The 230,686-nt window shown below is 70.3% G+C and carries 174 protein-coding genes, 1 other RNA gene and 1 pseudogene (2 of these 176 running past the window's edge); 77 read left to right on the forward strand and 99 right to left on the reverse strand.

The genetic code is table 11. The annotated features are described in order from the left end of the window. From ACX114_RS30845 to ACX114_RS30865, 5 genes are all read right to left on the reverse strand, one after another. Positions 1 to 138, reverse strand: partial view of an ABC transporter ATP-binding protein gene (locus ACX114_RS30845; RefSeq protein ID WP_459290448.1) — the 5' portion only. 567 nt of this gene lie to the left of the window's left edge; only the first 138 of its 705 coding nucleotides appear in the window; it begins with the start codon at positions 136 to 138; its stop codon lies beyond the left edge, outside the window. Beyond that, entirely contained in the window at positions 135 to 1,784 is a 1,650-nt protein-coding gene (locus ACX114_RS30850) for a hypothetical protein (protein ID WP_459290450.1), read from the reverse strand. The genes ACX114_RS30845 and ACX114_RS30850 overlap by 4 nt, the downstream gene beginning before the upstream one ends. Positions 1,785 to 1,902: 118 nt before the next feature. After that, positions 1,903 to 2,709 carry a hypothetical protein gene (locus ACX114_RS30855; protein ID WP_459290452.1) on the reverse strand — a complete coding sequence of 269 codons (807 nt, stop codon included), beginning with the start codon at positions 2,707 to 2,709 and terminating at the stop codon, positions 1,903 to 1,905. Positions 2,710 to 2,740: 31 nt separating this feature from the next. Further along, the gene (locus ACX114_RS30860; RefSeq protein ID WP_206790147.1) at positions 2,741 to 3,928 is read right to left on the reverse strand and encodes an ABC transporter substrate-binding protein; all 1,188 of its coding nucleotides are present in this window, start codon (positions 3,926 to 3,928) and stop codon (positions 2,741 to 2,743) included. A gap of 34 nt (positions 3,929 to 3,962) precedes the next feature. Further along, on the reverse strand, positions 3,963 to 4,700 hold the full coding sequence (locus tag ACX114_RS30865; protein WP_459290454.1) for a PspA/IM30 family protein: 738 nt from the start codon (positions 4,698 to 4,700) through the stop codon (positions 3,963 to 3,965). A gap of 294 nt (positions 4,701 to 4,994) precedes the next feature. On the opposite strand from ACX114_RS30865, the gene ACX114_RS30870 reads away from it, so the two are divergent. Continuing rightward, on the forward strand, positions 4,995 to 6,410 hold the full coding sequence (locus ACX114_RS30870; protein WP_459290456.1) for a sensor histidine kinase: 1,416 nt from the start codon (positions 4,995 to 4,997) through the stop codon (positions 6,408 to 6,410). On the opposite strand, the gene ACX114_RS30875 is transcribed toward ACX114_RS30870, so the two are convergent. The 5 genes from ACX114_RS30875 to ACX114_RS30895 all read right to left on the reverse strand — a co-directional run bounded on the left by ACX114_RS30875 (position 6,407) and on the right by ACX114_RS30895 (position 11,218). Beyond that, positions 6,407 to 7,744, reverse strand: coding sequence for a 5'-deoxyadenosine deaminase (locus ACX114_RS30875; protein WP_206790125.1), 1,338 nt, complete (start codon positions 7,742 to 7,744; stop codon positions 6,407 to 6,409). The two genes, ACX114_RS30870 and ACX114_RS30875, sit on opposite strands and share 4 nt — an antisense overlap. A 12-nt stretch (positions 7,745 to 7,756) precedes the next feature. Then, a complete protein-coding gene (locus ACX114_RS30880) occupies positions 7,757 to 8,161 on the reverse strand; it encodes a cytidine deaminase (protein WP_120528060.1) in 405 nt (134 codons plus the stop codon). A 69-nt stretch (positions 8,162 to 8,230) separates the two neighbouring features. After that, positions 8,231 to 8,590, reverse strand: a complete 360-nt coding sequence (locus ACX114_RS30885; RefSeq protein WP_459290458.1) for a PilZ domain-containing protein — start codon at positions 8,588 to 8,590, stop codon at positions 8,231 to 8,233. Positions 8,591 to 8,738: 148 nt separating this feature from the next. Continuing rightward, positions 8,739 to 9,899, reverse strand: a complete 1,161-nt coding sequence (moeB, locus tag ACX114_RS30890) for a molybdopterin-synthase adenylyltransferase MoeB (protein WP_459290460.1) — start codon at positions 9,897 to 9,899, stop codon at positions 8,739 to 8,741. Positions 9,900 to 9,913: 14 nt separating this feature from the next. Further along, the gene (locus ACX114_RS30895) at positions 9,914 to 11,218 is read right to left on the reverse strand and encodes a thymidine phosphorylase (RefSeq protein WP_459290462.1); all 1,305 of its coding nucleotides are present in this window, start codon (positions 11,216 to 11,218) and stop codon (positions 9,914 to 9,916) included. A gap of 60 nt (positions 11,219 to 11,278) precedes the next feature. Between ACX114_RS30895 and ACX114_RS30900 the strand changes: the two genes are divergently transcribed. The 5 genes from ACX114_RS30900 to ACX114_RS30920 all read left to right on the forward strand — a co-directional run bounded on the left by ACX114_RS30900 (position 11,279) and on the right by ACX114_RS30920 (position 17,656). After that, positions 11,279 to 12,472, forward strand: a complete 1,194-nt coding sequence (locus tag ACX114_RS30900) for a BMP family lipoprotein (protein ID WP_459300328.1) — start codon at positions 11,279 to 11,281, stop codon at positions 12,470 to 12,472. A gap of 38 nt (positions 12,473 to 12,510) precedes the next feature. Continuing rightward, on the forward strand, positions 12,511 to 14,070 hold the full coding sequence (locus ACX114_RS30905) for an ABC transporter ATP-binding protein (protein WP_459290464.1): 1,560 nt from the start codon (positions 12,511 to 12,513) through the stop codon (positions 14,068 to 14,070). Then, positions 14,063 to 15,202, forward strand: coding sequence for an ABC transporter permease (locus ACX114_RS30910; RefSeq protein WP_459290466.1), 1,140 nt, complete (start codon positions 14,063 to 14,065; stop codon positions 15,200 to 15,202). Before ACX114_RS30905 ends, ACX114_RS30910 begins: the two co-directional genes overlap by 8 nt. Further along, positions 15,195 to 16,124, forward strand: coding sequence for an ABC transporter permease (locus ACX114_RS30915; protein ID WP_459290468.1), 930 nt, complete (start codon positions 15,195 to 15,197; stop codon positions 16,122 to 16,124). Before ACX114_RS30910 ends, ACX114_RS30915 begins: the two co-directional genes overlap by 8 nt. Positions 16,125 to 16,477: 353 nt before the next feature. Further along, positions 16,478 to 17,656, forward strand: a complete 1,179-nt coding sequence (locus ACX114_RS30920) for a sensor histidine kinase (RefSeq protein ID WP_459290470.1) — start codon at positions 16,478 to 16,480, stop codon at positions 17,654 to 17,656. A 56-nt stretch (positions 17,657 to 17,712) separates the two neighbouring features. Here ACX114_RS30920 and ACX114_RS30925 read toward each other — a convergent pair whose 3' ends face one another. The 4 genes from ACX114_RS30925 to deoC form a co-directional block, all read right to left on the reverse strand. Continuing rightward, on the reverse strand, positions 17,713 to 18,351 hold the full coding sequence (locus ACX114_RS30925; RefSeq protein WP_459290472.1) for a hypothetical protein: 639 nt from the start codon (positions 18,349 to 18,351) through the stop codon (positions 17,713 to 17,715). Between the two features lie 86 nt (positions 18,352 to 18,437). Beyond that, positions 18,438 to 20,165, reverse strand: a complete 1,728-nt coding sequence (locus ACX114_RS30930) for a phospho-sugar mutase (protein ID WP_459290474.1) — start codon at positions 20,163 to 20,165, stop codon at positions 18,438 to 18,440. 34 nt (positions 20,166 to 20,199) lie between these two features. Next, complete coding sequence (locus ACX114_RS30935; protein WP_459290476.1) at positions 20,200 to 20,595, reverse strand: TraR/DksA family transcriptional regulator; 396 nt, start codon at positions 20,593 to 20,595, stop codon at positions 20,200 to 20,202. Between the two features lie 22 nt (positions 20,596 to 20,617). Next, entirely contained in the window at positions 20,618 to 21,478 is an 861-nt protein-coding gene (gene deoC / locus ACX114_RS30940) for a deoxyribose-phosphate aldolase (RefSeq protein ID WP_459290478.1), read from the reverse strand. Positions 21,479 to 21,591: 113 nt separating this feature from the next. On the opposite strand from deoC, the gene ACX114_RS30945 reads away from it, so the two are divergent. Genes ACX114_RS30945 through ACX114_RS30955 form a run of 3 tightly spaced genes read left to right on the forward strand, consistent with a single transcriptional unit; the run spans position 21,592 to position 24,415 of the window. Further along, a complete protein-coding gene (locus tag ACX114_RS30945) occupies positions 21,592 to 22,800 on the forward strand; it encodes a ComEC/Rec2 family competence protein (protein WP_459290480.1) in 1,209 nt (402 codons plus the stop codon). Continuing rightward, entirely contained in the window at positions 22,797 to 24,155 is a 1,359-nt protein-coding gene (locus ACX114_RS30950; RefSeq protein WP_459290482.1) for a ComEC/Rec2 family competence protein, read from the forward strand. The genes ACX114_RS30945 and ACX114_RS30950 overlap by 4 nt, the downstream gene beginning before the upstream one ends. Next, complete coding sequence (locus tag ACX114_RS30955) at positions 24,152 to 24,415, forward strand: DUF3006 domain-containing protein (RefSeq protein WP_459290484.1); 264 nt, start codon at positions 24,152 to 24,154, stop codon at positions 24,413 to 24,415. The genes ACX114_RS30950 and ACX114_RS30955 overlap by 4 nt, the downstream gene beginning before the upstream one ends. Before the next feature lie 105 nt (positions 24,416 to 24,520). Here ACX114_RS30955 and ACX114_RS30960 read toward each other — a convergent pair whose 3' ends face one another. Beyond that, positions 24,521 to 25,819: a GYF domain-containing protein gene (locus ACX114_RS30960; RefSeq protein WP_459290486.1), complete on the reverse strand. Its 1,299-nt coding sequence runs from the start codon at positions 25,817 to 25,819 to the stop codon at positions 24,521 to 24,523. 140 nt (positions 25,820 to 25,959) lie between these two features. Here ACX114_RS30960 and ACX114_RS30965 point away from each other — a divergent pair, with 140 nt between their 5' ends. Further along, positions 25,960 to 26,253, forward strand: coding sequence for a TIGR02300 family protein (locus ACX114_RS30965; RefSeq protein WP_459290488.1), 294 nt, complete (start codon positions 25,960 to 25,962; stop codon positions 26,251 to 26,253). Positions 26,254 to 26,415: 162 nt separating this feature from the next. Here ACX114_RS30965 and ACX114_RS30970 read toward each other — a convergent pair whose 3' ends face one another. Further along, a complete protein-coding gene (locus tag ACX114_RS30970) occupies positions 26,416 to 26,601 on the reverse strand; it encodes a hypothetical protein (RefSeq protein ID WP_459290490.1) in 186 nt (61 codons plus the stop codon). Positions 26,602 to 26,762: 161 nt separating this feature from the next. Then, a complete protein-coding gene (locus tag ACX114_RS30975) occupies positions 26,763 to 27,566 on the reverse strand; it encodes a carboxypeptidase regulatory-like domain-containing protein (protein WP_459290492.1) in 804 nt (267 codons plus the stop codon). Between the two features lie 159 nt (positions 27,567 to 27,725). On the opposite strand from ACX114_RS30975, the gene ACX114_RS30980 reads away from it, so the two are divergent. Both ACX114_RS30980 and ACX114_RS30985 read left to right on the forward strand, forming a co-directional pair. Further along, positions 27,726 to 28,460: a zinc ribbon domain-containing protein gene (locus ACX114_RS30980; protein WP_459290494.1), complete on the forward strand. Its 735-nt coding sequence runs from the start codon at positions 27,726 to 27,728 to the stop codon at positions 28,458 to 28,460. Positions 28,461 to 28,490: 30 nt separating this feature from the next. Beyond that, positions 28,491 to 29,129 carry a ribonuclease HI family protein gene (locus ACX114_RS30985; protein WP_459290496.1) on the forward strand — a complete coding sequence of 213 codons (639 nt, stop codon included), beginning with the start codon at positions 28,491 to 28,493 and terminating at the stop codon, positions 29,127 to 29,129. A gap of 6 nt (positions 29,130 to 29,135) precedes the next feature. Here the strand turns inward: ACX114_RS30985 and ACX114_RS30990 are convergent, their stop codons facing one another. The 8 genes from ACX114_RS30990 to ACX114_RS31025 all read right to left on the reverse strand — a co-directional run bounded on the left by ACX114_RS30990 (position 29,136) and on the right by ACX114_RS31025 (position 39,482). After that, positions 29,136 to 30,908 (reverse strand): tetratricopeptide repeat protein, encoded by a 1,773-nt coding sequence (locus ACX114_RS30990; RefSeq protein WP_459290498.1) that lies wholly within the window; start codon positions 30,906 to 30,908, stop codon positions 29,136 to 29,138. Then, positions 30,905 to 33,160: a DnaJ domain-containing protein gene (locus ACX114_RS30995; RefSeq protein ID WP_459290500.1), complete on the reverse strand. Its 2,256-nt coding sequence runs from the start codon at positions 33,158 to 33,160 to the stop codon at positions 30,905 to 30,907. Before ACX114_RS30995 ends, ACX114_RS30990 begins: the two co-directional genes overlap by 4 nt. Further along, positions 33,157 to 34,677, reverse strand: a complete 1,521-nt coding sequence (locus tag ACX114_RS31000) for a S16 family serine protease (protein ID WP_459290502.1) — start codon at positions 34,675 to 34,677, stop codon at positions 33,157 to 33,159. Before ACX114_RS31000 ends, ACX114_RS30995 begins: the two co-directional genes overlap by 4 nt. A 251-nt stretch (positions 34,678 to 34,928) precedes the next feature. Next, positions 34,929 to 36,692: an Hsp70 family protein gene (locus tag ACX114_RS31005; protein ID WP_459290503.1), complete on the reverse strand. Its 1,764-nt coding sequence runs from the start codon at positions 36,690 to 36,692 to the stop codon at positions 34,929 to 34,931. A gap of 36 nt (positions 36,693 to 36,728) precedes the next feature. Further along, a complete protein-coding gene (locus ACX114_RS31010; RefSeq protein ID WP_459290505.1) occupies positions 36,729 to 37,226 on the reverse strand; it encodes a hypothetical protein in 498 nt (165 codons plus the stop codon). 196 nt (positions 37,227 to 37,422) lie between these two features. Beyond that, positions 37,423 to 38,271: a formylglycine-generating enzyme family protein gene (locus tag ACX114_RS31015; RefSeq protein WP_459290506.1), complete on the reverse strand. Its 849-nt coding sequence runs from the start codon at positions 38,269 to 38,271 to the stop codon at positions 37,423 to 37,425. A 7-nt stretch (positions 38,272 to 38,278) separates the two neighbouring features. After that, positions 38,279 to 39,046 carry a tRNA(His) guanylyltransferase Thg1 family protein gene (locus ACX114_RS31020; RefSeq protein WP_459290508.1) on the reverse strand — a complete coding sequence of 256 codons (768 nt, stop codon included), beginning with the start codon at positions 39,044 to 39,046 and terminating at the stop codon, positions 38,279 to 38,281. Further along, on the reverse strand, positions 39,033 to 39,482 hold the full coding sequence (locus ACX114_RS31025) for an AAA family ATPase (protein WP_459290510.1): 450 nt from the start codon (positions 39,480 to 39,482) through the stop codon (positions 39,033 to 39,035). Before ACX114_RS31025 ends, ACX114_RS31020 begins: the two co-directional genes overlap by 14 nt. 94 nt (positions 39,483 to 39,576) lie before the next feature. On the opposite strand from ACX114_RS31025, the gene rnpB reads away from it, so the two are divergent. Continuing rightward, positions 39,577 to 39,970: RNase P RNA component class A (rnpB, locus tag ACX114_RS31030), an RNA gene on the forward strand. A 10-nt stretch (positions 39,971 to 39,980) separates the two neighbouring features. On the opposite strand, the gene ACX114_RS31035 is transcribed toward rnpB, so the two are convergent. Beyond that, entirely contained in the window at positions 39,981 to 40,544 is a 564-nt protein-coding gene (locus ACX114_RS31035) for a hypothetical protein (protein WP_459290512.1), read from the reverse strand. 68 nt (positions 40,545 to 40,612) lie between these two features. Between ACX114_RS31035 and ftsY the strand changes: the two genes are divergently transcribed. Beyond that, positions 40,613 to 42,169: a signal recognition particle-docking protein FtsY gene (gene ftsY / locus ACX114_RS31040; RefSeq protein ID WP_459290513.1), complete on the forward strand. Its 1,557-nt coding sequence runs from the start codon at positions 40,613 to 40,615 to the stop codon at positions 42,167 to 42,169. A gap of 7 nt (positions 42,170 to 42,176) precedes the next feature. Here ftsY and ACX114_RS31045 read toward each other — a convergent pair whose 3' ends face one another. Further along, the gene (locus tag ACX114_RS31045; RefSeq protein ID WP_459290515.1) at positions 42,177 to 44,021 is read right to left on the reverse strand and encodes a M1 family aminopeptidase; all 1,845 of its coding nucleotides are present in this window, start codon (positions 44,019 to 44,021) and stop codon (positions 42,177 to 42,179) included. A 51-nt stretch (positions 44,022 to 44,072) separates the two neighbouring features. On the opposite strand from ACX114_RS31045, the gene ACX114_RS31050 reads away from it, so the two are divergent. Next, entirely contained in the window at positions 44,073 to 44,669 is a 597-nt protein-coding gene (locus tag ACX114_RS31050) for a hypothetical protein (protein WP_459290517.1), read from the forward strand. 57 nt (positions 44,670 to 44,726) lie between these two features. Here the strand turns inward: ACX114_RS31050 and ACX114_RS31055 are convergent, their stop codons facing one another. Then, positions 44,727 to 45,743 carry a PEGA domain-containing protein gene (locus ACX114_RS31055; protein ID WP_459290518.1) on the reverse strand — a complete coding sequence of 339 codons (1,017 nt, stop codon included), beginning with the start codon at positions 45,741 to 45,743 and terminating at the stop codon, positions 44,727 to 44,729. 83 nt (positions 45,744 to 45,826) lie between these two features. Here ACX114_RS31055 and ACX114_RS31060 point away from each other — a divergent pair, with 83 nt between their 5' ends. Beyond that, a complete protein-coding gene (locus ACX114_RS31060) occupies positions 45,827 to 46,354 on the forward strand; it encodes a hypothetical protein (RefSeq protein WP_459290520.1) in 528 nt (175 codons plus the stop codon). A gap of 92 nt (positions 46,355 to 46,446) precedes the next feature. Here ACX114_RS31060 and ACX114_RS31065 read toward each other — a convergent pair whose 3' ends face one another. The 10 genes from ACX114_RS31065 to ACX114_RS31110 all read right to left on the reverse strand — a co-directional run bounded on the left by ACX114_RS31065 (position 46,447) and on the right by ACX114_RS31110 (position 57,570). Next, on the reverse strand, positions 46,447 to 47,970 hold the full coding sequence (locus ACX114_RS31065) for a cellulose synthase family protein (RefSeq protein ID WP_459290522.1): 1,524 nt from the start codon (positions 47,968 to 47,970) through the stop codon (positions 46,447 to 46,449). A gap of 317 nt (positions 47,971 to 48,287) precedes the next feature. Beyond that, the gene (locus ACX114_RS31070; protein WP_459290524.1) at positions 48,288 to 49,265 is read right to left on the reverse strand and encodes a D-alanine--D-alanine ligase family protein; all 978 of its coding nucleotides are present in this window, start codon (positions 49,263 to 49,265) and stop codon (positions 48,288 to 48,290) included. A 319-nt stretch (positions 49,266 to 49,584) separates the two neighbouring features. Continuing rightward, the gene (locus ACX114_RS31075) at positions 49,585 to 49,878 is read right to left on the reverse strand and encodes a hypothetical protein (protein ID WP_459290526.1); all 294 of its coding nucleotides are present in this window, start codon (positions 49,876 to 49,878) and stop codon (positions 49,585 to 49,587) included. A 2-nt stretch (positions 49,879 to 49,880) separates the two neighbouring features. Further along, positions 49,881 to 51,755, reverse strand: coding sequence for a PEGA domain-containing protein (locus tag ACX114_RS31080; protein WP_459290528.1), 1,875 nt, complete (start codon positions 51,753 to 51,755; stop codon positions 49,881 to 49,883). 68 nt (positions 51,756 to 51,823) lie between these two features. Next, on the reverse strand, positions 51,824 to 53,170 hold the full coding sequence (locus tag ACX114_RS31085; protein ID WP_459290530.1) for a S41 family peptidase: 1,347 nt from the start codon (positions 53,168 to 53,170) through the stop codon (positions 51,824 to 51,826). Positions 53,171 to 53,254: 84 nt separating this feature from the next. Continuing rightward, positions 53,255 to 54,115 carry an alpha/beta fold hydrolase gene (locus tag ACX114_RS31090; RefSeq protein WP_459290532.1) on the reverse strand — a complete coding sequence of 287 codons (861 nt, stop codon included), beginning with the start codon at positions 54,113 to 54,115 and terminating at the stop codon, positions 53,255 to 53,257. An 82-nt stretch (positions 54,116 to 54,197) separates the two neighbouring features. Continuing rightward, complete coding sequence (locus ACX114_RS31095) at positions 54,198 to 55,334, reverse strand: murein hydrolase activator EnvC family protein (protein WP_459290534.1); 1,137 nt, start codon at positions 55,332 to 55,334, stop codon at positions 54,198 to 54,200. Then, positions 55,331 to 56,233, reverse strand: coding sequence for a cell division protein FtsX (locus ACX114_RS31100; RefSeq protein ID WP_014399028.1), 903 nt, complete (start codon positions 56,231 to 56,233; stop codon positions 55,331 to 55,333). Before ACX114_RS31100 ends, ACX114_RS31095 begins: the two co-directional genes overlap by 4 nt. Continuing rightward, positions 56,230 to 56,922: a cell division ATP-binding protein FtsE gene (ftsE, locus tag ACX114_RS31105; protein WP_459290537.1), complete on the reverse strand. Its 693-nt coding sequence runs from the start codon at positions 56,920 to 56,922 to the stop codon at positions 56,230 to 56,232. Before ftsE ends, ACX114_RS31100 begins: the two co-directional genes overlap by 4 nt. 75 nt (positions 56,923 to 56,997) lie before the next feature. Beyond that, the gene (locus ACX114_RS31110; RefSeq protein WP_459290539.1) at positions 56,998 to 57,570 is read right to left on the reverse strand and encodes a hypothetical protein; all 573 of its coding nucleotides are present in this window, start codon (positions 57,568 to 57,570) and stop codon (positions 56,998 to 57,000) included. A 268-nt stretch (positions 57,571 to 57,838) separates the two neighbouring features. Between ACX114_RS31110 and carF the strand changes: the two genes are divergently transcribed. After that, entirely contained in the window at positions 57,839 to 58,696 is an 858-nt protein-coding gene (gene carF / locus ACX114_RS31115; RefSeq protein WP_459290541.1) for a plasmanylethanolamine desaturase, read from the forward strand. Between the two features lie 27 nt (positions 58,697 to 58,723). Here carF and murI read toward each other — a convergent pair whose 3' ends face one another. Both murI and ACX114_RS31125 read right to left on the reverse strand, forming a co-directional pair. After that, a complete protein-coding gene (murI, locus tag ACX114_RS31120) occupies positions 58,724 to 59,545 on the reverse strand; it encodes a glutamate racemase (RefSeq protein ID WP_459290543.1) in 822 nt (273 codons plus the stop codon). Between the two features lie 133 nt (positions 59,546 to 59,678). Then, the gene (locus ACX114_RS31125; RefSeq protein WP_459290545.1) at positions 59,679 to 60,695 is read right to left on the reverse strand and encodes an Ig-like domain-containing protein; all 1,017 of its coding nucleotides are present in this window, start codon (positions 60,693 to 60,695) and stop codon (positions 59,679 to 59,681) included. A 154-nt stretch (positions 60,696 to 60,849) separates the two neighbouring features. On the opposite strand from ACX114_RS31125, the gene ACX114_RS31130 reads away from it, so the two are divergent. The 8 genes from ACX114_RS31130 to ACX114_RS31165 all read left to right on the forward strand — a co-directional run bounded on the left by ACX114_RS31130 (position 60,850) and on the right by ACX114_RS31165 (position 68,543). After that, the gene (locus ACX114_RS31130; RefSeq protein ID WP_459290547.1) at positions 60,850 to 61,566 is read left to right on the forward strand and encodes a MotA/TolQ/ExbB proton channel family protein; all 717 of its coding nucleotides are present in this window, start codon (positions 60,850 to 60,852) and stop codon (positions 61,564 to 61,566) included. 12 nt (positions 61,567 to 61,578) lie between these two features. After that, a complete protein-coding gene (gene tolR / locus ACX114_RS31135; RefSeq protein ID WP_459290548.1) occupies positions 61,579 to 62,058 on the forward strand; it encodes a protein TolR in 480 nt (159 codons plus the stop codon). Positions 62,059 to 62,061: 3 nt separating this feature from the next. Beyond that, positions 62,062 to 62,832, forward strand: coding sequence for a TonB family protein (locus tag ACX114_RS31140; RefSeq protein ID WP_459290550.1), 771 nt, complete (start codon positions 62,062 to 62,064; stop codon positions 62,830 to 62,832). Further along, positions 62,829 to 64,118 carry an LpqB family beta-propeller domain-containing protein gene (locus ACX114_RS31145; RefSeq protein ID WP_459290552.1) on the forward strand — a complete coding sequence of 430 codons (1,290 nt, stop codon included), beginning with the start codon at positions 62,829 to 62,831 and terminating at the stop codon, positions 64,116 to 64,118. Before ACX114_RS31140 ends, ACX114_RS31145 begins: the two co-directional genes overlap by 4 nt. Before the next feature lie 57 nt (positions 64,119 to 64,175). After that, on the forward strand, positions 64,176 to 65,372 hold the full coding sequence (locus ACX114_RS31150; RefSeq protein WP_459290554.1) for an aminotransferase class V-fold PLP-dependent enzyme: 1,197 nt from the start codon (positions 64,176 to 64,178) through the stop codon (positions 65,370 to 65,372). Positions 65,373 to 65,386: 14 nt separating this feature from the next. Further along, entirely contained in the window at positions 65,387 to 66,322 is a 936-nt protein-coding gene (locus ACX114_RS31155; protein WP_459290556.1) for a Ppx/GppA phosphatase family protein, read from the forward strand. After that, positions 66,319 to 67,599, forward strand: coding sequence for a spinster family MFS transporter (locus tag ACX114_RS31160; protein ID WP_459290557.1), 1,281 nt, complete (start codon positions 66,319 to 66,321; stop codon positions 67,597 to 67,599). Before ACX114_RS31155 ends, ACX114_RS31160 begins: the two co-directional genes overlap by 4 nt. A gap of 86 nt (positions 67,600 to 67,685) precedes the next feature. Continuing rightward, positions 67,686 to 68,543 carry a helix-turn-helix domain-containing protein gene (locus ACX114_RS31165; RefSeq protein ID WP_459290559.1) on the forward strand — a complete coding sequence of 286 codons (858 nt, stop codon included), beginning with the start codon at positions 67,686 to 67,688 and terminating at the stop codon, positions 68,541 to 68,543. A 6-nt stretch (positions 68,544 to 68,549) separates the two neighbouring features. On the opposite strand, the gene ACX114_RS31170 is transcribed toward ACX114_RS31165, so the two are convergent. Both ACX114_RS31170 and ACX114_RS31175 read right to left on the reverse strand, forming a co-directional pair. Next, the gene (locus tag ACX114_RS31170) at positions 68,550 to 69,503 is read right to left on the reverse strand and encodes an NAD(P)/FAD-dependent oxidoreductase (protein WP_459290561.1); all 954 of its coding nucleotides are present in this window, start codon (positions 69,501 to 69,503) and stop codon (positions 68,550 to 68,552) included. Positions 69,504 to 69,612: 109 nt separating this feature from the next. Then, a complete protein-coding gene (locus ACX114_RS31175; protein WP_459290563.1) occupies positions 69,613 to 70,932 on the reverse strand; it encodes a lysophospholipid acyltransferase family protein in 1,320 nt (439 codons plus the stop codon). A 214-nt stretch (positions 70,933 to 71,146) separates the two neighbouring features. On the opposite strand from ACX114_RS31175, the gene ACX114_RS31180 reads away from it, so the two are divergent. Continuing rightward, positions 71,147 to 73,072 (forward strand): S8 family serine peptidase, encoded by a 1,926-nt coding sequence (locus tag ACX114_RS31180; protein WP_459290565.1) that lies wholly within the window; start codon positions 71,147 to 71,149, stop codon positions 73,070 to 73,072. A 98-nt stretch (positions 73,073 to 73,170) separates the two neighbouring features. Here ACX114_RS31180 and ACX114_RS31185 read toward each other — a convergent pair whose 3' ends face one another. Genes ACX114_RS31185 through ACX114_RS31195 form a run of 3 tightly spaced genes read right to left on the reverse strand, consistent with a single transcriptional unit; the run spans position 73,171 to position 74,560 of the window. Then, positions 73,171 to 73,425 carry a hypothetical protein gene (locus ACX114_RS31185; RefSeq protein WP_459290567.1) on the reverse strand — a complete coding sequence of 85 codons (255 nt, stop codon included), beginning with the start codon at positions 73,423 to 73,425 and terminating at the stop codon, positions 73,171 to 73,173. Between the two features lie 20 nt (positions 73,426 to 73,445). Next, positions 73,446 to 73,955, reverse strand: a complete 510-nt coding sequence (locus tag ACX114_RS31190; RefSeq protein ID WP_459290569.1) for an anti-sigma factor — start codon at positions 73,953 to 73,955, stop codon at positions 73,446 to 73,448. Beyond that, entirely contained in the window at positions 73,952 to 74,560 is a 609-nt protein-coding gene (locus ACX114_RS31195) for an RNA polymerase sigma factor (protein ID WP_459290571.1), read from the reverse strand. The genes ACX114_RS31190 and ACX114_RS31195 overlap by 4 nt, the downstream gene beginning before the upstream one ends. 150 nt (positions 74,561 to 74,710) lie before the next feature. Here ACX114_RS31195 and ACX114_RS31200 point away from each other — a divergent pair, with 150 nt between their 5' ends. The 3 genes from ACX114_RS31200 to ACX114_RS31210 are packed head-to-tail and all read left to right on the forward strand — an operon-like array spanning position 74,711 to position 77,827. Beyond that, positions 74,711 to 75,967, forward strand: coding sequence for a hypothetical protein (locus ACX114_RS31200; protein WP_459290573.1), 1,257 nt, complete (start codon positions 74,711 to 74,713; stop codon positions 75,965 to 75,967). A 7-nt stretch (positions 75,968 to 75,974) separates the two neighbouring features. Continuing rightward, positions 75,975 to 76,727, forward strand: a complete 753-nt coding sequence (locus tag ACX114_RS31205; protein WP_459290574.1) for a hypothetical protein — start codon at positions 75,975 to 75,977, stop codon at positions 76,725 to 76,727. After that, entirely contained in the window at positions 76,724 to 77,827 is a 1,104-nt protein-coding gene (locus tag ACX114_RS31210; protein ID WP_459290576.1) for an Ig domain-containing protein, read from the forward strand. Before ACX114_RS31205 ends, ACX114_RS31210 begins: the two co-directional genes overlap by 4 nt. A 10-nt stretch (positions 77,828 to 77,837) precedes the next feature. Here the strand turns inward: ACX114_RS31210 and ACX114_RS31215 are convergent, their stop codons facing one another. The 19 genes from ACX114_RS31215 to ACX114_RS31305 form a co-directional block, all read right to left on the reverse strand. Continuing rightward, positions 77,838 to 78,368 (reverse strand): hypothetical protein, encoded by a 531-nt coding sequence (locus ACX114_RS31215; protein ID WP_206789907.1) that lies wholly within the window; start codon positions 78,366 to 78,368, stop codon positions 77,838 to 77,840. A gap of 16 nt (positions 78,369 to 78,384) precedes the next feature. After that, complete coding sequence (locus ACX114_RS31220; RefSeq protein WP_459290578.1) at positions 78,385 to 81,453, reverse strand: BamA/OMP85 family outer membrane protein; 3,069 nt, start codon at positions 81,451 to 81,453, stop codon at positions 78,385 to 78,387. 14 nt (positions 81,454 to 81,467) lie between these two features. Further along, positions 81,468 to 85,397 carry a translocation/assembly module TamB domain-containing protein gene (locus tag ACX114_RS31225; protein WP_459290580.1) on the reverse strand — a complete coding sequence of 1,310 codons (3,930 nt, stop codon included), beginning with the start codon at positions 85,395 to 85,397 and terminating at the stop codon, positions 81,468 to 81,470. A 4-nt stretch (positions 85,398 to 85,401) separates the two neighbouring features. Further along, on the reverse strand, positions 85,402 to 86,343 hold the full coding sequence (locus ACX114_RS31230; protein WP_014399053.1) for an ExeA family protein: 942 nt from the start codon (positions 86,341 to 86,343) through the stop codon (positions 85,402 to 85,404). Between the two features lie 27 nt (positions 86,344 to 86,370). Continuing rightward, a complete protein-coding gene (locus ACX114_RS31235; RefSeq protein WP_459290583.1) occupies positions 86,371 to 88,503 on the reverse strand; it encodes a tetratricopeptide repeat protein in 2,133 nt (710 codons plus the stop codon). Beyond that, the gene (locus ACX114_RS31240; protein ID WP_459290585.1) at positions 88,500 to 89,546 is read right to left on the reverse strand and encodes a tetratricopeptide repeat protein; all 1,047 of its coding nucleotides are present in this window, start codon (positions 89,544 to 89,546) and stop codon (positions 88,500 to 88,502) included. The genes ACX114_RS31235 and ACX114_RS31240 overlap by 4 nt, the downstream gene beginning before the upstream one ends. 192 nt (positions 89,547 to 89,738) lie before the next feature. Then, positions 89,739 to 91,124: an acetyl-CoA carboxylase biotin carboxylase subunit gene (gene accC / locus ACX114_RS31245; protein ID WP_459290587.1), complete on the reverse strand. Its 1,386-nt coding sequence runs from the start codon at positions 91,122 to 91,124 to the stop codon at positions 89,739 to 89,741. Between the two features lie 75 nt (positions 91,125 to 91,199). Continuing rightward, entirely contained in the window at positions 91,200 to 91,793 is a 594-nt protein-coding gene (gene accB / locus ACX114_RS31250) for an acetyl-CoA carboxylase biotin carboxyl carrier protein (protein ID WP_459290589.1), read from the reverse strand. Between the two features lie 40 nt (positions 91,794 to 91,833). Next, on the reverse strand, positions 91,834 to 92,415 hold the full coding sequence (gene efp / locus ACX114_RS31255; RefSeq protein WP_206789865.1) for an elongation factor P: 582 nt from the start codon (positions 92,413 to 92,415) through the stop codon (positions 91,834 to 91,836). 141 nt (positions 92,416 to 92,556) lie between these two features. After that, on the reverse strand, positions 92,557 to 92,919 hold the full coding sequence (locus ACX114_RS31260; protein WP_459290592.1) for a roadblock/LC7 domain-containing protein: 363 nt from the start codon (positions 92,917 to 92,919) through the stop codon (positions 92,557 to 92,559). Next, on the reverse strand, positions 92,920 to 93,612 hold the full coding sequence (locus ACX114_RS31265) for a hypothetical protein (RefSeq protein WP_459290594.1): 693 nt from the start codon (positions 93,610 to 93,612) through the stop codon (positions 92,920 to 92,922). A gap of 33 nt (positions 93,613 to 93,645) precedes the next feature. Beyond that, positions 93,646 to 96,432 carry a type IV pilus secretin PilQ gene (gene pilQ / locus ACX114_RS31270; RefSeq protein ID WP_459290596.1) on the reverse strand — a complete coding sequence of 929 codons (2,787 nt, stop codon included), beginning with the start codon at positions 96,430 to 96,432 and terminating at the stop codon, positions 93,646 to 93,648. Between the two features lie 58 nt (positions 96,433 to 96,490). Further along, positions 96,491 to 97,051 carry a pilus assembly protein PilP gene (locus tag ACX114_RS31275; protein ID WP_206789857.1) on the reverse strand — a complete coding sequence of 187 codons (561 nt, stop codon included), beginning with the start codon at positions 97,049 to 97,051 and terminating at the stop codon, positions 96,491 to 96,493. Continuing rightward, entirely contained in the window at positions 96,990 to 97,718 is a 729-nt protein-coding gene (locus ACX114_RS31280) for a type IV pilus inner membrane component PilO (RefSeq protein WP_459290598.1), read from the reverse strand. The genes ACX114_RS31275 and ACX114_RS31280 overlap by 62 nt, the downstream gene beginning before the upstream one ends. A gap of 22 nt (positions 97,719 to 97,740) precedes the next feature. Further along, a complete protein-coding gene (locus ACX114_RS31285) occupies positions 97,741 to 98,424 on the reverse strand; it encodes a PilN domain-containing protein (protein ID WP_459290600.1) in 684 nt (227 codons plus the stop codon). 31 nt (positions 98,425 to 98,455) lie between these two features. Continuing rightward, a complete protein-coding gene (gene pilM, locus ACX114_RS31290) occupies positions 98,456 to 99,538 on the reverse strand; it encodes a type IV pilus assembly protein PilM (RefSeq protein WP_459290601.1) in 1,083 nt (360 codons plus the stop codon). Between the two features lie 227 nt (positions 99,539 to 99,765). After that, the gene (locus tag ACX114_RS31295) at positions 99,766 to 101,178 is read right to left on the reverse strand and encodes a sigma-54-dependent transcriptional regulator (RefSeq protein WP_459290603.1); all 1,413 of its coding nucleotides are present in this window, start codon (positions 101,176 to 101,178) and stop codon (positions 99,766 to 99,768) included. A 35-nt stretch (positions 101,179 to 101,213) separates the two neighbouring features. Then, positions 101,214 to 102,332, reverse strand: coding sequence for a sensor histidine kinase (locus ACX114_RS31300; RefSeq protein ID WP_459290605.1), 1,119 nt, complete (start codon positions 102,330 to 102,332; stop codon positions 101,214 to 101,216). A gap of 22 nt (positions 102,333 to 102,354) precedes the next feature. Further along, on the reverse strand, positions 102,355 to 103,437 hold the full coding sequence (locus ACX114_RS31305; RefSeq protein WP_459290607.1) for a prepilin peptidase: 1,083 nt from the start codon (positions 103,435 to 103,437) through the stop codon (positions 102,355 to 102,357). A 229-nt stretch (positions 103,438 to 103,666) separates the two neighbouring features. Between ACX114_RS31305 and ACX114_RS31310 the strand changes: the two genes are divergently transcribed. From ACX114_RS31310 to ACX114_RS31325, 4 genes are all read left to right on the forward strand, one after another. Beyond that, on the forward strand, positions 103,667 to 104,254 hold the full coding sequence (locus tag ACX114_RS31310; RefSeq protein WP_459290609.1) for a type IV pilin protein: 588 nt from the start codon (positions 103,667 to 103,669) through the stop codon (positions 104,252 to 104,254). Positions 104,255 to 104,347: 93 nt separating this feature from the next. Further along, positions 104,348 to 105,274: a pilus assembly protein PilG gene (locus ACX114_RS31315; RefSeq protein ID WP_459290611.1), complete on the forward strand. Its 927-nt coding sequence runs from the start codon at positions 104,348 to 104,350 to the stop codon at positions 105,272 to 105,274. After that, entirely contained in the window at positions 105,255 to 106,235 is a 981-nt protein-coding gene (locus tag ACX114_RS31320; RefSeq protein WP_459290613.1) for an ABC transporter ATP-binding protein, read from the forward strand. Before ACX114_RS31315 ends, ACX114_RS31320 begins: the two co-directional genes overlap by 20 nt. Next, a complete protein-coding gene (locus ACX114_RS31325; protein WP_459290615.1) occupies positions 106,232 to 106,999 on the forward strand; it encodes an ABC transporter permease in 768 nt (255 codons plus the stop codon). Before ACX114_RS31320 ends, ACX114_RS31325 begins: the two co-directional genes overlap by 4 nt. A 4-nt stretch (positions 107,000 to 107,003) precedes the next feature. Here the strand turns inward: ACX114_RS31325 and ACX114_RS31330 are convergent, their stop codons facing one another. Next, on the reverse strand, positions 107,004 to 108,764 hold the full coding sequence (locus ACX114_RS31330; RefSeq protein WP_459290617.1) for a tetratricopeptide repeat protein: 1,761 nt from the start codon (positions 108,762 to 108,764) through the stop codon (positions 107,004 to 107,006). 179 nt (positions 108,765 to 108,943) lie between these two features. Between ACX114_RS31330 and ACX114_RS31335 the strand changes: the two genes are divergently transcribed. Together ACX114_RS31335 and ACX114_RS31340 are read left to right on the forward strand one after the other, a co-directional pair. Then, positions 108,944 to 110,761, forward strand: coding sequence for a tetratricopeptide repeat protein (locus ACX114_RS31335; RefSeq protein ID WP_459290619.1), 1,818 nt, complete (start codon positions 108,944 to 108,946; stop codon positions 110,759 to 110,761). Positions 110,762 to 110,895: 134 nt separating this feature from the next. Next, positions 110,896 to 112,005, forward strand: a complete 1,110-nt coding sequence (locus ACX114_RS31340; RefSeq protein ID WP_459290621.1) for a glycosyltransferase family 4 protein — start codon at positions 110,896 to 110,898, stop codon at positions 112,003 to 112,005. Between the two features lie 10 nt (positions 112,006 to 112,015). On the opposite strand, the gene ACX114_RS31345 is transcribed toward ACX114_RS31340, so the two are convergent. Then, positions 112,016 to 112,675: a methyltransferase domain-containing protein gene (locus ACX114_RS31345; RefSeq protein WP_459290622.1), complete on the reverse strand. Its 660-nt coding sequence runs from the start codon at positions 112,673 to 112,675 to the stop codon at positions 112,016 to 112,018. 20 nt (positions 112,676 to 112,695) lie between these two features. Further along, positions 112,696 to 114,528, reverse strand: coding sequence for an ArnT family glycosyltransferase (locus ACX114_RS31350; RefSeq protein ID WP_459290624.1), 1,833 nt, complete (start codon positions 114,526 to 114,528; stop codon positions 112,696 to 112,698). Positions 114,529 to 114,620: 92 nt separating this feature from the next. Between ACX114_RS31350 and ACX114_RS31355 the strand changes: the two genes are divergently transcribed. Next, positions 114,621 to 115,628, forward strand: coding sequence for a glycosyltransferase (locus ACX114_RS31355; protein WP_459290626.1), 1,008 nt, complete (start codon positions 114,621 to 114,623; stop codon positions 115,626 to 115,628). On the opposite strand, the gene ACX114_RS31360 is transcribed toward ACX114_RS31355, so the two are convergent. The 6 genes from ACX114_RS31360 to ACX114_RS31385 all read right to left on the reverse strand — a co-directional run bounded on the left by ACX114_RS31360 (position 115,591) and on the right by ACX114_RS31385 (position 123,951). Further along, positions 115,591 to 117,027, reverse strand: a complete 1,437-nt coding sequence (locus ACX114_RS31360; RefSeq protein WP_459290628.1) for a sigma-54-dependent transcriptional regulator — start codon at positions 117,025 to 117,027, stop codon at positions 115,591 to 115,593. The two genes, ACX114_RS31355 and ACX114_RS31360, sit on opposite strands and share 38 nt — an antisense overlap. Then, positions 117,024 to 118,604, reverse strand: coding sequence for a two-component system sensor histidine kinase NtrB (locus ACX114_RS31365; RefSeq protein WP_459290630.1), 1,581 nt, complete (start codon positions 118,602 to 118,604; stop codon positions 117,024 to 117,026). The genes ACX114_RS31360 and ACX114_RS31365 overlap by 4 nt, the downstream gene beginning before the upstream one ends. A 16-nt stretch (positions 118,605 to 118,620) precedes the next feature. Further along, positions 118,621 to 119,877 carry a type IV pilus assembly protein PilC gene (gene pilC, locus ACX114_RS31370; RefSeq protein WP_459290632.1) on the reverse strand — a complete coding sequence of 419 codons (1,257 nt, stop codon included), beginning with the start codon at positions 119,875 to 119,877 and terminating at the stop codon, positions 118,621 to 118,623. A gap of 55 nt (positions 119,878 to 119,932) precedes the next feature. Further along, positions 119,933 to 121,045 carry a type IV pilus twitching motility protein PilT gene (locus ACX114_RS31375; RefSeq protein WP_459290634.1) on the reverse strand — a complete coding sequence of 371 codons (1,113 nt, stop codon included), beginning with the start codon at positions 121,043 to 121,045 and terminating at the stop codon, positions 119,933 to 119,935. A gap of 45 nt (positions 121,046 to 121,090) precedes the next feature. Continuing rightward, the gene (gene pilB, locus ACX114_RS31380; RefSeq protein WP_459290635.1) at positions 121,091 to 122,791 is read right to left on the reverse strand and encodes a type IV-A pilus assembly ATPase PilB; all 1,701 of its coding nucleotides are present in this window, start codon (positions 122,789 to 122,791) and stop codon (positions 121,091 to 121,093) included. 233 nt (positions 122,792 to 123,024) lie between these two features. Further along, on the reverse strand, positions 123,025 to 123,951 hold the full coding sequence (locus ACX114_RS31385; protein WP_459290637.1) for a bifunctional riboflavin kinase/FAD synthetase: 927 nt from the start codon (positions 123,949 to 123,951) through the stop codon (positions 123,025 to 123,027). 81 nt (positions 123,952 to 124,032) lie between these two features. On the opposite strand from ACX114_RS31385, the gene trmB reads away from it, so the two are divergent. The 7 genes from trmB (at position 124,033) to ACX114_RS31420 (ending at position 131,640) form a co-directional block, all read left to right on the forward strand. Beyond that, positions 124,033 to 124,653, forward strand: coding sequence for a tRNA (guanine(46)-N(7))-methyltransferase TrmB (gene trmB / locus ACX114_RS31390; RefSeq protein WP_459290639.1), 621 nt, complete (start codon positions 124,033 to 124,035; stop codon positions 124,651 to 124,653). A gap of 174 nt (positions 124,654 to 124,827) precedes the next feature. Next, positions 124,828 to 125,871, forward strand: a complete 1,044-nt coding sequence (locus ACX114_RS31395; protein WP_459290641.1) for a diguanylate cyclase — start codon at positions 124,828 to 124,830, stop codon at positions 125,869 to 125,871. Between the two features lie 50 nt (positions 125,872 to 125,921). Then, complete coding sequence (locus tag ACX114_RS31400; protein WP_459290643.1) at positions 125,922 to 126,335, forward strand: hypothetical protein; 414 nt, start codon at positions 125,922 to 125,924, stop codon at positions 126,333 to 126,335. Between the two features lie 484 nt (positions 126,336 to 126,819). Next, the gene (locus ACX114_RS31405; RefSeq protein WP_459290645.1) at positions 126,820 to 127,686 is read left to right on the forward strand and encodes a hypothetical protein; all 867 of its coding nucleotides are present in this window, start codon (positions 126,820 to 126,822) and stop codon (positions 127,684 to 127,686) included. 87 nt (positions 127,687 to 127,773) lie between these two features. Further along, positions 127,774 to 128,196: a cupredoxin domain-containing protein gene (locus ACX114_RS31410; protein WP_459290647.1), complete on the forward strand. Its 423-nt coding sequence runs from the start codon at positions 127,774 to 127,776 to the stop codon at positions 128,194 to 128,196. A 16-nt stretch (positions 128,197 to 128,212) separates the two neighbouring features. After that, a complete protein-coding gene (locus ACX114_RS31415; protein ID WP_459290649.1) occupies positions 128,213 to 128,653 on the forward strand; it encodes a cupredoxin domain-containing protein in 441 nt (146 codons plus the stop codon). A gap of 56 nt (positions 128,654 to 128,709) precedes the next feature. Beyond that, the gene (locus ACX114_RS31420; protein ID WP_459290651.1) at positions 128,710 to 131,640 is read left to right on the forward strand and encodes a helicase C-terminal domain-containing protein; all 2,931 of its coding nucleotides are present in this window, start codon (positions 128,710 to 128,712) and stop codon (positions 131,638 to 131,640) included. A 17-nt stretch (positions 131,641 to 131,657) separates the two neighbouring features. On the opposite strand, the gene ACX114_RS31425 is transcribed toward ACX114_RS31420, so the two are convergent. Beyond that, positions 131,658 to 132,395 (reverse strand): methyl-accepting chemotaxis protein, encoded by a 738-nt coding sequence (locus ACX114_RS31425; RefSeq protein ID WP_459290653.1) that lies wholly within the window; start codon positions 132,393 to 132,395, stop codon positions 131,658 to 131,660. Continuing rightward, positions 132,392 to 133,141 carry a HEAT repeat domain-containing protein gene (locus ACX114_RS31430; RefSeq protein ID WP_459290655.1) on the reverse strand — a complete coding sequence of 250 codons (750 nt, stop codon included), beginning with the start codon at positions 133,139 to 133,141 and terminating at the stop codon, positions 132,392 to 132,394. Before ACX114_RS31430 ends, ACX114_RS31425 begins: the two co-directional genes overlap by 4 nt. Positions 133,142 to 133,312: 171 nt before the next feature. On the opposite strand from ACX114_RS31430, the gene ACX114_RS31435 reads away from it, so the two are divergent. The 9 genes from ACX114_RS31435 (at position 133,313) to ACX114_RS31475 (ending at position 155,250) form a co-directional block, all read left to right on the forward strand. Then, a complete protein-coding gene (locus ACX114_RS31435; protein ID WP_459290657.1) occupies positions 133,313 to 135,079 on the forward strand; it encodes a S53 family peptidase in 1,767 nt (588 codons plus the stop codon). A gap of 108 nt (positions 135,080 to 135,187) precedes the next feature. Beyond that, positions 135,188 to 136,471, forward strand: a complete 1,284-nt coding sequence (locus ACX114_RS31440; RefSeq protein ID WP_459290659.1) for a hypothetical protein — start codon at positions 135,188 to 135,190, stop codon at positions 136,469 to 136,471. Positions 136,472 to 136,691: 220 nt separating this feature from the next. Continuing rightward, on the forward strand, positions 136,692 to 139,883 hold the full coding sequence (locus ACX114_RS31445; RefSeq protein ID WP_459290661.1) for a poly-gamma-glutamate biosynthesis protein PgsC/CapC: 3,192 nt from the start codon (positions 136,692 to 136,694) through the stop codon (positions 139,881 to 139,883). Further along, positions 139,880 to 142,516, forward strand: a complete 2,637-nt coding sequence (locus ACX114_RS31450) for a hypothetical protein (RefSeq protein WP_459290663.1) — start codon at positions 139,880 to 139,882, stop codon at positions 142,514 to 142,516. Before ACX114_RS31445 ends, ACX114_RS31450 begins: the two co-directional genes overlap by 4 nt. A gap of 35 nt (positions 142,517 to 142,551) precedes the next feature. Then, the gene (locus tag ACX114_RS31455; RefSeq protein WP_459290665.1) at positions 142,552 to 143,829 is read left to right on the forward strand and encodes a hypothetical protein; all 1,278 of its coding nucleotides are present in this window, start codon (positions 142,552 to 142,554) and stop codon (positions 143,827 to 143,829) included. 6 nt (positions 143,830 to 143,835) lie between these two features. Beyond that, on the forward strand, positions 143,836 to 148,932 hold the full coding sequence (locus ACX114_RS31460; protein WP_459290667.1) for a hypothetical protein: 5,097 nt from the start codon (positions 143,836 to 143,838) through the stop codon (positions 148,930 to 148,932). A 62-nt stretch (positions 148,933 to 148,994) separates the two neighbouring features. Further along, positions 148,995 to 153,602, forward strand: a complete 4,608-nt coding sequence (locus ACX114_RS31465; RefSeq protein ID WP_459290668.1) for a hypothetical protein — start codon at positions 148,995 to 148,997, stop codon at positions 153,600 to 153,602. Positions 153,603 to 153,637: 35 nt separating this feature from the next. Continuing rightward, on the forward strand, positions 153,638 to 154,831 hold the full coding sequence (locus ACX114_RS31470; protein ID WP_459290670.1) for a GNAT family N-acetyltransferase: 1,194 nt from the start codon (positions 153,638 to 153,640) through the stop codon (positions 154,829 to 154,831). Further along, on the forward strand, positions 154,813 to 155,250 hold the full coding sequence (locus tag ACX114_RS31475) for a serine O-acetyltransferase (RefSeq protein ID WP_459290672.1): 438 nt from the start codon (positions 154,813 to 154,815) through the stop codon (positions 155,248 to 155,250). The genes ACX114_RS31470 and ACX114_RS31475 overlap by 19 nt, the downstream gene beginning before the upstream one ends. 4 nt (positions 155,251 to 155,254) lie before the next feature. Here the strand turns inward: ACX114_RS31475 and ACX114_RS31480 are convergent, their stop codons facing one another. Then, the gene (locus ACX114_RS31480; RefSeq protein ID WP_459290674.1) at positions 155,255 to 156,313 is read right to left on the reverse strand and encodes an esterase/lipase family protein; all 1,059 of its coding nucleotides are present in this window, start codon (positions 156,311 to 156,313) and stop codon (positions 155,255 to 155,257) included. A gap of 243 nt (positions 156,314 to 156,556) precedes the next feature. On the opposite strand from ACX114_RS31480, the gene ACX114_RS31485 reads away from it, so the two are divergent. The 6 genes and pseudogenes from ACX114_RS31485 to ACX114_RS31510 all read left to right on the forward strand — a co-directional run bounded on the left by ACX114_RS31485 (position 156,557) and on the right by ACX114_RS31510 (position 167,529). Then, positions 156,557 to 157,927, forward strand: coding sequence for an MEDS domain-containing protein (locus ACX114_RS31485; protein WP_459290676.1), 1,371 nt, complete (start codon positions 156,557 to 156,559; stop codon positions 157,925 to 157,927). Positions 157,928 to 158,064: 137 nt separating this feature from the next. After that, the gene (gene alaS / locus ACX114_RS31490) at positions 158,065 to 160,758 is read left to right on the forward strand and encodes an alanine--tRNA ligase (protein ID WP_459290678.1); all 2,694 of its coding nucleotides are present in this window, start codon (positions 158,065 to 158,067) and stop codon (positions 160,756 to 160,758) included. After that, positions 160,755 to 161,420, forward strand: a complete 666-nt coding sequence (locus ACX114_RS31495; protein ID WP_459290680.1) for a hypothetical protein — start codon at positions 160,755 to 160,757, stop codon at positions 161,418 to 161,420. Before alaS ends, ACX114_RS31495 begins: the two co-directional genes overlap by 4 nt. Then, a pseudogene (locus tag ACX114_RS31500) lies at positions 161,417 to 161,656 on the forward strand (PilZ domain-containing protein); the annotation flags it as partial. The gene ACX114_RS31495 and the pseudogene ACX114_RS31500, both read left to right, overlap by 4 nt. 3,543 nt (positions 161,657 to 165,199) lie before the next feature. Next, entirely contained in the window at positions 165,200 to 166,801 is a 1,602-nt protein-coding gene (locus ACX114_RS31505) for an Hsp70 family protein (protein ID WP_459300330.1), read from the forward strand. A 104-nt stretch (positions 166,802 to 166,905) separates the two neighbouring features. Then, positions 166,906 to 167,529, forward strand: a complete 624-nt coding sequence (locus ACX114_RS31510) for an outer membrane protein (RefSeq protein WP_459290682.1) — start codon at positions 166,906 to 166,908, stop codon at positions 167,527 to 167,529. A gap of 49 nt (positions 167,530 to 167,578) precedes the next feature. On the opposite strand, the gene ACX114_RS31515 is transcribed toward ACX114_RS31510, so the two are convergent. Then, entirely contained in the window at positions 167,579 to 168,916 is a 1,338-nt protein-coding gene (locus ACX114_RS31515) for a glutamate--cysteine ligase (protein ID WP_459290683.1), read from the reverse strand. 59 nt (positions 168,917 to 168,975) lie between these two features. Here ACX114_RS31515 and ACX114_RS31520 point away from each other — a divergent pair, with 59 nt between their 5' ends. The 3 genes from ACX114_RS31520 to ACX114_RS31530 all read left to right on the forward strand — a co-directional run bounded on the left by ACX114_RS31520 (position 168,976) and on the right by ACX114_RS31530 (position 174,371). Further along, on the forward strand, positions 168,976 to 169,797 hold the full coding sequence (locus ACX114_RS31520) for an EI24 domain-containing protein (RefSeq protein ID WP_459290685.1): 822 nt from the start codon (positions 168,976 to 168,978) through the stop codon (positions 169,795 to 169,797). Between the two features lie 217 nt (positions 169,798 to 170,014). Then, positions 170,015 to 173,263, forward strand: coding sequence for an MXAN_5808 family serine peptidase (locus ACX114_RS31525; protein WP_459290687.1), 3,249 nt, complete (start codon positions 170,015 to 170,017; stop codon positions 173,261 to 173,263). A gap of 199 nt (positions 173,264 to 173,462) precedes the next feature. Continuing rightward, on the forward strand, positions 173,463 to 174,371 hold the full coding sequence (locus tag ACX114_RS31530) for a hypothetical protein (protein ID WP_459290689.1): 909 nt from the start codon (positions 173,463 to 173,465) through the stop codon (positions 174,369 to 174,371). Here ACX114_RS31530 and ACX114_RS31535 read toward each other — a convergent pair whose 3' ends face one another. Further along, a complete protein-coding gene (locus ACX114_RS31535) occupies positions 174,372 to 175,088 on the reverse strand; it encodes a glycerophosphodiester phosphodiesterase (protein WP_459290691.1) in 717 nt (238 codons plus the stop codon). Positions 175,089 to 175,207: 119 nt separating this feature from the next. On the opposite strand from ACX114_RS31535, the gene ACX114_RS31540 reads away from it, so the two are divergent. Further along, entirely contained in the window at positions 175,208 to 175,432 is a 225-nt protein-coding gene (locus ACX114_RS31540) for a twin-arginine translocase TatA/TatE family subunit (protein ID WP_043322039.1), read from the forward strand. On the opposite strand, the gene ACX114_RS31545 is transcribed toward ACX114_RS31540, so the two are convergent. Then, positions 175,429 to 176,220, reverse strand: coding sequence for a hypothetical protein (locus ACX114_RS31545; protein WP_459290693.1), 792 nt, complete (start codon positions 176,218 to 176,220; stop codon positions 175,429 to 175,431). The two genes, ACX114_RS31540 and ACX114_RS31545, sit on opposite strands and share 4 nt — an antisense overlap. Positions 176,221 to 176,226: 6 nt before the next feature. Beyond that, entirely contained in the window at positions 176,227 to 178,485 is a 2,259-nt protein-coding gene (locus tag ACX114_RS31550) for a zinc-ribbon domain-containing protein (RefSeq protein ID WP_459290695.1), read from the reverse strand. A gap of 168 nt (positions 178,486 to 178,653) precedes the next feature. Here ACX114_RS31550 and ACX114_RS31555 point away from each other — a divergent pair, with 168 nt between their 5' ends. Further along, positions 178,654 to 179,331: a polyhydroxyalkanoate synthesis regulator DNA-binding domain-containing protein gene (locus tag ACX114_RS31555; RefSeq protein ID WP_459290697.1), complete on the forward strand. Its 678-nt coding sequence runs from the start codon at positions 178,654 to 178,656 to the stop codon at positions 179,329 to 179,331. 55 nt (positions 179,332 to 179,386) lie between these two features. On the opposite strand, the gene ACX114_RS31560 is transcribed toward ACX114_RS31555, so the two are convergent. Then, a complete protein-coding gene (locus tag ACX114_RS31560; RefSeq protein ID WP_459290701.1) occupies positions 179,387 to 180,193 on the reverse strand; it encodes a ParA family protein in 807 nt (268 codons plus the stop codon). Positions 180,194 to 180,216: 23 nt separating this feature from the next. Further along, positions 180,217 to 180,528 carry a hypothetical protein gene (locus ACX114_RS31565; protein WP_459290703.1) on the reverse strand — a complete coding sequence of 104 codons (312 nt, stop codon included), beginning with the start codon at positions 180,526 to 180,528 and terminating at the stop codon, positions 180,217 to 180,219. 196 nt (positions 180,529 to 180,724) lie between these two features. Between ACX114_RS31565 and ACX114_RS31570 the strand changes: the two genes are divergently transcribed. The 4 genes from ACX114_RS31570 to ACX114_RS31585 all read left to right on the forward strand — a co-directional run bounded on the left by ACX114_RS31570 (position 180,725) and on the right by ACX114_RS31585 (position 185,362). Next, on the forward strand, positions 180,725 to 181,645 hold the full coding sequence (locus tag ACX114_RS31570) for an ArsA family ATPase (RefSeq protein ID WP_120592027.1): 921 nt from the start codon (positions 180,725 to 180,727) through the stop codon (positions 181,643 to 181,645). Continuing rightward, complete coding sequence (locus tag ACX114_RS31575) at positions 181,642 to 182,754, forward strand: ArsA family ATPase (protein WP_459290706.1); 1,113 nt, start codon at positions 181,642 to 181,644, stop codon at positions 182,752 to 182,754. The genes ACX114_RS31570 and ACX114_RS31575 overlap by 4 nt, the downstream gene beginning before the upstream one ends. A 211-nt stretch (positions 182,755 to 182,965) precedes the next feature. Then, positions 182,966 to 184,150, forward strand: coding sequence for a tetratricopeptide repeat protein (locus tag ACX114_RS31580; protein WP_459290708.1), 1,185 nt, complete (start codon positions 182,966 to 182,968; stop codon positions 184,148 to 184,150). A gap of 15 nt (positions 184,151 to 184,165) precedes the next feature. Next, positions 184,166 to 185,362, forward strand: a complete 1,197-nt coding sequence (locus ACX114_RS31585; protein ID WP_459290710.1) for a M48 family metalloprotease — start codon at positions 184,166 to 184,168, stop codon at positions 185,360 to 185,362. Positions 185,363 to 185,506: 144 nt separating this feature from the next. Here ACX114_RS31585 and ACX114_RS31590 read toward each other — a convergent pair whose 3' ends face one another. Both ACX114_RS31590 and ACX114_RS31595 read right to left on the reverse strand, forming a co-directional pair. Beyond that, positions 185,507 to 186,031, reverse strand: coding sequence for a tetratricopeptide repeat protein (locus ACX114_RS31590; RefSeq protein WP_120592023.1), 525 nt, complete (start codon positions 186,029 to 186,031; stop codon positions 185,507 to 185,509). An 8-nt stretch (positions 186,032 to 186,039) separates the two neighbouring features. Continuing rightward, positions 186,040 to 187,581, reverse strand: coding sequence for a hypothetical protein (locus ACX114_RS31595; RefSeq protein WP_459290713.1), 1,542 nt, complete (start codon positions 187,579 to 187,581; stop codon positions 186,040 to 186,042). Positions 187,582 to 187,792: 211 nt separating this feature from the next. Here ACX114_RS31595 and ruvX point away from each other — a divergent pair, with 211 nt between their 5' ends. Then, positions 187,793 to 188,251: a Holliday junction resolvase RuvX gene (gene ruvX, locus ACX114_RS31600; protein ID WP_459290715.1), complete on the forward strand. Its 459-nt coding sequence runs from the start codon at positions 187,793 to 187,795 to the stop codon at positions 188,249 to 188,251. A gap of 27 nt (positions 188,252 to 188,278) precedes the next feature. Here ruvX and ACX114_RS31605 read toward each other — a convergent pair whose 3' ends face one another. After that, positions 188,279 to 189,868 carry an ArnT family glycosyltransferase gene (locus ACX114_RS31605; RefSeq protein WP_459290717.1) on the reverse strand — a complete coding sequence of 530 codons (1,590 nt, stop codon included), beginning with the start codon at positions 189,866 to 189,868 and terminating at the stop codon, positions 188,279 to 188,281. Positions 189,869 to 190,440: 572 nt separating this feature from the next. On the opposite strand from ACX114_RS31605, the gene ACX114_RS31610 reads away from it, so the two are divergent. The 4 genes from ACX114_RS31610 to ACX114_RS31625 all read left to right on the forward strand — a co-directional run bounded on the left by ACX114_RS31610 (position 190,441) and on the right by ACX114_RS31625 (position 196,461). After that, the gene (locus ACX114_RS31610) at positions 190,441 to 192,504 is read left to right on the forward strand and encodes a PrkA family serine protein kinase (RefSeq protein ID WP_207048052.1); all 2,064 of its coding nucleotides are present in this window, start codon (positions 190,441 to 190,443) and stop codon (positions 192,502 to 192,504) included. A 34-nt stretch (positions 192,505 to 192,538) separates the two neighbouring features. Beyond that, positions 192,539 to 193,648 (forward strand): DUF444 family protein, encoded by a 1,110-nt coding sequence (locus tag ACX114_RS31615; protein ID WP_120549429.1) that lies wholly within the window; start codon positions 192,539 to 192,541, stop codon positions 193,646 to 193,648. Between the two features lie 42 nt (positions 193,649 to 193,690). Next, entirely contained in the window at positions 193,691 to 195,184 is a 1,494-nt protein-coding gene (locus ACX114_RS31620) for a SpoVR family protein (protein ID WP_120549430.1), read from the forward strand. A gap of 86 nt (positions 195,185 to 195,270) precedes the next feature. Beyond that, on the forward strand, positions 195,271 to 196,461 hold the full coding sequence (locus tag ACX114_RS31625) for a peptidoglycan DD-metalloendopeptidase family protein (RefSeq protein WP_459290720.1): 1,191 nt from the start codon (positions 195,271 to 195,273) through the stop codon (positions 196,459 to 196,461). Positions 196,462 to 196,546: 85 nt separating this feature from the next. On the opposite strand, the gene ACX114_RS31630 is transcribed toward ACX114_RS31625, so the two are convergent. Next, a complete protein-coding gene (locus ACX114_RS31630) occupies positions 196,547 to 197,134 on the reverse strand; it encodes a DUF2378 family protein (protein ID WP_459290722.1) in 588 nt (195 codons plus the stop codon). Between the two features lie 277 nt (positions 197,135 to 197,411). Between ACX114_RS31630 and ACX114_RS31635 the strand changes: the two genes are divergently transcribed. Beyond that, positions 197,412 to 199,919: a glycogen/starch/alpha-glucan phosphorylase gene (locus tag ACX114_RS31635; protein WP_459290724.1), complete on the forward strand. Its 2,508-nt coding sequence runs from the start codon at positions 197,412 to 197,414 to the stop codon at positions 199,917 to 199,919. A 52-nt stretch (positions 199,920 to 199,971) separates the two neighbouring features. Here the strand turns inward: ACX114_RS31635 and ACX114_RS31640 are convergent, their stop codons facing one another. The 5 genes from ACX114_RS31640 to dnaE all read right to left on the reverse strand — a co-directional run bounded on the left by ACX114_RS31640 (position 199,972) and on the right by dnaE (position 214,410). Then, a complete protein-coding gene (locus ACX114_RS31640) occupies positions 199,972 to 201,924 on the reverse strand; it encodes a M3 family metallopeptidase (protein ID WP_459290726.1) in 1,953 nt (650 codons plus the stop codon). A 238-nt stretch (positions 201,925 to 202,162) separates the two neighbouring features. Continuing rightward, the gene (locus tag ACX114_RS31645) at positions 202,163 to 207,100 is read right to left on the reverse strand and encodes a lamin tail domain-containing protein (protein ID WP_459290728.1); all 4,938 of its coding nucleotides are present in this window, start codon (positions 207,098 to 207,100) and stop codon (positions 202,163 to 202,165) included. Positions 207,101 to 207,291: 191 nt separating this feature from the next. Then, positions 207,292 to 209,913: an Ig-like domain-containing protein gene (locus ACX114_RS31650; protein WP_459290730.1), complete on the reverse strand. Its 2,622-nt coding sequence runs from the start codon at positions 209,911 to 209,913 to the stop codon at positions 207,292 to 207,294. A gap of 127 nt (positions 209,914 to 210,040) precedes the next feature. Beyond that, complete coding sequence (locus ACX114_RS31655; protein WP_459290732.1) at positions 210,041 to 210,844, reverse strand: SDR family oxidoreductase; 804 nt, start codon at positions 210,842 to 210,844, stop codon at positions 210,041 to 210,043. A 20-nt stretch (positions 210,845 to 210,864) separates the two neighbouring features. After that, positions 210,865 to 214,410, reverse strand: coding sequence for a DNA polymerase III subunit alpha (gene dnaE, locus ACX114_RS31660; RefSeq protein ID WP_459290734.1), 3,546 nt, complete (start codon positions 214,408 to 214,410; stop codon positions 210,865 to 210,867). A gap of 235 nt (positions 214,411 to 214,645) precedes the next feature. On the opposite strand from dnaE, the gene ACX114_RS31665 reads away from it, so the two are divergent. Further along, positions 214,646 to 216,748 carry a sulfatase family protein gene (locus tag ACX114_RS31665; RefSeq protein WP_459290736.1) on the forward strand — a complete coding sequence of 701 codons (2,103 nt, stop codon included), beginning with the start codon at positions 214,646 to 214,648 and terminating at the stop codon, positions 216,746 to 216,748. Positions 216,749 to 216,755: 7 nt separating this feature from the next. Here the strand turns inward: ACX114_RS31665 and ACX114_RS31670 are convergent, their stop codons facing one another. The 4 genes from ACX114_RS31670 to ACX114_RS31685 all read right to left on the reverse strand — a co-directional run bounded on the left by ACX114_RS31670 (position 216,756) and on the right by ACX114_RS31685 (position 220,597). Further along, positions 216,756 to 217,673, reverse strand: a complete 918-nt coding sequence (locus ACX114_RS31670) for a CPBP family intramembrane glutamic endopeptidase (RefSeq protein ID WP_459290738.1) — start codon at positions 217,671 to 217,673, stop codon at positions 216,756 to 216,758. 102 nt (positions 217,674 to 217,775) lie between these two features. Continuing rightward, positions 217,776 to 218,246, reverse strand: a complete 471-nt coding sequence (locus ACX114_RS31675) for an NUDIX hydrolase (RefSeq protein WP_459290740.1) — start codon at positions 218,244 to 218,246, stop codon at positions 217,776 to 217,778. Next, a complete protein-coding gene (locus tag ACX114_RS31680) occupies positions 218,243 to 219,778 on the reverse strand; it encodes a DUF2380 domain-containing protein (RefSeq protein WP_459290742.1) in 1,536 nt (511 codons plus the stop codon). Before ACX114_RS31680 ends, ACX114_RS31675 begins: the two co-directional genes overlap by 4 nt. A gap of 207 nt (positions 219,779 to 219,985) precedes the next feature. Beyond that, positions 219,986 to 220,597, reverse strand: coding sequence for a hypothetical protein (locus tag ACX114_RS31685; protein WP_459290744.1), 612 nt, complete (start codon positions 220,595 to 220,597; stop codon positions 219,986 to 219,988). Between the two features lie 198 nt (positions 220,598 to 220,795). Here ACX114_RS31685 and ACX114_RS31690 point away from each other — a divergent pair, with 198 nt between their 5' ends. From ACX114_RS31690 to ACX114_RS31700, 3 genes are all read left to right on the forward strand, one after another. Continuing rightward, on the forward strand, positions 220,796 to 221,722 hold the full coding sequence (locus tag ACX114_RS31690) for an MBL fold metallo-hydrolase (protein WP_459290746.1): 927 nt from the start codon (positions 220,796 to 220,798) through the stop codon (positions 221,720 to 221,722). A gap of 138 nt (positions 221,723 to 221,860) precedes the next feature. Continuing rightward, positions 221,861 to 223,141: a S8 family peptidase gene (locus ACX114_RS31695; protein WP_459290748.1), complete on the forward strand. Its 1,281-nt coding sequence runs from the start codon at positions 221,861 to 221,863 to the stop codon at positions 223,139 to 223,141. A gap of 133 nt (positions 223,142 to 223,274) precedes the next feature. Then, on the forward strand, positions 223,275 to 225,212 hold the full coding sequence (locus ACX114_RS31700) for a glycoside hydrolase family 15 protein (RefSeq protein WP_459290750.1): 1,938 nt from the start codon (positions 223,275 to 223,277) through the stop codon (positions 225,210 to 225,212). Positions 225,213 to 225,529: 317 nt separating this feature from the next. Here the strand turns inward: ACX114_RS31700 and ACX114_RS31705 are convergent, their stop codons facing one another. The 4 genes from ACX114_RS31705 to ACX114_RS31720 all read right to left on the reverse strand — a co-directional run. Continuing rightward, positions 225,530 to 225,712 (reverse strand): acyl-CoA dehydrogenase family protein, encoded by a 183-nt coding sequence (locus ACX114_RS31705; protein ID WP_459290752.1) that lies wholly within the window; start codon positions 225,710 to 225,712, stop codon positions 225,530 to 225,532. Positions 225,713 to 225,859: 147 nt separating this feature from the next. Beyond that, positions 225,860 to 226,099: a hypothetical protein gene (locus tag ACX114_RS31710; protein WP_459290754.1), complete on the reverse strand. Its 240-nt coding sequence runs from the start codon at positions 226,097 to 226,099 to the stop codon at positions 225,860 to 225,862. A gap of 728 nt (positions 226,100 to 226,827) precedes the next feature. Beyond that, positions 226,828 to 228,588 carry a nuclease-related domain-containing DEAD/DEAH box helicase gene (locus ACX114_RS31715; RefSeq protein ID WP_459290756.1) on the reverse strand — a complete coding sequence of 587 codons (1,761 nt, stop codon included), beginning with the start codon at positions 228,586 to 228,588 and terminating at the stop codon, positions 226,828 to 226,830. Then, positions 228,589 to 230,686 carry the 3' portion of a sacsin N-terminal ATP-binding-like domain-containing protein gene (locus tag ACX114_RS31720; protein WP_459290758.1) on the reverse strand. The gene runs 3,335 nt beyond the window's last position, so the window shows 2,098 of its 5,433 coding nt (coding positions 3,336-5,433); its start codon lies off the right edge, out of view; it ends in the stop codon at positions 228,589 to 228,591. It lies immediately after the preceding gene.

The raw sequence follows: 230,686 nt of genomic DNA on the forward strand, positions 1-230,686 counted from the left end.
GGACTTGCCGCTGCCGGACGCGCCCACCACCGCGACGAAGTCCCCGGCCTCCACGTCCAGCGACACGCCGTCGAGGACGCGCACGCGCGAGCCCTCGCCGTCCTCGTACTCCTTCACGACATCGCGCGCGTGGATCAAGGCGTGGCCGGGGTGGTCGTGGTGGTGGCGGGCGCGGGCGTCAGCCGAAGGGAGATTTCGGCCTGGAGCGCCTTGTCCTTGCGCGACAGGGCCATCGTCACCGCGCGCAGGTCGTCCGTGGCGTCCAGCCAGCGCACCGTGGTGGCCTTGATGGCGAAGCCGCCAATGCCCCACGCGGCGGACGGCAGCGCCTTCACCGCGTCCGCCAGCCGGCGCAGGTCCAGGAGCACCACCAGCGCGGCGTCTTTGCCCACGGACTTCAGGTCCTCGGACACGGGGCCCGTGCCGGCCGGCTGCGCGAGCGAGGCCAGGGTGGACTCCAGGCGCGCCCTGGGCGCCGCGAGCAACAGCTTGCCGTCCTTGGACAGCGCGAAGTGCGCGCCTTCACCCGCGCGGTACGACGTGAGGTACGCCTTCTGGCCGTTCACGTCCGTGGGCTCCACCTTGGCGCCGAAGCCGCCCGCGAAGCCGGGCACCTTGTCCAGCGTGGCCTGCCCCTTGGCCACGTCCTTCACCTCCGCGAGCGCCACCAGGTTGACGAAGCGGAAGGGGTTGGTGCGCCGCAGGTCCAGGTCCGGCATGCCCGAGGACAGGTTGACGTTGGGCGCCAGCGACAGCGCGAGCACCATGCCCGGCTTGAGGTTGTCCAGCACCTCCGTCTTCACGTTGAAGCCCGCGTTCTGCACCGCGCGCGTCACCTGCGCGCCGGCCAGGTACGGCCACACGCCGTCCAACTGCGCCGGGTCGCCGCGGAAGCGCGCCACGAAGAAGCTGTCCTGCGGCAGCCAGCCCGCGAGCGACTCACCGCCCTTGGGCTCCAGCGCCGCGAGCGACGCCTGCGTGTCCGGCCACGGTGCGTCCGCGCGCAGCGTCACCGCGCGGTCCTCGATGTGGCCCGTAAAGGTGATGCCCTGCACGCTGCCCGCGGGCAGAAGGCCCATGCCGCCCGGCAGCCACACGTGGAAGTCGCGGTCGCCGGAGAGCCGCTTGAGGGACGCCTCCAGCACCGGCTCCTTCGAAAGCGACTGCTCCTCCGGCAGCGCCGCCAGCTCCGACAGCCGCGACACGGCGGCGCCCGCGGACAGGAGCACCAGGTCGTGCTTGAGGAAGAGCATGCCCAGCATGGGCGTGGTGGAGCCCGGGCGGTTGAACGTGACGAGCCGTCCGGCGTCCACCTTCTCGTCCTTCTCCTCCGTCGCGCCCAGGCGCGTGCGGGCGAAGGTGGCGAAGGTCGTCTTCAGCTTGTCCGCGTCCTTCACGCCCAGGACGGACACCGCCTGCGTGCCGCCGAGGAACGCCGCGCCCGCGCCGCGCTTCGGGTCGATGCCCGCGTCCTCCAGCGCCTTCCTGCTGCGCAGGTCCACGCCCACCTGCCGCATCACCGCGGACACGTAGCGCTCCGCGGAGGGGAAGTTCTGCAGCTGCGCGACGAACGAGGCCACCTTGAGGTTCTGGAAGCGCGCGAGCTTCTCGCCCAGCGTGCCCAGGTCGTCGATGACGACGGCCGCCTGCGCGGTGCGCGGCAGGTAGCGCGACACGCCCCGGGGCGAATCCGCGGGCCCGGCCGCCTCCTTCCCGCAGCGCGAGCAGCCGGCGAACACGACCAACAGCAGGAGCAACGGAAGGAATCCAACGCGGCGGAGCATGGGCGTCAGGACAGGATGCCTGCGGCGGAGAGTCAATCTATTCGTGCGCCGTCACAGGCCCCCGCCGGTGCCGCAAGGTGCCACGGTGAACAGGTGCCCGTCCGGGCCCGTGCCTGGACTACCGCACTCGGGTGCCGCCATGCGGCAGGGGCGCGGAGGTCTCCTCGGTGAAGTCGAGGAAGCGCTCCATCTGGCGCACCGTCTCGTCCGTGGCCTCCGTCTCCGCGGAGAGCACGTCCAGCTGCCGGTTGACGCTCTCCGGGTCGCGGATGGCGATGGACTGCTCGTGCGTCAGGCGCATCAAGTCCTCGATGCCGGCCAGCTGGTGGCTCACCACCTCGCGGCTCTCGCCCGCCTGCTCGAAGCGCATCAGGCGCTTGCGCAAAATCTCCACGCGCTTGCCCTTCACGTCCTTGAGGCGCGGGTTGGCTTCGCCCGCGACCTCCGCCTCCAGCGCCGCCACCTCGGAGGTGAGGTGCTCCCGGTCGGACCCGTTGAGATAGGTGCGGTACTGGTTGAGCGCGGAGATGAGCCGCAGGAAGGACGTGAGCAGCGCGTCCAGCTTGGGCTCGCTGTCCGCCACCAGCACGCGCCCGCCGGGCAGCTTGCGGTAGTTGGCCAGGATCTTCTCCTTCAGCCCCACCAGCTGCTGGTAGTGGTCGCGCTGCGACGGGGCCAGGTCCGCGAGCAGCGCGTCCACCGCCGCGCGCGCGGCCTCCGGGTTGTCCGGCTGCTGGGCCCGCACGGCGCGCTGGAAGCGCTTCATGGACGACAGGACGGCCAGGTAGACGCCCTCCACGCCCAGCGCCACCATCATGGGCAGCGGCTCCTGCGTCACGGCGCTGGACATGGCCGCCGTCGTCAGGCCCACCAGGTTGGCCGGCAGGAGGAACGCGGCCTTGATGTAGTTCGGTGTCTTCGCCACGTCCGACTCCCCTTCCCTCTTCCGGCCCGCTTCAGGGCCCCCGCGCCTCGGAGACGTACTTCAGCGCGCCCAAATCCCGCGTGTCCTCCGCCGGTGGGGGCGCATTCCCGCGCTTGAGCTTCTGGAAGAGCGCCGCGGCGCTCTGGAAGAGCTCGTCATAGGTAACCGGCGCCTCGCCGGAAAGTCCGAAGAAGGCCCGATTGTCCGCCAGTGTCGCGGGCGGAGCGCTGCGGATGGCCTCCGTGGGGTCGCCCAGGTAGGGCGCCACCTCGCCCAGCAGCCGCGCCCCGGCGGCAGGGTCCTTGAGCACGCCCTGCCCCGCGTCCAACAGCCCCCGCAGCACCCGCCGCACCGCGTCCGGGTAGCGCGCCGCGAAGTCGCCCCGGGCCACCAGTACCGTGGCCAGCAGGTGCGGGGCGTCCGCCGTGGTGGCCAGCACCTTGCCGCCCCGGTCCCGCGCCGCCAGCTCCACGTCGCCCCAGAGCCCCACCACCACGTCCGCCCGCCCCTCCCGGAGCGCCCGGCCGGCATCCAGCGTGGAGGGCAGGTCCACCCAGCGAACGTCGGAAGTGCGAAGCCCCGCCCGCGCCAGCACCCACAGGGCGAAGTAGTGCGACGAGCCGCCCGGATACACGCCCACCCGCTTGCCGCGCAGGCTGGCCAGGTCCGGCACGCCCACCGCCGCCATGGCCTCCTGGCCCCGGCTGCGCCCCACGAGCAGCACCGTGCGAGGCGCCGCGTCCCTCAGGGTCGGCGCCCACGACGCGAGCCGGTCCACCGACAGGGCCGCCATGTCCACGCCGCCGTTCTCCGCGCCCACGGACAGGGCCTGCTTCAGCTCCTCCTCGCGGGCGAAGAGCACCGCGCGGGCGTCCAGGGCGTAGGCCGTCTTGAGCAGCCCCTGCGCGGCGCCCGGGGGCGTGGCGGGGTTGTCCAGGGTGGTGGCGCCACCGGTGGCCACGAGCAGCGCGGAGGCGGAGCCACGCGGGGTGAAGCCGATGAGCACGGGCCGGAGCGGCACCGACGCCACGTCCGCCACCGGAGCCGCGACGCCCGCCGGGAAGTCGCCCGGGGACAGCCGCACCGCTTCACGGGTGGAGGGGAAGAAGCGCGCCTGCAGGCGGTCGAGATAACCCGCCCGCGAGGCGAACACGTACCCCGCGCCCAGGACACAGAGCGCGAGGAAGAGAAAGAGGCCGGGTCCGCGGTGAAGCTTCATCCGTGTGCGCCGGCCCCTTTCATGGGGAGGAGACCTACTTGATCTCCACCTTCTTGCCGATGGTCTTTTCCGGACCCGCGCCCACGTCCGACACCGGCGCGGGGCTGTCCAGCAGGCCCATCTCCATCTTCATCTGCTTCACGAGCTCGTTGGCCTGGAGCTTCTCGGCCTCTTCCTCGATGAGCGCGCCCTGGTGGTCCACCGTGTCGAGCGCCATCTGCATGCGCGCCTCGTTGATGGCCGTCTTCTCCTGCACCTTGCGCAGCATCTCGTCGTGCGTGGAGTCCACGCCCGCGACGGTGAAGGACTCCATCGTGTCCGCGACCTTCGCCTGCCACTTGGCGCGGCGCGCGTCCCGGATGGCGTTCATCGCCTCGTGGGTCTTCTTGTCCTTCTCACGCATGAACGCCTTCTTGACGTTCAGCGCCTTCTCGTAGGCCTGCTTGGCGATCTCCAGCTGCTGCTCGTTGCGGCCGAGCGCCTCCCGCTCCGCCTGCAGCTTGGTCGCGTAGGTGCCGGCCAGGTCGTCACGGCCCGCCTGGATGGCGGCCTTCACCTTGGCGGTCAGCTCCCGCACGTCCTGCTGGTACTTCTGGTTCTCCTTCTCCAGCAGGGTCACATTCGCCCGGACCATGGCGATGGACTCATTCATCTTGGGGACCTGATCATTCAGGTCACGGATGTTCTGCTCGAGAATCAGCTCCGGATCCTCAATGGAGGAGACGAAGAAGCCCGCGAAGCTCCGCATCGCTCTTTTGAATCGCTGCCACATGTCGGCTCTCACCTCCGCCTGTGCGTAATCCCAGTCACCTTACACGAACTCCGCCGCCCACAAGCATCCAGCCGCAAGGCGCGTGTCACCGTGACTACGCCCGCCCGGAGCGGATGATTGCCCCCAGGACAGCCGCCGCCCGGCCACCGCCCGCCAGCCCGGCCGGGTCCAGGGCCACCGGCCGGCCACCGCCAGCCACTCCCTGTCCCTTAAAGGGCCTACCCGGGGTCGCGAAAGACGCCGCGGCCATGAACTTGCCGGGTGGGGAGGAAGCGGGGAAAACAAGTGTGTCGCATGGACCCAACCCCTCCCGTTGCCTTTGAAGACGAGCTCGCGCGGGTGGTGGCCGCCCAGCGCCGGCGCGTCCTCGGCGCGGGTGCGGCGGTCCGGCTGGTGGGCACGGTGGTGTTCTTCGCCGTCAGCCTGGGGCTGTGGCTGACGGGCGCCCGGGACTGGGCCCACTACCCGCCCCTGCTGCTCTGCTACGGCGGCGTGGTGGCGCTGCTGTTCGCGCTGCGCTCCAGGCCCCTGACGAAGCAGTTGGGTGTCGTGCAGTCGCTGGTGGACGTGGGGCTGGTGTTCGGCCTCCAGCAGTTGGCCCTGCCGGTGTCGCCCTTCCCCGCGGGCGTGGCGGGCTTCAGCCTGGGGCTGTTCGCGCTGGTGGTGGCGCTGTCCGGCCTGGAGCTGATGCCCTGGCTCGTCTACGGCACGGCGGGCCTGGCGTCGCTGTCCCAGGCCGTCCTCATGCACCAGGCGGGCGTGGGCCCGGGCGCCATGGCCGTGGCGGCGGTGACGCTGGTGCTGGTGGCGGCGGTGAGCCACTACGGCACCGGGCGGCTGCGGCACCTGGCCATGGACCTGTCGCACGCGGAGGTGTCCCGGCAGTTGGAGGCCCGCCGCACCCACGACGTGGAGGACGCCCACCGCACCATCGAGCGGATGCTGGCGGAGGCCCACGCGCGCAACGCCCAGCTGGAGGCGCTCCAGGCCCACCAGGAGCAGCTGATGCAGTTCCTGGTGCACGACCTGCGCTCGCCCTTGTCCGCCGTGACGCTGTCGCTGTCGTGGATGGAGCAGGAGCTGCCCATCGGCACGCCGATGGTGGAGTCCGTGCGCACGGGCCTGGCCGTCACCGCGCGCCTGGACCGGATGATCTCCGACCTGCTGGACGTGCCCCGGCTGGAGCAGGGCCGGCTGTCCCCGCGCAAGCAGCCCTTCCCGGTGGCGCCCCTCTTCGACGAGGTGCGCCGCTCGCTGGATGGCGCGGCCCGGCTGCGGAAGATCAAGCTGGAGCTGTCGTGTCCGCCGGGCTTCCAGTTGGTGGGCGACGCGGGCCTGCTCATCCGCGTGGTGGAGAACCTGGCCACCAACGCGCTCCGCTACGCCCCGTCCGGCGGGCGCGTGCGCCTGGAGGCGGGTGAGGCGGAGGGCTTCCAGTGGCTGGCGGTGCGCAACGACGGCATCGCCATTCCGCCGGAGGCGCGCGAGTCCCTCTTCGACAAGTACATGCAGGGCCACCGCGAGAAGGAGGGCCGCCGGGGCTACGGCCTGGGGCTGTACTTCTCCCGGCTGGCGGCGGAGGCCCACGGCGGGCGGCTGGCGGTGGAGGACGCGGAGGGCTGGGCCACGTCCTTCGTGCTGCGCCTGCCCCGCGTGAAGCCGGCCTCGCAGCCGTCCGTGGACCCGTCGGCCGCCCAGCAGCGCCGCTAGGACGCCTTCAGCTTCGCGCGGGCGAAGAGCTTCGTCGCCTGCGTGCGGGCGTTGGCCAGCACCGCGTTCGCGTCCAGCGTGGTCAGCTCGCCCTCGCGCAGCACCAGCTTGCCGTCGATGAGCACGTGCGACACGTCCGTGGAGCGCGCCGAGTACACCAGCGGCCCGGTGACGTCATCCGGCAGCGGGCAGAAGTGGAAGCCGCGCGTGTCCACCACGGTGAGGTCCGCGCGCTTGCCGGCCTCCACGGAGCCCACCTCGTCCTCCAGGCCCAGGGCGCGCGCGCCGTGCAGCGTGGCCATCTCCAGGACGTGCATGGGCGTCATCGCCACCGGGCCCACGCGCGGGTTGTGCAGCACGGACGCGAGCCGCATCTCGTGGAACAAATCCAACGTGTTGTTGCACGGGGCGCCGTCCGCCCCCAGCGACACCGGGATGCCGTCCTTCAAGAGCTCCGGGATGCGCGCGTAGCCCGACGCGAGCTTCAGGTTGGAGCCCGGGCAGTGGCACACCACCGTGCCGGACTCACGCAAGAGGCGCTGCTCCTCGCCCTCCACCCACACGCAGTGGGCCAGCGTGACCTGGGGGCCCGTGAGCCCCAGCCCGTGGAAGAAGGCGATGTTGTCCTGGCCCGTCACCTGGCGGACCACGTCCGTCTCCGTGCGGTTCTCGCTGGCGTGCGAGTGGATGCGCACGCCCTTCTCCCGCGACAGCCGGCCCACCTCGCGCAAGAGCTCCGGCGAGCAGGACAGGGCGAAGCGCGGCGCGAACGCGTAGCGCAGGCGGTTGTCGTGCGTGCCGTGCCAGCGCTCCATCAGCGCCAGGCTCTCCGACAGGGAGTCCGCCGTCGTCTCACGCAGGCCGGCGGGCACCTCCGCGCCGGAGTCCATCATCGCCTTGCCGCCGACGAGCCGGAAGCCGCTGTCGCGCGCGGACTCGAAGACAGAGTCGTAGTGGTGCACGGTGCCCATGTCGAGCGCCGCCGTGGAGCCGGAGCGGATGAGCTCCGCGAAGGTGAGGTCCGCGCTGGCGCGCAGGGACGCCGCGTCGTGCGCCGCCTCCATGGGCCAGATGCGCTCCTTCAGCCAGTCCAGCAGCTCACGCTTGTCCGCGTGGCCGCGGAACAGCGTCTGGCAGGCGTGCAGGTGGCCGTGGATGAGGCCGGGCATCACCACCTGCCCGGTGAGGTCCAGGACGCGGCGGGCGCCCTTCACCTTCAGGCCCCGGCCCACCTTGGCGATGCGCCCGTCCTGCACGAGCACGTCCGCGCGAGGCAGCACCTCGCGGTCGCGGTTCATGGTGACGACGGTGGCGCCAGTGAGAAGCAAGTCCACGTGAGGGGAGTCCTAGAGGAAGGAACGGGTGAAGGCGTGCGGAAGCAGCTCGCTGAGCGGGTAGCGCGCCTCCTGCCCGTTGAGGGTGCGGCTTCGCACCGGAAGGTCAGGCCCGGCGAACTCCGCCATCACCTGGCGGCACATGCCGCACGGGGGACAGGGCTCCGGGGTGTCCACGACGACGGCCACGGCCACCGGCTTCTCGCGGCCCTGCGCCACGCCCGCGACGAACGCGTTGCGCTCCGCGCAGACGGTGAGGCCATAGGTGGCGTTCTCTACGTTGCAGCCGGCCACGATGGAGCCGTCCGCGTACAGCACGGCGGCCCCCACGGGGAACTTCGAGTACGGCACGTGCGCGCGCTGGCGCACCCGAAGGGCCTCCTCGAACAGCCGCTCCCAGGGAATCTCCTCCGCCATGCCGCCCTCCTTCGCGGGACGAAGGGCCCTGGATGGGCCACCGTCCCGCCTGAAACCCGGAGCCTGCCTTCAGGCCCCGCCCTTGAGCTGGTCGTCCAGGTGCCGGGCGATGGCCAGCTCCAGCTCCACCGGCAGGTCCACGAACTTCACCCGCACCACCAGGCCCGCCGCGCCAGGCTTGGGGGCCAGCACCTTGCCCCTCACCACGGCCTCTTCGGGGGCCGAGGGCAGCGTGAAGCGCACCATCACGTCCTTGCCCTCTTCCAGGGCCTCGCCCACCCAGCCCACGCCGCCCAGGGACAGGTCCCCCGCGCGCTCCAGGAAGCCATCCGCCCCATCCCAGCCGACCTTCAGGCGCATGGGGACACGCGGCGAGTCACGCCGGTCCTCTCCCGTCCTGGAGTCCTGGTTCTCGTTCTGCTCGGACATCGCCGTCGTCTCCCTGCCGCTGCTGCTCTCGTATCCGACCCGGGTCGCGTTCCACCACCGCCCCGGGTCCAGGTCGGCGCATCATACGCGGGCCCGTCCGCTCCGTTGCTCCTGAAAATGCATCCCCTCGGGACGATCAGGCTCCCACTCAAGCTCCGGCGGCGCAGAACTGCTCGTAATCGATGAGCTCCACCTTCGCTCCCGGCGCGCACACCGGGCACTCCGGGTCCCGGCGCAGCTTGAGCTCCTGGAAGCGCGTGCCCAGCGCGTCGAAGGTGACGAGCCGCCCCACCAGGGACTCCCCCACCCCGAGCAGCAGCTTCAGGGCCTCCGTGGCCTGGAGCATCCCGATGAGCCCGGGCAGCACGCCCAGCACTCCGGCTTCCGCGCACGAAGGCGCCAGCTCCGGCGGGGGCGGCGAGGGGTACAGGCAGCGGTAGCAGGGCCCCTGGCCGGGCAGGAAGGTCGTCACCTGCCCCTCGAAGCGGAACACGGAGCCGTGGATGTTGGGCTTGCCCATCAGCACGCACGCGTCGTTGAGCAGGTAGCGCGTGGGGAAGTTGTCCCCGCCGTCCAGCACCAGGTCGAAGTCCGCGAGGATGCGCTCCACGTTGGCGGTGGTGAGCCGCTCCTGGAACGGCACCACCTTCACGTCCGGGTTGAGGGCCTCCAGGGCGGCCTTCGCGCTCTGGACCTTGGGCTGCCCCCGGCGCTCCAGGGTGTGCAGCACCTGGCGCTGGAGGTTGCTCAGGTCCACCACGTCCGCGTCCACCACGCCCAGCGTGCCCACGCCCGCCGCCGCCAGGTACAGCGCCGCCGGTGAGCCCAGCCCGCCCGCGCCCAGCAGCAGCACCTTGGACTTGAGCAGCTTCGCCTGCCCCTCCTCCCCCACCTCCGGGAGGATGAGGTGGCGGCGGTAGCGCTCCTTCTGCTCGGCGGAGAGGACGACGGGCTTCTCCACCGGAAGGGCCGCGTCGCTCCAGCGGTTGTAGCCGCCCGCGAGCGAGGACACGCGCGTGTAGCCCATCTCCCGCAGCGTGCGGGCCGCGAGCGCGCTCCGGGTGCCGCCCGCGCAGTAGAGGACCAGCTCCTCGTCGCGGTCCGCCTTCTCCTCGATGCGCAGCTCCAGGTACCCGCGCGGGATGTGCACCGCGCCGGGGAGCCGCCCGCCGGCGTATTCGTCGGCCTCGCGCACGTCCACGAGCTTCACCTTCGAGCCCGAGCCCAGCAGCGCGTGGACGTGCTCGTGGGAGACCTCGCGGATCTCCTTCTTCACTTCCGACAGCAGGTCGCGGAACGTGGGGGCCATGGGGCTTTGGGTAACTACTCCAGCCGCTCCAGCACCAGCGGGCGGGCCGCGGGCGCCCGGTCGCCGAACCGGTAGGCCGCGAGCAGGCGCGCCTTCACGTCCTCCACGGGGCCAGCGTCGTTGTAGTGCACCTGCACCAGGGGCTCGCCCTGCTTCACCGCGTCGCCCACCTTCTTGAGCAGCGTGAAGCCCACGGCCGGGTCGATGCGGCTGTCCACCCGCTGCCGGCCCGCGCCCAGCGCCACCGCCGCCAGCCCCACGCCCTCCGTGTGGATGCCGGTGACGAAGCCGTCCTTCGGCGCCACCACGTCCGTCGTGGCCTTCGCCGTGGGCAGCAGCGAGTAGTCGTCGATGGAGCGCGGGTCGCCGCCCTGCGACTGGACGATCTCCTTGAGCTTCTTGATGGCGCTGCCGTCCTCCACGGAGCGGCGCAGCATCCCGCGCGCCTCCTCCACGGTGGCGGCCTTCTTGCCCAGCACCAGCATCTCCGCCGTCAGGGCGTAGGTGATCTCGGTGTAGTCGTCGGGCGCTTCACCGCGGAGCATGTCCACGGCCTCGCGGACCTCCAGGGCGTTGCCTACCTGGCGGCCCAGGGGCTGATCCATGTCCGTGAGCAGGGCCACGACCTTGCGGTTCATCTCCGCGCCCAGGCCAATCATGGTGCGGGCCAGCACGCGCGCGTCGTCCGCCGTCTTCATGAAGGCGCCGCTGCCCACCTTCACGTCGAGCACCAGCGCGTCGATGCCCTCCGCCAGCTTCTTGCTCATGATGGACGACGCGATGAGCGGGATGCAGTCCACCGTCGCCGTCACGTCGCGCAGCGCGTAGAGCTTCTTGTCGGCCGGGGCCACCTGGGCCGTCTGGCCGATGAGGCAGCACCCCACCTCGCGCACCAGCCGGCGGTAGTCCGCGGTGGACAGGTTCACGTTGAAGCCGGGGATGGACTCCAGCTTGTCCAGGGTGCCGCCGGTGTGGCCCAGGCCCCGGCCCGAAATCATGGGCACGGGCACGCCGCAGGCCGCCGCCAGGGGGGCGAGGCTCAGGGACACCTTGTCGCCCACGCCGCCGGTGGAGTGCTTGTCCACCTTGATGGCCGGCGTGTCGGAGAGGTCCAGGACCTCACCGGAGTGGAGCATGGCGCGGGCCCACGCCCCCAGCTCCTGGGAGTCCAGCCCCTTGAAGAAGATGGCCATGCACATGGCGGCCATCTGGTAGTCGGCCACGGTGCCGGCGGTGTACGCCTGGATGAACGCCTGGATGTCGGACGGGTCCAGCTTGCCGCCATCGCGCTTGGCCTTGATGAGCTCGTAGGGTTGCACGGGGCAAGGCCATAGCAGAAGGAAAGCCCTGGCCGCATCTGGTAGATAGCCAGCCCCATGATGCTCCGTCGACTCCACGTGCTCGCCCTGGCCGCGCTCCTGTGCGCCTGTTCCAAGAAGTCCGAGGACGCCCCCAAGGCCCCCTCCCAGACTTCCACCGCCACGAAGCCCTCCGAGGGAAAACCCGTGGTCGTGGGGCTTGTCATCGACGTGGGCGGCCGGGGTGACCACTCGTTCAACGACGCGTCCCTGCGCGGCCTGGAGCTGTGGGCCGCCGGCAAGAAGTACGAGGGCGGCAAGTACGTGGACGCCCCCGCTGGCGAAGTGCGTCAGTCCATCTCCTCCGACCTCGCGGCGCTCGCACCGGAAGTGAAGCCCCTGCCGATCCAGCCGCTGGTGCTCCAGAGCAAGGCGCAGGAGGACTACGCCCCCAACCTCCAGCTGCTCGTGGAACAGGGCGCGAAGCTGACCATCGGCAACGGGTACCTGCTGGCCAACGCGGTGCGCGACGTGGCGACCGAAAACCCGGAGGCCAGGTTCCTGCTCATCGACAGCCAGCTCCTGGACGCGCAGGGCAAGCCCAAGTCGCTGCCCAACGTGCGCACGGTGCTCTTCAAGGAGCAGGAGGGCAGCTTCCTGGTGGGCGCGCTGGCGGGGCTCGTCACGAAGACGAACAAGGTGGGCTTCGTGGGCGGCATTGAAGTGCCCCTCATCAAGCGCTTCGACGTGGGCTACCGCGCGGGCGTGCGCACCACGAACGCGAAGGCGGCGGACGCGCTGATGGCCGTGTACACGGGCAGCTTCAACAGCGTGTCCGCGGGCAAGGAAGTGGCGCAGGACCTCATCGCCAAGGGCGCGGACGTCATCTTCCACGCGGCGGGCACGGACGGCCTGGGCGTCATCCAGGCGGTGAAGGAGGCGCGCGCGGCGGGCAAGACGGTGTTCGCCATCGGCGTGGATTCGGATCAGTCGCACCTGGCGCCGGACGCCATCCTCACGTCCATGGTGAAGCACAGCGACCTGGCCGTGTATCAGGCGGCGAAGGACCTGGTGGACGGCAAGCTCACGGCGGGTGAGCAGGTGCTGGGCCTCAAGGAGAACGGCGTGGGCATGGCGGACGTGCGCGTGGAGTTCCCGGGCAAGGCGGAGGCGCTCCAGAAGGTGGAGACGCTGCGGCAGCAGGTGCTGGCCGGGAAGATTGTCGTTCCGGGCACGCCGGCGGAGCTGTCCTCCTTCCAGGTCGCGCAGCCCTGATCTCCCTCCAGCACATCGCGAAGCGCTTCGGGTCGTGCGTGTCCCTGGAGGACGCGTCGCTGGACATCGTCCCGGGGGAACTGCTCGCCGTGGTGGGCGAGAACGGCGCGGGCAAGTCCAGCCTGATGAACGTGCTCTACGGGCTCTACCACCCGGACGCGGGCACGTTCCTGATGGACGGCAAGCCGGTGCGGTTCAAGAGCCCGCGCGACGCCATCGCGAAGGGCATCGGCATGGTGCACCAGCACTTCATGTTGGTGCCCACGCTGACGGTGGCAGAGAACGTGGTGCTGGGCCGCGAGCCCACGAAGCGCGGCCTGCTGGACCTGGACCGCGCCTGTGAAGAGGTGGCGGCCACGGCGAAGCGCTTCGGCTTCCAGTTGGACCCACGGGCCCGCGTGGACACGCTCACGGTGGGCTCGCAGCAGAAGGTCGAGATCGTCAAGGCGCTACACCGGGGCGCGCAGGTGCTCATCCTGGACGAGCCCACCGCCGTGCTCACGCCGCAGGAATCCGACGAGCTGTCGCAGGTGATGCGCGGGCTGGTGGCGCAGGGCCGCACGGTGGTGCTGATCAGCCACAAGCTGAAGGAGGTGCTGGGCGTCGCGGACCGCGTGGCGGTGATGCGCCGGGGCCGCACCGTGGCGGAGGTGCGCGCCAGCGAGACCACCGTCTCCGCGCTGGCCGCGCTGATGGTGGGTGAAGGTTCGAAGGGCGCCGCGATGACCGGCGTGCCCGCGACGGCCGTCGCGACCACCGCCCTGTCGGGCACCGGCACCACTGGAGCGACGGAGACGCGGCCTGTCGCGCCCGTTGAAGCGGACACGACTTCGACGGGCCCGGTCGTGCTCGAAGCGAAGGACCTGCGGGCCACGGGCGACAATGGCCGTCCGGCGCTCCAGGGCGTGAGCCTCACCGTGCGCGCGGGCGAAATCGTCGGCATCGCGGGTGTCGACGGCAACGGACAGCGCGAGCTGGCCGAAGTGCTCACCGGCCTGCGCAAGCTGGATGGCGGCGAGGGCACGCTGCTCGGCGGTCCGCTCGCGGGGCTGAGCCCGGCGCTGGCGAAGGCGCGCGGCGTGGGCCACGTCCCCGAGGACCGCCTGGCTCGCGCGGTGGTGAAGGCGATGACGGTGGAGGAGAACGTGGCCCTGGGCCGGCACCGTCAGCCGCCATTCGCTCGCGGGCCGTGGGTGGACTTCAAGGGCCGCCGCGAGCGCACGAACCAGCTGCTGACCGGCTACGACGTGCGCCCGAACGACCCGGTGGTGGCGCTCCAGGCGCTGTCCGGCGGCAACCAGCAGAAGGTCGTGGTGGCGCGCGAGCTGGACGCGGATCCGAAGCTGCTCGTCGTCGTGCAGCCCACGCGCGGGCTGGACATCGGCGCGGTGGCGCAGGTGCATGAACGCCTTCGCGACGCGAAGGCGCGGGGTGCGGGAGTGGTGATGGTGTCGCTGGACCTGGAAGAGGTACTGGCCCTGTCCGACCGCGTCTACGTCCTCTACGAGGGCCGCGTGACGGGGCACTTCCCGCGCAAGGACCTGGACGAGCGCGAGCTGGGCCGCCGCATGCTGGGCGCGGAGGCAAGCCATGGGTGAGCGGACGCGGCAGGTGCTGCCGTCGGTGCTCTCCGTGCTGCTGGCGCTCACGGTGTGCTGGCTGCTCATCGCCATCACGCGCGACGCGGACACCGCCACGCGCGCCTATCTCCAGATGCTCTGGGGCGGCGTGGGCAACTGGCCCGCGTTCCTGGACGGCGGCAGCACCACGGCCGTGGTGCGCCCGCTGGGCGAGGCCGCGATGAAGGCCGCGCTGCTCACCCTCACCGGCCTGTCCGTGGCGGTGGCCTTCAAGGTGGGCCTGTTCAACATCGGCGCGCAGGGACAGATGATCTGGGGCGCGCTGGCCGCGGCGCTCGTGGGCGCGCACGTGTCGCTGCCCGGACTGCTCCACGTCCCGCTGGCCCTCCTCGCCGCGGCGGTGGCGGGCGCGGCGTGGGCGAGCATCGCGGGCGTGCTGAAGCTCAAGCGCGGCGTGCACGAAGTGATTTCCACCATCATGCTCAACTGGGTGGCGGTGAGCCTGGTGGACAACTGGCTCGTCATCGGCCCGCTGCGCGCCGTGGCGGAGGGCGCGTCGTCCATCACCGGCACCGCCGAGATCCTCCCCTCCGCGCAGCTGCCCCGGCTGTTGGGTGACACCTCGCGCCTCAACCTGGGCTTTCCGCTGGCGATCGCCGCGGCGCTGGGCGTCTGGATGTGGCTGACCCGCACGCGCTCCGGCTACGAGACGCGCGCGGTGGGCCTCACCCCGGAAGCGGCCCGGGCGGCGGGCATCCCCACCCTATGGCGCGCGGGCGGGGCCATGGCGCTCGCGGGCGCGATGGCGGGCCTGGCGGGCGCGGTGCTGGTGCTGGGCACGGAGGGCCGCTATCCGGGCTCGCTGGGCGCCCCATACGGCTTCGACGGCATCGCCATCGCGCTCATCGGCAACAACCACCCGCTGGGCGCGGCGCTGGCGGCGGCCGTCTTCGGCGTGCTGCGCGCGGGCGGCACGCGCATGCAGTTGCTCGGCGTGCACAAGAGCTTCCCGGAGCTCATCCAGGGCTTCGCGCTGCTCTTCGTCGCGGGCCGCATGGTGTGGCTCGCCGTGCTGGCGCGGCGACAGAAGCGAGTGCAGGCCCAGCCCCAGGGGCCGGCCCAGGCCGGAGTGGAGGTGCCCCGTGTTTGAGGTGCTCCACTCGCTCCTCTTCTCCACCCTGGACGCGGCCCCCGCCCTGGTGTTCGCCGCGCTGGGCGCCATGCTCTCCGAGCGCGCCGGCGTGGTGAGCGTGGGCGTGGAAGGCATGATGCGCACCGGCGCCTTCTGCGCGGCCGTGGCGGCGCTCGTGATGCCCACGCCGCTCGCGGTGGGGGTGGGCATGGCCGCGGGCGCGGGCATCGCCGCGGTGCATGGCTTCCTCAGCATCCGCTGGCGGTCGGATCAGGTCGTCTCCGGCATGGCCCTCAACCTGGTGGCCATGGCTGGCGGCACCTACCTGCTGGAGTCATTCTTCGGCCCCAACGGCACGCCCTCCATCACCCAGTTGTCGCGCTGGAACATCCCGGGCCTGTCCCAGGTCCCGCTGCTGGGCGCGCTGTCCGGCCACGCGGCGCCCACGTACCTGGCGCTCACCCTGCCCTTCCTCTTCCACCTGCTGCTGTCGCGCACGCCGCTGGGCCTGCGCCTGCGCGCCGTGGGTGACAAGCCGCACGCGGTGGCCACGCTGGGCCTGTCCGTGCCCGCCCTGCGCTGGGGCGCGGTGCTGGGCGGCGGGATGATGGCGGGCCTGGGCGGCGCGGTGCTGTCCACCACCGTCCTGGACCGCTTCGAACAGCACACGCCCTCCGGCCTGGGCTTCATGGCCCTGGCCGCCATGGTCTTCGGCCGGTGGACGCCGCTGGGTGCCTTCGCCGCGGCGCTCTTCTTCGCCGCCGGCAACGCGCTGCGGATCGGCCTCGCCTCCAGCGCTCCCTGGCTCCTCGACCTGGTTCCCCAGGGCTTCCTGCTCGCCCTGCCCTACCTGTTGACCCTCCTCGTCCTCGCCCTCCAGGGCCAGCGGGGCCACGCCCCCGGCGCGCTGGGGATTCCGTTCGAGCAGGAATCCCGCTGACCATTTTGAGAGGGAACGGGTAATTCAGGACCCGGGTCGGAAGTCACTTTTGGTCAGGTTCGACCTGCCAAATCTGAAGCGGCCACCTGTCCTGATGCGTCTGGTCATTCTCCGGCGATCCGCCAACCCCCTGACCTTATTGGATCACGCTTTTCGGTCTTTCCAGTGTGGGCTGATCTGCCGTTGGGTGGACGTCCGGCATGCCGCTGGCATGGGAGTGCGACCATGTCGGATTGCGGAACGGACACCGAGCAGGCGCAGCATGTAGGCCTGAGCGATTCCGGGACGCGGTCCCCCGGCTTCGGGACAGCGCCCTCGGGCGTTGGCCGATCCGGTTTCCAGGGTGGGGTGGCATGAACATGCAGACGACGGCAACAGGCTCGACGTCACCCCAGCGCCCGCGGGTCATCGCGGTCGACGTGGAATCCGGCGGCGTGGAGCGGGTGCGCTCCATCCTGACGCCCGCGGGCTACGACGTGCTGCCCGCGAGCGGGACGACCGCGGCGCTGGAGGCGGTGTCGCGCCACTCCGCGGACCTGGTGCTGCTGGACGTGGAGCGGACCCGCACGGTGGGCCTGGCCGCGTACCGGCGCCTTCGCGAGGAGCTCTCCCCGCCGCAGTTCCCCATCCTCATGCTCACGCCTTCCGCGGACCGCCAGACGCGCCGCGAGGTGCTGGAGGCAGGTGTGGACGACTTGCTGACGACTGAACCGCTGGACCCGCTGGAGCTGAAGGTGCGCGTCCACACCCTGCTGGAGCTCAAGGCGCACCGCGAGCATGGCGGCGTCCAGGAAGTGCTCCAGGACCCGCGCACGCGCTGGGTGCGCATGGAGCGCCTGGCGCGCGTGGGCACGCTGGCCGCGGACCTGGCCACGCAGATGGACCAGTTGGGCGTAGGCCTGCAGCGGGCGCTGGAGCACGTTCGCGCCCGCGCCGCCCAGGGGCTGCCGCCGGACACGGAGGAGCTGCTCAAGCTGGGCGTGGCGGGCGAGCAGATGCGCCTGCACGGCCAGCACCTGCTTTCCCTGGGCCCCTCCGGCCCCAAGGACATCCAGCGCTTCGACCTGCGGGAGGTGGTGCCGGAGGTGGTGTCCCGCCTGCGTGCCTCCGGGCGCCTGGGCCGCGCGGACGTGCGCGCGGTGCTGCCGGAGGACCCCATCGCCGTCGTGTTCAACCGCCGTCAGGTGGAGCAGGTGGTGGCGGAGCTGGTCTGCAACGCGGTGGACGCCGTGGAGGACGTGCAGGACCGGCCGCGCGTGGTGCAGGTGGGCGTGGAGCTGCCGGACATGTTCGGGGAGTTCGGTCCGCAGATCTTCGTGAAGGACACCGGCATCGGCATCTTCGAGGACGAGCTGCAGGCCATCTTCTCGCCGTACTACACGACCAAGGCCCCGGAGAAGAGCGTGGGCCTGGGCCTCACGGTGGCGCGCACCCTGGTGGAGAGCATGGGCGGCAAGCTCACCGTGAAGAGCCGCGTCAACCTGGGCAGCACCTTCACGGTGGAGCTGCCCGAGCAGACGTCGTCCTGGTAGCCGCCTGAAGGCCACCACACGGGCGGGGAATCACGTCCCCGCCCGCGTGACGCCGGCTAGAAGCGGTAGGCCACGCCCGCCAGCGCTTCCATCGTGAAGTAGCTGTCGTCGAAGCGCGGGACGATGGAGGGCCCCAGCCGCAGGTTGAAGTTCACGTTGAGGTTGTTGTTCACGAAGTACTCCAGGCCGCCTCCGAAGAGGATGGGGATGACCGGCCCGATGCCCTCGCCGATGTAGACGTTGAACGGCACGTCGATGCCGGCGTTGATCATCAGCGCGCTACCCACGGGGATGCCCACCACGAACGCCACCGGCAGCGACATGCCGAAGAGCGTGTTCCCCCGGGGGAAGTAGATGAACGGACCCGGCTGGAACGTGATGGCGAAGGCCACCTTGTCCGTCTTGGCGATCATCACGCGCAGCCAGCCCTGGAGCTTGAGGCCCGCGTCGGACGCGTCCACCAGGCCCTCGCGGCCCCAGTTGAAGCTGAACTTGCCGCCGATATCCACGTTGTCCGAGCCACCGTGGAGCAGGCCCAGCGACAGGCCCGGGAAGCCGATCTGCGCGCTGAACATGTTGCGGCCCGAGCCGACGGTGTCCGCCGCCAGCAGGGACCAGCCCTGACCGCGAGCCATCGCGGTGCCGGGGACGGCCAGGAGCACGGCCAGGAGGAAACCAGGAATAAGGCGCTTCACGAGGTTCCTTTCAGCGAAGGGCCGCGGCACGGGAGCCACGACCCGGTGGGTAGTTGAAGGGTGATTCAGGACTCAGGACTGAGGACTCAGGCCGGCTGGCCTCGATCACGGGCCAGCGCCAGGAAGGTGTCGATGAGGGCGGCCAGCTTCGCTTCGGCGCGCTGGCGGGCCTGGGGGAGCGGCTCGCCGGGGGCGGGCGTCTCCTTGTGCTCGAAGTAGTATTTGATCTTCGGCTCGGTGCCGGAGGGGCGCAGGGTGACACGGCCGCCGCCCTCCAGCGCGAAGGCGACGACGTTGGACGGAGGCAGGCCGCCCTCGCCCTTCTGGTAGTCGCGCACGGCCGTCACTGGAAACCCGCCGATGTTCGCGGGCGGCGACGCGCGGAAGGCCTGCATGATGGCGCGGATGGTCTGCGCGCCGGCCGCGCCCGGGAGCGTCACGTTGCGCTGGGCGCCCACGTGCAGGCCGAAGCGGCGCTGAATCTCTTCCAGATAGCCCAGCACCGTCACGCCGCGCGCCTCGCACCACGCGGCCATGTCCGCGACCACCAGCGCCGCGCCCACGCCGTCCTTGTCGCGCGTGGCGGTGCCCACGGTGTAGCCGAGCGCCTCCTCGTAGCCGAAGACGAACTGGGTGCCTTCCTTCGCCGTGCGCTCCAGCGCGCGGTTGGCGATCCACTTGAAGCCGGTGAGGACCTCGTCGTACGCGGCGTCCAGCCCGCGCGCGATTTCGCCCAGCTGCGTGGAGGACACGATGGTGGTGACGACGTGCGGGCGCGCGCGCTTCGTCCCCTGCGTGAGGACGTAGTGGCCCAGGAGCACGCCGACTTCATTGCCGGTGAGCAGGCGCAGCTTCCCGGAGGCATCCCGCGCCATCACCGCCAGCCGGTCCGCGTCCGGGTCGTTGGCGAGCACCAGGTCCGCCTTCACGCGCTCCGCCGTGGCGAGCGACAGGTCCATGGCGCCCGGCTCTTCGGGATTGGGGAAGCGCACGGTGGGGAAGCGTCCGTCGGGCTGCTGCTGCTCGGCCACCGGCGTCACGCGCGGGAAGCCCGCCTCCTTGAGCGCGAGCGCCGCCCACGCGCCACCCACGCCGTGCATGGCGGTGTAGACGATGGACAGCGTGTCGCTGCCCTTGCGGTACAGGCGCAGGTCCAGGATGGCGCGCAGGTACGCGGTGCCCACGTCCTCCGGCAGGTCGCGCCACAGCCCCTTCGCGCGGCCTTGCGCGGGCGTGAGCAGGGGCACCTCGTTGGCGGGCTCCACCTTCGCGATAGCGTCCGCGATGCCCACGTCCTGCGGCGGGACGATTTGCGCGCCGTTGCCCCAGTAGACCTTGTAGCCGTTGTACTCGGGCGGGTTGTGGCTGGCGGTCACCATCACCGCGGCGGCGGCGTTGAGGTGCAGCACGGCGAACGCGGTGACGGGCGTGGGCACCGGCTCCGGGAAGACGTGCGCGGGGATGCCCTCCGCGACGAACACGGCGGCGGTGTCCTCCGCCAGCTCCTTGCTCAAGCGGCGCGCGTCACGGCCCACCACCACGCCGCGCGTGGTGACGTCCGGCACCGTGGCCTTGAGGTAGCGCGCCAGGCCCGCGGTGGTGCGGCGCACGACGGCGCGGTTCATGCGGTTGGGGCCGGCGCCCAGCACGCCGCGCAGGCCGGCGGTGCCGAACTCCAGGTCCTGCGCGAAGCGGTCCGCCAGGTCCGCCCAGTCCTGCTTCGCGAGCACATTGGCCAGCTCCGCCTGGGTCTCCGGATCCGGATCCGCCTTGCGCCAGGCCTCCGCCCGCTCCCTGAGTCCGGTCGTGTCCATCGCGCGTTGCCTCGTGGTTGAAGAAGGGGCTTCTCTAGCCCTTGTAGTCGGTGAGGTGCTTGCGGCGCACCGGCCCCTTGGGGCCGTCCTTGTTGTTCTGGCACGCGACGCAGAACTCCGCGTAGGGCATCGCCTTCAAGCGCCCCAGGGGAATCTCGTCGCCGCACTCCTCGCACTCGCCGAAGGAGTCCGGGTCCTCGCGCAGCTTGCCCAGGGCCTTCACCACGCGCGCCAGCGTGCCGTCGGTGTTGCGGTTCCGGCTGGAGGCGATGGTCTGCATCATCTCGTTGAGGGGCTGCTCGTCCTCGTCGCCGCCCACGCGCGCCTCGTCGGTGCGGTTGGGCTCGATGCGCAGGGGGGCCTTGCCGGTCAGCTCCGCGTGGAGCGCGAGCAACTGCTGGAGGAAGTCCTCTCGCTGCTTCGGGGTCACGGTGCGCGGCTCCGGAGAAGGTTCAGTACTGCGTGGTGGAGATCTGCCCGGTGACGATGGCCACGGACGCGGAGGCGCCCAGGCGGTTGGCGCCCGCGCGGAGGAGCTTCACGGCGTCCTCGGCGGACCTCACGCCGCCGGAGGCCTTCACGCCCACGTCGTCGCCCACCACCGCGCGCATCAGCTCGATGTCCTTCACCGTGGCGCCGCCGGGCCCGAAGCCGGTGGACGTCTTCACGAACGCGGCGCCCGCGGCCTTGGACAGCGCGCACGCGACGACCTTCTCCTCGTCCGTGAGGTGGCCCGTCTCCAGGATGACCTTCACGGGGATGGGGTGGCTGGCCTGCACCACCTCGGCGATGTCCTGGTGCACGCGCTGGTAGTCGTGCGCCTTGAGCGCGCCCAGGTTGAGCACCATGTCGATTTCCCGCGCGCCCGCGCGGATGGCCTCGCGCGCCTCGAAGGCCTTCGCGGACGACAGCGCGGCGCCCAGCGGGAAGCCCACCACGGCGATGGGCACGGAGTTCGAACCGGCCAGCACGCGCGCGGCGGTGGCCACGTGGCAGCTGTTCACGCACACGGTGGCGAAGCCGTACTGACGGGCCTCCTCGGCCACGCGCACGATGTCCTCCGTGCGCGCCTCCGGCTTGAGCAGCGTGTGGTCGATGTACGGGGCCAGGTCCGAGGCCTTCACCAGGGTGGCCGGGTCCACACGCGCGGTGGCCGTCTTGGCGCTGGGCGGGCGCGGGAGCTCCGGGTTCAGGACGGCGGCGGGCGCGGGCGGCACCGCCTCCTGCTGGGCCTTCCAGGCGTGCAGACGATGACGGGCCTGGTCGACCAGCTCTTCCAGGACGGTGAAGAACGCTTCGGCGTCGGACGGCATGCCGCGCCCCTTAGCCCACTAAAGGCCCTCGGGGAAGCGCTCGCGGGGGGAGGCGGCGCCCGGTCAACGCACGGGGTGCCGCGAATGGGAGCGGGGCTGTAGAGTTCCAACCCGTGAAGGTCTTCGCGCGGCTGCTCGCACTCCTTGTCCTCCTCCTCGCGGCGGTGCCGGGTCATGCCGCGGCCCCCGCTCCCACGGCCCTCCCCTCCCCCGCCCCGGGCCGGCTCTCGGTCTACTTCCTGGACGTGGGCCAGGGGGACGCGGCGCTCATCGTTTCGCCCACGGGCAAGACGGTGCTCATCGACGGAGGGCCTCCGGAGGCCGGAAACCGGCTGGCGGCGCGGCTGCGCGAGCTGGTGAAGGGGCCGCTGGACCTGGTCATCCTCACCCACCCGCACCTGGACCACCTGGGCGGGCTGCGCGCGGCGCTGAAGGCGGTGGGCGCCCGGCGCTTCATGGACCCTGGCTTCGACCACCCGAGCGAGGCGTACCGCGACCTCTTGGACTTCGTGGGCCGCGAGGTGGGCCAGGTGATGAGCCCGGAGCCCAACCCCAACGCGCCCCAGACGCTGCTCACGGTGGGCCTGGGTGAAGGCGTGGCGCTCACCGTGCTCTGGCCGCGCGTGCCCCAGGAGTCGTTCCTCGCGAACACGCGCTCGGACGCGAACGCGAACTCCATCGTCACCAAGCTCACCTACGGGAAGACATCGTTCCTCTTCACGGGGGACTCGGAGCCGCCCACGGAGGAGGTGCTGCTGCAGAAGCCCGTGGACCTCACCGCCACGGTGCTGAAGGTGGCGCACCACGGCGGCAAGCACTCCTCCACCGCGGCCTTCCTGGAGCGCGTGAAGCCGCAGGCGGCGGTCATCTCCTGCGGCGCGGGCAATGACTACGGCCACCCGAGCCCGGAGGTCCTGGGCCGCCTGGGTGACGTGCGCGCCCGCACCTTCCGCACCGACCAGGACGGCGAGGTGCTGGCGGTGAGCGACGGCACGACCGTGACGCTGCGCTCGACGAAGGGCGGCGCCAGCGCCACCAGCCTGTCCGGCACGCAGCAGGCAGGAGGCCCGGTGGCGCTCGGCCCCATCGAACCCACGCCGCACGGACGCGCGGGCCGCGCCACGGGGAAGGAACCAGAGCCCACGGCGCCCACGGGCACGTCCGAAGCCACGGGCGAGCGCTACGTGTCGCTCAAGGGTAGCAAGGTGTTCCACCGCGAGAGCTGCAAGACCCTGAAGCGTTCAAAGAATGAGCGCACCGTCTACTCAAGCCGCGCCGACGCCCTGCGTGAGCGCCGCCCCGCCGAGGATTGTCATCCATGAAGGCCCGCATCGCGCTGGGGGTGGGGCTGCTGCTCGCCTCCCTGGCCTGTCAGCAGCAGCCGTCCGCGCCGCCCGCGCAGAAGCCCCCGGAGAAGTCGCGCTACTTCGGCGGCGCGCCGGACGGGAAGCTCCACGTGTACTTCTTCGACGTGGGCGCGGGGGATGCCGCGCTCATCGTCACGCCGAAGGGCAACACGGTGCTGGTGGACTCCGGGCCCGCGTCCGCCGAGTCGCACCTGGTGAACCGCCTGCCGGAGCTGCTGCGCCGCGAGCTGGACTTGGTGGTCCTCACCCAGCCGGATCCGAAGCACCACGGCGCGCTGGAAGCGGTGCTCAAGCGCGTGGGCGCGCGGCGGTTGATGGAGCCGCAGCTGCCGGACACGTCCAAGACCTACGACGCGCTGCTCACGGCGGTGGGCTCGCGCGGGGTGGGGATCTTCTCGCCCGCGCCGCCGTCGTCCGCGCCCAAGGAGCTGGTCCGGCTGACGCTGGAGGACGGAGTGAACCTCACGGTGCTCTGGCCCCGGGCGCCCGCGGAGCCGCTCCTGAACGGGGCTCCGGACGCGGAGGGGCGCAACGCGGCGAACTCCATCGTGCTGCGCCTGACGTACGCCGACACGTCGGTCGTCTTCGCGGGCGGCGCGCGCGCGGAGACGGAGGCGCGGCTGCTGGAGCGCGGGCTCCTGTCCTCCGCCACGCTGCTGAAGGTCGCCTCGCCCGGCGTGGAGGGGGCGAACTCGCAGGCGTACCTGGAGGAGGTGCGGCCCCAGGCGGCGGTGATCAGCGGGGATGACAGCCTGGGCAAGAGCCCGAAGGTGAAGGAGCTCCTCACGCGGCTGCGTGGCGTGGACGCCCGGGCCTTCCGCACGGACGTGAACGGCGAGGTGCACGCGGTGAGCGACGGCAAGCAGTTCGAGCTGTCGCTCCAGCGTCCGACCCCGGGCGAGCCCGGCGGCACGCGGCGCGTCTTCCCGGGGGTGGATCCGCGCCCGGCGCTGGTGCGGACGGCGAAGCCCGCGCCCGTGGTGAAGCCGGCCGTCACCGAGCCGCCGCCCGCGCGCGTCGTCGAGGCACCGCGAGACAGCAAGGCTCGCGTCAACAACGTGACGGACGTGGATGACCTGCCCGTCGCGCGCAAGGGCACACGGATGGAGGAGGCGCCACCGAAGGCGGTGCGCTCATCCTCCAGCGCGTCCATGACGGGCGGCTACATGGCGAGCAAGAACAAGCGCATCTTCCACAAGTCCACCTGCCGGAGCGTGAGGCTCATCAAGGACGAGAACCTGCTCACGTGGAGCACGCGTGACGCAGCGCTGAAGTCGGGCCGCGAGCCCGCGGGAGACTGTCACCCGTGACGAAGAAGAAGGCGAAGCCCCGGTCCAGGGCCACGGTGGACCGCATCGAGGACGACGTCGCAGTGCTGGTGGTGGACGGCCAGCAGGTGACCCGCGCGCTGGACACCCTGCCCGCTGGCGTGCGCGAAGGCGACGTCGTGGACCTGGAGACAGGGACGGTGGACGCCGAAGCCACCGAGTCCCTCCGCGCCGAAGTCCGCGCCGCGAGGGAACAGGCGATGCGAGGCAAGAAGCCGCCCGCGGGCGACTTCGACCTCTGACCCCAAGCATCCTGCTCGACGTGCCGGGTCCCCGGCCGGAGCAGGACGTGGCGGGAGGGCCTGCCCACCGCGTCGCGCGGAAAGCAGGCCCACCTCACACGGGGACTACGGCGTGGTGCCTTCCGCCGGAGCCGTGGCCTCACCATTCGCGGCGCCCTGCGGAGGCGTCGTGGGTTCGGCGGCGGCAGGAGGAGGCGCCACGGGTGCAACGGCGCCCGGGGCGGGAGTGGCCTGACGCGGAGCCGGCGCGGGCGGAGGCGCCTTGCCGGTCACCTTGTTGACCATGTCCGCGAGCGCGGGAGGCAGCATGCCCGCCGCGGACAGGCCGAACAGCGCCACCGCCGGCAGGACGATGAGCAGCAGCAGCACCAGCGCCACCACCTTCAGCGGGCTGCCACGGCGGGCCGGCACCACCGGACGCTTGCGCGCGGCCTTCGAGTCCTGCGCCTGGCGCGCGTCCTCTTCCTCCTCCTCGTCGTTGCGAGGATCCTCGCGCGTCTCGTCCTGGCCAGGGTCCTCCTCGTCCGAGCCGTCGCCCCGGTTGCCGGGCAGGTCCAGGTCGGAGAACAGCTCGTTGAGGGGCGCGCCGCTCGCGGCAGGGGCCTCCTCCACGGGCGGGGCCGCCGCGCGGCGCGGGGCGGGCGTGGGCACCGGGGCGGGAGCCGCGCGTTTGTCGCCGTAGAGCGTGCCCTCGTCCTCGTCGCCGTCGCGATCGAAGTCGCCGTTGTTGTCGTCCTCGGACGGGACGGGCTCGTTCTCCGCGTAGAAGGGCTGCTGGGGCTCCGGCTCGCGGCGGGCGGGGGCGGCGCGCGCGGGCGGCGGCGCGGCGACCGCGGGCGGCGGCTCCGGGGGCGGCGGCGGCGGCTCCGGCGCCGCGGCGGGCGCGAGCAGCGCGGCCAGCTCCGGGATGTCCGAACCGCGCTTCCAGTCCGGCATGCCCTGGCGCCAGAAGAAGCTGCGCGCGCTGATGGTGCCCGCGGCCATCCACTCGGCCACGGCGGGCTCGTCCAGTGGACCCTCCTGCTTGTTGCGCACCATCACGAACCACGGAGCCCCGGCCGTCTGGCGGGGAGGCGCGGTGCGGGTAGGCTCATCGTCCCAAGGGGTCTGGGGGGCCGACGCAGGAGGTTTGGCCAGGGGCGCAGGGGCTGCCGCGGCGGCCACCGGTGCGGGAGCGGGCGCAGGCGCGGGCGCGGCGGCGCCACCTCCCGCCAGCGAACGCTCCTGGGCCCGGATGCGCTCCACGTCGGCGAGCGACACCACGCGGGTGCTCTCCTCCTCGGCGGGCCCTTCCACGGTGATGACGTTCTGGCAGTTCTTGCAACGGACCTTGACCGTCTTGCCGCGGACCTTCTCGTCCGCAATGGAGTACCGCTTCTGGCAATTGTCGCAGGTGAAGTTCAAAGGGGGCGTCCGGCTCTCGGGGGAAACCGGCGGGGATGCTACCGCCAGAAATCTCCCGCGCAAACACACGGTTGACTCTGTTCTTCGGCCCAACTATTCAGCCGCCCTCTGTTTCACTCCAGGCTCTACGAGGGTGGCGCATGCCGGCGAAGGATCTCGGGACCAAGCACACGTGCTTCAAGTGCGGGACGAAGTTCTACGACATGAAGAAGCCGGACCCCATCTGCCCCAAGTGCGGGGCGGATCAGCGGGAGAACGTGGTCGCCAAGCCCGCCGAGGGCCGGCGTGGCCGCCTGGCCGCCGCTCCGAAGGTCATCGAGCCCGAGCCCGAGGAGACGCCCGCGTCCGAGGAGGACGAGGAGAACCTCGACTCCTTCGGCGATGACGAGGACGCCGAGGCCGGCGCCGAGCCCGCCGACGACGACGACATCTAGGGTCGCCCTGTCGGTCGCATCATCCGGGGTCCCCCGAGCTGCTCGGGCGGGCCCCGTTGCCGTTTGCGTGCCCCGAGGCCTTCACAGGACCTCAAATCAAACGGCGCACCCGGAGCCGGGGCCCCTTCCCCAAGGGGCCCACGCTGCTCCGGGCGTCACGGCTCAGGTGCCGCTCAGGCGTTCGTGCGAGGACACCAGCGACAGCTCGGTGAGCGCGCTCTGGATCTTCTCGTAGAGGTTGGGCCCCATCTCCTGCATGCCCGCCGGCCGGGTGCCCTTGCGGCGCGCCCCCATGGGCAGGCGCTCTGCCTCCACGGAAACCGTGGGTTGCTTCCTGGTCTGATGCATCGCGACTCCCCCTCAGGCGGAAGTGTTGGCTTCCGAGAAAGCAATTTTGCCACCAAGACAGAAGTCTGAACAAGGGGCGTGCTTCTCGGCACTTATACGGAACCCCCGGCCCGCGATTTCGTTGCACCGCGGCCGGACGCGACAACCGTGTCAGGGGCGCCCTATTTCCCCGAGCCAGCCTGACGCAGTGCTTCCACACCCCAGGTCTGATCGATCTGGACGGTCTCCCCCGCGCGGACGGTGACGGTCCGGGACGCTTCGGGCAGCCGGTCGTGCCAGAAGACAACCGTGTGGGTCCCTTCCGGGACGCGCATCCGGAAGCGGCCGTCCGGGGCGGTGGTGGTGAAGTACGGGTGGTCGAAGGTGCGGACCACCGCGCGCATCCAGGGGTGCACGTCGCAGCGGACCTGGACGGTGCCCGGTTCGGCGGGCAGGGGGCGGCGCAGGGTCATGCCCTCCAGGGGCATGGCGACGTTGAAGACGGAACGGTTCGTCCCGGACTGGGCGCGCACGTTGTGCACCAGCGGGTCGGAGTTGCGCAGCAGCAGCTCGCCGCCGGCCTTCGCCGCGAGCGCGGGCGGTTCGTAGTGGCACTGCTTCTGGTCCAGCACGGGCTGCGGCGCGGGCGTCTCCGGCTCGACGAGCTTCGCGCCCTCCTGGAGCGAGACGACGGCGTGGGCCAGGGCGCCCTCCCCGCCCACCACCAGCGAGCGATCCTCCGCCTGGTCGCCGCACACGCTGGCGACGGTGGCGGTGGTCGGCGCGCTGGGGGCCTGGGGAGGCGTCCCGGTGAGCACCACCCGCCCCTCGATTTCGCCCCACTTCACGGGCCCTGTGGGGCGCGGCGCGGCGGCGGCGGGAGGGGGCGTGGCCGAGGGAGCCGGCGGGGGCGGGGATTCGCGGCAGGCCGCGGCGGCGAGGAGGAGCGCGGGGGCCAGGAGGGGGCGGAGGCGGAGGCTGGACACGTGCCCGGTCTAACGGGTGCGTGAAGCGGATTCAAACGCTCAAGGGGCAGGCGGAGAACACGGGATGGAGGCCTCCCCAATTACGCGTTGGAACCCCAGCACCCTTGTTGGTACAAGAGCCGAGCCGCGCGTCGGTGCGGCCGTGTGGGAGGCAGCAACTTGCGGGAGAAACTGAAGGCCTTGGCGGAGCTGCAGAAGGTGGACCTCGAGGTCGCCTCGCTCCGGAAGGCGGCGGACGTGCACCCCCGTCAGATTTCCGAGCTGGAGCGGGAGCTGGGGGTCGCGCGCAATGGCATCGAGGCCGAGCGGACACGCGTCGCCGACCTCGAGAAGCAGAAGGCCCTGCTCGAGCAGAACATCACGGACGAGAAGGACAAGGTGAAGAAGTGGGAAGCGCGCCTGTCCGACCAGCGCTCCACCCGTGAGTACTCGGCGCTCGCTCGCGAAATCGACATCGCGAAGAAGGGCATCCTCACCCAGTCCGAGGCGCTCACGGAGAAGGTGAAGGAGCTGGGCCAGGCTCGCGAGGCCATCAAGGGCAAGGAGGCGGACTACGCCACCAAGCAGCAGGGCCTGTCGGGCCGGATGACGGAGCTTCGCGGGAAGCTGGGCGAGTCCGAGTCCCAGGTGAAGGCACTGGAGGGGCGCCGCGCGGAAGTCGCCGCGAACGTGGATGCCACCCTGCTCCGCCGCTACGAGGTCATCCGCAAGAAGAAGCTGCCCGCGATGGTGGGCGTGGTGGCCGGCACCTGCCAGGGCTGCAACATGAACCTGCCCCCGCAGATGTACAACATGCTGCGGACCTCGCTGGGCACGGACGTGTGCCCCTCGTGCAACCGCATCATCTTCGCCGTCGAAGCGCTGCAGGAGCCGAAGGAAGCCGCCGAGAAGTAGTGGCGGCGCGTCACCTTCGGTCCCCTCCCCATGCCGACCCCTTCGCTCGTCGACGTCCTCCGTCACATCGCCCGTGAGGAGCCGCTGACGGCGACGGTGCGCGCCTTTCGCGGGCTCACCCGCGAGCACCTGGGCCAACTGCTGGACGAAGCCGCCGAGCAACTGGGCGGCGGTCCGCGCGAGGCCGAGGCTCCCGCTTCAGAGCCCACGTCCGAGTCCACGACGTCCGGCATCGAGGTCGTGACGCCCGCGGCGGGTGGGGCGCTGAACCGCGTGCGCGTCTATTCGGACGGAGCGGCGCGAGGCAACCCGGGCCCCGCCGGCGCGGGAGCGGTGGTGACGAACACCGAGGGCGCGGTGGTGGCGCGCCTGGGCAAGTTCCTGGGGCACCAGACGAACAACTACGCCGAGTACATGGGCCTGCTCATCGGCCTGCAGCACGCGAAGAGCCTGGGCGCCCGCGAGGTGGAGGTCTTCGCGGACAGCGAGCTGCTCATCCGTCAGCTGGGTGGGAAGTACCAGGTGAAGAGCCCCACGCTGAAGCCCCTGTTTCAGGAAGCACAGAAGCTCTTGGCCACCTTCGGCAAGGTGAAGCTCGCCCACGTCCCCCGCGCGCAGAACGCGGAGGCGGACGAGATGAGCAACCGCGCCATCGACGAGCGGATGTAGTTCGCCTCAGGGCACCGAGTCCCCCGCCACCGCTCCGGACGGCTTGGGGCGGGTCCAGCGCTCGAGCGCGGTGGTGACGGGCCCGGGCAGCAGGGCCTCCTTCTTCGCGCGTGCGTAGGCGGCCCGGGAGTCCTGGCCCCGTGCATCCAGCTGGCGCGCGAGGACCAGACGGAGCGCGGCGCGCTCTTCCCAGTCCAGCGTCAGGGATTCCACCGGCAGCTTGCCGCTCAGCACGTCCTGGAGCTCGCCATAGGCCACGTTGGCGCGGCTCGCTTCGAGCACCTTCACCGCGAGCGCTGGGTCCCCCTGTCTTTCGAACTCCGCCGCCAGCAGCAGGCCCGCCTCGACGCCGATGTAGCGGAAGCTCAAGAAGTCGAGTGGGGCCACGGCCCGCGCGGCGAACTCGGGCTCCTCGGCGAGCGCCATCAACACCCGCGTCGCGATGGCGAGCGGATGCTTCTGGGGCGCGGCTTGCAGCTTCGCGGCGTCCACGTGCTGCCCGAGCGAAGCCGCGAGCCACTCGCCCACCAGCCCCTCCGGCTCGTTCTTCTGCGCTGCCTCGACGAGTTGCCGCATCACCGCGTTCGCAGTGCCGTCCTGCGCGGCGTGCCCGAGCAGCTTCGCGTAGACCCGTACATCCGTCAGCTCCAGTGCCTCCTGGTCCGCGTCCTGGACCAGGTGCTCCGACAGCTTGCGCGCCGCCTCCTTGCGGCGTCCCAGTGCCACCAACGTGTCGGCGTGCCCACTCTGGTAGTCCCGGTACTCGGGGTCACCCTGCTCCATTGCCTCTAGCAGCGGCAGCGCCTCCGCCCAGCGCTGCTGACGCTGGTGACGCGTCGCCAGCGTCCGGCGGGGGAGCGGATCCTCGGGATGGTCGCGCACCAGCTTCTCCAGCCGCTCCGTGGCCCCGGGCTCGGGCTCGACGCGAGAGAGGGACACGGCGTTGATCACGGAGCCGGGCTCGCGCTCCAGCGCGGCCTGGTACCAGGCACGGGCCTCATCCTGACGCCCCGCGCGACGCATGTCGTAGATCCACAACCGGTTGGAATCCACGTCGTCAGGATGCGCGTCGCGTTGCGCCCGCGACATGGCGAGCGATGCGAGGAGCCCTTCCTCGCGCGCGAGCATCATCCTCGCGGAGACGGCCGCGTTCTCCGCGTCCGGGGTCTCCGGTAGGGCCTTCCAGAGCCCTTCCGCCAGGCGGGCCGCATCCGCCGTGCGGTGGAGGGCCATCAGCCAGCCGAAGCTCGTCCTCCAGCCGCCTTTCGCCTGCCCTAGATGGCTGCGCGTGGTGGACCTGCCCTCCTCCTTGCGCATCGAGAGCCGCTCGGGCGGTGGGGTGAGCACGTAGTCGATGCGCCCCACGTGCTGGAAGGTGGTGCCCGCCAGGGCCCGGGGTGTCACCTCCTCGGTGTTGGTCTGGTTTCGCGTATAGGTGACAGCCGCCCTGTAGAGCGGCGCGACGCCCAGCACGTTGTAGACGAAGAGGCCGCTCTCGTCGGTCACGAACACCGTCTCGTGCGTCAGCGAGCCCTTCTCGCCCTGGATGTCCACGTCCAGTTCGCCAATGGGCATCCGCCGCTTCGCGTGCGCCTCCGCCGCGAGCGTGAAGCGCTCCTGGCCCGCGATGACGGTGACCGGCGTTTCCAGCGCGTTGACGAAGAGCACCTCCGCATCGGCGTTGAGGGACCGGGTCGCCACCACGATGCCGAGCGCGCAGACACCGATGCCGCCCAGCAACAACCAGCCCCGGCGGGGAGAAGTCGAAGGAGCACTCACGGCCGGGCCTCCTGGACAAGCGATGAAGCAGTCAGCAACAGCGGGCGGCGGTCGCCCGCGCCGGGCAGGTGCCAGCGATCCACCCACCCATGAAAGAGGACCTCGGAGGCGCGCGGATCCGCGGCGTCCGCCACGAGCTCCAACGGCGGCACCGGCACGTCCAGGCCTTCGTGCTTCACCGACCAGACCCGCTGGGACGGCGAGCCCGTCTGGACCGCTTCCTTCACGTGCAGGATGAGCAGAGGCGGGCCATCCACGGGCAGCCCCCGTCCTCCGTCCACCACGAGGACACCCCGCCCCAGCGCTTCATCCACCGTCCGCTGCCAGGCGCCCACGAGCAGATCCGAATGGTCCGAAGTCCCAGCGGTCGCCGCCCACTGCACGGTGACGCGGCGGCTGTGATTGCGCGAGACAGCATCGAGCAGGCTCGTGAAGAACGCGCGGGACGGCGCCGCGGCGCTCCCTGGATCCAACCGCGCCTCCATCCGCGCGCGCGCCTTGTCCAACTCCGCGTCCACCCGGGCCTGGAGTTTCGGGGCGAAGCGGGGGTCGGGTTGCTCGCGGAGGTACTCGAGCATGGAGGCCATGTCTCCCTGGGACGCGACGCGCGTCCAGGCGTGTGCCGCCGCGGTCTGCCGCTGCGGCCACACGGCCCCGGCCACCAGCAGCACGCCCACGCCCGCGGCGGCGAAGACGCCGGGCCAGGGAGAGCGCACGTTCTCCGCTCGCACGTGGCCCTTCTTGTCCGCGCGCGCCAGCAGCGCCGGAGGCAGGTGCTCCACCCCACTCTCCGCGTCCAGCATGCCCCGGCCCAGCAACTCCAATACACGGCGGCGGCGGGCAATCAGCTCCTGCGCCAGCGCCTCCGCCTTCTCCCTGCCGTTCACCGGCAGCGTCATGCGCTTGTCGTTGAAGCGCATCTCGATGGCCGTGAACTGGTAGGCGCCGTTGACGTGGCGGTTCACCAACTGCAGGTCCTGTAGGTGCACGAGCGGCCATACGGTGATGCGGTCGATGGCCACCTGGATGAGGTGCAGGGGGTGGATGGTGTTGAAGCGCCCATAGGGGCTCGCCATCACCCGCAGGAGCCTGCGCGCCAGGGCCCAGGTGGCACTGGAGAAGACGGCCGCGAAGAGCGCGCACCAGACCCAATCCGAGACATCGCGCTCGGAGATGCCGAAGGAGATGAAGGCCAGGAGGAAGGCCGTGGCGGCGGCGGCGGCCAGCGTGAGGATGGCTGGCATCACCCAGGTCATCACGGCGCGCCAGCCATCAGCCCGCTCGGCCTCTTCGTGCAGCCATTCGCGGGTGACGGGCGGCAGCGCGTCCACGTCCAGGACGACGCGCGTCGGATACGCGACCTCGGTGGCGCTCTCCGGGTTGAAGCGGCGGCCGAACGCGAGCAACTGGTTCGCGCCCTTGGACTTCTGCTGGGCGAAGAGATGCGCGGCGGCCGAGGAGAGCTGGCCTCCAGTCCAGCGGCGCAGCTCGGGGTCGGCGTTCTCCGGCAGCTCGGCGTCGAGCCGCTCCAGCTCCTTCTCGGCGTTGGCCTCCTGGCCGAACTCCAGCATCGTCGCGATGCGCCGCACCTTGAGGGCGAGCACGTCCATCCGCGAGATGCCGGGCAGCGACTGCGCCTGCTCGAGCACCTTGAGCGCATCCGCCACCTGCCCCATCGCCTCAAGGCAGTCCGCCAGCGCCACGCGCGGGCTGACTTCCGACGGGCCATGCTTGCCCGCGCGCCAGAAGGCATCCGCGGCTTCCTTCATCTGCTCCAGGCGGAGCAACGCCCAGCCCCGTTGCAGGTGCCCCTGCCAGTGCTCCGGTGCCCGCGCGAGCAGGGCGTCGAACTCCGCCAATGCCTCCTTGGCGTCCCCTTCGTAGAGGAAGTGGCGGCCCAGCAGGATGCGCGCGTCGTGGAAGTCCGGCTGCTCGTTGAGCGCCTCGGTGAGGAGCCTCCGGCCAGCGACCTTGTCACCTGCCTCGAACAGGTTGATGGCCTCCTGGATGGCGGCGTTCTTCGTCGCCTCCGGGCCGTCCGCCTGTTGCGCGGCGCTGGCGTCGAAGGCCTGGCGTGCCTCGGGGTCGGAGAGCAGTTCGTATGCTTCGCGCAGGCGTCGGAACTCCTCCGGATGCGTCTCCGGCGGGTTCTGCCGGACGCGTTCGAAGTACGCCTTCTTGATGGCGCGGGCGTCCGCGTCCTGCGCGACACCCAGCACTTCATAGGGGTTCTGGCGGGGCTCGTTGTTCACCGTCGCTCCAGTCCTGGCGTGTTCACGGCCGCGTTCACGAGCCGCCACGCCTCATCCAAGCTGTCCACCGCGATCAATCGCAGGCGTCCGGAGACTTCCGGCGGCAGCGCCGCCACGTCGTCCAGGTTGCGGCGCGGGTGCAGCACCACGCGCATGCCTTCGAGGTACGCGGCCACCAACTTCTCGTGCACGCCGCCCACGCGCCGCACTTCACCGTTCAGCGTCAGTTCGCCCGTCACCGCCAGCCGCGCGGGCAACAGGCGCTGCGTGTACGCGGAGAGGCCCGCCAGCGCGAGCGCGAGCCCGGACGACAGGCCGTCCTTGCCGACCTCCGTGTCGGTGTAGTGCAGGTGCAGGTCGTAACGGGTCGTGAGCGTCCCCAGGCTCAGCGCGGGAGCACGGGCACGCACCACGCTGAAGGCCACATCTGCGGCCTCCTGGCCTTCGGGCCCCACGTGGCCACTGCACCGCAGCACGCCGCGCCCGGGCACCGCGATCGCCTCCAGCGGCGAGACATGCCCGCCTCCCGGATGCCAACCGAGCACGCCCACGCGTCCAATCAAGGGCACGTCACGCGCGAGCTGACGGCGACGATGGGCGACTTCCGCCTCGCGGCCTATCGCGACCAGGGACTCTCCGTTCGCGGACGCGCGGACATAGAACTCTCGCGCTTCGTCCAGCGCCCCGGCTTCGAGCCGCAGGTCTCCCATTCGCAGCGCCGCGGCGCCAGGTGCCCCCGGCATGTCGACCACGGCGCGACGGGCCTCTTCGACCTGGGCGGCGGGCCGGCCCTCCACCCACAGCAACTCCGCGCGAAGCATGGCCGCGGCGGCGCTGGTCCGGGTCGCCGCGGGTGCGATGACGAGCTGCCGCTTCACCTCCGCGAGCGAGCCCCGGGAGAACGCTTCGACGGCTGCGTCGAGCTTCGCCTCGGAGAGCGCGGCGCGCGCCGTGGGCAGCTTGAGCGCCTGGATGGCTTGCTCCAACGGCGGCGCGTCCAGCATGGCGGCGGACGCCGGAAGCCCGAGCGCCGTGCGAGCCCCGAGCAATGACTCCGCGAGGCGAGGATCCTCCGGTGCGAGGAGACGGGCCCGCCTGAGCGCAGGCATGGCTTCGACAGGCCGGTTCGTGCGCTCGCACAGACGGATGATGGCGCGCCAGGCCTCCAGCTCTCCAGGCGCGGCTTCGGTGGCTTCGAGCGCGTGCACGAGGGCGTCGTCCGGCCGCTCCTCCTCCAGGAATGAGACCAACTCCACGCGCAGGGATGCATCGCGAGGAGCTTCTCGAACGGCCGTCTCCAGCAGTGTCCTCGCCTCCGTCCGCTTGCCGTCGCGCGACAAGGCTCCACACAAGAGACGGCGCGCGGGCCCACCTCCGCCCAGGGCCAATGCCTTGCGTGCATGCTCCGCGGCACCGCGAAAGTCACGCTCCTGGAAGAGCGCTTCGGCCAATGCCAACCGCGCCGAGGGCTCGGCCGGACGCAGCACCACCGCGCGCTTGAGGTCACTCAGGAACATGCGTGCTCCGGCGGATGCATCGGGGTCAGCCCCCGTGGCCTTACCCGGCATCCCCCGTTCAGCCCGATGCGCGCCTGGAACCACATCGTGGGCCTGCTCAGTTCAAGGGACGCATGGAGTCGCTTCGCGTACCGGCATAGGGACCGCGCCAGGTGCTCGTGGAATGGCGGGTGAGCCTTGGCCATGAACTCGCGCGCGCTGTTGGAGCGTCGCACCACCCGGCGCTGGAGTTCGGTCCGCAGCACGCGCTCTCAACCCAGGTCGAACAGCAGGTCGGTCAGCTCGGCGTCCAGACGGGCAGCGGCTCTCCGGTCGCCCTTCGCGCGGGCCTCGCGCAAGGCATTGCACAGCGCTTCCAGCCGGGGACGCACGTTCGCTGGCGCGGTCGCGATCCGTTCGGTCGCCGCGTTCAACAGCGCATCCGCGTCGGCTTCCGATGACGCAGCCGCGGCCACGGGCACGGGCGTCGCCGGCACAGGAGCCGCGCCCCATTCTCTCGCCAGCCGCTCCTTCGCCTCCAGCCGCTGCTCCGGCCCCAGGCGCTGCGAGCGCTTGTCCACCACCAGCGTGGCCTCCTTGCCCGTGGAGACCACCCGCGTCGTCACGTCGAGGATGCCGTTGATGTCGTACGTGAACGTGACCGCGACCTTCTCCGCCCCCGCGCGCCCGGGCGGCACGCCCTCCACCGTGTACGCGTCCAGCAGCAGGTTGTCCTTCACCAGCCGCGCTTCCCCCTGGAACACGCGGATCTCCACCGCGCGCTGCCCGTCCGCCGTCGTCGCGAAGGTCTCCGTGCGCGACACCGGCACCGTCGTGTTGCGCGGGATGAGCGGCGAAAAGACTCCGCCCACCCGTTCGCGCCCCACCGACGCCTGCACCTCCACGCCCAGCGTGAAGGGACACACGTCGGTGATCATGATGCCGTGCGCGGCGCTCACCGCGCCCGTCTTCAGCCCGGCCTGGAGCGCGGCGCCCAATGCCACCGCCTCGTCGGGGTGCACGCCGTCGCGCGGCTCGCGCCCGAAGTATTCGGCGACCAACCGGCGCACCAACGGCACGCGCGAGCTGCCGCCCACCAGCACCACCTCCGCGATGGACTTCTTCGCGAGCTTCGCGTCCTTCAGCGCGCTCTCCATCGGCTCGAGCGTGGAGCGCACCAGGTCAGTGATCAGCGCCTCGAACCTCGCGCGCGTGACCTCCACCTCCAGCGACGCGGGCGTGCCACCCCGGCCCGGCGCGAGGAACGGCACGATGACCGGCGTGGCCTCCACGGACGTGAGCGCGATCTTCGCGGCCTCCGCCGCGGCCTTGAGCCGCACCTGCGCCGCCAGGTTCCCGGCCAGCGACACACCATGGGAGCGCTCGAACTCCGCGCCCAGCCACGCGGCCAGCGCCTGGTCGAAGTCGCTGCCTCCCAGTTGGTTGTTGCCCGCGGAGGCCTTCACGTCCAGCACGCCCTGGAACATCTCCAGCACCGACACGTCGAACGTGCCGCCGCCCAGGTCGTACACCAGCACGTACTGCTCGGCGTCCAGGTGGTTCACGCCGTACGCGAGCGCCGCAGCGGTGGGCTCGTTGAGCAGCCGCTCCACCTTGAGCCCCGCCAGCTCTCCCGCGTCCTTCGTCGCCTGCCGCTGCGCATCGCTGAAGTAGGCGGGCACCGTGACCACGGCCTCCGTCACCGCGCCACCCAGCGCCCGCTCCGCGTCCTCGCGCAGTGCACGCAGGATGAGCGCGGAAATCTCCGTGGGGCTGTAGCGCCGGTCCCCGAGCGTCACCGGCAGGTCGCGGCCCATGCGCCGCTTCACCTCCGCGATGGTGCGCTCCGGATGCACGAGCAACTGCGCTCGCGCGGACTCGCCCACGTGGAGACGGCCCTCCGCGTCCAGTCCCACCACCGACGGCGTGAGGCGCTGCCCCAACCGGTTGGTCAGGAGGTTGGGACGGCCCGCGCTGTCGAGCGCGGCCACCAGGGAGTGCGTGGTGCCTAGATCGATGCCAACGACGTGACTCATGCGAGGTGAACCCAAGGCCTTTCGGCGAACAGCGGACTAGGACTCCGGCGGCGTCCACGGCTGCGCGGGCGCGGCGACGGGGGCGGCCTCCGGAGCGGCGTACAGGTTGCGCAGCTGCGACAGGCCCTCCACGCTGATCCCCGCCTCCTGGGCGATCTCCAGCGCGCGCTCCGGCGACGCGTGGGTCACCCACCGCCACTTGTACGAAGCAATCAGCCCGCCGATGCAGGCCAGGCCCAGTAGGCCCAGCATGATGGCATTCGCCGACTCGAGATTCGTGAAGGCCAGGAAGCCGGTGAACAGTGAAATCCCCCCCGCGATGATGAACAGCAGGCGCGCCCACGCCACGAGCACGGACTTGCCGCTCATGGAGATGGCCGATCCCCGCCAGCCATTGCCCTCCTCGGCGACGACGAGCCAACCCTCCAGCGGGATGAGCGGCACGAAGTTGATGTGGCCGAACTTCGTCGCCACGTAGCCGACGCCCGGAATCTCATCGACCTTGCCGTAGAGCCTCGAACCGAAAATGACCATGTGCGTCCCCCTCGAAACCGTCGCGCGGCGCCGCGAAGGCACCCCTGGCGCGTGAGCGCGAATCCTGCGGCACCCGGGCGAACGCGCGCAATCCCCCGCCCCGGGTAGGACAGCGCCTCACGACCCCGTGGGCCAGCGTCCTCCAGAACATACGGACCCAGAGGGAAGAACTGGCTCCACGACACCCCGAGTGCGCTCAGGGCCGGTGCACGCAGCGGAACCCCACTCCCGTCAGTCCATTCTTTGGATAGGCGAGGCCCCGGTGGGCGGACCGGAACAGGGATGGGATGTGATTGAGCCAGGAGCCTCCCCGATGGACCGGCTTCTCCGGAACGCCGGAGGCTTCGAGAGGCGCGTCCTCGCCCAACCGCTCCTGATAGCCGGTGGCGGTCCACTGCCACACGTTCCCGGTCATGTCGCAGAGCCCCCAGGCATTGCATCGCGGTCCGCCATGCACCACCGGAGCCGTGCCGCCAAGGCAACCCCGCGCCCCGCACGACACCGAGCCGACCACGTGCTCCGCGTCGAACGACTCGCCCCACCAGAAGGTGGAGACCGTCGAGGCACGCACGGCGTATTCCCACTCCGCCTCCGTGGGCAGCGCACCACCCACGAGCTCGCAGTAGGCCCGCGCGGCGCGCCAGTCCACGCAGTTCGCGGGATGATCCGTGCGCTCGGAGTCCAGGTTGCAGCGGCCGAGCCATTCACTCGGGGTCTCCGCATCGGTCCACCAGCGCGCTTGCGGATCCTTCGCGCGCACCTGCTCACGTCGCGCCGCGAAGGCCCGCACCGTCACGGGCGTCACGTCCATCTGGAAGCGCTCGAACGCGACCTCCGTCCGAGGCCCTTCGTCCACGTCCCTCCCCGGCTCTCCCGCCGGTGAGCCCATCTCGAAGCGCCCGGCCGGCAGCCACACCGACGCAGGCGGGGGCACGGGCTCCACGCGGGAGACGCGCGGAGCCGTGCCCTCGTTCGCGGTGCCACAGCCCGCCGTGAACACGAGGAGGGCGAGAACCGAACAGCCCCGGAAGGAAGTCGAAGTCATCCGGGGATTATCGCTCCACGCCCTCCATCAGGGACATGATGAAGGCGCTGTACGCATCCCTCATCGGCAGCTCGTAGTCCACCTTGAGGCGGCGGCGCTCGGCGAGGACCGTCGCCCCCGTCCTCGGGTCGCGGGCCTCCTTCGTGTACGTCTCCCGGTAGAGCCCCGTCCCGCGCTTCTGCCAGCTCGGCACGTCGTTGAAGTTCACGCCCCGCTGGAAGAGCAGCTCGTTCTTCTCCGCCACCGACAGGCGCTTGAGCATGGCCGTGGCCTCCGCCACGTTCTTCCCTTCGCGGCGCAGGCTCCAGTAGCAGTGCGCGTTCAGCGCGTTCCTCACCGCGTCCTCGCTGCGCCAGCGGAAGTAGTCGCGCACGAGCTCCGCGTTCGGCAGCTCGCAGATGCGGCAGTCGAACACGGCCAGGTCCCCCAGGAGTAGCGAGAACTTCGCGCTCGCCTCGCCCGCGAGGAGGGAGTTGAGCTTGCGCGTCTTGCGTCCGAAGGTGTCCTCGTCCGGGTGGAAGAGCAGCGAGATTTCGTCGCTCTGCGTGTAGCCGTAGACGACCCGGAAGCCGCAGTCCACCAGGTGGGCGGTCGTCGCGACCATCAGGTCCCGGAAGCGCACGTCGAAGGGGCTCTCGAAGGCGTGCACCTCCTTCGTGAGCCGCGTGAAGCCGCGCCCGTCGATGCGCGCCACCATGTACACGCCGGGCAGCACGCAGAGGTCGTGCGCGGTCTCGAACACGCGCATCTTCTCGTCCAGCTCATCGAACTTCACGTTGCCACTCCTCCACGGTGAAACCGTCCGGCCCCAGCCGGACGAAGAAAAGCGCGTCGAAGCCCTCCTCGGGGTTGGGGACCTGCAATCGCTTGTAGGTCCCGAGCACGCCCACCAGCGGCACCCGCTGCTCCACCGGGCGCTGATCATTCCGCAGGAGCGCGTCCGCGACCTTCGACTGGAAGTAGAGCCCCACCACGCGGAAGCCGAACTGCTTCGCGGCCGCGATGTAGCGGGAGCGCTCCGCCACCGTGGGGTTGGTGTTGTCCACCACGAAGGGCTGCTTCGCTTCCAGGCACGCGCGAAGCAGCACCTTCTCCCGGTGCCGCGTCTTGAGCATGTCCAGGCTCAGGCGGACGTGCGTGGTGAAGAAGCGCTCCCGGTAGAAGCTGCTCTTCCCTGCCCCCTGGATACCCGTGAAGATGACCGCTTCCATGCCGCCCCACCCCTCTCGCGAAGGCGGACGCACGACACCGCCCCATCCTGAAGGTGGACCCGCCCGGGCTGGCTGTTGTATCCCCCGGAGTGCCGGAGCGGTCCGGGTGAACGCCGGCCATCGCAGGCATGGATGGCGGGAGGAAAGTCCGGGCTCCAGAGGGCAGGGTGCTGGCTAACGGCCAGTCGAGGCGACTCGCAGGACAGTGCCACAGAAAACAGACCGCCCGTTCCCGCGAGGGGGCGGGTAAGGGTGAAACGGTGCGGTAAGAGCGCACCGCGTCCGGGGTGACTCGGACGGCACGGTAAACCCCACCTGGAGCAAGAGCCAATAGGAGCGCGTCCCCGAAAGGGGACAGGGATGGCCCGTCCCATGCGTTCGGGTTGCTCGCTGACGAGGCCCCTGGGCAACCAGGGCCCTAGATGAATGTTCGCCGCCCATCCCGAAAGGGGTGGGGACAGAACCCGGCTTACAGGGCCGCTCCGGTTTTTTTCCCTGTTACTTGCCCACGGGGACCTGCGCCAACAGCAGGCGCCCCCGGCCGTCGTTGCGCACCGCCTCCGGGTTGGTGATGGGCAGACGGCTGTCGTTGCGCGGCTCCCAGAGCCCCATCCACACGTTGATGGCGCGCGGCGACGCGCCCTGCGGCAGGGCGATGACGAACTCGTCCTTCACCGTCTCCCCCACCTTCCACTGCGTCGTGGGGTACAGGCCGCCCGCGGGCTTGTGGTCCACGTTGAGGCGCTCCATGCGCCCGTCCGCGTCCTCCAGGTGCACGAAGACGAGGTAGTCCTCCTCAATCGGCTGGAGCACCTTGAAGAAGACGGTGACGCGAGCCTGGTCCCCCGCGGGGATGCGGCCCGGCTGCACGGACGCGCCCACCACCTCCACCTTGCCGCCCAGGTTGGCGCCGCTGCGGATGGACAGCGGGGGGACCTGGGTGACGGTGGCCGCGCGGCGCTCCTGGTCGCTGGCCCCGCCGGGGGCCTCCACGATGCAGGCGCTGGAAGTCCCCAAGAGGACGGAGGCGGTCAACAGGACGTTCAGGGGCGGAAGGCGCATGACGGAGGGCCGTTCTACCCGGCCACGGGCGCTGCATCCAACTGCGCGTTGGTGTATGCGGAGCGGCGATGAAGACCCTTAGCCCCCTCGACGCACTCCTGGCGCAGGTGCCCCCCGCCCCCTCCCCCGCCCCCACTCCCGGCGGCGGGACGACGCAGCCGGGCACGGGCACCCCGCCGGACACGGGCCTCTCCGGCGGCGAGATTGTCGGCATTGGCGGCGCGGCCGTCTTCGTCGTCCTGGCGCTCGTCGCGGCGCGAAAGCTCTTCGGCAAGAAGCGCGTGCCGGAAGCCCCCGGGAAGCCAGAGGCGGAGGCGCCCCAACTGCCCGCGGAGCGCCCCGAGCTGCGCGTGGAGCTGCCGCCCAACGAGGCGGAGCTCGCCCGGCGCCGCGACCTGGATGACGCCCACGCGCGCATGGATGAGCTGCGCCGTGAGCGCGAGACGGCCTCGTTCGCCGCCCACGCCGCGAAGGACCCGGCGGAGAAGGCCCGGCTGGAGGCCCAGGTCCGCGCCCTCAAGGAGCGCGAGGAGGAGGCCAAGCGCGTCGAGTACCGCGCCAAGAAGGCGCTCGACGACGAGACGCGCGAGCGCCGCAAGCGGGAGCAGGTCGAAGCGGTGCGCCTGCGCGACGAGGCCATCGCCCAGGAGGCGGCCCGGGCGGAGGCCGCCCGTCAGGCCGAAGAGGCCGCCGCGCGCGCCAAGGTGGAGGCGGAGGGCGGCCGCACGCTGGCGCAGGGGCTGGACCGCACGAAGAACCAGGGCTTCATGGCGCGCCTCAACGGCCTGTTCGGCGGCCAGCGCACCATGGACGACTCCGTCCTGTCGGAGCTGGAGGAGATTTTGTTCACCGCCGACATCGGCGTGCGCACCGCGGACCACCTGGTGGAGGTCGCGCGCGACAAGCTCAAGCGCGCGGAGCTGAAGGACCCGGAGCGCATCAAGGGCGCCATCCGCGACGAGGTGGCGCGCATGGTGGACCTGCCCGTGCCGCCTTCGCTGACGGGCGGTGGCCCGCCGCACGTGGTGATGGTGGTGGGCGTGAATGGCGCCGGGAAGACGACGACCATCGGCAAGCTGGCCGCGCAGCTCACGGGCCAGGGCAAGAAGGTGGTGCTCGCCGCGGGTGACACCTTCCGCGCCGCCGCCACGGAGCAGTTGGACGTGTGGGCCGAGCGCGCGGGCGCCCAGTTGGTGAAGGGCCCGGAGAACGGCGACCCGAGCGCCGTCATCTTCGAGGCGGTGAAGAAGGCCCAGGCCGAAGGCGCGGACGTCATCATCGCGGACACCGCGGGCCGGCTGCACACCAAGGCCCCGCTCATGGAGGAGCTCAAGAAGGTCAAGCGCGTGATGGACAAGGCGCTGCCCGGCGCGCCCCATGAGGTGCTGCTCGTCCTGGACTCCACCAACGGGCAGAACGCCATCCAGCAGGCCAAGCAGTTCCACGAGGCCGTGGGCGTCAGCGCCATCGCGCTCACCAAGCTGGACGGCACCGCCAAGGGCGGCGTCATCATCGGCATCTGCGACGAATTGAAGCTGCCCGTGGTCTGGGTGGGCGTGGGCGAGAAGATCGCCGACCTGCGCCGCTTCGAGCCGCGCGAGTTCGTGCAAGCGCTGTTCGACTGAAAGGGCCCTACTGCCCCATCAACTGGGGCAGCAGCTGCTCCAGCAGCTCCTGCGTCTGGGCGTCCAGCTTCACGCCGCCCATGCCCATGTCGCCGCCCATGGCCTCCATCAGCCCCTGGAGGTCCGCCGCGCCCAGGTCCTCGTCGCCGTGGGCCTCCTCCCACCAGCGCGTGCGCAGCTGCGTCAGCGCCTTCGCGTTCGCGGGGCTCGCCTTCGCCAGCTCCTGGGTGAAGCACGCCTTGCACGCCCACTTGAAGCGGTACGTGTCCACGTAGGCGCGCAGGGCCTTGAGGAAGGCGCTGTCCCCCACCAGCTTGCGCGACGCGTGGTGGAGCAGCGGCGCCTTGCCGTACACGAGCGCGCCGTACTCCAGCTCGCCGCCGTCGAAGTCGCCCGTGGGCCGGTCCGCGCGGCCGTCGCTGCCGCCCGTCAGCCGGAAGAACTGGTAGGGCATCACCAGGGCCTCGTTGCGCAGGGACTCGGCGGCCTCCGGGCCGTGGGCCCATTCCATGTAGAGGAGCGCCGCGTACTGGGCCAGGGACTCGTCCACCACCGGGTCGTGGATGGGGTCCGAGCCCACGAGCCCCGCGAAGTACTGGTGCGCCACCTCGTGCGCCACGGTGAACTCCAGCGTGCGCTCCAGGGACGCCCCCACCTGAGAGCTCACCTGCGCCAGCATCCCCGCGCCGCCCTGCGCGTCCAGCAGCTCCTGGAAGGCCTCCATGCCGGGCATGCCCACCAGCATGGACAAGGGGTCCTGCTTCGCGCGGTAGAGCGACGTGCCCACCGTCACCAGCCCCGGGAACTCCATGCCGCCCGCGCCGCCGCTCAAGGGCGCCTGCACCACGCGGAAGTGGGTGTAGGGCAGCGGGCCCAGCCGCTTCTCGAACTCCGTCAGGGCCTGTGACGCGTACTTGAGCACGCGCTTGCCCACCGCCGCGTCCCGCGCCGCGAAGTGGCTCTCCACCGTGACGCCGTTCACCGTGGCGGTGGCGGACTGGTAGCCGCGCGTCACCAGCACCGGGAAGTCGCGCACCGCCGCCGCCGCGAAGCTGTAGCGCACGCGGCCGTCGCGCTCGGGCACCGCGCCCATGGGCGTCCCGGTGGAGTGCGCCGCCCAGCCCGACGGCACCGTGAGCGTGGCCAGCACGTGCGCGGGCTCGTACAGCGCCAGGTCTCCCGTGCCCTGCGGACCGGCCCACGGCTGGCCCCGGTCATCCACCGGCGGCACCTGCGGCACCACGCCCACCAGACTCACCACGTCCGCCGTGGCGGAGAAGGCCCCGTGGTCATCCGGGCCGCCCTTCGCACCGCCGCCCAGGAGCCCGCCCGCGCCCATCAGCGACTCCGCGCCCGGCGCGGCTTTCGGCACCGTGCCCTTGAGCGCGACCTCCAGCGACACCGTGCCGCCCGGAGGCACCGGCGGCTCCACCGTGATGCGCTGCAACGTGGGCTCCGGCCCCAGCTCCAGCGCCACGGCCTTCCCGTTGAGCTTCGCGCCGGAGAGCGTCACCTGGCGGGAGCGGGTGTTGGGCGTCAGCCGCAGGTACAGCTCCGTCACCGGCTTGGGGCCCCTGGCCACCAGCTCCACCTGCACCTTGCCCCAGACGCGCCGCTCCTTCGGCTCCACCTCCAGTTGCACGCGGTAGAGCGGCACGGACTCCAGCGGCCCCAGCGCCCGCGCGGCCCGGTCCCGCTCCTCCGGCTTCAGATGCTGGAGGCACAGCTGCACCTCTGGCGCCACGCTGCCCGCGCCCGGAATGGCGGGAGCTGCGGGGGCGGGAGGTGTCGCGGCGGCCACGGGGCCCGCGACCAACGCACACAGCAGCCGCCATCCAGGGAGGGTCCGCATGGGGGGCATGCTAATTGACCCCGTCCAGGGCCGCTCGCTACAAGCCTCCGGGTGCGCCACTCGCGAACGTTGACCCTCTCCGCCGCCGCGCTGAGCCTCCTGGCCTGCGCGAAGCAGGTTCCCCCGTCCACCGCCGCCGCGCCGCCCGAAGCGCGCTCGGTCCAGTTGCTGAGCGCCACGCCGGAGCGTGAGACGGCGAGCCTGGAGCAGCGGCGCGAGGACGTGGAGGTGGACACCCGCGAGGGCGAGCGCACGCCGCGCGTCGTCGCCACCGGCGAGACGCCGCAGCTGCTGCTGGACGGCGCCAAGGCCCGCCTCTGCGGGGACGCGGCCTGCACGCAGGGCTTCGCCGTGGACAACTTCCTCCTGCTGGAGGTGCTGGACACGAAGGGGAAGGTGTCGCGCCGCGCCGCCGTGGGCTTCACGGACAGCGTCTTCGTCGGCAACGAGCAGGTGGACAACGTGGGCCGGCGCGCCTTCAGCTTCGAGCCCAACGAGGTGGACCTCAGCGCCCTGCTGCCGGAGTCCGAGCCCTTCCGCCTCCGCGTCACCGCGCTGGACTACTGGGGCGTGGGCCGCGTGACGAACGTCTTCCTGCGGCTGGAGCCCGGCGCGGGCCGCGCCGAGGACGACCTGCGGGGCCACTGAAGCGGCCCCAGTGCCATCGCCACCGGGGCGGACGCGGACGTCCGCCCCGCGCGTCGTTCAGAAGCGCACGCCGTTCGCGGGCATCGCCGGGCGCAGGCCCGAGAACCCGATTTCGCCGTCACACACTCCCTGGCACACGTCGTTCGGGGTGAGCTCCGCGGGGCCACGGGTCATCGCGTAGGCACCGGCGCCCGCCGCGGCGGCCACCACGCCCACGCCCACCCAGACGTACCACTTCTGGTACCAGGACTTGCTGGTGCTCTCCTTCACCTCCGGCGGCTGCTCGGCGCCCAGCGCCAGGCCCGGCTGGTCCACCGGCGACTCCGCGGGCTTCGACGGCTGCAGCGTCGTCGAGCGCGGCACATCCTCCGCCTGCGCCACCGCCGTCGGCGTGTCAGACGAGGGACGCAGCCGCCCCTCCACGACGTAGAGCTGGCCGGCGCGCACGGTGATGTTCTTCACGTCCTTGAGCCCCGGCGCGCGGAACTCGATTTCGTGCGGCCCCTGCGCCAGGGGGTGGTTGTCGACGGGGGTGGGGCCCACGCGGTTGCCGTCCACGAACACCACCGTGCGGGGCGCGTCCGCGCGCAGGGTGGCGAAGCCCGTGGCGGCCTCCAGCGAGATGATCAGCTCCGTCGTCAGGCCCGGCGCCAGCGTCACCTGCTGGTTGAAGTCCGAATAGTTCTGACGGCGGGCGGCGACGGTGTGCTCACCCGGCGTCAGCTCCAGCGGCGTCTGCGGGTTCACCTCCTGGCCGTCCACCGTCACCTTCGCGCCGCGCGCGTTGCTGCCCAGCTTGAGCGCGAGCGTGGCCTTCGCGGGGGCCGCGTCCTCGACGGTGGCCGTGGCGGCGTTCTTGCCCGCCTTGCCCTTGCGCTTCGCCGTCGGCTTCGGCGGCGTCTTGCGCTTGGCCGTCGGCTTCGGCGGCTTCGCGGTCTTGGGCTTGGTGCCCTTGGGCTTCGTGGGCTTCGACTCCGAAGGGCCCAGGAGATCATCGATGTCCTGGGCGAATGCCGCGGACGGCAGCGCCAGGGTGGCGACAAGCGACAGGATGGCGAAGCGGCGAAGACTCATCTTGGACCGAAGGTTAGAGAGTCATCCCAGGGGAAGCAAACACCGTCCCACCCGGCCGTCCGTTGGGAGAATATCCGCGCCCCATGCACCGCGCCCTCGTCACCCTCCCCCTTGGCCTCTGTGTCCTCTCGCTCGCGGCCTGTCCGGGCAAGGCCCCACCCCGGGTGGAGACCGCCACGGCCTCCGTGCCGCCTCCCATCCACGTGCCGCCCGGCTGCGAGAAGGACCTGTCTGGCGACTACCACCACGCGCAAAACCCGGCCTTCCGCTACCTGGGTCAGGACGACGGCCGCACCCTCTCACTCGCGGTGGTGCGAGCGTGGGCGGACGGCGGCATGGAGTCCCCGGACGCGGGCTCCGTGGGCATCGTCCTCCACCGCACGCCGGAGGGCTTCGTGGGCGAGACGCGCGCCACCGGCTTCAGCGCCTCCGGGACGCCCTGCCCCGTCGCCTTCCCCACGGAGGCCGTGGCCTGCACCGACGCCGGCCTCACGCTGAGGGCCGCGTCCAGCACCGCCATTGACGAAGGCTGCCGTCCCGCCACCTCCGGCCCCGCCCCGGTGCGCCAGGAGCAGGTGCTGCTGCGCGGCGTGCCCGACGCGGGCATGTAGGACCCGGAGAAAAGCACCGCGCCGCCCTCCCCCGCCTGGGGACCCAGGAGGGAAGCGGCGGCGCGAGGTGGACCGCGAAGCTTGCGAAAGGCTCAGGCCGCCTGGCGTGGCTGCTCCTCGGAGGACGCCACGGCGGGGGTGGCGTCCGGCGCCTTCGCCCGGCCCGCCAGGCCCTGCAGCAGGCTGGACACGCCCACGTAGAGGAAGCCCGCCAGGAACAGGATGATGAAGGGCACCGACGTGTAGATGCGCGAGTCGATGGCGAACCACAGCGCGCCGGTGAAGTACGCGGCGAAGAGCAGCTCCACCACCGGCATCAGCGTCTTGCTGCCCCGGTAGCTCTTCTTCACGGCCTTGACGCTCTTGCCCTCGGCGCCCGTCTTCGGCGTGCGCGCGAAGCCCGACTGCTGGTTGAGCAGCGCCTCGCCCACGGCCTTCGCGTTGTTGATGGCCAGGCCGATGCCCAGGCTCATCAGGAAGGGCAGGTACTTGAAGCGCTCCCAGCCCTTCACGCCGCGCTCACGCTGGGCGGCCACGTAGAAGACGCAGACGCTGGCCGTCGCGGTGATGAAGAACGGCAGGTCCAGGAACAGCGTGCCGTACAGGCCGTGCTGGAAGCGCACCACCATGCTGATGGGCATCAGCACGGACAGCAGCACCATCAGCAGGTAGGCCATGTTGTTGGTGAGGTGGAAGAAGGCCTCGCGCTTCACCAGCAGCGGCAGGTCGCTCTTGAGGATGGTGGGCAAGAGCTTCTTCGCCGTCTGGATGGAGCCCTTGGCCCAGCGGTGCTGCTGGCTCTTGAAGGCGTTCATGTCCACCGGCACCTCCGCGGGGGAGATGACCTCCGGGAGGAAGATGAACTGCCAGCCCTTGAGCTGCGCGCGGTAGGACAGGTCCAGGTCCTCCGTGAGCGTGTCGTGCTGCCAGCCGCCCGCGTCGCCAATGGTCGTGCGGCGCCAGATGCCCGCGGTGCCGTTGAAGTTGAAGAAGCAGCCGGCGCGGTTGCGCGCGGTGTGCTCGATGATGAAGTGCCCGTCCAGGAAGATGCTCTGCGCCTGCGTGAGGATGCTGAACTCACGGTTCAGGTGGCCCCAGCGCACCTGCACCATGCCCACCTTCGCGTCCGCGAAGAAGGGCACCGTGCGCATCAGGAAGTCGGGGCTGGGGACGAAGTCCGCGTCGAACACCGCCACGTACTCGCCCGAGGCCAGCTTGAGGCCGTTCTCCAGCGCGCCCGCCTTGAAGCCCTGGCGGTTGACGCGGTGGATGTAGACGATGTCGTGGCCCTTCTGCCGGTGGCGCTCCACGCACGCGCGCGCGATGGCGCACGTCTCGTCCGTGGAGTCGTCCAGCACTTGAATCTCCAGCAGCTCGCGCGGGTAGTCGATGCGGCACACCGACTCCACCAGGCGCTCCACCACGTACATCTCGTTGAAGATGGGCAGCTGGATGGTTACACGAGGCAGCGCCTTCAGCGTGCCGTTGGGCGTCGGCAGCTTGAACTTGTGGCGGTAATACAAAAACGCCATGCGGTAGCGGTGGGAGCCGTAGACTCCCAGCACGCTCAGCAAGCTGAAGTAGACTGCCAGGAAGATGATCTCGACGGTGGTCATCGGTGACGCTCAGCCCCTCCCGCTGGCACTGGCGCCAGCGGTCCTACCAGACGTGGCGGCATGCCGACCGACCGCTCACGCTGACCGCCGCCTGTGGGTCTGCTGAGCCCCGCCCCGTATGTGCCCGAAAAGACAGGGCTTTGACCTTCCGGCTACTGATCGCCGGCGGACAATAGGGAGCCACCCGGGTCGTGTCAAACTATTCCCCGGATTCGAGAGGCTTTGAACGGCGGCTTTGACGCAGGTTGTCACCCCCTTCTTCCCTGCGTCGGGGCGATGCCGGGACGACGTCCCAGGTGCTTCGAGCGCCAGAGGACCTAGCGCGCGACGCGCAGGGGCACGGGCGCGGCGGGCGTGAGGCTGGGGCCTTCCGCGACGTGCGACTCGTCGCGGGTGGCGCGGTCCAGCACGCCCTGCACCAGCGCGGGGAAGTCCAGGCCCGCGCGGGCGGCGATCTTCGGCAGGAGGCTGGTGGGGGTGAAGCCCGGCAGCGTGTTCACCTCCAGCACCACGTCGTTCTCCGTGTCGGAGCACATCAGGTCCACGCGGCCGTAGCCCCGGCAGCCCAGGGCCCGGTAGGCGGCCAGCGCGAGCGACTCCACGTTGACGCGGCGGGTGTCGGACAGGCGGGGCGGCAGGAAGTACTGGGCGCCGCCGCCCTTGTACTTGGCCTCGTAGTCGAAGCCCTCGCGCGGGTAGGACACCTCGCAGCTGCCCAGCACGCTGTCGCCGAGGATGCCCACCGTCACCTCCTGGCCCTGGACGAAGCGCTCCACCAGGGCCTCGCCGCCGAAGCGGCACGCCTGGACCACCGCGGGCACCAGCGCCCCGGCGTCGTGCACCACGGACAGGCCCACGGACGAGCCGCCCTTGGCGGGCTTCACCACGCAGGGGAAGCCGCTGTCGCCGTGCAGCTCCAGCGCGCGCTCCGCGTCCTCGCGGGCCACCCGGTAGCCCCGGGGCGAGGCCAGGTTGTGGAGCTGGAAGAGCTTCTTCGCCATGGGCTTGTCCATGGCCAGCGCGGAGGCCAGCACGCCGGAGCCGGTGTACGGAATCTCCAGCAGCTCCAAGAGGCCCTGCACGCGGCCGTCCTCGCCCATGCGGCCGTGCAGCGCGAGGAAGGCCACGTCGATGTCCGCCGCGCGCAGCGCCCGGTCCAGGCCCGGGCCCGCGAAGACGCGGGTGACGGTGTGCCCCAGGGTCTCCAGGGCCGCCACCACGGCCTCCCCCGTCTTGAGCGAAATCTCCCGCTCCTCGCCCCACCCGCCCATCAGCACTCCCACGCGCTTGCCCATGTCGATGATGCCTCCTTGGGCCCGCGTCAGAGCACGGATGATGCCACGCACCGGAAGTGCTCCCTCCGCGCGGACGTCACGTTCAAGTGGCTGGAATGACGGGGGTTTCGCGCTGTCGCCGGGCGGCAGGCAGCCGTGTCCGGGGGGACACGGCGCGGCCCGCTGGCCACGTGCGGGAGTGTTTACAGGGCGCCGCGCCCAGGCTCCGTGCCCCCTGGAGACAGGGACGCACAAGGCGCGGCGGCCAACGGCATCAGGGCCCCGTCACCGGCACCGTGACGGGCGACCGGTGACGTGAGGGCCTTGGCGCGGGGGGACTTCAGCCCCCGTCGCCGACGCCGCCATCCGACAGGAGCCCGCCGTCCGTGAGGCCGGCGTCCGTGTCGCCACCGGCGTCGGTGGTCCCGGCGTCAGTGGTGCCGGCGTCGGACGTGCCGGCGTCGGTGGGGGTGCCGTCCTCGGAGGTGCAGACCTCGTTGCGGCAGACGTAGCCCTCCAGGCACTGGCCGCGGTCGCAGGGCTGCCCTTCAGGGTCGAAGCTGACGAGCAGGCTGCAGGCGGACAGGCCCATGACGAGGGCCGAGGGAACGATGAGCGATGAAAGGCGGCGCATGGCTAGTAGTTCCGGAGATCGTCTTCGTCGAGCTTGGGGCGCTTCTTCTCTTCCTCGCGCTTGCGCCGGGCCTCTTCCTCCGCCTTGCGCTTCGCCTCTTCGTCCGCCTTGCGCTTCGCCTCCTCGTCCCTCTTGCGCTGGGCCTCCTCCTCCTTCTTGCGCTGCTCCTCCTCGCGCTTGAGGCGGGCCTCCTCCTCGCGCTGGCGCCGGGCCTCGGCCTCGCGCTCCTTGCGCGTCATCTTCTTCGCGGGCGGCGCGGGCGGCGGCGTCGGGGGCGGCTCGAAGACAGGGGGCGGGGGCGCCTTCTCCGGCGCCGGCTCGGTGGCGGGCGTGGGCGTGGCGTTCGCCTTGGGGGCCGGCTCCGTCTTGGCGGCGGGCGGAGGCGGCATGGGCAGCGCCTCATCCAGGGGCTTCGACTCACGGGCCGGCGCGGCCTTCTGCGCCGGAGGGCTCGCGGGGGTGCTGGACGACGAGCCCCCACCCTTCTTGTAGAACGCCAGGTAGCTGCCGGCGCCCGCGGAGACGAGGCCCGCCAGCACGCCGATGTCCGCCACCAGCGCGTACGTCTTGCCGGTGCTCTTCAGGTCCTCCGCGCGCGTGCTGCCCTGCGGCGCGGTCTTGAACGCGTCCGCCTTGGAGGAGGACTCCAGGCCGAAGTAGATGCCGCCCGCCAGGAGCGCCACGCCCGTGGCCAGCAGCACGTAGCCCGCGGTCTTGCGGCTCACGCCTCCGCCGCTGGCGAAGTGCTTCACCGGCTTGCCGTCGACGCGCGCCGCGTCCTGGGCGACGAGCCCCGTCAAGAGCGCCTCCGAGCCCGTGGCCATCGCGTCGCCGCGCGGCACCTGGCCCAGCGCGTACGCCACGTTGTGGCCGTCCGCCACGTCCATGCGCAGGCCGGTGACGGTCAGGGGCGCGTTGCCCGGACCGCCGCGCACCAGCAGCGCCAGCACCTGCGGCACGCCCGCGAGCACGCCCAGCTCCTGCAGCGCTTGGTCGCGCTCTTCATCATCGGGGTTCTTCGCGATGCGCTCCACGAGCGCCGCGTAGCGCTGCTGCACGGGCAGCTTCGTGAGCGAGAAGGAGGCCTCGCCCTCGCGAGCGCGCCCCTCCGTCACGGTGTAGCCCGGCGCCAGCAGCGTCACGTAGTGGTCCGCGCGCGTCAGGCCCGTGAGCGCCAGCGGGGACACGCCCCGGTAGGTGCCGTCCACGAACACCTGCGCGGCGGGCTGCGTGGTCACGTGCAGCGTGGCCTGCGCGCCGTCCAGCTGCGCCTTGCGCTCCTTCTCCACGAAGGCGACCTGCTCGGGCGGGAAGAAGTTGGGGTTGAAGGTGGCGCGCGGATCCACCGCGAGCACGCCGCGCATCTCCAGCTCCGCGGCCTTGTTCTCCCCGTTGGCCACCTGCGTCGCGGCCTTCATCACCCGCGCGCGGCTGAGCAGCGGGAACGCGCGCGACAGGTCCGCCTGCTCGTAGGACTTCACCGCTTTGTCGAAGCTCTGGAGCGCCTTCACGGTGTCCAGTTCGTCGTAGGCCTTGGCGCCGTCCTTGAACGCGGCGTTGCCCTCCACCGCCTTCGCCTGGCGCGCGGCCGCGCCCTGGGCGTCCAGCGCGTCCGTCAGCCGCACCAGCTCCAGCCGGCCGGAGCGGGCCACGGCCTGCTCCGCCCAGTGCGTCAGCGCCAGCGCCTCACCCTCCAGCGAGGCATCCACGGGAATGGCCACCACCGCCACGCGGGGGCCCGCCGCCGCCGGCAGCGTTCGCGGCATCAGCCGCAGCGGTACGTGTTGCTGCTGCGCGGCCGCGGGGCCCATGGCCAGCATTCCCACCAGCCAGCCACTGAGCGTCGCGTGCAGCGCGCGATTGAAAGGACGTCGCATCCGGTCTCCCTCGTTGCTGTGCGCATTACACGCACTGCGCGGCGGAACGCCAGCATCGAAAGGGGGTTTCAGCGACCCGCGGTGCTCCCGGAGGCCCGGGACGCGGGCCCTGGCGCCAACCCATGGAGATAGTTGAGCGCAACCTTCAGCTGTGGATCCGCGAGCTTCGCCGTCACCGCCCAATCCTTCAGGTTCGCGGGCAGGGTCCGGGGCTGGGCCGTGACCTCCGACGTCGCCTGGGACGGCTCCGCCTTGAAGTGGCCCCGCAGGTCCTTCTCCCGCGGCGCGTCACCCCCCGCCTTCCCGGAGGTGTCCTCCGGCACCAGGAAGTCCGGGGTGATGCCCTTCTCCTGGATGCTGCGGCCCTTGGGCGTGTAGTAGCGCGCGATGGTGAGCTTCAGGCCGGAGCCGTCCTCCAGCTCGATGATGGTCTGCACGCTGCCCTTGCCGAAGGTCTGCGTGCCCATGATGACCGCGCGGCCGTGGTCCTGGAGCGCGCCCGCGACAATTTCCGAAGCGGAGGCGCTGCCCGCGTTGACCAGCACCACCAGCGGGTAGTCCTTCTCCGTGTCGCGGTCGCGGCTCTTCTCCTCGGAGGCGTTGCGCCCGTCGCGCCCGCGCGTGGACACGATGGGCAGGTTGCCCGGCAGGAAGCGGTCGCTCATGGCCACGGCCTGGTCCAACAGGCCGCCGGGGTTGTTGCGCAGGTCCAGCACCAGGCCGTCCAGCTCCTTGCCGCCGTTGAGCGCGCGCAGCCGGTCCAGCTCCTTCTTCAGCGACAGGTCCGTGCGGTCCTGGAAGTTCTTCACCTTCACGTGACCGATGCCGCCGTAGAGCGCGCTCTCCACGGACACGATGCGGATGTGGTCGCGCAGGATGGCCAGCTCCCGGGGCGCGTTGAAGCCCGCGCGCATGAGCGTGAGCAGCACGCGGCCCCCCGCCGGCCCGCGCATCTTCTGGAGCGCGCGGCCCAGGTCCATGCCCTGGGTGCTCTCCCCGTCGATGGCGAGCAGCTCGTCCCCGGCCTTGATGCCCGCGCGCGCCGCGGGCGTGTCGTCGATGGGCGCCACCACCACCAGCCGGTCGCCCTTGCGCGCGATCTCGATGCCCAGGCCGCCGAACTCACCGGACGTGTCGATCTTCATCTCCCGGAAGACCTCCGGGGGCATGAAGACGGTGTGCGGATCCAGCGTGTCGAGCATCCCCTGGATGGCGCCCTGGATGAGCGTCCTGCGGTCCACGCTCTCCACGTAGTTGTTCTCCACGTAGGAGAGGACGCGCGCGAACAGCTCCAGCTGGCGGTACGCGGATTCCTCCCGGCCGGCCGCGTCCCCTGGCTTCTGCGCGAGCGCGGGAGCGCCCCACAACAGGAGCGCGGCGAGTCCCATGCGCCACGGCTTCGGGAAACGGGTCACGGGAGCGCGTCCTCGGGGGTCGGGTGGAAGGAACCGTCGCAAGGCCCCCGAGTCTACACCCGGCCCGCCGGACGATTCCCGCCCTTAGAGGCGGGCCCGGTCCGCGAAGCCCACCAGGTGGGACACGAACGCGTCCGGCCGCTCCATCTGCGGCACGTGGCCGAAGCCCTCCACCACGTGCACCTCCGCCTGGGCGGGCAGGTGCTGCCGGTACCAGGCGAGGATTTCCGGGGGCAGGAGCCGCTCGCTGCCGCCCCAGAGGAAGAGCACCGGCATCTTCAAGTCCCGCACCGCCTGGGGCGCGATGCTCGCCTGCGTCGCGAGCGCGTCCGCCGCCAGCGCCTGCACCGTGGGCGTCGTGTAGAGCCTGCGCAGCGCCGGCGCGAGCAGCAGCGCGCCCAGGGGCGGCTGATGGAAGAGCTTGCGCGTGAGGGCGCGCACATCCGCGCTCGACTTCACCGCGAAGTGCCCCAGGAGCGCCGCCAGCGCCTGCGGCGTCAGCTCCGCGCCCGCGGGGGCCACCAGCGCCAGCGCCTTCACCCAGGCCGAATGCTCGGAGGCCAGGTTGACGGCCATGGCCCCGCCCAGCGAGTTGCCCACCACGAGGGCGGGCGTCTTCACCACCTCCTCGAAGTAGGCGCGCAGCACGTCGAACTGGCTTTGCACGCAGGTGGGACCGCCGCAGTACTCGCTGGAGAAGCCGTGGCCCGGCAGGTCCGGCGCGAGCACGCGGGAGAAGCGCTTCGCCAGCCCGAAGAACGTGCGGCCGAAGCCGTTGGCGGAGCCGCCCAGCCCGTGCACCAGCACCACCGGAGGCCCCTTGCCCTGCCCCTCCAGCGCGTAGTGGTGCACCGCCTGCCCACCCACGTTCACCGTCTCCGACTCCACACCCCGCGCCACCAGCACGCGGCGCATCGCTTCCTGCATCCCACCCATCAGGTCCATACGAGGGCCTCCTTCGTCCACCGACGACCACCGGGTTCTAACGCCCCTGCATCTTGGACGCAGCGCATCAAAACAGACAGTGTCACGGCGTCCCGGCGGCCGCGGTGGCGGGGGCCAGCCAGGGGGCGGGGTCGACTGCCTGCCCGGCGCGGCGGACCTCGAAGTACAGGTAGGCGCCCTTGAGGGAGCCGGTGTCTCCCACCTCCCCCACCACGTCGCCCGGAGCCACGCGCGTGCCCACGGCGACGGCGATGGTGGAGAGGTGGGCGACCAGGGTGTGGAAGTCGTCGCCGTGGTCGACGATGAGCAGGTTGCCGTAGCCGCGCAGCCAGCCCGCGTAGACGACGGTGCCCTCGGCCACCGCGTGCACGGGGGTGCCCGCCGGGGCGCGGATGTCCACGCCCTTCTGCACGGTGACGGTGTTGAAGCGCGGGTTCACCACGCGGCCGAAGCCCACCTCCACGATGCCTGCCACGGGCCGGGGCAGCTTGCCCTTCAGGGCGCCGAAGCCGCTGGTCGCGGGGGCCTCGTGCAGGTCCGCCAGCATGCGGGTGAGCTCCGCGTCCGCGCCTTCCAGCTCGCGCACGGCGCGCTTCGCCAGCTCCGCTTCGCCGGCCAGCTTCCCCACCACCTCCTCCAGCGCCTCTTGCTGGGCCTGGGCCTGCTTCGACTGTTGCTGGAGGAAGGCCACGCGCTGCGACAGCGAGGTGTGCAGCCGCTTCAGCTCCAGCGTCGCCTGCCGCTGGAGGGTGGCCACGTGCTGCACGGTGCGCAGCAGCTCCAGGTCGCCCGCCATGCTGGCCTCCAGCGCGCGGGCGCGCCACATGAGCGCGGCGAAGTCGTCCGCGGACAGGAGCACCTCCAGCGGGCGGCGGCGCTGGAGCCGGTACAGGGTGCGCAGGCGCGGAGACAGCCGGCGCAACTGGGCGCGCAGGGCCTCGCGCAGCACGGCCTCTTCACGCTCGGCGAGCACGACGCGGCGGCGGAAGAGGTTCAGGTCGCCCTCCAGCGCGCGCACGCGGCGGCGGGAGAAGGCGGCCATGTCCTCCATCAGCTCCATGCCCTCCAGCACGGAGAGCTTCTTCGCCTCCACCAGGGCCAGCGTCGCGCGCTGCGCGGCCAGCTTCTCGCGGATGGCCGCGCGCTCCGCCTCCTCGTCCTGCTGGGCGAACGCGGCGGTAGCGCCCAGGAGGGCCATGAGCCAGACAAGCCGCCTCATACGCGCAGGAAGCGCCCCACCGCGACGAAGCTGCCGCCCAGGCCCAGCGCGCAGCCGGCCGCGAGCAGCTCCAGCGCGGTGCGCGTCTCCACCCACGGCGCGGCCACGCCCGGCCCCAGGAGGAACGCGAAGAGCGAGCCCAGCGTGGGCCCCAGCAGCCGCCCGAAGAGCCACAGCCCTCCCACCGCCACCAGCGCGCCCAACAGCCCCTGCAACAGGCCCTCCAGGAGGAACGGCGCCTTCACGAAGCGGTCGGTGGCGCCCACCAGCTTCTGGATCTCAATCTCCTCGCGCCGCGAGTAGATGGCCAGCTGGAGCGTGGCCGCGACGATGACGATGGTCGTCCCCAGCACCACCACCAGCGCCACCAGCGCCCCGAAGCTCAGCGCACGGGCGATGGCGGACAGCCGCTCCACCGCGGCCTCGCCGTAGTCCACGCCGGTGACGCCGGGCAGCGCGCGCAGCTCCTTCGCCAGGGCCGCCAGCGCCGCGGGGGAACGGCGCGCCTCCGGCACGCGCAGCTCCAGCGTCGCGGGCAGCGGGTTCTCCGGCAGCTCCGACAGCGCCTCGCCCAGGTCGCCCAGCTCCTGCTTGAGCCGCTTCAGCGCCGCTTCCGGCGGCACCACCGTCACCTCGCCGTGACTCAGCTCCACCACGCGCGTGTGGACGCCGTGCACCTCGTCCTCGCCCAGCTGCGGCGCCAGGTAGAGCGTCACCTCCACCTCGCCGCCCAGGGACGCGAGCAGGTTGTCCACCACGTGCGACGCGCCCCGCGCCAGCCCCGCCGCGAACAGCGCGATGGCGATGGTGGACACGGCGATGAAGTGCACGAAGGGCGCGTGCTTCAGCCCTCCGGCCGCCGAGCGCCAGAAGTAGGCCGCCTTCGACAGCACGCTCATACCAGCATCCGCCGCGCCGCCTTGACGCCGTCCTCGTCGGAGACGATGAGCCCGCGCTCCAGGCGCACCGTGCGCTTCTGGTAGCGCGACAGGAGCGTGGCGTCGTGCGTGGCCACCATCACCGTGGTGCCCCGGATGTTGATGTCCGTGAGCAGGTCCATGATTTCGACCGTGAGCGCCGGGTCCAGGTTGCCCGTGGGCTCGTCCGCCAGGAGGATGGTGGGGTCGTTCACCAGCGCGCGCGCGATCACCACGCGCTGCTGCTCTCCACCCGACAGCCTGAGGGGCAGCGAGTTCGCCTTGTGCTCCAGCCCCACCAGCTTGAGCATCCGGTGCACCTTCTCGCGCGCCTCGGGACGGGGCACGCCCAGCACGTCCAGCGTGAAGCCCACGTTGTCCGCGACGCTGCGGTGGGGCAGCAGCTTGAAGTCCTGGAACACCACGCCGATGTTGCGCCGCAGGTACGGCACCGCCGACTCGCGGATGCGCGCGATGTTCTTGCCGCCCACCAATATCTGCCCCTTGGTGGCCTTCTCCCCGCAGAAGATGAGCTTGAGCAGCGTCGTCTTCCCGGCGCCGGACGGGCCGGTGAGGAAGACGAACTCGCCCTTCTCCACGTTCAGGTTGATGTCCTGCAACACCGGCGGATCGCCGGGATACGCCTTGTAGACGTGGAAGAACTGGATCATGACCGGAGAAGCGCGAGGCCTCCGGTCAGACTACCACGCCCCTGGAGCCCGCCCAGGAACGGGCCGGGCGCCGGACTACGAGGGGTCGCCCTCGCTCGCCAGGTAGCTGAGGATGACCTCGTCCAGGCTCTTCTCGGAGATGAGGTCCTCTCCGAAGAGCGTCTCCACGCCCACCTCGTTGATGCGCGGCTTCTCCTTGAGGGCGCGCGCGGCGGCCACTTCCGGAGGCAGCTGTGAGGCGGGGGCCGCGGCGGGCGGCGGAGGCGGCGTGGGGGGACGCGGCTGCGCGGGGGCTTGCGGCGGCAGCTTCGGCTGCGCGGCGACCTCCGCGTCCGTCGCGAGCTGGCCCGGCTGGTACGAACGGACCGTGGACTCGTAGTTGTCGTACACGCCATTGATGAGGTTGCGCAGCATCTCCTTGTGCTGCTCCTCCATCAACTCGCGCACGACCTCCGCCAGGTTCTCCGCGTTGAGGATGTCCGCGTAGGACGTCTTCTTGGACGCGAGGATGTTCCCGCCCACGAACAGGTGGGTGATGATGTGGGGGTTGTTGACGCCCGAGTCCTCGGTCTGGACGTGGTAGACCTTCCCCTTGTGCTTGATGTTGTGATTGAAGCCGGTGACGGCTTTTTCGAAGGTTTTCGCCATTGCCGAGGTCGGGCACCGTAGCAGCGGGGTCCAGGCTTCACAAGGTAAGCGTCACGCGTCCCGCACCTCTTTTACGCGTGCCTGCCCGCTTCCCAGGGTGTGCGTCCGCCACCTCCCGCGACGCTCGGTGTACGGATCCGCACGGGTCCACCAGCCTGCCGGGCATGGGGGCCTCTGTTGAAAAGCTGAAATGGCCTGGGGTACGTAAACCGTTCTGACGATCGCGCCGTCAGCCCCTCCCTCCCTGCCGCGGCCGGAACGACCAACGATGAAGAAGCCGGACACCATCGCGGACAAGGTCCGCCTGCAGGATGCCCAGGCGCTCGCGCAGGGCTACTCGCCCGCCATCCGCGCCATGGAGATCGCCTCCATCATCGCGTTCGTGGGCCTGGAGAGCGCGCTCGTCTACAAGCTCTGGAACACCCACCACACCGGGCCGTGGATGCTGACCCTGGCGGTGGTGCTGGGCTACCTGGCCGCGGACTTCGTGTCCGGCTTCGTCCACTGGATGGGCGACACGTGGGGCTCCACGGAGATGCCCATCCTGGGCAAGGCGTTCATCCGCCCCTTCCGCGAGCACCACGTGGACGAGAAGGCCATCACCCGCCACGACTTCGTGGAGACCAACGGCAACAACTGCCTCGTGTCGCTGCCGGTGGCGGCGCTCGCGGTGGCCATTCCGCTCGCGGACCCGGGCTGGGTGTTCCTGGCCGCGTTCCTGGGCGCGATGATCTTCTGGGTGATGGCGACCAACCAGTTCCACAAGTGGTCGCACCTGGATGAGCCGCCCGCGATCATCGGCTTCCTGCAGCGCGTGCACCTCATCCTGCCGCCGGACCACCACCGCATCCACCACACCAAGCCCTTCAACCAGTACTACTGCATCACCGTGGGCTGGATGAACCGGCCGCTGCGGATGATCCACTTCTTCCCGCTGATGGAGCGGCTCATCACCTGGGCCACCGGCCAGCTGCCGCGCCAGGACGACATCGGCACGGAGGCCGCCCAGGCGCTCGTCGCCGTGGACGACGCCCAGGAGGTGCCCGTCATCCAGGCCGCCAAGGAGCTGCTCAAGTCCTCCGCCGAGGAGCCCACGGCGAGCGTCTCCACGCCCCCCGTGAGCTGAGAGCAGCACCCCGGGCGGCAGGGCCGCCTAGAAGCGCAGGTCCACCTGCTCCGCGGAAGGGATGGGGCGCCCCAGGAAGCGGGCCCCCACCTCCACGAAGCGCTCCGGCACGTCGGTGACGAAGAAGGCGTGCTCCGGCGCGCTTCCGGGCCCGGGAGCCGGCGCGAGCAGCCCCTTCTCCTCCAGCAGCCGTGCCACCGCCTCCGCCGTGGCCTCCGCCGAGTCCACCAGCGACACGTGCGGCCCCACGACCTCGGCGATGACGCCCTTGAGCAGCGGGTAGTGGGTGCAGCCCAGCACCAGCGTGTCCACCCCGTCGCGGGCGAAGCCGGCCAGGTACTCGCGGGCCACGAGCAGCGGCACGTCGCCGTTCGTCCACCCCTCCTCCGCCAGGGGCACGAAGAGCGGGCACGCCATCGCCTTCACGGAGACCTTCGGGTTGCCCGCCTCCAGCGCCCGCTGGTACGCGCCGGAGCGCACGGTGCCCGGCGTCCCGATGACGCCCACCCCGCCGCCCCGGGTGCGCTGGAGCGCCGTGCGGGCCCCGGGTTCAATCACGCCCAGCACCGGCACCGGCAGCGCGGCCTGGAGGGCGGGCAGCGCCGCGGCGGAGGCGGTGTTGCACGCCACCACCAAGAGCTTGATGCCGCGCTCCAGGAGGAACTCCGCGTTCTTCAGCGAGTAGCGCGTCACCACCTCGCCGGACTTGGTGCCATAGGGCACCCGCGCCGTGTCCCCCAGGTAGAGCGTACGCTCGTGGGGGAGCCGCGCCATGAGCGCCTTGAGGACGGTGAGCCCTCCGATGCCGGAGTCGAACACGCCGATGGGACCGTGGCTGTCTTGCCGCATGGGGTGAGTCCCTATCACGTTTGATGCCAACGCCTCCCGCACCGCCCGCGTGTCCCCCTGAACGCACGAAGGGCCGGAAGCCTGGAAGGCCTCCGACCCTTTCATGACGCCCGTTCCGGGTGGGCTTTAGCGACTACTGCACGCGGTCGAGCGGAGCGATGGGGGCATCCGCCGCGCCCGGGAAGTCGTGGGCGTAGACCCGCAGGCTCAGCATGTCCGCCCCCCGGGGAGAGATGTAGCGCCGGCCCCCCGTGCCGTTCGCCTGCAGGGACACGAAGTACTCACCGGGGCGCAGGAACTCGAAGATGGCCGGGGACTCGTTGCAGGTGAACCACTGGCCCTCCTCGCCGTAGACCCACTCGTTGGTGTGCACGTCCTGGAAGTTGATGCCCACCTCGCTCACGCCCGCCTGGTTGCAGCTCAGCCGCGTGGCGCCTTCATAGAGCTGCCAGCCCACTGCGGCGCCGCCAATGACCCAGGTGTTCGCCGTGATGGAGGCCGGGATGCCCGCCTGCGACGTGAAGCCGCCACCGTAGTAGTAGCGGGGCCGCTCGTACGCGTCGACGCCGACGATCTCCAGGTAGTGCTGCCCGGGGGCGATCTCCGGCGTCTCCACCGAGTTGCCCTGGCTGCCCTGGTTGCAGTTGAAGCGCGCCCACGCGCCGTCATCCACCCGGGCATCCACGTACGCGACCCCCGCCTGGGCGCAGGAGGGGTAGTACGAGCCGGCCTCCGTCGGGAACAGCCAGTTCACATAGGCGTAGGACGTGGCGCCCGTGTTGCCCGTGTTGAAGTTGATGGACACGGCCACGTTGCCGTCCACGGAGAACGTGCCGCGGTACGAGTAGACCGCCACGCCGTCATAGTCCACCGCCTGCGCCGTGAACGAGTACGTGCCGGGCGCGAAGTCGTGCAGGACGATGCCGTCGAAGCCGTTCGCCGAGCAGGGATACTTGCCGTCACCCTCGAGGATCTCGCCGTCGATGTAGATGTCCACACCGTCGATGTTCCGCATCTGGCCGCAGGTGGCGCCGTCGAAGCTCCACGACATCCGGACGTCGCCGGGGTAGCGCGGGTGGTTGCTTTCAACGACGCAGCCAGTGAGGCCAGAGGAGAGGCAGAGGAATGCGGCGAGCGTTCTCGCGTTCATGATGGGCATCCGTGGTTCGGGATGGTTGAGGTCGTCGGCCCGGAACAACCCTCCAGACGACCAACCCCGGGAATTATTCAGTGCCGTCCAAAGCAACCGGGCGTTGTCGGCGGGTTTGACCCACCCGAGGACGGAATGTTACGCGCTGGACCCCATGATACCCCACCTGCCCCTGGCCTTTGGCGCCATGAACTACGTGGAGATCATCCGCGACGCGTCGTTCATCGAGCTCGCGGTGCTCCTCCTCCTCATGGCCGTCTCGGTCGCCTCCTGGGCCCTCATCGCCATGAAGGCCACCCAGCTGTCGCGTGCGCGCGCCCAGTCACTTACCTTTCTAGACACGTTCTGGAAGGCGTCCCGGCTGGAGGCCATCTACCAGTCCGCCCAGAAGCTGGAGGGCTCGCCGCTGTCGAAGGTGTTCTGCGCGGGCTACGAGGAGCTGAGCAAGCTGGCGCAGACGGGCGCCCAGGACGGCGGCGCCGAGGCCGCGATGAGCGCCAAGCTGGGCGGCATCGAGAACGTGGAGCGCGCGCTCAACCGCGCGGCCACGGCGCAGATCACGGAGCTGGAGAACCGCGTGTCCTTCCTGGGCACGGTGGGCGCCGCGTCGCCGTTCGTGGGGCTGTTCGGCACGGTGATTGGCATCCTGGGCGCGTTCAACAACATCGCGGAGCAGGGCAACGCCACGCTGGCCACGGTGGCCGCGCCGGTGGGCAACGCGCTCTTCGCCACGGCGGCGGGGCTGTTCGCGGCCATCCCGGCGGTGGTCGCGTACAACTCGTTCGTCAGCCGCATCAAGGTGTTCGACACGGAGATGTCCAACTTCTCCGCGGACTTCCTCAACATCATCAAGCGGCACTTCTTCCGCTAGGGGACCCGTCACATGGGCATGGGCGGAGGCAAGGGCGGTGGTGGCCGCACCACCATGAGCGAGATCAACGTCACGCCCATGGTGGACGTGATGCTGGTGCTGCTCATCATCTTCATGGTGACGGCGCCCCTCATCCAGCAGGGCGTGAAGGTGAACCTCCCGGAGACCAAGGCGGCCCCGGTGGAGGCGACGGAGAAGAAGGTCGTCCTCTCCATCGACGCGGGCCGCAAGGTCTACATCGGGGACGCGGAGGTGGCGCTGGAGGAGCTGGAGACGAAGCTCGCCGCCAACGCCAAGGCGCAGGCGGACAAGGAAGTGTATCTCCACGCGGACCGGGACGTGCCGTACGGCGTGGTGGTGGAGGTGATGGCCGCGGCGCAGCGCGCGGGCATCTCCAACGTGGGGATGATCACGGAACCCGCCACGGGCTCCAAGGCGTCCAACTCCGGCAAGGCGCCCTCCAAGGGCAAGCCCAAGGAGGCGAAGCGCTAGCCCATGAGCTCCGCGGTTTCCCACAGCCTGCTGGTGTCACGGCCCACGCGGCTGTCGCGCTTCCTCGTCGTCTCCGTGGTCGGTCACGTGGCGGTGGTCGCGGCGGCGCTGCTCTACGCGAACTTCACGTCCGCGCCGAAGGTGGACCTGGACCAGAAGCCCATCAACGCGTCGCTGGTGCGGCTGGGCAAGCCGCGCGACCCCAAGCTGTTGCCGCGCAAGGAAGTGGCGCAGCCGCCGCCCAAGGAGGTCGTGGCCAAGCCCACGCCCACGCCTCCCGCGGACACGCCCGCGCCCTCCCCGGCCGCCGTGGCGGTGCCCGGCGTGAAGCCCGCCCCGGCCCCCGCGCCCCAGAAGGGGGAGGCTTCCGCGGAGGACCGGCGCAAGAAGCTCTTCGGCGCGTTCGACAAGTCCGCGAAGCCCACGGAGCCGGAGGAGCTGGAGGGCGCCGAGGACGGCGACCCGGACGGTGACTCCGCGGTGGCGGAGGGCGAGCGGTACTACGGCCTCCTGAAGTCCCAGGTGCGCCGTCACTACAACGTGGCGGACACCATTCCCGACGCGGAGCGCCTGTACCTCAAGGCGCAGGTGGCCATGAAGCTGGGCCGCGCGGGCGAAGTGCTGGACGTGAGCCTGGCCAAGGCCAGCGGCAACGAGCTGTTCGACGCGGCGGTGGTGGCCGCCGTGCGCAAGGCATCACCCTTCTCTCCTCCCCCCGATGCGCTTCGCGACGCGCTCCAGAAGAACGGCGTCGTCCTGGTGTTCAGCCCATGAAAGCCCTCCTGCTGTCGCTCCTCCTCGTCCCCGCGCTGGCGCTGGCGCAGGCGCCCGTCATCGAAATCTCCGGCGCGAACTTCCGCCCGCTGCCGCTCGCGGCCCCCGCGCCCGTGTTGCAGGAGGGCGCGGACAAGAAGTCCGCGCAGTCCTTCGACACCGCCTTCACGTACGACCTCACCGCCTCCGGCATCTTCCAGGTGCTGGACCGCAACAGCTTCACCGCGGACGCCAAGGAGGGCATGACGGCGGGCAGCATCAACTTCAGCCGCTGGGCGGACGTGGGCGCGGAGTCGCTGGTGAAGGTGTCGCTCGCGCAGGACGGCGGCGCGCTGCGCGGCGAGCTGCGCCTGTTCAGCGTGGCCACGGGCAAGGAGGAGCTGAAGGTGGCCAAGGACGCCCCGGCCGGTGAGCCCCGGCAGCTGGCGCACACGCTAGCGGACGCGCTCTACCGGCACTTCACCCGCGAGCCGAGCCCCTTCCTGTCGCGCATCACCTACGTGCGCAAGGCGGGCGCCAACCGCGACGTGTACGTGGCGGACTGGGACGGAATGAACGCGCAGGCGCTCACCAGGGGCGGCACGCACATCCTCCCCACGCTCAGCCCCTCCGGCCAGGTGGCCTTCACGTCGTACCGGAAGAACCGGCCGGACATCTACGTGCAGACCCCTGGCGGCGAGGCGAAGCCGCTGGTGACCGAGGGCCAGATGGCCACGGGCGTCGCGTACTCGCCGGACGGCAAGCGCATCGCCTACGCGCTGGCGGAGGGTGAGAGCGCTCAAATCTACGTCGCCTCGGCGGACGGCTCCGGCGCGAAGGCCATCACGGACACGCCCTACGGGCTCAACACCAGCCCCACCTGGTCGCCGGACGGCAAGCGCATCGCGTTCGTGTCCAACCGGGGCGGCAGCCCGCAGGTGTACGTGATGAACGCGGACGGCTCCGGCGTGAAGCGGCTCACCTTCCAGGGCAACTACAACCAGACGCCGGACTGGTCGCCGCGCGGGGACCTCATCGCCTTCACCGCTCGCGACGAGCGCAACGCGTTCGACCTCTTCACCGTCAACGTGGACACAGGCAAGGTGACGCGCCTCACGCAGGACCAGGGCAACAACGAGGAGCCCACCTTCTCCCCCAACGGCCGGCTCATCATGTTCAGCACCAACCGCAACGGCGCCGCGCACCTGTGGGTGATGACCGCCGAAGGTAACAACCAGGTGCCGCTGCCCATGGAGAAGGGCTCCTGGCTGACCCCGGACTGGGGCAACGCTCCGGCGGCGAAGTAGTCCGTCACGGCGGGTGACGTTGACAGGGGGGACGCGCCGGGGTGCATTGCGCGCCTCATGAGCGCTCCCCTCCCCGCCCACAAGACCCACTGGGGGTTGGACCCCCAGGTCGTCTTCCTCAACCACGGCTCGTTCGGCGCCTGCCCCAAGCCGGTGCTCCAGCACCAGTCGGAGCTGCGGGCCCGGCTGGAAGCGGAGCCCGTGCGCTTCCTCGCCCGTGAGCTGGAGCCGCTGCTCAACGAGGCGCGCGCGGTGCTCGGGGCGTTCGTGGGCGCGGACCCGGACGACCTGGCGTTCGTGCCCAACGCCACCACGGGCGTGAACACCGTGCTGCGCAACCTGCGCTTCCAGCCCGGCGACGAGCTGCTCGTCACCGACAACGAATACAACGCGTCCAAGAACGCGCTGGACGTGGCCGCCGCCGAGAAGGGCGTGAAGGTGGTGGTGGCGAAGCTGCCCTGGCCGGTGACCTCGCCGGAGTCCGTGGTGGACGCGGTGATGGCGCAGGTGACGCCGCGCACGCGGCTCGTCCTCGTGGACCACATCACCAGCCAGACGGCGCTGGTGATGCCGCTGGCGGACCTGGTGCGCAAGCTGCGGGAGAAGGGCGTGGAGACGCTGGTGGACGGCGCGCACGGGCCGGGCATGGTGCCGCTGGCGCTCCAGGAGCTGGGCGCGGCGTACTACACGGGCAACTGCCACAAGTGGCTGTGCGCGCCCAAGGGCGCCGCGTTCCTGTACGTGCGCCGCGACCTGCAGCGGGACTTCAAGCCCATGGTGGTGAGCCATGGGCACAACTCGCCGCGCACGGACCGCTCGCGCTTCCGGCTGGAGTTCGACTGGGTGGGCACGGTCGACCCCACGCCCTTCCTGTGCATCCCCACCGTGATCCGCTTCATGGCGGGCCTGGTTCCGGGCGGGTGGCCGGAGGTGATGGAGACCAACCGGAACATGGCCCTGGCCGCCCGGCGGAGGCTGGACGCGAAGCTGGGCAACGCGACGCCGCTGTGCCCGGAGTCCATGGTGGGCAGCATGGCGTGCGTGGCCCTGCCGGACGGCTTCCCGGAGCGCCCCGAGCCGCCGCTCTACGTGGACCCGCTCCATGTGCGCCTGTTCGAGGAGCACCACATCGAAATCCCCGTCACGGCCTGGCCCCGGGCGCCCAGGCGGCACCTGCGGCTGTCCGCGCAGCTGTACAACACCCCGGCGGACTACGAGGCCCTGGTGCGTGCTTTGGAAGCGCTGCTGCGTTGAGTAGTGTTCGCGGAATGCCTCGCTTCGCATCCATCGATATCGGGACCAACTCCGTGCTGCTGCTGGTGGCGGACCGCCAGCCGGACGGCCGCTTCCAGGCCGTGGTGGAGCGCGCCGAAATCACCCGCCTGGGCCGGGGCGTGGACACCCACCGCGTGCTGTCCCCCGAAGGCATGGAGGCCACGCTCTCCGTGCTGGTGGCCTTCGCCAACGAGGCCCGTGAGCTGGGCGCGGAAGCCATCGCCGTGTCCGCCACCAGCGCCGCGCGCGACGCGAAGAACGGCGCGGACTTCATCGCCCAGGCCAAGGCCCGCGCGGACGTGACGGTGGAGATCATCCCCGGGGAGATGGAGGCGCAGCTGTCCTTCGCCGCGGTGGCGCAGGACTTCTCGAGCGAGGCCGCGGGGCCGCTGCTGGTGGTGGACATCGGCGGTGGGTCCACGGAGTTCATCTACGGCAGCGACGCCGGCACGGTGGCCTTCCGCCACAGCTTCGACGTGGGCGCCGTGCGGCTCACGGAGCGCTACGTGCGCACCGACCCGCTGTCCCCCGACGAGCGCGGCGCCATCGAGGCGCACCTGCGCGACACCTTCTCCGCCCTGCCCCCGCCGCCCCCCGGCGCGATGCTGGTGGGCGTGGCCGGCACGGTGACGACGCTGTACGCCGTGCAGCACCAGATGGCGACCTACGACGCGGAGGCGGTCCATGGCGGCACGCTGTCCCGGGGCGAGCTGGACGCGCTCACGGACCGGCTGTGCGCCATGCCCCTGGACGCGCGGCGGACGCTGCCCGGCCTCCAGCCCAAGCGCGCGGACGTCATCCCCGCGGGCGCCCTCATCCTGCGTGAAGCGGTGAAGGCGCTGGGCCTGGATGCGTGCCGCGTGAGCGACCGCGGCCTGCGCTGGGGCCTCCTGGCACACCGCTTCGGCTCCGGCTCCTCCCGCTCATGAACGCCTCCTCCCCCGTCGCTCCGTCCAGCTCGCACGCCACGCAGTCCGTGCGCGCGGGCTACGCGCTGTTCATCCTCACGCTGATCAACCTGGTCAACTACCTCGACCGGTACATCATCGCCGTCGCGCTGCCGGAGATTCAGAAGGACTTCGGCATCAACGACGCGCAGTCCGGCCTGCTGGGCACCGTCTTCATCGTCGTGTTCATGCTGGCGTCGCCCCTGGGCGGCTTCCTGGGGGACCGCATCCCCCGCCGGCTCCTGGTCGCGGGCGGCGTCATCCTGTGGAGCCTGGCCACGGGGGCCAGCGGCCTGGCGTCCAGCTTCACGGCGCTGCTCCTGGCGCGCGCGGTGATTGGCATTGGCGAGGCGGGCTATGGCGCGGTGGCGCCGTCCATCATCTCCGACCTGTATCCGCGCGAGCAGCGCACGCGGATGCTGTCGTACTTCTACATCGCCATTCCGGTGGGCTCCGCCATGGGCTACGGCCTGGGCGGGTGGCTGACGCAGACGTATTCGTGGCACGCGGCGTTCTTCGCGGGCGGCGTGCCGGGGCTCGTGCTGGGCACCATGGCCTTCTTCATGCCGGAGCCGCAGCGCGGCGCCATGGACGGGCCGGACGCGGCGGTGAAGCTGCCGTTCATGGAGGGCCTCAAGGGGCTGGGCCGCAACATGGCCTTCTGGGCCACGACGGCGGGCTACACGCTGATGACGTTCTCCATTGGCGGCCTGGCGTTCTGGATGCCCACGTACCTGGTGCGTGAGCGGCACCTGTGGCTGGAGCACCCGGGCCGCGTGGGCCTGGTGTTCGGCGCCATCACGGCGGTGGCGGGCCTCACCGGCACCGTGGCCGGTGGCTGGCTGGGCGACAAGATGGACCGCAAGCGCGCGGGTGGCGGACTGTGGCTGTCCGGCATCGGCCTGCTGCTCGCGGCGCCGTGCATGTACCTGGCGGTGAACCTGAAGGACACGACGCTGACGTTCGCGGCCATTGGCGTGGCGCAGTTCCTCATCTTCCTCAACAGCGGCCCCATCAACGCGGCCATCGTCAACTGCGTGCCGCCCGCGTTCCGCGCCTTCGCCATGGGCCTCAACGTGCTGTGCATCCACATGCTGGGTGACGCCATCTCGCCCACGCTCATCGGGCAGATCGCCGACATGGCCAGCCTCCACACGGCCATCGCCATCAACGCGGTGCCGGTGCTGCTGGGCGGCCTGGCGCTCCTCGTGGGCGCGAGGCTGTTCCGGGACGCCGTGCCCCGCGCGCAGCAGGGCTGAAACCTCCGGGCCCGGAATGCATCCGAGCCCCATTCGGTTCAGGCGAGCAGGTTCACTGCTCGCCCGGGAAGGAAGCGGAGGCGCTCGTGTCCGTCGTGCATTCGCATTCGCAGCCGGTGCACGTCTGGGATACGCCGTCGAGCACCCTGGTCGTCGCCTGCGGACATGCCCAGCAGGCGCCCTCCCCCTACGCCGCCTCGCATCCGCAGGCCGTGCTCGCGCTCTACACGGGGGGCCGGGCCGTCATCGACCAGCGCACCCGGCTGACGGTGTCCGCGGGCGACGTGATGCTCATCCCCGCGGGTGAGAAGCACCGCACGGTGGCGGCCGAGCGGGCGGAGGTCTGGGGGCTCGGGTTCCATCCGTCCGCCTTCACGCACACGGAAGTGGGTCCGCTGCTCGCGCCCTTCGAGCGCGTGCGCCAGGGCGCCTCCGCCGTCGTGCCGATTCCGTCCGGGCGCCAGGAGCACCTGGTGCGGCTGTTGTCGGAGTTGCACGCGGAGACGCGTGCACCGCATCGCGCGCTGGGGGAGCAGGTGACGCGCAGCCTCTTCTCGCTGGTGCTCGCGGAGGTGGGCCGCTCCAGCACGTGGACGCCCGTGGAGTCGCGGGCGTCGCTCGCGGGGGACGCGCTCACGTTCATTGAACGGCACTGCCTGGAGCCCATCTCGCTGCGCGAGGTGGCCGCCGCCGTGGGCCGCTCACCCGCGCACGTCACCACCGCGCTGAAGCAGGCCACGGGCCGCAGCGTGGTGGAGTGGATCATCTCCGGCCGGATGGCGGAGGCGCGGCGGCGGCTGATGTCCACGGACGAGCGCGTGGACATCATCGCGGAGCGCGTGGGCTACGCGGACCCCACGCACTTCATCCGCCTGTTCCGGCGCGCGGAGGGGCTCACGCCCGCCGCGTGGCGCAAGCAGCACCGCGCCCCGTCCGCGCACTGACGGGCTTCAGTGCCCCTTCTGTCGTGACGGTGCGGGCTTCCCCGTCACCTCCGTGTAGCGGCGGTCCGCGTCCTCCAGGATGAGGGCGTGGTTCATCATCGCCGCGGCGATGGTGCCCGCGCTGGCCGCCGCGATGGCCGCCTGCATTGGCGTGGTCATGTCGCCCACCGCGACGACGCCGGGCACGGACGTCTCGCCCGTAGGGCCCACCTTCACGTAGCCCAGGTCATCCAGCTCGAGCCCCAGCCGCGTCACCAACTCATGCTGCTTCTGCGGCGGCGCGGAGAACATCACGCTCCGGGCGATGCGCGTCCCGTCCTCCAGCTCCACCTCCGCCAGGCGCCCGTTCTTCCCGTGCAGCGCGCGGATCTTCCGCTCCTCCAGCGGGATGCCCAGGGCCTGGAGTCGCTCCCGCTGCTCGGGCGGCACGTCGAAGGCACCGTGGGTGAAGACGATGAGGTCCTTCGACCAGTTCTGGATGATGGGGGCGCCGTCCAGGTACTGCGGGTTCTTCGCCAGCATGGCGAACGGTTGGTCCTGGACCTCCCAGCCGTGACAGTAGGGACACTGGAAGATGCTGGGCCCCCACAGCTCCTTGTAGCCGGGGATGTCCATCATGACGTCAACCACGCCCATCGCCAGCAGGAGGCGCCGGGCGTCCACGGACGTGCCGTCACCCAGCGCCACGCGGAAGCCGCCCTCGTGCTTCTCCACGGAGCCCACGCGCGTGTCGCGCACCTCCACGTTGGGATAGGCCTTCAGCTGCTCGCGGCTGATGCGCCGGAACTCCGGAGGCGGGATGCCGTCGCGCGAACCGAAGCCGTGCATGTGCTCCGCCGCCGCGTTGCGCGGCGGGCCCGCGTCACAGAGCAGCACCTTCTTGCGCCCGCGCCCCAGATACAGCGCGGCGTTGAGCCCACCCGGGCCGCCTCCCACGATGACCACGTCGTATGCCGCCATTGCCCTGCTCCTCGTGTTGATTCCCTTGGAGAAGGAACCTAACGACCGGGTCAGGGCCCACAGGAGGGCGGGGCTTTCGACGGCATCGGCGGATCTTCCGGTCCGCCCGCTACCGGGCGACGGACGCGTCGAGCTTCGGCCGGTACTCCTCCGCCAGCCGCTCCACCTCGCCCGCCAGCCGCTCCCCTTCCGCGAGCAGCCGGGCCTTCAGGCGCTTGCGGTTGCCCAGCGTGAAGAACAGCTCCAGGTCATGCCGGGTGGCGTCCCAGCGCTCCGCGAACGACAGCGTGAACAGCGCCAGCGGCGGGATGCCCACGAAGGTCCCCAGCCCCCACGCCCACCCGCCCCACACCGCCGCGACCGCCGTCAGGCCCCACCACCACACGATGGACACCACCGCCGCGGTGAGGAACTTCACCGTGGCCTGGATGTCCAGCTCCGCCCTCCGCGCCGCCATCCGGGGCAGCGGATACGGAAGCGCGAACACCGCCAGCCCCAGCGCGAACAGCGGCAGCCCGAACACGAGCCGCGCCAGCGTCTTCACCGCGAACGGCACCACGTTGCCCGGGCGGTACTCCACGGACAGCTCCTCCGGCCGAGTGGCCTGCACCAGCGACATCCGGTGGCCGAACGAGGACAGGTGCTGATGCAGGCGCGCGTAGCGCTCCGGCTCCTGCGTCCGGAACAGCCGCACGCCGCGCGCCCACAAACGCAGGCGCTCCGCGTCCAGCGCGCCGCCCTGGCGGAAGGCGTAGAGCTGCTCCGCCACCTGCACCACCGGCAGGTCCGCCCACTGCTCCAGGTTCAGCGTCACCGAGCGCAGGCCCTCCGCCACCCGCTCCGTCAGCGCGCGCACCGCGTCCTGCTCCGACGCCGCGTCCTTCGGCAGGAAGGCCGTCACGTCGATGGGCGCTCCCTGGTCGATGAGCACCTCGCTGCGAAAGACGTTCTTCTCCGCGTAGGTGAGCCCCACCGGGACGATGCGCACCGGGGCGCCCTCGCGCGCGGCGTTGAGCGCGATGCGCGCCGCCCCCGTCTTCAGCTCCGCCAGCTCCGGCTCCGAGTGGCTCTTGCCCTCCGGGAAGATGGTGATGGCCCGCCCCTGCACGAGCGCGCCCTTCGCCGCCTCCAGCGTGCCCTCGTTGCGCCCCATCTGCGTCGGGTCGTCCTGCTTGCGATACACCGGCAGCGCGTCCAGCCCCTTCAACAGCCAGCCGATGACGGGCAGCTTGAACAGCGGCGCCTTGGCCATGAACGTCACCTGGCGCCGCGTGAGGATGAACACCAACGCCGGGTCGATGAGCCCGTTCGGATGGTTGCCCACGAAGAGCACCGGCCCGGAGGGCGCCTCACCCGGGGCATTCACCTTCACCCGGTAGAAGAGCCGCAGCGCCAGCGCCACCACCGCCCGCACACACGCGTAGAACACACCGCGACTGTATACCGGCGACCCACCTGGGGCCCGCCCGCGCTCCGGACACTGTCACCGTCAGGGGCGGGAAAGACCCGCTTCCCCGACAGTCCAACGGATTCAGCCACTACAGAACAATCCGATATGGCGGCGATCCACGGGAACGCTCCCCCGACACCCCCCTTTTGCGCGGCCCCTGAAAAAGCCGCGACACCTCTGGGGAGAGCACCACATGAAGCGTCTGCTGTCGCTGGGCTGGGCCGCCGCCACCGCCGCCGTCCTGGGGTGTGGCGCGAGCACCTCGCAGGACGAGGGCTCGAAGGTGGAAGGGACACCCGCCATCACGTCGTCCTCGCGGTCCATCGTCACCGCCACGGCGGCGACGCCCAGCGCCTGCAACGCGCTCTATGCGTCCAGCGCGGTGCAGGGGGCGCTCTCCCAGGCGGTGGTGGACCCGGCGCTGCACACGGACGGTTCGGTGCGCACGCTCATCCTGTCCTTCAACACCGCGAACGCGGCGGGCGGCGTGCTCAACCTGGACGCCGTGCTGGGCGGTCTCACACGCACGCTGGGCGGGGTGACGCAGGGGCTGGGCCTGGGCAACGTCCTGGCGCTCAAGTCGCTGCCCATGGTGGCGCTGAAGGTCCCGGTGACGCCGAAGCTCGTCGCCACCCTGCTCCAGGAGCTCCAGCCGCTGGGCCTGCTCTCCATCTACGAGGACAAGCCGCTCCAGTACTTCCTGGACACCAGCGTGCCGTACATCGACGCGGACACCGCGCGCACCGCGTATGAGACGACGGGCGCGGGCATCGGCGTGGGCGTCATCGACTCCGGCCTGGACGGCACGCACGGCGACTTCCCCAACGTGGCGCGCAACGTGAAGGTCGTGGCCTCTCCGCTGGACGTGGGCATTGGCGGCGCGCTGTACGTGGACACGCCCAACAGCGACCTGACCAGCGGCCACGGCACGCACTGCGCCAGCATCATCGCGGGCTCGGGCGCGCGCTCCGGTGGCAGGCACCAGGGCGTGGCCCCCGGCGCGAAGCTGGTGGGCGTGGGCACCGGCGACGCGATGAGCATCCTGTTCGCGCTGGAAGGCTTCGACTTCCTCATGGACCCGGACGTCCGTGAGACGCACAACGTGCGCGTCATCTCCAACTCGTGGGGCACCAGCGGCAGCCACTTCGCGCCGCTCGACCCCATCGCCATCGCGACGAAGCGCGCCTACGACCTGGGCATGGTGGTGGTGTTCGCGGCGGGCAACGAGGGCTCCGACCCCGACACGCTCAACCCCTACAGCGCCTCGCCGTGCGCCATCTCCGTCGCGGCCGGCACGTCGCGCGACACCACGGCGGCCACCAACCCGCTGCTCAGCCAGGACCGGCCGGGCGAGCTGGCGTCCTTCTCCAGCCGGGGCATCCCGGGCGACGCGTTCCACCACCCGGACATCACGCTGCCGGGCGTGAACATCGTGGCGGCGCGCGCGCTCACCGCCACCATCATGCAGCCGTACCTGGGGCTGGACCTGCTGCACCCGGAGCTGTTCTACGCGGCCAGCTCCGGCACCTCCATGGCCGCGCCGCACATGGCCGGCGTCGCCGCGCTGCTGTTGGAGGTGAACCCCGCGCTCGACATGGACGGCGTGCTCGCGGCGGTGCAGGCCACCGCGCGCCCCATGTACACGACGGATGCGGCGGGCAACACGCGCCAGCTGGAGACGTGGGAGGTGGGCGCGGGCTACGCGGACGTGTACGCGGCGACGAAGCTCGTGAATGACGCCGTGGGCGTCCGCTACACCACGCAGACCACCGCCCTGCCCTCCTGGACGGGCACGGTGAAGACGAGCATCAACCTCCCGGTGTTGGACCTGTCCCTCAGGGCCGCGCAGCACGAGCACACGCTCACCGTGCCCACGGGCGCCAACGCCCTGCGCATCAAGACGGACTGGGGCAACCCGGCCTACGACCTGGACCTGTACGTCTATGGCCCCAACGGAGAGCTCGTCGCGACCAGCGCCGAGGGCACCTCCACCGGTGAGGCCGTCACCCTTTCGAACCCACCCGCCGGCACCTGGCGCGTTCAGCTCAAGGGCTTCCTGAACGTGTCCACGCAGTACACCGGCACCGCGGAAGTGGACCGCCGTGTTCCGCGTCCGTAGTCACTCACGGACCCCACAAGGCACGACAGTCCCCGCCCCTCTCCCGTGCTCGCACGGGAGGGGGGTTGTTCGTTTGTTGGGAAGTGCTTCGAGACCGCTCAGCGCGGCTTGAGCGTGACCTGCGTGTCCGCGACGGTGTGGCCCTGCGCGTCCGTGAAGCGCGCGCGCACCGGCAGGGGGCCCGTCAGCCATCCGCCCTGCACGGGCGTGCTGAAGGGCAGCGTGACGTCCACGCCCGCGGCGACCTCCGGGGCCGGGCCCTCGCTCGGGAAGAAGCGCAACGGCTCGCCTTCGGAGGGCAGCCCCTCCAGCGACAAGCGCACGCGCTCCGGCGCGGTGTAGCTGAACTGCACCGCGTTGCCCTCCGCGCACGTCAGCGTCCCACCCGGGCGGCCTCCGCCAGCACCGTGCCCTGGGGAGAGATGCAGAAGGCGCGCACGCCCCACGCCCCTTCGCCCGGAGCGGACGAGCGCGCCTGCCACTCCGGCACGCCCTGCTGCCCGGAGTGCTCCATCGACCGCTCCATCGACGGCGCCACGACGACCAGCGCCACGGTCGCGGCGGCGGCGCTCAGCGCCAGGGGCATGAAGAGCGGGGACGCGAACCACCTCCTGCGCTCGGGCGAAATCACCGCGCGCGCGGGAGCGGGCTGAAGCCTGGCGAACAGCGCCTGCTCCAGGAGCGCGCTCCGGGCCTGCGGCAGCGCCCGCTGCTCCAGCACCGACTCCACGCGCGACAGCCGCGTGTAGGTCTCCTGACACTCGGGACAGGTGGCCAGGTGCGCGCGCAGGCGCTCGAAGCCGTCCGCGTCCAGGCCGTCGCGGCCCTTCTCGAAGAGCGCGGCCATCGCCTGCTTCGCCCGGCGGTCGTCACATCCACTCATCGCGCACTCCGCCGCTTGAAGAAGCTCCAGCCCTGCGTCTCCAGGTCCTCGAGGTACCCCTTCGACTGGAGGAACCCCAGCAACCGGGACTTCAACCCGAACTCGCGCCGCCGCACCTGGATGCGCGTGAGCCCCAGCGCCGTGGCGGCCTCCTCCTGGGGAAGGCCTTCACCGAAGCGCAGCTCGAACAGCCGATGCTCCTCGCGCGACAGGCCGCCCTTGAACGCCGCGAGCAGCGCCTCCACCTCGCGGTCCTCCAACAGCTCGTCCAGCCCGCCCTCCTCGGAGGAGGACTCGGTGAGCCCCTCGAAGGCCTCGTCGCGGCCCACCATCTCGCGCTCGCGCGACTGCTCCAGCAACACGTTGCGCGCGATGCCCATCAGGAAGTGGGCATAGGGGCGCGTGCCGTTGTAGGCGGCGCGCGTGCGCGGCTCGAAGGCGCGGGCGAAGGTCTCCAACAGCGTGTTCTCCAGCTCCATCGCGTTCCTCAGACGGGTGAAGGCTCCCCGCCATGCGGCCGCCTTGAGCAGGCGAGCGAGCGGCTCCGCGTGCGCGCGATACACCTCCGCCAGCACCTCCGGGGTGCCTTCGCGAAAACGGCGCAACGTGTCGTCATCCCACTCCATCCCTCAAGGGCTTACCGCGACCGTCGCGGTCCCGTCATCCGCATGTTGTCGCGAGCGCCGTCCGGTGGATTGTCGGTTGCGGCCCGTGGCATTCTTTCGCACAGCGCGTTGCGTAAACCCTTGATGCCTATGCCCTCTCACAGGCCCCTGGTCCTGGGTGCTCTCCTCCTCCTGGCCGGAACCGCCGCGAGCGCCGCGCCGGAGCAGGTGCATTACGCCCTCATCGTGGCCAGCAACACGGGGACCGAACCGTCCCAGGCGCCCCTGCGCTACGCGGACGACGACGGCGCCCGGTACTACGAGCTGTTCGCGCCCCGCTCGCGTGAGGTGGTGCTGCTGAGCGTGCTGGACGCGGAGACCCAGGCCCTGCACCCGGGGCTCGCCGCGAAGACGCGCCCGCCCACGCACCCCGCGCTGGCGTCCGCGCTCGCCCGCCTGAACGCCCGCATGGCGGAGGACCGGGCGAAGGGCGCCGTGCCGGTGCTGACCTTCGTGTTCGTGGGCCATGGCAAGCGCGGCGCCGCGGGCGAAGGTGCCGTGAGCCTGCTGGACGGGCGGCTGACGCGCACGGAGCTGTACGAGCGCGTGGTCGCGCCGAGCAAGGCGTCCTTCCTCCAGATCATCGTGGACGCGTGCGATTCGTACTTCTTCGTGCACTCACGCGGCGCGCTGCCGGTGGGCCCCGCGTACGTGGACGCGGTGAAGGGGCTTTTGGGCAACCGCGAGCTGGAGCGTTTCCCGCAGGTGGGCGTGGTGCTGTCCACGTCCTCGGAGCAGGAGAGCCAGGAGTGGAGCGCCATCCGCTCCGGCGTCTTCAGCCACATGGTGCGCTCGGCGCTGTCGGGCGCGGGGGACGTCAACGGGGACGGCAAGGTGGACTACGCGGAGCTGCGGGCCTTCGTGGCCGCCGCCAGCCAGGGTACGAACGACGTGCGGGGCCAGCCGAACGTGTTCATCCAGCCGCCCGCGCTCAATCGCGCGTTCGCGCTGACGGACCTGGGGGACGCCGCGTCGCTGGGCTACCTGATGGTGCCCACGGGCCTGGCGGGCCGGCTGTGGGTGGAGGACTCGCGCGGCATCCGGGTGGTGGAGCTGCACAAGGAGCGCGAGCGTCCGCTGGTGGTGGCCCTGCCCATGGGCCGCGGCTACTACCTGCGGGGCAGCGGGAGGGAGGCGCCGTTCGCCATCAGCCGCGCGTCGGAGGTGGTGGACGCGGGCGGCCTGCCCTGGCACGACGCCAGCGTGGCGGCCCGGGGCGCGGTGCAGGACGCGATGCGCGACAAGCTCTTCTCCGTGCCCTTCGGGCCGCGCTTCTACCGGGGCTACATGGCGAGCCTCGGCATCACGCCGTCGTCGGAAGAGGCCGACGCCGCGCTGGTGCCCTGAGCCCGCCATGAGCCTGCCCGCATCCCTGCTGTTGATGGTGCTGCGCATGTCGGCGCCCTGTGACGCGAACACGCGCGTGGTGCTCATGCCCTTCGAGAGGCTGGCCCTGCCGTCCACGGACGCGCGCGAGTTGGAGGACGCCACGCGGCGCGCGGTGGCCGCGTTGCCGGACACGTGCCTGGAGTCGCGCGAGGACACGATGGCTCGGCTGCGCGGGTCGGGCGCGGCGCTGGCGGCGTGTGGCGACGCGGCGTGCCGGAGCGCTCAGGCCTCGGCGCTGGGCGTGCGCAGGATGGTGCGGGGCGTGGCGCTGGGCGTGGGAGGCAAGCGCAGCGTGGCGCTCACGGTGACGGACGCGAAAGGCCCGGAGACGCGAGCGCAGTTCGAGGCCCCGGCCACGATGCCGGGCGAAGCCGACGCGCGCGCGAGGCAGGCGCTCCAGCAGGTGTGGTCGCCGCTGGTGACGACGCAGGCGACGAAGAAGTCCCAGGGCTCGCGCGTGCTGCCCAAGGTGTTGTGGGGCGCGGGCGGCGCGGCGATCCTCGCGGGCGTGGGCTTTGGACTCGCCGCGCGCAATACGGAGTCCAAGGTGTCGAAGAACGGCGGCGAGTGCGCCACGGCCGGCCAGTCCTTCGCGGACTGCTTCGAGTCCCGGCTCGCAGCGGGCCGCCGTCAGGCGCGGACCTCCAACGTGCTGCTGGGCGTGGGCGCGCTGCTCGGTGTCGGGGGAACGCTGACCTTCATCTGGGAGCTGCCGTGAGAAACCTGCTCGCCGCGCTGACGGGTGCCGTCGTCCTCTCGATGGGGGCGTGCACGTTCGCGCCGGACCTGTCGCGCTTCGCCGCGTGCGATACGGCGGGTGGCTGCCCCACCGGCACGTCGTGCCTCACGTCGGAGAACCGCTGTCTGCCGGCCTGCGGTGAAGGCGGCCCCTGCGACGACGACCACGAGCCCGTGGAGTCCCCGGACGCGGGCACGGACGCGGGCATGGACGTGGACGCGGGCACGAACGTGGATGCCGGAACCGAGGATGCCGGCGTGGCGGACGCGGGGGAAACGGACGCGGGGCCTTCCGCGCTCGCGCTGGAGCCCCTCCTGACGGACGCGGTCGAGTCCACTCCCTATTCGGGCCAGCTCCAGGCCCGGGGCGGCACCCCGCCGTACACGTTCAACTCCACCGGCTCGCTCCCCGCGGGCCTCCTGCTCGACAACGAAGGCCGGCTCACCGGCGCGCCCAAGAAGGCGGGGGACCAGGTCCTCCCGGTGGAGGTGACCGACCAGAGCACTCCGACGAAGCGCGCCAGCGGCAGCCTGACCCTGCACGTCCGTCCGCTGCTGCGGGTCGCGGGGCCGGAGCCGCTGGCGAACGCCGTCAACAATCGCGCCTATACCGAGCGCGTCTCCGCCACTGGAGGCAAGGGGCCGTACACCTTCGCCCTCGCGCCGGAGCAGTCGCTGCCGGCGGGGCTGACGCTCGCGGCGAACGGCCTCATCACCGGCACCACGACCCAGGCCGGGAAGACGACGTTCGCGGTGGTCGCGACGGACAGCGACACCCCACCCCAGTCCGTCACCGGCACGCTCTCCATCACCCTCGTGAGCGCCCCCGGCACCGTCACCCTGCTGTCGAAGGCCGTGCCCACGGGCCGCGTGGGCTCCGACTACAGCTACACCGTGCGCACCAGCGGCACGGGCAACTGGAGCGTGACGGGCGGAGCGCTTCCGCCGGGCATCCTCCTGGACCCGAAGGAAGGCATCCTCTACGGCAAGCCCATGAGCACGGGCGACTTCACCTTCAAGCTCACCGTCGCGGACCTGCTGTTCTCCGACGAGTGGTCCTACGCCCTGCACGTCGACTGACGCGGAGGCCTCACGGGTAGCGGTCCACCACCTGGATGACGCCGGTGTTGTCCTGCACCACGGAGAAGCCCTTCATCGGGCTGGGATACGCGATGAGCCCCTCGCCGTCCTTGTCCCAGCGCGTGTCCAGCAGCACGCCGCAGAAGGGCACGGACGTGGCGCCGCTCTCCGGGGTGAAGATGCGGTCGTACCGGCCGAACACGCGGTGCTTCGTCACATAGAGCCGCCCGCCGATGCGCGCTCCCGGCAGCTTCGCCTCCCCTTCCGCCTGCGGCAGCGCGATGACGAAGCTGTAGTTGTACCGGGCCGGCCCCGGGTGGTCCTGGATGCTGTCCACGATGACGGGGATGCGGTCCCCCACCTTCAGCCCCAGCCGCTCCATCTGGAGCTGCGCGCCGCGAGGACACGTGCCCTCCGGCGGCATCCACGCGGGGCGCGGCGCCTTCGCCGCCGTGTCCGGCCCGTGCTGACACGCGAGTGCGAACACGCCCAGCAGGGCCAGGCCCCCAACCACTCCACGGCGCGCACGGTGGGTCCGCATGGACGAAGGCCTCCGGTCAGAACGTCCCGATGCTGAAGTGGAACTGCGTGGGCGCCTCGTTGAGCGCTTCGTCGCGGTCCAGGTTGAAGCCCACGTCGAAGGCCAGCGGGCCCACGGGCGTCACGTAGCGCAGGCCCACGCCCGCCGCGTAGCGCAGCACGCCCGGGTCGAACAGCGTGCGGTCCTGCCACAGGTTGCCCGCCTCGAAGAAGAGCCCCAGGTCCACCGCGGCGATGGCCGGCACGCGCAGCTCCGCCTTGGCCAGCGTGAAGAGCTCACCGCCCTGGCTCGCGGGCACCTGTCCGGCGAGCACCGCCTTCAAATCATCCGGGCAGCCCGCGGGGGAAATCACGGCGCGGCACGCGGCCAGCCGCTGGTGCAGGCCCTCGCGCACGTCCTGCGGCAGCACGCCGTCCTCGCGGAAGCCGCGGAGGCTGGAGGAGCCGCCCAGGTAGAACAGCTTGGACCCGATGTTCTGCGCCCCCGTCGTCAGCGGCACGATGGTGCCCGCGCGCGCGCTCACCGCCACGCTCGCGCGGCGGCCCAGCGGGGCGTACGCGCTCACGCTGCCGGACAGCTTCACGCCGTCGATGGGGAACTCCGGCACGCGGTTGCCCGCGACGTCCGTGGGGTGGACGCTGATGCCGCGCATGAACTCCACGCTGGTGCTCAGCACCATGCCGCGCCGGGGGTTCGCCGGGTCGTCGCGGAAGTCCAACGTCATGGACGGGCGCAGCGAGTGCAGCGCGAAGTCGCCGTACGGGTAGCGCAGGCGCTCCTGGTCCGCGCGGTTGATGAGTTCCAGCACGCCCCCGCGCGAGCGCAGCCGGTTGTTCTCCAGTTCGTACTGGAGCGACACGTTCACCCACGACGCCAGCGCCCAGTCCAGGCCCATCACCGCGGCGAACCGCGTGGACAGGTACGACGGCCGGTGCACGCGCTCGCCAATCAGGTCCAGGCGAGCGCCAATCTCCTGCGGCGCCAGGAAGGACAGCCGGGGCTGGGACAGCGCCAGGTTGCCGCGCCCGCCCAGGCCGCTGAAGCCATCCAGGTCGGAGTCACACGCCTCGCCGGACAGCTCTCCGGTGGAGCACCCGGCCGGGAGCCGCGAGGACGACAGCGCCTCCGCGCTCGCGCCCGCGTAGTTCACCTTGCCGCGCGCCAGCAGGTTCAGGCCCCGGCCATCCAGGTTGCGCCATGCCGTGTCCAGCGTGATGCGAGGACCGTCCACCAGGAAGTAGCCGCCGGACACCTCGCCGTCGATGCGCGGGCGCTCCTGCACCGTCACCAGCACGTCCTTGGAGGCCTCGCGGCGGTTGGGGTCCGCCAGGGACACCTCCGCCTGGCGGAACAGCCCCAGCCGCGACAGCCGGCGCTGCGCCTCCGCCAGCGCCTCCACGGACAGCGGCTGTCCGGGCTTCAAGTCCAGCTGCGCCAGCACCACGTCCGGCTCCGAGCGCGTCAGCCCCTGGAGCAGCACCTGCCCCACGCGCACGCGAGGCCCCGGGTCCACGCGGTAGGTCACCTGCGCGGAGGTGCCGCTCTCCTCCACCGACACGGAGTTGCTGACGTGCGCGAAGAGGTAGCCCTCGCGGCCCAGTCCCCGCTCCAGCGCGGCCTGCGCCTGGTCCACCCTCTCGAAGCTCAGCGGCGTGCCCACGGGCAAGAGCAGGTTCACCCAGACGGGGTCCACCTCCAGCGGGATGCCCAGGAAGATGGGCGCGCGGATCAACGCCCGGGGCCCCTCCTCCACGTCGAAGTCCGCCTCCGCCTTGTGCTGGCGCACGTCCACCGTGAGGCCCCGGAAGGTCACCTGCGCGGACGCGAAGCCCTGCTCGCGGTAGGCCGTCGTCATCGCGTCCGCGGCCTCCAGCCACGCGTCCTCCACGTAGACCGTGGACGGGTCCGGAGGGGACACCACGCTCTTGTCGTAGCGCCGCTCGCGACCTTCCGTCTCCAGCGGGTCCTCGCGCATGGGCAGGTCCAGCTCCGGCCACGTCTCCAGCGCCGCCACCTGGTTGGTGAGCATGGAGCGCAGCAACTCGGAGGACAGCGCCGCGTTGCCGTGGAAGCGCACGTCCGCCACGCGCAGCGGAGCGCCCTCCTCCACCTGGAAGCCCAGCACCGCCGCGTCGCCGTCCGGCCGGATGACCTCCAGCGCCCGCACGCGCGCGTCGTGGAAGCCGCGCCGCCGGTAGAACGCCTCCAGCCGCCGCGCGAGCCGCGCCGCCACGGTCTCGTCCATCGCCTCCTCGCCGTCGTAGGCCACCACGCGCGCCAGCAGCGAGTCCGGGAAGCGGCGGTTGCCCGCGAAGCGCAGGTGGAACGCGGGCCCCGCGGACACCGGCACCGCCACGGACGCCTCGCTGTCCTCCACGACGACCACCGGCGTGCCCACCCAGGTCCGCCAGTGCTGGCCCTCGCGCAGGAGCACGCGCAGCCGCTCCAGGCCCCCGTCCAGCTTCGCCCGGTCGAAGACCTCACCGGGCTTCATCCCCAGCGCCTCCACCAGGCGCGGCAGCGGCAGCGCGGGGCTGCCGGAGAAGGTCACCTGCCGCACGCGGGTGGGCTTGCCCTCCACCACCACCAGCGTCACCGCCACGCCGCCCGCGGGCACGGGCCGCTCCTCCACCTGGATGTCGACGGCGTCGTAGCCCTTGCGCTGGTAGGCCTCGCGCACCGCGTCCGCCGCGGTGTCCAGCTCCTCCGGATCCAACGGCCCGCCCTGGAGCAGCCCGCTCGCCTCCAGCAGCTCTCCGGACGTGAGGACCTGGTTGCCCCGCACCGCCACGTGCGACAAGAGCGGCAGCGGCGTGAGCTGGAACACCAGCCGCACGCCGCCCGGCACCTCCTGCGTGAGCGCCACCACGTCCGCGAAGCGGCCCGTGGCGAACAGCTGCTCCACCGACTTGCGCACCGCGCCCGGCGTCAGCGCCTGTCCCTTGCGCAGGGTGACCAGGCCCGACAGCCCGTCCGGGGCCATGCCCTCCGGCAGGTGCAGCTCCACGGCCACCACTTCCGGCGCGTCATCGTCGCGGCCCGCGGGCGCGGCGAAGGCGGGCAGCGCGCACACGAGGAGCAGCACCGCGGCCAGCGCGGCTACTCGACCTCCCAGCCCAGCTTCAGCTCGAGCCCGAGGTTTCCGAACGACGCCTGGCTGTTCTCGTTGTCCCACTGGGCCTGTGCGGAAAGACGGTCGTCGAAGCGGTACTCAGCGCGTGCCCGGGTGCCTCGGCCACTCACTGGCTGGGTCATCCCGATTTTAAGCTGCTCGGAAAGGAACTTCGACTCCAGTTGTGCGGTCGGCTCCGCCTGCCGGGTGGCGTCGTTGTAGGTGGTGGAGATCTGCAGGGACAAATCCCTGAGAACGGGGTTGCTGGGCAGGAACCGGCGCACCTGCCGGTCCAGTCCCGACACGTTGAAGAGGGCCTCCGCCGCCAGACCGTAGCTCGCCGACGCGGCCGTGTCCTTGTCCGCGCTCGTCACACCCAGTGTCAGCAGCGACAGGATGTCACCCTCCGTGAGCACCGGCTCCGAGGACAGCACGACCAGCGGGTTGGCCGGCCGGCCGAACGCGTGCAGCTTCACCACGAACTCGCGCACGGACGTCTGCGCCTGCACCTCGAACACCGGGTCGATGCCGGACGCGTCGCGGAACTCCAGTTGCCCCTGGTCGATGGTGAAGAGGTTGTTGCGGAAGAACGCCTGGCTGCCTTCCGCCGCCTCCACGCGGCCCAGGAGCCCCGGCTTCACGTCCGTGCCGGTCAGCCGCACGTCGCCCAACAGCCGCGCCTTCGCCAGGTTGTTGTCCACGCGCACGTCACCGAAGTGCACGTTGACGTCCCAGGTGAAGAAGGGGTCCCTCGCGCGCTCGCCCCCGCCGCCCACGGCGAGGTTCGGCTTCTTCTGCATCGTCTTGAGCAGCGCTTCGATGTCGAGCGGCTTCTGGTAGCGCAGCTTGATGATGTCCAGCCCACCCGTGACGGTGGGCCCCGTGGGAGGACCCACCACCTGCAAGAGGCCGGACACGGTGAGCGGCAGGTCCTCCGTCATCCGGTACGGCACGGCGTCCAGTTGCAGCGTCAGCGCCAGCCGCTTGGGCACGAAGCGCTCCAGCCGGATGTCCCCGCGCGCGGACACCTGGCCTTCGTTGACCTGGGCCTGCAGGTGCTCCAGCAGCACGCGCTGGCCCGTCATCTCCAGGCGGCCGGACATGCCGCGCACGGTGAGCGGCAGGTCGCGCATGGACAGCCGCACGTCGGACAGCTCCGCGGTGCCCACCACGGACGGCGCGTCCAGGGAACCCGTCGCCTCCGCGTCCACGCGCAGTTGGCCGCCCACGCGCTCCATGCCGGGCAACAGCGGCTCCAGCAGCCGCACGTCCATGCGCCCCTCGCGCAGGCTCATGTTCATGGCGCGCCGGCTCATCCAGCCGCCCAGTGTGACGTCCACCGACGCGCCGCTGAAGCGGAAGGGCTGCACGTCCAGCCGGCCGTTGAGGTACGTCAGCACGATGGGGCCCTGGTTGCGGCCGCGCAGGTCGCCCCGCGCGAGCGACAGCTCCCGCACCGTGGCCCCCACCGAGTAGCCCTCCGGTTGCAGCAGCGGGCCCTGCACCGTCACGCGCCCCGCGAGCATGCCGGTGACGCCCGCCAGCGCCGGTGTCTGCGGCAGCAGCGGCTTGATTTCAGGCAGCAGCAGGTCGACGGTGGAGTCGAAGAGGTAGGGCTCCTTCACCGTCATGTTCAGGTAGCCCTGCGCGTCGCGGAAGGGGCGCCCGGTGATGCGCAGCTGCTTGCCCTCCTGGTGCAGCGCGAGGTCCATGGCGCCCAGGTCGCGAGACGCGAAGGTGATGCGCGGGCCCTTCAGCGTGGCCTGGATGTCGGGCTTGTCCGCCGAGCCCGCCACGGTGCCCGCGAGCGCGAGCGTGCCCTGGATGCCCATCTCCTCCGCGGTCTCCTGCCCCACGGCCTCCGCGAGCGACAGGTTCTCTCCGCCGAAGCGGTAGTCCAGCGCGCCCCCGGTGAAGCCGAAGGAGCCCTCCACCCAGGTGCGCCCCAGCCGGCCGTCCAGCACGGTGCGCTCCAGCACCATCTCCTTGCCGTCCACGAAGCGCAGCCGCGCGGAGCCCGCGCCCAGCCGGCGGCCCAGGTACGTGGTGTCGCGCAGGTCGAAGGCCACCAGCCCCTCCAGCTTCTCCAGGGGACTGTCGATTTCCACGCGGCCCGAGGCCGCCCCGGCGAACTGGCCCTGCACCACGGCGATGGACGGGCTCAGGCCCGCCACCAGGTCCACCAGGTCCTCCGTGCGGCCGCCCTGCGGCACCGTCACATCCAGGCGCAGGTGCAGCAGGCGCGCGAAGGTGAGCGCCGCCTTGCCGAAGTACTGCGTGCGCCCCTTCTGGCCGGTGAGCGACGGGAAGGACAACAGGCCATTCGAGTACGACAGCTTCGCCTGCGTCACGCCCAGGCCGAAGCCCCAGAAGGTGAAGTCGCGCAGGGACAGGCTCGCGTCCACCTTCACGTCCGAGTACGGCCCCACGATGGAGTAGTTCGCGGAGCCCTTCCCGGACCATGACAGCTCCGCGATGTGGCCGAAGTCCGACAGCTCCAGCTCGCCGTTGCCCTGGATGTCCAGGCCGCGCGCGCTGTCGAAGTAGAGCGTCACGTCGCCGTGCACGCGCGAGCGGCCGGACTCCACCGTGAGGCGGCTGAAGGACACGCGGTCCCCCATCAGCTTCACGGCCGTCTGCGCGCGGCCCCGCTCGAAGGTGAGCAGCGTCTTGCCGGCGCTGACCGGCGCGTCGAACGCGCGCGTGGCCAGCACGAAGCGGCCGCTGCGCAAATCCAACGGTCCGGACAGGGATGGCCGGGGCAGCAGCGTCCCGGTGAGGTGCGCGTTCGCCGTCGCGGGGAAGTCCACCCAGGAGCCCGCCACGCCCGCGCGCTCCAGGATGCGCCCGAAGGACGCGTCCTCCGTCTGGAGCGTCACGTCCACGGGCAACTCCGGCGTGAGCTTCAACGCGCCGGACAGCTTCACCTTGCCGGAGCCCAGCGGGGCCTCCAGCGACTCCACGCGCACGCTGTCCCCCGCGTACGACAGGCGCGCGTTGAGGCTCACCGGGCCGTACTGCTCATAGGCCAGGTTGCTCGCGGACAGGTCCGCGCCCACCGCGAGCGCGGACGGCTTCCCGGTGACGGACAAGCGCGTCCACAAATGCCCCGTGGCCGGACGCGGCAGCAGCTTCGCCTGCGACAGCGTGCGCAGCGGCAGGAACACCTGCGCGTCCAGCGCGAGCACCGGATGGCACAGCGTCTCCACGCGGCCGGACACCGTGGCGGTGATGTCGTCGAGCGTCACCTCCGCGCGCTCCACGTCCAGCAGGCCTTCGTCGGGGTCCAGCGAGCCGGTGAAGCCCAGCTGCCCCAGCGTCAGCTCGCCGCCGCCCGCGCCCAGGCGCACCAGGCCCCGCCGCGCGCCCACCTCCAGCTCCATCACGCCCCAGTGCTCCACCCAGCCCACGGCCAGGTTCTCCACCTCCACGCCCCGCCCGTCCGGCAGCGCGAGGCGCACCTCCGCGCCGGTGATGTCCACGCGCCCCACGCCCACGCGGGTCAGCGGCGTGAGCGGGCACGTGCCGTCGGAGGAAGGCGGGCTCGACGAGGGCCGGGACAAGTCCAGCGCCACGCGCGGATGGTGCACGCGCACGTGGCCCAGCACGAAGCGGCGGGACAGGGGCGACAGGAAGCCCAGGCCCACCTCCGCCGTGTCCGCGGCGAACAGCGGCGTGTCCCTGCCCGGCGCGAACACCGACACGCCGTGCAGCACCACGCGCGAGCCCAGCGGATCCAACTCGCACCGGCCGATGCCCACGCCCACGCCCAGCAGGTCCGGCAGGTTCCTGCGCGCCAGCGTGCAGGCGGCGTCCCAGGTGAACGGCTGACGCAACAGCAGGATGCTCCCCGACACCACGAGGAGCACCAACAAGAGCGCCTTGCGCGCTGCGCTGTTGCGGCTGGGGAGGGACAAGCCGCTAGAGCTTACCGAGTCCCTCGAGGTAGCGGTCGATCTCCGCCAGGTCGATTTTGGTGTTCGCCGTCCGGGGCAGCGAGGTGGCGGGCGCGCTCGCCCGCTCGCTTGCCTGGGAAGCAGCCGAGCCACCCTGGAGCCCCAGGTTGTTGCCGATGCGGTGCACCAGCTCCGCGCTGATGGTCTCCGAGCGCGCGAGGAACGCCTCGAAGAGGGCGTTGTCGCACAAGGTGTTGATGACGCGCGGGGTGCCGCCAGAGTGCTCGTGCACGGCGAGCAGCGCCTCCGGCGTGAAGGGCATGCGCGGGCAGCCGGCGAGCCGCAGCCGGTGCTTCACGTACGCCTCCGTGGACTCCGCCGTGAAGGGCTCCAGCTTGTAGCGGAGCGCCACGCGCTGGGCGAGCGGCGGGTCCAGCTTCAGGTTCTTCTCGATCTCCGGCAGGCCGAAGAAGACGAAGGAGATGAGCTTGCGCTCCGGCACTTCCAGGTTCAGCAGCCCCCGGAACTCCTCCATGAGCTCGCGCGTCTCCAGCATCTGCGCCTCGTCGATGAGGACGACGGCCTTCTTGCCGGACTCGTAGATTTGCAGCAGGCGCTGGTAGAGCTGCGACAGGAGCGCCAGCTTCTCCTGCGCGGGGTTCTCCACGCCCAGTTGGAGCGCGATGCGGCGCAGGAGCCACTGGGCGGTGATGCCCGAGTGGATGATGACGAGCAGCGCGGCCTCGTACTCGGACTCCGGAAGCGAGTCGAGCATGCGCCGGGCGAGCGTCGTCTTGCCCGCGCCGATGTCGCCAATGAGGATGGACAGGCCCTTCATGTAGCCCACGGCGTGCATCAGCCGCGTGAGGGCCTGCGAGTGCTGCGCGGAGTTGTAATAGAAGCGGCTCACCGGAGCGTTGGAGAACGGCTCCTGGGTGAGTTCGAAGAAATCGAGGTAGGTCGTCATCGCTCGCCGGGCCTCGTGGGGGACGCGCTACACGTACCCTACTTTACGAGCCTTCGGCACGCCCGCGGCGGGAACCGGCGTCGCCGGGCCCTTTCCGGCGCGAGGCAGCGGGTCCTCCTCCGGTGCGGTCATGGCCGACAGCCGCGTCACCTGGGACCCCACGTCGCGGTACTTCGCGTCCATGGCGGCCACCCGCTGGAAGTGGAAGAGCGCCTTGCCCTGCTCGTTGAGCGCGTCGTAGGCGCTCGCCAGCTCGAAGCCCAGCGCCTTGGCCACCTCGCCCGTCGCGAGCACGTTGGAGAGGCCTTCCTTGAAGACCGCCACGGACTCTTCGGGCTTGCCGCGCAGCGTGTGCAGCATGCCAATCATGGTCAGGCAGTCCAGCTCGCGCGGAGTGCCCACGCAGCCCTGGCGGGCCACGTCGAACTCGTGGACGGCGTCGTCCAGCAGGCCCATCTCCTTGTAGGCGATGCCCAGGTCGTAGTGCGTGTCCACGTCCTCGGGCTTCACCACCTTGGCCAGGCCCTTCTTGAACTCGGCGAAGACCTCGTCCACCGAGTACTGGAAGTCCTCGTCCGCCGGGGGCACCGCCGCCAGCGACTCACCGCCCAGGTCGTCCAGCTCACCGGCCAGCTGCGCCGCCAGGTCGAACGCGTCGCCACCACCGGCGCCGTCGTCGTGCGCCGCCTCCGCCTCCGTCACCGGCTGCACGGAGGGCACGTGCACGGGCTCGGAAGGAGCATCGTCCTCGGGGGCCGCGCCACCGCCGGCCTCCATCTCCTCCAGCCGCGCCATCAGCTCGCCGGCGCGCACGTGGCCGGGGAACGCGATGGCCACCGTCTCCAGGATTTCGCGCGCCTCTTCCAGCAGGCCCTGGTCGAGGAAGAACGACGCCTCGTCGCACTCCTCGGAGGCAGGCTCCTCCTCGGGCTCCGCTTCCGGCTCGGGCTCGGGTTCCGGAGCATCCGCCAGGGCCTCGGGCTCCGGCTCCGGCGTCTCCTCGACCGCGTCGGTCTGGGGCTCGTCGTAGGAGAGCCCCTCCATCGACGGGAGCACCATGTGCGCGGCGGTGGGCTCGTCTTCCTCCTCGTCGCCCAGCGACATGCCCTCCGCGTACGCGGGCTCTTCCACCGGCGCGGCGAAGCTCTCGTCCAGGTCCGCGTCGTCCAGCGCGGACGCATCCAGGGGCGCGAGCCCCACGCGCGTGGGCGCGTCGTCGTCCTCGCCCAGCGACATGCCGGGTTCGACCAGGGCCTCGTCGTCGTCGCCGCTGTCGCTCAGCGTCGGCAGCTGGCGCGTGTCCGGCGCGGCTTCTTCCAGCAGCGCGCGCGACGGGGACAGGATGCGCGTGGGAGGCGCTTCCTCCTCGTCGCCCAGCGACATTCCGCCCGGCTCGTCCGCGAGCACCATGGGCTCGTCGCCCGCGTCCGCCGCGTACGCCAGCGCGTCGTCGTCCTGGGCGACCAGAGGCTCGTCGTCGGAAGCATCCGGACCGCCCAGGCCCGGCTCGTCCGCGAGCACCAGCGAGTCCTCGTCGGACCCCATCACCAGGTCGTCCTGCGGAGGCAGGTCGTAGACGGTGTTCTCGGCGGAGCTGATGGGCTCGCCCATCACCGCTTCCTCGCCGCTCAACGTGGTCTCCGCGACCTCGTCGTCGACGATCTCGTCCGAGTCCGCCCCGTGGCTCAGCGCCGCGAGCGCGAGCTCGTCACCCGAGGGCTGCGCGAGCGCGTCCTCCGGCGGATCCGCGACGAGGATTTCGTCCTCGTTGGAGTCCACCAGGATGGCGTCCTCCTCCAGCGACTCCACGCCCGGCGTCGCCGCGGGCGCCACGAAGCCCCCTTCCGCGCGGAGCACGGACAGGAAGGCGGGCACCTCGGGATGCGCCGGATTCTCCTGGAGGATGGTCGCCAGGTACGGCTGCGCGCGCTGCACGTCCGCGCGGCGCGTGCACAGGCGCAGCACGTTGAGCAACTGCTCGGACGCCTGCGCGCCGTTATTGGCCGCCACGTAGATGTGGTACGCCTTTTCGTGCGCGTCCAGGTTCTCCGGATCCACGGAGAAGACCTTGCGCAGGTGCTCCAGCGCTTTGTCGTGGAGCCCGTACTTCACGTAGACGTCCGTCTCCGTCAGCAGCTTGGCCAGCTGCTCGCGGCTCATCCCCGCGGGCGCCGGCGGTGCCACGGCCGCGGGAGGCGCTGCGGGCGCGGGACGGGACGGGGGCGCGGCGGCGGGAGCGGGCGCGCTCCATGCGGGCGCGGCCGGCTCCTCGTGGTGATGCACGGCTGCGGGCGCGGGCTCCGGCTCCGGTTCGGCGACGGGTCCCGGCGCGCGAGCAGATCCGGATCCTGCGGATCCAGCAGCTCGATCTGCGTCCACACGCCGTCGGATTCAGCCGTGCGGCCGCGCTCCTGGTGGATCTTCGCGAGCTCCTTGTAGACGGACACCGTCTTGGAGACCTGGCCCAGCCCCTGGAACGCCTGGGCCAAGAGCGTCAGCGTCTCCACGTCGCGGCCATCCGCCTTGAAGCACACCTGGAGCTTGGCGAGCGCGCGCTTCTGGTCGCCGCGCTGCAGGTACGACGCGGCCAGCTCCTTCGCGAGCGGGAGGTTGTCCGGCTCCAGCGCGGAGAGGCGCTCCGCGACGCGAAGCCAGTCATCCGCCCGGGCGTTGCGCTTGAGGTACTCCGCGGCGCGCTTGAACTCCTGCGCCGCTTCCTTCGTCATGTTCTCGCGCGCGTACAGCTCCGCGAGCTTGATCTTCGACGCCACGTTCTCGGGGTCGAGATCCACCATCTTCTTCAGCGTGTCGAGGCTCGACTTGGTGTCGCCCGCCTTGTCGTAGTGGTTGGCGACGATCTGGAAGTACGCCATCGCCTCCGACATCAAGCCCAGCTGCTGGTGCAGCTCCGCCAGCTTGAGGTTCACCTCCAGCAGGTTCGGGTTGAGCTTGAGGACCTGCTTGTAGAGGGCGACGGCCTTGAGGAAGAAGCCGTCCGAGGAGTAGCTCTCCGCGACCTTGGTGAAGAAGTGCGCCGCCTGCGCGTTGTCGTTCTTCTTCTGGTACAGCTCCCCCATCTTCTGGAGGACCCGGATGTCCTTCGGGTCGACCTCCAGGACCTTCTGATACTCCTTGATGGCTTTGTCGTACGCGCCCTTCGCGACCAGCTTCGCGGCGGCTTCGATGATCTTGTTCTTGTCCATCGAGCGTGCGCTTCCGGCAGGCAGAAACCCCGAGGAACTTCGCGGGTTTCAGTCCTTCTCTGGGGGGGAGCTTCGGAGGCTAACGGAATCCTCCGATGCGGGTCAAGAAACAGCCTGCCCTCCCCCAGGGCTGGATCACCCGCCTGGACGCTCGCACGCCCGGCGGGTTTTCCATGCCTTCACGGCAAAGCGCTACGGCGTCTCTTCCACGGCCTTCTTGAGTCGGCGCGAACCCGTCTCGCTCGCCAGCAGGCGCTCCACGAAGCGGGTGTCGTAGTTGCCCTCCTGGAAGGACTCCTCCGCCAGTGCGGCCCGGTGGAACGGGATGTTCGTGCGGATGCCCTCCACGACGTACTCGGAGAGCGCGCGCTGCATGCGGCGGATGGCCGTCTCGCGGTCCTCCGCGTGGACGATCAGCTTGGACAGCAGGCTGTCGTAGTGCGGCAGCACCGTGTAGTTCTCGTACGCGGCGGAGTCCACGCGCACGCCGTAGCCGCCCGGCACGCTGTAACCGGTGATCTTCCCCGGCCACGGCGCGAAGGTGACGGGGTCCTCCGCGTTCACGCGGCACTCGATGGCGTGCCCGCGGATCTGCACGTCCTCCTGCTTGAAGCGCAGGGGGTGCCCGTAGGCCATGCGGATCTGCTCACGGACCAGGTCCACGCCCATGACCAGCTCCGTCACGGGGTGCTCCACCTGGATGCGCGTGTTCATCTCCATGAAGTAGAACTCGCCGCGCTCGTCGAGCAGGTACTCGATGGTGCCCACGTTGTTGTAACGGATCTTCTTCATCGCCGCGACGGACACCTCGCCCATGCGCTGGCGCAGCTCCGGCGTGAGCGCGGGCGACGGGGCCTCCTCGATGAGCTTCTGGTGCCGCCGCTGCACGGAGCACTCACGCTCGTTGAGGTGGATGACGTTCCCGTGCTCGTCCGCGACGATCTGGATCTCGATGTGGCGCGGCTTCTCCACGTACCGCTCGATGTAGAGGTCGCCGTTGTTGAAGCTGGCCAGGGCCTCCGCCTGCGCGGTGGAGAACGCCTGCGCGAGCACACCCGGCTCACGGACGATCTTCATGCCCTTGCCGCCGCCGCCCGCCGCCGCCTTCAGGATGACCGGGAAGCCGATCTCCTTCGCGAAGGCCTCCGCCTCGCGCGGATCCTTCACCACGCCGGGGCTGCCCGGGAGCAGCGGCAGGCCGGCCTCGCGGGCCGCGGCGCGCGCGCGCACCTTGTTGCCCATCAGCCGCAGCATCTCCGGGCGCGGGCCAATGAAGCGGATCTTGCAGTTCTCGCAGACCTCCGCGAACTCGGCGTTCTCCGACAGGAAGCCGTAGCCCGGGTGGATGGCGTCCGCGCGCGTGATTTCAGCCGCGGAGAGCAGCTGCGGCACGTTGAGGTAGCTCTCCTTGGACGGAGGCGGCCCGATGCAGACGGCCTCGTCCGCGAAGCGCACGTGCAGCGCGTTGGCGTCGGCGGTGGAGTGCACCGCCACGGTGGCGATGCCCAGCTCACGGCATGCGCGGATGACCCGCAGGGCAATCTCCCCGCGGTTGGCGACCAGTACCTTCTTGAACACGGCCGTGCTCCTAACGCGAGGGCCTGGGGCGCGTCCCGCCCGGAAGGGCCGGACGCGCCTGACGGGTCAGCAGACTCAGGCCGGCTCGATGCGGAACAGCGCCTGGCCGAACTCCACCGGGCGACCGTTCTCCACGAGGACCTCGGCGATGCGGCCGGAGACCTCGGACTCGATTTCGTTCATCAACTTCATCGCTTCCACGATGCAGAGCACCTGGCCCTTGCGCACCACCGTGCCCACGTCCACGAACGGGGGCTGATCCGGCGCGGGGGTCCGGTAGAACGTCCCCACGAAGGGGCTCGTCACCAGGTGGCCCGGCTTCTCCGCGGGCTTCTCCGGAGCCGCCGCGGCGGCCGGAGCCGCGGGCGCGGCGACAGGGGGCGCCGCACGGGGCGCGGCGGGGGCGGCGTACTCCACCGGCGGCGACACCGTCACCCCGGGGCCGGACGGCGCCGTGTGGTGGACGATGGTCGTCTCCGGCGCGTGACCGCGGCGGATGTAGAGCTTCTCCGGGCCCTTCGTCCACACCAGCCGGGTGACGTCGGAGGCCTCCAGGATTTCGACGATCTGCCGGAGGGCCTCCACGTCCAGCGACGTGGTGCCCGAATCCCGCCCGGAGGCCGCGCCAGAGGACTCAGCCGGCCGGGTTGCCTTGCGCTTCGTTGCCATTCAGACCCCTCCCGGGTCGCCAGGTGCAGGGAAGCTACTCTCAGCCCGCGGTGGACACGCGGGTGAGGTACTTGCCACCTTCACGCGTGTCGATCTTCAGCACGTCGCCCTCGTTGATGAACAGGGGCACGTTGACGGTGAAGCCGGTCTCCAGCGTGGCGGGCTTCAGGGCGCCGGACACGGTGTCGCCGCGCACGCCCGGGTCGCACTTGGTGACCTTGAGGTCCACGGAGTTCGGCACCGACACGTTGATGGCCTTGCCGTTCCAGAAGAGGATCTCGACGTCGAGGTTCTCCTTCAGGAAGTTGACGGCCTCCCCGAGGCCTTCCTTGGAGAGGAAGGTCTGCTCGAAGTTCCGCTTGTCCATGAAGTAGTAGTCGCCGTCCTGGACGTACAGGTACTGCATGTCCTTGGACTCGATGTCCGGGGTGCCCACCTTGTCGCCGGACTTCAGCGTGGGCTCCAGGACGCGGCCGTCCAGCAGGCTGCGGATCTTCGTACGCGTGAAGGAGGAGCCCTTTCCAGGCTTGACGTGCTGGAAGTACTCGATGACGTACGGCTTGTCCTCCCACAAGATCTTCAAACCATTGCGGAATTCGGACGTGTCGACAAACCCGGCCATGGGACCGACTCCTTCATACAGACGTAAAGGCGAAAGTCCGGGGTGTCTAGCCCATGCCCTGGTTCCTGCAAAGAGGAAAGCGGAGGCACGCTGCGTCGCCGGGCAGGCTCGACAAGCTCCTGCCCGAGCGGACGTGCGTGTCTACAACTCCGCCTTCACCTGCGGCGCGGTGACGCGCAGGACATAGCGCCCCTTGCCGAAATTCCCGTCCGCGCGCAGGGCCAGCACCAGGAAGTATTCCGGTGTCAGCAGGCGCATCACGGTGAGGACCTTCTCACTGTTGACGGACACCTCGGTGACGGTGCCCGTCTTCAGGGATTCGGCCGCGTTCTTCAACTGCGTGAGCAGGTTGGCGTACTCCACCCAGGTGCCGGACACGTCCAGCTCCGTGGCTTCGTCCTTCTGGAACGTCTCCACGGAGATGCCGTCGAAGCCCATCACGCTGCACGCGAGGGCTCCGTCCACCTGGTTCACCACCGCTTCAAGGTGCGTGCGGAAGGACATCTAGGCCCCGCCGTCCGCGCCCGTCGTCGGCCCGGGCTGGCACGAGGGATAGATACCGTCCTGACCGACACCCGAGCTGCACGGCCCCAGGGGAACCGTGGGATCCTCGTCCTCGCCGCAGGTCGGAAGCGTGACGGCCGTATTGGCGACGTCGATGCCGTAGACGATCTCGTTCGACTCGACCTTCTTGCCGCCCGCCGCGAACTTGCCCGTGAACTGCAGGGTGACCCGCACCGTGGCCGTGGTGTTCCCGGACAGGCCGGTCCGCAGGGCGTTCGCGGCCTCGGCGGTCATCAGGTTGACCACCAGCCGGTTCTCGTCCGACCCGGGGTTGAGGGCCGCCGCGTAGGGCACCTCTCCGTCGGGGATGTTGATGCTGGGCGTCGAGGAGTAGGACAGCTTCAGCGTGTCCAAGAACACGGTGGCGGACCCGCCGACGTCGCCCTCCGGCTCCAGCGGAACGCCGTTCACGTCGATGGGCGTGGTCGTGTAGTTCGACTTGACGACGAGCCCCAGGACGTAGCCGCCACGGTAGGCCAGGTTGAGCGAACCGTTCGCGATACCGACATCACCGGCACCGAAGCTGCAGTTCTCGTCCGGCTGGATGGTCTGGAGGATCTGGACGACGGGGGTGCTTTCAGAGCACGAGCAGAGCCCGAGCGACAGGGCCGCCGCGATGAAGAAAGGCTTCATTGGAATGTCTCTCCCAATCAGGGCGCGGTGCCGTTAGAGGCTCTGCGCGATGGTCTGCCGGTTGAGGATGCGGGGCGTGATGAAGATGAGCAGCTCCTGCCGGTCGTCCGTCTCGAATGTCGTCTTGAAGAAGAAGCCGAGCACGGGGATCTTGGCCAGGAAGGGCACCGAGTCGGTCCGCGTGCTGCCCCGGCGCACGTAGATGCCGCCGATGACCGTCGTCTCGCCGTCCTTCACCAGGACCTGGGTGTTGGCCTCCTTGCGCTGGATGGAGGGCTGGCCGTTGGCGCCGGTGTTGGACGGGTCAGGCTGGTTGTTCTGAGCCTGGATGGACATGAGGATGCTGCCGTCCTGGGTGATGTGCGGCGTGACTTCCAGCGACAGGCGCGCTTCCACGAAGGTCGTGTTCACGCCGCCCGCCGACGTCTGGCTGAACGGGATGGACAGACCCTGGCTGATGCGGGCCGTGTTGTTGTCCAGCGTGGTGACCTTGGGCGACGAGATGGTCTTCACGGTGCCCTCCGTCTCCGCCGCGGACAGGCGCAGGTTGAGCTGCACGGCGCCGCCCGCGGAGCCGAAGGCGAAGCCCATGGCGCCACCGAGGCCTTCACCCACCGCCGCCGGCAGGTTCACCGCGAAGTTGGGCTGGGCCGGAACGCCCGCCGCCGTGCCAGCGATGCCGCCCGTGACGCCGACGGTGCTGGGGAAGATGAGGCCGGTCGGGTTGCCGGACGCCGCCGACAGACGCGTCTGGCCGCCCCACTGCACGCCCAGGTCACGGCTGAAGGTGGTGCTCGCCTCCACGATGCGGCTCTCGATGAGGACCTGCGGCGTCTGCGTGTCCAGGCTGCGCACCAGGGCGCGCGCCTTCTCCGTGTTGGAGCGGATGTCCTTGATGATGAGCACGTTGGTGCGCGTGTCCACCGTCACCGAGCCACGGTCGCTGAGCACGTCCTTCACGCGCGACGACATGTCCGCGGCCACCGCGTAGTTCACCGGCACCAGGCTGACCAGCAGGTCCTCCTGCTGCTGCAGCGACTTCTTGCGCTCCTGGCGCAGCCGCGCCTCCTCTTCCAGGGTCTTCAGCGGCGCGATGCGGATGATGTTGCCCACCTGCTCCTGGCCCAGCTGCTTGGTGCGCAGGATGAGGTCCAGCGCCTGGTCCCAGGGCACGTTGCGCAGGCGGATGGTCACGCGGCCCGACACGTCGTCGGCGACGACGATGTTGCGCTTGGAGATCTCCGCGATGACGCGCAGCAGGTTCTGGATGTCGATGTCCTTGAACTCGAAGGACACGCGCTTGCCACGGTAGCGCGCCTGCTGGGGCGCGCCCTCCGCCGCGTACGCCGGGGCCTCCGCCGTGAAGCCGGCGGTGCGCTGGGTGACGGCCACCTCCTCCGTCTTCACGCCCTGCACGTCCAGCCGCCAGCTCAGGCTGTTGGCGCCCTGGGTGACGTTCTCCTCGATGGCGCCGTCCGCGGCGACCACCAGGCGCACCTTGCGGCCCTCACCCGGCACGCTGAAGGCGCTGATCATCTTCACCGGCGTGTCCAGCGCGCTGGTGTCCAGGCTGCGCTCCAGCTTCTTGGGCAGACGCGCGTTCTCCAGCGTCAGCACCGCGCTGCGCGGATCCGGACGGTCCACCTTCCACGCCGTCGCGCCGGACAGCTTCAGCTGCACGCGGCCGCCCGAGGGGCTCTCGTCGAAGGACAGGTCCTTGACCTCCACCACCGCCGGCTGCGGCGCGGCCTGCGCCACCGCGGGCTGCGGCTTCGCGGTCTCCTGCACGGGCAGGGGCTGCGGGCGCAGGGGCTCCGTCTCCGCCACCGCGTCGCGGGACGAGGCGGGCTTGGACTTGCGCGCCACCGCGCCTCCCAGCACCACCTCCAGGCCACGCTCGGCGCGGTCCACGCGGTAGGCGGGCATGTCTCCCTTGGCCACGAGCACCAGGCGCACCTTGTCCTCGTGGGCGCCCACGCGCACGTCCTTGAGCAGGTTGCCCTTCACCTTGGGCGCCTTCGCGCTCAGGCCCACGCCGTACACGTCCACGGCCAGGCGCGGCGGGTCCACCAGCTCCAGGACCTCGTAGCGGGCGATGTCGCCGTCGGCGGCGACGCGCAGCGACTCGCCGTCCAGCGACAGCCGGGTGATGCGCTGGGCCGGGTGGGCCACCTCGCGCTCATCCGCCTCCGTGGCGACGACGTTCTCACGGCCCGGCGCCTGGGACGAGGCGGCCTTGGAGGACGTCCCCTCCTCCGGCACCACCGCCACCATCGCCTCCACCACCGGCGCGGGCGCGGGCTTCACCGGCGCGGCGGCGACCGCCTGCGCGGGCTCGGCCTTCACCGGCGCGGGCGCGGCCGGCTTCGCTTCGACCGGAGCCTGGGCGGTCGCGGCGGCGGGGGCCACCGGCGAGCCGTCCACGGAGATGACCACGCGGTTGCCTTCCGCGCGGACGTCGTACTGGGAGGCCTGGTCGAGCGCCACCAGCACGCGGCCCACGCTGGCGCGCGAGTCGGAGAACTGGGCGGCCACCACGCCGGACACCGGACCGGTGCCGTCATGGTGCCCCTTGATGCCGGTGGCATCCGCGGACGACAGGTCCACCACCAGCCGCTCCGGCCCACTGAGCCGGAAGACGGTGAAGGTGGGCGGCCGGGTCCCGGTCACCACGACCTGGGCACCGGCTCCCGTCCGGGACACCTGCAGGTCCCTCAGCGTATTGAGATCCGCGCCGTACACCTTGGCGCTTGCCAGGACGACCGCCCATGCGGCCGCCATGATCCACTTGCCCCTCGTCACAGCGCTCTGCTCGAGCATGCGTCCCCTCAACAAGTTGGAAGCGGGCGACGACTGCCCGCGGGCGCGCCGTGGGGCGCTACTCCCAGTTCTTGCCCGTCATCAGGTTGTAGGCGGGGTCCTTCACGCCATCCGCCTTGAGCTGGAGACTCACCGGATTGCTGATGAGCTCGCCCTTGGCTCCCGTGAAGACCTCGGTGACGGTGACCGAGTCCCGGAGAATCTGTGTGACCTTGCCGCCCTGGCGCCCCACGCGGGTGTTGCGCCGGACGATGTGGCCGCGACCCAGGGGGTCCTCGACCATCGCCAGCGGGCTGGCGTCCCCGGTGACGACCGCCACCAGCTTGAGCTGGTCGAGGTCGAACACGCACAGGGGCTCGTTGCAGGCCCGTTCCGGTGCGTCACGCGCCACCGGACCAAGCTCCTCCAGCGGACTGCGGAACGGATCCCGCTTTCCCACCGGGCTGTAGGTGTAGACGAACGTTGGCGCCGCCGACGCCTCGGTCTTCTCCGCCACGGGGGCCGGCGCGGGGGCGGCGGCCTTGGGAGGAGCAGGTGGTGGGGCCTTGGGCGTGTCCTCACAAGCGGACAGGGTCAGCGCCATCACCGCAACGGTCATCGTGGACTTGAACGTCTTCATCCGCGTCATCCCTTGTCGCCCTTGTTGCCGGGCGGATCAAGTTTCTAGTTGCTCTTCTTCTTGTCGGTGCCCTTCGCGGGGACCTCGCGGCCTTCGTGTCGACGAACCGGAAGGTCGTCGCCAGGAAGCTGCTCTGCAGAACGACCTTCTCGTTCTTCAGGGTCGCGCTATCGAGCTTGATGTTGTTGACGTTCACGATGCGGCGCATGTTCGCCATCTCCTGCAGGAACATGGCGATCTCGTGGTAGTTGCCGCTCACCGTCATCTTGATGGGGATGCGCGCGAAGAACTCGCTGCCCTCGACGTACTCCTTGCCGGGCTCCACGCGGGCGATCTCCAGGCCGGACTTCTTGCCGATGTCGTTGATCTGCGCGAGCAGCTCTTCCATGTCGCGCCGCTCCGGCAGCTCCGTGAGGGCCTCCGCCAGCTTCTGCTCGAGCACGTCCATCTCACGGCGGCGCTCGTTGAGGTTCTGGGCGATCTCGCTCTTCTCCGCGAGCTCCAGGTCGAGCTTCCGGCGCTCCGCCGCGCGGCGGGCGATGTTCTCTTCCGTGGGCTGGATGAAGGAGAAGAAGTTGCCCACGGTCAACAAGACGACGACGGCCGCGAGCCCGCCGAACTTCGCCGCGGGGGGGGCCTTCGCCAGCTGATCCAGGTATTTTTCCATGACAGGGGTCCTTCGCCGCCAATCAGATGGCGTAGTTGGCGGTGAGGGTGAGCTTGAAGTCGACGTACGTCGCCGCGCCGGCCGTGGTGGGCTTGCTCTGCACGGCGTTGGTCAGTTCGACGTTGCCGAAGAAGGGCTTGATCTCGGTCGCGGAGAACTCCTCCACGCTGGCGGTCTCCGTGTTGAAGAGCTCCACGCGGGACGTCTTGCTGGCGGTGCGGCCCTGATCCACCAGGCGCCCCATGCCCTTGGGCGTCCACACCATGCTGCCCAGACCGCGCATCAGCTCCGCGACCTCGTCGTGGCTGACGGCCGAGCCGTCGATGGTGACCCGGTTGGAGGCCTCCACGAAGTTCCTGAGCCAGACCTTCTTGGGAATGGCCGAGGACAGCGCGTCCAGCATGCGCACCGGCCCGTTGCGGCCCTTGCGCAGCGTGTCCAGCACCGCGAGCTTCTTCTCCACTTCCGTCTTGCGGGCGTTGATGTTGGTCACCTCGCCGATGACCTTCTCCAGCTCCGCGATCTTCGCGCGCGTCTGGGTGATGCCCTGGTTGGCCCGCTGCAGCTCGCCGTCGCGGTCCGCGTACCAGAAGTAATTACCCACCACCGCGGCGATCAGCACCGCGGCGTAGAGGGCCAGGATCTGCCGGCCCATCTCGCGCTTCTTCACCGCCCGGACGGGCAGCAGGTTGATTCGGATCATCATGTGCGTGAGTTCCTAGTTGGCCAGAGCGGGATCAGCCCAGCTTGTCGCCCGGGCGCCGGAGCGCCAGTCCCACTGCCACCGCGGCCATGGGCGCCACGTCCATGATGAACGCGGGGTCGAACTTGCGGTTGTCCACTTCGATCTTCCGGAACGGGTTGAGGATCTCCACCGGCACGCCGGTTCGCGCCTCGATGGTCTTGAACAGGGCGGGGATCTTCGCGGTGCCGCCGGACAGGTAGACCTTGGTGAAGTTCGAGTCCGCGGCGGTGCCCGCGTAGAAGTCCAGCGAGCGCTGGATTTCGCCGGCCACCTGCTCCGCCACGCTGGAGAGCACGCGCTCCACGTCCTGGGGCACCACGGCGTCCGCGTCCGCGCGGTTGCCGCCGATCTTCAGCGCCTCCGCCTCCTCGTAGGAGACGTTGAGCTGCTTCTGGATCTCTTCGGTGAACTGGTTGCCGCCGATGGTCACGTCACGGGTGAAGACGGTGACGCCGTTGGCGATGATGTTGATGTTCACCACGGAGGCGCCGGCGTTGATGAGGACGACGGTCTCCTTGTCCGGCAGCTCGTAGTTCGTGGAGAACATGTTCTGGACGGCGAACGCGTCCACGTCCACCACCACCGGGACCAGTCCCGCCTCGGAGACCACGGTGGTGTAGTCGTTGATCATGTCCTTCTTGGCGGCGACGAGCAGCACGTCCATCTGGCCGGTGGCGTCGTTGCCGCCGCCGTCCAGGATCTGCGTGTCGATGTTCACGTCCTTCACGTCGAAGGGGATGTACTGCTCCGCCTCCCACTGGATGCTCTCCTCGAGCTCTTCCTGGCTCATGCGGGGCATCTGGATCTTCTTGATGATGACCGAGTGGCCGGACACGCCGATGGCGACGTCCTTGCCCTTGACCTTCAGCTCGGACATCAGCTCCTGGACGGCCTGCACGATGGCCGTGGAGTTCATCAACGCGCCATCCACGATGGCCTCGGGAGGCAGCGGCTTCATTCCGAAGCTCTGGAGCGCGTAGCCGACTTCACCGCGCTTGCGCTGCTCCTTGAGCATGATCATCTTGATCGACGTCGACCCGATATCCAGCCCGAGTGCCAGTTTGCCCTTCGCCATGCGTAACTCCATCGGAGAGGGCGCCAGCGTAGCACCGGCTTGATACCCCTCCTAAAAAGTGCTTGGCGCCCGGCCGCCCTGCGGACGGGGGAGCGCCGTGAAAGCCAGCCACGACCGCGCCCCCTGGCCCACCATCGCGGAGGCCCGATTTTCCGGCCCCGGCCGCGTTCCGTCAAATGGCGCTGGAGGATTCCTCCAAGGTCGCCAGCCGGGCGTCTCCCCTGCCCTCAGGTCCGGGAGCCCTCCGCGTCCGGATCGATGCCGTACTCCTTGATCTTGTAGAGGAGCGCCCGGTGGCTGATGTCCAACACCTCCGCCGCCCGGGTGCGGTTGCCCTTCGTGCGCCGCAGCGCCGCCCGGATGTAGGACTCCTCCAGTTCCCGGATGGCGCGCTTGAGCGACAGGTCGCTCCCGGCCTGTAGCGGCGCCGCCGTCCCGGCCGGAGCGGGTGCGGAAGCCGCCCACAGCTTTTCCGGCAGGCTGCCGGGCGCGACGTGGGTGCCCTCCGCGAGCAGCACCGCGCGCTCCATGGCGTTCTCCAGCTCGCGCACATTGCCCGGCCAGGCGTAGGCCGTCATCAGGGCCTCCGCCTCCGGGGTGAAGCCCTCCACCGGAGGCTCGCGGTTGAGGTCGCGGTTGAAGCGCTGGAGGAAGGCGCGGGCCAAAAGCGGGATGTCCTCGCGGCGCTCGCGCAGGGGCGGCAGGGTGAGGTTCACGACGTTGAGGCGGTAGTAGAGGTCCTCGCGGAAGTCGCCCTGGGTCACCAGCTTGCCCAGGTCGCGCAGCGTGGCGGCCACCACGCGCACGTCCACGCGCTCCACGCGGCTTTCGCCCACCGGGCGGATCTCCCCCTCCTGCAGCACGCGCAGCAGCTTCACCTGCGCGCCCAGGGGCAGCTCGCCCACCTCGTCGAGGAAGAGCGTGCCGCCGTCAGCCTCCGCGAACAGGCCCCGGCGGGCGGTGCGCGCGTCGGTGAAGGCGCCCTTCGCGTGGCCGAACAGCTCGCTCTCCAGCAGGCCGTGGGGGATGGCGCCGCAGTTGACGGCGACGAAGGGCATGGCGGCGCGGCGGCTCTTTCCGTGCAGCTCGCGCGCGATGAGCTCCTTGCCCGTGCCGCTCTCCCCGGAGATGAGCACCGTGGTGTCCACGGGCGCCACGCGCGCCACCTGCTTGAGCACCGCCTGGAGCGCGGCGCTGTGCCCCAGGATGTGGCTACCGGAGGCGCCGGGGAGCCGGGCCTCGTGCAGCCGGCGGTTCTCGCGGACCAGCCGCTCGCGCTCCTCCGCCTTGCGCAGGACGAGGACGATCTCCTCCGGCTTGAAGGGCTTCTGGACGTAGTCGTAGGCGCCCGCCTGCACCGCCTCCAGCGCCTGCTCCTGGGAGCCGTACGCGCTCATCACCACCACGGTGAGGCCGGGCTGCTCCGCGAGCGCCGCCCGGAGCACCGACAGCCCGTCGCGCTTGGGCATGCGCACGTCCGTCACCAGGACGTCGTAGGCGCGCGAGTTCAGCTCGCGCAGGGCCTCGTCCCCGTCGGCGACGGCGCGCACGTCGTAGCCCTTGTCGGTGAGCACCAGGGTGAGGATGTGGCGGATGGACGGCTCGTCGTCGGCGACGAGGACGGTGCGGAAGAGGGGCATGGGGGATGCCCATCATATGCCGTCCGGCCCCGCCGTCAGGCCGCTGGCAGCGACAGCCGGAAGCACGCGCCGCCGCCCGCCCCGTCGCGCGCGTCCAGCCGGCCGCCCATGCCCTGGGCCAGGTTCAGGGACACCGCGAGTCCCAGGCCGGTGCCCTGCCGGCCCTTAGTGGTGAAGAACGGCTCGAAGAGGTGCGCACGCACCTCCGGTGACAGGCCCGGGCCGCTGTCCTCCACCTCCACCAGGACGAGCGCGTCCTCACGCCGGGTGGAGATGCGCACACGGCCCTCTCCCCCCATGGCCTGGGCGGCGTTGAGCAGCAGGTTGATGAGGATCTGCGACAGGGGGCCCGGATCCGCGCGCGCCAGCAGGCCGGGCGTCGCGTCCAGCGTGACCTCCACCCGGTCCAGCTCCGGACCGGCGCGCACCAGGCGCACGCACGTCTCCACCACCTGCCCCACGTCCACCGGCCCGGGCTGGGTGCTGGCCGGACGGCCCAGGTCCAAAAGCCCCCGCACGATGCGGTCGATGCGCAGGACCTCGTGGTCGATGCGCTCCAGGAAGTCCTTCAGCTCCGGCCCCTGCGCCCTGGAGCGCGCCAGGGAGAGGTAGCCCAGGATGCCCGCCAGCGGATTGCCCACCTCGTGCGCCACGCCCGCGGCCAGCTTTCCCACCGTGGCCAGCCGCTCGGAGGCGACGAGCTCCGTCTGCGCCCTCGCGAGCCGGGCGTTGGCTTCTCGCAGCGCCTCCAACTGCGCGCGGGTGAGGGCCTGCTCCTGGCGCAGCGCCTCCGCCATGCGCCGCAGCTCGCGCTGGATGCGCGACAGGAACGGCCCGCCCTGCTCGGGGAGCGGCACATCCAGTTGCAGCCGGCCCAGCTGCTCCACGGACTTCTCCATGGCTCGCAGCGGGCGGCCCACCGCCAGGTCCAGCACGCCATAGGCCAGCAGCGTCAGCACCAGCAGGTCCAGCCCCAGCGCCAGCGGCAGGAAGGCGCGGATCCGCGTCAGGCCCTCCATGTCCAGCGACCCCGGCAGCGCCAGCCGCCGCGCCGTATCCAGCAGACGGATGAGCACCGGCTGCAGGGTCAGCCACGACAGGCCCGTGGACAGCGAGCCCAGGAGGAACGCCACGCTGGCGATGCGCCACTTCATCCCCGCACCGGCGAGGAGTTCCTCACCGCGTCCCCCCGAGCATCAGCGCCACGTCCAGGGGCAGCACGCGCGCGAGCCACGGCCCCAGCAGCATCACCTCCAGGCCCGCCAGCGCCAGCCACGGGCCGAAGGGGATGTTGGTGGGCCCGGGGACCCACTCCTCCTCCTCACCCGCTTCATCCAGCGGCGCGTCCGGGATGGGCTGGAACAGCAGGCAGTAGGGGACGAGCACCACCCGCTTCCACAGGGGCAGGCCGGGCTTCGTGAAGTCCCACGTCATCGTGGGCTCGGGCTCCTCCTCCACCTTCGGAGCCTCCCCTGGAGTTTCCGCGGCCGGGGTGAGGGACATGTCCGCCTGCGGATCCTGAGGGGGCGGAGGCGTGGCTTCCGCCTCCTGCGCGCCGCGTGGGCCCGCCCGTCCCGTGAGGACCAGGAGCGCCACACCCACGATGGAGCCCTGCAGCGACGAGAAGAAGAGGATGCCCAGCAGGGCCTTCCAGCCCAGGAACGCGCCCAATAGCGCGACGAGGAACTTGTCTCCGCCGCCCAGCGCCTCGCGCTTGAACGCGCGCCAGCCCACGTACTCCATCAGCCGGAAGGAGAGGAAGCCCACCACCGCGCCCAGCACCGCCTGTCCCACCGCGCCTTCACCCTGGGGAATGGCCAGCAGCACGCCGGCGGTGATGCCCGGCAGCGTCAGCGAGAACGGGAGGATCCAATGTTCCAGGTCGATGAAGGTGAGCGGCACCAGCAGGAACACCAGCACCAGCGCGGGCACCAGCTCATAGGTCCAGTCGAAGCGCTTGAGGCACGCGAGGAACAACAGCCCCGTGAGCAGCTCCACCAGGACGTAGCGCGGGGAGATGGGCATGCCGCAGCCCCGGCACTTCCCGCGCAGCCCCAGCCACGACAGCACGGGGATGTTCTCGTACCAGGCGAGCACGTGCCCACACTTCGGGCAACGCGAGCCGGGCCGCACGATGCTCAGCCCCTCCGGCACGCGCGCGATGACGACATTGAGGAAGGAGCCGATGCACAGGCCGAGGATGAACAGGAAGAGGATGAAGAGGGGCTCGGCCCAGCCCGGCGCGTAGGTGAACGTCACGGAGCCGGAATCCTACCCGCCGCTTCCGGAGCTGGCGACTGCGCGATGGGGGACGAAAACCGTCAGCGTCAGTGACAAAAATTGGCAGCTCCGCGGGTGATCCATCCCCTGCCCGGCTCGCCTGCCCTGGGAATCTCAGGAGTTGGGAGGATTGTTCGGCGTGGCACTCTTCGTGCTAAGAGTTCCCACGTCGTTCAACCCCCCTCTGCCCACTGCGGAGTCCCCAATCATGATGAACCGTCTCTTCCGGAAGAAGGGTGGCTTCACCCTCATCGAGCTGATGATCGTGGTCGCCATCATCGGCATCCTGGCCGCCATCGCCATCCCGAACTTCATCCGCTTCCAGGCGAAGTCCAAGCAGTCCGAGGCGAAGACCAACCTGAAGGCCCTGTACACCTCCCAGAAGGCGTACTTCGGCGAGAAGGACAAGTACATCACGGACTTCAAGAAGCTGGGCTTCACGCCTGAGGCCGGCAACCGCTACAGCTACGGTCTGGCGGCCTGCAACGCCAACCAGACGGTGGCGGCCCGCGAGTACACGACCGGCTGCATCGGCCAGGACGACGCCCGCTTCCCGAACCCGCCCACGGGCACCCAGGCCATCGGCGCTGGCGTGACGCCGGACGAGGACTCCTGCCCCACCTGCGATTTCAACGCGACGGCCATCGGTAACGTCGACAACGACGAGAACGCCGACACGTGGGGCATCACGTCCTCCGCGACCACCGTCACCCTGGACGGCGTCTGCGGCAACGACCAGGACGCCATCACCGGTGGCGAGCCGGGCAACGCGTACAACGACGTCAGCTGCCCGTGATGTCCCTGGTCTCCGTCTGAACGAGGAGGCATGATTCACCACGCGGGGCCTCCGGGAGGAATCCGGAGGTCCCGTTTGTCTTTTCCGGAGCCCATGCGCAAGCTGCCTGCCCTGCTGTTGCCCATCGCCCTGCTCTGCCTGGTGTTGCTGGCGGCCCCCCCGGCCCCGCCCCCCCGAGTGGACGACCGGCCGCTCCTGCCACGCGCTGGACTGCTGCGCGCCATCTTCCGGGGACAGCTGGGGCTGGTGACGGACTACTTCTGGATCCTCACCATCAACCGCATTGGCAGGTCCAAGGCCCCCTCGGACTACCGCGACGTCTATGCCTACGCGGACCTGGCGACGGACCTGGATCCCAAGTTCGCGACGGTCTACTGGTTCGCGGGGACCACCATCCCGGTGCACCTGGGGCGCGAGAAGTACGCCAACGTGGAGGAGTCCACGCGGCTGTTGCGCAAGGGGACCCGGAACGTGCCGGAGAACTCGCGCACGTGGTTCCAGCTCGCCTACAACCTGATGTTCTTCCACCGCGAGTACAAGGAAGCGGCGGACATCATCACGCAGCTGTCGCACCGGTACGACGCGCCCGCCTGGTACTCGGCGCTGGCCACGCGCCTGTATGCCCAGGCCGGTGACTTCGACACGGGCCTGTCGCTGGCCGTGATGATGCGCGACGGCGCCGAGGACGAAGAGACGCGCCAGACCTACGACCGCCGCGTCCGGGAGATCCTCCAGGAGCGGGTGCTCCAGCAGCTGGACGCGGAGGTGGAGCGCTACCGCCAGCGGCACGGACGTGCTCCCGCGAGCGTGGAGGCCCTGGTGGAGGACGGCGGGCTGACCCGGCTGCCAGAGGATCCGCTGGAGGGCCGCTTCTTCATTGGCGACGGCGGACGGGTGTACTCCACCGCGTCGGAGTTCCGCCTGCAGGTCATCTACGACGAGCGCACCGAAGACGGAAAACGCATCCGCCCCAATGCTCATCCGGAGGGCACGGCTCCCAATGCAGACACCACACCCTGAAGCCCTTCCCATCCAGGCCCAGGGGCTGTCCAAGACGTACAAGGTCGGCTTCTGGATGAACCGCACCGTGCGGGCGCTCCAGGGCCTGGAACTCCAGGTGGGCCCCGGACAGATCTACGGTCTGCTCGGCCCCAACGGCGCGGGCAAGTCCACCACCATCAAGATCCTGATGAACCTGGTGCGCCCCAGCGGCGGCACCGCGCGCTTGTATGGGCAGCCGGTGGACCACGCGGCCACGCGGCGGCTGGTGGGCTTCCTGCCGGAGAACCCCGCGCCCTACGAGTACCTCACCGGACGGGAGTTCGTGACGCTGGCGGGGCATCTGTCCGGCCTGAGCGGCCAGGACCTGGACCGGCGGGTGACGGAGGTGCTGGGCGCGGTGGAGATGGCGGGCGCGGAGAAGCTGCAGATCCGCCGCTACTCCAAGGGCATGGTGCAGCGCGTGGCGCTGGCGCAGGCGCTGGTGGGCCGGCCCAAGCTGCTCATCCTGGACGAGCCGACGAGCGGTCTGGATCCGCTGGGCCGCCGGCAGATGCGCGACCTCATCCTCGCCGAGCGGGACCGCGGCACGACGGTGCTGTTCTGCAGCCACATCATCCCAGACGTGGAGGCCCTGTGTGACCGCCTGGCGGTGCTGGTGGGCGGCCGGCGCGTGCGCGAAGGCAGCGTGCAGGAGCTGGTGTCCGCGCAGGTGCCCACCGTGGAGATGGTGGTGGAGAACCTGCCCCTGGAGAAGGTGAAGGAGCTGGGGGTGGTGCTGGAGTCCGCGCAGGCGCTGGACGGGCGCGTGCTGTTGCAGGTGGCGGACGCGGACAGTCAGCGGCTGCTGGGCGGGGTGTTGAGCGCGGGCGGGCGGGTGAACCGCATCCAGCCGGCGCGGTTCTCGTTGGAGCAGCTGTTCATGGACGCACTGAAGAACTCGGGCCGCACGACGAGCGTGGGCGGGGAGATCAACACGTGAGCGCGTTCACCGCGATGATGTGGAACGGCTTTCGCGAGGCGCGCCGCAACCGCGTGACGGTGGTGGTGGCCGTGTTCGCGGCCATCGTCCTGCTGTCCTCCACGCTGGTGACGGAGGTGACGGTCACCACGTTCGACCGCGTGCTGACCGACTTCGGCCTGGGGATGATGAGTCTCATCCTGGCCTTCCTCGCCATCTTCCTGTCGTGTGGCCTGCTGAGCCGGGAGATTGAAAAGCGCACCATCTTCCTCATGGTGAGCAAGCCGGTGTCGCGCACCCAGTTCCTGCTGGCGCGCCTGGCGGGCACCATGCTGACGCTGGGCGTGATGCTGGTGGCGATGACGCTCATCTTCCTGAGCCAGCTGGTGCTGTTCCGCACGCCCATCCACTCCACGCACCTGGTGGCGGCCGGAGCGCTGTGGGTGGAGCTGCTGGTGCTCAGCAGCGCGGGCATCCTCTTCTCCAGCTTCAGCGGGCCCGCGGTGTCCTCCATCTGCACGACGGGCGTGTACTTCGCCGGGCACCTGGCGGGGGACCTGTATGAAATCACCAGCTACTCGGAGAGCCAGTTCATCCGGTGGCTGGGCCGCATCGCGTATTACATGCTGCCCAACCTGGAGCGGATGAACTTCAAGCCCCACGCCACGTACGAGCTGCCGGTCAGCGCGACCAGCCTGCTGTCCGCGGTGGGCTACGGGGCGGCGTGGGCCGCGGTCTTCACCGCGCTGGCCATGTTCATCTTCGAGCGGCGCGACTTCCGCTGAGGCCTCAAGGCCCGGGCTGCGCGGTGGGCGGCGCGGACCGGGCCGCCGCCAGCGCCCGGCGCGCGGCCTCCAGGTCCGGCTTGAGGCGGAGCGCCTCCGTGAGGGAGGACTCGGCCTCGCGGGCCCGGCCCAGTTGCAACAGGGTGCGGCCCAGCTCCAGGTGCGAGTCCACGCGGCCGGGCTCCAGCCGGACGGCCTCCTGGAAGCTCGCCACCGCCGCCTCCAGCCGCCTGGCCCGGCGCAGCGTCAGGCCCAGGTTGTGGCGCGGGGTCGCGCTCCCGGGCTTGAGCCGGATGGCCGCCTCCAACTGGCGCACGGCCGCCTCGTAGTGTCCCGTCATCGCATAGGCGACGGCCAGGTCGCTGTGCACGCGGTAGTTGCCGGGGAGCGCCGCCGCGGCGGTCTCCAGGTGGGGCACGGCCTCGGGCGCGCGCCGCACGTGCAGGTACGCGGCCCCCAACCAGGCATGGGCCGACGGCCGCTCGGGGAGCTGCGCCACCGTCGTCTCCCACAGCGACACCTCGTCGTGCCAGACGGGGATGCGCAGCACCGTCAGCAGGGCGAAGGCCGCGAGCACCCCACCGGAAGCGAGCGTCAGCGCGCGAGCGCCCGCGGGCCAGCGCTCGAGCACGGCCCGGAGCCCCACCGCCACGAGCAGCACGAAGCCCACCGAGGGCAGGTAGAGGTAGCGCTCCGCGTAGGCCTCCACGCCGCGCGCCTGGAGGGCCAGGACGGGCAGCAGGGGAACGGCGAGCCAGACCGCGCCCGTCACCGTCGCGCCCTGGCGCCCGCGCAGCGCCCATCCCAGCAGCACCAGGAAGCCCACGACGCACAGCCCGCCCAGGAGCACCGCGGGCTCCCACGGTGAGCGCACCCACGACGCGGGAGGCGCCGCCACCAGCGGGTGCGGCCAGAGGAGCTTGCCCCCCAGTTGCGTCACCAGCGCCAGCGCGTCCGCCAGGCTCGCGCCGCCATTCGACAGCCGGCGCGGATCCGTGGGCGCGGCCAGTCCCAGCGCGCTCAGCCGGAGGGCGGCGTACACCGCCAGCGCCACGGCCAGGGGGCCATGACGGCGCAGCCGCTCCCGGAATCCCACCGGTGCCGTGCCCGTGCCCCACTCGAGGGCCACGAGCAGCACCGGCAGCACGATGGCCGTCTCCTTGAGGAGCAGTCCCCCCAACCACGCCAGCGCGGCCAGCCACGCGCGCGGGGACGACACGGGGCCCGGCACGAGCAGCCGCACCGTGAGCAGCAGCGCGAGGCAGGCGGCCAGGTCCATCCAGCCGCTCACCCACACCACTGCCTCCGTATGCACCGGATGCAGGGCGAAGAGGAGCGCCCCCGCGAGGGCCGCCCACCCGGACGCGTCCTCACGCCCCTCGCCGCGCAGGCAGGTCTGGAGCAGCCTCCACACCAGGACGGACGCGCCCGCGTGCGCGAGGATGAGCAGCAGGTGGTAGCCCCACGGCGCGGTGCCGAAGGCCGCCCGCAGCAGCCAGAACGTCACGTGCGCGAGCGGCCGGTAGTAGCCCGAGCCCAGCCCCTCGTCCGCGGCGTCGTCGACGAAGCCGAAGAGGGAATGGCTGAACGCGGCGCGAAGCCCGTCCACGGAGCGCAGCCAGGGGTTCTCCAGGAGCAGGGGAACGTCGTCGTAGACGAAGCCGTTCGCGAGCGCCGGGGCGTGGACGAGCAGCGCCGCGAGGACCACCCAGAGGACCTGGAGGGAGGCGCGCGGAGGCGGACCGTGGAAGGGAGTGGAGGCCATGGGTCGCAGGGCGTGGACCCTACCACCGCGACCCACGCCGCTCCCGCTCCTGGCCGCGGGGCCGGTGGGTCATCCTCCGGGCACCCGCGCCCCACGCCTGCTGGCCTGCCAGGTTCGTGTCCCCTCGGTGTTTCGGGGCATCGGGTATCGTGCCCACCGCCTCCGTGGGAGCCCCCTTCGTGACCCCTTCCGTGCCTTCCGCCCCTCCCCTCTCCCACGTCGCCGGGCCGCCGCGCCAGGGCCTCCAGGCCGTGGCCGTGGTGCTCGCGGCGCTCGCCGTGTACGCGCCGGCGCTGACGGGCGGGCTGGTCTACGACGACTACGTGCTCGTGGAGGCCAACCCGTGGATCCGCTCGGCGGCGACGCTCGGGGACGTCTTCACCCAGCAGCTCTTCGGCTTCGTTCCCGGCGCCTCCGCGAGCGCCGCGTTCTACCGGCCGCTGACCCACGTGTTGCTCCTGGCCGTGCACGGCGTGGCGGGCACCTCGCCCTGGGCGTACCACCTGGTGCCCGTCGTGCTGCACACGGTCGCGTCGCTGCTCGTCTGGGTCCTGGCCCGGCGCGTGCTGGATGGACAGCGTCCAGGGGCCGGCCTGGTCGCGGGGCTGCTCTTCGCCGTCCACCCGGTGCACGTGGAAGCGGTGGCGTGGGTGAGCGCGGTCATGGACGTGGCCGCCACGACGGCGGGCCTGGGCATGCTGGCGTGTCTGGCCCTCCGGCCGCTGCGTCCCGGACGCGCGGTGGCGGGGGCGGGCCTGTGGCTCGTGGCGCTCCTCTTCAAGGAGGTGTCCGTCGTGCTGCCCGGCATGCTGCTCGCCTGGGAGCTGATGGACCGCGCCCCGCCTTCCGCCGAGCGCAGGCGCGAGTGGGCCTGGCGCTACGGACCGCTGGTGCTCGCCGGCGCCGTCTATCTGGCGCTGCGGCTGCACGCCGTGGGTTTCTCCACGGTGAACTCGGGGTGGGCCTCGGTGCCGCCCGGGCTCGCGCTGTTCAACGCGCTGCCGCTGCTCGCGGAACATGCGCGGCTGCTCGTGATGCCCTCGGGCCTGAGCGTGCTGCATCCCTTCGAGCCTGTCACCTCGCTCGCGGCGGTCCGGGCATGGGTGGGCCTCGGGGTCGCGCTGGGCCTGGTGGTGGGGCTGGTGCTGCTGCGGCGGCGGGCTCCGGGCGCCTGGCTGGGCCTGGCGTGGCTGGTGCTGCCGCTGCTGCCCGCGCTGCACCTTCGCGCGCTCGGGGAGAGCGCGGTCTCCGAGCGCTACGACTACCTGCCGTCGGTCGGATTCTGCCTGGGCGTCGCCGCGGCCTGGGGCGCGTGGAACGCCCGGGCGCGCCGCGAGACCGCGTCCTCATGGGCCCTCGTGCCCACGGCCGTCGCGGGCGTGGTGCTGCTGGCGGCCACCGCGCGCGCGGCGACCCAGGTGGGCGTCTGGCAGGACGAGGTGAGCCTGTGGGCGAATGCCGTGGAGGTCAGCCCCGAGGCGCCCACGCCGCACTACCAGTTGGGGGATGCCCTGCTGCGCGAGGGACGCGTGGACGAGGCCCTGCCCGCGCTGGAGCACGCGGTGAGGATGCGGCCCACCCATCCTCCCACCGTGAATGCCCTGGCCCAGGCCCTGCTCAAGGCGGGGCAACCCGCCCGGGCCCGGGAGCTGCTGGAGGCCGCGCTCGTCGGGATGCCGGAACAATCCGGCCTCCATTACCGGCTGGGCGAGGCCCTGCACGCGCTGCGGGACGACGCCGCGGCCACGCGGGCCTTCCAGGAGTCGGTCCGGCTCGCGCCCTCGAGCGCCGAGGCCCGGGTCGCCCTGGGGGAGTCGCTGCTGCGCACGGGACGCGCACAGGAGGCCCTGGCCCCGCTGGAGGAGGCCCGGAGGTTGACGCCGGAGGCCCCCGCGGTGCTCGAAGCGCTGGCCCGCGTCCACCGCGCCCTGGGGCACGAGGCGCAGGCGCGCGAGCACGAGGCGGCGGCGGCCCGCGCCGGAGGCTCCGCTCCCTGAGCAGGGAGCCTGTGCCCGCGCCTCACATGCCGCTCCCGGTGGCCCGGCGGCCCGTGCGATGGTGGGACCGCCCGCGCCGGCTCCCACCCGTCACGAGGGACGGACCGGACCGCCGTGCGAAGGGCCCATTCGCCATGCGCATCCTCGAGGTCTCCAACTTCATGCCGCCCCACCCCGGCGGCATCGAAATCATGGTGGAAACGCTGTTCCAGGGGTTGCGCGAGCGGGGCCACGACGTGCGGTGGATCGCCGGCGCCACGCCCGAGCCGCCCGGTGTCTCCGACGCGCGCGTGCGGGTGGCCGCGTGGAACTGGCTGGAGCGCAACCTCCACGTGCCCATGCCGGTGTGGGCTCCGGCGGGATGGCGGCAACTGGACGCGCTCGTGCGCGAGGTGGACGTGGTGCACGCGCACGACTGCCTCTACCTGTCCTCCGCGATGACGGCCGCGCTCTGCCGGCGCCACCGAAAGCCGCTGCTCATCACCCAGCACGTGGGCGAGGTCCCCTACGGCGGCGTGCTGGACACCGTGCAGGACGTGGCCTACCGGACGCTCGGGCGCGCGGTGCTGATGTCCGCCACCGAGGTGGTGACGTACAGCCCCCACGTGCAGGCCTACTTCTCCCGCGTGGGCCTGAAGCGCCCCCTGCACCTGATTCCCCTGGGGTTCTCACCGCGCTTCCAGCCGCTCCCGCCGGACGCACGCCGCAAGGCCCGCGCCGATTTCGGCCTCTCCGAGTCGGCGCCCCTCGTCCTCTTCGCCGCGCGCCTGGTGCCGAAGAAGGGGGTGTCGCTGGTGGCCGAGGTGCAGCGGAGGCTGGGACCGGAGGGCATCCGGCTGGTGGTGGCCGGGGACGGTCCGCTCGCCTCGGAGCTCGAGGGGCTGCCGGGGACCGATCACCTGCGCCAGGTGGACCACGCGCGCATGCACGAGCTCTACGCGTGCGCGGACGTGCTGCTGCTGCCCTCGCGGGGCGAGGGCCTGCCCCTGACGCTCCAGGAGGGCATGCTCACGGGGCTGCCCGCCGTGGTCTCCACGGATCCCTCCTTCACCGCCAACGTCGCGGACGCGCCCGGTGTGCGGCGGGTGGAGGGCGCGGACGCGCTGGCGGCGGCCGTGCGCGAGCTGCTGGCCTCCCCTCCTCCACGCGAGGAGGTCGCGCGCTGGGGACGCGAGCGCTGGGGCCTGGAGCGCTTCATCACCGACTATGAGCAGACGCTCGCGCGGCTCCTGCGCGCGGGCTGAGGGCGGGGCCTCAGGGCCGCTCGAACACCGCGCACGTCACCTCGAAGGGTTTCACCAGCCACGGCCACAGCCACCGCGCCACGCTCTCGCGCGGAACGCCCGGCTCGGCGCCGCGGCCCGGCCGCAGGAGCCGGCCCACCGCGGCGGGCAGGTCCTGGGCCACCAGGTGCAAGAGCGTGCCGCAGGGCACCACCTCGCCGGCCACGAGCCGCAGGTCCGGGAAGAGCGCGGCGACCTCGGACACCGTCGGCCGGAAGCGGGTGTCGATGGGGTCCGGGTGCCAGGGGAAGGCACGCGGCACGCTGAGCAGGAGCACACCCCCGGGGGCCACCAGCCGGGACAACTGGTGCGCGAAGTCCCGGGGATCCGGGACGTGCTCCAGCACGTTCGTGCAGCACACGGAGCGGATGCCGCGCGCCTCCAGCCGGGCCATGCAGTCCGCGTCCAGCAGGCTGCCCACCACGTCCACCCCGTCGTCGGCCTTGAGGTCCTGGTGCACCACCTGCCCGCCCCGCGCCAGCCACGGCGCGAAGAGCTCCTGGTGGATCCACGGCTGCTGGACCTCGCGGAAGTGGCGCGTGGAGCTGCCCACGTTGAGCAGCGGGGACAACCGCGAGACATCCAGCGACGTCATCTGGCGTGAGAGCCAGCGGGCTTCGGGCTTCAGCATCGGAACGCTCCGGCGGGCGGTCAGGGCGACGGCGGTGGGAAATCCGAGGGCAGTTCCTTCACCGGCGAGGGGTAGCGCTCGGGGGAGGCCTGGTCGAGCGGGATGAGCCGGTGCTGGCAGTCCTTGCGCGACACGACGAGCAGGAAGCCCTCGCGTCCCGGGAAGCGCTTCACCAGCTCCCGGTCCCGCTCCACGCCCAGGTGGTTGGCCCAGAGCACGGGGTCGTCCAGGTCCGGCCCGTTGTTGGGCCGGGTGAAGACGAAGTGGCGCGCCGGGGCCGACTGGCATGGCGGCGCGATGGGGTGCTGCGTGAAGACGATGGACGGCACCGGCGCCTCGCGTTCCACGAACTCCAACGGCGTGCGGATGTCCCGCGCCAGCAAGGCCAGCGTCGTCCACCGCGGGGGCAGGTACATGGCCGCGCACACCAGCAGCAGCCCCGCCACCGTGCCCGGCAAGAGCCCCGGCCGCCCCTGCGCCCAGGCCCAGCGCCACAGCGTGCGCAGCCCGTCCGTGGTCAGCAGCACCAGCGGCAGCATGGCCTCCGAGTAGTGCACCGGCCCGAACGAGTCGATGCCCGCGTCCGCCACGGGGATGTGCACCACCCAGAGCCCGGCCATGCTCGCCGCCATCCAGCGCGCGTTCTGCCCCCGCGCCAGACACGCGAGCCCCAGCCCCAGCGGCCACCCGAAGCCATCCACGTTCAGCCGGAAGAGCGCCATCACGCCGCGGCCCACCGCGAGCCACGGGGAGCGGTCCACGAAGAAGTACCAGAAGCCCTCCCCGCTCGCGGACTCGGGGGCGAAGGTGGCGAAGCGGAAGGCGTTGGCGCGCGCGTAGTACAGGCCCGCATGGTAGCCCGTCATCCACGGCGAGCCCGTCTGGGCGGCGTTCGCCGCGAGGAACAGCGCCGCGAGCGGCACCGCCACCACCAGGAAGGCGCCCACGCGCGCGGGCACTCCACGGCGCTCACCCCGCCAGAGCCCCAGGGCCCACCACACGAGCAGCGGCGTCCCCAGACCCACCGCGGTCGCGGGCCGCGTCCAGAACGCCAGGCAGAAGAAGAACGCCACGCCCGCGCTCGCAAGCGCGCCGGCCCCCGCGCGCGAGCGCTGCACGCAGTACAGCAGCCACGCCAGCGCGAAGAGGACCGCGGTGTGGGACATCATCGTGGCCGCGCCCGTCATCAGCAGCGGCGACACGAGGCACAAGAGCCCCGCGACGCGCGCCCAGGCGGAGCCGAACCACTCGCGCGCCACCAGGAAGACCGCCACCGTGGTCGCGCCCGCGAGCAGCGGGTTGATGAGCCAGGGCACGCCCGCCTTCATGCCGAACGCCAGGAGGAAGGGCCACCCGAGGAAGTACTGGCTGTACAGCTTCCCGTCGTTCACGAGGAAGCCGTTGTCGAAGAAGAGCTTCAGGGGCGGCGAGGGCACCCACAGCCGGAAGGAGGCCAGCAGGCGCGCCGCGAACTGGTAGGAGGCTTCGTCGTCCGTGAGGGGCGCGTGCCCCAAGAGCAGCGACTGGATGGCGAGCGGGATGAGCACGCCCATCAGCCCCAGCAGCACGAGGCCCCGGCGGTCCGGGTAGTCACGCCACGCGGAGCGCCAGCGCTGGAGCGTCTCCGCCCGGAGCCCACGGCCTCCCGCGAGCGCCAGGCACACCACCACCGGCACGCCCAGAAAGCCCATCATCGCCGCGAGCAGGAGGTAGCGGGGCGTCGGCAGGTCGATGCTTCCCAGGTCCAGGCGGAAGCCCTTGAAGTACGACAGCCAGAGCGCCGCGTGGGCCAGCAACAGCACGGCGGCCAGCACGAGCGGGGGGAAGGGGGACCTGCCAGGGGGAGGAGCCATGGGTGGGGGCCGGCAGCGTAGATCAGCGGAAGGAGCGTGTAGAGTGGCGCCGCACGCCACGAGGACGTGGCCCCCATTTTTCGACCTTCCGAATGAGCCGCCCGAGCCTCGCGACGCCGCCCCGCATCGCGGTCATCCTCCCCTGCTTCAACGAGGCGCTGGCCATCGCGCACACGGTGCAGGCCTTCCGCCAGGCCCTGCCCACGGCGACGGTCTACGTCTACGACAACGCCTCCACGGACGAGACGGCCCGGGTGGCAAGGGAGGCGGGCGCCCTGGTGCGCGCCGAGCCCCGGCGCGGCAAGGGCAACGTCCTGCGGCGGGCCTTCGCGGACGTGGACGCCGACATCTACATCGTGGCGGACGGTGACGGCACCTACGACGCCAGCGCGGCGGAAGGGATGACCCGCCTGCTCCAGGACGAGTGCCTGGACATGGTCGTGGGCACGCGGGTGCACACCGAGAACGAGGCCTACCGGGCGGGACACGTGGCCGGCAACTGGCTCTTCAACCAGGTGGTGGCGGGCCTCTTCGACAAGGGGCTGTCGGACATCTTCTCCGGCTACCGGGTGATGTCGCGGCGCTTCATCAAGTCGTTCCCCTGCGCCTCGGAGGGGTTCGAAATCGAGTCGGAGATGAGCATCCACGCGCTCCAACTGCGCATGCCCGTGCGCGAGGTGCCCACGGCTTACGCGAAGCGGATGGAGGGCTCGCACAGCAAGCTGAACACCTGGCGCGACGGCCTGCGCATCCTGGGCCACATCCTGCGGCTGCAGCGATTGCTGAGGCCACGGAAGTTCTTCGGCACCATCGGCGCGGTGCTCGTCGCCGTGGCGCTGCTCCTGTCCATCCCCGTCTTCCTCCAGTTCTTCGAGACGGGCCAGGTGCTGCGCTTCCCCACCGCCATCCTGTGCACGGGCCTGGTGCTGCTGGGCGCGCTGTCAGGCCTCGTGGGGCTGGTGCTCGAGGGCGTGAGCCAGCTGTCGCTGGAGACCAAGCGGCTGAGCTACCTGGCGGAGCCCGCGCTCATGGTCCCGGAGACGCAAGTCGCCCGGGAGCCTCTCACGACCGGGGAGCGGGCTCGTCCAGCTCATCCGTGAGGCCGTGCTTCGCCAGCCGGTAGCGGAAGGAGCGGAAGGACAGGCCCAGCAACTCCGCGGCGCGCGTCTTCACGCCCTGGGACTGCTTGAGCGCGGCCAGCAGGTGCCGCCGCTCGCTCTCGTCCAGGTGGCGCTCCAGGTTGAAGCCGGCGCCCAGCGAGGGCTCGCCGCTGTCCCCCGGGCGGCTCAGGGGCTCTGATTCGCCGCGCACCGCGGGCGGCAGCGTGCCGGGCCCCAAGAGCTCCGAGTCCGACAGCGTGGCCGCGCGCTCCACCATGTTCTGCAACTGGCGCACGTTGCCCGGGAACGCATAGCGCTCCATCAGCGCCAGCGTCTCCGGCGCGAAGCGCAGGCCCGGCCGGCCCAGCTCCTCCGCCAGCCGCGCGAGGAAGTGCGACGCGAGCGGCGCGATGTCGTCCGGCCGCTCGCGCAGCGGGGGCAGCTCCAGCGTGATGACGTTGAGCCGGTAGAAGAGGTCCTCGCGGAAGCGGCCCGCCTTCACCTCCGCCTCCAGCCGGCGGTTGGTGGCCGCGATGACGCGCGCCTGGAAGGGAATCTCCGCCGCGCTGCCCACCGGCTTCACCTTGCGCTCCTGCAGCACGCGCAACAGCTTCACCTGCGTGGCGAGCGGCATCTCGCCCACCTCGTCCAGCATCACCGTGCCCTCGGCCGCGGACACGAGCAGGCCCGGCCGCTCATGCGTGGCGCCCGTGAAGGACCCCTTCATGTGGCCGAACAGCTCGCTCTCCAGCACGCCTTCGTTGAGGGCGCCGCAGTTGAAGGGCAGGAAGGGCTGCGCGGCGCGCTGGCCGCGCAGGTGGATGGCGCGCGCCACCAGCTCCTTGCCGGTGCCGCTCTCCCCTGTCACCAGCACCGTGCTGCGGCCGGGGGCCACCTTCTCCACCAGCTGCCACAGGGCGCGCATGCGGGGGCTGCTGCCCACCAGCAGCCCGCCCAGGCCGGGCAGGAGGCGCGACTTGAGCGTGAGGTTCTCCTGGCGCAGCGCGCGCTTCTCCAGCGCCTTGTGCACCAGGAGCCGCAGCTCCTCGTTGTCGAAGGGCTTGCAGATGTAGTCGTAGGCGCCCTCGCGCATGGCCTCCACCGCGGAGGACGGCGTGCCGAAGGCGGTGATGAGCACCACCTCCGGCGGCTCCTTGCGCGAGCGCGCGCAGCGCAGCACGTCCAGGCCGCTGCCCTGGCCCAGCTTCATGTCGGAGATGACCAGGTCCACCTGGTCCTTCTCCAGCATGGCGCGCGCGGTCTCCACGGAGGGCACGCTCGTCACGGCGTAGCCTTCCCGCACCAGGAGGATCTCAAGGTACTCGCGCATGGACAGCTCGTCGTCCACCACCAGCACGTGGCCGCGCGCCCCACCGTCATGAGGGAGCGGCGCCGTCACAGGGGCAGCCCCACGAGGAACTCGGTGCCTTCAGCGGGATTGGACGTCACGCGGATGGTGCCTCCGTGCGCGTGGATGATGGAGTGCGCGGTGGACAGGCCCAGCCCGGTGCCACCGTTGCGGGTCGTGAAGAACGGCTCGAACAGGTGTCCCATCATCTCCTCCGTGATGCTGCCCGCCGAGTCCCACACGCGAATCTGCGCTTCCTTTTCCGCGCGCGCCAGGGCCACCCGGACCGTTCCCTTCGGCCCCGCCGCCTGGATGCCGTTGCGCAGCAGGTTGAGGAGCACCTGGCGCAGCTGGTCCGGATCCACCGGCGCCGTCAGCGCGTCCAGGGGGCGCACCTCCAGCTGGACCTCGCGTGAAAGCGGATCCGCGCGGAGCATGTCCACCGTCTCCGACAGGAGGGTGTCCAGGGCCACCGGCCGGCGCTGCGGCTCGGGCGGGCGCGCGAAGCGCAGGAAGTCCTCCACCAGCCGCGCCAGCCGGTCCGCCTCGCGCGTGAGGATGCCGGTGAGCTTCGTCACCACCACGTCGGTGGACTGCTCCTGGGCCAGCAACTGCGCGGAGCCGCGCATGGCGGCCAGCGGGTTGCGGATTTCATGCGCCAGCTGCGCGGACAGCGCGCCCAGGCTGGCCAGCCGGTCCGTGCGCTTCAGGTCCTCCTCCATGCGCCGCAGCTCCGTGAGGTCCTGGAAGACGATGAGCAGCGAGCCCGCCTCGCCCTCCAGAGGCGACACGGACAGCCCCAGCACCCGAGGCCCGCCGGGCGTCTTCACCCGCAGCTCGCCCCGGGTGGCGCGCGGCGCCAGCACGGACACGCCCGGCAGGAGCTTCTCCAGCGGCTGGCCCACGCACGCGCTGTCCTCCACCTGGAGGATGACGCCGCCCGCGGTGTTGAGGAAGGTGACGCGCCGCCCGGCGTCGCAGGTGACCAGCCCGGACGGCATGGAGGACAGGATGAGCTGCTGCAGCCGCCCCAGCCGACGCAGGTCCGCCTCGCTCTGGGACAGCGCGCCGCCCGTGGCGGACAGCTGGCGCGACAGGTAGCCGGACAGCACGGCGATGAGGCCCAGCGCCAGCACGTTGCTGCCCAGCACGAAGAGCACCCGCGAGGGCGCCATCCCCGGCACGTCCGCCGGCAGGGTGAGCCGCATGATGAGCAGCAGCCCGGTGAAGGCCAGCGAGGACACGACCGCGGCCCACAGCGCGCCGCGCCGGTCCAGCACCACCGCCGCGCCAATGACGGCCAGGCTGTAGAGGAACGTCAGCGGCGATTCCGCGCCGCCGCTCAGGAACACCAGGCCGGTGGCGATGATGACGTCGCCCACCACCTGCACCACGGCGTCCAGGCGCCCCGCGGTGCCCCGGCGCAGGCGCAGGCCCGTCACCACCGTGAGAAGGTAGGCGGCCGCGATGACGCCGAACGACAGCGAGTCCGCGCGGCTGGGCTCCTGCACGGGCTGGGTCGCCAACCGGACCACTGTCACAACGAGCGACAGGCTCGCCGCGACGGTGCGGAACAACACCAGCCACACCAGACGCGAGCGCAGCCCGGGGGCCACGCTTCGCGTCACCCTTCCACCGCCCGCGCTACTTGATGGCGCCGGCAAGCGAGAAGATGGGCAGGTACATGGCGATGAGGAAGCCGCCGACCACGCCGCCCAGGAACACCATGAGGAGCGGTTCGATCATCGAGGTGAGGGCGCTGACCGCCGTGTCCACCTCGTCGTCGTAGAAGTCGGCGATCTTGTTGAGCATGGTGTCCATGGCGCCCGTCGCCTCACCGACGCCAATCATCTGCACCACCATGGAGGGGAACACCTTGGTCTCCAGGAGCGGACCCGCGATGTTCTTGCCCTCGGCGATCTTCCCGCGCACGTAGTAGATGGCCTCTTCCACCGTGCGGTTACCGGCCGTCTTCGCCGTCACGTCCAGCGCGTCCAGGATGGGCACGCCCGAGGAGATCATCGTGCCCAGCGTGCGCGTGAAGCGCGCCACGGCCACCTTGCGCAAGACGTCGCCGAACAGGGGCGCCTTGAGGAAGACCTTGTCCCAGAACTTGCGGCCCTTGGGCTGCTTGTAGCTCCAGGAGAAGGAGAACACGACCACCGCGATGCCGATGACGGTGTGGAGGAAGTACGCCTGGGCGAACTTCGACATGTCCACGACCATCTGCGTGGGCGCGGGCAGCTTCGAGTTGAAGTCCGCGAACATCTTCTCGAAGACGGGCGTCACCTTGAGCAGCAGCACCGCCGTCACGCCAATGGCCACCAGGATGACGATGGTGGGGTAGGTCATGGCGCTCTTGACCTTGGCCTTGAGCTTCTCGCTCTTCTCACGGTAGGCGGCGAGCCGGTTGAGGATGGTGTCGAGGATACCGCCCACCTCGCCCGCGGCGCACAGCTGCACGTAGAGCTCGTCGAAGATCTTGGGGTGCTCCTTCAGCGCGTCCGCGAAGGTGCTGCCCTGCTCCACCTTGGACTTGATGGCGAACACCACCTTCTTGAAGGCGGGGTTGTCCATCTGGCTGGCGAGGATGTCCAAGCACTGCACCAGCGGCAGGTCCGCGTCGATCATCGTCGCGAACTGACGGGTGAAGATGAGGATGTCCTTGCCCGTCACGCCGCCCATGCCGGGCAGGGTGATTTCCCCGTCGAGGGCGCCCTTCTTGCGCACCTTCGTCGGGTTGAGGCCCAGGGACTTCAGGCGCGCGTTGACGGCCTCGGCGTCCGGGGCCTCCATCTCGCCTTTTTTGCTCTCCCCGCTCTTGGTCTTCGCCTCCCAGAGGAACTGGGCCGTGTTCTTCTTGGACGCTGTCGCCTTCTGCTGCACTGCCGGTGCTGCCATAACTGGACCTCCGGGGAGGGCGAGGAGTCTAACCTGTGATTTTCATGCCCCAAAACTAACGGGCACCCGCTCCCCCGGCCGGCCGCTGGGCTACGCCGGCCACGCCACCCGTGGCGAGGATGTTGCGCAGCTCCTCCGGGTCGGAAGAACGGCCGAAGGCCTCGTCCTGGGAAATGACCCGGCGCGCCAGAAGGGCGGCCAGCGCCTGGTTGAACGTCTGCATGCCGTACTTCGCCTGACCCACCTGCATGGACGAGTAGATCTGGTGGACCTTGTCCTCGCGGATGAGGTTCCGGATGGCGGGGTTGGGCACCATGACCTCCAGGGCCAGCACGCGGCCCGGAGCGCCCTGCTTGGCGACGAGCGCCTGGCTCATCACGCCTTCCAGCACGAAGGACATCTGGGCGCGCACCTGGGGCTGCTGGTACGGCGGGAACACGTCCAGGATGCGGTTGATGGTCTGCACCGCGCTGTTGGTGTGCAGCGTCGCGTAGCAGATGTGACCCGTCTCCGCGATGGTGAGCGCCGCTTCGATGGTCTCCAGGTCGCGCAACTCGCCGACGAGCACCACGTCCGGATCCTGGCGGAGGATGTACTTGAGGGCCGTCTTGAAGTTGCGCGTGTCCGCACCGACCTCGCGCTGGTTCACCAGGCAGTTCTTGTGCGGGTGCAGGTACTCGATGGGGTCCTCGATGGTCATGATGTGCTCATGACGCTCGGTGTTGATCTTGTCGATCATCGAGGCCAGCGTGGTGGACTTGCCGGAGCCCGTGGGGCCCGTCACCAGGATGAGGCCGCGCGGCTTCTTCACCAGCTCCGCCACCACCGGCGGCAGGCCGAGCTCCTGGAACGTCAGGATCTTGAAGGGAATCGTGCGGAACGCGCCGGCGACGGCGCCGCGCTGCATGAAGATGTTCGCGCGGAAGCGTGACAGACCCTTCACGCCGAACGACAGGTCCAGCTCGTTCTCCTCCTCGAACTTGTGCTTCTGGGCGTCCGTGAGGATGGAGTAGCAGAGCTGCTTGGTCTCCACGGGCGTGAGCGGCGCCGTCTTGAGCGGGACGAGCTCACCGTCCACGCGGAGCTGCGGCGGCGAGCCGGTGGTGATGTGGAGGTCGGAAGAGCCCTTCTCGACCATCGCCTTGAGGAGCTGGTGCAGGTTGGCCACGGATGCGTGTCCTGTCGGGGGAGAGGTGTGGAGGAAGTGGGGTGATTAGAAGCGGTCCGGCGCGGTGTTGCCCACGACCTCTTCCAGGGTGGTCATGCCGTCCATGAGCTTCTTGAGCGCGCTCATGCGCAGGCTGCTCATGCCCAGGCGGATGGCCTCCTGCTTGAGCTCCGCGGCGGAGGCGCCGTTGATGACCAGCTCCTTGAGGCCATCCCAGAAGGGCATGACCTCGTAGATGGCCACGCGGCCGCGGTAGCCGCGGTCGTTGCACTCGCGGCAGCCGACCTTCTCGTACATGGTGAAGGTGCCCATCTTGTCCGGCGGGATGCCCGCGTCGATGAGGGCCTGCTCGTCCACCTTCTCCGCGGGGCGCTTGCAGGCCGGGCACAGGCGGCGGGCCAGACGCTGGGCGAGGATGAGGTTGAGCGACGCCGTCACGAGGAACGGCTCGATGCCCATGTTGAGCAGGCGGCTCACCGTGCCCGGGGCGTCGTTGGTGTGCAGCGTGGAGAGGACCAGGTGGCCCGTGAGCGCCGCCTTCACGCCGATTTCCGCCGTCTCGAAGTCGCGGATCTCACCGATCATGATGATGTCGGGGTCCTGGCGGAGGAAGGAGCGCAGACCGGCCGCGAAGTTCAGGCCGATGTCGTCGTGCATCTGCACCTGGTTGATGCCGGCGAAGTTGAACTCGACCGGGTCCTCCGCGGTGCAGATGTTGGTGCCCACGTCGTTGAGGCTGGAGAGCGCGGAGTACAGCGTCGTCGTCTTGCCGGAGCCCGTGGGGCCCGTCACCAGCACCATGCCGTAGGGCCGGTCGATGGCCTCCTTGAACCAAGCCAGGGGCTGCGCGTCGAAGCCCAGCTTCGTCATGTCGAGCTGCAGGTTGCTCTTGTCGAGCAAGCGCATCACGACCTTCTCGCCGAAGAGCGTGGGGCACACGCTCACGCGGAAGTCCATCTCCTTGCCGCCGCCGATCTTGATCTTGATGCGGCCGTCCTGCGGCAGGCGCCGTTCGGAGATGTCCAGCGACGCCATGATCTTCAGACGGCTGGTGATGGCGTTGCGCAGCTTCATGGGCGGGCGCATCACCTCGTACATCACGCCGTCGATGCGGAAGCGGACCCGGAAGTCCTTCTCGTACGGCTCGATGTGGATGTCGGACGCGCGCTTCTTGATGGCGTCCATGAGGATGAGGTTCACCAGCTTGACCACGGGCGCGTCGTCCGCGGCCCGGGCCATCTCATCCACGTTCTCCTGCTCCTCCTTGGCGACCTCGATGTCGTCGCCCACGTCGCCGACGATGTCCTCCAGCGAGGGGCCCTTCTCCGCGTAGTAGCGCTCGATGGATTCGCGGATGGAGATTTCCGACGCGACGACGGCTTCGATGTTGTAGCCGGTGAGGAACTTCAGGTCGTCCACCGCGAAGATGTTGGACGGGTCGCACATGGCCACGATGAGGGACGGGCCCGCGCGGTTGACCGGGATCACCAGGTGCTTCTCGGCCACTTCCTTGGGCACGAGCTTGATGATGTCCGGATCAATGTCGAAGTCCTTCAGGTTGATGGCCGGGACGCCGTACTGCTTCGACAGGAAGTCGGTGAGCTTCGACTCCTCGATGGCGCCCGTCTTGATGAGCGCCGTGCCGATGCGCGCGCCACTCTTCTGCTGCTCCTCCTGCGCCTTGCGGAGTTGCTGGACGGAGATGAGGTTCTCGCGCACCAGCAATTCACCGAGTCGACCGGACATTTCTGGGATGCCTCTTTGAGCGTGAGGAGGGAACAGCCAGGGCCCCGGCTGTCAGCGGGACCCGAGGGGGGAAATGAGGCCGTGCGTCAGGGGCCTGAAGCCCTGGCACGGATCCTCCCGGATTAGAGGAAACCGATGCGCGGCCTGTCAAGGCGCCCTGGCGTGCTCCCTTGCTGTCCGGCGCCGCTTCTGGAAGGGCGCGCCCCTCAGGCTCTGGAGCCGCTCGGGAGCCCCTACCCGTCGCCGCGGGCCACCACGGTGCGCGCGGCCTCCACGTCGCGTTTGATTTGACCCACCAATTCGGCGGCGGAACCAAATCGTTGCTCGGGCCGCAGCCGCTCCAGGAACTGCACCCGCAGCTCCTTGCCATAGAGGTCGCCGCTGAAGTCCAAGAGGTGCGCCTCGATGGTGACCTCCGTGCCACCAAAGGTGGGCTTCACGCCGATGTTGGCGGCGCCCGGCCGCCACGGCCCGTCCGCTTCCGCGAGCAGGCGCACCCGGATGGCGTACACGCCGGGCGCGGGCCGCAGCTCGTTCTGCGTGTCCACGTTGGCGGTGGGAAAGCCGATGGTGCGCCCCCGGCCCGCGCCGGACACCACCGTGCCATCCAGGTCGAACGGGCGGCCGAGCAGGCGCCTGGCCGCGCCCACCCTGCCCTCCAGGATGTACTCGCGGATCCGCGACGAGGACGCGACGACGCCGTCCACGTTCACCGGCTGCACGACGTGCACCTGCGCGCCCCGCTTCGCCGCGGCCTCGCGCAGCGTGGCGACGGTGCCGGCGCGCTGGGCGCCATAGGTGTAGTCGCTGCCCACGACGACGTGGCCCACGCCCAGGCCGTCGAAGAGGGCGGACTCGAAGTCCTGGGGCGTGTTGCGCGCGTAGTCCCGGGTGAAGGGCTGCACCACCACGTGGGACAGGCCGCACGCGGCGAGCAGCTCCAGCTTGCGCGGCAGGAGCGTGATCAGCTTGGGCGCCAGGTCCGGCTGGAGCACCTTGCCCGGGTGGGGCTGGAAGGTGAGCGCGTTCGCGGGGGCATGGCGCAGCGCCTCCGCGAAGAGGGCCTGGTGGCCCACGTGCACGCCGTCGAAGTTGCCCAGCGCGAGGGCCTGCCCCTGAAGCTGGCGGCCCGCCTCGGACACGGACTGGAAGACCTTCATGGCCCTTCCCTATAGCACCCCGCGCGCTTTTGCCCTGGCCAACCCACGCGGCTCCATGGTTAGAGGCCCCCCGTTCCCGCCATGCGCCCTGCCCTGCTCCCTGATCCGGTCGGCCTCAAGTTCGTCCCCCTGGAAGCGCCCCCGGACTGGGACGCGGAGTTCGGCTTCACCGGGCCGCTGGAGCTGGAGATCGGCTCCGGGGCGGGTGGGCACGCGCTGGAGTACTGCCGCCGCAACCCCGGTGTGCGCTTCGTGGCCTTCGAGTGGCGCAAGAAGTACGCGCGCGACACGCAGATGCGCGCGGAGAAGGCGGGCATGAAGAACCTGCGCGTCATCGAATCCGACGCGCGCTTCGTGGTGCCGCGCATCTTCGCCCCCGGGTCGCTGGACGTCATCCACCTGCAGTTCCCCGACCCCTGGTGGAAGCGCTCGCACGCCAAGCGGGCGGTCGTGCAGCCGGATTTCGCCAAGGTGATGCTGGGGCTGCTCAAGCCCGGCGGCCGCTTCGACATGCGCACCGACGTGCAGGACCGCGCGGTGGCCATGCTGGAAATCCTGGAGGCGGCGGGCTTCCACAACCCGCTGGGCGCCGGGGTGTTCCACCCGTACGACCCGGAGGAGGTGCCCTCCACCCGCGAGCGGCGCTACCTGGCGTCCGGAGAACCCGTGTACCGCGCACGCCTGGTGAAACCCGCGCCGTAGTTCCGCCGGCACCTGTCAGGCCCTGGACGCCCGGCGTCCTTCGTGCCCGCGGGTGCCCGCGAGGGCCCTTGGCAGCGCCCCCCACCCGGAGGAGAATCCACCCAAGGGGTTCCCACTCCGGGGAGCACTCGCGACGTTGGCCACGACCGCAGCCTGTTGGGGGATGGGCGCCTCATGCCGGAAGCCGAAAGGAAACGGATGCCGGAGGGCGTGCGCAGGAGCGGCCCCGCCAACGACTTCTCCGGGCGCACCGTGCTCATCGTGGACGATGATCCGGCGCAGATCCGCCATGTGCGCGAGGGCCTGGCCCCGCACGGCTACGTCTTCAAGGAAGCGCTGGACGGAGCACAGGCGCTGTCCGCCATCCGCGCGGGCAGGCCCGACCTCATCGTGATGGACGTGGAGATGCCGGGCCTGGGCGGCGTGGAGGTGTGCCGCATCGTCAAGGCGAACGCGGGCGAGGGCGGCTTCGGCTTCATCCCCGTCATCCTGATGACGGCCCGGCAGGCGGCGGGCAAGGTGGAGGGGCTGGAGCTGGGCGCGGACGACTACCTGGTGAAGCCCTTCGACATGCTGGAGCTGGGCGCGCGCGTGAAGTCCATGCTGCGGCTCAAGGCGTTGCAGGACGCGCTCCTGGAGAAGAACCGCGAACTGGAGTGGGCCAACCGCGAGCTGGACCGCCGCCGTCAGGAGCTGCTCGCGCTCAGCCGCACGGACGCGCTCACGGGCCTGTACAACCGGCGCTACTTCGAGGAGCGGCTGAGCGAGGAGTTCATGCGCTCGCGCCGCTACCGCTCCCCCCTGTCGCTGGTGATGCTGGACATCGACCACTTCAAGCGCATCAACGACACGTTCGGCCACCCCTTCGGGGACGAGGTCCTGCGCGCGGTGGCGCACACGGCGCGCGCGACGCTGCGGGAGGTGGACCTGCTGGCCCGCTATGGCGGCGAGGAGTTCATCGCCCTCCTGCCGGAGGCGGCCCCCCAGGACGCGCTCCGGGCGTGCGAGCGGGTGCGCGAGGCGATTGAGCGGCTGGAGCTGACGTGGACGGGCCCGGACGGAATGTCGCAGGAGGTGAAGCTGACCGCGTCGCTGGGCGTGGCGACGGTGCCCGCGGACGACCTGCCGGGCACGGAGGCGCTGCTGCGCGCGGCGGACGCGAGCCTGTATTCCGCCAAGGGAACGGGCCGCAATCGCGTCCACCAGCACGCGGCGTGACACACCTCCCGCTTCCCCACGGCGGCGGTTTGACCTAAATCGGAGGCCCCATGCGCCCGCTCGCGATGACGACCTGGCTGCTGTTCGCCCTCCTCTCCCTGGGCGGCTGCAACCGGCTGCAGCCGGACACCCCCGTGGGGGCCTACCAGACGTTCCACCGGCACGTGCAGCGCGGTGAGCTGCCCAAGGCCTACGCGGGGCTGTCACAAGAGACCCAGCAGGTCCTGAAGACGCGCGCCCAGCAGGTGAGCGACGCGTCCGGGGGCATGGTGAAGCCGGAGCCGCTCCCGCTGTTCTTCGCGAATGTCCCGGTGCCGCCGGATGTTCAGGAGGTTTCGCTGCTCCGGCAGGAGGGCGACGTGGCGACCTTGGTGGTGCGCTCGGCGGGAAGGTCGGGCGAGGTCCGGATGGTGAGGGAACCGTCCGGGTGGAAGGTGGACTTTTCAGCATCCCCCCAGCCGTGAGCCCGGGCATGCCCGGACCCCGCGCATCAGGTAACGTACAACCGTGAACGACAGGAAGACACGGCGGGTGCTCCCCGCAGTCGAGGTCATCCGGAGACCGGGCTCCACGCCCGGCGGCCCGGTGACCCCGTCCTCGACTGCCCCCACCCCCTCCCCCACGCCGAGGCCCACGCCCCGGCCCACGCCGGTGGCGCCCGCCGCCCCGGTGGCCCCCACCAGCGCGGAAGGCGCTCCGCGCGCGACGCCGGCCCCCCGCCCCACGCCGGGCGTGGCGCCCGCGCCCCGTCCGAGCGGCCTCTCCCCCACGCCGCGGCCGACCCCGTCCGCGGCTCCGTCCGCTCCCCCGCCCCGCCCGGCTCCGGGCCCGGCAGGCGCGGTCGGGCCGGCGGCGACGGCCTCCTCGGCTCCGCCCCGGCCGTCCGGTCCTCCGGCTCCGGGCTTCACGCCGGGGGCCTCGTCCCGTCCGCCTCCCCGGGGGCCCGGGATGGGTGGACCGCCGCGCGCGGGTGGGCCTCCGGGCCGCTTCGCGCCGCGTCCCAGCACCCCGCGTCCGCCGCCCACGCCGGAGCAGATCCTGGCGCTGGCCACGCGCGAGCACGTCCCGGCGCGCATCGCCAAGGGTGAGCTGGAAGGGAAGATGAAGGCGCGCATCTGGCGCAAGCTGCACGCCGAGGAGGCGAAGCGCTTCGACCAGGTCTACGAGCTGATGGGCCAGACGCCGGGCCTGTCGCTGGGAGACGCGTTCGGCATCCTCCAGAGCGGCCTCACCGTGCAGGAGTTCATGGCGCGCAAGGAGCGCAGCCAGCGCAAGGCGGCCATCAAGCAGGCGCGCGGCCAGGTGGACAACGCGCTCGTCGCGGACTTCCTGGGCGCCTTCATCGAGCAGAAGACCGAGCTGTCCGTGGTGCTGGCGGAGCGGTCGCTCCTGGACACGCTGCTGGCGGAGGAGGCCATCGCCTTCACCTTCGAGCGCACGGGCCGGCTGGAGAAGCTCCAGGTGGTGCTCATCGCGCGCAGGGGTGACTGGGAGCGGCTGATGCCGAACCTGGAGCGCGACGCGAAGCTCACGCAGAAGCCGGCGCAGGTGGCGCGTCAGCCGGACAAGCGCCCCTACTCGGACCCCCGGCCGTTCCTGCCGCACATCGGGCAGACGGTGAAGCTGGTGCTGCGCAACGGCATCACGGTGGAGGCGCCGCTCTTGCGCGTGGGCCGCTTCGACGTGCTGCTGGGTGAGCCCGGGCACGAGCTGTTCGTCCCGCTGCACGCGCTCTTGCGCTTCGAGGCGCCCCCGGCCCCGGCCGAGGATGCTTCCGACGACGAGGCCGGTTCAAAGCCCGACGCCGAGGGCTGAAAGCGGCTCGCGGTGGCGTTACCTCCGGGCGGCCCTGCCTTCATTGGCGGGCCGCCCGTGTCCTTCCTCCCCCTGGAGACTTCATCCATGCGCGTCTTCTTCTCCCGCATCATCAAGCCCTGGCTCGCGCTCACCGCGGCGGCGGTCCTCGCGGGGGCGTCGCAGCAGGCGTGCACGAAGGAGTCCTCCGCGAAGGAGCCGGCCGCGCCCGCCGCGCAGGAGGTGGGGCGGAGGGAGAACGGCGTGCACGTGGTGGAGCTGGCCGTCACGGAGAAGGGCTATGAGCCCTCGCCGGTGCAGCTCAAGAAGGGCGAGCCGGTGAAGCTGGTGGTGACGCGCAAGACGGACGTGACGTGCGCCACCGAGCTCGTGATGGACGAGTACAAGATCGACACGAAGCTGCCGCTGAACACCCCGGTGGAGATTGCCTTCACGCCCAACCAGTCCGGGACGCTGAAGTACGGCTGCGCGATGGGGAAGATGATCGCCGGCACGTTCGTGGTGGACTGAAGGCCCCGGACCTCTCATGCGCCCCTCCTCCCGCCGCATCGTCGTGCTCACCGTGGCCGCGGTCCTCGCGGGAGTGACGCAGCTGGCGTGCTCGAAGGAGCCCTCCGCGGCGAAGGCGTCGGAAGCGGATGAGCACGAGAAACGCCACGGCTACACGGCCCTCGTGGACGACGGCCATGTCGTGAACGGGAAGTTGATGCTGGAGATGTCCGTCACGGAGAAGGGCTTCGAGCCCTCCTCGGTGGTCCTGCTCCAGAAGGACCAGCCGGTGACGCTGTTGGTGACGCGCAGGACGGAAGCGACGTGCGCCACCTCGCTGGTGATGGCCGACCAGGGCATTGACGTGAAGCTGCCGCTGAACACGCTGGTGGAGATCGCCTTCACGCCCCGTCGCTCCGGGATGCTCCATTACGGGTGCCCGACGGGTGAGGCCACCGGCCGCTTCTTCGTGCAGTAGCGCCTCCGCCCGTTAACTGGCGATGTCCGCCCGGGCGGGTAGGCTCACGCGCCTGCATGGGCAGCTCGGAGCTCTTCACCCGGCACGTCTTCCTGGACCTCGAAACGACGGGGCTCGACCCCCGCGTGGACGAGGTCATCGAAGTCGGGTGCCTCTTCTTCGAGCACGGCCGGGAGGTGGACCGCTTCTCCCAGCTGTATTCGGCCTCGCGCCCGCTGAACCTCACCATCCGCCGGCTCACCGGCCTCTCCGACGCGCAGCTCGCCGGACAGCCCCGCTTCGACGCGGAGCGCGCCCTGCTGCGGGAGCGGCTCCAGGGCTGGACGGTGGTGGCGCACAACGCCCCGTTCGAGAAGGGCTTCCTGCCGGACGTGCTCGGCGGCGTGCCGGTGCTCGACTCGTGCGAGCTCATGCACTACCTGCACCCGGAGCTGCCCAGCCACTCGCTGGAGTCGCTGATGCGGTGGGCGAAGCTGGGCTCGCAGCAGCCGCACCGGGCGCTGCATGACTGCGTGGCGGTGCACGCGGTGCTGGTGCACGCGCTGGATGGCTGCGTGCGCGACGGGCGCGCGGAGGACGTGGCGGACCTGCTGTCCACGATGGACCCCAGGGCCCGCGCGGCGCTGGGGCCCACGCCGCTCTTGGATTCCCTGTCGGAAGAGGACGCTCGCGATCTGGCGATGGACGCGGAGGCGCGCCCGCTCCTGGAGCTGCTCTCGCGGCTGTGGGAGGCGTGCCGGGCCACGCCTGCGCCGCTGAACCTGGAGACGACGGGCGGCTTCCTGCGCGCGCGGCCGGAGCGCAAGCGCGCGAATGGCGGCCGGCCGCCCCCGGAACCCGAGCTGGACGCGACGCCGCTGCCGGTGCGGCCGGAGGAGGTGGCCCAGGTGCTGGGGCCCGGCGGCGCGCTGGAGCGGGGCGGCGGGTTCCTGTCGCGGCCCGCGCAGCTGGAGATGGCGCAGGCGGTGGCGCGCACGCTGTCGGACGGCGGGCAGGTGGCGGTGGAGGCCGGCACGGGCACGGGCAAGTCGCTGGCGTACCTCACGCCCGCGGCGCTGTTCGCCGCGCGCAACGGCCTGAAGGTGGGCGTGGCGCCGCACACGAAGACGCTCCAGGACCAGCTCCTGGAGAAGGACCTGCCCCGGCTGCACCAGGCCACGGGCGGCGCGTTCGGCTACGCGTTGCTCAAGGGCCAGACGAACTACCTGTGCCGCCGCCGCGCGCTGGAGGCCACGCGCGTGGAGCCGGGGATGAGCCACACGGCGAGGGCGCCCCGGGCCTACGTGCGCGCGTATCTGCGCCGCAGCGTGGATGGGGACCTGGACCGGCTGAGCCACTGGTTCCGCGAGCGCTTCCCGGGCATGCACGGGCTGGTGCCGGCGGTGCGCTCCGAGGCGGCGACGACGCTGGGCGAGCGGTGCCCGCACCACAACAAGTGCTTCTACCACTCGGCGGTGGCGCAGGCGCGCGAGGCGGACGTGCTGGTCATCAACCAGTCGCTCGCGTTCGCGTGGCCCGCGCGCTACGGGCGCCTGGACCACCTGGTGCTGGACGAGGCGCACGAGCTGGAGGACGTGGCCACCACCGCGCTCACGGTGGAGCTGTCCGACCTGGCCTTCCTGCGCCTCACGGAGCGGCTGCACGGACGCGACGGACGCCGGGGCCTCTTCGCTGAATTGCGCCGCGCGCTCGCGGCCACGCGCCGGGACGAGTCCCGCGTGCTGATGTCCGAGGTGGACGATTCCCTGCGCACGCTGCTCCAGGAGGCGCGCCTGTTGGGCGAGCAGGTGACGGCCCTGTGCGAGCCCGCGGCGGCGATGCCCGGCGAGGACGCGGACGACGCGGCCTACGCGCCGGAGCTGCGGGTGACGGACGCGGTGCGCGCCCTGCCCGCCTGGGAGCCCGTGCGCGAGGGACTGGTCGCGGTGCGCACGGCGCTGCAGCGGGTGCACACGCTCTTGTCGGTGCGCGTCCTGGCGGCGCTGCCGGAGCTGGCGGTGAAGCAGCCTTCGCTGGAGCGGGAGCTGGCCGGGGCCACCACGGAGCTGGGCGAATTGTCGGTGCTCGCGGGCGAGCTGGCCGGAGAGCCGGACGCGAAGCGCTGCTATGCGGCGCGGGCGGAGCCTCGCAAGCAGCGCTGGAGCGTGGGCGCGCAGCCGGTGGACGTGTCCGAGTCCGTGGCGAAGGACTTCGCCGCGAACAAGCGCGCGCTGGTGATGGCGTCCGCCACGCTGGGCACGGGTGACGGTGTGCCCTTCGTGCTGAAGCGGCTGGGGCTCAGGCCGCCCATCCTGCGCGCGCCCTCGCCGTTCCACCTGGGACAGCAGGCGCTGGTGGTGCTGGTGACGGATGCGCCGCGCGCGCACGAGGAGCCGTTCATCGACTGGGCCTCCGGGCGCATCTCCGGACTGGCGCAGGTGATGGGCGGCCGGGTGCTGGGCCTGTTCGCCTCCACGCGGCGGCTGGAGCGCGTGTCGCGCGAGGTGCAGGCGCGGCTGGAGCCGCACGGGATTGAAGTGCTGCGTCAGTCGCGCGGGCACGGCCGTTCGCTGGCGGCGCGGCAGGAGCGCGACACGGGCACGGTGCTCCTGGGAACCAAGAGCTTCTGGCAGGGCGTGGACATCCCCGGGCGCGGCGTGGGGTGTGTCTTCATCGACAAGCTGCCGCTGGAGCCGGCGTCACGGCCGCTGGTGGCCGCGCGCGAGGAGCCGCTGGCGAAGGCGGGCAACGAGTACCTGGGCTTCCTCCAGTACCGGCTGCCGCGCGCGTTGCTGCTGCTGCGTCAGGGCGTCGGGCGGCTCATCCGCTCCACCACGGACCGGGGCATCGTCGTCGTGGCGGACCCCGGACACGCGAGCTACCGGCCGCTGCTGCTCCAGGCGCTCGCGGGCTACCGCGTCGTCGCGCTGCCGTGGGCACAGGCGCGGCTGCTGCTGCACTCGGAGCTCTTGCAGATGGGGCTCACCGCGGACACCGCGCGGGTGTGAGCCCCCCCTGCCCTACCCTACCGCGCCAGCCGCTCGCGGTAGCGCGCCTCCAGGGCGGACAGTTCATCCACCCAGGGGCCCGTGGCGCCGCTCGTCTTCGCCTGCGCCAGGGCCTCCGACAGCGCGCGCGCGTCCTCGGTCTGCTGCGCGCGCAGCCGCTGGGTCATGTCCCGCGCGGCCTCGAAGACGTCCTGAAGTTCGTCGCCTTCGCGCAGGCCGTGCTGCGGCGGGTTCAGGTGGCCTTCCGCGACCTCGCGCATCATTCGCTTGATGCGGAAGAGCGGGCCCGCCATCCGGTGCGTCACCACGATGGTCGCCAGCGCCACCACCGCGATGAACGTCAGCAGGCAGCCGCCCAGCACCCACCACGTCAGCTGCTGATGGCGCTCCAGCTCCGCGCGCTGCGCGACGATGGCCGAGCGCTCCGCCTCGTACTTGGCGTCGATGGCCTGCGCCTGCTCGCGGAACTGCTTCTCGAACGCCGGGTCGTTCATGTGGGCCATCAGCTCGTTGGAGAGCGTGGCCCCGGACAACTCGCGGCTCACCTCCGCCGCGGCCGAGCGGGCGTCCACCGCCGTCGCCGTCTCGTGCATCAGCGAGTTCGCCGCGCGCACCAGGAAGATGCCCAACAGCGCCGCCATCACCAGCGTCACACCGACGATGTACGCGGTGAGCTTGAGCTGGAAGGGCGCGTCGAGCAGGAAGTTGCGCCAGCGGCGCTTCGTCGTCGGGGCCTGGGCCGTGGTCGTCGTCATGTCTCGCTGCTCCAGTCGAAGGTCGCGGCGGCTTCCTCGATGGCTCGGGGGATCAGGGCCTTCAACAGGTCCGCGGGCGGAGCTCCCGCGGCGTTCACTTCCACCTGTCCCATCAGGGACTGCTCCGGGTACGTCATGCACAACAGTGCCAGGCGCAGGCCTCCACTGTCCGTCTTCTGGATCTCCGCCGTGATGCGGTAGCCGTGCACGCCCAGCTTCTTGAGCGCGCCCTTCGCCGCGGCCTTCGACTCCTTGTCCGGCGCCATCTGCGCGCCCCGGCGCACCAGCTTGGAACGAAGCCGCGCCTCCGTCACCTTCACGAGCTCCGCGGGCACGCTGCCCGTCTTGTCCTTCAGCGCGTCCAGCGACAGGTAGAAGCGCGGCCGGCGCGCCTGGTACGCCTTGATGGCCTTGATGGACTCCGCCACCGCCGCCTGCACCGTGGCGTCCGCCTCCCCCTGCACCGCCTGGAGGCAGTCGAGCCCCTTCGGTTCCAGGAGCGCGCCCAGTCCCTTGGCCACCGCCGCGCGCACCAGCTCGCTCGGGTCCTTGAGGCCACCGCACAGCGGCGTCACCGCTTCGGGGTCTTCCGTCTGGCCCAACACCAGCGCGGCCTGTGAGCGAGCACGCGGATCCCTTCCCTTCTCCAACTGACGACCCAGGAAGGTGATGCGCGTGTCCCCCTGCGCCAGTGCAGCGCTCGGCAGCAGGAAGAAGAGGAGCAGGAGTGCTGTCGGCAGCCGCATGGGATGGGCAAAGAAGTGCCAACAGTGTAGCCGCGATTTACCTGTCCACGACAGTTGCCTCTGAGGGCAATCGCGCCCAGCTTGGATGCGCACAGTGGGCGACGTCCTCCAGGGGGGAGGACGGCTGGGGTGCGGCGGACCCGAGGCGGGTCACCGCGGGCTGGGGGAGCGATGAAGCGCGGAGTCATCCTGACGGGTGTTCTTCTGCTGGCGGGGTGGATGGGCGGCTGCCGTGACTCGGACCGCCTGACGTCGGTGGGCAAGCCGCGACCTCCCGGGCCGACGCCGGTGGAGTCCACGCCCACCCTTCCCGACTCCGAAACCGCACAGCCGCCTCCCGGCAGGCCGCCGCCGGAGCCGGAGGTGGTGGATCCGCCGCCGCCCGACCCGGAGGCGGAGGTGTTGGATCCCACGCCCATCCCGACGACGGACGGCGTCCCCGGCCCCCTGCCGGGCGTCTACACGGACAAGGGCGAGGCGCCGGTGACGGACCTCATCCGCGGGCTCGTGTCCTTCCCCATCCGCGACCAGGCCGCGCTCGAGGAGCGCATCGCGGACATCTACAAGCCGGGCGGCGCCCGCTTCCGCCAGTACATGACGCCGGCCGAGTGGATGTCGAAGCACGCCCCCCTGGAGAAGGACGTCACCGTCGTCACGGACTGGCTCAAGTCCGAGGGCATGCAGGTGCCCTACGTCGCCACCAACCGGCTGCTGGTGCAGTTCGTGGGCACGGTGGCCCAGTTCAACAAGGCGTTCGGCGTCACGCTGCGCGTGCTGGAGCGCAAGTCGCCCCAGGGCGGAAATGATCCGCACGACGTCTACGGCCTCGTGGAGACCATCAAGGCCCCCACGTTCGTGCAGCAGCGCATCCACGCCGTCGCCACGCTGGACCTGCCGGCGGAGACGGGCACCCTGCCGGGCGAGTTCGGCCAGCCGTCCACGGAGCCGCCGAACCCCGTCAGCCGGGGCCTCACGCCCCAGCAGGTGGCGCGCGCGTACAACGTGGACTCGCTCTATCAGCGGGGCTACCAGGGCCAGGGCATGAAGCTGGGCGTGGTGATTGGCGCCAGCTTCCGTTGGAAGGACGTGCGCGCCTTCTGGAAGATGTGGGGCATCGAGCGCGAGGACCCCAAGGTCATCCAGACCATGGAGCCGCCCGTCACGCGCTACCGCGAGGGCACGCTGGACGTGGAGTGGGCCGCGGCGATGGCGCCCAAGGCGGAGGTGCTCGTCTACATGGACCCGGACGCGCGCAACACGTCCATGCTCTACACCTACAACGAGGCCATTGCCCGGGGCGAGGTGAGCGTCATCACCACGTCCTTCGCCCACCGCGAGGACTCCGAACCCAAGGCGGTGCAAGAGGCCTACAGCCACTCCAGCACCATGGCCGCCGCGCTGGGAATCACCATCGCCGCCGCCAGCGGTGACTCCGCGGGCGTGGACATGCCGGGCAACAGCCCCTACGTCACCGCCGTGGGCGGCACGCAGTTGAAGATGAACGGCATGACGGTGACGGGTGAGACGGCCTGGTACTACTCGGGCTCCGGCATCACCCGCACCTTCGCCACGCCGGAGTGGCAGAAGGGCCTCTTCCCGATGCCCGCCAAGCGCGCCGTGGTGGACGTCGCGCTGAACGCGGACACCGGCTTCTGGTACACGTGGCTGGGCGTCACCACGCCCAACACCGGCACGTCGTTCTCCTCGCCCATCTTCGCGGGGATGATCACGGTGGTGAACGGCGCGCGCGCGGACGCGCAGAAGCCGCGGGTGGGCTGGCTCAACTCGCAGCTCTACACGCTGCCGGCCGTGCAGCAGACGTTCCGCGACATCACCGTGGGCGTCACCGACAAGCAGTACGAAGCCGGGCCGGGCTGGGACATCCCCACCGGCTGGGGCGCACCCGACGCGGAGGGCCTGCTGCGGACCCTGCCCTGAGCGGGTGGGTGACATGGGGCGGACGGGCAACCGAGCCCCGCTCCGGCTGTCATCCCGGATTGACGGGATGCGAATGCATGCGCAGGGCATGCTGTTCGGGACAGGACCATGTCCTTGTCCCCCCTGCGCGCATCCCTGTCCTGCCTCCTGCTCCTCGCAGCCGCTTGCAGCAATGCCGTCGCTGGACCGAGCGACGCCGTGGCGGAGAGTCCGGCCACGTCCGCTCCGGGGACCGCCGTCGGGACACCCACTTCGCCCACCGCGCCCGTGGAGGACGTGGGCCAGGTGCCCACCACGCCGACGCCCACCGACACGGTGACGCCCGTGGAGACGCCCACGGCCGAGACGCCCACGGCCGAGACGCCGGTCGTCAGCGCGCCTGCTCCCACGGCGAACGTGTGCTCGCCGCTCAGCTCGCTGTCCACCCTGACGGGCAACCTGTCGACGTGGCTCCTCACGGCGCCCATCGCCGCGGCCAACAGCGGCGGCTTCAAGGAGCCGGGTGGCACGGAGCTCGCCGCGTTCGAGGGCGCGTTCCGCACGCTGCTCACCGAAGGTCCCACGGCGCAGGTGGTGCAGGACCTGGCGGGGATGGGCTACGGCGTGTCCACCTTCCGCAACGACTCGGGCGGCGGGTGGCTGGTGGTGCGCGAGCAGGGCCTGCTGTCGCGCGGCGGCGGCACCTTCATCATCAACCTGTTCCCCGCGCGCAACCTGTGGCTGGAGGCGCCGCACGCGGACTCTGATGAGGGCACGCTGCGTCAGACGGCCACGCAGCTGGTGTCGCTGGGCGCTCGCGCGCTGCTCATCACCGGCACCAACCGCTGCGCCGTCACCACCGCCAGCCCATGCAGCGGCACCACCAGCGTGTGCGGCACGAAGGGCCTGCGCATCTCCGACGTCGCGCACTACGGCAACAACTTCTTCACCGCCGCGCACCGCGCGCTGCGCGACACGTACCCGGACGCCATCGCCGCCAGCATCCACGGCATGGACGCGGGCGACGGCCCCGAGGCCGCCGTGGTGAGCGACGGCACCAGCACCCTGCGGCCGGACGCGCTCTCCAACCGCCTGCGCGACGCGCTCAACACGCACCTGGTGGGCACCAAGAAGGCCTTCTCCTGCAACGCGGCGGATGACTCGGGCAAGCACCGCACCCTGTGCGGCACCAGCAACGTGCAGGGCCGCATCGACAATGGCGCCGCGGACGCCTGCTACACGGAGGCCGCCGCCGCCACGGACCGCTTCATCCACCTGGAGCAGTCCGCCACGCTGCGCGGCACCGGCGCGTCGTCCAAGGCCGTCATCCAGGCGCTCGCGGACACCGTGCCCTGCACGCTCGGCGGGACCGGCCTGGGCTGCCCGGCCGTGGTCGCGCAGGACTGCCCGTGAAGTGTCACGCGGGCGACGTCCTCACAGGGCGTGCCAACCGGCTTCTCGTCGTGTGAAGCAGGCGGGCTGATCCGTACGAGGGTCCGCTGCCAGTGTCCGGGGTTGGGCATTCAGTGAGACTGGAGGCCCGAATTTTCGGTTCGGCAGCCGACGCTTCTCACCCCCTGAGAGGGGCAACCCTGGTCGGGTCCGGGAGCCTCCCTAGATTCGAGCGGCCACCATGGCGCTCCTTTCGACCCTGACACTCTTTCCGGCCTACTCCCTCGACACCTCCATCCTGGTGGCGGTGCTCGTGGGCGTGCTCATCCTGGCGCTCCTCACGGAGACGCTCGGGTGGGTGTTCGTGGGCCTCGTGGTTCCCGGCTACCTGGCCTCGGTGTTCGTCATCCACCCGGAGGCGGGCTGCACCGTCGTCGCTGAATCGCTGCTCACCTACGGCCTGGCGCTGGCGTTCTCCAGCGGACTGTCCCGCACGGGGGCCTGGAGTGAGTTCTTCGGCCGCGACCGCTTCTTCGCCGTGGTGCTCGCCAGCGTGGTGGTGCGCGCGGTCAGCGAGACGTGGCTCCTGCCCGTGCTGGGGCACTGGATGGACGAGCGGTGGGGCACGTCCTTCATCGTTGACCGCAGCCTGCACAGCATCGGCCTGGTGCTGGTGCCGCTCACCGCGAACGCCTTCTGGAAGCTGAAGCTGCGCCGCGGCCTGTGGCAGGTGGCGGTGCCGGTGGCGCTCACCTACGTCATCCTCCGCTTCGTGCTGCTGCCCGGCACCAACCTGTCCTTCTCCAGCCTGGAGCTGATGTACGAGGACGTGGCGCAGGACTTCCTGTCCAGCCCCAAGGCCTACATCATCCTGCTGACGACGGCGTTCCTCGCCGCGCGCTTCAACCTCAAGTACGGCTGGGACTTCAACGGCATCCTCGTGCCCGCGCTGCTGGCGCTCACGTGGCTGGAGCCCTTGAAGCTCGTGGCGACGCTGGCGGAGGTGCTGCTGCTGGTCGTGGCCGCGAAGGCGGTGCTGTCCGTGCCGGGGCTTCGCACGCTGAACCTGGAGGGCCCGCGCAAGACGGTGCTCGTCTTCTGTCTGGGCTTCCTCGTGAAGTGGGGCATCGGCTGGGCCATGGGCGGCCGCATTCCGGGCCTCAAGGTCACGGACCTGTTCGGCTTCGGCTACCTGGTGCCCACGCTGCTGGCGGTGAAGATGCTGCAGAAGCAGGTCATCGCGCGCGTGCTCCTGCCCACGCTGCACACGTCACTGGCGGGCTTCCTCATCGGCAGCCTCGCGGGCTTCGGGCTGTCGCTCATCGAACCGCGTCCGGCCACCGCGCTCACCGCGGAGGCGCCGCGCGACCACGTGCCCGGGCTGGGCCTGGACCGGTCTGCGCTGGGCCTGATGGTGATGGGCCGCGCCACCGCGCGAGAAAGCGACGTGGGCGGACAGTCGCTGCGGCTGAAGCACGGCGACCTGCGTGAGTACAGCGGGCTGTGGAACGGACTGGATGCGTGGCTGGAGTCGGGCCGCGTGGAGGGCCTGGGCGCGCTGCGCACGAAGGCGGTGGCGCTGGGGCTGGAGCTTCGCGAGCTGCCGAAGCAGGACGGCGCGCCCGCGCGCTTCGCGCTGGTGGAGCGCGTGGAGGGCGCCGGCAAGGTGGGCTGGGACACGTCGCTGCTCATCCCGGGCGCGCACGGGCCGGTGCTGGAGGTGCCGCGCCCCCTGACGGAGGCGCCGAGCGCCGAGGCCGCCGCGCTCCTGTGCGAGCGCGTGAACTGCCGCGCCATCATCGTGAGCGGCGTGGATTCCCACCGCGCGGGCCTGGTGCTGGGTGACGCGCTGGCGCAGTCGGAGACGCCGCTGCGCCACGCGCACGACGCGCTGTCCTCGCGGGAGCGGGTGCAGCTGCGCGTGGATCCGTCGCTGAAGCCGGGCCAGGCGGTGCTGCACACGCCGGACGGCAAGGCGCCCCAGGGCCTGGACCTGCTGTGGCCGGGCGCGACGGTGACGGCCAATCCTCCGCCGGAGCCCGGCGGCAACTGGGGTGAGTCGCGGGTGAGCGTGCTGCGCGCGGGCGCCTTCGACCTGGCCTCGCTGGTGCTTGAGCATGCCCAGGCGCTGGCCGAGCCGATGACGGAGCGCGACGCGCTGGGCACGCTGATGGTGACGCCCGAAGTGGCGCGCGTGCCGGCGGTGCGCCCGTCGGACGCGGAGCTGCTGGTGCTGGAGCAGCAGGTGGCCTCGCCGCTCCTGGGCGGTGGGACGGCGGACGTGCCGAAGGAGCTGCGCGCGCGCTGGGCCGGGGCCATGGCGGCGCTGATGGGCCTGCGGGTGCACCCGGTGACGGAGTGCGCGGGCGCGACGACCAGCGGATGCTGGTGGGTGACGGACGCGCAGGACACCCCGGGCCGGCTGGGCGCGGGGCTGATGGTGCGTCCGGGCGGCTCGCCGCTCGCGCTGGAGGTGCCGTCTCCGGCCCGCGAGGCGGGCACGCTGCCGGTGGCCGCGGAGCTGTGGCACGAGTCGCGCTCCACCGCGCTGGTGTTCGCCACCGCGTCCGGTGACCTGCCCCACCCCGCCACCTTCGGGGAGCTGCGCACGAGCTTCCAGGCGTTCCACCAGGCGGTGCACCGCGCGCTGCCGAAGGAGCAGGGCTGGGTGCTGCACCTGCGCGGCTTCTCCGGCCGGCCCTCCGTGGAAGCGGACGTGCTGGTGGACGTGGGCAGCCCGGTGCTCACCGAAGCGCAGCGGCCGGCGGACCTGGAGCGGCTCTTGTCCCAGGAGGGCCCGCTGGGCTGGCTGGGGCAGCGCGTGCGCTACCACGACGGCTCTCCGGAGCTGACGGGCCTCAATGACGCGAGCCCGCAGCAGGTCTTCTCCCGCACCTTCGGCGGGGCGCGGCTGGCCACGCTGTGGCTGTCCGAGCCGCTGCGCGGCGCCTTCGTGGGCCCTCGGCTGGTGGCGGAGGAGCTGGCCATCACGGGCCTGTTGCCCGAGGAGCCGCGCGAGTCTCCCGAGCGCGCGCTCTTGGCGGACCGGCTGGTGGCGCCGACGCAGCCGGTGTCCGCCGCGCTGAAGGAGCACTTCGCGGAGCTGACCGCGAGCGCGGAGCGCTACGTCGCGCAGCAGAACGTGCATGACCTCCGCGCGCTGGCGCAGACGAAGCGCGTGGGCAATGTGACGCGTCAGGTGAAGTCCGGCTTCAGCGCCGAATACGGCCTGCCCTTCCTCCTGGTGGAAGCGCGGCAGGGCAAGCAGGTGCTGCGCGCCGTCTATTTCCTTCAGCAGCACCCGTCGCCGGCGAAGCGCGCGGAGCTGACCGCGGGTGACGCGGAGCTCGCGAGCACGGTGGACCTGGCGCTGCGGCACCGCCGTCCGGTGGTGCTGACCGGGGAAGTCTCCCGCGAAGAGGCCCGTCGATGAAGACCCGCAGCCGCGCCCTCGTGGCGCTCCTTGGACTGATGGTGGGCCTGGCCCTCATCTGGGGCGCGAGCCTCGCCGTGCTGAGCAACACCGACACGCCCACCGCGCGGCGCGACGCGAAGTTCGTCAACGCCGAGCGCCTCATCTTCTACCGCCTGGAGCCGGGCCGGGAGATGCGCGTGCGCGTCCCCGCCGAGGCCGAGGAGCTGCTCATCGTCACGCACGAGCTGCTCCCGGACGGCACGCCCTACGCGCCGGAGAAGCAGTACCAGTACGGCCTCAAGGCCATCCTGCGCGGGCCGGACGGCGTCCTCTTGGAGCGCGCCATCTTCACGCGCACGCGCCAGAGCAAGGGCCAGCCGCAGGAGGACGGCACGTTCCTCCAGGAGAGCGCCTTCACCACGCACGCCGACCAGCAGGTGACGGACGAGCGCGAGTTCGTGCTGCGCCTGCCCAAGGAGCGGCCGGACTACTCCGTGCTGTACCTGCGCGCCGCGGGCGCGAACGACACGCTGCTGGCGCGGGTCTACGTCCGCGCGCACCGCACGCTGCCGCTGCTCGCGTCGCAGAAGCTGGCCCAGGCCCGCGCGGAGGTGCGCGCCGGGCGTGCCACCTTCGAGCCCTTCGAGAAGCTCTCCTCCGACACGCGCCGTTGGCTCGCGGAGGAGCACTGGGAGCGCCTCAACGCGGAGGGCGAGGCGGGCACCGACTACCAGATTGAACCCGTCTACCGCACCCCGTACCGGCTGCCGCTGGTGGAGGCCACCGAGTCCGTGCAGGAGCGCCTGGGCGCCGGCCGCGCCGTGGCCCTCAACGTCACCGGGCCCGCGAAGCCGGTGCTGTGGCTGTGGAGTGATGCGACGGATGCGCATCCCCAACCGCACGGACCGGTGACGGTGCAGACGCTGTCCGCGGACGGCACGGCCCACACGCTGGAGCTGCCGGGCCCCGTGGCGGGTTCGCCCATGTCGCATCCGCTGGAGCTGCCGGCGGGCGTGCACACGGTGATGGTGCGCAACGATGGCCAGGAGGACCTGCGCTACACGGTGGAGGGCCCGTTCGAGTCGTGGCTCCTGCCCGCCGAGTCGCGTCCCCAGCCGGGCGTCGCGTCGGAGGGCCGCGTGGCCTTCCTGCCGGACACGCGCCGCACGGAGGCGTTCGCCACCGGCCCGGCGTGCCCGGTGCTGGAGCTGGACATTGATCCGCGCATGGACGCGGTGGGGCGGCTGGTGCGCATCGACGCGCGCTCGCTGGACCGCGCGCCCTCGCGCGAGCCGCTGCACCTGAGCCTCACGGTGCTGGATGCCCAGGGACAGTCCCTGGGACAGGCTTCGCTGGACGCGACGCCGGAGCCCGCGCCGTTCGAGAGCGCGGCCCTGGTCCCGCTGCCGGGCGGCGCCCTACCCTGCACGCCCGTGGCGACGGCGCCCCAGGACGCGGGCTCCGCGGGCTCGGGTGAAGTGACGGACCTGCCGGCGTGGGTGTCGGGCGCGACGAGCGCCCGGGTGTTCCTGCCGATGGGCGCGCGCAAGCTGCGCGTGGAGGCGCCGCGCACGACCATCGTGCAGCTCTACAGCTTCCTCTCCAGCGGTCAGCCCATGGCGGCGTCCGCGCCGTACACGAACGACGCGCTCACCGGCGTGCGCTGGCGCAACGCGCCCGTGGACCAGCGCGCCTGGCACCCGATGCGTCCGGCGAACCTGACCGCGCTGATGCAGGGCGGCGCGCGGATGGAGCTGCTCAGCCAGGTGCGCCTGGAGCCCGTGGGGCCCGAGGAGGAGACGCCTCCGCCGTCGGGTGACGCGGTGGTGGTGCGCCCGTATGGCACGCCCCCGGTGGTGGAGGTGCTGGAGTCCGGGCCGGCGGACACGGTGGACATGGTGAAGGCGCTGTCCACGGTGCTGGAGCCGGGCCGCGCGGTGCGGGCGCGCTTCGATGCGCGCACGCCCACCCGTCCGGAGGTCCGCCTGTCGCTGAAGGACGCTGCGGCGCTGGGCAACGAAGTGGAGGTGCTGCTCGACGGAGAGCCGCTGCACCGCTTCACCGTGCGCTCCACGCGGGCGCGGGAGCTGCTGCCGCCGCTGCCTCCGGGTGAGCATGAAGTGCTGCTGCGTTCCACGGCGCCGGGGCTGACGGCGCTGCTCAACCGGCCTCCGGCGGCGGGCAGCGGTCTGCGCTCGCGCACGGTGTATCCGGTGGGCCAGGGTGGGCTGCGCGTGCCAGTGCGCAAGACGGGTCCCGGCGCGGTCACCCTCAACGTGGTCGTCTACACGCCGGTGGCGGAGGGCGCGACCGAGCCGCAGATGTCCGTGACGGTGGATGGCGGCAACCCCGTGCGCCGCGCCAGCGTGCTGGTGCCGCACGTCACGCGCGCCGAGCGCACGGTGGTGCTGCAGGCCTCCGAGCGCGAGCCGGCCATGCCGGTGGGCCGCCCGGGCGTGAAGTGGTACGCGCGCACCGTGCCGGTGACGCTGGGCGAGGACATCGCGCCGGGCGTGCACACCGTGCGCATCCAGTCGCTGGGCTCGGGACCCATGTGGGCGCGGTTCTTCATGTTCGGCCAGGCGGTGGAGAACACCGCGCCGCGCATGTGGAACCGGGGCGGCTGGCAGCCGGACGAGGACATGTTGTGAGGTTGCGCCGGAGGACCGGGTCGTGGCGCCCGCTCATGGCCGTGGGAGTCGTGTCGCTGCTGGGCGCTGGCGTGAGCGCCCATGCCCAGACGACCGCGAGCAATACGACGGCCGCGACTGCACCGAGCACTGCGACGGCATCGAGCGCTGAGGCTGCTCCGCGCGCGGCGACGACCGCGAGCACCGCGACTGCACCGAACACCGCTACGGCATCGAGCACTGCGACGGCATCGAGCACTGCGACGGCATCGAGCACTGCGACGGCATCGAGCGCTGAGGCTGCTCCGCGCGCGGCGACGACCGCGAGCGCCGCGAAAGGCGCGACGGCTTCGAAGCAGGACGCGGCCCGCGGTGCGATTCGCGCGAAGGGCGCCACGCGGCCCGCGCCGGAGCGCATCCCCCAGGAGGATCCATCCGTGAACCTGCCTGAGCAGTCGGGGTGCCGCGTGGACGCGCGCTTCTCCGGGCTGTGGCCTCGCGTGGACGCCGTGACGTTCCACCCCACCACGCTGGAGGAGCGGACCGCGTTCTCGAAGCTCATCCCCGCGCTGCTGGCCGCCGCGCCGAAGCAGAAGGACGTGCCTCCTGAGCTGACGAACGTGGCCGCGTCCGTGGGCTTCTTCCTGGAGACGTGGACCACGCCGCGCGACACCTTCTGGGTGCTGCGCGAGCGGCCGGACCGCTACCACGGCGCGGGCGCGTATGTGATCCGCACGGGCGAAGCGACGAACGACGTCGTGCAGGTGCCGCACCCCTACTTCGACATCGGGACGGAGGACATCGGCTCCGCCCTCTTCGTCTGCCCACCCGAGGGCCACGCGCCGCGCCTGTTCATGACCGCCACCGCGCACCGCTACAAGGGCACGCCCGGTGAGACGCCCGAGGATCCGGAGCACCCCGCGGACGTCGCGCACAACCCGGAGCACCTCTTCCAGACCGTGACGGACCTGGCCGCGCGACAGCTCGTCGCGCCGCGCGTGGTGCAGTTGCACGGCTTCGGCGAGTCCAAGGTCCAGAAGGGCCGCACGGAGAAGCTGGCGGCGGTGATCAGCGACGGGACGCGCAGGCCCGGGAGGTGGGCCCGGCAGGTGGCCACACCGCTGGAGGAGGCGCTCGGTCCTGGAGTGAAGCTGTACCCGGACGGCGTGCAGGTGCTCGGTGGGACACAGAACGCGCAGGCCCGTCTGCTCCAGGCCTACCCGCAAGCCCGCTTCCTGCACCTGGAAATGTCATCCCGTACGCGCAAAGCGCTGGCGACCCCGGCGCGTCTGGACCGGCTGGCCCAGATTCTGTTCGCACCCTTGGAGGACTGAGCGCCGATGTTTCCTGTTCGACGCCGCGCCCGTTACACCCTGCTCGTGGGAGCGCTCGCGGCGCTGCCCGTCATCGCGCAGCCCACCGTTTCCCAGCCGTCCGTCATCGCCCGCAGCGAAGAGGGCATGACCTGGCAGCCGCGCGCCATCCGGGGCCCGGTGGCGCTGAACGACCTCCGGGGCCAGGCGCCCTACGTGCCGGGCGGCGTGCCTCAGGTGACGGGCGCGATGGAGGTGAGCGCCCAGAAGGGCGCGGCCGTGTGGCTGGGCCCGCTGGACGTGGTGCGCGTCACCGGCCCCGCCGGGGCGCTGCGCTTCACCCGCGTGCCGCTGTCGGAGGGCGGCGAGGCACCCGAGCTGCGCGTGGAGGAGGAGGGCGTATCGGAGCGTCCGGGCCGCTGGTACCTGGCGGAGCCCATGGGCGCCGGCAGCATCTGGTGGGTCACGGCGACGAAGAACGCCCGCATCACCGTGGAGCGGCCCACGCACACGTCCACGGCGCGCACCGAGGAGCGGATGCGGGACGCGCTCCTCAAGTGGGTGGACGGCAAGGGGCCGCGCCCGGCGCTGGCGTTCGACGCGGCCACGCGCGCGCGGCTGGACGTGGACGCGGCGCTGGAGGCGGAGCTCGTGAAGGACGAGCCTGAGTCCTCGCCCTTCCGGACCGCGGTGCGCGACTGGCGCAAGGCCTCCGCGCTGCGCGAGTGGGCGCTGGTGTCGCCGCTCTACGGCCGTGCGGTGCGCGTGGAGCGTCCGCGTCCCGCCGGCACGGAGGTGGTGCTGGACGGAATGGACGCGCCCTGGGTTCGCCCGGAGGGCAAGGGGTCGGTCTGGGCGCTGGAGATGGAAGGCCCGGGCGTGCTGTCACTGGAGGCGCGCGCCGTGCTGGGCGACGGCTCGCCCGCCGAGGCACCGACGGTGGAGGTGTACGGCGTGGGCGGAGTGCTCGCGCAGGCGCAGCTCACGCCGCAGCCCGCGTGGGCGGAGGCCGCCGAGGGCGCGGCGCTGCCGGACGGGCGCATCGCGCGGGTGCTCCCGTCGGGTGAGCGCGTGGGCATCGCGGAGGAGATGCGCGTGGCGCTGCCTCCGGGCAAGCACAACTACCGCGTGAGCTGGAAGGGCCCCGCGCCGCTGATGCGTGCGCGCGTCGCCACGCGCCGGCCCACGCTGTCCGAGGCGCTGTCGCACCAGACGCACTGGACGGAGATGGCGGAGAAGGCGTGGGAGGTGGTGAAGAAGGACCCCGCCGCCCGCCCGTCGCTGCTGCGTCAGCGGCTGGTGGCGCTGATGCCGGACCTGGCGCGAGGCACCTACGGACGCATCAAGACGGAGGGCCTGTCGCCGCTGCTGACCGCGATGGCGGCCCTGGTGGATGGCGACACGGACGTGGCGGTGGAGGCGCTGAAGGGCGCGGATGCATCGCCGCTCGCGTGGCACCTGCGGCTGCTCACCGCGAAGAAGCTCATCGACGCGAACAAGCCGGACGTGGCGCACGCGCTCCTGGGCACCGCGCCCGCGCTGCCGGAAGCGGGCTTCCTCACCGCCGAGGCGTCGGAGCTGGTGGCCCGCCTGCCGCTGGGCGACCCGCTGCGCAGCCGCGAACTGGCCGCGCTGGAGCTGGCGTGGCGCGCGGATCCGCTGTCGGAGGACATCCGCCGCGGCTACCGCACCGCGTGGTGGCGCGCGAGCCGCTGGTCGCAGGTGACGCCCGCGCCCCGCGACGACGGGACCGAGGTGAAGGCCTCGCACTGGCTGGACCTCCAGGGCATGGAGGCCGATGCCTCGATGACGGGCAGCGCGCTGTGGCCGCTCGCCGCGGGAGGCACCACGCACGTGCAGGCCACGGGGCTCGCCGAGGCCCCCACCCTGCTGCGCGCCTACGTGATGACGCCGCCGGGCGCGAAGGCGAACCCGGTGCTGCGCGTGGGGAGCAACGCCTTCCCGCTGCTGCCGCTGTCCGCGGTGGAGCCGGTGGAGATTGCCCTGCCGCCGGGCGAGCACGCGCTGAAGCTGGAGGGCGTGGAGGGCACGCGCGCGTTCCTGTCGCTCGCGCCCGCGAAGGCGGAGGGGACGCCGGGCGAAGTGGGCTACGTGCGCACGCAGTGGCCGGTGAAGGTGGAGAAGAAGGCGGTGCGCTTCCGGGTGCCGGACGCGAAGCTGCCCTCCCCGGTGCGCGTGCAGCTGCGTCCGTTGAATGCCACGGCGGGCAAGCCGCTCGTGGTGCGCATGAACACGGACGTGGGCCATCCGCGCCGGCTGGTGCTGATGCCTGGCGCCGCCAGCGCGCGTCACGTCGCGCTGGAAGGAGCGAAGGGAACGTCGTCCGCGCCGGTGTCCGCGGTGGTGACGCTGCCCGCGCAGGCGCGAGAGGTGTGGTTCGAGCCCGAGGATCCGAAGGCACAGCTCGCCGTCTCGCTGTCTGTGCGCCGCGCGGAGGTGGCGACGTCGGAAGAGTCCCCTGCCCTGCCGCAGCAGCCGCAGGCCGGCACGGCGTACGAGACGCTCCAGGCGCTCTCCCGCGAGCTGCGCAAGGGGCCCGATGACGTCGAACCGCGCCTCGCGCGCGCCGAGCTGCTGTCGTCGTTGCAGGAGGACGGCTTCGCCCGCGCGGACGTGGGCCGGCTGTTGGACGCGCAGGCGAAGCTGACGCCGGAGCAACAGCGGCGCCTGCTCGCGCTGATGGACCGCCTGTCGCAGACGGCCCCGCGCACGGTGCGCTTCGCACAGGCCATCACCCAGCCCACGCTCGTGTCCCCTGCCTTCCCGGCGCTGGACATGAACGCCAGCGCCTCGGCGAGCAACAGCAGCACGGGCACACAGGCCAACGATTCGCTCGCCGCCACCGGCGCATCGGCGCGCAATGGCAGCACGGTGCCGGCTGGCAACGCGTCGCTCGCCACGCTCAGCGCCCAGGCCCGTGAAGGTCACACGGATGCGGCGCTCGCGGCGGTGTCGGGAGACAAGAGCCTCGCGGGCCGCTACCTCCGGGCCCGTCTCCTGTCGGCCTCGGGTGAGGACGCGGCGGGCGCGCTGGCCATGGCGGCGCTGTACCGCGAGACGGGCCTGCCGCAGGTGGGCCTGGAAGCGCTCGGCATGCTGGAGCGGCTGCAGGACTCGCCGCAGGCTTGGAAGGACGGCGGTGCGCCCCTGGGCGCGGCGCTCGCGAGTCAGCTCCAGGCCTGGGCGGATCATCCGGATGTCCGCCGCATGCGCTTCACCGCCGGCCGCTGGACGCGCTGGGAAGGCCTGCGCGACGCGGAGGAGACTGCGGGCTCACTCGTCGCCACGTCGGAAGCCGGCACGGACGACGAGGACGTCGCCATGTCCGTGCGCAAGGCGCTGCTCGCGCCCCCGTGGAAGTTGTCGGAGGCGAAGCTGCTGCCCGCCGGTGCCTCGCGCGTGATGAGCCTGGTGGTGAAGCAGCCCCGGCCTCTGGGCGCGGAGGTCCTCTGCGGCACCACCCCGCGTCCGGGCGTGGACGCCACCGGCACCTGCTCGTTCGCGCTCCGCGTGGACGGCCGCGTGGTCCGCGAGCTCCAGGTCGCCGAGGGCGAGACCGCCATCCTGGGCACGCGCCTGGACATCCCCGGCCGCCACCAGGTGGAAGTGGTGATGGCGCGCGCCGACACGCAGCAGACCGGTCTGGTGCGCTTCGTGGAGTCCGAGGAAGCCAGCACCACCGCCCGCGTCGTGGCCGCCCCGCAGCCCCTCTCCCTCCTGCGCAGCCGTCCGGGCGCGCCGGTGGTGATGACCGTGCTGGGCCCCACCGCCCTGCGCGTGCGCGCCACCGCCCTGGCCCCCACCGCGGGCCGCGAGCTGCTCCTGCGCAGCACGCCGCTGCCCTCCGGTGACGGCACCGGCGGCTCCAGCGCGGAGGAAGGTCCGCTCATGCACCTGGGCCTGCCCGAGGACGCCGACCCCGGCCTCCAGGGCGCGTCCCAGCCGCTGGGCCGCATGGGCGAGACCTGGCTGCTCTTGCCCTCGCGCGGTCCGCACCGCGTGAGCCTGGAGTCTCCCGCCGGTGAAGCCCTGGTGCAGGTGCAACTGGGTGTCGCATCGGATCCGAGCGCGCTCGCGGCCCCGTCGTGGGCCCAGGGCACCACGGGCCTGGAGCCGCTGCCCTGGCCCGCGCTGCCGCCCAGCCTGTCGCTGCTGCCGGAGGGCATGCCGCCCGAAGCGCGCACCGGCGGACTGGGCATGGTGTCCGCGGAGATGGGCTACCGCAGCGAGGACGTGCAGGAGGGCGAGCTGCTCAACCGCCCGCTCCAGACGGGCCTGGAGGTCCGCCTGTCCCTGCGCCGTGAGCTGTCCCCGGGCCGCGCGTGGCTGCGCTTCACGCCCGAGGCGCGCTACCCGCTGAACCGGTCCGCCGTGTTCGGCGGCACCGTGGCCGGCTACGTGAATCAACTGCCCGGCGACCTGCGCCTGTCCATGCAGGGCTCCGTGTTCTCGCAGTCCATCGACGGAGCCATGCGCTGGAGCGCGCGAGGCCGCGTGGCGGCGGACCGCTACGTGCGCCTGTCCCCGGACGTGGGCCTCATCCCCGGCCTGGGCCTGACGCTGGAGTCCATGCAGGGCGGCAGCGCGGTGGACGCCACGCGCTACGACCAGAACGTCTACTGGCTCTACGGCAAGGACCACCCGCGGCGCCTGTCGCCCCGGCTGTCGCTGCGCTGGCAGCCCTTCCAGGACCACGTGGCCACGCTGGGCATGTCCGCCGTGAGCAACGCGAACATCTACACGGTGGACAACGCGGGCGCCTACGCGAGCTGGGCGGCGCTGCTGGGCGGCAAGCTCCAGGGCACGCGCGTGGAGCTGGGCTACGGCGCGTCGCAGCGCTTCCAGGATGATCACCGCGCCACGGCCTACCTGCGCCACCGCGTGTCGGGCCGCCTGGATTGGAACGTGTGGATGGGCAAGGGCGGCAACCGCCTGATGCTCTTCGCGGAGGACCGCGCCTTCCTCTCCGGCCCGTACGGCATGCAGAACATGTTTTCACTCGGAGCGCGGTGGGATTGGACGGGTGGACGTGGGCTCCAGGACGTCACGCCCACCGAGGAGGAGTTCGAGGAGCTGCTCGATGAACGACGTTTGCAGCCCTGAGAGGGCGTGAGCTGTCCTGATCCGAACGCGTGCCTGGGGGGGCCGGGCAGGTTTCTCAAGCAATGAATAGCTCTGGCCGCGACATGCACCTGGCGAACGAACCTCTCGAATCCCAACTGCTGGAAGCCCTGCCCCCGCTGCACCGTCGCGTGCGCGGGGCCCAGGTCGAGGTCCTGGCCCAGCGTCTGCTGGAGTCGTGCCCCCGCCCCGCGGACCTGGACGGGCTGGCCCCGTGGCTGGGCGTCGCGCTGGAGGCCCTGGAGACGGAGCTGGCCGCGGTCCACGCGGAGATCGTCCAGTTCACCCGTCAGCACAACGAGGCGCTGGATGACGCCGCCCGCCGTCAGGTGCTGGTGGATCACATCAAGGCCACGGTGAAGGACCGCAAGGACCGCAAGGAGGACCTGCGCGCCCTGGACCGGTGGATGGGCTTCGACGCCCTGCGCGAGCGGCTGGAGAAGCGCCGCCACAAGCTGCTGATCGAAGAAGAGACGGCGCTCCGCGCGCTGACGGGCGTGCTGGGCAAGGCCCACGCGCAGGAGCTGCAGCCCGCCGCCGTGCCGCTGGCGAGGCAGCTCCTGGACCGCGCCGTGGACGCGCCCCGCGCACAGAACCGCGCCGCCGCGCTGGAGGCCTTCCGGCAGCTCGCGCAGACGGTGCCGGGCGTCGCCGCGTCGCTGCCCGAAGTGGGCCCCACACTGACGAGCCTCGCGGGCCAGGAGGACGTGAGCCCGTTCTTCCAGGCGGAGGCCCTGCGCGCGCTGCTCACGGTGGACTCGCTCACGGGCCTGGCCCTGCTGCGCCAGCGCCTGCGCGCGAAGGCCCCGTCGGAGAAGGACTTCCTCTTCCGCCGTCAGGTGCTGGAGCAGTGCGCGCCGCTCCTGTCGGAAGAGCACCGCATGCCGCTGCTCACCGAGGTCGCGCACCACGACCCGAGCGAGTACGTGCGCATGGGCCTGTGCGCCCTCATCGCGCAGCGCCCGGATGGACAGCCGCTGCTGCGCCGTCTGGCGGGTCTGGAGCAGGTGCCCGCCGTCGCGGGCCAGACGCTGTCGGAGCCGAGCCCGCGCGTGCGCACCGCCGCCGTGCTGGCCGCGGTGGACGCGGCGCTCGCGGCTCCGAAGGTGAAGGGCCCCGCCCTCCAGGTGCTGGTGGACGTGCTCGGCCGTGACACCGCGCCGCTCGTGCTGCGCGTGTCGTGTGAGCGCGCCGCCGCGCTGGCCGAAGCGCTGGGCGCCGCCGGACTGGGCCCCGCGCACGCGGCGCTGCTGGACGCGGTGGAATCCCTGGCGACGCAGCCGGGCGCCACGGGGCCGGTGGTGGAGGCCGCCGCCGCCGCCGCGCAGGTGCTGCGCCGGGTGAAGGACCCGGTGCGCCAGGCGTGGACGGCGTTCCTCGCGGGCCGCGTCTCCAAGCTCCGCCCGGGAAGCCGCACGCGCATCCCGCTCCAGCCCGCGCCGGAGAGCCTGCCGCCAATGCCCGAGGGCCCCGCGTGGCTGGGCGCCATCCTCGCGGACCTGTCGCAGGACGGGCACGGGCTGTACGCGGAGCGCACGGACAAGACCCTGACGCTGTGGCACGGCGACCGGCAGGAGCGCCGCCTGTGGCGCATGTGGCACGAGCTGGGCCGCCCCGCGCCGAACAAGCGCCAGGCGTTCCTGCACACCACCGGCCGCGTCATGTCCGGCACGCTGCGCGCGCACCCGGGCCACCTGGACGAAATCACGGAGACGCTGGTCCCCGGCGAGCGCGTCCACGTGGCGAGCCAGGGCAGTTGGGGCCGTCACCTGCCCACGGTGGACGACCTGCTGGACATGCCGCTGTCGAAGGACGGCAAGGTCCACCTGTTCAGCAGCCACGGCGAGACGGTGCTGGTGCCGCCCGCCTCGCGCCTGCGCCGGCTGACGAACCGCCTGAAGGTGTCCAAGGACTACCGCCGGCTCGCGTCGCTGCGGCTGGACTCGCTGGGAGGCGAGGAGCCTCGCGAGCGCCGCCGCTTCGTGGAGCAAGTGGAGCGCGAGCTGGGCGTCCAGGTGCGCTTCACGCCCTACGGTCAGCACAAGCAGGTCCCCGCGCCGCTCGCCACGCTCTTCCACGAGCCGGAGGCCGCGCCGAAGCCCACGTCCACGCTGCACACGCCCGCGGTGCTGGGCCTGCAGAGCGGGTTCCTGGCGCTCCTCACTGAGCGCATCATGGAGAACGAGGGCTACTTCCTGGGGATGGGAGGCAACGGCATCGCGGCGCTGGGCCTCTTCACCGCGGCGCTCTTCTCCATCTTCCTGGGCGACACGTACGTGAAGCGCCAGAGCGTGCGGAAGTCCCGGGAGAAGATCCCGCTCGTCATCGGCGGCTGGGGCACGCGCGGCAAGTCCGGCACGGAGCGCCTGAAGGCAGCGCTCTTCTCCGGCATGGGCTTCGAGGTGTTCGCGAAGACGACGGGCTCCGAGGCGATGTTCGTGCACAGCGCCCCGGGCGCCGGGCCGTCCGAGTTCTTCATCTTCCGCCCCTACGACAAGGCCACCATCTGGGAGCAGAAGGACATGGTGGAGCTGGGCGCGCGCCTGGGCACGGAGGTGTTCCTCTGGGAGTGCATGGCGCTCCAGCCGAACTTCGTCGAGCTGCTCCAGAACGACTGGATGAAGGACGACTTCGCCACGCTGACCAACGCCTATCCGGACCATGAGGACATCCAGGGTCCGGCGGGCATCAACGTCGCGTCCGTCATCACCAACTTCATGCCCAGGGGCGGCCGGGTGGTGACGACGGAGGACCACTTCCTCCCACTCTTCAAGCAGGCGGCGCAGGAGAAGGACACCACGCTCCTGCACAGCGCGTGGTGGGAGGCGGAGCTGATTCCGGAGGAGTTCCTCGCCCTGTTCCCCTACCGCGAGCACCCGCGCAACATGGCGCTGGTGGCGACGCTGGCGGAGCAGCTCGGCGTGTCGCGGCCGTACGCGCTGGCGCTGATGGCCGAGCACGTGCAGCCCGAAATCGGCGTGTTGAAGGTCTTCCCGCCGGCGAAGGTGCGCGGGCGTCAGCTCCAGTTCATCAACGGGCACTCGGCGAACGAGCGCACGGGCTTCATGAACAACTGGATCCGCACGGGCCTGGGGGACGTGGATCCGGACGCGAACCCGGAGCGCGCGGTCATCACGGTCATCAACAACCGCTGGGACCGCGTGTCACGCTCGGAGGTCTTCGCGCGCATCATGGTGGAGGACGCGCCCGCGGACCGGCACGTGCTCATCGGTACGAACCTGGAGGGCCTCCAGAAGTACGTGCGCGACGCGTTGGACCGGCACCTGCTGAGCACGGAGGTCGTCGCCGCGGAGGAGGTCTCCAGCCCCGAGGGCCAGGCACGCGCGGAGGCCCGGCTCGCGAAGGAGCTGGCGAAGCTGAAGGTGCCGCGTCCCACGATGGCGACGTTCATGGACCGGCTGGAGCGGTACGCGGCCGGCGCGGGCCTCCAGGCCACGGCCACGCTGGCGCTGACGACGGCGGTGGGGAAGGCGCTGGAGGGCGGAGACGACGACGTGGGCGTGGAGAAGGTGCGCCGCGCGCTGGAGCGCGAGGTGGGCCCGCTCATCGACGAGGCGCTGTCCCCGGCGACGCGCGCGCTGCCGCAGGCGCTGCCCGAGGTCCTGACGGCCGCGACGAAGGACGAGGTGCGCGAGCACGCGCTGTACCTGCTGGCGCGCATGGCGGTGCACGCGCGACTGAAGGCGCTCTTGCCCCGGGGTGAGGCGGACGCGCAGGGCCGCGTGAAGGCGTTCCACGCGAAGTTCCGCGATGCGTACAAGGCCATGATGCTGGAGCAGCTGGTGCCGGTGTCCGACTCGCAGGCGACGGGCGACCAGGTGGTGGACGCGTGCGCCCGCGCGGTGGCGCCCGGGATGCAGGTGAGCATCATGGGCGCGCAGAACATCAAGGGCACGGGCCTGGACTGGGTGTACCGCTGGATGGCGCTGGACCGGGTGACGACGGCGCTGAAGGCGCTGGAGGGCACGTCGGTGGAGGCGCGGCGGCGGGCGCTGGAGTCGCTGGAGACGTTCGACGACTCGGGCTTCGTGGACGCGGGCCTGGCGCGCACGGTGCTGCCGGGGCTCGTCAGCAAGGCCGCGTCGCCGGACGAAGCGGACCGGCTGCGCAAGCTGGCGGAGCGCGCGAGGGCGCGGCACGAGCTGAAGATTTCGGCGCTGACGCACACCGCGGCGGGCGGCGCGACGCAGGTGGTGGTGCGCAAGCTGGAGAAGGTCTTCGACTACCTGGACAGCGTGACGCGCCGCCGGCTGAGCGAGATGCTGCTGGAGGACCTGGAGACGGGCCGCGTGTCGCACGCACGCGCGGCGGTGGAGACGCGCAAGCTGTACGAGCGCCAGAAGGGTGGCTGGCTCTTCCGCGGCCTCAAGAAGCAGCCGAAGCTGGCGCCGGTGCCGGTGGTGGAAGCGCCCACGCCCGTCATGCCGGCTCCCGCGGAGGCGGTGTTCAAGACGACGGTGGAGCTCCCCAGCACCAAGGTCCCGGTGCAGGTGCACCACGTTCCCCTGGACACCAACGCACTGACGAAGGTCGAGGGCCCCGTGCTGCTGCGCGACGAGCCCTTGAAGAAGCAGGGACCGGACGTGCTGGGGACTGAAGCGGCGGATGACGCCGGCGAGCCCCTCTCCTGAGTCCCCCTGAGCGAGACACCCGAGGAGCGATGTTCATGGAGGAGAGTCCCATCACGGACGCGATGCTCGGGGAGCGCGTCCCTTCCCTCCCCCGCCTCAACGCGGTGGAGCAGTTGCCGCGCGGGCGCGTGGAGCCCCTGTGCGTGGAGGAGGTCCGGAGTCTCGCGGCCTTCGATGCCTTGGAGGCGGAGTGGAACGCGCTGGTGAAGCGCGTGGATGACCAGGTGTTCCACCGGCACGAGTTCGTGCGCTGCTGGCTTCAGCACTTCGCGCCCGGTGCGGCCCTGCGCATCCTCACGGCGAGGAACGCGCTGGGCGTGCTGGTGGCGGTGCTGGGGCTCCAGGAGGAGCAGGGCCACCAGTACGGCGTGCCGGTGCGGCAGTTGTCGTCGCTGACGAACAAGCACTCGTGCCGCTTCGACCTGGTGGCGGAGGAGCCCCGGCGCGCCGCGGTGGCCTTCCTGTCGCATCTGATGGGCGACCCGAGCTGGCAGGTGCTCCGGCTGTCGGACGTGCCGGAGGGCGGCGCGGCGTGGGAGCTGCTCAACGCGGCGAGGGGCGCGGGGATGCCGTGCGGCGCATGGCCGAGCTCGCGCTCGCCCTATCTGGTGTTGCCCTCCACGGTCGCGGCGTGGACGAAGGGCCGGAGCAACGCGAAGCCGCTGCGCAGAAGGCGCAGGCGCCTGGAGGAGAAGGGCCGCGTGGAGGTGGAGCGCGTGGCCGAAGTGGAGGGCCTGGGGTCGAAGTTGGAGGAGGCCTTCGCACTGGAACAGAGCGGCTGGAAGGCGCGGGAGGGAACGGCCATCGCGCAGGCGGAGCACCGGCGCGGCTTCTACACGGGGCTCGCGCACATGGCGGCGGAGCGTGGCTGGCTGGGGTTGTATTTCCTGCGCCTGGACTCACGTCCCATCGCCTTCCAGTACGGGCTGGAATACGCCGGTCGCTACCTGGCGATGAAGCCGGGCTACGACGAGTCGTTGGCGGAGGTCAGCCCGGGGCACCTGTTGACGGAGAACCTGATCCAGGACTGCATTGGAAGAGGCCTGGGTGAGCTGGACCTGTTGGGAGATGATGCTCCCTACAAGCGCGAGTGGACGGATCAGGTCCGGCAGCACCACTGGCTGTTCATCTACCGGGACACATGGATGGGGCAGACGTTGCAGCGCTCGAAGTTCCGTTGGGCCCCGGTGGCGAAAAGGATGGTGGGCAGATGGGTCCGACGGCGCTGACGTTCTACCGGGCCGCGAAGCGGCTCCAGGCGCTCCCGAGGCTCGCGAACATGGTGGCCACGGTGGGCGACCGCATCCACAACAGCCACGTGGACACGAAGGCCGTGCTCCACCCCTCGGTGGAGCTGGGCTACGGAGGCATCGGCGTCATCATCGCGCCGGGCGTGGAGATTGGAGAGAACAGCTTCATCTCCCAGAACGTGAGCCTGGAGCCCCTGCCCGGACGCGTCGGAGTGCCCCGCGTGGGCCGCGACGTCTACATCGGCGTGGGCGCCCAGGTGCTGGGCCCGGTGGTGATTGGCGACGGCGCCAAGGTGGGCGCCAACGCCATCGTGCTGGAGGACGTGGCGCCCGGAGCCACCGTGGCAGGGATTCCGGCGAAGGAGCTGAAGCGCCAGGCCCCGCCCACGGGGACGTGAGGCGTCACTCGCCCTTGGGCATCTTCAGCGCCATCGCGACCAGCGAGAGGGTCAGGTCCTCGGGCTGGTAGGGCTTGAACGGGTTGAGCGTCGTGCCGGTGGAGTCCAGGTGATCCAGGCCGGACAGGGTCACGGACTTGGAGCCGGGGATGAACGCGTCCTGCGGGAGCACCAGGCCGTCGGACTTCACGCCGTAGCGCTGCTGCATGTACTCCTCCATGAGGAAGAGCGGCGACGTGGGGTTCGCGGTGGTGGAGGCCATGGACACGGTGGGGATGCCCTCGGGCATCGGGTGCTTGGCCAGGAACGCCTTGCGCGAGTCGTACGTCAGGTCCTCACCGGCCTGGATGCTGCCGCCGAGCGCCTCGACCGCGCCGCCCACGCCGTAGCGCACGAGCGGGTTGTCCAGCAGGTCCTGCGCCATGGGCGAGCCGCCGTAGGGCGACTGGATGGTGACCAGCGCGCGAACGTGCTCCTTGAGCTCCGGGTACATGGACAGCGCCGCCGCGGAGTCCAGGCCGCCCTTGCTGTGGCCGATGAGCACCACCTGCTTGCCGTTCTTGGAGGCCTCGAGCACGGCCTGACGAACGATGGCGGCGTTGTGCTCCACGCCCATGTCCGTGTCGACGGGAACGCGGCCGACCTGGAGGCCCTGCGCTTCGAGCGCGTCCAGGTTCTTGTCGAAGTAGATCTGCTTGGGCGCGGCCTCGGAGAGCAGACCGCCCACCGCCAGGAACACGCAGTCCTTGGCCTCGGGGGGCATCACGTTCTGGCCCGCGCGCACGGCCTGGTTGATCTTCATGAACTCCGCGGTGGAGTCCTTCGCCGGCGGATACGCCTTCTGGATCCACCCGATCTTGTCCGCCTCGCCCTTGCCGGGCCAGGGGAGCGGAATGCGCAGGGCATTGGCCTGCTGCAACCCCGCCGGAGCGCCCGACGTGAAGCTGTCCCCCTTCACGATGGCGTTGAAGCCCTGAGCGCCCCGGGCCCGGACAAGGGCTTCCGGCGTGGTCCGCGTCAGCGTGGACGGAGTGAGGCTGGAAGGGCGCGTGACCGTGACCATGAGGGACCTCGGAAGGGGGAGCCGAGTTGAGCAGCAGGGAGGCTTGCCTACATTGTCGGTAAATGGCGCCGGGAGTTGCGTGCCCGTTCCAAGTCCGTGAGAAGCCAAGACTCCGAGCGCGTGGCGCGGTGCGGCGCCGCCGGACGCAGGTGGAGCGGCGTCCTCGCAGGCATGCGTTCAGCGCTGAACGGATTCAGGCCGCCGCGGTGTTGTTGGGTCCCCATGACCACGGTACCAAGCCCCATGAACCTCCCCCTGCGTCCAAGTGGAATTCCCGCGGTGGGGGACCTGCCCTGGGGCTCCCACTTCTGCCAGTTCTACGGCGACCGGGACGACCTCGTGGACTCGCTGGTCCCCTATTTCAAGGCGGGCCTGGAGAACAACGAGCATTGCCTGTGGGTCACCTCCGAGCCGTTCGGCGCTTCGGATGCCCGGACGATGCTGCGCAACGCCGTGCCCGACCTGGACCAGCGCATGGTTCGGGGGCAGATCGAGATCATCGACCATCGCGACTGGTACATGCAGGCCGGGGGCAAGAGCGCCGACGAGGTGCTCCAGGGCTGGGTGGACCGGCACGGACGGGCGCTTTCGCAGGGATACGCGGGGCTGCGCCTGACGGGGAACACCTACTGGCTGGAGCGCCAGGACTGGTCCGGCTTCGTCGAGTACGAAGCCCGCGTCACCGACACCTTCAAGAGCCACAACATCATCGGGATGTGCAGCTACTGCCTGGACCGGTGCGGCCCGATGGACGTGCTCGACGTGGTCCGCAACCACCAGTTCGCGCTCATCCGGCAGGGCGGCGAATGGGAGCTCATCGAGAGCGCGTCGATGAAGAGCGCGAAGGCGGAGCTGCACAAGCTCAACGCCGAGCTCGAACAGCGCGTGCGGGAGCGGACGGCGGAGCTCCAGCTCGCGCTCCAGATGCGCGAGGAATTCCTCTCCGTCGCGTCGCATGAGCTGAAGACGCCCATCACCTCGCTCCAGCTCTACATGGAGAGCCTGCTTCGGGCCAACCAGCGGGGCTCCCTGACGCCCGACCAGGCGACGCCCAAGCTCCTCAAGGCCAAGGAGCAGTGCCGGCGCCTGGAGAACCTCATCAACAAGATGCTCGATGTCTCACGGGCCTCCGCATCGGAGGAGCCGCTGCCCATCGAGCCCGAGGAGGTCGACCTCGCGGAGGTGGCGAGGAGCGTGGGTGAGGTCTTCGTCGAGGGGCTCCAGCGCGCCGGCTGTGAGCTGCGCCTGCGGGCGGACCAACCGGCTGTCGGCCACTGGGACCGGATGCGCCTGGAGCAGGTGGTGACGAACCTGTTGTCCAACGCCATCAAGTACGCGCCGGGAGCCCCCGTGGAGCTGGCGGTGCACGCCAGCGAGGACCGCGCGACGCTGGTGGTCCGCGACGGTGGGCCCGGCATCCCCGAGGAAGCCCAGCAGCGCGTCTTCGAGCGGTTCGTCCAGCTCTCCCCCAAGTCCCACGCCGGGGGTTTCGGGCTGGGGCTGTGGATCGTCCGGAGCATCGTGGACGCACACGGCGGGAGCATCCACCTGGCGAGCAGGCCGGGCGAGGGAACGGCCTTCACGGTCGAGCTTCCGTCCCGGCGCAGCGCATAGGACGCCAGGCCACCCACAGGGGCCCTGGCCGCTCCCCTGCCCTCCTGTCGTCAGTCTTGCCTACATGGGTCGTCCCCCATGGGATGACCCGTCCAGGAACTGCTGCGCCCGGCCCTCTTGTGGCATATACCCACACCATGCCTTCCGCCCTCACCGCCTCCCAGATCCGCGAGGCGTTCCTCCAGTTCTTCGAGGAGCGCGCCCACCGCCGTGTGGCCTCCTCTTCGCTGGTGCCCGTTGGCGACCAGACCCTGCTGTTCACCAACGCCGGCATGGTCCAGTTCAAGGACGTCTTCACCGGCCGCGAACAGCGCGACTACCGCCGCGCGACCACCTCGCAGAAGTGCGTGCGCGCCGGCGGCAAGCACAACGACCTCGACAACGTGGGCTACACCGCGCGCCACCACACGTTCTTCGAGATGCTCGGCAACTTCTCCTTCGGCGACTACTTCAAGGCCGACGCCATCTCGTTCGCCTGGGAGTTCGTGACGAAGCGCCTGGGCCTGGCCATCGACCGGCTCGCCGTCACCGTGTTCAACGGCGAGAACAACATCCCCTGGGACGAAGAGGCCTTCGAGCTGTGGGCGAAGCAGGGCGTGTCTCGCGACCGCATCCTGAAGCTCGGCTACAAGGACAACTTCTGGGCCATGGGCGACACCGGCCCGTGCGGCCCCTGCTCCGAGATCCACTACCACCAGGGCGACGACATCCCCTGTGTCGAAGAGGCCGCGGGCCGCAAGTGCCAGGGCGTCGCGTGTGATTGCGACCGGTGGCTCGAAATCTGGAACCTCGTGTTCATGCAGTTCGAGCGCAAGGAGAAGGACGCGCCCCTCATCCCGCTGCCCAAGCCGTCCATCGACACCGGCGCCGGCCTGGAGCGCATCGCGTCCGTCGTCCAGGGCAAGCGCTCCAACTACGACACCGACCTCTTCCAGGGCATCCTCGCCACCGTCAGCCAGCTGTGCGGCAAGCCCTACACGCAGGAGACCGGCGCGTCCCAGCGCGTGGTCGCCGACCACGCCCGCGCCACCGCGTTCCTCGTGGCCGACGGCGTCCAGCCCTCCAACGTGGCCCGCGGCTACGTCCTGCGCCGCATCATGCGCCGGGCCATCCGCCACGGTGACACGCAGCTGGGCATCAAGGAGCCCTTCTTCTTCAAGGTCGTGGACCGCGTCATCGAGCTCATGGGCGACGCGTTTCCCGAGCTGCGTGACGGCCGCACCTTCATCCTCGAAGTGGCCAAGCACGAGGAAGAGGGCTTCCGCCGCACGCTCGACCGTGGCCTCAAGCTGATGGACGAGGAGCTGGCCAAGCTCCAGGCCTCCGGCGGCAAGCAGCTCTCCGGCGAGGTCATCTACCTGCTGCACGGCACCTACGGCTTCCCGTGGGACCTCACGCAGATCATCGCGCGCGAGCGCGGCTACGACGTGGACCTGGAGGGCTTCAACAAGCTCAAGACGGCGGACGACAACCCCGACTTCCTGCCCGGTGACAAGAAGTCCACCAAGGACGTCTTCCAGACCGTGCTCTCGCGCACCGCCCCCACCCAGTTCCTGGGCTACGACGGCGAGGGCCACGAGGGTGAAGGCAGCGTCATCGCGCTCGTGCAGGACGGCGTGGAGGTGCCCCAGGTCTCCGCGGGCGCCACGGTGGACGTCGTGCTGGACCGCACGCCCTTCTACGGCGAGTCCGGCGGCCAGCTGGGCGACACGGGCCGCATCGTCGCGCACGGCGGCAAGACCGTGGTGCAGGTGAAGGACGCGCAGCGTCCGGTGCAGGGCCTCATCGTCCACAGCGTGGAGGTGAAGGAAGGCACGCTGAAGGTCGGTGACATGGTTCAGACGTCCGTGGACGTGGAGCGCCGCAAGTCCATCCGCGCGAACCACTCCGCCACGCACCTGCTCCACAAGGCGCTCAAGCGCGTGCTCGGCGAGCACGTGAAGCAGGCGGGCTCCGTCGTCGCGCCGGACTTCCTGCGCTTCGACTTCTCCCACTTCTCCCCCGCCACCCAGGAACAGTTGGAGCAGGTGGAGGACCTGGTGAACACCTGGGTGCGTGACAACGCGGACGCCCAGACGCGCGTCATGAACATCGACGACGCGAAGAAGTCCGGCGCTGTCGCCATGTTCGGTGAGAAGTACGGCGAGACCGTGCGCGTCGTCACCGTGCACCCGGAATCCACGGAGCTCTGCGGCGGCACGCACGTGAAGCGCAGCGGCGACATCGGCCTGTTCAAGGTGACGAGCGAGAGCGGCGTCGCGTCCGGCGTGCGGCGCATCGTGGCCGTGACGGGCGTGGGCGCGCTCCAGTTCGTTCGCGAGCAGGAGCACGAGCTCAAGAAGGTCGCGGCGCTCCTGCGCACGAACCCCAAGGAGGTCGCCACCCGCGTGGAGGCCACCCAGAAGCGCGTGAAGGAGTTGGAGCGCAAGGTGGAGGAGGTCTCGGTGAAGGCCCAGTCGGCCTCGCAGAAGGACCTCATGGACCAGGCGCGCGAGGTCAACGGCATGAAGGTGCTGGCCACGCGCGTGGACCCCGCGGACGACAAGGTGTTCCGCGGCATGGCGGATCAGCTGCGCGACCGCATCGGCTCCGGCATCATCGCCATTGGCGGTGAGAAGGACGGCCGCGCCGTCATCCTGGTGGCGGCCACGAAGGACCTGGTCGCCAAGGGCATCAGCGCGGGCAACCTGGTGCGCGAGATGGCCAAGGAAGTGGGCGGCAAGGGCGGCGGCAAGCCGGACATGGCGCAGGCCGGTGGTCCGGACGCGGACAAGCTGCCCGTGGCGCTCGAGAAGCTCTACGAGCTGGTGAAGGGCGCGAGCCCGGCGTGAGTCCCCGCGCCGCATCCCGCACCCTGGCGTTCCTGACGGCGGCCCTCCTGTTGGGGGGCTGCACGAAGGAGGCCTCCACGTCCGAAGAGGGCCAGGAAGCCGACGCGCGCACGCTCCAGAAGCTGCGCGCGGAGGCGGACCGGGTGAAGCAGGGCGGCGCCGTGGCCACGCGTCCACAGCCGCCCCAGCGCGAGCCGGAGGAGTCGAAGCTTGCGGGCCTAGCCGCGGGCATGGGCGACAGCGGCCCGCGCAAGCTGCGGCTGCCCGAGCGCAACGACACCGTGCACGTGGACACGGTGGCGGTGAAGGTGACGGGGCTGGAGGCGTCGCACTCGGTGAAGGGCTCCGGCAAGGCGGGGCTGAGCCTCACGACGGAGGACCTGTTCCTGCGCGTGGAGCTCATCACCCAGAACGTGGGCGGGATGCCCGCGCCGCTGTCGCTGGAGGGCGTGAGAATCACGGACGCGAAGGGGCAGACGTATCCGCTGGCGCGTGACGCGCAGGCGGTGGCCGGCACGAAGCCCCTGCCCACCACGTGGGAGCCCTCACAGCGCACGGAAGTGGCGCTGCTGTTCGAGGTGCCGCCGGACGCCGTGCAAGACGATGGGCTGGCGCTCGTGGTGCAGGGCTCCGGCGGGGACGTGCGGATCCCCTTGCGATGACCGGGCCGGCCCCCAAGCTCCTCCCCCTGCGCATCCGACTCCCCTACACGGGGGAGGAGGAGTTCATCGAGCGGTATGGCTCGAACGTAGGGCGCGGTGGAGTGTTCGTGGCCACGCGAGCGCTCAAGCCGGAAGGCACGGGGCTGGCGTTCGAGTTCGTCCTCGCGGACGGCACGCGGCTCTTGCGCGGTGAAGGCGTGGTGCTGAAGGCGGACGCGGGGAGCGCACGCACCGGGATGACGGTGCGCTTCACCAAGCTGGACGCGGCGAGCAAGGCGCTCATCGATCGCATCGTCGCGAAGCGGAGCGGGTCGGAGGTGGCGCCGCCGGGGCTGGTGCGACGGACTCCTGCCATGAATCCGGCACGGCCTGCGTCAGGCAGCGAAGCGCCGGCACCGGTGGAGCCTCCGGCGAAGGTGGCCCCGGAGGAACCGTGGACGCGCACCACGCCGCCGAAGGCGTCCATGACGTTGCCGGCCGTGAAGCTGCCCGTCGTTGCCGAGCCGCCGCCGGACCTGGCGGAACCGGATGAGCCGGTGTCGCTGTTTCCGGAGCACGCGGCCGAAGAGGAAGAGCAACTGGCGCCACTCCTGCCGGCGGTGGACTTCCCTCGGAAGCCACGGAAGCGTCCGACCGGCCTGGATCCACAACGGGCAACCCAGGAGATGTTCACGGTCCAGCCGAGGACTCCCGTGTCCAGCGGAGTCCAGGCCGGCGAACGGACGCCCGCTCTCTCTGGCACCTTCGCGGCCGTGAGGGCGCCGGAGCCTTCCGCGGCTCCCCAGCAGGAAGAAGTGGCGACGAACGCGCCGGCGGATTCAGTCGCGGCCGATGCAGCGCGTGCTGAAGCTTCGGCTGAGGAGACGCCCGCCAGCGACGAGAACGCCGCAGCGGCTTCGTTTACCGACGCCTCTAGATGGGAGTCGACGCCAAGCACAGCGGACACACCGAGTGCTCCGCCTTGGAATGCGACCGCCACGGAGCAGCACGCCAGCGCAGAGAACGCCGCAGCGGCGTCATTCACCGGCGCCGAAACCTCTGCATGGGATTCGGCTCAGAGCACAACGGACGCACCGACTTGGGATGCGACCTCCTCGGAGGTGCCTGCCAGTACCGAGAACGCCGCAGCGGCTTCATTCACTGACGCCTCTGCATGGGAATCGACTCCGAGCGCAACGGACGCACCGACTTGGGATGCGACCTCCTCGGAGGTGCCTGCCAGTACCGAGAACGCCGCAGCGGCCTCATTCACCGATGCCTCCGCATGGGATTCGGCTCAGAGCACAACGGACGCACCGGCTTGGGATGCGACCTCCTCGGAGGTGCCCGCCAGTACTGAGAACGCTGCGGCGGCTTCATTCACTAACGCCTCCGCATGGGATTCGGCGCAGAGCACAGCGGACGCACCGCCTGCGCCAGAGGCCGATGACGGCCACGTGGAAGCGCAGTCAGCGGTATCTGATGGGGACGCCTTCGTTCCGGATGCACGCGAGGACGACGCGCATCCGCCGGAACCCGAGGCATCTGACGTTCCTGACGCTGGCGAAGCATCCGCGCACCACTTCACTCCCGCGTCGGTGGACGCGTTTGATCCGAACGCCGTGCTCGGAGCCGCGCACGATCCCGAGCATTCGGGGTGGAGCGCTGAGTACGCGACGGAGGAGACTGGCGACGCGGCCTCCGCGTTCACGGACACGACAGGCGAAGCGGAACCGGCGGCCGTATCCGGCGAGACGCAGGCGGACTCCAGCCCGTCGTTCGACTTCGACGTCGACCTCAGCATGGAGCCAGAGGAAGCCCCTGCCCCTGCGGACCGCACCTCCTCGTTCGCACCGGACTCCCCTGCGACGGAAGGCGCCTCGGACGCGACGCTCCCTCCGGAAGAGAAGCGCTCCTGGGCTCCCTCGGACTCCGACGCCGTCAGCGCCCACAATCCGGTCCATCCGGAGGCGAGCAGTGACTGGACGGCGCAGAGCTCCGACACAGAGGAAGCCTCTTTCGCGGCAACGCTGTCTTCGGAGGAGCACTCGGACTCCGATGCGGAGGGAGCCGCCGATACCGAAGCAGCGCTTCCCCCGCCGGAGCATTTCCCGGCCGCTCCGGACTTCGACGCATCAGCAGGATCGCAGGAGGAGGTTCTCCCTCCAGTAGAGACCTCCTCGGCAGTCACGGACTCCGACGCAGTAGAAGACGCTTCCCAGGCGACGTCGCAGCCCGTTGAGTTCCATGCGGCGGATGCTCCTCAGGAAGCAACTCCGAGCCAAAGGGAGGCAGAGCGCCTTCGCACCTGGGGCATCGACCCGGACTCCCTCCCGCGCGCGCTCAGCACGGATTCGGAGGACGTGGATCCGTTCAGCGCGGCGCTTGAACAAGCTGTCGGTGGCACGAGCACCGACGAGCCGACCACGGAGCCCGAGCGCGACACGCAGGCCGTTACGACTTCAGCGAATGCTCCTACGGCGCCCGAGCCCGTCCCCGCGCTTCCACTGGAAGAAGAGGACGCATCGACAGTCGTCATGGTCGAGCTGCCGACCGAGGATGCATGGACGGCGCTCGTCGGGTCTTCTGCATCCGAAGACACGACCCCGGCAGTGGCTGCGTCCGCGGAGGACGCTTCGCCCGAACTCGAATCGGCCCCGGTCCAAGCGCCGGAGCATGATGAGGCGCTCGCTTCGGTGCTGGCTGCGGAGTCCCGCGAAGAGACGCGGTCCGCATCCCCGGTAGCCCCCGCAACGGTGACACCCGGAGAGACTCCGGTTCCGACGGTGTCCACCCCAGCGGCCCTGGACGCCTCGAATGCGCTCGCTTCCGACACGAAGCCGCCCCTCCAGGTATCCACCGGCACCTCAGCCTCACCGGTCGCTTCGGGTGAAGCCACACAGCACACCGCGGCGGGTGCTCCCAGCAGCAATGAAGCGGTCGCGCTGGACAGTGCGTCCGACGAGCAACTGTCGCGAGAGTCCGCCGCAGCGCAGACCTCACGCGTCGACGAAGCTTCCGGTACGGACAGCTCGACTTCGGAACAGCCGCCTGCGCGGCTCTCCGCTGAGTCAGAGCCCGCCCCCGCCAGCACGCCTTCGCAGCAGGCATCCGTCACGGAGCCTCCGCGCGCCAACGAATCCACCGCGCCCGTCAACGCGGCGTCGGAACAACCAAGTCTCCGAGCATCGACCACCACAGAGTCTGCGCCCCCCAGCGCATCCACCGCGGTGATCAACGCGGCTTCAGCACAGCCGCAGCCACACGCATCAGCCGCGACAGAGGCTCCGCGTTCCAGCGAAGCAACCGGCCCCATCAACGCGGCTTCCGAACAACCGGCTCCTGAAGCATCGGCCACGGCAAAGTCCCAGCGCGCCAGCGAAGCCGCCACACTCATCAGCGCAGCGTTGGGACAACCATCGGCTGCGGCAGAGTCATCGCGCTCCACTGTGTCCATCAGCGTGGCGTCAGGACAGCCATCAATTGCCTCGGAGCCTCCGCGCGCCAACGAATCCACCGCGCCCGCCAGCGCGATTTCGGAACAGCCGAATCCTCAAGCATCGACTGCGACAGACGCCTCACGCGCTAGCGAATCCGCCGCGCCCATCAGCGCGACGTCGACCCAATCGCCTCCCCAAGCAACAGCCGCGACAGAGTCTCCGCGCTCCAGCGAAGCCAGCACAGCCGCGTCACAGTCGCCGTCCCAGTCCCCGCGCACCGACGAAGCCGCGCCGCCTTCCGCTGACCCACAGAGCACCACGCGCAGCCGCCGCCGCACGCTCTTCGACCTGACTCCCGCCGTGCCCGTCACCCCGCCCGCGCCAGCGGAGGTCGTGCTCGGCATCGACGTGGGCACTTCGCACGCTCGCGTCGCCGCGTTCATCGACGGCGTCGCCACGCCCATCCCCATCCCTGGCACTGATGGCGCGGGTCTTCCCTCCGTCATCGCGGTGAACAGCTCCGGAGAGGTCCTGGTCGGCACCGCCGCCCGCACCGAAGCCGCCAGCGCTCCCCGCCGCGCCGCGACCGGCCTCAAGCGCCTGCTCGGCGTGCGCGCCCGCTCCCCCAACCTGCGCTGGCTCTCCCCGCAGCTCACCTTCCCCATCGCCACCGACCGCCAGGGGGACGCGGGCGTGGAGCTCGATGGCCGCCACGTGGCGCCCACGCTCCTCACCGCGATGCTGCTGCGCGAACTGCACCAGGCGGCCACCACGCACCTGGGCCGCAAGGTGACGCGCGCCGTGCTCTGCGCGCCTTCGCACTTCACCGAACGCCAACGCGCCGCCCTGCGCGAGGCCGCCACCATGGCCGGCCTGGACGTGCCCCGCGTGCTCACCAACAGCGCCGCCGCAGCGCTCGCCTACGCATACGGCCGGGGCCTTGCCCGCAAGCGCGTCCTCGTCGTGGACCTGGGCGGCGGCGGGCTGGAGGTCTGCGTCGTGCAGGTCACCGGCGATGACCTGGAGGTCGTCACCACCGGCGGCGACCCCACCCTCGGCGGTATGGACTTCGACGGCCGCATCGCGGAGGCGCTCGTCAGCGACCTCGCGGAACAGGGTCACCCCCGCCCCGAACACCTGCTCGACTGGGGCCCCCTGCGCACCCTCGCGGAGTCCACCAAGCAGACCCTCTCCACCCGGGACAGCGTGGACGTCACCCTGCCCACCGGCCCCGGCCCCAAGCTCGACCGAGAACGCGTGGAGGCCCTCACCGCCGACCTCGCCCAGCGCGTCGTCTCCGTTACCCGCGAGGTGCTGGAGTCCAACGCCCTGTCCCCGCAGGGCCTGGACGCCGTGCTCCTCGTGGGCGGCCAGTCCCGCGCGCCGCTCGTGCGCCGCCGCCTGGAGGAGAGCCTGGGCGTGCCCGTGCGCGACGACGACGTGGACGCCCGCACCGCCGTGGTGCGCGGCGCCGCGCTGCTCGGTCACGCGCTCCTCTTGTCGGAGACCGGCAAGCCCGCCGCCAGCGTCTCGGAGGTCCTCACCTCCCCCATCGGCGTCGCCGAGGACGCCGGCACCTTCCGCCGCGTGCTGGAGCGCAACACCCGCCTGCCCACCGCGAAGACGCTCGTCATCCCCATCACCGCCCCCGGGCCGCTGGCGCTCGCCTTCTTCCAGGGCACCGCCGCCACCGCCATAGAGAACGAGTGGCTCGGCGCCCTCACCCTCACCGTGGAGCGCCCCGGCGAGGTGGAGGTGCACCTGGCGCTGTCCACCGACGGCACGCTCGCCTTCAGCGCCACCCTGCCCGGCGCGAAGCGGCAGCCGGTGACGCTCGCGACGGAGGAGCTGGACGACGCCTCCCGCGATGCACTCATCGCCCGCTCGCCCTTCCACACCGAACCGGAAGCCCGGCCGAGCGGCCTGCTTTCCGGTTTGAAGAAGCTCTTCGGCCGGCGCTGAGGCCCTCGGCCTCCTGCCTCCGTCCACAGGGCGGGTGCGCTGTCAGGCCCCACCGTCCCAGCTTCCATTCCAGGTCCCACACTTCAAGCGGGAGGAACCTGGTCATGAGACGGACTTCAATGGTGGCAGGACTGGTGGTGGCCGGCACATGCGTGGCGGGGCCGGCGCTCGCGATGGATGCGACCGAGGTGTCGCGCAAGCTCAGCTTCAGTGAAGAGGACGCCATGGCCGGCCTGGACGTGGGCGTGGGCCTGGGCGGCTTCACCGGCGACCTGGGGGATGAGACAGGCGTGGGCGCGCTCTTCAACATCACCGCCAACGCCCAGCCCTGGAAGTACATCGGCGTGGAGGTCGGCTACGAAGGCCAGAACATCCCCATCGACGATGCGCGCGTGCTCGGCGGCAATCACATCTTCCGCAACAACGGCACGTTCATGGGCAAGCTGGGCCCCATCGTCGACCACAAGTGGCACCCCTTCGTGGGTCTGGGCGTGGGCCTGAGCTACCTGCACGCGTCCTCGGGCTCCCAGGACGTCTACAACAACGACTGGCAGACGGAGATGCCGCTGGCCGCGGGCATCGAGTACCGCCTGGGCCACCTGTCCGCCGGCGTGCGCGCCTCCTACCGCTTCGTCGGTGGCGAGGAGCTCTTCGAGGTCCCCGGCACCAACGAGGACGCCAAGGGCAGCCTCTTCAACGGCAACATCACCGTGGGCGGCCGCTTCTAGCCGCCCCTCGCGTCCGCGGGACTCACGCCCCCGCGGACGCGTCACGGCCTCACAGCTCGAAGCGCGTCATCAGCACTTCCGGACGCGGATCTTCCTTCCACGCGTCCAGCACCGCCTGCGCCGGAGACCGGCCCGAAGCCGCCACCGCCTCCAGCGGCGCGAGCAGCGGCGCGTCCTCGGGGTCCAACCGCTGCAACCCCCGCTTCGCGATGGCCACCATCTCCCCGGCAAGCTGGTGCAGCGCGTGCGGCCCCAGCTTCCCGGCCAGGCCCTCGCGGCGCGCGGTGTCGTGGAACGCCAGGTGCTCCGTGAAGTTCAGCCGGGGCAGGAGCAGCTCCGCCTCCGCCAGCGCCTGCGCGTCGTAGAGGATGCCGCGCCAGAGTGCCCCCAGGGCCCCCGTCATCGCCGCGCTGGTACAGTCCGCGCCGCGCACCTCCAGCACCTTCTTGAGCCGCACCTCCGGGAAGAGCGTGGACAGGTGGTCCGTCCAGTCCCCCATGTCCGGCGGCTTGCCCTCGTAGCCCTCCTTCATGAGCTGGCGGAAGGTGAGCTTCGGGTGGCGGTACTCGCCCTCGCGGCGCAGGAACAGGAGCGGCGCGTCCAGCGCCCAGTCCACATACGCCTGATAGGAGAACGAGCCGTCGAACCACGACGGCAGGTAGCCGCAGCGCGTGGGGTCCACCTCTTCCCAGACGCGGCTGCGGAAGGACATGTACCCGGACGGCTTGCCCTCCAACAGCGGACTGTTGGCGTACAGCGCGACCAGCAGCGGCGTCAGGCGCGCCACCGTCACCGTCTTGCGCACACAGTCCGCCTCATCCGCCCAGTCCAGCGACACCTGACCGGTGGACGTCATCAGCATCATGTTCAGCGCCAGCCGGCCGCGCTCCGGCAGCGTGCGGCGCATCACCTGGTAGCGCGTCTTGGGCATCCAGGGCATCTCCCCGGTCGTCCCCACCGGCCGGTAGCCCAGCGCCACCAACCGCAGGCCCAGGGCGGAGGCCGCCGCCTTCGTCTCCTTCAGGTGCACCAGGTTCTCCTGGTGCGCCTCCCGCGCCGTGCGGAACGGGCTGCCGGACAGTTCGAACTGCCCGCCCGGCTCCAGGGAGATGGCCGCCATCCCGCGCTGCAGCGCGATGACCGGCGACTGGGGCGTCTCGCGGAAGCGCTCGTAGCCGCCCGGGGCGATGCGCTCCAAAAGGGCGCCAATCCCGCTCGGTCCCTCGTAGGTCGGGGGTTGGGCGGACCCCACGGGGTAGATGAACTTCTCGTGCTCCAGCCCGAGCCGATGCTCGGTCCGGGGCTTCTCCGCCTTGCGAAGCTCTTCCACCAGGGGAGCAGTGGAAGTGAGGGGCTCGGAGGCCACGCGCTTGAGGTCGAGGGACATGAGGGCGCCCTATATAACGGGGCCCGTTGGCCTTGCCCTCATTTGAGCACCCCGACCCCATGCGCCCTGCATCCCCCGTCCCCACCCTGTCCCCGCGACCCCGTCTGTCGGATTTCCTCCAGGGCGTGGGGGTGCTCGGCCGGGCCTTCAAGCTCATCTTCCGCTCGCGCCGCCTCTTCCTCCTCTCCAGCCTGTGCGCGGTCCTCACCGCCATCGCCCTGGTGGGACTGGCCGTGCTGCTCTACCGCTACGCCCCCGGACTCCTGGAGTCCGTGTGGGCCCGCCCCGAGTCCTGGTACGGACAGGCCGGCTGGTACACCGCGCTGGTGCTGGGCTCGCTGGTCGCCTGGGTGGTGGGCGCCAACGTGGTGCCGCCCCTGCTGCTCACGCCGCTACAGGACCCGGTGTCGGAAGCCACCGAGGCCGAGTGTGCGGGGGCGGACGCCGTGCTCTCACCCGCCTCCTTCCTGCGGGGCCTGACGACGGGGCTGTTGCACACGCTCGCCCGCATGGCGCTGCTCTTCCTGGGGCTGGCGGTGCTCCTGCCGCTGAACTTCGTCCCGGGCCTGGGCAGCGTGGCGTTCACCGTGCTGGCCAGCCTGTGGACCATGCTCTGGATGGCGGCGGAGCACCTGGCCGCGCCCATGACGCGCCACCTGTACCCCTTCGCCGAGGTGCGCCGCATGCTGCGCGAGCGCCGGGCCCTCTGCCTGGGCTTCGGCGCGGGCGTCTACCTGCTCCTGTGGGTGCCCATCCTCAACACCTTCTTCCTCCCGGTGGCCATCATCGGGGGCACCCTGCTCTACCGGGCCCTGCGGGAGACCGGGGACCTGCCCCCGCCGCCGGATGCCCGGGCGGATGCCCGGGGGGACGCGAAATAAAGGGGGACGCCGGCTGTCCGTACGTCCGGGCCGATCGGGAACGCATTGCCTGCGGCAGACGTTCTCGGTCGCTAGTGACAAGGCCATGCCTTGAAGCACCAGGAAGCCGTGATTAGGCTTGCCCGGCCGCTGCCAGGTCCCTTGGCTCACGTCGAACCGTTCGGATTCACAGGGCTTTTCACGCATCACCCGGGGCGCCTCTCGCGCCCCAGCTGGGATGAACCGCATGCCGCGTATCTTCCGCCGCATCACCGCCGTCGCCGTTCTGTTGGGGGCCTGGGCATTCGCAGGCAGTGACCGCGCCCCCCTCCCGCTCACCGTGGGAGCGGCGGAGGCGGGGCAGGACTCCTGGGACGGCGCGCTGCCTTCCGCCGGCAAGGGCGAGAAGGCCCCTCACGACCTCAACAGCCTCCGCGTCCTCACGAAGGTCATCCTCTACGTGAAGGAGAACTACGTCGACCCCAAGCGGGTGAAGCCCAAGGAGATGATGATCGCCTCCCTGGAGTACGTGGAGAAGAGCGTTCCGGACGTGCTCGTGGACGGCAACCCGGAGACGGGCAAGCTCAACGTCAACGTCAACGGCAAGCAGAAGGAGTTCGACATCTCCCACGTGGACTCCCTGTGGAAGATGTCCTTCGCGCTGAAGGACGTGTTCGACTTCCTGTCCAAGAACATGCGTCCCATCGAGGAGACGCGGGACATCGAGTACGCGGCCGTCAACGGCATGCTCTCCACGCTGGATCCGCACTCGGTGCTGCTGCGCCCGGAGCTGTACCGGGAGATGAAGCTCTCCACCAAGGGTGAGTTCGGCGGCCTGGGCTTCGTCATCCAGATGAAGGAGGGCAACCTCACCGTGGTGAAGGTGCTGCCCAAGACGCCCGCGTCGCGCGCCGGCATCCAGAAGGACGACCGCATCAAGAAGATTGGTGAGGAGTCCACCGTCAACATGGACCTCAACGAGGCCGTGTCCAAGCTGCGCGGTCCGGTGGACAGCCGCATCACCATCACCGTGGAGCGCGACGGCTGGGACAAGCCGCGCAACATGACGGTGGCGCGCGCCATGATTTCGATTGAGTCCGTGCAGCACAAGCTGCTCGCGGGCGGCGTGGGCTACGTGCGCCTGAAGAACTTCCAGGGCAACACCACGCGCGACCTGGAGGCCGCGCTGACGGACATCCGCAAGCAGGCGGACGCCAAGGGCGGCTTCAAGGGCCTCGTCCTCGACCTGCGCGGCAACCCGGGCGGCCTCTTGGAGCAGGCCATCCAGGTGTCGGACACGTTCCTGTCCAAGGGCACCATCGTCGCGACGGTGGGCTTCAGCGACAAGCTGCGCGAGGAGAAGCGCGCGCGCCCCACGGACGGCGAGGAGACCTACCCCATCGCGGTGCTGGTGAACGCGGGCAGCGCCTCCGCGTCTGAGATCGTCGCGGGCGCGCTCAAGAACCTGGACCGCGCGGTCATCATCGGGCGCCAGACGTTCGGCAAGGGCAGCGTGCAGGTGCTCTACGACTTCCCGGACGACAGCGCGCTCAAGCTGACCATCGCCAAGTACCTCACCCCGGGTGACGTCTCCATCCAGGAAGTGGGCATCGTGCCGGACATCCAGCTCGTGCCCACGCGCGTCACCGCGGACCGGGTGGACGTGTTCGCGCCGCGCAAGTCCATGGGTGAGGCGGACCTGGATCAGCACTTCGGCAACCCGGAGTCCTCCACCGTCGCCAAGAAGCGCGAAGAGGTGCTGGACCGCGAGAAGCCGGGCACCAGCCTGAAGTACCTGAAGGTGGACGAGAAGGCCGCCCAGGCCGCCGCCAAGAAGGAAGAGCCCAAGGAGAAGGTCGCGGCCAAGCCGGGCACCGGCGCCAAGGACAAGAAGGAGCACGGCCAGAATGATCCGCTCCTGGACGTGGACGTGGCCGGCCAGGGCGAGGACCTGGACGACCAGCTGGACGCGGAGTCCCAGGAGGAGATCAAGGAGGACTTCGAGGTCCAGTTCGCCCGCGACTTCGTGCTGAAGGTCCCGGCGACGAAGCGCGCCGAGCAGCTCGCCAAGGGCAAGCAGTTCGTGGAGCAGAAGCGCAACGAGGAGGAGCAGCGCATCAACAACGCCATCGCCGCGCTCGGCCTGGACTGGAGCCCCGGTCCCACGCCGAAGAACGTGCAGCTGGACGCCAGCTTCTCCCCGGGTGCCGACGCCAAGATCCTGGCGGGCGAGCAGCTGGACATGGTCATCAACGTGGAGAACAAGGGCACCGAGCCGCTCAAGCGCGTGCGTGGCTGGACGGAGAGCGACAACGCGTTCCTCGACCGCCGCGAGTTCCTCTTCGGCGCCATCGCCCCGGGTGAGAAGAAGTCCTGGAAGGTGCAGGTGCGCCTGCCCAAGGACCTCACCAGCCGCCGCGACGACGTGAAGGTGAAGCTGTTCGACGACAACGGCGCGCTGCGCGACACCCTGGTGTCGGAGCTGTCCTTCGTGGAGCTGCCCCGCCCCACGTTCGCCTTCAACTGGCAGGTGGTGGATGACTGCGCCGAGTGCAACGGCGACGGCGTCGTGCAGCGCGGCGAGGACGTCACGGTGGTGATGGACGTCACCAACACGGGCGTGGGCCCGGCGCTGGACTCGTTCGCGCAGATCAAGAACGGCGGCGACGCGAACATCTTCATCGAGAAGGGCCGCTTCAAACTGGGGGAGATCAAGCCCGGTGAGACCAAGACGGCGCGCTTCCAGGTGTCCCTGAAGAAGGCCTTCAAGGGCGACACCTTCCCGCTGAAGCTGGCCATCCTGGACGAGCCCCTGGAGGAGTTCGTCCTGGAGAAGCTCCAGCTGCCCGTGAAGGACGGCCCCGTCGCCCCGCTGGAGGCGAAGAAGGGCCTGGTGAAGCTTTCGGACAAGGCGGAGCTGTTCGCCTCGCCCAGCGCGGACGCGCGTCCGGTGGCGAAGCTGCCGCAGGGCGCCACGCTGGCCCTGGAGGCCACCACCAAGGGCTTCTACAAGGTCGCGCTGGAGAAGGACCGCTTCGCCTTCGTGCGCACCCAGGACGCGAAGGAAGTGAAGACCGGCAAGGCCGCGGCGCCCAAGACGGTGGCGTACACGACGACGCACCAGCCGCCGGAGATCAAGCTGGACGTGGATCCGTCCCACGGCGGCGTGGTGGTGAACGGCGACAAGTTCACCCTCACCGGCGCGGTGAAGGACCCCAACGGCCTGCTGGACGTCTACGTGCTGGTCAACGACCAGAAGGTCTACTTCAAGGCCGTGGACCCCAAGGGCGGCGAGCCCAACACGCTGAAGTTCACCTCCGACTTCGCGCTCAAGGAGGGCAACAACAACGTGCTGGTGGTGGCCCGTGAGAGCACCGAGTTCGCCAGCCGCCGCACCCTGGTCATCCGCCGCCGTCCGGCGGAGGTGGCCCAGAAGGTGACGACGCCCGCCGCCGCGGCCACCACGCCGGTGAAGCCGCGCCAGTAGGAATCCTCCTCCGGGGCCCTCCCCGGAGCGCCTGACCCACGGGCGGCTCGCTTCCAGCGGACGCTCCCCTCACACCAGGGGAGCGTTTCCCTGGAGGAGGGCCGCCCGTTTTGTTGACGCTTCATCGAGGGCCGATTTAGGGTCCGCCGGAGGTGGGCGCCCGCTTGGCCGGCATGCGTCCCGGAGGCGTGATTCCCCCATGCGGACGTTCAGTCGGTGGCTGGTGCTTGCGACGGCGCTGTCCGGGGCCGCGGCCCATGCGGACGACAACGACCTGGTCCTTTCCCGCTTCGGCGTCGAACGCCGGGGCGCCACTTCCATCATCACCGACACGCAGTTCGCCGAAGCCAGCGCGGACTTCCGTGCCTTCGCGCGCACGTTCGGCGCGGTGATGACCTCCGCGAACCTGATGCCCCCACGCACCACGGGCCACTCGGGCTTCGCGTTCAACGCGGAGCTGTCCGTCGTGTCGCTCCCGGACGACGTGCAGCTGCCCACGGAGGCCGAGCAGCCGGGCTCCGTGCTGGTGCCGTCCCTCCACGTGCGCAAGGGCCTGCCCTTCTCGCTGGAGCTGGGCGGGCGCGTGGGCTGGATTGAAAAGAGCAGCATGGTGACGGCCACGGGCGAGCTGAAGTGGGCCGTCAACGAGGGCTTCACCTACCTGCCGGACGTGGGCCTGCGCCTGCACGTGACGAAGCTGTTCGGCGCGCACAACCTGGACCTGACCACCACGGGCCTGGACATCGGCGTGGGCAAGCAGTTCCCGCTGGGCGGCATGGTGACGCTCACGCCCTACGGCGGCCTGGACCTGAACTTCGTCAGCGCCACCACGCGCACGCTGGACTTCGACCCGGGCCGCACCCAGGCGGACACGGGCGGCAACGACTCGCGCGACGCGCTGACCAACACCGCGCCGTACTCGCGGGTGAACGCGGGCGACAACCTCACCCCGCGCTTCTACGCGGGCGCGCGCTTCATTGGCGGCGTGCTGCAGCTGGGCGCGGAGATCTCGCTCACCAACCTGGGCAGCTTCGACCAGGAGGGCGCCGGCAGCCGCGACCTGCCCTCTGTCTTCGCCTTCAACACCACGCTGGGCCTGGACTTCTAGTCAGCGCAGGGCCTCGCGCACGCGGCCCGGGCGGTTGGTGATGAGGTAGGACACCCCCAGGTCCCGCAGCTCGCGGGCGCGCCGGGGGTCGTCCACCGTCCACGCCGCCACGCGCAGGCCCGCGTCGTTCCACGCCGCCACGCGCTCCTGGGTGCACGCCTCGTGGAAGGGGTGCACCGAGTGCGAGGACACCAGCGGGCTCAGCGCGTACGCCTGGAGCGCCCAGGGCTTGTCCGGGTCGATGAGGAAGCCCCGGCGCAGCGTGGGCGCCACCGCCGCCAGCCGGAAGAGGCACAGCGGGTTGAAGCTGGACACCACCACGCGGCCGGACAGGTCGCGGTCGCCCAGCAGCCGCGCCACGCCCGCCGCCAGGCCGCCGTCGTCGAAGCGGTCGCACTTCAGCTCGATGTTGACCAGGAAGTGCTCCGGCAGCGCGTCCAGCACCTCCTCCAGGAGCGGGATGCGCGCGGGGGCGAAGCCCAGGGGCGTGCCCACGTCCGCGCGGGAGAGCTTCCACCAGGGCGTGGTGCGCACCTCCCAGGGCTGCCCCGCCAGGCGGTCCAGGCGCTCGTCGTGGCACACCACCACCTCGCCGGAGCCGCACACCATGGCGTCCAGCTCCACGCCGTCAGCGCCCTGACGCACGGCCTCCGCGAAGGCCTCCAGGGTGTTCTCGGGAGCGTCGGCGCTGGCACCACGGTGAGCGAGCAGGAGCATGGGCGCGCAGTGTGCGCTCAAACGCCCCCCGTGCGCAGCGCCAACGTGGCGGGCGCGTCCAGGGGCGGACGCGGTGGCGCGACTTGCCTCGCGGGTGGGTTTATTGCAGTGTCCGACGCATGTTGGGCACCGGAGAGTTCCTCGTCCTCGGCTTCATCCTGCTGGTGGTCTTCTCGGCCGCCCGGATGGGGCAGTTGGGCAACGCGGTGGGCAAGTTCGTCTACTCGTTCCGCAAGGCGTCTCGCGGCGAGGACCTGGTGGACGTGAAGCACCTGCCCCACTCGCGCCGGGGCACCACCGACGCGGACTACACCGAAGGCTCCTCCAAGGACCGCCGCTCCTAGAACTCCTCCCCTGTCGGGAGCACCAGCGGGCCGGGCGGGCTGCCGGGCGCTGGCGCGAGCAGCAGGCGCGCGGCCTGCTGCCTCAGGGCGGGGAGCAGCCCCGTGTCCTCCACCAGTTCGCGCAGGTCCGCGGTGCCGAGCAGCGGCACCAGCTTGGCGCCCACCTCCGGCGGCAGGTACGGGTTGAAGACGAGCGCGCGGCGCACCTTGGGGCGCACGGACCAGCGCGGCGACTTCCAGATTTCGACGAGCGGCTCCGGACGCGCGGGCCTGCGCGCCGCGATGCGCACCACCAGCTCCTCCGTGAGGCGCGGGTTGATGAGCACGTTGCGCAGCACGGCCGGGTTGCTCACGGTGGCCAGGCGCGACAGCACGTCCGGGTCGCGCGTGAGGCGGGCCTGCTGCTTCAGGTGGCCCAGCGACTGGTTGGCGGCCTGCGCATCCGCGCGGGCGGCGGCGTCCGCGTCCAGCTCCTTGCGCGCGGGGCCCTGGGCGAAGAGGTCCGCCACCGCCTCCAGCGACTGCACGTGGGCCATGCGCCGGAGCGCCTCCACGTGGGGGATGTGCTCGGCCTCCTGGTCCAGCGCGGCCAGGAAGTCCGACAGCACGCAGGTGGCGGGGGCCTGACCGGCGCGGGACAGCGCCAGCAGGTGGCCGATGAGCTCGTTCGTGTCGAACGGCTCACGCCGGGCCAGCTCGCGCGCGGCGGCCTTGCGGCGCACGAGGGCGCCTCCGCCCAGGGCGTGCAGGTTGCGCGCGAGCGCGCGGGCCTCCTCCAGCGTGGACATGACGCTTCAGCCTCCCGTGCGGTCCGCGGTGGGTTCGGAGGGGATGGGCTCCAGCGTCACCTCCAGCCGGTGGCCGGTGAGGTCCGCGGGGAACTCCTGGAACAGCACCAGGAAGGGCACCTTGCCGCCCGGCGGCACCGGCAGGGACGCCGCGTCCATGCGCTGGCGGAGCGCGGTGGCGTCCTCGCGGGTGGTGATGGCGTGGAGCTCCTCCGGCGTGGCCAGCGCGCCCGCGAGGCCCTCCGTGGAGCGCACCCGCTGGTCGCCGTCGAAGAGGGCGGCGCGCACGCGCACGGCCGCGGCGGCGCCGGTGCGGTTCTCCGCCTCTCCGCGCACGACGAAGAGCATGCGGCCATCTCGCGTCTCGTAGAGGCCGTTGGACACGTCGCTCGCGATGAACGGGCGGGACGCGGGCATCACCAGCGTGCGCAGGCGGTCCGGGGACAACGTGGAGGGGTCCACCTTGCCGTCGCGCAGGTACATGGTGCCCAGCGCGCCCAGGGCCACCACCAGCGCGGTGGCGATGGTGAGGTTGAGGACCAGCCCCGTCAGCTTCCGCGCGCGGCCGGGCATCCGCCGCTGGGGCATGCCCACGTCCTCGATGCGGGCGGAGGGCTTGGCCACGGTGACGGCCGGCCCGGAGCGCATGCTGGCCAGGTCCACCACCTCGCGGCGGGGCGTGGTGATCTTGAACGGGTCGCCGTCGTCGTACGCCGGCACGTCGCTCAGGAGCGAGATGCCGCCGGGCTCCTCCACGCCCGCTTCGGCGGGCACGTCTCCCAGCAGCGCGGCGCGGCCGGTGTCGGAGGCGGCCATCCCCTCCTCGCCGGAGGCCCCGGCGCCGGAGAAGTCGAACAGGTCGCCCATCGGCTCGGGACCGACGTGGGTGTCCTCGCCAGAGGCATCCCCGGGCGCGGCGTACGGATCCGGACCGACGTGGGTGTCCTCGGGCGCGGCGGACAGGCCCGGGGACGGAGCCGCCACGTCGATGGATGCGAACGGATCCTCGCTCTCGAAGCCCTGCGTGGACACCTCCGGCCCCACCGCCGTGGCGCCACTGGGCGAAGGTGCCGCGGCGACGTTCGCGGCATGGCGCAGGGCCGCCGCGTCCGGGGCCGCCGGAGCATCGAGGGAGAAGTCGAAGAGCGGATCCGGCGCGAGGTCCGTCGAACCGGCGGCGGCCAGCCCCGGAGAGGCCACGGGCGCGGCCCCGGGCCGTGACGCCCCGGCAGGGACCGAGGCCAGGGGCATGCGCGCGACGGGAGCGCCCGCGGGAGGCATGGCGGCCCGCGCGGGAGCACCGCCCGACGGGGCCGGGCCCCCGCCCGGCCCCGAAGGCATGGCGGCACGCGCGGGAGCGGCACCAGGAGGTGGAGCAGCCACGGCCCCAGGAGGCATGGCGGCGCGCCCCGGAGCGGCGCCAGGAGGCGGAGGGGCCACGGCCCCAGGAGGCATGGCGGCACGCCCAGGAGCGGCGCCGGGAGGCGGAGGAGCCACGGCGCCAGGAGGCACCGGCCCCCGGGGTGCCACCGGCCTCGGAGGTCCTCCCAGAGGCGAGGCCTCTGCGGCGAACGCACCCGGTCCGCTCGGAGCCACGGCCGCCGGACGGGGCGCACCCGTGTTCCCCACCGCGAACGCACCGGGAGGCGCGGCCCGGGCAGCCGGAGGCGCGAAGGCCCCCGGAGGCACCGGGCGGGGCGCCGCGGCGGGAGGAGCAGCCACGGCCGGCGGGGGAGCGGCCACCGGAGCGCCCGGCGCCGGTCCATCCAGCATGAAGTCCGCGAACGGGTCATCCAGGTCCGGCACGACCGGATTCGGAGGAGGCGGCGGCGGGGCCGCCTGACGCCGGGACGCGACACCCGGAACCGGCGTGGGCGGGTCGAACGGCATCATCGCCCCGGCGGCGCCCGGCGCGGCGGGGGCCCGGCCGGGGGCCGCTTGCGGGGCGTCCACGTCGATGTCCACATCCACGTCACCCCAGGACTGGACCTGGGACTTCACCGCGGGGGCGCCCGGCGCGTAGTACGCGGCACCCGGACGGGTGACCTCCCCGGTGGGCTCCGGGGCGGTGCCGAACGCCTGGAACGGGTCCGCCTGCTCGGCCGGGGGGACGGCTGGCGGGGGGGCGCTCAGCGCCGGCGCGGGCTCACGCGCGACCCGAAAGGTGTTCTGACATTTGGTGCAGCGGACCTTGACCCCTTTTTCCGTCACCTTCTCGTCGGGGATCTTGAACCGCGTCTGGCACTGTTCGCACTGGACGATCATGGGGTCGGGTCGGGGGGACTCGGAGCATAGGCCCACCCGTCAACCACGGCGAGTCGGACCCGGGTAACTTGCTCGCTTCCAACCCCTTTGATACGAGGTTCGCCCCTTTGGAAATCAAGAAGTAAACCAGTAAATGCCAAGGCGCAGCCGGGGTCGGAGACGACAGACATGAGCGAGGCCGAGCAAGCAAACGCTCCCAGCAACACCAAGGAGCCGAAGATCATCAAGCGCTACACGAACCGGAAGCTCTACGACACCGTGGAGAGCCGGTACGTCACGCTCGATGAGATCGCCGCGATGATCAAGGAGGGCACCGAGGTGCGGATTGTCGACAACCGCACGAAGGAAGACCTGACCTCCGTCACCCTCGCGCAGATCATCTTCGAGGAGGAGAAGAAGAAGAACCAGATGCCGCTGTCGGTGCTGCGGGAGATCATCCGCCACCCCGGCGAGTCCATCTCCGGGTTCATCCAGAAGGAGGTCTCGCCGCGCGTGGCCTCCATCCGCGAGGAGGCCGAGCAGCGGCTGGACAAGCTGCTGCGCCGCGAGGACGGCAGCCCGCAGGAGGCCCCCCCCGCGGAGGTCCCCGCCGCCGCGCCCGCGCCGCAGGCCGAGGCCAACGCCGCGAGCCTCAACCCGGCGGAGCTGCTCAAGGCCAGCCAGCGCGCCTTCGAGGACTTCCAGCGCCGCATCGACGAGCGCGTGAAGCAGGTCGTGGAGAACCTCACCGGCAACCTCCCCGCCCTGGGCCGCGACATGCAGGCGCTCTCGCAGCGGCTGGAGGAGCTGGAGAAGAAGCTCGACGCCGTGGAGAAGGGCGACAAGAAGGACGGCAGCGCGTCCTGAAGCACCCCGGGCCTGAACGCCGTGGCGCCCGTGAGGAAGCGGGCGCGAAGGCGCTTCAGGCCACCTTCGACCGGGCCCGCTTCCGTTTCGCGGGAGGGGCCCCGCCGTGAATCTCCGCCGCGATGGCCGCGAGCATCCGCGCCCCCGGGCTCTGGGGTGCGTACTCCCAGATGGTCTTCCCGTGGCTCTGCGCCTCGTCCACCTTGACGCTGTAGCCCAGCGGCGTGGCGGCGAGCGCGTCCGGGAAGTACGCCCGCAGGCGCTCCAGGATGGCCGTGGCCAGCGCCGTCTTGCGGTACAGCGTGGGCACCACCCGGGTGACGCGGAGATCCGTGCGCCCCTCCGCCTCGCCCACCTGGCGCACCGTGTCCGCCAGCTCCGCGCACCCGTCCAGCGCCAGGTACGTCAGCGCCACCGGCACCACCACCTCCGTGGCCGCCACCAGGATGTTGCGCGTGGTGAGCCCCATGGACGGAGGCGCGTCGAACAGCACCAGGTCGTAGCCTGCGGCTTCCGCTTCCCGCATGCGGTCCGCCAGCCGGTGCGCGCGGCGCGGGTCCTGCGCCACCACCACCGGGAAGTCCGCCATCTCCTTGTACGCGGGCACCACGTCCAGCCCGCTCACGCCCGTGGGGCGCACCACGGAGGCCAGGGACACCTCCGGGTCGGTGAGCAGGTGGAAGACGTTGCGCGGCAGCGTGCGCACGTCCACGCCCAGTGACTTGCCCGCGTGGCCCTGCGTGTCCAGGTCCACCAGCAGCACGCGACGGCGCTGCTCCAGCGCGAGCCACGCGGCGGTATTCACCGCGAGCGTCGTCTTGCAGGTGCCGCCCTTCTCGTTGATGAACGCGATGCGCCGCATGGCCTTTGAGGGCGTGCCGCGCCCTACCCCTTCTTCTTCGAGGACGTGTTCGACACCAGCGTGTCCACCTTGCCCTCGACGGACGCGAGCAGCTTCTCCAGGTCGTCCACCTTGGAGCGCAACTGCTCCAGGTCCGCCGTGGACGGCAGGTTCATGGCGGACAGCGCCGTGCGCAGCGCCGAGTCCAGCGTCCCCTTCGCCGCGAGCGAGCGGGACACCAGCGTCTGCACCGCCGCCACGAACTTCTCGTTGGAGAGCAGCTGCTGCGCGAGCTTGCCCACGCGCTCCTCGCCCGTCTCCACGAGCTTCTTCATCACCGGGTTGTTCTTGAGCATGGTCTTGGAACCGTTCAGGTCCGGCCCACCGCGCAAACGGCATCTTGGCCGTCGGGACAGGCGGGACGTCAGGAAGAGGACGCCGCACTCTGGGAGGGGCCAACGCGACGTGTCAAGCAGGGCAACATTGGGGATTTCCGCTCGTGGACTCTCGTTGACTCTCCGGGAGCCCATCCCTACGGTTCGCGCGCCCTCTATGGCCGGACTGCTCGACAAACGCCTGTGGATCGTCTCTGGCAAGGGGGGCGTGGGGAAGACGACCATCGCCGCCGCCCTGGCCCTGGCCTCGGTGCGCGCCGGCCGGCGCACCCTGGTGTGTGAAGTGAACACGCAGGAGCGCGTCAGCCGCATCCTGGAGCTGCCCGAAGCGGGCCCGGAGGTGAAGCTGCTGGAGGAGAACCTCTGGGCGGTGGACGTGCGTCCCCAGGAGGCCATGCGCGAGTACGGCCTGATGGTCCTGCGCTTCGAGACCCTCTACAAGACGGTCTTCGAGAACCGGCTGGTGCGCTACTTCCTGCGCTTCATCCCGTCGCTCCAGGAGCTGGTGCTGCTGGGCAAGATCCTCTTCCACCTCCAGGAGAAGCTGCCGGACGGCCGCTGGAAGTACGACACGCTGGTGCTGGACGCGCCCGCCACCGGGCACGCCATCTCCTTCCTGAGCGTGCCGCAGGTGCTCCTGCAGACGGTGCCGCCGGGGCCCATGACGCGCGAGGCTTTGAAGATGCGCGACCTCCTGGTGGACCCCTCCGTCACCGCCGCGGTGCTGGTGGCGCTGCCGGAGGAGATGCCGGTGAACGAGGCGCTGGAGCTGCACGGCGCGCTGAGGGACCGGGTGCACATCCGCACGCACGCGGCGGTGCTCAACCAGGCCTTTCCCCAGCGCTTCACGGAGGCCGACCTGGAGGCGCTCGCGGGCCACCCGGAGCTGATGCGCGTGGCCCAGGCGCACCATGACCGCGCGTCGCAGGCGGTGCTCGCGGGCACGAAGCTGGAGCGCAACCTCCACGCGCCGGTGTACACGGTGCCCAGGTTGTTCGTGCCGCGCTTCGGACGGGACGCGGTGGAGACGGTGATGGGGCACCTGAACGCGATGGTGACCGGAGGCACGGGAGCATGACGGCGCTGCAAGCGGCGCTCGCGAACAAGCGCGTGCTCATCTGCGTGGGCTCTGGCGGCGTGGGCAAGACGACGGTGGCGGCGACGCTCGCGCTGCGCGCGGCGGTGGATGGCCGGCCCAGCATCGTGTGCACCATCGACCCGGCGAAGCGCCTGGCCAACTCCCTGGGCCTGTCCGGCCTGGGCAACACGGAGGCGGAAGTGCCGGCGTCCGTGCTGGAGCCCCTGGGCGTGAAGCCCAAGGCGGCCCTGCACGCGATGATGCTGGACATGAAGGCCACCTGGGACGACCTCATCACCCGCGTGGCCCCGCCGGAGCAGCGCGAGCGCATCTTCGCCAACCGCTTCTACCAGTCCCTCTCCACGGCCCTGGCGGGCAGCCAGGAATACATCGCCATGGAGAAGGTCTGGGACCTGCGCCGCCGCACGGACTACCAGTTGGTGGTGCTGGACACGCCGCCCACCGCGCACGCGCTGGACTTCCTGGACGCGCCCAACCGGGTGCTGGACTTCCTGGACAACGAAGCGGCCAAGTGGCTGCTCACGCCCGCGCTGAAGGCGGGCAAGGTGGGCCTGTCCCTCTTCAACCTGGGCGGCAGCTACGTGACGCGCGCGCTGTCGCGCTTCACCGGCACGGAGATGCTCCAGGAGCTGTCCTCCTTCATGCTGACGCTCTCCTCCATGAACGAGGGCTTCCGCGAGCGCGCCCGGGGCGTGCGCGAGCTGCTGGAGGACAAGACGACAGGCTTCGTGCTGGTGACCAGCCCCAACCCGGAGCGGCTGGACGAGGCCATCCACTTCCACAAGCTGCTCAAGCAGAACCGCATGGAGATGACGGCCATCGTGGTGAACCGCGTGCACCCGCTGCCCACCCAGGCGCAGTGGGAGGACGCGGCCACGCTGACGCCCACCCGGCGCGCGAAGGTGGAGGAGACGCTGCGCGAGCTCCAGGTGCTGGCGCAACAGGACCTGGAGGGCATGGCGCAGCTGCGCGAGGCCTGTCCGGGCACGCCCCTCATCCAGGTGCCGCGCTTCGGGCTGGACGTGCACGACCTCACCGCGCTGTGGGGCACCGGCCGCTACCTCCTGGGCGACGACGTCCTCGCCTGAGCGCCCTCCCCCACCCCGCGTGACGAGCCAGAGGCCCGGAGCCGCCGGGCATTTCCGGCGCGCGGGGGCGTTCACGCCGCGCGGCAGGGCACCCGGGGCCATCCCGCATTAGACTGGCGGGTGCTGGAAGCACCGCGGAAGAGCGCTCCGGGAACCTGGCGGGTCTCCGGGGTGTCGATGTCCGGGGCCGCACCGGATGGGAGTGAGCTGCATGCACGGCAGGAAGCGGATGGAGTCGGCCGGCGTCGCCCGGCGGTGGCTGTGGGTGGGCGTGTTGGACCTGGGCCTGACGCTCACGGGCTGCCGCACCACGGGCGCGGCGGCGAAGCCGGACGCCACGGCGAACAAGCAGGTCGTGGAGTTCGACCCCGTCACGGTGACGGCGGACCTGGAGCTGGACAAGCTCAACGACGAGGAGCTCTTCGCGGGCGGCACCTCCGCCTTCGCCGCCAACGACTTCAAGCAGGCGGCGCGCTACTTCGGCCGGCTCGCGGACTTCCACCCCAACAGCCCGCACCGCCGGCAGGCCCTCTACAACGCGGGCCTCGCGCACCAGCGCCTCAAGGAGTGGGACGACGCCTACGGGCGCTTCTCCGACCTGGCGGAGCCGGAGAAGGGCCAGGGCGACGCGCTGGACGCGTCCTTCCGCGTGGCGGAGACGCTCTACCACCTGGAGCGCTACGAGGAGGCGGTGAAGCTGTTGACGACGCTGGCCTCGCGCGCGGACCTGCCCGCGGGCCGCCGCATCGAGGCGCAGGTGCAGCAGGGCATCTGCCAGGTGGAGGCCGGCCGCACCGACGACGCGGAAGGGACGCTGCGCAAGGCGCTGGCCGCGTATGACGCCCTGCCGGACAAGGCGGAGGTGGAGGACTACTTCCCCGCCCAGGCGCACTTCTTCGTGGGGGAGATCTACCGGCTGCACTACGAGGCCGTGAAGCTGGAGGCCAGCCGGGGCAGCGACGGGCTGGCGCAGGACCTCAACTACAAGGCGGAGCTGCTCCTGTCCGCGCAGGGCCACTACCTGCGCGCCATCCGCGTGGGCAACGGCTACTGGGCCACCGCCGCGGGCTCGCAGATTGGCGCCCTGTACGAGAACCTCCACGAGCACATGGTGAACTCGCCCACGCCCCCGGAGCTCAACGCCGAGGAGGCGGAGGTCTACCGCCAGGAGCTGCGCAAGAAGATCCGCGTGCTGCTCACCAAGTCCATCAACATCTACGAGCGCACGCTGGAGGCCGCCGAGCGCATCGGTTCCCAGAACGCCTTCGTGGACCGCACCCGCCAGAGCCTGGAGAAGGTGAAGTCGCTGCTGCTCGCGGACGCGGACGCCGACACGGAGTCGGACGAGGTCTCCGTGCCCATGCCCGCCTCCAACGCGGGCGCGAAGCACCGCTAGCGCCCTTCGCCGGTCATGGAACCGCTCTTCACCCCGGAGCAGCTCGCCGACATCCACGCCTACCACCAGCCCTATTACATCCGGGCGGCGGTGGACCCGCTGGTGCGGCTGGCCCTGTCCGCGCTCATCCTGGCCGTGCTCGTGCGGCCCGTGTACCGGGGGGCGACGGCCGCGGCGGCGTCGCTGGAGCGCAGGTTTGGCGGGAAGCTGCGCAAGGCGCCGGTGAGCCGTGCCTTCTTCAGCGCCATGGACCGGCTGTGGGGCGAGCCCGGCTGGGGGGCCGCGCTGCTCTTCGCGCTCTTCATCGACCTGGCCACCCAGCTGCTCTACGCACCCGCGAACGTGTACTTCTTCTACGTGCTGGAGCACCGGCACGACCTGTCCAACGACACGCCCGCGACCTTCGCGTGGATGTGGTTCAAGGGCACCCTCGTGGGCGCCATCGCCCTGACGGCGCTCGTGGTCGGCCTGTATGGCCTGGCCCGCCGCGTGCGCCGGTGGTGGCTGGTGCTGGGCGTGCCCGTGGCCCTGCTGATGCTGGTGTCCTCCGCCCTGGACCCGTACCGCGCCCGCCTCTACTTCGACCAGACACCCTTGCAGGAGGGACCGCTGCGCTCGCGCATCACTGAGTTGATGCGCAAGGCGGACATCACCTTCTCCGACGTGGTGGTGGAGAAGACATCCGTGGCGTCCAGGCGCATCCAGGCGTACTTCGCCGGCCAGGGCCCCACGCGCACCATCGTCCTCAACGACGTCATCCTGAAGGAGCTCGCGGAGGATGAAATCCTGGCCGCGGTGGCGCACGAGGCGGGCCACGTGAACGAGCCCCGCTGGCCCGGCCGCATCGTCTCCTCGCTCGCGGTGCTGGCCCTGCTCTTCCTCATCGACCAGTTGCTGCGCCTGTCCGCCCGCCGGGGCTGGTGGGGCGTCCAGCGCTCGGGCGACATCCGCACCCTGCCGCTGGTTTCCCTGGTGGTGTTTCTCCTCATCACGTTCGCGGCGCCCGTGTCCGGGGCGCTCTCCCGCGAGCGCGAGCGCGAGGCGGACCGCTATGGCCTGAACCTCACCGGCGATGCCGGCGCCTTCCGCCGCATGCTGGTGAAGGCCGCCCGGGTGAACAAGATGGACCCCGAGCCTCCCCGCTGGGTCGTGCTCAAGGGCATGAGCCATCCCCCCATCGGGGAGCGGCTCGTCGCGCTCGACACGCCCTGAACCCGTTTCAAGAAGCCGCCGGTGGATGGGCCTCCACACCATTCCCCCTCGCCATCCAGGCCCACCCTCCGGCCGGCCGCCCCCGGACCGCTCCCCAACTGTCCGGTGGCACATCCGTCTTGAAACGTCTCTCCCCTCACCCGCTCACGTCGGCGGAGCGCCCTCCTTCAGCTTCTCCACCGCCACCAGGGTGATGGCCTTCACCAGGGCCTTCGCGCGGCGTCCCGCGGACGTCTCGCCATGCGGATCCACCTCCACCGCGTTGGCGATGTCCGTGAAGCCCTGACGCTCGCCCCGGCGCAGGTGCAGCTCGCCCCGGCCCGTCAGCGCCACGGGGTTGCGCGGGTCTCCGGTGAGCGCGTGCGTGTACTCGGTGAGCGCGTCCTCCACCCTCCCGAGCTTCTGGTACACGGTGCCCAGCGCCGCGTGCGCCGCGGAGTCCTTCGGGTTCCCCTCCACGAGCCCCTCGAAGAGGATGCGTGCCTCCTCCAGCCGGCCCGCCGCCGCCAGGTCACAGCCCACCTGCGCGATGGCCTTCGCCTCCTCGAAGGTCATCCCCTCCACCTCCGCCCAGGTCGTCTCCCCCCGCGCGAACGCCTTCAGCCTGCGCGCCGTTCCGGTCTCCATCGTCAGTCCCTCGCCGCCTTCGTGCTTGATGATGCGTCCCATGGCGGCCCTCACGCGCTGCGCAGGTTGGAGATGGCCGTCTTCGCCATCTCGTTGAACTTCGAAGACATGTTGCTCATCAGGTCGAACATGGCCTTGCGCTTCTCCATCAGCGTCTGAAGCCGCAGCTCCAGCTCCTGCATGCTCGTGTCCAGCTTCGCGCCGCGCGCCTTGTCCGCGTCGCTGTTGCCCAGCGTGGCGCGCTCCTCACGGGCGCTGGCCATCTCGTTCATCACGTCCAGCAGCTCGTCGTCGGTGTCGTTCGTGATGCCCATGAGCAGGGCCTGCACCTTCTGCTCGATGCTCAGGTTCGGGTTGTCCACGATGTCCCGCGCCCGCGAGCCGCCCGTGCTCCGGCCGCCGCCGCTCGACGGCTTCGGCACCGAGTCCAGCGCCGCGTCCAGGTCTTGCCAGCCGGTGATGCCGTCCCGTCCGCCGCCCGCCGCCATCTCCAGGCGGTGCCAGTACTCCGGGTGGTCCGTGAAGAACTGCGCGGCGCGCTTGAGCGTGGAGGACGCCGCCGGGCTGTCCAGCACCGCCGCCAGGTCCGCCATCGTCAGCTTGCCGTCCTTCGTCCCCTTCGCCGTATCGAAGGTGTCCCAGTTCTCGTCCAGCACCTGGAGCGCGTCGGTGTACTCCTGGAGGTCCGGATCCGCCGCCCCCGTGCCCCCGCTGCCCCCCGGCCGTCCCGTGCCCCCGGTGCTTCCGCCGCCATGGCCCGGCCGGCCCGACACGCCACCGTCCGTGCTCCCCGTGCCACTGCCCGGCCGCCCCGTGCCGCCGGTGCCCGGCCGTCCTGCCCCGCTTCCAGGCCCCGGCCCTGAGCCCCCGCCGGTCTTGGGCGGCGCGCAGTCCGACGGCGCCGGCTCACAGTCCTGCGGCGCGGGAGACGGACGGCCCGGCCGCTCCGGACGTCCGTACTTCGCGAACTCCGCGGCCAGCCGCTTGGACTCCTGCTGGAGGCCCACCAGCTCGATGCGGTCATCGTTCAGGCCCGGCACCTTCAGCATCAGGAGGTTCTTCTTCGCCGTGTCCACCTGTTCGAAGAAGGGCCGGTTCTCGACAAGGAACCTCGCCGCGTCCCGGAGAGACGGCGACACGTTCTTGTCCTGCGAGATGCGCTGGAGGTCCGCGTGCGACAGCGAGCCGTCCTTCTTGCCGTCCAGCAGGTCCAGGTAGCCGAAGTTCGCCTCCAGCGTGCGCAGCGAGTCCGCGTAGTCCAGCAGCTTGGGGTCCAGCGGACTGCGGCTTCCGGACGCGCCACCCGCCTGCGAAGCGCCCGACGAAGCGGAGCTCGCGTAGCCCGCGCCCGCCTTCGCCGCGTCCTGGGGCGCGCGGTACTCCGTCTTCGCGGAGGGGTTCTTCTTCAGCTCATCCGCCACGCCCAGCGCGCCGCTGGCCGCCATCATCACGTTGCCGCTCATTACCCCCGCGGCCGTCTTGATGGAGTTCGTGAGGACAGGGGGAAGCCCCAGGGCGTCCCCCGCCAGGTCGGTCACGGCGGCCATGGGACCGCCCAGCAGGTTCGCCACGCCTTTCAGGATGTCGAGCATCAGTACTCCCGCGCGACGGGTTGGAGTGGGTGCTGCCAGGTGCCGCGCGCCGTCTCTTCGGACGCGGACAGGCATTGCAGCGGCGGTGCCGGGCGGCCCGGCGCGCGGGGCGAGTCGAAACGCGGGGTTGGCCCACGGGGCCCGCCGTCCGCGTCCCCACCCACGGACGGGTCGGTCCGCCCGCGAGGATTGCGGCTAGAGTCCCGCGCCCATGCGCACCTTCGGGCTCGACTACGGCACCAAGACCATCGGGGTGGCCGTCTCGGATGGACTGGGGCTCACCGCCCAGGCGGTCACCACCGTGCGGCGCACGTCGCTCAAGGGGGACCTGGCGGAGCTGTCCCGGCTCGTGAAGGAACACGAGGTGACGCGCTTCGTCCTGGGGCTGCCCCTCAACATGAACGGCTCGGAGGGGCCCCGCGCGGAGGCCTCGCGCAAGTTCGCGCAGGTGCTGGAAAGCGCGCTCGGACTGCCCGTGGAGCTGTGGGACGAGCGGCTGTCCACCGTGGCCGCCCAGCGCACCCTGCTGGAGGCGGACGTGCGCCGGGAGAAGCGGCGCGAGGTCATCGACCAGCTCGCCGCGCAGTTCATCCTGCAGGGCTGGCTGGACGCGCACCGCCCCAAGGATGAGGACGGCTACGACGACGACAACTACGACCCGGAGGGCTGAGCAGCACCTCCGGGAATCACTGACGCACTACGGCTGGCGCCGGTACACGTGCAGCGGCGCGGAGAAGCCGTCCTGCTCCTGGTACGCCACGCCGTCGAGCGTCAGCGTGCGCCCGTCCAGCTTCACGCCCGGGTCCTTCACCAGCTTGCCGCCGTCGAAGCGCACCAGCACCTCCGGCCGCGCGTCCGCCAGGCGCTGGCGGAAGGTGTCCCAGCGCACGCGCGCCATGCGCATCTCCGGCAGCGTGGAGAAGAAGGCCACCTGCAGGTCCATGTAGCTCGGATCATCGTCGATGGCCGCCGCGCCGCCCTTCGCCGCCACCTCCTCCTTGAGGTAGCGCGCCACCTGCATCACCGCCACGGGGTTCGTGGACGTGGGGCTCACCGGGCGCAGCGAGTCATGCAGCCCGCCCTCGGTGCGGAAGGTGTAGATGCCCAGCGCCACCGGCATCACCACCGCCAGCACCGCGCTCACGCCCACCACCGCGCGGCGCGCGAAGGCCCCCTTGTTGCCCACCAGCGCCGCCAGGCCCGGCGCCATGAACACCGGCAGCAGCACCAACTGCGTCACCGTGAAGCGCGCCAGGGGCACGAAGTTCAGCAGCACCGCCGCGCGCAGGGTGAAGTACAGCGTGGGCAGCACCGCCATCACCACCAGCCAGCGCGTCTCCGGGTGCTTCTTCCACGCGCGCACCATGCCCACGCCCCCCAGCAGCGCCACGCCGGGCGTCAGCGTGAAGAGCGCCACCGCGGGCCAGAACCCCAACTGCTGCAACCGCCAGCCCAGCGAGCCCCCCGCGCCACCGGAGTCGGACACCCACTGCTTGTGGAAGTCCTCCACCGCCTTGATGGGGAAGAACGGGTCGCCGTGCGCCAGCTCGTTGCCCTGCATCCACAGCAGCGGGAACGGCAGGCACACCAGGCCAAAGCCCACCGCGCGCGTCAGGGACGCCACCCGGTCCTCGCTGCTGAACACCAGCGCCACCGTGATGAGCGGGATGTACAGCCACGCGTCGTAGCGGAGCGCGCACGCGAAGTTGAGCAGCACCGCGCCCCAGAAGAGCGGCTGGAAGCGGTTCTCCTCCACGCCTTCCGCCACCAGCGCGAACACCGCCAGCATGAAGAAGAGCGACACCGCCTCGCTGCCCGCGGTGGTGGAGAACTGCAGGTGCATGCCCCACGCGCTGAAGGCCAGCCCCGCGGCCACGCCCGCGCGCCAGCCGAACAGCCGCCGCGTCAGCGCGAACAGCGGCACCACCGACGCCACCCCGAACAGCAGGCTCACCAGCCGGCCCGCGACGTCGCGCTCGAACACCGACAGCACCGCGCCCACCAGGTACAGGTGCAGGGGGCCGAACTGGAAGGTGCCGTCCTTGTAGGACGTGATGACGTGGGGGTCGGCCAGCCACCGCTCCGCCAGCTCCGTGCGCACCACCGCGTCCCCGAAGAGGTTCTCGTTGATGAAGAACACCCCCAACCGGGGCAGGAGCGCCGCCAGGAGCAGCAGGCCCACCAACCACCGGGTGGACGGCTCGGGCTGGGGTGCGGGCACCGCGGACAGACCGGGCACGGCGGCGGGAGGGGAGGCAGGGGCGGCGGGACTCGAAGCGGGAACCATGGAGGGCGCGAGGATACGCAGGCAGGACCCAAAGCCAAGTCAGCGCCCCACCCACCTGCCCGGTGCCCGCCCGCCTGCCCTGTGTCCCCTCTGGAATCACTTCCCCGGGCAGCATGGGATTCGCGCCGTTACGCACCCTTCTGGGCGGGATGGAACCGGTGCGCCGGCCGTCACGCCGACATGTGGAGCGGACACGGACGCCGCCCCACAGTGAGGGCCTGCCCGGACGGGATGTCCTCCAGCGGATGCCCAAGCGTCGGGAAGTACGCGCTTGGGTGAGGTGGGACCGGACACATCGCACCGGGGGGGCTCCTCCCAGCGCGCGTCAGGGTCCTTATAATCGAAGTGCCTTTTCACCCCGTGGAGGAGGGCGGCTCCCCTCCGACACGAGCCGAACGCGCGGTCCCACTCCGCGGCGGGGTCCCGAAGGGGCTGAAGCATCGCGATTGTCGTCGCCTGGGACCTCTTCGGAGTGGGTGTGGAATGGCCTTCCAGCCCTCCAGGTTCACCATGTTGGCCCCCCGGAAGCACGCGAGTCCTCGCGTCCTCCTGTGAGGCTACGAGGGAGAGACATGAAGGACGCTGAGAAGGGCTCGTGGGTCTCCAGAATCGCCGCGTTCCAGGACGTGAAGACCTACGCGGAACTCAACTGGGAGGGCTCTTTCGAGGACTACCTCGAAATCGTCCGCAAGAACCCCAAGGTCACCCGCACCGCCTTCCAGAGGATCTACGACATGATCCTCAGCCACGGGAAGTCGGAGTACATCGACAACAAGAAGAAGCTCACCCGCTACCACTTCTTCAGTGACGAGCGCTTCGGCGGCCGGGACGCCATCTTCGGCCTGGACGTGCCGCTGATGAAGCTCGTGAACGTCTTCAAGTCCGCCGCCCAGGGCTACGGCACGGAGAAGCGCGTCATCCTCCTGCACGGCCCCGTGGGCTCGTCCAAGTCCACCATCGCCCGCCTGCTCAAGAAGGGCATGGAGGAGTACTCCAAGACGCCGGAGGGCGCCGCCTACACCTTCTCCTGGCTCACCGACAAGAAGCAGCCGGACGGCACGGTGACGAAGGAGAAGATGAAGTGCCCGATGAACGAGGAGCCGCTCAACCTCATCCCGCGCGAGTGGCGTGACAAGGTCTTCTCCGAGCTGTCCCCGCCGGAGTCCGGCTACACGATTCCCGGCGGCTGCGAGCTGTGCCCCGCCTGCCGCTTCGTCTTCAAGGAGCTGATGACCCAGTACGGCGGTGACTTCGCCAAGGTCATGGGCCACGTCCACGTCAACCGGCTCATCTTCAGTGAGAAGGACCGCGTGGGCATTGGCACCTTCCAGCCCAAGGACGAGAAGAACCAGGACTCCACCGAGCTCACCGGCGACATCAACTACCGGAAGATCGCCGAGTACGGCTCGGACTCCGATCCGCGCGCCTTCAACTTCGATGGCGAGTTCAACATCGCCAACCGCGGCGTCATCGAGTTCGTCGAGGTGCTCAAGCTGGACGTCGCGTTCCTCTACGACCTGCTCGGCGCGTCGCAGGAGCACAAGATCAAGCCGAAGAAGTTCCCTCAGACGGACATCGACGAGGTCATCATCGGGCACACCAACGAGCCCGAGTACAAGAAGCTCGAGAACAACGAGTTCATGGAGGCCTTGCGCGACCGTACGGTGAAGATCGACATCCCGTACATCACCAAGCTGGCCGAAGAGGTGAAGATCTACGAGAAGGACTTCAACTCCCGCGCCATCAAGGGCAAGCACATCGCCCCGCACACGCTGGAGATGGCCGCCATGTGGGCCGTCCTCACGCGCCTGGAGGAGCCCAAGAAGCACAACCTGTCGCTCCTGCAGAAGCTCAAGCTCTACAACGGCAAGACGCTCCCCAACTTCACCGAGGACAACATCAAGGAGCTGCGCAAGGAGTCCGTGCGCGAGGGCCTGGAGGGCATCAGCGCCCGCTACATCCAGGACAAAATCAGCAACGCCCTGGTGAGCGACAAGGGCGAGGGCTGCATCAACCCCTTCATGGTGCTCAACGAGCTGGAAGCCGGCTTGAAGACGCACTCCCTCATCAACACCGAGGACGCGCGCAAGCGGATGAAGGAGCTGCTCACCACGGTGAAGCAGGAGTACGAGGACATCGTCAAGAACGAGGTCCAGCGCGCCATCAGCGCCGACGAGGACGCCATCGGCAAGCTGTGCGGCAACTACATCGACAACATCAAGGCCTTCACCCAGAAGGAGAAGGTCCGCAACAAGTACACCGGCATCTACGAGGTGCCGGACGAGCGCTTGATGCGGTCGATTGAAGAGAAGATCGACATCCCCGAGAGCCGCAAGGACGACTTCCGCGGGGAGATCATGAACTACATCGGCGCGCTCGCCGTGGAGGGCAAGACCTTCAACTACCGGACCAACGAGCGGCTGCACAAGGCGCTGGAGCTGAAGCTGTTCGAGGACCAGAAGGACAGCATCAAGCTCAAGAACCTGGTGTCGTCCGTCGTGGACAAGGAGACCCAGGAGAAGATCGACCTGGTGAAGGACCGGATGATGAAGAACTACGGGTACTGCGAGATCTGCTCCACGGACGTGCTGAACTTCGTGGCCAGCATCTTCGCCCGCGGTGACGCCAAGGAGTAACGCCTAGCGACTTGCCCAAGAGGGACGTGACACCGTGACCTTGAAGATCCACCAGGACCACTCCCGCTTCAAACAGATCGTCCGCGGGAAGATCAAAGCCAACCTGCGCAAGTACGTGCAGAAGGGCGAGATGCTGGGCAAGAAGGGCAAGGATGCCATCAGCATCCCCATCCCCTTCATCGACATCCCGCGCTTCAAGTACGGCCACAAGGAGCAGGGCGGCGTTGGACAGGGTGACGGTGACGTAGGCCAGCAGCTCGGTCCCGGGGCAGTGGAGCCCGGGGACGGGCATCAGGCCGGCCAGGGCGAAGGCGACCACGCCCTGGAGGTGGACGTCACGCTGGAGGAGCTGGCGCAGATTCTTGGCGAGGAGCTCCAATTGCCGCGCATCGAGCGGCGGCAGAACGAGCGCATCGTCACGCAGAAGGTGAAGTACACGGGCGTGAACACCACGGGCCCGGAGTCCCTGCGCCACTTCAAGCGCACCTTCAAGCAGGCCCTGAAGCGGCAGATCGCCACCGGCACCTACGACCCGAAGATGCCGGTCATCATCCCCACGCGCGAGGACCGGCGCTACCGCAGCTACAAGCTGCAGGAGCTGCCGGAGACCAACGCGGTCATCATCTACATGATGGACGTGTCCGGCTCGATGGGAGACGAGCAGAAGGAGATCGTCCGCATCGAGAGCTTCTGGCTCGATACGTGGCTCAAGCACCAGTACAAGGGGTTGGAGTCGCGCTACATCATCCACGACGCGGTGGCGCGCGAAGTGGACCGCGACACGTTCTTCCACACCCGCGAGTCCGGCGGGACGATGATCTCCAGCGCGTACAAGCTGTGCCGGGACATCATCCAGGCGGACTACCCGAAGAGCGCGTGGAACATCTACCCGTTCCACTTCAGCGACGGTGACAACTGGAGCGCGGACGACACGCGCCAGTGCATCGAGATGCTCCGCAACGACATCCTCCCGCAGGTGAACCAGTTCGCCTACGGGCAGGTGGAGTCCCCCTACGGCAGCGGGCAGTTCATCAAGGACCTGCGCGAGGCCGTGGGTGACACCAACAACGTCGCGCTGAGCGAGATCGCGGACAAGGACGCCATCTACGCCTCCATCAAGGACTTCCTCGGCAAGGGGCGCTGACACAGGCGCTTCTGTCTCATCCCCCACCGGAGCCACCGCCCCATGCCCAAGAGCCTCACACCGCGACTCGCAGCGCTTCGGGATGAAATCCACGGCTACGCCAAGGAGTTCGGCCTGGATTTCTTCGACACCGTCTTCGAGATGGTGTCCTACGACGAGATGAACATGGTGGCCGCCTACGGCGGCTTCCCCACCCGATATCCCCACTGGCGCTGGGGCATGGAGTACGAGCAGCTGGCGAAGGGGTACGAGTACGGGCTTTCGAAGATCTACGAGCTCGTCATCAACAACGACCCCTGCTACGCCTACTTGATGGAGAGCAACCCGGAGGTGGACCAGAAGCTGGTGATGGCCCACGTCTACGGTCACTGCGACTTCTTCAAGAACAACTTCTCCTTCCGGCACACCAACCGCCGGATGATTGATGACATGGCCAACCACGCCACCCGCGTCCGGCGGTGGGTGGACAAGATTGGCGTGGAGAAGGTGGAGGACTTCATCGACCGGACGCTGTCCCTGGAGAACCTCATCGACCAGCACGCGCCGCACATCCGGCGCAACCCGGACCCGCAGCGCGCGGAAGAAGAGGCCAAGTCCAACGAGCGCGTGGAGGGCTTCAAGGTGAACCGCGAGTACATGCGCGGCTTCATCAACCCCTCCGAGTTCATGGACTCACAACGCAAGCGCGCGGAGGACGAGAAGCAGCAGCGCAAGCGCTTCCCGGAGCGCCCGCAGCGCGACGTGCTCTACTTCCTGTTGGAGCACGCGCCGCTGGAGCCCTGGGAGGTGGACATCCTCTCCATCCTGCGCGACGAGGCGTACTACTTCGCGCCGCAGGGCCAGACGAAGATCATGAACGAGGGGTGGGCCAGCTACTGGCACTCCACCATCATGACCCGCCGGGCGCTGCGGGACGATGAGATCATCGACTACGCGGACCACCACTCCGGCACCATGGGCGTGCGCCCCGGCGCCATCAACCCGTACAAGCTGGGCATCGAGCTGTGGCGGGACATCGAGGACCGGTGGAACAAGGGCAAGTTCGGCAAGGAGTGGGACGAGTGCGATGACCTTCGCGCGCGCCAGGCCTGGGACAAGAAGCTGGGCGCGGGGCGGGAGAAGATCTTCGAGGTGCGCAAGCACTACAACGACATCACCTTCATCGACACGTTCCTCACCGCCGAGTTCGCCCAGCAGCAGAAGCTCTTCGTCTACGGCTTCAACGACAAGCGCAACTCGTGGGAGATTTTGGACCGCGAGTTCCGCAAGGTGAAGAACAAGCTGCTCACGTCCCTCACCAACTTCGGGCAGCCCATCATCGAGGTGGTGGACGGCAACTACGAGAACCGCTCGGAGCTGCTGCTCGCGCACAAGCACGACGGGCAGGACCTGAAGGGCGACTACGCGCGGGAGACGCTGCGCAACCTCCAGTCCCTGTGGCGGCGGCCGGTGAACATCATCACCCGCTACGACGGCAAGGGGACCCTCCTGCGCTACGACGGGCAGCACCACTCGGAAAAGAAAGTGGAGCTGTAACCGGCAAGCAGGCAGGCGGGCTGAGGAAGTGCGGTCAGGATTTGGGCGGAGGACCAACAGTCCTCTACACTCCTGTATCGCCCCCCATGAAGACCGCTTCCCTCCTCTGCCTTGCCGCCCTCGGGGTGGCTTCGACGTCCGAAGCCGCCACCCAGTTCGAAATCAAGAACCGCCGCATCGAGCCGCGCCAGACGCTGGCGGGCGCGCTGCACGACGCGCAGCTGCCCGACGAGCAGGTGACAGCGGTCATCTCCGCGCTGGAGGGCGTGTTCGACTTCCGCAAGTCGCGCGTGGGGGACCAGTTCCGGCTGGTGATGAAGAACGGCGAGCTGGACTTCTTCGACTACCGCCAGAGCACCGTGGACGAGTGGCAGGTGCGCCGCGACGGGGAGAAGTACGTCGGCAGCAAGCGCTCCATCGAGGTGGAGAAGCAGGTGTCGCTGGTGTCGCTGGAGATCAGCTCGTCCCTGTACGAGGCGACGCTGGCGGCCGGCGAGGACCCGTCCATCGGCCTGGTGCTGTCGGACGTGTTCGCGTGGGACATCGACTTCTACCGGGACGTGCGCAAGGGCGACAAGGCGAAGGCCCTGGTGGAGAAGTTCGTCTCCAAGGGCCGCGTGCTGCGCTACGGCGAGGTGCTGGCGGCCACGTATGAGGGCGACCTGGTGGGCAACAAGCGCGTGTTCCGCTACGTGCTGCCCAACGGCGAGGCCAACTTCTTCCAGGAGGACGGCGCCAGCGCGAAGAAGACCTTCCTCAAGAGCCCGCTGAAGTACGCGCACGTCACCAGCAGCTTCGGGTCGCGCTTCCACCCGGTGCTCCAGTACGTGAAGAACCACAACGGCGTGGACTACGGCACGCCCATTGGCACCCCGGTGTGGGCCGTGGCGGACGGCACCGTCCTGTCCGCGGGCAACGCGGGCGCCGCGGGCAACATGGTGGTGCTGCGCCACGCCAACGGCATGGAGACGCAGTACATGCACCTGTCGCGCTTTGGCGACGGCGTGCGCGCCGGCCAGCGCGTGCGGCAGAAGCAGGTGATTGCCTACTCCGGCAACACCGGCCGCTCCACGGGCCCGCACCTGCACTTCGGCCTGAAGCGCAACGGCACCTACGCCAACCCGCTCACCCAGAAGTTCCCCCGCGCGGATCCGCTGCCCAAGGAGCTGACGGCGGACTTCCTCGCCAAGGCGCACGACCTGGCCCAGCAGATTGACGCCGTGTCCGTGGCCGCCGTCGCCGGCCAGGCGGGCCCGCCGCCCACCGCCACGAAGTAGCCGCCTTCGCGTTGAAAGCCCCCGGGCCCCCTCCCCTTCACGGTGGAGCGGGGCCCGTCGCTTTTCCCGGGTCCATTCCGGACCGTCAGGTCCATTCGATGACGAACTCGGAGTCGCCCAGGCCCCGCTCGGTGCCCCGCACGCTGCCTTCACGGCGCAGCGCGGTGAGGGGGCCCGCGAGGATGCCCTCGTGGACCTCCACGGGCAGCAGGTCGCCCTTGAAGAAGAGCCGCACGCGCTTGTCGCCCAGCGCCTGGTACTCGCGCTGCCCGTAGCTCACCGCGGTGGAGTACGACGCGGGCGCGTTGCCGTAGAGGCGCTTGGGGTCCCCGCCGCCGGAGGTGAGGCGCAGGAGCGTCTGCCCCACCGTGGACTCGAAGAACGTGCCGACGATGGCCTCCCCGCACGCCCGCAGGGCCGCGTCACGCGAGCCGAACTCCGGCTGGAGCGCCTCCGACGCGAAGGCGAGCAGCCGCAGGAAGTCCACCGCCGGGTAGGAGAAGAAGTCCACCGGGCTGCGCTGCATGAGCGGCGCGCGCAGGCGCTCCGCGGCGTCACGCCCCAGCCGCTGGTGCACGAGCCGCAGCACCGCCGCGAAGCTCAGTCCGCGCACGGTGTCCCCAGGCCGGGTGAGGGCGATGCGCTCTTCCAGGTCGTCCAGGGGGAGGGACATTCGTGTTCCTTGTACTCCAGTTTTGCGCGTTTTCGGTCCCTCTCACGAAGGCCATGCGGATGTCTGTCATTCCCTGGGGCCGCGCCGCGTCACGGCGGGTCCCCAGGCACCTTCCCTCCCTGGCGGGGGAAGCGGCCGACCCCAGGTGGGGAACGTGGGTTTCCCCTGCCCTGGGCTGGCGTGACACGGTACCCTTCCGTCATGGGCGTCCCGCGTCAAAAGCGCGGGCGCTTGCGCAGTCCATCAACCCCTTCGCGACCTTCGAGACGACCGACTTATGGCTCCTCCCGCCTCCGCGCGCCCCGCATCGCCCCCGCCCTCCGCCTCGGGAACCCCCGAAGACAGCGGCCGCACCGGGCTCGACGCGGCCAGCGTCCGCCGCGGCTTCTTCGAACACGTGCGTTATTCGCGCGGCAAGAACCCGGAGACGGCCACTCCGCACGACCGCTTCATGGCGCTGTCCCTGGCCGTGCGCGACCGCCTCACGGACCGCTGGGTGAAGACGGCGCGCACCTACTACGAGCAGGACGTCAAGCGCGCCTATTACCTGTCCGCGGAGTACCTGCTGGGTCGCGCGCTGGGCAACAACCTGCTCAACCTCAACATGTACGAGGCCGCCGCCGCCGCCATGCAGGAAGTCGGCGTGGACCTGAGCCAGTTGTTGGAGATGGAGCCGGACGCGGGCCTGGGCAACGGCGGTCTGGGCCGGCTGGCGGCGTGCTTCCTGGATTCGCTGGCCACCCTGGGCTACCCGGGCATGGGCTACGGCATCCGCTACGAGTTCGGCATCTTCTCCCAGGACCTGGTGGAGGGACACCAGGTGGAGCGCGCGGACGAGTGGCTGAAGTTCGGCAACCCGTGGGAGATCGTCCGGCCGGAGAAGGCGGTGCCGGTGCGCTTCTTCGGGCGCGTGGAGCACCACCAGGGTCCGGATGGCCGGCCCGTGGCGCGCTGGGTGGGCGGCAAGACGGTGATTGGCGTGCCGTACGACACGCCCATCGCGGGCTACGGCAACAACACCGTCAACACGCTGCGGCTGTGGCAGGCGCGCGCGAGCGCCGAGTTCGACCTGCTGCTCTTCAACGCCGGTGACTACGAGCGCTCGGTGGTGGAGAAGAACGACTCGGAGGTCATCTCCAAGGTCCTCTACCCCAACGACGCGTTCCAGGCCGGCAAGGAGCTGCGCCTCAAGCAGCAGTACTTCTTCGTGGCGTGCTCCATCGCGGACATCGTCCGGCGCTACCTGAAGAACCACAACGACTTCCGGGACTTCTCCAGGAAGTGCGCCATCCAGCTCAACGACACGCACCCGGCCATTGGCGTGGCGGAGCTGATGCGCGTGCTGGTGGACGAGAAGCGCCTGCTCTGGGACGAGGCCTGGTCCATCACCCAGGAGACGTTCGGCTACACCAACCACACGCTGCTGGCGGAGGCCATGGAGCGCTGGCCGGTGTCGCTGTTCGAGCGCCTGCTGCCCCGTCACCTGGAGATCATCTTCGAGATCAACCAGCGCTTCATGCGCCAGGTGCAGATCCGCTACCCGTTCGACGTGGAGAAGCAGCAGCGGATGAGCCTGGTGGAGGAGGGCCCGGAGAAGAAGATCCGCATGGCCCACCTGGCCGTGGTGGGCAGCCACAGCATCAACGGCGTGGCCGCGCTGCACACGGACCTCTTGCGCCGCGACGTGCTCCCGGACTTCGCGCAGATGTACCCGGAGCGCTTCAACAACAAGACCAACGGCGTGACGCCGCGCCGGTGGCTGGCGTGGTGCAACCCGCGCCTGTCCAAGCTCATCACCAGCCGCATCGGTGAGGGCTGGGCCACGGACCTGGACCTGCTCCAGAAGCTTGAGCCGCACGCGGAGGACCCGGAGTTCCGCAAGGCCTTCCGCGAGGTGAAGCGCGCCAACAAGGAGGAGCTGGCCCAGCACGTGCGCGACCTGCGCTGGGTGCAGCTCAATCCGGACGCCATCTTCGACGTGCAGATCAAGCGCCTGCACGAGTACAAGCGGCAGCTCCTGGACGCCATCCACATCGTGGCGCTCTGGATGAAGGCGCGGCGCGACCCGTCCAGCGTCATCGCGCCCCGCGCGTTCCTCTTCGGCGCGAAGGCGGCCCCGGGCTACCACCTGGCGAAGCTGACCATCCGGCTCATCAACGGCATCGCGGAGGTGGTCAACAGCGACGCGGGCGCCACGGGGTTGCAGGTGGTGTTCCTGCCCAACTACCGGGTGAGCCTGGCGGAGCGCATCATCCCCGCGGCGGACGTGTCCGAGCAGATCTCCACGGCAGGCTGGGAGGCCTCCGGCACGGGCAACATGAAGCTGATGCTCAACGGCGCGCTGACGCTGGGCACGCTGGACGGCGCCAACGTGGAGATCCGCGACGCGGTGGGCGACGAGAACTTCTTCCTCTTCGGCCTGACGGCGGACGAGGTCATCGCGCGCAAGAAGGCCGGCTACCGGCCGCGCGAGGTGTACGAGTCCAACACGGAGCTGCGCGAGGCGTTGGACCTCATCCGCTCCGGCTTCTTCTCTCCGGAGGACCGCAACCTCTTCCAGCCGCTGGTGGACAGCCTGCTCAACGAGGACCGCTACCTCGTGCTCGCGGACTTCGCGTCGTACATGGCGAAGCAGGAGGACGTGGCGCGCGCCTACAAGGACCAGGAGTCCTGGACGAAGAAGTGCATCATCAACGTCGCCCGCGCGGGCATCTTCTCCTCCGACCGCACCATCAAGCAGTACGCGGAGGAGATCTGGCGCGTGCAGCAGACGAACGTGGAGTGATGTGAGGCCACGGGCGGCCCCGGCTGTATGACCGGGGCCACCGAGCCGTCACTCACGCGGCCTTGTTGAGCCACGCCTCGTACGCGCGGAAGTCGTAGTCGCGGCCGAGGAAGTGGTTCACCAGGCGCGCGGCGTCGTCGGAGCCGCCCGGCTCCAGCACCGCGCGGCGGTAGGCCTGCGCGGGCTCCGGGTTGAGCAGGCCCTTCGTCTGGAACACCGTGAAGAGGTCCTTCGCGATGACCAACGACCACATGTACGTGTAGTAGTTGGACGAGTACCCATCCAGGTGCCCGAAGGTGAGGTGGAAGTACGTGCCCTCCAGGTACGGGAAGGGGATGTACTGGCCCTGCAGCTCGCGCACGAGCGCGGTGGCGTCCAGGTTCTTCGGGTCGCGCCGGTACAGCTCCAGGCTGAGCGCCGCGTAGAACATCTGCTGGCGCACGAAGAGCCCCTTGCCGAACTCGTCCGCGGCGAGCATGCGCTCCACCAGCTCCGCGGGCAGCGCTTCTCCCGTCTGATAGTGCTTCGCGAAGGTCTGCAGGCACGTCACGTCACGCGCCCACTCCTCCAGCATCTGCGACGGGGCCTCGACGAAGTCCCACTCCGTGCGCACGCCGGAAAGGCCCGCCCACTTCGTGTGGCCGCCGAAGATGTGGTGCAGGAGGTGGCCGAACTCGTGGAAGAACGTCTCCACGTCGCCGTGCTGCATGAGCGCGGGCTCCGTGCCGGGCTTGGGGAAGTTGCAGATGAGGGCGCCTTCCGGGAGCCGCCGGCCTGACTTGCCGCTCGTCAGCGTGAACTGGGCCGCGTGCTTGTACTTGTCCGCGCGCGGGTGCATGTCCAGGAAGAAGCGGCCCTTGAGCGTCTGGCCTTCGTAGACGTCGTAGGCCTCCACGTCCGGGTGCCACACGGGCACGTCCTTCACCGGGCGGTAGGTGACGCCGAAGAGGCGCGCGGTGAGGTCCAGCACGCCCTGCTTCACGCGCGTGTATTCGAAGTACGGGCGCACCGTCTGCGAGTCGAAGGCGTACTGCTCCGCCTTCACGCGGTCATCCAGGTAGCCGGAGTCCCACGGGTTCACCTTGTCGGCCGCCGGGTCGTCCTTGCGCTTGCGCTCCAGGAGCACCGCGTAGTCGCGCTTCATGCGCTCCTCGGACGCGTCCGCGATCTTCCGGATGAAGGTGCCCGCGGCGTCCGCGGTGCGCACCATCTTGTCCTCGGTGGCGTAGGCGGCCCAGTGCGGGTAGCCCAGGAGCGTGGCCAGCTCATGGCGCTTCTGCACCAGGCTCTGGAGCACGTTCACGTTGGCGGGGTAGCCGCGCTGGCGGTTGGCGCGCCAGAGCTCCTCGCGGGCCTTGCCGTCGCGCGCGTAGGTGAGGAAGGGCACCAGGTCCGGGTAGTCCGTGGAGATGCGCACCTGGCCGTCCTCGCCGGGGGCGTGCGCGCGCACGTAGTCCTCCGGCAGGCCGTCCAGCGCGGACGGGGGCAGCGACACCTTGCGGGTGTCCTGGCTGATGTTGCGGCTGAACTCCTGGCCAATGCGGACCAGCTCCTCCTGGAGCGCCTTCACCCTGGCGCGGGTGGCGTCGTCGCGGTCCACGCCGGCGCGGCGGAAGTCGCGCAGCACCTTCTCCATCCACTTGCGCGTGGCGGCGTCCTCCTTGGACAGGTCCACGCGCGCCAGGACGTCGTAGACGCCCCGGTCCATGCGGATGTCGTTGGCCAGGTTCTCGATGGCCTGCTCGGAGGCCTCCGCGGCCTCGCGCAGGGCAGCCTCCGGGTGCGTGTGGCGCACGACGCTGGCGCGCGCGGCGGCGTCATCCAGCGCGGCGGAGGACTCGTCGAACAGCTCCAGGACCTCCCTGGGGGGCGTGGAGGCGGGCAGCGTCTTCAGTCGCGCGATGCCGTCGCGGGCCTTGGACAGGGCCTCCTCGCTCGCGCGGCGGAACTCCTCGGGCGGGCAGGTGACGTGGCGGGCGGCGTCGGGGACCAGGGGCTCGGACACGGGATGGGCTCCTCTCAAGCCGTGGGTGTGCGGGAAAGGGCTCAAAGCTAATGCGCCCCGTCCTCCCTGGCAGCATCCGAGTGGCCCGGCACGAGCGGTTGCCGGGCAGTGGACGCCCTCCCTCGCCCCGTTCGTCGGGCGGCGGACGGGCGGGCGGTGCCCCAACGGCGGAAGGCCGCCCCGGCGTGCGTGCCGGAGGCGGCCTTCCTGGGACTTCTTCAGAGGTAAGGCGGAGGCGTCAGTAGAACTCGAGCGGGCTCTGCGAGCTCTGCGGCTGCCGGACGGCGCGGGTCACGAAGTTCGCGCTGTTGTTGTCCGAGTCCTGCCCATTGCCACGAAGGGCGTCCGCGCCTCCCACGGCCATGGTGCCGGAGGTGGAGGTGGACACGGCCTTGCGCTCCAGGCTTCCGCCCACCGCCGGATGCGCGGGGGCCGCGGTGCCCTCAGGGGCATTGCCGGTGCCCCACCCCAGCTTGTCCACGTCCACGTACGTCCCGTCCACGGGCTGCTGGATGCGGACATGGCCACCCGCGGTCGTGGAGGCCGAGGCGTCGAAGGTGTAGCCTACGTCCTTGATGGCAGTGCCGCTGTAGTTCGCCCCGCCCAGGAGGAAGTAACCGTGGGCGCGGATGACCTTCCCAGAGGGAATGGTGACGGAGGAGCTCCAGGTGGTCCCGGTGGCGGACTTGTAGCTCACCTGCCAGTTGGACAGGTCCACGTCCGAGTTCGTCGGGTTGTAGAGCTCGATGAACTCGTCCGTCGCGGCCGTGCCCGTGCCGTTGCCGCCGCTGAACTCGCTGATGACCACGTGGTTCGTCAGCGGCGCCTTCACCACCACCTGCACCGTGCCCCAGGTGCCCGCTGCGGACGGATCCACCTTGCCGGACTGATCGCAGTACACCCACTGCTCGCCCGCGAACCGGTAGCGGAAGCCGTAGTTGTACGTGCCGGCCGTGGGAATCTGGAGGACCGCCTTCATCTCGTCGTTGTTGGAGTTCGTCGGGGCGTAGCCCGCGTTGAAGGCCGCCGCCGTCCACGTCCAGCCCGCCGGGTTGGCGGCGTCCGTGCCGTAGCCCAACTGCGCCTCGATGAGCGGGTAGAAGTCGTTGCCCTTCGTGTTCCGCTGCGTGACGTCGTAGCTGTAGAACTGGCTGAAGATGTCGTAGGCGACGTTGGGGTTGATGGTCGCCGGGTAGGTGCCATCCGGCGACGGGAACGTCTTCGGGTACTGGATGGCGCAGTAGTTGACCGGCTTCTCCACGTTCAGGCCGCAATCGTCATTGGCCTGGCCCGGCGTGCCCCGGTCCCCGCCGTTCAGGCTGCCGGTGGAGTCACACCAGTACCAGGCGCGGCCACTGCCCTTCGTCCCGATGATGCTGGCCGCGAGGCTCATGGCCCGGCCCGTCGTCTGGGGGAACGCGTTCGTGTACGTCAGGCTGTCCACCGTCACCGTGCCCTGCTTAAGCGTGATGGAGCCCGTGCTGTCCATGAACTTGTCGATGCCGTAGTCGGTGTTCGCCGACACGCCACCGTTGCGCGTGTAGTTCGCGTCCTGCGCGAGCACCGTCCGCCCGCCGGGGGGCACCAGCAGCGTGGGGTTGTGGTTCACCGTGAAGGACGTCTCCGTCCCCGCGCCGTTCACCAGCGTCACCGACAGGCCCTGCGCGTCCAGCAGGTGCGACGTGGTGTTGGTCAGCTCCAGGTACTCGGTGGTGCCCGCGGAGGGCGAGTGCATCACCTCCGAGATGACCAGCTCGCCCGCGCCCGGGTGCGGCGCGGTGGTGCACGCGCCCGCGTAGCAGACCGCGTTCGTGCCGGTGCAGACCTCGAGCGTCGAGTCGCCGTCCACGCAGGTCGGCGCGCCGTTCTGCACCACGCACACCGACGCGTAGACCTCCCGCGAGTAACCGTCCTCCGCGCACTGGGGCGCGGGAGGCGTGCACACGTAACCGTCGCACGGGTTGGTGGTGGCGGCGCTCGCGGTGGCCAGCGCGCTGGCGTTGTTCGCGCCGTCGAACGTCTTCAGCGCGAAGTGGTACGTCGTGCCCTCCGTCAGGCCGGTGACCGTGAATGACTCCGCCGTGCCCGCCGTCTTGGGCGCGCCCACGCCCGTCACGAGCGTGGCCCCGCCGAAGGAGGTGTCGTCGAGGGGGGCCGTGGCGTAGCGCAGCTCGTAGCGAGCGGCCGTGCCCAGCACGCCGTCATCGCCCGGAGCCTGCCAGTCCAGCCGGATGCTGGCACCGTCCACCGCCGTCGCACTGAAGCCCGTCGCGGCGGCCGGCGCCTCCGTGTCGAAGATGATCAGGTCCGCGGACGTGATGGACTGGAAGTCGTCCGCGCTCGCCTGGAACTGGTAGGTGCCTTCGTCATTGACGCTGAGCTCACCGAAGACGGCCACGCCACCCACGGGGGTACGCGTGGGGATGCCCTGGGCGAAGGTGCCACCCACCAGCGACAGCTGCACATCCACCGACGCGTCCGTGACGATGTTGCCGTAGGCGTCCTGCACCGCGACCTCGATGTCCACCAGCGCCTGCCGCACCGAACCCGTCGTGGGCGCGGAGGCGAAGGCCAGGTGGTCCGCGGAGGCGGGGATGATGGTGTAGGTGTGCGAGGCCGTGAGCGACGGGTCCGCCACGTCCTCCGCGGTGACGGACTGGTCCCCGGCGGTGCGCAGCTCCACGTTGAAGGTGTGCCGGCCCTCGTCCAGCAGGGTGAACGTATACGCGCCGGGCAGCACCGCCTGCGCAGCCGAAGACGTGAAGGTCACCGTGGACGCGTAGTCCGTCGCCACGTTGCCGTAGGTGTCACGCGCCACCAGCTCGTAGCTCAGCGACTGGCCCGCGCCGAAGGGGCCCGCGCTCGCGACGACTTCCAGGGACGCGGCCGTGCTGGCGCGCACCTCCGCGTTCACCGTCGCGGTGAGCGCCGGGGTCGCGGTGTCCGTGGCGGTGAGCGACTGCGTGCCCGCGGTCTTGAAGACGAGGCCGGAGACGGTCTTCTCGCCCAGGTCCTCCGGGGCGAAGGCGGCGTCCGCGGGGAGCTCCGCCTGCGCGTCCGAGGACGTGAAGTGCACCGTGCCGGTGTAGCCCTGGATGCGGTTGCCAAAGGCATCCGTCACGGACACGGTCACGTCGTTCGAGTCGCCCGCGTCAATCGGATCCGCGAAGGCCGTGAGCACGAGCTTCGCCGCGGCACCAGCGCCCACCGTGAAGGTCTGGCTTTCCCGCGTCAGCGCCCCCGCCGTGGCGGTGAACGTGAACGTGCCCGCCGTGTCCACGCGCAGGCCGGAGAAGGTGGCCACGCCGTTCACCGCCGCCTCGGTCACGGCCTGGAAGCCGGGCTGGCCGGTGAGGGTCAGCGTCACCGCCGTGGTGGCCGTGGAGACGACGTCGCCGCGCGAGTCCAGCAGCGACACCTTCACGTCCGTGAGCGCCGAGCCCGCATTTCCATTCGACGGCTGCGGCGTGAACGCCAGCTGCGTCACCTGCGGATCCATCGTGGAAACCGCGAGGCTGTCCGACCGCGCGGAGTTGCCCTGCGCGTCCGTCACCTTCAGGGCCACGTGGTACGTCTTGCCCGCCGCGAGCTCGAAAATGGTCTTGGTCGCCAGCGCCCCCGCGGGGAGCGGGACATCCGAGGACGCCAGCGTGGCCGCGTTGAAGGCCGCGTCCGACGTGATGGGCGACGTGGAGTAGCGCAGCTCCTGCGAGTTCGGCTGCCCCTGCGTCCCGTCATCCCCGACGCTCGTCCACTGCACGGTAATGCTGGTCTCCGAGGCGCCCGTCTGCACGAGCACCGGCTTCGCGGGCGCGATGTCATCCACCACCTGCACGTCAACGCTGCTCACGTCCGGCACGTTCGGCGCGGAGGCGACCAGGTGCGTGGTGCCATGCCCCACGATGCTCAAGCCCGTGAACGTCGCGACGCCATCCACCGGCGCCGCGCTCACGGTCCCGCCCAGCGTGAGGAAGGGCTCCACCGGCAGCGACAGCTTCACCGCCAGCCCGGGCACCGACACCGGGTTTCCGAAGGCATCCAGCACCATCACCTTCACCTCCCCCAGGGACGCGCGCGTCGACACGCGCGTGGCCGGCTGCTGCGTGAAGACCAGGCGCGAGGCCGTCGCCGCGGAGACGGTCACCCTGGGGAGATTGAACGAGAAGGCCCCCGCGCTGTCCTCGACCGTCAGGAACTGGAACCCGGCTGTGCGGAAGGTGATGCCCTGGAACTTGAACCTGCCCGCGTCCGCGGGGGTGAACGTGTGCGAGGGCAGCGTCGCGGCCGCGTCCGTGGACGTCAGCTTCACCGTGCCCGTGTAGGTCGTCACCGGGTTGGCGTACGCATCCGAGAGCGTGATCTCCAGGTCCTCCGCCACGCCCACCGTGGCGGTATCCAGGAAGCGGTCGTATCCCAGCGCCGTGACCGCACCGGGCGCCACGGAGAAGACAGTGCTGGCCACGGGCTCGAAGCCCGGTGCGGTCGCGATGAAGTGGTAGCCCCCGCCCGCCTTCTTCAACACCACGTCTGAAAAAGTCGCGACGCCGTTCACCGCCGCCACCGTCAACTGGCCCTCGGGGAACACGATGCCGCCGGAGCCCAGCGACAGCTTCACCTCCGCCGTGCTGTCCGTCACCACCTGGCCCGCGCCGTTGCGCACCTCCACCGTCAGGAGCTTGAGCGGCTCACCCGCCACGGCATCCGGCAGCGCCGAACGGAACGCCAGCGTCTTCACTGTGTTGACGTCGGCGAAGTCCACCGTGGCCGTCTGGGTGAGCGTCACCATCTTGCCCGTGTCGTCCTTCACGGACGCCTTCACCGTCTTCACGCCCGGCACCGTGGACGTCACGTGCGCCTGGGCCTCACCCTGGACGTTGGTGACGAGCGCGGACTCCAGGACGGAGGCGCCCTCCCCCTCCACCGTCAGCGACACCGTCCGCCCGGACAGCCGCGAGCCGTCCGCCTTGCGCAACGCCGTCACCGTGACGAGCGCGAAGTCGCTGCCGTTCGCCAGCACGCCCGTGGCCGGGTCCGCAACCACCGTGGAGGCCTCCGCGTCCACGACGCCCTCGGGCGGCTGCGGGGTGACTCCAGGTTCACTACAGCCCAGCGACAAGCCCAGACACAGCACGCTCAACCCCAGACAGCGGGCGAGCACAGCGATCCGTGGGGACATGAATGTCTCCGTCCAGCGAGCAGACCCCACGCGGCGGCAGACGCTTCACGCGGGGTTGCAGTGCTTTCTAGCAGACATCCCCCGGTCACCGCGAAGCGGCACCGGAACTTTGCACAGAAACTGGAACGAACAGTTTCCGGTTTGGGGCACAAGCGTCAGTGGAATGTCGAAGCCGTAGGCATCATCCGCCCCTATCGCACCGAGCCCGTCGTGGGCGCGGAGGCGGGAATGATGGTGTAGGTGTGCGAGGCCGTGAGTGACGCATCCCGCATGTCTTCCACCGTGACGGACTGGTTCCCGGCGGTGCGCAGCTTCACGTTGAAGGTGTGCCGGCCCTCGTCCAGCGGGGTGAAGAAAAAGGGCCGGGGCAGCACCGCCAACAGGTCCGATGAGGAGAAGCTCACCATGGCCGAGTAGTCCTTCGCCACGTTGCCGTAGGCGTCATGCACCACCACCTCGTAGCTCAGCGACTCACCCGCGATGAAGGGACCCGCGCTCGCGACGACGGAGAAGGAGGCGGCCGTGCTGGCGCGCACCTCCGCGTTCACCGTCGCGGTGAACGCCGGGGTCGCGGTGTCCGTGGCGGTGAGCGACTGCGTGCCCGCCGTCTTGAACACGAGGCCGGAGACGGTCTTCTCACCCTGGTCCTCCGGCGCGAAGACCGCGTCCGCGGGGAGCTCCGCCTGCGCATCCGAGGACGTGAAGCGCACCGTGCCGGCGTAGCCCTGGATGCGGTTGCCAAAGGCATCCGTCACGGACACGGTCACGTCGTTCGAGTCGCCTGCGTCGACCGGGTCCGCGAACGCCGCGAGCACGAGCTTCGCCGCAGCGCCGGCGCCCACGGTGAAGGCCTGGCTCACCAGGGTCAGCGAACCCGCGGTGGCCGTGAACGTGTATGTGCCCACCGTGTCCACGCGCAGGCCGGAGAAGGAGGCCACGCCGTTCACCGCCTCCACCGTCACCGCCTGGAAGCCGGGCTGGCCGGTGAGCGTCAGCGTCACCGCCGTGGTGGCCGTCGGGACGACGTCTCCGCGCGAGTCCAGCAGCGACACCTTCACGTCCGCGAGCGCCGAGCCCGCGGTCCCGTTCGCCGGCTGCGGCGTGAACGCCAGCTGCGTCACCTGCGGATCCGCCGTGGACACCGCGAGGCTGTCCGACCGCACGGAGTTGCCGTGCGCATCCGTCACCTTCAGCGCCACGTGGTACGTCCTGCCCGCTCCGAACCCCGTGAGGGTCGCGGACTGCACCGTGCCCGGAGGCACGGGGGCACCGGCCGATACCGGCACCGCCGCGTCGAAGGCCGCGTCCGACGTGATGGCGGACGTGGCGTAGCGCATCTCCTGCGACGCCAGTTGTCCCTGCACACCGTCATCGCCCACGCCCGTCCACTGCACGGTGAGGCCGGTCGCCGTGGCCCCCGTCTGCGTCAGCACCGGCTTCGCGGGCGGCACATCGTCCACCACCTGCACGTCCGCACTGCTCGCGTCCTGCAGGCCCTGCGCGGACGCCACCAGGTGCGTGGTGCCATTCCCCGCGATGCTCAAGCCCGTGAACGTCGCGACGCCGTAGACCAGGGTTGAGCTCACGGTCCCGCCCAGCGTGAAGTCCCCCGCCGGCAGCGACAGCTTCACCTCCAGCGTGGGCTTCCCCGCCGGGTTGCCGAAGGCATCCTGGACCATCACCCTCACCTCCCCCAGGGAGGCACGCGACGACACGCGCGAGGCAGGCTGCTGCGTGAAGACCATGCGAGCGGCCGCCCCGGACATCACGTACGTTCCCAGGGTCAGCCGGAAGGAGAAGGCCCCCTGGCTGTCAGCGACCGTCAGGAACTGGCCCCCGGCCGTGCGGAAGATGATGCCCTGGAATCTGAACTTGCCCATGTCCGCGGCGGTGTACGTATGGGAGGGCAGGGTCGCGGCCGCGTCCGTGGACGTCAGAATCACCGTGCCCGTGTAGTTCGTCACCAGGTTGGAGTACGCGTCCACGAACGAGACCTCCAGGTCCTTCGCCACACCGGCCGTGACGACCTCCAGGAAGTCGTCCACGATCAGCGTCGCCACCGCACCGGGCGCCACGGAGAAGACACTGCTGGCCGCGGGCACGGAGCCCGGCGCGTTCGCGATGAAGTGGTAGCCCCCGCCCGCCTTCTTCAGCACCACGTCCGGGAAGGTCGCGACGCCATTCACCGCCGCCACCTTCAGATGGCCCTCGGGGGCCCCGCTGCCGCCGGAGCCCAGGGACAGCGTCACCTCCACCGTGCTGTCCGTCACCACCGCGCCCGCGCTGTCCCGGACCTCCACCACCAGGAGCTTGAGCGGCTCGCCCGCCACGCCATCCGGCAGCGCCGAGCGGAACGCCAGCAACCTCGCGTTGTTGACGTCGACGAAGTCCACCGTGGCCGTCTGGGTGAGCTGCACCCTCTTGCCCGTGTCGTCCTTCACGGACGCCTTCACCGTCTTCACACCCGGCACCGTGGACGTCACGCGCGCCCGGGCCTCACCGTTGAGGTCGGTGATGGCCGCCGACTCCAGGACGGAGGCGCCCTCCCCCTCCACCGTCAGTGACACCGTGCGCCCGGACAGCGGGGAGCCATCCGTCTTGTGCAGCGCCGTCACGGTGATGACCGCCGTGTCCTGACCGTTCGCGATCACTCCCGTGGGCCGGTCCACCACCACCGTGGAGGCCTCCGCGTCCACCACGGCCTCGGGCGGGGGCAGCGGGGAGACACCGGGCTCCGTACAGCCCAGCGACAACCCCAGGCACAACACGCTCAAACCCAGACAGCGGGCGAGCACAGCAATCCGTGAGGCCATGGATGTCTCCGTCCAGCGAGCAGCCCCCGCGCGGCGGCATGCGCTTCACGCGGGGTTGCAAGGCTTTCTAGCAGACCTCCCCCGGCCACCGCGAAGCAGGGCCGGGGCCATGCACATCAACTGGAAGTCAGCCGTTGATGGCCTGGAGCACCGCGGCACCGCCCAGGAGGGACTGGCCACCGTCGCAGACCATGATGGCGCCGGTGATGTACGACGCGGCGTCCGAAGACAGGAACAGGGCCAGCCGGGCGATGTCGTCCGGCTTTCCGAAGCGCTGGAGCGGCAGCGCCTCCGCGAGCTTCTGACGGGCGCCCTCGGAAGGGGCCAGGCGGCTCATGCCCTCCGTGCCTTCAATGGGGCCCGGGGTGATGGCGTTGACGCGCACGCCCGTGCCGCCCCACTCGATGGCGAGCACGCGGGTGAGCATGTCCACGCCGGCCTTGGCGGCGCACACGTGGGCCTGCATGGCCATGGGCAAGTAGGCCTGGGGCGCGGAGATGTTGATGACGGCGGCGCCCGGCTTGCGCAGGTGTTCGAAGGCGGCGCGGGACACGTTGAAGGTGCCCAGCACGTCGATGTCCATCACCGCCTTGAAGCCGTTGGAGGACATGCCCAGCGCGGGCGCGGGGAAGTTGCCGGCGGCGCCGCACACCAGGATGTCGATCTCCCCGTACGCGTCCTTCACCTGCTGGAGCGCCTTCTCCACCGACGCGTAGTCGCGCACGTCCGCGGCCACGCCCATGGCGGTGCCGTGGACCTGGAGGCCCTTCACCGCGCCCTCCAGCTTCTCCACGTTGCGGCCGTTGATGGCCACCTTCGCGCCCGCCTGCACGAACGCGGTGGCGATGCCGAGGTTGATGCCGCTGCTGCCGCCGGAGACAAACGCCGTCTTGCCCTTGAGCAGCCCGTCCTTGAACACGCTGTCCGCCATGGAGTCGCTTCCTTTCGAAATCAGCCGAACTCCACGACCTTCTGCCCGAAGAGGCGGTCCACCGCGAGGAGCAAATCGTCGTTCACCTGCACCTTGAGGGTGGTGCCGGAGATGTGCGCCTCCGCCTCCCCGGGGAACAGCACGCTCACCGCCACCGGGGTCGCGCCCGCGTACTTCTTGGCCAGCTCGTTGAGCTTCGCCAGCCGCTCCTCGGTGACGACGTCCGCGGGCAGCCGCAGCTCCAGGCGCTTGGTGCGCTTCTCACGCACGGCCTTGAGGCTCTGGATGTCCTCGACGATGAGCTCCGCGGTGGGCGTGTTCTCGTCGCGCTGGGAGATCTGCACGGTGCCGGTGACGAGGATGGGGTCGTCCGACTTGAGCAGGTGCTCCCAGTGCTCGTATCCCGGCTTGGGGCCCTGCTTGGACCACTTGCCGTCCTTGCCCATCACGTTGCGCGTGCCGTCCTTGCCCGGGAAGCACACCAGCTCCGTGGAGCCGGACAGGTCTTCGATGGTGACCCACGCCATGCGCTTGCCCGTCTTGGTGGGGCGCTCGCGCAGCACGGTGATGATGCCCGCCACGGTGAGCTTCTCGTCGCGGCGCGCGCGCTGCACGGCGGTGATGGGCCGCGCGTAGCGCTTGAGCTCCTTCTCGTACTGGTACAGCGGGTGGCCGGACACGTAGAAGCCGATGGCCTCCTTCTCGAAGGCCAGGCGCTCCTTCTCCGGCCACTCCTCCACCTGGGCGTAGTCGTCCTTGAGGCCGGTGCCAGAGGACGCGGGGCCCGCGAGCATGCCGAACAGCGAGCTCTGGCCCGCGGCCTTGTCCTTCTGGCTGGAGGAGCCGCGGTTCATCGCGCGCTCAATCGTGTCGAAGAGCTGCGCGCGGGGGCGCTTCTCGAAGTCGAAGGCGCCGGCCTTCACGAGCGCCTCCAGCACCTTGCGGTTGACGCGGCGGCCGTCCACGCGCTCGCAGAAGTCGAAGAGGCTCTTGAAGGGGCCTTCCTTGCGCGCCTCCAGGATGGACTCGATGGCGCCCTCGCCCACGCCCTTGATGGCGCCCAGACCGAAGCGGATCTTCCCCTCCACCGCGCCGAAGGCCATGTCGGACTGGTTCACGTCCGGCGGCAGCACCTGCGTGCCCGACTCGCGGACCTCGCCGATGTGCTTCACCACCTTGTCGGTGTTGTCCTTCTCGCTGGTGAGAAGGGCGGCCATGAACTCGCACGGGTAGTGGGCCTTGAGCCACGCCGTGTGGATGGTGACCAGGCCGTACGCCGCGGAGTGGCTCTTGTTGAAGCCGTACTCGGCGAACTTCTCCATCAGGTCGAAGATTTCGCCCGCGACCTTCAGGTCCACGTTGTTGGCCTTGCAGCCCTCCAGGAAGCCGGCGCGCTCGGCCTGCATGACCTCGGCCTTCTTCTTGCCCATGGCGCGGCGAAGAAGGTCGGCGCGGCCCAGGGTGTAGCCTCCCAGCACCTGGGAGATCTGCATCACCTGTTCCTGGTAGACGATGACGCCGTAGGTGTCCTTGAGCACCGGCTCCAGCTTCGGGTGCGGGTAGGCCACCTTCTCCCGGCCGTGCTTGCGGTTGATGAAGACGTCCACCATGCCGGAGTCCAGCGGACCCGGGCGGTAGAGCGCGCCGGCGGCGATGACGTCTTCGAAGCAGGTCGGCTTGAGCTTCATCACCATTTCGGTGAAGCCGCTGGACTCCATCTGGAAGACGCCGGCGGTGTCGCCCTCCGCCATCAGCTTCCACATGGCCTCGTCATCCAGCGGGATTTCGTGCCTCTTGATGTCCTTGCCGTGGTTGCGGTTCACCAGGTCCAGCGCGTGCTGGATGACCGTGAGCGTCTTCAGGCCGAGGAAGTCGAACTTCACCAGGCCCGCCGCCTCCACCTCGTCCTTGGCGAACTGGGTGATGAGGATCTTCTCGCCGGGCGGCTGGTAGACGGGCACGAACTCCCAGAGCGGCTTGTCCGCGATGACCACGCCCGCGGCGTGCATGCCGGGCTGGCGGTGCAGGCCCTCCAGCGCGAGCGCGATCTCCAGCACGTCCTTGGTGGTGACGGGGTTGCCCTCCACCTCACCGATGTTCTGGGGCTTTTCGATCATCTCCTTGAGGCGAGGCTCCATCTCGATGGCCTCCTTCAAGGTGATGTTGAGGACCTCGGGCACCAGCTTGGCGATGCGGTCGCCTTCGCTGAAGGGCAGGCCGAAGACGCGGCACACGTCGCGCAGCACGCTCTTGGCCTTGAGCGAGCCGAACGTGATGATCTGCCCCACGTTCATCTCGCCGTACTTGCGGCCCACGTACTTGATGACCTCGTCGCGCCGGTCCTGGCAGAAGTCGATATCGAAGTCCGGCATCGACACGCGCTCCGGGTTGAGGAAGCGCTCGAAGAGGAGGTTGTACGGGATGGGGTCCAGGTCGGTGATGCGCAGCGCGTAGGCCACCAGCGAACCGGCGCCGGAGCCACGGCCCGGGCCCACCGGGATGTTGTGGTCCTTGGCCCAGTTGATGAAGTCCTGGACGATGAGGAAGTAGCCAGAGAAGCCCATGCGCTGGATGACGCCCAGCTCCAGCGTGAGGCGCGCCTGGTACTGCTCGCGGTCGATGGGGTACTGGCCCTCCAGCTCCTTGAAGCGCTGGCGCAGGCCCTCGTAGGCCAGCTCCGACATGAAGGTGTCCGGGGTGTGGCCGTCCGGCACCTTGAACGTGGGGAGCATGGGCTTGCCCAGCTTCAGCTCCACGTTGCACATCTCCGAGATGCGCATGCTGTTGTGCACGGCCTCCGGCGAGTCGGAGAAGAAGCCGAGCATCTCCTCCGGGCTCGTGACGTAGAGCTTGTCGGTGGAGTGGCGCAGGCGCTTGTTGTCCGCCAGCGTCTTGCCGCTGGCGATGCACATGAGCAGCTCGTGCGCCTTGGCGTCCTCGCGCTTGATGTAGTGCGCGTCCGCGGTGGCGACGAGCGGGATGTCCAGGTCACGAGACAACTGCTTCAGGTTCTCGTTGGCCTTGTCCTGCTCGACCATGCCGTTGGACTGGACCTCCAGGTAGAAGCTGTCGGGCTCGAAGATGCCCTTGTATTCGGCGGCCACGCGGCGGGCATGGTCCATGTCGCCGCGGAAGCACGCGCTCGTGACCTCACCGCCCAGGCACGCGGTGAGGCCCACCAGGCCCTTGCTGTGCTCCGCGAGCACCTGCTTGTCGATGCGCGGGTGGTAGTAGAACCCGTTCATGTACGCGGTGGAGGACAGGTAGCGCAGGTTCGCGTAGCCCTCCGCGTTCTTGGCCAGGAGGATGAGGTGGTGGGCCACCTTCTCCGAACGGTCCTCGCGCCCCTTGGGGCCGGCGACGTAGGCCTCCAGGCCGAGGATGGGCTTGATGCCGGCGTCCTTGGCCTTCTTGTAGAAGTCGATGGTGCCGAACATGTTGCCGTGGTCCGTCACGGCCACGCTCGACATGCCCTTCTCCTTCACCGTCTTGATGAGGTCCTTCATCCGGATGGCCCCATCCAGCAGCGAATAGAGGGTGTGGAGGTGAAGGTGGGTAAAGGACATGGGCGTTCCGGCTCCCGGTGAAGAAAGAGGCGCCTGAACACTAGAGCCCGCAACCCCTGCTCGCCAGTCCAGTGACGGGGCCGGAAGAAAGAAGCGGGACGGGCGTGTGCGGGGCCCGGAAAACGGGCCTGGGAGACACCCGGAGCGGAATTCCGGCCCCCCGTCCGTCCGGGCGTGGGCACTCCCTCCGGGCGTGGGGTGACGGCCGTGGGATTCATAACCACGCTGCCCCAGGATGCCCGCCTTCGCCCGTACACCGCCGACGCTCGCTCGCGCCCTCCTGCTGGGCTGCCGGGCAGGCCTGCTCGTCTTCCTGGTGCTCTACACGCTCTGTGCCCTGCTGAACATGCAACTGGGTTACCAGGGGAACGAGAGCGGTATCGTCACGGAGTACGTCTGGAACGAGTGGCGCAACGTGGTGCTGTGGCAGGTGGCGCGGCTCATCGGCGCGTACTGCGTGGTGGGGCTGGGACTCGGGGCGCTGCTGGGGGCCGGGCTGTGGGCGGCGGAGCGGAGCCGGCGCGCGGTGTTCTGGCTGAGCGGCCTGGGGTGCCTGGTGGTGGAGGGCTTCCTGGTGGCGGCGGACATGGCGCGGCATCCGCACCTGTACGCGGCGACGCTGTACGAGCGCTCGGAGGTGACGGCGGCGGTGCTGCGGGGGCTGAGCGGCACGCAGCCATCCGGTTGGGTCATGGCGGCGCTGGTGCTGCCGGTGATGAGCGTGCTGGCGGTGGTGGGACGGTGGCTGGCGGAGTCACCCCGCTGGCGCGGCGTGCTGGGCGGCGTGACGGCCGCCGCGGCGGTGGCGGGCTTCACGGGGCTGGGGCTGGCGCGGGCGGAGCGGGGGTCGGAGTCGGGCGGGCGGGCGAGGCCGAACCTGCTCATCCTGGCGTCGGACGGGCTCAGGCCAGACCATCTGTCGGGCAACGGCTATTCGCGGTCCACGTCGCCGAACATCGACCGGTTGATGGCGGAGGGCACGCGCTTCGACGACACGGTGGTGCAGGTGCCGCGCACGGCGCCGTCGTGGACGACGCTGCTCACGTCGCAGTACGCGGGCGAGCACCCGGTGGTGCACACGCTGGTGGGACGCGAGGCGCGCGAGACGAAGCTGACCACGTTGGCGACAGCGCTGGAGGCGCAGGGGTACCGCACGGCGGTGGTGGCGGACTACGCGGGGGACCACTTCTCGCGGTTCCCGTATGGCTTCCAGAAGGTGTCCGCGCCGGACTTCCGCTTCCCGGACCTGGTGCGGCAGCGGATGTTGATCACCCACGTGGCGCTGCTGCCGTGGACGGCGCTGGCGCCGGGGCTGTTCAAGGAACGGGGTGAGTTCCCGGAGCTGACGGACCCTGCCCCGCTGCGCACGCGGGTGCGGCATGTGCTGGACGGGATGCCGGAGGATGCGCCGTTCGCGCTGGTGGTGTTCGCGTCGTCCACGCACTTCCCGTACGCCGCGCCGTGGCCGCTGGAGGGCCAGTACGTGGAGCGCGGGTATCGCGGGCCGTGGCGGTTCGGGGCGACGCCTCGGATGGAAGTGGATCCGGATGCGCCCGGGGCCACGCCGGAGGATGTCGCGGCGCTGGGGGCGAACTACGACGCGGGGGTGCGCACGTTCGACGGGCTCGTGGGGAACGTGCGCGAGGACCTGGAGCGGCGGGGCCGGTGGGACGACACGCTGGTGGTGCTGCTGTCGGACCACGGCGAGCACCTGGAGGATGAAGGGCTGGGCCAGGGGCATGGCGACCACCTGTGGGGTAGCGCGGGGCTGCGGATTCCATTCGTGATGCGGCTGCCCGGGCAGGTGGCGTCGGGGCGACAGGTGACGCAGCGGGCGCGGTCGCTGGACGTGGCGCCGACGGTGTTGGATTTGATGGGCGTGCCCGCACCGGAGTCGTTCCGGGGACGTTCTCTGGCGCCGCTCGCGCGGCCGGGACCGGAGCCCAGGGCGTTGCCGGATGTGCCCGCGTTGATTGAGACGGACGTGTGGTTCAGCGACCGGGATGGGCAGGCGTACCAGACGGTGCGCATGCCGTATCCGTGGCTCTATGAGATTGCGATGGTGGAGGGCGACACGGGGGAGATCGCGCTGAAGCCGGAGTGGGAGGGACCGGTGCGGCGGGCGCGGCACCGGGGTTTGTATCTGGGCCGATGGAAGCTGTTGGAGCTGCCCACGCCGGATGGCGTGCGCGTGCAGCTCTTCGACACGGTGTCGGATCCGTCGGAGGTGCGCGACGTGGCGGGAGACCATCCGGACATCGTGGCCACGCTGAGGGCGAAGCTCGCGGCGGAGCTACCGGATGGGCCGGGCGAGGCTCGCGGTGCCGTGGGTCCTTGAGCTGCTTTCAGGACCCGGCGAGCACGGACTCTGGCGGCCGGGCATCCATCCGCCGCAGCGCCATCACCACTCCCACGAACGCCAGCGAGCACACCGCCAGCAACGTCACGTGGACGGAGGCAGGTAGCTCCGTGGTGGACGGCGCATAGCGGGACAGCAGGAACGAAGTCAGGTTGTTGAAGACGTGGACGAAGATGGGCAGCCGCAGGCTCCCCGTGCGCTCCGCGAGCCAGCCCAGGAACAGGCCCATCAGCAGGGCCATGGGGGTGTGGATGGGGTCGAAGTGCAGGATGCCAAAGAGCGTGGCGGCTCCCGCGATGCCCGCCGTGCGCCCCCAGCGCTCCACGAGCCGCGTCTGCACATAACCCCGGAAGAAGAGCTCCTCCGCCGTGCCCGCGACCAGCGCGCCAAAGAACAGCAGCGCCGCGAAGGTCACGACCGAACCCTGGCTCGCGGCCTGTAGCCCCTTCAGCGACGCCGCGTAATTCCATACGCCCGCGAGCACCGACAGGCTCTCCATCGCCTGTCCCATCGTGAAGCAGCCCACCAGCGCGGCCACCCAGGCCCATACAGGTAGCGGTGCTCCCGCGCCCAGGCGCAGCCGCTGCATCAACGGCGTGGGAGACAAGAACCCGCCCATGAGCGCGGCGACCAACGCCGAGAGGCTGGACGTCATCACGGCCGCGACCATCAGCCAGGGCATCCCCCTGAGCTTCTCCGTCAGGGCCTGGATGGCTTCAGTGTCCTGGGGCTTCACTCCCAAGCGGAACATCTCCATCGCCATCGCGATGCTGGCGGAAATGACGCCCCCGACGAGGATTGCCGTCACCAGGAGCGCGAACGCAACCAGGACCGTCCACACACGTGGCGGCGACGTGGGGACCGGCGAATGGGCAGCGGAGGGCAGGTCGGAAGGTGAATCCATGGCGGGCAATGGTATCGCCCAAGTTCGAGCGAGAGGAGACGGGCCCTGGTCCGCGACGGCCACATCCGGGACGCGACGACGGTCGTGCCTCTCGGCCCGTCATCAGGCTTCCTCGTCGGGAAGGAGCGTCCGGAGCAGTTCGTCGTCAGGACTGAGCGGACGCCAACCGGGCGGCGGCGGCCTGGCCAGGAGCGCATTGCTGGCCTGGTCCACGAGCCCCTGATGGGTTTCCGGCGTGTAGCCACTCCATCGACCGAGCGCGATGGCAATGTCCATACGGGCTTCGTCGTTCATGACGGTCGGCCAGCCCTTGGGGAACTCGTCGGACAGCTCGCGCACGAGCACATCGCGCACAAGGCGTGTGACTCGCCTGCGCTGCTCTGCCTCGGCAAGCAGGCCGCTGAACACCTGCACCGCGGCGACATCATCTTCACCAAGCTCGTCGGCCAGTGCATGCAACGGAACGGCAGGGCGCGCCTCAGCAAAGGCGGTGAGCGAGTCGTATCCACGCTTGCGTACCCGTTCGTACAAGCGGGCTCTCACGTCGCCATCCCACGGATGCCGGGCGGTCATGGCCCCCTCCAGGAGGCGAAGTTCATTGGGATTCTATAGTCCTTCATGTGCTTCGCGACGAGCTTCAGGATGGCATCCCTCGTCAACATCCGGCCGGCTCGTGCCTCTGCTTTGAGCAACTCGTGCATAAGAAGCTGGTTCCATTCACCAGGCCATGTGCGACCCAGGCGCCAGTCACCGCCACCGTGAATGGCCTCGTGGTGGGCCTGCTCCAACCGGACGCAGAACTGGTCGATGTCCATGTCACCCTGGAAGCCGCGCTGTTCGAACCATTCGCGGTGTTCCTGCGGGAGCACATGGTGCTTGGGCGCATCCGACATGCCGGCCCCCGCCCTGCCCGTCACCTGCATGCCGCGAACCTCCGGGCTGTCCCCCAGCGCTTCGCGCACGCCTCTGGGTAGGTCCTGATGCGCCTGGGCCATCATGACCTGTCCGCCCTGAATGAGGACGGCCGCGCTGACGGCGGGGACGGAGATGACGCCCGCCTGCACGAGCCTTCGCATCATTTCCACCCAATCGGCGGAGACCACCAACCGCGAGCCCACCATGACTCCGCCCGAGCTCATCACGAGGCCCACGCCGAGCGTCACAGGGGCCGAGGGCGGCGCGCGCGGCATGGCCACCTTCATCGTGGAGATCATCGTGACCATCTCCACAGCCTGCATCGCCGCGAGGATCTGCCCGCCCAGCCTCAGGGTCTCGCGGGTCTCCCGCTGGAGCGTGTCGAACTCACGCGTCAGCTTCCCCATCAGTTCAGGCATCGCGGTGGTCGCTGCCTCTACCCGCTCCGGGTCCAGTGAGGCGAGGTCCGTCAGCGTGGGCTCCATCAATCCCTGCACGCGATGAAGGTCCACGAAGAGCTTCTCGGCGCTGCACATGGGACAGTTTCGGAGCACGGCGTCTCCGAGGTGCAGGAAGTCCACCCAGGTGGCCAGCAGCAGGGTTCCGAATTGGGCCGCCTGGAGCTTGGGCCCTGTCATGCGAAGCAGGCCCAACTCCATGTCCGTGTCGCCGACTTCCGAGGCTGCGGTCGTCAACGCGGTGGCGCTCCCCAGCGCACCATGAAGCCACTTCACTTGCTTGGAGCCCTGGTCCAGGAAGCGCGTGAAGATGTCGCCAGTAAGGCCCCAGCCCCCGAGGTCAGGAGGACGAGCCGCCAGTTTGGAGAACGCGGCTTCAATACCCTTCAGAGTTCCCTTCACCTCGTCCGTGGCGCCGCGAACTGCCTGACGCGTCGATGCAGCGCTTCGAGCCCCGCCCCCAGCGACGGCCGCCCTGCTGCTGTCTCCCACGGCTGTCACGTCGTCACGCGGCTGCTGGCGGCGCAGGAGCCGTTGCTCGGATCCGGAGAAGGCGCGTGGGAGAAAGTCCCGAGCGTGCGGGGGCTCATCGCTTGGAGTTTCCACTCGTGCGGGTGAAGAAGCCTCACGCGGCGCATAGCTCATGCTTCGACCGCGCCCAGGCGCTTGCGACACGGAGACGCATCCCGTGGCCAGCAGCACCATCGACAGCAACAGGGCGTCAGCGCGCATGGTCCACTCCCAGGCCCACCGAGACGAACGCACCCGGGCGCAGCGTTCCTTCCGGCGTGGGGAACATCTGCGTGCCACCCGCCCTCATCGCTCGCACCTCCTGCCTGCACTCCGGTGCGGAGTGCAGAATCCCGTCATAACCGCCGAGGCCGACAGTTCGGCCTACCTGCCTCACCGGAGGCCCCGGGCATGTTGCGGTTCGCGCCCCTACGGCTGCTTCCGCACGCCGAGGGTGATGGACATCATTCCCCCCGAAGGCTGGAGCGTGACACGGCCCGCGGTGAGGTCCTCCTCCCGGAACTGATACAGGAGGACACCGGTGATGGTGTCATTGACGCTGACATCACTGTCCCAGACGCGGAAGGCCCAGGGCTCCACGAGCAGGCGACCCGCCGTGGCGGTACAACCGCCCGAAGTCCACGCGGGCGTATAGCTCTCCACTTCCGGCGTGAACGAGGCCGCCGTCGCCCCCGGGCATAGCATCTCCACGAAGACATCCGGCGCGGAGCCATCCGCATCCCAGGCCGTGCCGTTGTTGCTGGCCGTGATTTGAGCGGACGTGGGCTGGACGAACCAGACACCCGCCGGATCCGCGCCACACGTCTGGTCTGTCTTGCAGACCTGGGCCGCGTCGCATGCCTTGCACGTGGCCCCGGCCTTGCCACACGCGGAAGCGGTGTTCCCGGTCTGGCAGATGTTGTTGAAACAGCAGCCCGTGCAGTTCGCCGCGGAGCACGTCACCGGAGGCGTGTTGTCCTCCCCGGGATCGTCACCGCCGCCGCAACCCGCCAGGACCAGTCCCGCGACCACTGCCAACATCCGATGAATCTTCATGCCTGTGTGACGCCCCCGAGAGGTCCGTGTTCGGGGCGCAGGATGTCCAGGTGAACGTTGACTGTCTTTACCTCTCCCGGGGGATGGCGCATTCAGGGTCCCCGGAAGAAGCTTCCGCGAGCCGGTGCGGACACCGCCGGAATTTCACGCAGGTCGATGCCAGGAGTCGGCAAGATGCCGGCCATGAAGAGAACCCTGTGGCGTCGCGTGGGTCTGGTTGTCGCGGCCCTGTTGCTGGTGCTGGTCGTCGTCGCGGCCGTGGGACTGAGCGACGTGAACGTACCGGAGACCTCGCGCTTCGACGCCGACCTGGGCGCCATCCGGGCCCTGGCCGTCTCCACCGGCGCGCCGCTCCCCACCGGATTGCGCAGCCAGCACGTGAGCCGGGCGTCCGGGGTGCCCCACGCGCTCGTGGTGGCCGGCGGCGGCTTCGGAGAGGACTCCTTCGACTTCAACGCGTACCAGGTCGCCTATGCCGACGGCCGCACGGTGCTGGTGGACTTCGTGAGCGACGAGAAGACGCAGCAGGACCAGTTCCCCGGCGCGGAGTTCAACGCCGCGGCCTACATCCGGGTCCAGGAGGCGCTGCGCCGCGCGGACGCCACGGTTGTCACCCACGAGCACTTCGACCACTGCGCGGGCATCGCGCATTCGCCGTACCTGGACGAGGTGGCGAGCAAGGTCCACCTCACGGACGAACAACTGCGAAGCCCGCTCGCGGAGGAAGCCGGTTTCACCGCGGAGCTGCGCGCCAGGTTCACTCCACTCCAGTACGAGCGCCTGCACCTGCTGCGTCCCGGCGTGGTCCTCATCAAGGCCCCGGGCCACACGCCCGGCACCCAGATGGTGTACGTGCGGCTCGCCGACGGGCGCGAGTTCCTGCTCGTAGGTGACGTGGCCTGGCACCAGGACAACATCCGGCTCCCGAGGATGCACCCGCGCCTCACCAACTGGCTGGGCGGCGAGGATGCACAGGCGATGGCACACCAACTGCGGTGGCTGCATGGCCTGCTGCGCACCGCGCCCGAGCTGCACCTGGTGGTGGCCCATGACGGCGCGCAGATGCAGGACTATCAGCGCCGTGGGCTCATCCTGGACGGGCTGCTCTGAGCCATCGTTCGGACGTTTCGCGGCCCCGCGGGGCAGCAACTGCTTTGAATCGGAATGCGTTACTTCACTGGGAGGGCCGCGCCAGCGTTGCCTTCCCGGCTTCCGGCCGAAGCAGGAAGTGCCACCCCGGGGGGACCCATGTCGCTGAAGCTCCTGTCGCGGACGGTCGCGTCCGCCTGCGTGCTGTTCCTGCTGTCCGCGTGCCAGAGCACGGGCAATCCCATACCGCCACCCGGTGACACACCCTGCCGTGGCACCGCGTCCGTGCAGACACCGGTGCGCGAGAAGTTCCTCACGGTCGCGAAGCCGGTCTCCGGTGAATACGTCGTCGTGCTCAATGAACCCCAGGAAGGGGACGCCGCGCAGGAGCCGTGGGTGGTCGCGCGGCGCCTGACCGAGCGCTTCGGCGGCAAGACCTTCCACGTGTACACGCACGCGCTCCGGGGCTTCGCCGCGCGCATGAGCGAGAAGCAGGCCCGCGCCATGTCCGCCGCACCCGAGGTGGCGTACGTGCAGCAGAATGGCGTGGTGACGCTCGACGAGAACCAGTCCGATGCGACGTGGGGGATCGACCGCATCGACCAGCGCGACCTGCCGCTCAATCAGCTCTACTCGTATCAGACGCAGGGCCGGGGCGTGCACGTGTACATCCTCGACACGGGCCTGCGCCCCACGCACCAGGAGTTCTCCGGGCGGGCGAACATCGCCTTCGATGCCGTCGGCGACGGTCGCAACGGCGTGGACTGCAACGGCCATGGCACCCACGTGTCCGCCACGGTGGGCGGCAACATGTATGGCATCGCCAAGAGCGCGTCGCTGCACGCCGTGCGCGTGCTGGATTGCGAGGGCTCCGGGACGACGGCGGGCGTGGTGGCGGGCGTGGACTGGGTGACCGAGCACCACCAGTCCCCGGCGGTGGCCAACATGAGCCTGGGCGGAGGAGAGGACGCGGTGCTCGACGATGCCGTGCGCCGCTCCATCGCGTTGGGCGTGACGTATGTGCTGGCGGCGGGCAACGAGAACCAGGACGCGTGCAAGCGCTCTCCCGCGCGCACCGCCGAGGCCATTACCGTGGGGGCCACCACCACTGTGGACCGGCGGGCGTCCTTCTCCAATCATGGAGACTGCGTGGACGTCTTCGCGCCCGGCGAGGAGATCTTCTCCGCCTGGGCCAGCGATGACACGGCGACCCGAACGCTGAGCGGCACGTCCATGGCCGCGCCCCATGTCACCGGCATCGTCGCGCTCTTCCTGGAGGCCCATCCCGCCTCCGCGCCTCAGGAGGTCAGCACCGCCATGACGGGCAACGCCACGCCGGACAAGGTGACCAACCCCGGGCGCTGCTCACCGAACCGGATGGCCTACTCGGGCTTCATCGCACCTCTGCGGGCCCCCACCGTCCAGAACAGCGGGGAGTAGGCACGTCCTCGATTCCGCGCTCACGAGGGGGCGGGGGCCTCCTGCGTGGGTGGGTTGCCGGGTGGGGCCGTCTCGCGGGGGTCGCTACTTTGAAGGCGGGAGGTCGCGCTCCAGCCCCGCGACACGCCTGCCCATGGACCTCTACAGCGCCGCGAGGCGGATGGCCCGCCCCTTCCGGTTCACCAACCCGGCGTCCTACCGGGAGGTCCCCCTGGCGGGCCGCGGATTGATTGGTGATGGATGCTCCTGTGCGCTCGTCCGGCCGGACGGCGTCATCGACTGGCTCTGCTTCCCCCGCTTCGACAGCCCGAGCGTCTTCGCGGGCATCCTCGATGACGAGAAAGGTGGCATCACCGGCATCACCCCCGTCGTGTGGCCCTTCGAGAGCCTGCAGCGCTACGACCCGGACACCAACGTCCTGGAGACGCTGTTCCGCTTCGAGCACAAGGGGGCCATCCGCATCATCGACTACATGCCGTGGACCAACGACCCGCGCTCCAGCGTCCACGAGGTGCACCGGCGCATCGAGTGCCTGGAAGGCCCGGTGGAGCTGAACATCGTCTTCGACCCGCGCTTCAATTACGGGGCGTCGCGGACGCGGGTGGAGCGGGAGGAGCACGGCCTGGTCGCCCGCGGGTCGGGAGGGGAGCGGCTGGTCGCCGTGCTCAGCGGGGAGGCGGAGTGGCGGCCCTGCGAGGCGCTGCGCGGCCACCCCTGCCGGGGAGACACGGGCCTCCAGACGCGCATCCGGATGGGACCGGGCGAGCGGCGCTGGATGATCCTGTCGTGGGACTCCGACCGGCCGGAGCCGCTGGCCGCGTACCGGCCCTTCGACCACCTGCGGGACACGCGACAGGCCTGGCGCGAGTGGGCGCAACAGCTCCACTACGAAGGACCGTGGCGGCACCACGTGCTGCGCTCCGCGCTGGCGCTGAAGCTGCTGATGTACGGCCCCACGGGCGCGATGGTGGCCGCGCCCACCACTTCGCTCCCCGAGTGGATTGGAGGGCCTCGCAACTGGGACTACCGCTTCAGCTGGGTCCGCGACTCCGCGATGGCGGTGCGCGCCACCAACCTCCTCGGCTTCGAGCGTGAGTCGCGCGAGTTCTTCTACTTCGTGCGAGACACGTTGCAGCGCGGTGACACGCTTCAGGTGATGTACACGCTGGACGGTGCCTGCGTGCCGCCGGAGCGGGAGCTGGACCTGCTGAGCGGCTTCCAGGGCTCACGGCCGGTGCGGCTGGGGAACGACGCGAGGGACCAGTTCCAGTTCGACACCGCGGGCGCGCTGCTCGACGCGGCGTACCTGTACGAGCGCTCCGGCGGGCGGCTGCCGCTGCGCACCTGGAGACTGCTGCGTTCCGTCATCCAGGCCACCGCCCGCCGCTGGAGCGAGCCCGACCACGGCATCTGGGAGCCGCGCCGGGAGATGCGGCACAACGTGCACTCGAAGCTCATGGGGTGGCTGGCCCTGCGCCGGGGGCAGCACCTGTCACGGCTCTTCGGAGAGACGGCGCTGGAGCAGTCCAGCGCCGCCCTGGCGGACGTCATCCGTGCGGACATCCTGCGCAACGGCGTGGACCCGGCGCGCAAGCACTTCGTCGGGGTCTACGGAGGCAATGAGCCAGACGCCGCGCTGCTGCAACTGCCCATCGTGGGCTGCTTCCGGGGGACGGATCCGTTCATCCTGAGGACGCTCGACTGGCTGCGCGCGGAGCTGGGCGCGGGCCCATTCCTCCGCAGGTACAGGATGGATGACGGGGTCGAGGGGCCAGAGGGAGGCTTCATCCTCTGCGGCTTCTGGCTGGCGGAGGCGCTGGCGTTGGCCAATCGCATCCAAGAGGCCGAGGACGTCTTCGTCGCGCACGCGGAGGCGTCGAACCACCTGGGACTGCTGGCGGAGGAGATCCACCCGCTGACGCGCGAGCAGTTGGGAAACTTTCCCCAGGCCTTCAGCCACCTCGGCCTCATCAGCGCCGCCGCGCGCATCGACCGCGCGCTCAGGCTCCGGGACGAAGGGCAGTCGGAGCCCCCACACCTCCTGGAGCCCGAGCCGCCCTCCATCGAGTGACCCGGCGCGTCTCCGACACAGAAGCATCTGGCGGCACAGTTACATCGGGCCCGCGGTTCTAGGGGCAATGACACGCCAACCCATGCCGACGGCCGTTTGATTCGACCGCCACTTGTAGATGCGGCGGGAATCGAAGCCGCAGCAAAGGCGGAGCAAAACCCAAGCAGGTCGCGCTGTTACCGGCGAACGCCTTGAGAGCACACCGGATTGTTCCCCCTCGCCGTCCCGTCTCGTCCCATCGCGGCTGCGCGAGCAGGGACGTCACGGCCTGCTCTTCGACAATGGTGGATTCGCGACGCACAATCACAGCCTCATGCTCACGCCTGGGGCGGTGGCGGCGGAATCCCCAACAAGGCCTTGCCGAGGAAGTCGCGGCTCACCGCTGGAGGCCAGGCCATCAGCTGACCGCGCATGGCATCAAGCAGGTAGCGCTCGAGGGGATGGCTCCGCATGTAGCCCGAGCCTCCGGCGAGCTCCATGACCGCTGTGGTAATGGCCACGGCGGCTTCATTGGCCACGACCTTAGCCTACATCTGCAGCACGGGGAAGTCCGGCTCGCGCTGATCCGCGGCGATGGCCGCGCGCGTAGCCAGCGCCCGCGCCGCCTCCAGGCAGAGGCGCATCTCCGCCACCGAGAACTGCACCCACTACATCTCCGCGATGGCCCGGTTCTTCGGAGGCAGCTTGCGCTCCCTAGCGTAGCGGATGGCGAAGGCCAGCGCCGCCTCGACGATGCCGATGGAAATCCACGGCAGACCCAGGGCGATGGGGTTGGGCTGGGAGGGATCAAGCCGCAGCCGCCGGGACTCCGGCGTTAGCGTGTCCCGGAAGTGTAGGAGCTGGCTGCGCGTGGCCCGCATCCCCAGGGCGTCCCAGACATCCTCCATCCGGATGGAGTCGTCCTTGTCGAGGAGGAAGAAGGCGGGCTGCCATCACACACGGCAGTGAGCAGGTGGCTGGCCCGCTCGCGGCCCAACACGAAGCGATTGGTCACGGACAGGCGTCGGCCGCCAACAGCGCAACGAGCCTCCTGGTGAGGCATGAGGAACATGTTGCCGCTGGTGGGGTTGGACAGGCGTTGCCGAACCAGGCTTACTGGCGGAAACTGTTGTTGAATGAGGCAACCAGCACGGGCTCCGGCAGGCCAGGAAGGCGAGCCCCGAGCCCTGGCGCATCAGCCAGAGCGTCCCGAAGGAGGCGCTGCCCGGCTCGGGATGGTGATGATGCTGCGCCCGAAGGTTAGCCAGGAGGCACCCTCCAACAGCGCGGTATTCAGCGGGGATTGGGTCATGGCCCCGAAGCCATCGTTAGGCAAGGAGGTTTCCGGGTCATGCCGCGCAGCCTGCCCGGCCATCAGCAGTTGGATCCGCTCCGCTTCGACCAGTCAGTCTGCATCGTTGGTTGGAGTTAGGGCCTGGAGGCGTCAGACATTAACCCAATCCAATGGGTCAGAGCAGTCCGTCCAATATGAGCAACGGTACTGGTAGTCCTGCAACTGCGCGCCGTCGCGGACCACCACCGGGAGTTCGTTCCGACTGGAGTAGCCGGCACGAAATCGGAACCTGCATCCCTTGGGTCCCCCTGTTCGAGGCAGCTATGGAGAACCAAGCAAGCCTCACAGGAGGTCTTGCACCGAAGTGACGTCTACCGCCGAGGCACGGATAGCATCGCGCATCCTCTGCGGATGCCCAACGATCCATAGTCTAGAGCGCGCACGAGACAACGACACATAGAGAATCTCACGTGCAATGTCGAGGGGCACGTATTCAACGCCCCACAATATGAGGGTAACCGCCTCCAATCCCTTGAACCGACGGGCCGTATCGACGACCACAACCCCCTTCTTGAAATGCTGCTCGAAGCTCCAGGAACTGCCCACCGGAGGACCTGCGCCACGCAGCGCATTATAGAAGGAATCCTTGGGGTCTCCCGCGACCAGCACCACCACGGAACCGGGATCCAGCCCATGGGTATTCACCAACTCTTCGACCTTCTGCCGGACGATTACGGCTTGCGCCGCAAGTCCTTCGGCGCCAAGCAGTTCGATGGGGCCGCCAGCTACGTCATTCGAATCCGCCGGATCGTCGCCCCGGAAGAACGCATAGGCCGCACGGTGAATGGGCTGTGTATTTCGACAATTTAAGGTAAGCGGATATGGACTAGCCGACATGGATGGGATCGCGGCGAGCTTCCGGTAAATAGCTTGGTTCGGATCGTAGAAAATGAGCCATGGCGATTCTCTTGGGTTCTCCAGTAGCTTTCGGAAGCCAAGAAACGCGGCGCTGACAAAGTCCTGCCCCTCATCCACGACGACTGCTTGATAGCGGAAAGAGTGTTCCTCCGTTGAGCGGGCAAGTGCATAGGCCAACAACACGTCTTCAGAATCCTCGCCGTTCGCCCTTCGCTCCGCCCGAACGACTTCCATCAGATCAAAGCCACGCTCCTTTTTTACGGCCGAAAGACGTTTCGAACAAAGCATGTGGAATGTCAAAGCATCGAGCCCCGGCGCCCCTTGACATTCCCGAAAAAGGAAATCGGAAAGCGCTCGATTAAAACAGACAAAGAGGGTTCGAAGCCCTTGTGCCGCAAAATATCGAGCCTGCTCCAACGCAAGCAGCGTTTTCCCAGTGCCAGCCGCACCCACAACGCACGCGCGAGGATGATACTTCAGGGCCCGCAGGACCTGTCCTTGCTGCCGGGTCAATTCAATCTGCCTTGCATGTTCGCCGCGCAATAGGCTGGCAAGGGGACGCGGGACGAAGATGCGTTTGGCGAAAAGGCTTTCGGCGACCTTTACCCCTCCCGGCCCGAGCGGTCGCCACTGGTCGTTGTCCTTCGCCCAAAAGTGGAATGCATCGTGGACCCACTTTTCAGGCTCCCTGAGCACTCCCGCGCCGCCAAGGATCGAAAGCGGCCGACTCAATCCGGCAAGGGGGGTGACATCGGATACATCTGGGAACAAGAGCGCTGTGCCCGCCAGGAGATAGTGGGGCTCGTCACTGGACCAACCGATCTCCCGTTTGAACGTTGTCGTTAACTGCTTGAGCCCACTGGCTGCTTGGTGCAGGGGATCGCTGATAACATGTCGCCCCCCTTTCGCGTCGATGGACGTCCACGTCTTCGCGGCGTCATCGATCTCGATGATCCCCCCTTTTACCTCGACCACGAGCAGGCCGAACCGTGGACAGAAAATGACGAAGTCGAGTTCGCCGAGCTCTGGGGTCTGCCTCGGCACCTGTTTCACGATTCGCAGACTGAAGAAAACAAACCAATCCGCTGGAGCCCTGTCACGGAAGGCACGATAAACTTGAGCCTCCACGGCGGGCTTGTGTTGGACGAGTTCTTCCTCGGTCATTTCAGGGACAATTCGCGCCATCTACTTTCCCTGCCTCCAACTCGCTCGCCACACACACGATGTCCGCTCTCCATCGGAGAACTCCAGCTGGACCTCGTAAACAGAATCGAAGTGCTCCACATCAAGAACCGTCGCCGAGCGCCCACCTTCGACTTCAATCACCTCCCCAACTCTGGGCGCCCCAGCATTACCTGCTGAATCTCCTAGTACCTCGGACCGTGCCCTCCACCCGGCATCAAGGCGAAACTCTTCTGTCTGACTGAGAGGGGCCCGAATCGCGAACACGGAGGCGCGTTTGGGGTCGAGCGCATGCTCCACCACATAGAGCCACCAACTGGTGTTCTCGCGCATAGATGCATCGACATCCCTCCTCAGGAGTCCTATGCCACGTGCTGTCCATGGTCCGTCGATCCCTCGGACCCTTACGAATCGCTGAGCGGCACCAGTCCCTGAGACAAGGTCATACCCATCCAACGCACTGGTTGCATGGGTCGTGGGCCGGCCTTCTTTCAGTTCATGTGCAGCCACCAGGGCAATGGCCGCAGACTGTGCCTTCTGCCCAGGATATAAGGAGCCTGTGTCGTAATCGGTCTGAGGGGCTGGGTGGGCATACATACCGAGCCGGTTTCCACTCGCACCGCGGACTGAAAAAAGCCTAGCTCTTTCGGGACTCCAGGGGTTGCTGCTCCCATGACTTAACGGGCGCGGCATGTCGGGATCGACAAGTTGATTTACTTCTAGAGTCCGTTCCCTTGCGGCCACTGAAGTCTCAAACCTGGTATCACTCGAACCGACTTCCGAAAACCGCGACGCATTATCCCTGTAGCGTTCGAGGGTGATCGGTGCCGATCGAAGAGCCATCTCCCCTGGGGCATCTTGGGAACTGCTAAGGTGTTCATTCTCAGACCACATTGATTCGCCGTCGCCAGAGGAGAATTCATCCCACTCCTCGGCCCCTTCGTGTAACGCAAGATCCTCCGTGCTGAGCGACCGGCCCGTCGGAATCTTCGCAATGCCATCCTCAGTGAGCAGTGCATGCATCTGTTCAGGCTCTGCGTCAATCAGTCGGCTCACAATCAGCATGTCGCCCACACCACAGAGCTTGCACACGGCCCGGACCAATTCGTCAAACCTTCTCCGTGGAGTCGACGCATTGACCCATAGCACCTCTGCCGCTTCATCAAGGAACTTCGCGGACACCTCGTCAAAGACAACTACACTTCCGTCTGAATGCAGCACACTCTGAACGCGAAGTTGCTCTGCCACGCGGATGCGTAGGTTTTGCATCCTACCAAGGTTTTCCGAAGGAGTTTGAACGCGAAGTCCGTTCCTGGCTTGACATAATCCCTCATCATATTCAATCCGGGCAAGAGCATCCTGAAATGACCTTGAGCGAATACGACGTTCGTGGATCCCGCACCACAATCGATGTTCCGCCATCAGGGACTCTAACGTCTCAGGATGAAGCCGATCGTGCAATGATCCTCTCAAGGACCTGGATCCAGCCTGTCTTGCGACATCAAGAATCTCTTGAATCTCCTCCACAAAATCCAGTTCAACTGCGCCTGCATCCTGAAGCCGGGGGTCATCTGGAACAAACGCATCACAAGCGCGGCTGAGACGCCCATCCTGAGTAGGAACCCATACCGTTTGATTTGTCAGCCAGGAAGCGTCCTCGCATCTCAACTCCAAGAGCGCTCCACGAGCTACCCTGAGGTCCTCCAAAGGGAGCTTCTTTGCACCATGCCGGTGGGCCAGGTCATTGAGGACGGCAACCCAGTCCTTGGAAGTGGGAGCATCACGAACTCCGAATTTTTCTAAACCTGTGCCGAATCCATGTGACTCAAGCGCTCGCGCAAGTTCTGTGTCGTCATGGATGGACGCGGCGCCCGGGAGGCTGTTCTTCAGCCGCTTCAGGAACACCTTCTCCGCACACAGCCATTGACGTCCAATGAGGATTGACCGTTCGACTCCTCGAGTCTTCAACCACGATTCAAGCGAGACCCTGCGATCCACTTGCACTCCACCAAAATAACGCATGATCTCGATGAACGAAGTGCGGACACGCTCAACTGACTTATCTGATCCGGACAGTGGCTGCCGACGGAGCGAGTCGAAA

The organism is Corallococcus sp. M7 (genome assembly GCF_054512695.1).

Bases quoted from the DNA above. Each gene is read 5' to 3' on its own strand.
- ACX114_RS30850 (WP_459290450.1), bottom strand. From the start codon at position 1,784: ATGCTCCGCCGCGTTGGATTCCTTCCGTTGCTCCTGCTGTTGGTCGTG.
- ACX114_RS30860 (WP_206790147.1), bottom strand. From the start codon at position 3,928: ATGAAGCTTCACCGCGGACCCGGCCTCTTTCTCTTCCTCGCGCTCTGT.
- ACX114_RS30865 (WP_459290454.1), bottom strand. From the start codon at position 4,700: ATGTGGCAGCGATTCAAAAGAGCGATGCGGAGCTTCGCGGGCTTCTTC.
- ACX114_RS30870 (WP_459290456.1), top strand. From the start codon at position 4,995: ATGGACCCAACCCCTCCCGTTGCCTTTGAAGACGAGCTCGCGCGGGTG.
- ACX114_RS30880 (WP_120528060.1), bottom strand. From the start codon at position 8,161: ATGGCGGAGGAGATTCCCTGGGAGCGGCTGTTCGAGGAGGCCCTTCGG.
- ACX114_RS30885 (WP_459290458.1), bottom strand. From the start codon at position 8,590: ATGTCCGAGCAGAACGAGAACCAGGACTCCAGGACGGGAGAGGACCGG.
- moeB (WP_459290460.1), bottom strand. From the start codon at position 9,899: ATGGCCCCCACGTTCCGCGACCTGCTGTCGGAAGTGAAGAAGGAGATC.
- ACX114_RS30900 (WP_459300328.1), top strand. From the start codon at position 11,279: ATGCTCCGTCGACTCCACGTGCTCGCCCTGGCCGCGCTCCTGTGCGCC.
- ACX114_RS30910 (WP_459290466.1), top strand. From the start codon at position 14,063: ATGGGTGAGCGGACGCGGCAGGTGCTGCCGTCGGTGCTCTCCGTGCTG.
- ACX114_RS30920 (WP_459290470.1), top strand. From the start codon at position 16,478: ATGAACATGCAGACGACGGCAACAGGCTCGACGTCACCCCAGCGCCCG.
- ACX114_RS30930 (WP_459290474.1), bottom strand. From the start codon at position 20,165: ATGGACACGACCGGACTCAGGGAGCGGGCGGAGGCCTGGCGCAAGGCG.
- deoC (WP_459290478.1), bottom strand. From the start codon at position 21,478: ATGCCGTCCGACGCCGAAGCGTTCTTCACCGTCCTGGAAGAGCTGGTC.
- ACX114_RS30950 (WP_459290482.1), top strand. From the start codon at position 22,797: ATGAAGGCCCGCATCGCGCTGGGGGTGGGGCTGCTGCTCGCCTCCCTG.
- ACX114_RS30965 (WP_459290488.1), top strand. From the start codon at position 25,960: ATGCCGGCGAAGGATCTCGGGACCAAGCACACGTGCTTCAAGTGCGGG.
- ACX114_RS30970 (WP_459290490.1), bottom strand. From the start codon at position 26,601: ATGCATCAGACCAGGAAGCAACCCACGGTTTCCGTGGAGGCAGAGCGC.
- ACX114_RS30985 (WP_459290496.1), top strand. From the start codon at position 28,491: ATGCCGACCCCTTCGCTCGTCGACGTCCTCCGTCACATCGCCCGTGAG.
- ACX114_RS31000 (WP_459290502.1), bottom strand. From the start codon at position 34,677: ATGTTCCTGAGTGACCTCAAGCGCGCGGTGGTGCTGCGTCCGGCCGAG.
- ACX114_RS31005 (WP_459290503.1), bottom strand. From the start codon at position 36,692: ATGAGTCACGTCGTTGGCATCGATCTAGGCACCACGCACTCCCTGGTG.
- ACX114_RS31010 (WP_459290505.1), bottom strand. From the start codon at position 37,226: ATGGTCATTTTCGGTTCGAGGCTCTACGGCAAGGTCGATGAGATTCCG.
- ACX114_RS31015 (WP_459290506.1), bottom strand. From the start codon at position 38,271: ATGACTTCGACTTCCTTCCGGGGCTGTTCGGTTCTCGCCCTCCTCGTG.
- ACX114_RS31025 (WP_459290510.1), bottom strand. From the start codon at position 39,482: ATGGAAGCGGTCATCTTCACGGGTATCCAGGGGGCAGGGAAGAGCAGC.
- ACX114_RS31035 (WP_459290512.1), bottom strand. From the start codon at position 40,544: ATGCGCCTTCCGCCCCTGAACGTCCTGTTGACCGCCTCCGTCCTCTTG.
- ftsY (WP_459290513.1), top strand. From the start codon at position 40,613: ATGAAGACCCTTAGCCCCCTCGACGCACTCCTGGCGCAGGTGCCCCCC.
- ACX114_RS31045 (WP_459290515.1), bottom strand. From the start codon at position 44,021: ATGCGGACCCTCCCTGGATGGCGGCTGCTGTGTGCGTTGGTCGCGGGC.
- ACX114_RS31055 (WP_459290518.1), bottom strand. From the start codon at position 45,743: ATGAGTCTTCGCCGCTTCGCCATCCTGTCGCTTGTCGCCACCCTGGCG.
- ACX114_RS31060 (WP_459290520.1), top strand. From the start codon at position 45,827: ATGCACCGCGCCCTCGTCACCCTCCCCCTTGGCCTCTGTGTCCTCTCG.
- ACX114_RS31065 (WP_459290522.1), bottom strand. From the start codon at position 47,970: ATGACCACCGTCGAGATCATCTTCCTGGCAGTCTACTTCAGCTTGCTG.
- ACX114_RS31070 (WP_459290524.1), bottom strand. From the start codon at position 49,265: ATGGGCAAGCGCGTGGGAGTGCTGATGGGCGGGTGGGGCGAGGAGCGG.
- ACX114_RS31075 (WP_459290526.1), bottom strand. From the start codon at position 49,878: ATGCGCCGCCTTTCATCGCTCATCGTTCCCTCGGCCCTCGTCATGGGC.
- ACX114_RS31080 (WP_459290528.1), bottom strand. From the start codon at position 51,755: ATGCGACGTCCTTTCAATCGCGCGCTGCACGCGACGCTCAGTGGCTGG.
- ACX114_RS31090 (WP_459290532.1), bottom strand. From the start codon at position 54,115: ATGGACCTGATGGGTGGGATGCAGGAAGCGATGCGCCGCGTGCTGGTG.
- ACX114_RS31095 (WP_459290534.1), bottom strand. From the start codon at position 55,334: ATGAGGCGGCTTGTCTGGCTCATGGCCCTCCTGGGCGCTACCGCCGCG.
- ACX114_RS31100 (WP_014399028.1), bottom strand. From the start codon at position 56,233: ATGAGCGTGCTGTCGAAGGCGGCCTACTTCTGGCGCTCGGCGGCCGGA.
- ftsE (WP_459290537.1), bottom strand. From the start codon at position 56,922: ATGATCCAGTTCTTCCACGTCTACAAGGCGTATCCCGGCGATCCGCCG.
- ACX114_RS31110 (WP_459290539.1), bottom strand. From the start codon at position 57,570: ATGGCGAAAACCTTCGAAAAAGCCGTCACCGGCTTCAATCACAACATC.
- carF (WP_459290541.1), top strand. From the start codon at position 57,839: ATGAAGAAGCCGGACACCATCGCGGACAAGGTCCGCCTGCAGGATGCC.
- murI (WP_459290543.1), bottom strand. From the start codon at position 59,545: ATGCGGCAAGACAGCCACGGTCCCATCGGCGTGTTCGACTCCGGCATC.
- ACX114_RS31125 (WP_459290545.1), bottom strand. From the start codon at position 60,695: ATGAACGCGAGAACGCTCGCCGCATTCCTCTGCCTCTCCTCTGGCCTC.
- ACX114_RS31130 (WP_459290547.1), top strand. From the start codon at position 60,850: ATGATACCCCACCTGCCCCTGGCCTTTGGCGCCATGAACTACGTGGAG.
- tolR (WP_459290548.1), top strand. From the start codon at position 61,579: ATGGGCATGGGCGGAGGCAAGGGCGGTGGTGGCCGCACCACCATGAGC.
- ACX114_RS31140 (WP_459290550.1), top strand. From the start codon at position 62,062: ATGAGCTCCGCGGTTTCCCACAGCCTGCTGGTGTCACGGCCCACGCGG.
- ACX114_RS31145 (WP_459290552.1), top strand. From the start codon at position 62,829: ATGAAAGCCCTCCTGCTGTCGCTCCTCCTCGTCCCCGCGCTGGCGCTG.
- ACX114_RS31150 (WP_459290554.1), top strand. From the start codon at position 64,176: ATGAGCGCTCCCCTCCCCGCCCACAAGACCCACTGGGGGTTGGACCCC.
- ACX114_RS31155 (WP_459290556.1), top strand. From the start codon at position 65,387: ATGCCTCGCTTCGCATCCATCGATATCGGGACCAACTCCGTGCTGCTG.
- ACX114_RS31160 (WP_459290557.1), top strand. From the start codon at position 66,319: ATGAACGCCTCCTCCCCCGTCGCTCCGTCCAGCTCGCACGCCACGCAG.
- ACX114_RS31170 (WP_459290561.1), bottom strand. From the start codon at position 69,503: ATGGCGGCATACGACGTGGTCATCGTGGGAGGCGGCCCGGGTGGGCTC.
- ACX114_RS31180 (WP_459290565.1), top strand. From the start codon at position 71,147: ATGAAGCGTCTGCTGTCGCTGGGCTGGGCCGCCGCCACCGCCGCCGTC.
- ACX114_RS31190 (WP_459290569.1), bottom strand. From the start codon at position 73,955: ATGAGTGGATGTGACGACCGCCGGGCGAAGCAGGCGATGGCCGCGCTC.
- ACX114_RS31200 (WP_459290573.1), top strand. From the start codon at position 74,711: ATGCCCTCTCACAGGCCCCTGGTCCTGGGTGCTCTCCTCCTCCTGGCC.
- ACX114_RS31205 (WP_459290574.1), top strand. From the start codon at position 75,975: ATGAGCCTGCCCGCATCCCTGCTGTTGATGGTGCTGCGCATGTCGGCG.
- ACX114_RS31215 (WP_206789907.1), bottom strand. From the start codon at position 78,368: ATGCGGACCCACCGTGCGCGCCGTGGAGTGGTTGGGGGCCTGGCCCTG.
- ACX114_RS31230 (WP_014399053.1), bottom strand. From the start codon at position 86,343: ATGACGACCTACCTCGATTTCTTCGAACTCACCCAGGAGCCGTTCTCC.
- ACX114_RS31235 (WP_459290583.1), bottom strand. From the start codon at position 88,503: ATGAGCCGCGAGCAGCTGGCCAAGCTGCTGACGGAGACGGACGTCTAC.
- ACX114_RS31240 (WP_459290585.1), bottom strand. From the start codon at position 89,546: ATGGACAAGAACAAGATCATCGAAGCCGCCGCGAAGCTGGTCGCGAAG.
- accB (WP_459290589.1), bottom strand. From the start codon at position 91,793: ATGGCAACGAAGCGCAAGGCAACCCGGCCGGCTGAGTCCTCTGGCGCG.
- efp (WP_206789865.1), bottom strand. From the start codon at position 92,415: ATGGCCGGGTTTGTCGACACGTCCGAATTCCGCAATGGTTTGAAGATC.
- ACX114_RS31260 (WP_459290592.1), bottom strand. From the start codon at position 92,919: ATGTCCTTCCGCACGCACCTTGAAGCGGTGGTGAACCAGGTGGACGGA.
- ACX114_RS31265 (WP_459290594.1), bottom strand. From the start codon at position 93,612: ATGAAGCCTTTCTTCATCGCGGCGGCCCTGTCGCTCGGGCTCTGCTCG.
- pilQ (WP_459290596.1), bottom strand. From the start codon at position 96,432: ATGCTCGAGCAGAGCGCTGTGACGAGGGGCAAGTGGATCATGGCGGCC.
- ACX114_RS31275 (WP_206789857.1), bottom strand. From the start codon at position 97,051: ATGAAGACGTTCAAGTCCACGATGACCGTTGCGGTGATGGCGCTGACC.
- ACX114_RS31280 (WP_459290598.1), bottom strand. From the start codon at position 97,718: ATGGAAAAATACCTGGATCAGCTGGCGAAGGCCCCCCCCGCGGCGAAG.
- ACX114_RS31285 (WP_459290600.1), bottom strand. From the start codon at position 98,424: ATGATGATCCGAATCAACCTGCTGCCCGTCCGGGCGGTGAAGAAGCGC.
- pilM (WP_459290601.1), bottom strand. From the start codon at position 99,538: ATGGCGAAGGGCAAACTGGCACTCGGGCTGGATATCGGGTCGACGTCG.
- ACX114_RS31295 (WP_459290603.1), bottom strand. From the start codon at position 101,178: ATGCCCCTCTTCCGCACCGTCCTCGTCGCCGACGACGAGCCGTCCATC.
- ACX114_RS31300 (WP_459290605.1), bottom strand. From the start codon at position 102,332: ATGAAGTGGCGCATCGCCAGCGTGGCGTTCCTCCTGGGCTCGCTGTCC.
- ACX114_RS31310 (WP_459290609.1), top strand. From the start codon at position 103,667: ATGATGAACCGTCTCTTCCGGAAGAAGGGTGGCTTCACCCTCATCGAG.
- ACX114_RS31315 (WP_459290611.1), top strand. From the start codon at position 104,348: ATGCGCAAGCTGCCTGCCCTGCTGTTGCCCATCGCCCTGCTCTGCCTG.
- ACX114_RS31320 (WP_459290613.1), top strand. From the start codon at position 105,255: ATGCAGACACCACACCCTGAAGCCCTTCCCATCCAGGCCCAGGGGCTG.
- ACX114_RS31330 (WP_459290617.1), bottom strand. From the start codon at position 108,764: ATGGCCTCCACTCCCTTCCACGGTCCGCCTCCGCGCGCCTCCCTCCAG.
- ACX114_RS31340 (WP_459290621.1), top strand. From the start codon at position 110,896: ATGCGCATCCTCGAGGTCTCCAACTTCATGCCGCCCCACCCCGGCGGC.
- ACX114_RS31345 (WP_459290622.1), bottom strand. From the start codon at position 112,675: ATGCTGAAGCCCGAAGCCCGCTGGCTCTCACGCCAGATGACGTCGCTG.
- ACX114_RS31350 (WP_459290624.1), bottom strand. From the start codon at position 114,528: ATGGCTCCTCCCCCTGGCAGGTCCCCCTTCCCCCCGCTCGTGCTGGCC.
- ACX114_RS31355 (WP_459290626.1), top strand. From the start codon at position 114,621: ATGAGCCGCCCGAGCCTCGCGACGCCGCCCCGCATCGCGGTCATCCTC.
- pilC (WP_459290632.1), bottom strand. From the start codon at position 119,877: ATGGCAGCACCGGCAGTGCAGCAGAAGGCGACAGCGTCCAAGAAGAAC.
- pilB (WP_459290635.1), bottom strand. From the start codon at position 122,791: ATGTCCGGTCGACTCGGTGAATTGCTGGTGCGCGAGAACCTCATCTCC.
- ACX114_RS31385 (WP_459290637.1), bottom strand. From the start codon at position 123,951: ATGAAGGTCTTCCAGTCCGTGTCCGAGGCGGGCCGCCAGCTTCAGGGG.
- trmB (WP_459290639.1), top strand. From the start codon at position 124,033: ATGCGCCCTGCCCTGCTCCCTGATCCGGTCGGCCTCAAGTTCGTCCCC.
- ACX114_RS31395 (WP_459290641.1), top strand. From the start codon at position 124,828: ATGCCGGAAGCCGAAAGGAAACGGATGCCGGAGGGCGTGCGCAGGAGC.
- ACX114_RS31400 (WP_459290643.1), top strand. From the start codon at position 125,922: ATGCGCCCGCTCGCGATGACGACCTGGCTGCTGTTCGCCCTCCTCTCC.
- ACX114_RS31405 (WP_459290645.1), top strand. From the start codon at position 126,820: ATGGGTGGACCGCCGCGCGCGGGTGGGCCTCCGGGCCGCTTCGCGCCG.
- ACX114_RS31410 (WP_459290647.1), top strand. From the start codon at position 127,774: ATGCGCGTCTTCTTCTCCCGCATCATCAAGCCCTGGCTCGCGCTCACC.
- ACX114_RS31415 (WP_459290649.1), top strand. From the start codon at position 128,213: ATGCGCCCCTCCTCCCGCCGCATCGTCGTGCTCACCGTGGCCGCGGTC.
- ACX114_RS31420 (WP_459290651.1), top strand. From the start codon at position 128,710: ATGGGCAGCTCGGAGCTCTTCACCCGGCACGTCTTCCTGGACCTCGAA.
- ACX114_RS31425 (WP_459290653.1), bottom strand. From the start codon at position 132,395: ATGACGACGACCACGGCCCAGGCCCCGACGACGAAGCGCCGCTGGCGC.
- ACX114_RS31430 (WP_459290655.1), bottom strand. From the start codon at position 133,141: ATGCGGCTGCCGACAGCACTCCTGCTCCTCTTCTTCCTGCTGCCGAGC.
- ACX114_RS31435 (WP_459290657.1), top strand. From the start codon at position 133,313: ATGAAGCGCGGAGTCATCCTGACGGGTGTTCTTCTGCTGGCGGGGTGG.
- ACX114_RS31440 (WP_459290659.1), top strand. From the start codon at position 135,188: ATGTCCTTGTCCCCCCTGCGCGCATCCCTGTCCTGCCTCCTGCTCCTC.
- ACX114_RS31445 (WP_459290661.1), top strand. From the start codon at position 136,692: ATGGCGCTCCTTTCGACCCTGACACTCTTTCCGGCCTACTCCCTCGAC.
- ACX114_RS31450 (WP_459290663.1), top strand. From the start codon at position 139,880: ATGAAGACCCGCAGCCGCGCCCTCGTGGCGCTCCTTGGACTGATGGTG.
- ACX114_RS31455 (WP_459290665.1), top strand. From the start codon at position 142,552: ATGGCCGTGGGAGTCGTGTCGCTGCTGGGCGCTGGCGTGAGCGCCCAT.
- ACX114_RS31460 (WP_459290667.1), top strand. From the start codon at position 143,836: ATGTTTCCTGTTCGACGCCGCGCCCGTTACACCCTGCTCGTGGGAGCG.
- ACX114_RS31465 (WP_459290668.1), top strand. From the start codon at position 148,995: ATGAATAGCTCTGGCCGCGACATGCACCTGGCGAACGAACCTCTCGAA.
- ACX114_RS31470 (WP_459290670.1), top strand. From the start codon at position 153,638: ATGGAGGAGAGTCCCATCACGGACGCGATGCTCGGGGAGCGCGTCCCT.
- ACX114_RS31475 (WP_459290672.1), top strand. From the start codon at position 154,813: ATGGGTCCGACGGCGCTGACGTTCTACCGGGCCGCGAAGCGGCTCCAG.
- ACX114_RS31480 (WP_459290674.1), bottom strand. From the start codon at position 156,313: ATGGTCACGGTCACGCGCCCTTCCAGCCTCACTCCGTCCACGCTGACG.
- ACX114_RS31485 (WP_459290676.1), top strand. From the start codon at position 156,557: ATGAACCTCCCCCTGCGTCCAAGTGGAATTCCCGCGGTGGGGGACCTG.
- alaS (WP_459290678.1), top strand. From the start codon at position 158,065: ATGCCTTCCGCCCTCACCGCCTCCCAGATCCGCGAGGCGTTCCTCCAG.
- ACX114_RS31510 (WP_459290682.1), top strand. From the start codon at position 166,906: ATGAGACGGACTTCAATGGTGGCAGGACTGGTGGTGGCCGGCACATGC.
- ACX114_RS31515 (WP_459290683.1), bottom strand. From the start codon at position 168,916: ATGTCCCTCGACCTCAAGCGCGTGGCCTCCGAGCCCCTCACTTCCACT.
- ACX114_RS31520 (WP_459290685.1), top strand. From the start codon at position 168,976: ATGCGCCCTGCATCCCCCGTCCCCACCCTGTCCCCGCGACCCCGTCTG.
- ACX114_RS31525 (WP_459290687.1), top strand. From the start codon at position 170,015: ATGAACCGCATGCCGCGTATCTTCCGCCGCATCACCGCCGTCGCCGTT.
- ACX114_RS31530 (WP_459290689.1), top strand. From the start codon at position 173,463: ATGCGGACGTTCAGTCGGTGGCTGGTGCTTGCGACGGCGCTGTCCGGG.
- ACX114_RS31535 (WP_459290691.1), bottom strand. From the start codon at position 175,088: ATGCTCCTGCTCGCTCACCGTGGTGCCAGCGCCGACGCTCCCGAGAAC.
- ACX114_RS31540 (WP_043322039.1), top strand. From the start codon at position 175,208: ATGTTGGGCACCGGAGAGTTCCTCGTCCTCGGCTTCATCCTGCTGGTG.
- ACX114_RS31545 (WP_459290693.1), bottom strand. From the start codon at position 176,220: ATGTCCACGCTGGAGGAGGCCCGCGCGCTCGCGCGCAACCTGCACGCC.
- ACX114_RS31550 (WP_459290695.1), bottom strand. From the start codon at position 178,485: ATGATCGTCCAGTGCGAACAGTGCCAGACGCGGTTCAAGATCCCCGAC.
- ACX114_RS31555 (WP_459290697.1), top strand. From the start codon at position 178,654: ATGAGCGAGGCCGAGCAAGCAAACGCTCCCAGCAACACCAAGGAGCCG.
- ACX114_RS31560 (WP_459290701.1), bottom strand. From the start codon at position 180,193: ATGCGGCGCATCGCGTTCATCAACGAGAAGGGCGGCACCTGCAAGACG.
- ACX114_RS31565 (WP_459290703.1), bottom strand. From the start codon at position 180,528: ATGCTCAAGAACAACCCGGTGATGAAGAAGCTCGTGGAGACGGGCGAG.
- ACX114_RS31570 (WP_120592027.1), top strand. From the start codon at position 180,725: ATGGCCGGACTGCTCGACAAACGCCTGTGGATCGTCTCTGGCAAGGGG.
- ACX114_RS31575 (WP_459290706.1), top strand. From the start codon at position 181,642: ATGACGGCGCTGCAAGCGGCGCTCGCGAACAAGCGCGTGCTCATCTGC.
- ACX114_RS31580 (WP_459290708.1), top strand. From the start codon at position 182,966: ATGCACGGCAGGAAGCGGATGGAGTCGGCCGGCGTCGCCCGGCGGTGG.
- ACX114_RS31585 (WP_459290710.1), top strand. From the start codon at position 184,166: ATGGAACCGCTCTTCACCCCGGAGCAGCTCGCCGACATCCACGCCTAC.
- ACX114_RS31590 (WP_120592023.1), bottom strand. From the start codon at position 186,031: ATGGGACGCATCATCAAGCACGAAGGCGGCGAGGGACTGACGATGGAG.
- ACX114_RS31595 (WP_459290713.1), bottom strand. From the start codon at position 187,581: ATGCTCGACATCCTGAAAGGCGTGGCGAACCTGCTGGGCGGTCCCATG.
- ruvX (WP_459290715.1), top strand. From the start codon at position 187,793: ATGCGCACCTTCGGGCTCGACTACGGCACCAAGACCATCGGGGTGGCC.
- ACX114_RS31605 (WP_459290717.1), bottom strand. From the start codon at position 189,868: ATGGTTCCCGCTTCGAGTCCCGCCGCCCCTGCCTCCCCTCCCGCCGCC.
- ACX114_RS31610 (WP_207048052.1), top strand. From the start codon at position 190,441: ATGAAGGACGCTGAGAAGGGCTCGTGGGTCTCCAGAATCGCCGCGTTC.
- ACX114_RS31620 (WP_120549430.1), top strand. From the start codon at position 193,691: ATGCCCAAGAGCCTCACACCGCGACTCGCAGCGCTTCGGGATGAAATC.
- ACX114_RS31625 (WP_459290720.1), top strand. From the start codon at position 195,271: ATGAAGACCGCTTCCCTCCTCTGCCTTGCCGCCCTCGGGGTGGCTTCG.
- ACX114_RS31630 (WP_459290722.1), bottom strand. From the start codon at position 197,134: ATGTCCCTCCCCCTGGACGACCTGGAAGAGCGCATCGCCCTCACCCGG.
- ACX114_RS31635 (WP_459290724.1), top strand. From the start codon at position 197,412: ATGGCTCCTCCCGCCTCCGCGCGCCCCGCATCGCCCCCGCCCTCCGCC.
- ACX114_RS31645 (WP_459290728.1), bottom strand. From the start codon at position 207,100: ATGTCCCCACGGATCGCTGTGCTCGCCCGCTGTCTGGGGTTGAGCGTG.
- ACX114_RS31650 (WP_459290730.1), bottom strand. From the start codon at position 209,913: ATGGCCTCACGGATTGCTGTGCTCGCCCGCTGTCTGGGTTTGAGCGTG.
- ACX114_RS31655 (WP_459290732.1), bottom strand. From the start codon at position 210,844: ATGGCGGACAGCGTGTTCAAGGACGGGCTGCTCAAGGGCAAGACGGCG.
- dnaE (WP_459290734.1), bottom strand. From the start codon at position 214,410: ATGTCCTTTACCCACCTTCACCTCCACACCCTCTATTCGCTGCTGGAT.
- ACX114_RS31665 (WP_459290736.1), top strand. From the start codon at position 214,646: ATGCCCGCCTTCGCCCGTACACCGCCGACGCTCGCTCGCGCCCTCCTG.
- ACX114_RS31670 (WP_459290738.1), bottom strand. From the start codon at position 217,673: ATGGATTCACCTTCCGACCTGCCCTCCGCTGCCCATTCGCCGGTCCCC.
- ACX114_RS31675 (WP_459290740.1), bottom strand. From the start codon at position 218,246: ATGACCGCCCGGCATCCGTGGGATGGCGACGTGAGAGCCCGCTTGTAC.
- ACX114_RS31680 (WP_459290742.1), bottom strand. From the start codon at position 219,778: ATGCGCGCTGACGCCCTGTTGCTGTCGATGGTGCTGCTGGCCACGGGA.
- ACX114_RS31685 (WP_459290744.1), bottom strand. From the start codon at position 220,597: ATGTTGGCAGTGGTCGCGGGACTGGTCCTGGCGGGTTGCGGCGGCGGT.
- ACX114_RS31690 (WP_459290746.1), top strand. From the start codon at position 220,796: ATGAAGAGAACCCTGTGGCGTCGCGTGGGTCTGGTTGTCGCGGCCCTG.
- ACX114_RS31695 (WP_459290748.1), top strand. From the start codon at position 221,861: ATGTCGCTGAAGCTCCTGTCGCGGACGGTCGCGTCCGCCTGCGTGCTG.
- ACX114_RS31700 (WP_459290750.1), top strand. From the start codon at position 223,275: ATGGACCTCTACAGCGCCGCGAGGCGGATGGCCCGCCCCTTCCGGTTC.
- ACX114_RS31710 (WP_459290754.1), bottom strand. From the start codon at position 226,099: ATGGAGGATGTCTGGGACGCCCTGGGGATGCGGGCCACGCGCAGCCAG.
- ACX114_RS31715 (WP_459290756.1), bottom strand. From the start codon at position 228,588: ATGGCGCGAATTGTCCCTGAAATGACCGAGGAAGAACTCGTCCAACAC.